General features: G+C 68.0%; 202 protein-coding genes, 1 tRNA gene and 2 pseudogenes (1 of these 205 cut by a window edge). 91 read left to right on the top strand and 114 right to left on the bottom strand.

Going from position 1 to position 230686, the window contains the following annotated elements:
• The 5 genes from ACTHN1_RS12275 to ACTHN1_RS12255 all read left to right on the top strand — a co-directional run.
• Nucleotides 1-986 carry the 3' portion of an autotransporter assembly complex protein TamA gene (locus ACTHN1_RS12275; RefSeq protein WP_440471221.1) on the top strand. It extends 799 nt beyond the left edge of the window, so only the last 986 of its 1785 coding nucleotides appear in the window; its start codon lies off the left edge, out of view; its stop codon occupies nt 984-986.
• A 77-nt stretch (nt 987-1063) separates the two neighbouring features.
• The gene (locus ACTHN1_RS12270) at nt 1064-4786 is read left to right on the top strand and encodes a translocation/assembly module TamB domain-containing protein (RefSeq protein ID WP_440471241.1); all 3723 of its coding nucleotides are present in this window, start codon (nt 1064-1066) and stop codon (nt 4784-4786) included.
• 35 nt (nt 4787-4821) lie between these two features.
• Nucleotides 4822-5526, top strand: coding sequence for an SIMPL domain-containing protein (locus ACTHN1_RS12265; protein ID WP_440471220.1), 705 nt, complete (start codon nt 4822-4824; stop codon nt 5524-5526).
• Between the two features lie 5 nt (nt 5527-5531).
• The gene (locus ACTHN1_RS12260; protein ID WP_440471219.1) at nt 5532-6617 is read left to right on the top strand and encodes a winged helix DNA-binding domain-containing protein; all 1086 of its coding nucleotides are present in this window, start codon (nt 5532-5534) and stop codon (nt 6615-6617) included.
• A gap of 108 nt (nt 6618-6725) precedes the next feature.
• Nucleotides 6726-8888 (top strand): S46 family peptidase, encoded by a 2163-nt coding sequence (locus ACTHN1_RS12255; protein WP_440471218.1) that lies wholly within the window; start codon nt 6726-6728, stop codon nt 8886-8888.
• A gap of 82 nt (nt 8889-8970) precedes the next feature.
• Here ACTHN1_RS12255 and ACTHN1_RS12250 read toward each other — a convergent pair whose 3' ends face one another.
• From ACTHN1_RS12250 to ACTHN1_RS12240, 3 genes are all read right to left on the bottom strand, one after another.
• Nucleotides 8971-9801 carry a nucleotidyltransferase domain-containing protein gene (locus ACTHN1_RS12250; RefSeq protein ID WP_440471217.1) on the bottom strand — a complete coding sequence of 277 codons (831 nt, stop codon included), beginning with the start codon at nt 9799-9801 and terminating at the stop codon, nt 8971-8973.
• A 43-nt stretch (nt 9802-9844) separates the two neighbouring features.
• A complete protein-coding gene (gene mnmG / locus ACTHN1_RS12245) occupies nt 9845-11734 on the bottom strand; it encodes a tRNA uridine-5-carboxymethylaminomethyl(34) synthesis enzyme MnmG (RefSeq protein ID WP_440471216.1) in 1890 nt (629 codons plus the stop codon).
• 415 nt (nt 11735-12149) lie between these two features.
• Nucleotides 12150-12692, bottom strand: coding sequence for a hypothetical protein (locus ACTHN1_RS12240; protein WP_440471215.1), 543 nt, complete (start codon nt 12690-12692; stop codon nt 12150-12152).
• 161 nt (nt 12693-12853) lie between these two features.
• Between ACTHN1_RS12240 and ACTHN1_RS12235 the strand changes: the two genes are divergently transcribed.
• From ACTHN1_RS12235 to ACTHN1_RS12225, 3 genes are read left to right on the top strand one after another with little or no spacing between them, the layout of a single operon-like run.
• Nucleotides 12854-13813 carry a threonine ammonia-lyase gene (locus tag ACTHN1_RS12235; RefSeq protein WP_440471214.1) on the top strand — a complete coding sequence of 320 codons (960 nt, stop codon included), beginning with the start codon at nt 12854-12856 and terminating at the stop codon, nt 13811-13813.
• Nucleotides 13798-14430, top strand: a complete 633-nt coding sequence (locus tag ACTHN1_RS12230) for a YdcF family protein (RefSeq protein WP_440471240.1) — start codon at nt 13798-13800, stop codon at nt 14428-14430. The genes ACTHN1_RS12235 and ACTHN1_RS12230 overlap by 16 nt, the downstream gene beginning before the upstream one ends.
• A gap of 60 nt (nt 14431-14490) precedes the next feature.
• Nucleotides 14491-14919, top strand: coding sequence for a ketosteroid isomerase-related protein (locus ACTHN1_RS12225; protein ID WP_440471213.1), 429 nt, complete (start codon nt 14491-14493; stop codon nt 14917-14919).
• Between the two features lie 64 nt (nt 14920-14983).
• Here the strand turns inward: ACTHN1_RS12225 and bioC are convergent, their stop codons facing one another.
• The 4 genes from bioC to bioB all read right to left on the bottom strand — a co-directional run bounded on the left by bioC (nt 14984) and on the right by bioB (nt 19202).
• The gene (gene bioC / locus ACTHN1_RS12220; RefSeq protein ID WP_440471212.1) at nt 14984-15868 is read right to left on the bottom strand and encodes a malonyl-ACP O-methyltransferase BioC; all 885 of its coding nucleotides are present in this window, start codon (nt 15866-15868) and stop codon (nt 14984-14986) included.
• Between the two features lie 41 nt (nt 15869-15909).
• Nucleotides 15910-16695 carry a pimeloyl-ACP methyl ester esterase BioH gene (gene bioH, locus ACTHN1_RS12215; RefSeq protein WP_440471211.1) on the bottom strand — a complete coding sequence of 262 codons (786 nt, stop codon included), beginning with the start codon at nt 16693-16695 and terminating at the stop codon, nt 15910-15912.
• A gap of 101 nt (nt 16696-16796) precedes the next feature.
• On the bottom strand, nt 16797-17996 hold the full coding sequence (bioF, locus tag ACTHN1_RS12210) for an 8-amino-7-oxononanoate synthase (protein WP_440471210.1): 1200 nt from the start codon (nt 17994-17996) through the stop codon (nt 16797-16799).
• A 135-nt stretch (nt 17997-18131) separates the two neighbouring features.
• Nucleotides 18132-19202: a biotin synthase BioB gene (bioB, locus tag ACTHN1_RS12205; RefSeq protein ID WP_440471209.1), complete on the bottom strand. Its 1071-nt coding sequence runs from the start codon at nt 19200-19202 to the stop codon at nt 18132-18134.
• 69 nt (nt 19203-19271) lie between these two features.
• On the opposite strand from bioB, the gene ACTHN1_RS12200 reads away from it, so the two are divergent.
• The 4 genes from ACTHN1_RS12200 to ACTHN1_RS12185 all read left to right on the top strand — a co-directional run bounded on the left by ACTHN1_RS12200 (nt 19272) and on the right by ACTHN1_RS12185 (nt 21742).
• Nucleotides 19272-19964 (top strand): ComF family protein, encoded by a 693-nt coding sequence (locus ACTHN1_RS12200; RefSeq protein ID WP_440471208.1) that lies wholly within the window; start codon nt 19272-19274, stop codon nt 19962-19964.
• 71 nt (nt 19965-20035) lie between these two features.
• Entirely contained in the window at nt 20036-20509 is a 474-nt protein-coding gene (locus ACTHN1_RS12195) for a nuclear transport factor 2 family protein (protein ID WP_440471207.1), read from the top strand.
• A gap of 79 nt (nt 20510-20588) precedes the next feature.
• Entirely contained in the window at nt 20589-21104 is a 516-nt protein-coding gene (locus ACTHN1_RS12190; RefSeq protein ID WP_440471206.1) for a SecDF P1 head subdomain-containing protein, read from the top strand.
• A gap of 56 nt (nt 21105-21160) precedes the next feature.
• Entirely contained in the window at nt 21161-21742 is a 582-nt protein-coding gene (locus tag ACTHN1_RS12185) for an HdeD family acid-resistance protein (RefSeq protein ID WP_440471205.1), read from the top strand.
• A gap of 7 nt (nt 21743-21749) precedes the next feature.
• On the opposite strand, the gene ACTHN1_RS12180 is transcribed toward ACTHN1_RS12185, so the two are convergent.
• Both ACTHN1_RS12180 and ubiA read right to left on the bottom strand, forming a co-directional pair.
• Entirely contained in the window at nt 21750-22259 is a 510-nt protein-coding gene (locus ACTHN1_RS12180; protein WP_440471204.1) for a Rid family hydrolase, read from the bottom strand.
• A gap of 55 nt (nt 22260-22314) precedes the next feature.
• Nucleotides 22315-23217, bottom strand: a complete 903-nt coding sequence (gene ubiA / locus ACTHN1_RS12175) for a 4-hydroxybenzoate octaprenyltransferase (protein WP_440471203.1) — start codon at nt 23215-23217, stop codon at nt 22315-22317.
• Nucleotides 23218-23410: 193 nt separating this feature from the next.
• Here ubiA and ACTHN1_RS12170 point away from each other — a divergent pair.
• The 9 genes from ACTHN1_RS12170 to ACTHN1_RS12130 all read left to right on the top strand — a co-directional run bounded on the left by ACTHN1_RS12170 (nt 23411) and on the right by ACTHN1_RS12130 (nt 36715).
• Nucleotides 23411-23487 (top strand) — tRNA-Arg (locus tag ACTHN1_RS12170).
• 197 nt (nt 23488-23684) lie between these two features.
• Nucleotides 23685-25361, top strand: a complete 1677-nt coding sequence (locus ACTHN1_RS12165; RefSeq protein ID WP_440471202.1) for a tetratricopeptide repeat protein — start codon at nt 23685-23687, stop codon at nt 25359-25361.
• Nucleotides 25362-25563: 202 nt separating this feature from the next.
• Nucleotides 25564-26205, top strand: a complete 642-nt coding sequence (locus ACTHN1_RS12160; RefSeq protein ID WP_440471201.1) for a DUF2170 family protein — start codon at nt 25564-25566, stop codon at nt 26203-26205.
• A complete protein-coding gene (locus tag ACTHN1_RS12155; RefSeq protein WP_440471200.1) occupies nt 26205-26861 on the top strand; it encodes a PspA/IM30 family protein in 657 nt (218 codons plus the stop codon). The genes ACTHN1_RS12160 and ACTHN1_RS12155 overlap by 1 nt, the downstream gene beginning before the upstream one ends.
• 15 nt (nt 26862-26876) lie before the next feature.
• Nucleotides 26877-27512, top strand: a complete 636-nt coding sequence (locus tag ACTHN1_RS12150; protein WP_440471199.1) for a hypothetical protein — start codon at nt 26877-26879, stop codon at nt 27510-27512.
• 28 nt (nt 27513-27540) lie between these two features.
• The gene (locus ACTHN1_RS12145) at nt 27541-29517 is read left to right on the top strand and encodes a hypothetical protein (RefSeq protein ID WP_440471198.1); all 1977 of its coding nucleotides are present in this window, start codon (nt 27541-27543) and stop codon (nt 29515-29517) included.
• Between the two features lie 90 nt (nt 29518-29607).
• Nucleotides 29608-34935 (top strand): DNA repair ATPase, encoded by a 5328-nt coding sequence (locus tag ACTHN1_RS12140; RefSeq protein WP_440471197.1) that lies wholly within the window; start codon nt 29608-29610, stop codon nt 34933-34935.
• Nucleotides 34932-35615, top strand: coding sequence for a hypothetical protein (locus ACTHN1_RS12135; RefSeq protein ID WP_440471196.1), 684 nt, complete (start codon nt 34932-34934; stop codon nt 35613-35615). Before ACTHN1_RS12140 ends, ACTHN1_RS12135 begins: the two co-directional genes overlap by 4 nt.
• Entirely contained in the window at nt 35612-36715 is a 1104-nt protein-coding gene (locus ACTHN1_RS12130) for a toxic anion resistance protein (protein WP_440471195.1), read from the top strand. Before ACTHN1_RS12135 ends, ACTHN1_RS12130 begins: the two co-directional genes overlap by 4 nt.
• A gap of 72 nt (nt 36716-36787) precedes the next feature.
• Here the strand turns inward: ACTHN1_RS12130 and ACTHN1_RS12125 are convergent, their stop codons facing one another.
• The gene (locus ACTHN1_RS12125) at nt 36788-37531 is read right to left on the bottom strand and encodes a helix-turn-helix domain-containing protein (RefSeq protein ID WP_440471194.1); all 744 of its coding nucleotides are present in this window, start codon (nt 37529-37531) and stop codon (nt 36788-36790) included.
• Between ACTHN1_RS12125 and ACTHN1_RS12120 the strand changes: the two genes are divergently transcribed.
• Entirely contained in the window at nt 37511-39178 is a 1668-nt protein-coding gene (locus tag ACTHN1_RS12120) for a serine hydrolase domain-containing protein (RefSeq protein WP_440471193.1), read from the top strand. The genes ACTHN1_RS12125 and ACTHN1_RS12120 overlap by 21 nt on opposite strands.
• A gap of 16 nt (nt 39179-39194) precedes the next feature.
• Here ACTHN1_RS12120 and ACTHN1_RS12115 read toward each other — a convergent pair whose 3' ends face one another.
• Genes ACTHN1_RS12115 through smeD form a run of 3 tightly spaced genes read right to left on the bottom strand, consistent with a single transcriptional unit; the run spans nt 39195 to nt 44973 of the window.
• Nucleotides 39195-40601 (bottom strand): efflux transporter outer membrane subunit, encoded by a 1407-nt coding sequence (locus tag ACTHN1_RS12115; protein ID WP_440471192.1) that lies wholly within the window; start codon nt 40599-40601, stop codon nt 39195-39197.
• Nucleotides 40594-43776: a multidrug efflux RND transporter permease subunit SmeE gene (gene smeE, locus ACTHN1_RS12110; RefSeq protein ID WP_440471191.1), complete on the bottom strand. Its 3183-nt coding sequence runs from the start codon at nt 43774-43776 to the stop codon at nt 40594-40596. The genes ACTHN1_RS12115 and smeE overlap by 8 nt, the downstream gene beginning before the upstream one ends.
• 12 nt (nt 43777-43788) lie before the next feature.
• On the bottom strand, nt 43789-44973 hold the full coding sequence (smeD, locus tag ACTHN1_RS12105) for a multidrug efflux RND transporter periplasmic adaptor subunit SmeD (RefSeq protein WP_440471190.1): 1185 nt from the start codon (nt 44971-44973) through the stop codon (nt 43789-43791).
• A gap of 224 nt (nt 44974-45197) precedes the next feature.
• Between smeD and ACTHN1_RS12100 the strand changes: the two genes are divergently transcribed.
• Both ACTHN1_RS12100 and ACTHN1_RS12095 read left to right on the top strand, forming a co-directional pair.
• Entirely contained in the window at nt 45198-45866 is a 669-nt protein-coding gene (locus ACTHN1_RS12100; RefSeq protein WP_440471189.1) for a TetR family transcriptional regulator, read from the top strand.
• Nucleotides 45867-45942: 76 nt separating this feature from the next.
• Complete coding sequence (locus tag ACTHN1_RS12095) at nt 45943-46737, top strand: transporter (RefSeq protein WP_440471188.1); 795 nt, start codon at nt 45943-45945, stop codon at nt 46735-46737.
• An 82-nt stretch (nt 46738-46819) separates the two neighbouring features.
• On the opposite strand, the gene ACTHN1_RS12090 is transcribed toward ACTHN1_RS12095, so the two are convergent.
• From ACTHN1_RS12090 to ACTHN1_RS12080, 3 genes are all read right to left on the bottom strand, one after another.
• The gene (locus ACTHN1_RS12090; RefSeq protein WP_440471187.1) at nt 46820-48175 is read right to left on the bottom strand and encodes a Gfo/Idh/MocA family protein; all 1356 of its coding nucleotides are present in this window, start codon (nt 48173-48175) and stop codon (nt 46820-46822) included.
• A gap of 51 nt (nt 48176-48226) precedes the next feature.
• Nucleotides 48227-51205, bottom strand: coding sequence for a TonB-dependent receptor plug domain-containing protein (locus ACTHN1_RS12085; RefSeq protein WP_440471186.1), 2979 nt, complete (start codon nt 51203-51205; stop codon nt 48227-48229).
• Between the two features lie 137 nt (nt 51206-51342).
• A complete protein-coding gene (locus ACTHN1_RS12080; protein WP_440471239.1) occupies nt 51343-54648 on the bottom strand; it encodes a TIM-barrel domain-containing protein in 3306 nt (1101 codons plus the stop codon).
• A 380-nt stretch (nt 54649-55028) separates the two neighbouring features.
• On the opposite strand from ACTHN1_RS12080, the gene ACTHN1_RS12075 reads away from it, so the two are divergent.
• The 6 genes from ACTHN1_RS12075 to ACTHN1_RS12050 all read left to right on the top strand — a co-directional run bounded on the left by ACTHN1_RS12075 (nt 55029) and on the right by ACTHN1_RS12050 (nt 62327).
• Complete coding sequence (locus tag ACTHN1_RS12075) at nt 55029-56192, top strand: SIS domain-containing protein (RefSeq protein ID WP_440471185.1); 1164 nt, start codon at nt 55029-55031, stop codon at nt 56190-56192.
• A 15-nt stretch (nt 56193-56207) separates the two neighbouring features.
• The gene (locus ACTHN1_RS12070) at nt 56208-57131 is read left to right on the top strand and encodes an ROK family protein (RefSeq protein ID WP_440471184.1); all 924 of its coding nucleotides are present in this window, start codon (nt 56208-56210) and stop codon (nt 57129-57131) included.
• Between the two features lie 23 nt (nt 57132-57154).
• On the top strand, nt 57155-58489 hold the full coding sequence (locus ACTHN1_RS12065; protein WP_440471183.1) for a D-tagatose-bisphosphate aldolase, class II, non-catalytic subunit: 1335 nt from the start codon (nt 57155-57157) through the stop codon (nt 58487-58489).
• A gap of 37 nt (nt 58490-58526) precedes the next feature.
• A complete protein-coding gene (locus ACTHN1_RS12060) occupies nt 58527-59303 on the top strand; it encodes a DeoR family transcriptional regulator (RefSeq protein ID WP_440471182.1) in 777 nt (258 codons plus the stop codon).
• Complete coding sequence (locus tag ACTHN1_RS12055) at nt 59300-60412, top strand: N-acetylglucosamine-6-phosphate deacetylase (protein WP_440471181.1); 1113 nt, start codon at nt 59300-59302, stop codon at nt 60410-60412. The genes ACTHN1_RS12060 and ACTHN1_RS12055 overlap by 4 nt, the downstream gene beginning before the upstream one ends.
• 85 nt (nt 60413-60497) lie before the next feature.
• Nucleotides 60498-62327: an MFS transporter gene (locus ACTHN1_RS12050; protein WP_440471180.1), complete on the top strand. Its 1830-nt coding sequence runs from the start codon at nt 60498-60500 to the stop codon at nt 62325-62327.
• Nucleotides 62328-62369: 42 nt separating this feature from the next.
• Here ACTHN1_RS12050 and ACTHN1_RS12045 read toward each other — a convergent pair whose 3' ends face one another.
• From ACTHN1_RS12045 to ACTHN1_RS12030, 4 genes are all read right to left on the bottom strand, one after another.
• A complete protein-coding gene (locus ACTHN1_RS12045) occupies nt 62370-62510 on the bottom strand; it encodes a hypothetical protein (protein WP_440471179.1) in 141 nt (46 codons plus the stop codon).
• Nucleotides 62511-62610: 100 nt separating this feature from the next.
• On the bottom strand, nt 62611-63108 hold the full coding sequence (locus ACTHN1_RS12040) for a SecDF P1 head subdomain-containing protein (RefSeq protein ID WP_440471178.1): 498 nt from the start codon (nt 63106-63108) through the stop codon (nt 62611-62613).
• A 211-nt stretch (nt 63109-63319) separates the two neighbouring features.
• Entirely contained in the window at nt 63320-65887 is a 2568-nt protein-coding gene (locus ACTHN1_RS12035) for a glycoside hydrolase family 3 N-terminal domain-containing protein (RefSeq protein ID WP_440471177.1), read from the bottom strand.
• 103 nt (nt 65888-65990) lie between these two features.
• Nucleotides 65991-68831 (bottom strand): TonB-dependent receptor, encoded by a 2841-nt coding sequence (locus ACTHN1_RS12030; protein ID WP_440471176.1) that lies wholly within the window; start codon nt 68829-68831, stop codon nt 65991-65993.
• A gap of 203 nt (nt 68832-69034) precedes the next feature.
• Here ACTHN1_RS12030 and ACTHN1_RS12025 point away from each other — a divergent pair, with 203 nt between their 5' ends.
• Nucleotides 69035-70486, top strand: a complete 1452-nt coding sequence (locus ACTHN1_RS12025; protein ID WP_440471175.1) for a glycoside hydrolase family 30 protein — start codon at nt 69035-69037, stop codon at nt 70484-70486.
• Nucleotides 70487-70559: 73 nt separating this feature from the next.
• Nucleotides 70560-71573, top strand: coding sequence for a LacI family DNA-binding transcriptional regulator (locus ACTHN1_RS12020; protein ID WP_440471174.1), 1014 nt, complete (start codon nt 70560-70562; stop codon nt 71571-71573).
• A 122-nt stretch (nt 71574-71695) separates the two neighbouring features.
• Here the strand turns inward: ACTHN1_RS12020 and ACTHN1_RS12015 are convergent, their stop codons facing one another.
• The 7 genes from ACTHN1_RS12015 to ACTHN1_RS11985 form a co-directional block, all read right to left on the bottom strand.
• Entirely contained in the window at nt 71696-73270 is a 1575-nt protein-coding gene (locus tag ACTHN1_RS12015) for a sodium/sugar symporter (RefSeq protein WP_440471173.1), read from the bottom strand.
• A 336-nt stretch (nt 73271-73606) separates the two neighbouring features.
• Entirely contained in the window at nt 73607-74017 is a 411-nt protein-coding gene (locus ACTHN1_RS12010; RefSeq protein ID WP_440471172.1) for a hypothetical protein, read from the bottom strand.
• Nucleotides 74018-74082: 65 nt separating this feature from the next.
• Nucleotides 74083-76200 carry a S9 family peptidase gene (locus tag ACTHN1_RS12005; protein ID WP_440471171.1) on the bottom strand — a complete coding sequence of 706 codons (2118 nt, stop codon included), beginning with the start codon at nt 76198-76200 and terminating at the stop codon, nt 74083-74085.
• Between the two features lie 52 nt (nt 76201-76252).
• Complete coding sequence (locus ACTHN1_RS12000) at nt 76253-78070, bottom strand: hypothetical protein (protein ID WP_440471170.1); 1818 nt, start codon at nt 78068-78070, stop codon at nt 76253-76255.
• Nucleotides 78071-78091: 21 nt separating this feature from the next.
• On the bottom strand, nt 78092-79021 hold the full coding sequence (locus ACTHN1_RS11995; RefSeq protein ID WP_440471169.1) for an ABC transporter ATP-binding protein: 930 nt from the start codon (nt 79019-79021) through the stop codon (nt 78092-78094).
• Between the two features lie 54 nt (nt 79022-79075).
• A complete protein-coding gene (locus ACTHN1_RS11990) occupies nt 79076-79489 on the bottom strand; it encodes a GntR family transcriptional regulator (protein WP_440471168.1) in 414 nt (137 codons plus the stop codon).
• 221 nt (nt 79490-79710) lie between these two features.
• Nucleotides 79711-80460 (bottom strand): GntR family transcriptional regulator, encoded by a 750-nt coding sequence (locus ACTHN1_RS11985; protein ID WP_440471167.1) that lies wholly within the window; start codon nt 80458-80460, stop codon nt 79711-79713.
• A gap of 136 nt (nt 80461-80596) precedes the next feature.
• On the opposite strand from ACTHN1_RS11985, the gene zwf reads away from it, so the two are divergent.
• The 5 genes from zwf to ACTHN1_RS11960 all read left to right on the top strand — a co-directional run bounded on the left by zwf (nt 80597) and on the right by ACTHN1_RS11960 (nt 89303).
• Nucleotides 80597-82075: a glucose-6-phosphate dehydrogenase gene (gene zwf / locus ACTHN1_RS11980; protein WP_440471166.1), complete on the top strand. Its 1479-nt coding sequence runs from the start codon at nt 80597-80599 to the stop codon at nt 82073-82075.
• Between the two features lie 4 nt (nt 82076-82079).
• Nucleotides 82080-82799 carry a 6-phosphogluconolactonase gene (pgl, locus tag ACTHN1_RS11975; protein WP_440471165.1) on the top strand — a complete coding sequence of 240 codons (720 nt, stop codon included), beginning with the start codon at nt 82080-82082 and terminating at the stop codon, nt 82797-82799.
• Between the two features lie 162 nt (nt 82800-82961).
• On the top strand, nt 82962-83480 hold the full coding sequence (locus ACTHN1_RS11970) for a c-type cytochrome (protein WP_440471164.1): 519 nt from the start codon (nt 82962-82964) through the stop codon (nt 83478-83480).
• A 189-nt stretch (nt 83481-83669) separates the two neighbouring features.
• The gene (locus ACTHN1_RS11965) at nt 83670-85403 is read left to right on the top strand and encodes an ExeM/NucH family extracellular endonuclease (protein WP_440471163.1); all 1734 of its coding nucleotides are present in this window, start codon (nt 83670-83672) and stop codon (nt 85401-85403) included.
• Nucleotides 85404-85580: 177 nt separating this feature from the next.
• Nucleotides 85581-89303: an indolepyruvate ferredoxin oxidoreductase family protein gene (locus tag ACTHN1_RS11960; RefSeq protein WP_440471162.1), complete on the top strand. Its 3723-nt coding sequence runs from the start codon at nt 85581-85583 to the stop codon at nt 89301-89303.
• A 66-nt stretch (nt 89304-89369) separates the two neighbouring features.
• Here ACTHN1_RS11960 and ACTHN1_RS11955 read toward each other — a convergent pair whose 3' ends face one another.
• On the bottom strand, nt 89370-90191 hold the full coding sequence (locus tag ACTHN1_RS11955; protein ID WP_440471161.1) for a hypothetical protein: 822 nt from the start codon (nt 90189-90191) through the stop codon (nt 89370-89372).
• A gap of 387 nt (nt 90192-90578) precedes the next feature.
• Between ACTHN1_RS11955 and ACTHN1_RS11950 the strand changes: the two genes are divergently transcribed.
• A complete protein-coding gene (locus ACTHN1_RS11950) occupies nt 90579-91301 on the top strand; it encodes an iron-containing redox enzyme family protein (RefSeq protein WP_440471160.1) in 723 nt (240 codons plus the stop codon).
• Nucleotides 91298-91717: a VOC family protein gene (locus tag ACTHN1_RS11945; protein WP_440471159.1), complete on the top strand. Its 420-nt coding sequence runs from the start codon at nt 91298-91300 to the stop codon at nt 91715-91717. The genes ACTHN1_RS11950 and ACTHN1_RS11945 overlap by 4 nt, the downstream gene beginning before the upstream one ends.
• 61 nt (nt 91718-91778) lie before the next feature.
• Here the strand turns inward: ACTHN1_RS11945 and ACTHN1_RS11940 are convergent, their stop codons facing one another.
• The 12 genes from ACTHN1_RS11940 to ACTHN1_RS11885 form a co-directional block, all read right to left on the bottom strand.
• Nucleotides 91779-92792, bottom strand: a complete 1014-nt coding sequence (locus ACTHN1_RS11940) for a Rieske 2Fe-2S domain-containing protein (protein ID WP_440471158.1) — start codon at nt 92790-92792, stop codon at nt 91779-91781.
• A complete protein-coding gene (locus tag ACTHN1_RS11935; RefSeq protein ID WP_440471157.1) occupies nt 92789-93904 on the bottom strand; it encodes a GNAT family N-acetyltransferase in 1116 nt (371 codons plus the stop codon). The genes ACTHN1_RS11940 and ACTHN1_RS11935 overlap by 4 nt, the downstream gene beginning before the upstream one ends.
• Nucleotides 93901-95064, bottom strand: a complete 1164-nt coding sequence (locus ACTHN1_RS11930) for an ATP-grasp domain-containing protein (protein ID WP_440471156.1) — start codon at nt 95062-95064, stop codon at nt 93901-93903. Before ACTHN1_RS11930 ends, ACTHN1_RS11935 begins: the two co-directional genes overlap by 4 nt.
• On the bottom strand, nt 95061-95903 hold the full coding sequence (locus ACTHN1_RS11925; RefSeq protein WP_440471155.1) for an MBL fold metallo-hydrolase: 843 nt from the start codon (nt 95901-95903) through the stop codon (nt 95061-95063). Before ACTHN1_RS11925 ends, ACTHN1_RS11930 begins: the two co-directional genes overlap by 4 nt.
• Nucleotides 95890-96888: an NAD-dependent epimerase/dehydratase family protein gene (locus ACTHN1_RS11920; RefSeq protein ID WP_440471154.1), complete on the bottom strand. Its 999-nt coding sequence runs from the start codon at nt 96886-96888 to the stop codon at nt 95890-95892. The genes ACTHN1_RS11925 and ACTHN1_RS11920 overlap by 14 nt, the downstream gene beginning before the upstream one ends.
• Complete coding sequence (locus tag ACTHN1_RS11915) at nt 96885-97901, bottom strand: 3-oxoacyl-[acyl-carrier-protein] synthase III C-terminal domain-containing protein (RefSeq protein WP_440471153.1); 1017 nt, start codon at nt 97899-97901, stop codon at nt 96885-96887. Before ACTHN1_RS11915 ends, ACTHN1_RS11920 begins: the two co-directional genes overlap by 4 nt.
• Nucleotides 97902-98146: 245 nt before the next feature.
• Complete coding sequence (locus tag ACTHN1_RS11910; protein ID WP_440471152.1) at nt 98147-100054, bottom strand: M61 family metallopeptidase; 1908 nt, start codon at nt 100052-100054, stop codon at nt 98147-98149.
• Nucleotides 100055-100150: 96 nt separating this feature from the next.
• The gene (locus ACTHN1_RS11905; protein WP_440471151.1) at nt 100151-101551 is read right to left on the bottom strand and encodes a serine hydrolase domain-containing protein; all 1401 of its coding nucleotides are present in this window, start codon (nt 101549-101551) and stop codon (nt 100151-100153) included.
• A gap of 88 nt (nt 101552-101639) precedes the next feature.
• Nucleotides 101640-102233: a DUF938 domain-containing protein gene (locus tag ACTHN1_RS11900; protein ID WP_440471150.1), complete on the bottom strand. Its 594-nt coding sequence runs from the start codon at nt 102231-102233 to the stop codon at nt 101640-101642.
• 18 nt (nt 102234-102251) lie between these two features.
• The gene (locus tag ACTHN1_RS11895) at nt 102252-103094 is read right to left on the bottom strand and encodes an NYN domain-containing protein (RefSeq protein WP_440471149.1); all 843 of its coding nucleotides are present in this window, start codon (nt 103092-103094) and stop codon (nt 102252-102254) included.
• Between the two features lie 251 nt (nt 103095-103345).
• Nucleotides 103346-105442, bottom strand: coding sequence for a M13 family metallopeptidase (locus ACTHN1_RS11890; protein WP_440471148.1), 2097 nt, complete (start codon nt 105440-105442; stop codon nt 103346-103348).
• Between the two features lie 109 nt (nt 105443-105551).
• Entirely contained in the window at nt 105552-106031 is a 480-nt protein-coding gene (locus tag ACTHN1_RS11885; protein WP_141454834.1) for a winged helix-turn-helix transcriptional regulator, read from the bottom strand.
• A gap of 155 nt (nt 106032-106186) precedes the next feature.
• Between ACTHN1_RS11885 and ACTHN1_RS11880 the strand changes: the two genes are divergently transcribed.
• From ACTHN1_RS11880 to ACTHN1_RS11870, 3 genes are all read left to right on the top strand, one after another.
• Nucleotides 106187-107494, top strand: a complete 1308-nt coding sequence (locus ACTHN1_RS11880; RefSeq protein ID WP_440471147.1) for a D-amino acid dehydrogenase — start codon at nt 106187-106189, stop codon at nt 107492-107494.
• Nucleotides 107473-108546 carry an alanine racemase gene (gene alr / locus ACTHN1_RS11875; RefSeq protein ID WP_440471146.1) on the top strand — a complete coding sequence of 358 codons (1074 nt, stop codon included), beginning with the start codon at nt 107473-107475 and terminating at the stop codon, nt 108544-108546. Before ACTHN1_RS11880 ends, alr begins: the two co-directional genes overlap by 22 nt.
• A 485-nt stretch (nt 108547-109031) precedes the next feature.
• A complete protein-coding gene (locus tag ACTHN1_RS11870; protein WP_440471145.1) occupies nt 109032-109352 on the top strand; it encodes an I78 family peptidase inhibitor in 321 nt (106 codons plus the stop codon).
• Here ACTHN1_RS11870 and ACTHN1_RS11865 read toward each other — a convergent pair whose 3' ends face one another.
• Nucleotides 109353-110465, bottom strand: a complete 1113-nt coding sequence (locus tag ACTHN1_RS11865; RefSeq protein ID WP_440471144.1) for a DNA topoisomerase IB — start codon at nt 110463-110465, stop codon at nt 109353-109355.
• A 91-nt stretch (nt 110466-110556) separates the two neighbouring features.
• Here ACTHN1_RS11865 and ACTHN1_RS11860 point away from each other — a divergent pair, with 91 nt between their 5' ends.
• From ACTHN1_RS11860 to ACTHN1_RS11830, 7 genes are all read left to right on the top strand, one after another.
• Complete coding sequence (locus tag ACTHN1_RS11860; RefSeq protein WP_440471143.1) at nt 110557-110922, top strand: I78 family peptidase inhibitor; 366 nt, start codon at nt 110557-110559, stop codon at nt 110920-110922.
• 304 nt (nt 110923-111226) lie between these two features.
• Complete coding sequence (locus ACTHN1_RS11855; protein WP_440471142.1) at nt 111227-111547, top strand: I78 family peptidase inhibitor; 321 nt, start codon at nt 111227-111229, stop codon at nt 111545-111547.
• A gap of 195 nt (nt 111548-111742) precedes the next feature.
• Entirely contained in the window at nt 111743-116200 is a 4458-nt protein-coding gene (gene gltB / locus ACTHN1_RS11850; RefSeq protein WP_440471141.1) for a glutamate synthase large subunit, read from the top strand.
• A gap of 67 nt (nt 116201-116267) precedes the next feature.
• Nucleotides 116268-117713 carry an FAD-dependent oxidoreductase gene (locus tag ACTHN1_RS11845; RefSeq protein WP_440471140.1) on the top strand — a complete coding sequence of 482 codons (1446 nt, stop codon included), beginning with the start codon at nt 116268-116270 and terminating at the stop codon, nt 117711-117713.
• A gap of 130 nt (nt 117714-117843) precedes the next feature.
• Nucleotides 117844-118719 carry a methylglyoxal synthase gene (locus ACTHN1_RS11840; protein WP_440471139.1) on the top strand — a complete coding sequence of 292 codons (876 nt, stop codon included), beginning with the start codon at nt 117844-117846 and terminating at the stop codon, nt 118717-118719.
• Nucleotides 118720-119263: 544 nt separating this feature from the next.
• Entirely contained in the window at nt 119264-120445 is a 1182-nt protein-coding gene (locus tag ACTHN1_RS11835) for a benzoate/H(+) symporter BenE family transporter (protein ID WP_440471138.1), read from the top strand.
• Between the two features lie 120 nt (nt 120446-120565).
• Nucleotides 120566-121030 (top strand): PepSY domain-containing protein, encoded by a 465-nt coding sequence (locus ACTHN1_RS11830; RefSeq protein WP_440471137.1) that lies wholly within the window; start codon nt 120566-120568, stop codon nt 121028-121030.
• Between the two features lie 142 nt (nt 121031-121172).
• Here the strand turns inward: ACTHN1_RS11830 and ACTHN1_RS11825 are convergent, their stop codons facing one another.
• The 15 genes and pseudogenes from ACTHN1_RS11825 to ACTHN1_RS11755 all read right to left on the bottom strand — a co-directional run bounded on the left by ACTHN1_RS11825 (nt 121173) and on the right by ACTHN1_RS11755 (nt 132624).
• Nucleotides 121173-121412, bottom strand: coding sequence for a hypothetical protein (locus ACTHN1_RS11825; RefSeq protein ID WP_440471136.1), 240 nt, complete (start codon nt 121410-121412; stop codon nt 121173-121175).
• 94 nt (nt 121413-121506) lie between these two features.
• Nucleotides 121507-122748, bottom strand: a complete 1242-nt coding sequence (locus ACTHN1_RS11820) for a TCR/Tet family MFS transporter (RefSeq protein ID WP_440471135.1) — start codon at nt 122746-122748, stop codon at nt 121507-121509.
• Nucleotides 122749-122797: 49 nt separating this feature from the next.
• Nucleotides 122798-124866 (bottom strand): annotated as a pseudogene (locus ACTHN1_RS11815) (lytic murein transglycosylase).
• A gap of 195 nt (nt 124867-125061) precedes the next feature.
• Complete coding sequence (locus tag ACTHN1_RS11810; RefSeq protein WP_440471134.1) at nt 125062-125472, bottom strand: YchJ family protein; 411 nt, start codon at nt 125470-125472, stop codon at nt 125062-125064.
• Between the two features lie 55 nt (nt 125473-125527).
• Nucleotides 125528-126436 (bottom strand): hypothetical protein, encoded by a 909-nt coding sequence (locus tag ACTHN1_RS11805; RefSeq protein WP_440471133.1) that lies wholly within the window; start codon nt 126434-126436, stop codon nt 125528-125530.
• A gap of 198 nt (nt 126437-126634) precedes the next feature.
• Nucleotides 126635-127204 carry a hypothetical protein gene (locus ACTHN1_RS11800; protein ID WP_440471132.1) on the bottom strand — a complete coding sequence of 190 codons (570 nt, stop codon included), beginning with the start codon at nt 127202-127204 and terminating at the stop codon, nt 126635-126637.
• Nucleotides 127205-127327: 123 nt separating this feature from the next.
• Nucleotides 127328-127930 (bottom strand): GTP cyclohydrolase I FolE, encoded by a 603-nt coding sequence (gene folE, locus ACTHN1_RS11795; RefSeq protein WP_440471131.1) that lies wholly within the window; start codon nt 127928-127930, stop codon nt 127328-127330.
• 189 nt (nt 127931-128119) lie between these two features.
• Nucleotides 128120-128557, bottom strand: a complete 438-nt coding sequence (locus ACTHN1_RS11790) for a T6SS immunity protein Tdi1 domain-containing protein (RefSeq protein ID WP_440471130.1) — start codon at nt 128555-128557, stop codon at nt 128120-128122.
• A 72-nt stretch (nt 128558-128629) separates the two neighbouring features.
• Complete coding sequence (locus tag ACTHN1_RS11785) at nt 128630-128917, bottom strand: hypothetical protein (RefSeq protein WP_440471129.1); 288 nt, start codon at nt 128915-128917, stop codon at nt 128630-128632.
• Between the two features lie 41 nt (nt 128918-128958).
• Nucleotides 128959-129255, bottom strand: coding sequence for an Imm8 family immunity protein (locus ACTHN1_RS11780; RefSeq protein WP_440471128.1), 297 nt, complete (start codon nt 129253-129255; stop codon nt 128959-128961).
• Between the two features lie 85 nt (nt 129256-129340).
• On the bottom strand, nt 129341-129889 hold the full coding sequence (locus ACTHN1_RS11775; protein WP_440471127.1) for a YdeI/OmpD-associated family protein: 549 nt from the start codon (nt 129887-129889) through the stop codon (nt 129341-129343).
• A gap of 60 nt (nt 129890-129949) precedes the next feature.
• A complete protein-coding gene (locus ACTHN1_RS11770; protein ID WP_295376250.1) occupies nt 129950-130426 on the bottom strand; it encodes a VOC family protein in 477 nt (158 codons plus the stop codon).
• Between the two features lie 67 nt (nt 130427-130493).
• Nucleotides 130494-130721: a hypothetical protein gene (locus tag ACTHN1_RS11765; protein WP_440471126.1), complete on the bottom strand. Its 228-nt coding sequence runs from the start codon at nt 130719-130721 to the stop codon at nt 130494-130496.
• A gap of 255 nt (nt 130722-130976) precedes the next feature.
• Nucleotides 130977-131624: a hypothetical protein gene (locus ACTHN1_RS11760; protein WP_440471125.1), complete on the bottom strand. Its 648-nt coding sequence runs from the start codon at nt 131622-131624 to the stop codon at nt 130977-130979.
• A gap of 172 nt (nt 131625-131796) precedes the next feature.
• Complete coding sequence (locus ACTHN1_RS11755) at nt 131797-132624, bottom strand: cupin domain-containing protein (RefSeq protein ID WP_440471124.1); 828 nt, start codon at nt 132622-132624, stop codon at nt 131797-131799.
• Nucleotides 132625-132750: 126 nt separating this feature from the next.
• Between ACTHN1_RS11755 and ACTHN1_RS11750 the strand changes: the two genes are divergently transcribed.
• The gene (locus ACTHN1_RS11750; RefSeq protein ID WP_440471123.1) at nt 132751-133701 is read left to right on the top strand and encodes an alpha/beta fold hydrolase; all 951 of its coding nucleotides are present in this window, start codon (nt 132751-132753) and stop codon (nt 133699-133701) included.
• A 107-nt stretch (nt 133702-133808) separates the two neighbouring features.
• Here the strand turns inward: ACTHN1_RS11750 and ACTHN1_RS11745 are convergent, their stop codons facing one another.
• From ACTHN1_RS11745 to ACTHN1_RS11695, 11 genes are all read right to left on the bottom strand, one after another.
• Nucleotides 133809-134171 carry a SymE family type I addiction module toxin gene (locus ACTHN1_RS11745; RefSeq protein WP_440471122.1) on the bottom strand — a complete coding sequence of 121 codons (363 nt, stop codon included), beginning with the start codon at nt 134169-134171 and terminating at the stop codon, nt 133809-133811.
• A 409-nt stretch (nt 134172-134580) separates the two neighbouring features.
• Nucleotides 134581-135861 carry a hypothetical protein gene (locus tag ACTHN1_RS11740; protein ID WP_440471121.1) on the bottom strand — a complete coding sequence of 427 codons (1281 nt, stop codon included), beginning with the start codon at nt 135859-135861 and terminating at the stop codon, nt 134581-134583.
• 39 nt (nt 135862-135900) lie between these two features.
• Nucleotides 135901-136260 (bottom strand): hypothetical protein, encoded by a 360-nt coding sequence (locus ACTHN1_RS11735; protein ID WP_440471120.1) that lies wholly within the window; start codon nt 136258-136260, stop codon nt 135901-135903.
• Nucleotides 136261-136532: 272 nt separating this feature from the next.
• A complete protein-coding gene (locus ACTHN1_RS11730; RefSeq protein ID WP_440471119.1) occupies nt 136533-137354 on the bottom strand; it encodes a restriction endonuclease in 822 nt (273 codons plus the stop codon).
• Between the two features lie 126 nt (nt 137355-137480).
• Nucleotides 137481-138101 carry an HNH endonuclease gene (locus ACTHN1_RS11725; RefSeq protein WP_440471118.1) on the bottom strand — a complete coding sequence of 207 codons (621 nt, stop codon included), beginning with the start codon at nt 138099-138101 and terminating at the stop codon, nt 137481-137483.
• A gap of 150 nt (nt 138102-138251) precedes the next feature.
• The gene (locus tag ACTHN1_RS11720) at nt 138252-138509 is read right to left on the bottom strand and encodes a hypothetical protein (RefSeq protein WP_440471117.1); all 258 of its coding nucleotides are present in this window, start codon (nt 138507-138509) and stop codon (nt 138252-138254) included.
• Nucleotides 138510-138578: 69 nt separating this feature from the next.
• A complete protein-coding gene (bla, locus tag ACTHN1_RS11715; RefSeq protein ID WP_440471116.1) occupies nt 138579-139460 on the bottom strand; it encodes a subclass B3 metallo-beta-lactamase in 882 nt (293 codons plus the stop codon).
• 158 nt (nt 139461-139618) lie between these two features.
• Nucleotides 139619-139927 carry a hypothetical protein gene (locus ACTHN1_RS11710; protein ID WP_440471115.1) on the bottom strand — a complete coding sequence of 103 codons (309 nt, stop codon included), beginning with the start codon at nt 139925-139927 and terminating at the stop codon, nt 139619-139621.
• 25 nt (nt 139928-139952) lie between these two features.
• A complete protein-coding gene (locus ACTHN1_RS11705) occupies nt 139953-140465 on the bottom strand; it encodes an HIT family protein (protein ID WP_440471114.1) in 513 nt (170 codons plus the stop codon).
• 85 nt (nt 140466-140550) lie between these two features.
• Nucleotides 140551-141165 (bottom strand): hypothetical protein, encoded by a 615-nt coding sequence (locus ACTHN1_RS11700; protein WP_440471113.1) that lies wholly within the window; start codon nt 141163-141165, stop codon nt 140551-140553.
• Between the two features lie 81 nt (nt 141166-141246).
• Complete coding sequence (locus tag ACTHN1_RS11695) at nt 141247-141924, bottom strand: DUF4272 domain-containing protein (RefSeq protein WP_440471112.1); 678 nt, start codon at nt 141922-141924, stop codon at nt 141247-141249.
• A 109-nt stretch (nt 141925-142033) separates the two neighbouring features.
• On the opposite strand from ACTHN1_RS11695, the gene ACTHN1_RS11690 reads away from it, so the two are divergent.
• The 3 genes from ACTHN1_RS11690 to ACTHN1_RS11680 are packed head-to-tail and all read left to right on the top strand — an operon-like array spanning nt 142034 to nt 144772.
• Nucleotides 142034-143185 (top strand): SPFH domain-containing protein, encoded by a 1152-nt coding sequence (locus tag ACTHN1_RS11690; RefSeq protein WP_295375781.1) that lies wholly within the window; start codon nt 142034-142036, stop codon nt 143183-143185.
• 22 nt (nt 143186-143207) lie between these two features.
• Nucleotides 143208-144524, top strand: a complete 1317-nt coding sequence (locus tag ACTHN1_RS11685) for a TFIIB-type zinc ribbon-containing protein (RefSeq protein WP_440471111.1) — start codon at nt 143208-143210, stop codon at nt 144522-144524.
• The gene (locus ACTHN1_RS11680; RefSeq protein ID WP_295383168.1) at nt 144521-144772 is read left to right on the top strand and encodes a hypothetical protein; all 252 of its coding nucleotides are present in this window, start codon (nt 144521-144523) and stop codon (nt 144770-144772) included. The genes ACTHN1_RS11685 and ACTHN1_RS11680 overlap by 4 nt, the downstream gene beginning before the upstream one ends.
• 129 nt (nt 144773-144901) lie before the next feature.
• On the opposite strand, the gene ACTHN1_RS11675 is transcribed toward ACTHN1_RS11680, so the two are convergent.
• Together ACTHN1_RS11675 and ACTHN1_RS11670 are read right to left on the bottom strand one after the other, a co-directional pair.
• The gene (locus tag ACTHN1_RS11675; RefSeq protein WP_440471110.1) at nt 144902-145207 is read right to left on the bottom strand and encodes a hypothetical protein; all 306 of its coding nucleotides are present in this window, start codon (nt 145205-145207) and stop codon (nt 144902-144904) included.
• A 24-nt stretch (nt 145208-145231) separates the two neighbouring features.
• Nucleotides 145232-145720 (bottom strand): hypothetical protein, encoded by a 489-nt coding sequence (locus ACTHN1_RS11670; protein WP_440471109.1) that lies wholly within the window; start codon nt 145718-145720, stop codon nt 145232-145234.
• Between the two features lie 209 nt (nt 145721-145929).
• Here ACTHN1_RS11670 and ACTHN1_RS11665 point away from each other — a divergent pair, with 209 nt between their 5' ends.
• Both ACTHN1_RS11665 and ACTHN1_RS11660 read left to right on the top strand, forming a co-directional pair.
• Complete coding sequence (locus ACTHN1_RS11665) at nt 145930-146160, top strand: hypothetical protein (RefSeq protein ID WP_440471108.1); 231 nt, start codon at nt 145930-145932, stop codon at nt 146158-146160.
• Nucleotides 146161-146247: 87 nt separating this feature from the next.
• Entirely contained in the window at nt 146248-146898 is a 651-nt protein-coding gene (locus ACTHN1_RS11660; RefSeq protein ID WP_440471107.1) for a glutathione S-transferase family protein, read from the top strand.
• Nucleotides 146899-147019: 121 nt separating this feature from the next.
• Here the strand turns inward: ACTHN1_RS11660 and ACTHN1_RS11655 are convergent, their stop codons facing one another.
• The 3 genes from ACTHN1_RS11655 to ACTHN1_RS11645 all read right to left on the bottom strand — a co-directional run bounded on the left by ACTHN1_RS11655 (nt 147020) and on the right by ACTHN1_RS11645 (nt 148687).
• Nucleotides 147020-147631 (bottom strand): DUF1294 domain-containing protein, encoded by a 612-nt coding sequence (locus ACTHN1_RS11655; RefSeq protein ID WP_440471106.1) that lies wholly within the window; start codon nt 147629-147631, stop codon nt 147020-147022.
• A gap of 70 nt (nt 147632-147701) precedes the next feature.
• Nucleotides 147702-148478: a type I methionyl aminopeptidase gene (map, locus tag ACTHN1_RS11650; protein WP_440471105.1), complete on the bottom strand. Its 777-nt coding sequence runs from the start codon at nt 148476-148478 to the stop codon at nt 147702-147704.
• Nucleotides 148475-148687 carry a ParD-like family protein gene (locus ACTHN1_RS11645; RefSeq protein WP_440471104.1) on the bottom strand — a complete coding sequence of 71 codons (213 nt, stop codon included), beginning with the start codon at nt 148685-148687 and terminating at the stop codon, nt 148475-148477. Before ACTHN1_RS11645 ends, map begins: the two co-directional genes overlap by 4 nt.
• 167 nt (nt 148688-148854) lie before the next feature.
• Between ACTHN1_RS11645 and ACTHN1_RS11640 the strand changes: the two genes are divergently transcribed.
• Nucleotides 148855-150363: a serine hydrolase domain-containing protein gene (locus ACTHN1_RS11640; RefSeq protein ID WP_440471103.1), complete on the top strand. Its 1509-nt coding sequence runs from the start codon at nt 148855-148857 to the stop codon at nt 150361-150363.
• 80 nt (nt 150364-150443) lie between these two features.
• Here ACTHN1_RS11640 and ACTHN1_RS11635 read toward each other — a convergent pair whose 3' ends face one another.
• From ACTHN1_RS11635 to recC, 5 genes are read right to left on the bottom strand one after another with little or no spacing between them, the layout of a single operon-like run.
• A complete protein-coding gene (locus ACTHN1_RS11635) occupies nt 150444-150794 on the bottom strand; it encodes a DUF2200 domain-containing protein (RefSeq protein WP_440471102.1) in 351 nt (116 codons plus the stop codon).
• A gap of 14 nt (nt 150795-150808) precedes the next feature.
• Nucleotides 150809-151063, bottom strand: coding sequence for a hypothetical protein (locus ACTHN1_RS11630; protein WP_440471101.1), 255 nt, complete (start codon nt 151061-151063; stop codon nt 150809-150811).
• Nucleotides 151064-151099: 36 nt separating this feature from the next.
• Entirely contained in the window at nt 151100-153211 is a 2112-nt protein-coding gene (gene recD / locus ACTHN1_RS11625; RefSeq protein WP_440471100.1) for an exodeoxyribonuclease V subunit alpha, read from the bottom strand.
• Complete coding sequence (recB, locus tag ACTHN1_RS11620) at nt 153208-156900, bottom strand: exodeoxyribonuclease V subunit beta (RefSeq protein ID WP_440471099.1); 3693 nt, start codon at nt 156898-156900, stop codon at nt 153208-153210. The genes recD and recB overlap by 4 nt, the downstream gene beginning before the upstream one ends.
• A complete protein-coding gene (gene recC / locus ACTHN1_RS11615; protein WP_440471098.1) occupies nt 156897-160232 on the bottom strand; it encodes an exodeoxyribonuclease V subunit gamma in 3336 nt (1111 codons plus the stop codon). Before recC ends, recB begins: the two co-directional genes overlap by 4 nt.
• Before the next feature lie 200 nt (nt 160233-160432).
• Between recC and ACTHN1_RS11610 the strand changes: the two genes are divergently transcribed.
• From ACTHN1_RS11610 to ACTHN1_RS11585, 6 genes are all read left to right on the top strand, one after another.
• Nucleotides 160433-161224 (top strand): ABC transporter ATP-binding protein, encoded by a 792-nt coding sequence (locus ACTHN1_RS11610; protein ID WP_440471097.1) that lies wholly within the window; start codon nt 160433-160435, stop codon nt 161222-161224.
• A gap of 139 nt (nt 161225-161363) precedes the next feature.
• Nucleotides 161364-162116 (top strand): MlaE family lipid ABC transporter permease subunit, encoded by a 753-nt coding sequence (locus tag ACTHN1_RS11605; protein ID WP_141454892.1) that lies wholly within the window; start codon nt 161364-161366, stop codon nt 162114-162116.
• A 4-nt stretch (nt 162117-162120) separates the two neighbouring features.
• Nucleotides 162121-162654: an outer membrane lipid asymmetry maintenance protein MlaD gene (gene mlaD, locus ACTHN1_RS11600; RefSeq protein WP_440471096.1), complete on the top strand. Its 534-nt coding sequence runs from the start codon at nt 162121-162123 to the stop codon at nt 162652-162654.
• Between the two features lie 8 nt (nt 162655-162662).
• The gene (locus ACTHN1_RS11595; protein ID WP_440471095.1) at nt 162663-163322 is read left to right on the top strand and encodes an MlaC/ttg2D family ABC transporter substrate-binding protein; all 660 of its coding nucleotides are present in this window, start codon (nt 162663-162665) and stop codon (nt 163320-163322) included.
• Entirely contained in the window at nt 163297-163608 is a 312-nt protein-coding gene (locus ACTHN1_RS11590) for an STAS domain-containing protein (protein WP_440471094.1), read from the top strand. Before ACTHN1_RS11595 ends, ACTHN1_RS11590 begins: the two co-directional genes overlap by 26 nt.
• Nucleotides 163609-163637: 29 nt before the next feature.
• Nucleotides 163638-164672: an MlaA family lipoprotein gene (locus tag ACTHN1_RS11585; RefSeq protein WP_440471093.1), complete on the top strand. Its 1035-nt coding sequence runs from the start codon at nt 163638-163640 to the stop codon at nt 164670-164672.
• A 180-nt stretch (nt 164673-164852) separates the two neighbouring features.
• Here the strand turns inward: ACTHN1_RS11585 and rmuC are convergent, their stop codons facing one another.
• The gene (gene rmuC, locus ACTHN1_RS11580; protein WP_440471092.1) at nt 164853-166202 is read right to left on the bottom strand and encodes a DNA recombination protein RmuC; all 1350 of its coding nucleotides are present in this window, start codon (nt 166200-166202) and stop codon (nt 164853-164855) included.
• A gap of 63 nt (nt 166203-166265) precedes the next feature.
• Here rmuC and ACTHN1_RS11575 point away from each other — a divergent pair, with 63 nt between their 5' ends.
• From ACTHN1_RS11575 to fabV, 5 genes are all read left to right on the top strand, one after another.
• Nucleotides 166266-166805, top strand: a complete 540-nt coding sequence (locus ACTHN1_RS11575; protein WP_440471091.1) for a hypothetical protein — start codon at nt 166266-166268, stop codon at nt 166803-166805.
• A 77-nt stretch (nt 166806-166882) separates the two neighbouring features.
• On the top strand, nt 166883-167503 hold the full coding sequence (gene leuE, locus ACTHN1_RS11570) for a leucine efflux protein LeuE (protein ID WP_440471090.1): 621 nt from the start codon (nt 166883-166885) through the stop codon (nt 167501-167503).
• Between the two features lie 10 nt (nt 167504-167513).
• Complete coding sequence (locus ACTHN1_RS11565) at nt 167514-167867, top strand: DUF488 domain-containing protein (RefSeq protein ID WP_440471089.1); 354 nt, start codon at nt 167514-167516, stop codon at nt 167865-167867.
• 413 nt (nt 167868-168280) lie between these two features.
• A complete protein-coding gene (locus ACTHN1_RS11560; protein WP_440471088.1) occupies nt 168281-169702 on the top strand; it encodes an amino acid permease in 1422 nt (473 codons plus the stop codon).
• 178 nt (nt 169703-169880) lie between these two features.
• Nucleotides 169881-171098, top strand: a complete 1218-nt coding sequence (fabV, locus tag ACTHN1_RS11555) for an enoyl-ACP reductase FabV (protein WP_440471087.1) — start codon at nt 169881-169883, stop codon at nt 171096-171098.
• Nucleotides 171099-171409: 311 nt separating this feature from the next.
• Here fabV and ACTHN1_RS11550 read toward each other — a convergent pair whose 3' ends face one another.
• Nucleotides 171410-172579 (bottom strand): class I SAM-dependent rRNA methyltransferase, encoded by a 1170-nt coding sequence (locus tag ACTHN1_RS11550; RefSeq protein ID WP_440471086.1) that lies wholly within the window; start codon nt 172577-172579, stop codon nt 171410-171412.
• Between the two features lie 249 nt (nt 172580-172828).
• Between ACTHN1_RS11550 and ACTHN1_RS11545 the strand changes: the two genes are divergently transcribed.
• The 3 genes from ACTHN1_RS11545 (at nt 172829) to ACTHN1_RS11535 (ending at nt 176169) form a co-directional block, all read left to right on the top strand.
• On the top strand, nt 172829-173788 hold the full coding sequence (locus ACTHN1_RS11545) for a TerC family protein (RefSeq protein ID WP_440471085.1): 960 nt from the start codon (nt 172829-172831) through the stop codon (nt 173786-173788).
• A gap of 93 nt (nt 173789-173881) precedes the next feature.
• Nucleotides 173882-174661, top strand: a complete 780-nt coding sequence (locus tag ACTHN1_RS11540) for a rhomboid family intramembrane serine protease (protein WP_440471238.1) — start codon at nt 173882-173884, stop codon at nt 174659-174661.
• 356 nt (nt 174662-175017) lie between these two features.
• A complete protein-coding gene (locus tag ACTHN1_RS11535; RefSeq protein ID WP_440471084.1) occupies nt 175018-176169 on the top strand; it encodes a glycoside hydrolase family 18 protein in 1152 nt (383 codons plus the stop codon).
• Nucleotides 176170-176471: 302 nt separating this feature from the next.
• Here ACTHN1_RS11535 and ACTHN1_RS11530 read toward each other — a convergent pair whose 3' ends face one another.
• Together ACTHN1_RS11530 and ACTHN1_RS11525 are read right to left on the bottom strand one after the other, a co-directional pair.
• Nucleotides 176472-178397 carry an ankyrin repeat domain-containing protein gene (locus ACTHN1_RS11530; protein ID WP_440471083.1) on the bottom strand — a complete coding sequence of 642 codons (1926 nt, stop codon included), beginning with the start codon at nt 178395-178397 and terminating at the stop codon, nt 176472-176474.
• A gap of 129 nt (nt 178398-178526) precedes the next feature.
• Nucleotides 178527-180803 carry a TonB-dependent receptor gene (locus ACTHN1_RS11525; protein WP_440471082.1) on the bottom strand — a complete coding sequence of 759 codons (2277 nt, stop codon included), beginning with the start codon at nt 180801-180803 and terminating at the stop codon, nt 178527-178529.
• A gap of 237 nt (nt 180804-181040) precedes the next feature.
• Here ACTHN1_RS11525 and ACTHN1_RS11520 point away from each other — a divergent pair, with 237 nt between their 5' ends.
• Together ACTHN1_RS11520 and ACTHN1_RS11515 are read left to right on the top strand one after the other, a co-directional pair.
• Nucleotides 181041-182057, top strand: coding sequence for a TIGR00266 family protein (locus ACTHN1_RS11520; protein ID WP_440471081.1), 1017 nt, complete (start codon nt 181041-181043; stop codon nt 182055-182057).
• 137 nt (nt 182058-182194) lie between these two features.
• Entirely contained in the window at nt 182195-183214 is a 1020-nt protein-coding gene (locus ACTHN1_RS11515) for a patatin-like phospholipase family protein (protein WP_440471080.1), read from the top strand.
• 74 nt (nt 183215-183288) lie between these two features.
• On the opposite strand, the gene ACTHN1_RS11510 is transcribed toward ACTHN1_RS11515, so the two are convergent.
• The gene (locus ACTHN1_RS11510; RefSeq protein ID WP_440471079.1) at nt 183289-183903 is read right to left on the bottom strand and encodes an HD domain-containing protein; all 615 of its coding nucleotides are present in this window, start codon (nt 183901-183903) and stop codon (nt 183289-183291) included.
• Nucleotides 183904-183980: 77 nt separating this feature from the next.
• Here ACTHN1_RS11510 and ACTHN1_RS11505 point away from each other — a divergent pair, with 77 nt between their 5' ends.
• The gene (locus ACTHN1_RS11505; RefSeq protein WP_440471078.1) at nt 183981-184301 is read left to right on the top strand and encodes a DUF7709 family protein; all 321 of its coding nucleotides are present in this window, start codon (nt 183981-183983) and stop codon (nt 184299-184301) included.
• 22 nt (nt 184302-184323) lie between these two features.
• Here the strand turns inward: ACTHN1_RS11505 and ACTHN1_RS11500 are convergent, their stop codons facing one another.
• A complete protein-coding gene (locus ACTHN1_RS11500; protein WP_440471077.1) occupies nt 184324-184719 on the bottom strand; it encodes a DUF1801 domain-containing protein in 396 nt (131 codons plus the stop codon).
• Between the two features lie 39 nt (nt 184720-184758).
• Nucleotides 184759-185154 (bottom strand): winged helix-turn-helix transcriptional regulator, encoded by a 396-nt coding sequence (locus ACTHN1_RS11495; RefSeq protein WP_440471076.1) that lies wholly within the window; start codon nt 185152-185154, stop codon nt 184759-184761.
• A gap of 79 nt (nt 185155-185233) precedes the next feature.
• Here ACTHN1_RS11495 and ACTHN1_RS11490 point away from each other — a divergent pair, with 79 nt between their 5' ends.
• Nucleotides 185234-185551 (top strand): DMT family transporter, encoded by a 318-nt coding sequence (locus tag ACTHN1_RS11490; protein WP_440471075.1) that lies wholly within the window; start codon nt 185234-185236, stop codon nt 185549-185551.
• A gap of 79 nt (nt 185552-185630) precedes the next feature.
• Here ACTHN1_RS11490 and ACTHN1_RS11485 read toward each other — a convergent pair whose 3' ends face one another.
• The 7 genes from ACTHN1_RS11485 to ACTHN1_RS11455 form a co-directional block, all read right to left on the bottom strand.
• Nucleotides 185631-186017, bottom strand: a complete 387-nt coding sequence (locus ACTHN1_RS11485) for a VOC family protein (protein ID WP_440471074.1) — start codon at nt 186015-186017, stop codon at nt 185631-185633.
• Complete coding sequence (locus ACTHN1_RS11480) at nt 186014-186409, bottom strand: putative quinol monooxygenase (RefSeq protein WP_440471073.1); 396 nt, start codon at nt 186407-186409, stop codon at nt 186014-186016. Before ACTHN1_RS11480 ends, ACTHN1_RS11485 begins: the two co-directional genes overlap by 4 nt.
• A 1-nt stretch (nt 186410) precedes the next feature.
• Complete coding sequence (locus ACTHN1_RS11475; protein ID WP_440471072.1) at nt 186411-186821, bottom strand: GFA family protein; 411 nt, start codon at nt 186819-186821, stop codon at nt 186411-186413.
• A gap of 82 nt (nt 186822-186903) precedes the next feature.
• Nucleotides 186904-187275 (bottom strand): VOC family protein, encoded by a 372-nt coding sequence (locus ACTHN1_RS11470; protein WP_440471071.1) that lies wholly within the window; start codon nt 187273-187275, stop codon nt 186904-186906.
• A 26-nt stretch (nt 187276-187301) separates the two neighbouring features.
• Nucleotides 187302-187556 (bottom strand): DUF2164 domain-containing protein, encoded by a 255-nt coding sequence (locus ACTHN1_RS11465; protein ID WP_440471070.1) that lies wholly within the window; start codon nt 187554-187556, stop codon nt 187302-187304.
• Nucleotides 187557-187677: 121 nt separating this feature from the next.
• Nucleotides 187678-188190, bottom strand: coding sequence for an N-acetyltransferase family protein (locus ACTHN1_RS11460; protein ID WP_440471069.1), 513 nt, complete (start codon nt 188188-188190; stop codon nt 187678-187680).
• 20 nt (nt 188191-188210) lie between these two features.
• Nucleotides 188211-188690: an Lrp/AsnC family transcriptional regulator gene (locus ACTHN1_RS11455; protein ID WP_440471068.1), complete on the bottom strand. Its 480-nt coding sequence runs from the start codon at nt 188688-188690 to the stop codon at nt 188211-188213.
• A gap of 129 nt (nt 188691-188819) precedes the next feature.
• Between ACTHN1_RS11455 and phhA the strand changes: the two genes are divergently transcribed.
• Nucleotides 188820-189704, top strand: coding sequence for a phenylalanine 4-monooxygenase (phhA, locus tag ACTHN1_RS11450; RefSeq protein ID WP_440471067.1), 885 nt, complete (start codon nt 188820-188822; stop codon nt 189702-189704).
• A gap of 23 nt (nt 189705-189727) precedes the next feature.
• On the top strand, nt 189728-191848 hold the full coding sequence (locus ACTHN1_RS11445) for a TonB-dependent receptor family protein (RefSeq protein ID WP_440471066.1): 2121 nt from the start codon (nt 189728-189730) through the stop codon (nt 191846-191848).
• A gap of 6 nt (nt 191849-191854) precedes the next feature.
• On the opposite strand, the gene ACTHN1_RS11440 is transcribed toward ACTHN1_RS11445, so the two are convergent.
• From ACTHN1_RS11440 to ACTHN1_RS11425, 4 genes are read right to left on the bottom strand one after another with little or no spacing between them, the layout of a single operon-like run.
• Complete coding sequence (locus ACTHN1_RS11440; RefSeq protein WP_440471065.1) at nt 191855-192550, bottom strand: helix-turn-helix transcriptional regulator; 696 nt, start codon at nt 192548-192550, stop codon at nt 191855-191857.
• Between the two features lie 51 nt (nt 192551-192601).
• Entirely contained in the window at nt 192602-193396 is a 795-nt protein-coding gene (locus ACTHN1_RS11435) for an NIPSNAP family protein (RefSeq protein WP_440471064.1), read from the bottom strand.
• 4 nt (nt 193397-193400) lie between these two features.
• Complete coding sequence (locus ACTHN1_RS11430; protein ID WP_440471063.1) at nt 193401-193748, bottom strand: NIPSNAP family protein; 348 nt, start codon at nt 193746-193748, stop codon at nt 193401-193403.
• A complete protein-coding gene (locus ACTHN1_RS11425; protein WP_440471062.1) occupies nt 193745-194350 on the bottom strand; it encodes a hypothetical protein in 606 nt (201 codons plus the stop codon). The genes ACTHN1_RS11430 and ACTHN1_RS11425 overlap by 4 nt, the downstream gene beginning before the upstream one ends.
• 142 nt (nt 194351-194492) lie before the next feature.
• Between ACTHN1_RS11425 and ACTHN1_RS11420 the strand changes: the two genes are divergently transcribed.
• Together ACTHN1_RS11420 and ACTHN1_RS11415 are read left to right on the top strand one after the other, a co-directional pair.
• Entirely contained in the window at nt 194493-195596 is a 1104-nt protein-coding gene (locus ACTHN1_RS11420; RefSeq protein ID WP_440471061.1) for a sensor histidine kinase, read from the top strand.
• Nucleotides 195593-196246 (top strand): response regulator, encoded by a 654-nt coding sequence (locus tag ACTHN1_RS11415; protein ID WP_440471060.1) that lies wholly within the window; start codon nt 195593-195595, stop codon nt 196244-196246. Before ACTHN1_RS11420 ends, ACTHN1_RS11415 begins: the two co-directional genes overlap by 4 nt.
• A 51-nt stretch (nt 196247-196297) precedes the next feature.
• On the opposite strand, the gene ACTHN1_RS11410 is transcribed toward ACTHN1_RS11415, so the two are convergent.
• The gene (locus ACTHN1_RS11410) at nt 196298-197533 is read right to left on the bottom strand and encodes an MgtC/SapB family protein (protein ID WP_440471059.1); all 1236 of its coding nucleotides are present in this window, start codon (nt 197531-197533) and stop codon (nt 196298-196300) included.
• An 85-nt stretch (nt 197534-197618) separates the two neighbouring features.
• Here ACTHN1_RS11410 and ACTHN1_RS11405 point away from each other — a divergent pair, with 85 nt between their 5' ends.
• Nucleotides 197619-198638: a class 1 fructose-bisphosphatase gene (locus ACTHN1_RS11405; protein WP_440471058.1), complete on the top strand. Its 1020-nt coding sequence runs from the start codon at nt 197619-197621 to the stop codon at nt 198636-198638.
• Nucleotides 198639-198734: 96 nt separating this feature from the next.
• Here the strand turns inward: ACTHN1_RS11405 and ACTHN1_RS11400 are convergent, their stop codons facing one another.
• Complete coding sequence (locus ACTHN1_RS11400) at nt 198735-199811, bottom strand: PA0069 family radical SAM protein (protein WP_440471057.1); 1077 nt, start codon at nt 199809-199811, stop codon at nt 198735-198737.
• 57 nt (nt 199812-199868) lie between these two features.
• Between ACTHN1_RS11400 and cls the strand changes: the two genes are divergently transcribed.
• From cls to ACTHN1_RS11385, 3 genes are all read left to right on the top strand, one after another.
• Complete coding sequence (gene cls / locus ACTHN1_RS11395; RefSeq protein WP_440471056.1) at nt 199869-201323, top strand: cardiolipin synthase; 1455 nt, start codon at nt 199869-199871, stop codon at nt 201321-201323.
• 62 nt (nt 201324-201385) lie between these two features.
• A complete protein-coding gene (locus tag ACTHN1_RS11390) occupies nt 201386-201652 on the top strand; it encodes a hypothetical protein (RefSeq protein ID WP_440471055.1) in 267 nt (88 codons plus the stop codon).
• A gap of 31 nt (nt 201653-201683) precedes the next feature.
• Nucleotides 201684-202457: a pyridoxine 5'-phosphate synthase gene (locus ACTHN1_RS11385; protein ID WP_440471054.1), complete on the top strand. Its 774-nt coding sequence runs from the start codon at nt 201684-201686 to the stop codon at nt 202455-202457.
• A gap of 286 nt (nt 202458-202743) precedes the next feature.
• On the opposite strand, the gene ACTHN1_RS11380 is transcribed toward ACTHN1_RS11385, so the two are convergent.
• From ACTHN1_RS11380 to dnaA, 13 genes are all read right to left on the bottom strand, one after another.
• On the bottom strand, nt 202744-203142 hold the full coding sequence (locus tag ACTHN1_RS11380) for an ExbD/TolR family protein (protein ID WP_440471053.1): 399 nt from the start codon (nt 203140-203142) through the stop codon (nt 202744-202746).
• 256 nt (nt 203143-203398) lie between these two features.
• On the bottom strand, nt 203399-203809 hold the full coding sequence (locus ACTHN1_RS11375; protein ID WP_183639859.1) for an ExbD/TolR family protein: 411 nt from the start codon (nt 203807-203809) through the stop codon (nt 203399-203401).
• A 3-nt stretch (nt 203810-203812) separates the two neighbouring features.
• Nucleotides 203813-204241, bottom strand: a complete 429-nt coding sequence (locus ACTHN1_RS11370; RefSeq protein ID WP_440471052.1) for an ExbD/TolR family protein — start codon at nt 204239-204241, stop codon at nt 203813-203815.
• 53 nt (nt 204242-204294) lie between these two features.
• Entirely contained in the window at nt 204295-205056 is a 762-nt protein-coding gene (gene exbB, locus ACTHN1_RS11365) for a TonB-system energizer ExbB (protein WP_141454935.1), read from the bottom strand.
• 80 nt (nt 205057-205136) lie between these two features.
• Nucleotides 205137-205811 (bottom strand): energy transducer TonB, encoded by a 675-nt coding sequence (locus tag ACTHN1_RS11360; RefSeq protein WP_440471051.1) that lies wholly within the window; start codon nt 205809-205811, stop codon nt 205137-205139.
• Between the two features lie 163 nt (nt 205812-205974).
• Nucleotides 205975-207168: a tetratricopeptide repeat protein gene (locus tag ACTHN1_RS11355; protein WP_440471050.1), complete on the bottom strand. Its 1194-nt coding sequence runs from the start codon at nt 207166-207168 to the stop codon at nt 205975-205977.
• A gap of 134 nt (nt 207169-207302) precedes the next feature.
• Nucleotides 207303-208109, bottom strand: a complete 807-nt coding sequence (locus ACTHN1_RS11350; RefSeq protein ID WP_440471049.1) for a M48 family metallopeptidase — start codon at nt 208107-208109, stop codon at nt 207303-207305.
• 74 nt (nt 208110-208183) lie between these two features.
• Complete coding sequence (locus ACTHN1_RS11345; RefSeq protein ID WP_440471048.1) at nt 208184-208957, bottom strand: lysostaphin resistance A-like protein; 774 nt, start codon at nt 208955-208957, stop codon at nt 208184-208186.
• A 40-nt stretch (nt 208958-208997) separates the two neighbouring features.
• Entirely contained in the window at nt 208998-211436 is a 2439-nt protein-coding gene (gyrB, locus tag ACTHN1_RS11340) for a DNA topoisomerase (ATP-hydrolyzing) subunit B (RefSeq protein ID WP_440471047.1), read from the bottom strand.
• A gap of 125 nt (nt 211437-211561) precedes the next feature.
• Nucleotides 211562-212647, bottom strand: coding sequence for a DNA replication/repair protein RecF (gene recF, locus ACTHN1_RS11335; RefSeq protein ID WP_440471046.1), 1086 nt, complete (start codon nt 212645-212647; stop codon nt 211562-211564).
• 149 nt (nt 212648-212796) lie between these two features.
• On the bottom strand, nt 212797-213177 hold the full coding sequence (locus ACTHN1_RS11330) for a VOC family protein (protein WP_440471045.1): 381 nt from the start codon (nt 213175-213177) through the stop codon (nt 212797-212799).
• Nucleotides 213178-213325: 148 nt separating this feature from the next.
• Nucleotides 213326-214426, bottom strand: coding sequence for a DNA polymerase III subunit beta (dnaN, locus tag ACTHN1_RS11325; RefSeq protein ID WP_295376695.1), 1101 nt, complete (start codon nt 214424-214426; stop codon nt 213326-213328).
• 230 nt (nt 214427-214656) lie between these two features.
• A complete protein-coding gene (gene dnaA, locus ACTHN1_RS11320) occupies nt 214657-215982 on the bottom strand; it encodes a chromosomal replication initiator protein DnaA (RefSeq protein WP_440471044.1) in 1326 nt (441 codons plus the stop codon).
• 285 nt (nt 215983-216267) lie between these two features.
• Between dnaA and rpmH the strand changes: the two genes are divergently transcribed.
• The 6 genes from rpmH to ACTHN1_RS11290 all read left to right on the top strand — a co-directional run bounded on the left by rpmH (nt 216268) and on the right by ACTHN1_RS11290 (nt 223882).
• Nucleotides 216268-216408, top strand: a complete 141-nt coding sequence (rpmH, locus tag ACTHN1_RS11315; RefSeq protein ID WP_097123437.1) for a 50S ribosomal protein L34 — start codon at nt 216268-216270, stop codon at nt 216406-216408.
• A gap of 91 nt (nt 216409-216499) precedes the next feature.
• Nucleotides 216500-216925, top strand: a complete 426-nt coding sequence (rnpA, locus tag ACTHN1_RS11310; RefSeq protein WP_440471043.1) for a ribonuclease P protein component — start codon at nt 216500-216502, stop codon at nt 216923-216925.
• Between the two features lie 13 nt (nt 216926-216938).
• Entirely contained in the window at nt 216939-218654 is a 1716-nt protein-coding gene (gene yidC / locus ACTHN1_RS11305; RefSeq protein ID WP_440471042.1) for a membrane protein insertase YidC, read from the top strand.
• 97 nt (nt 218655-218751) lie between these two features.
• Complete coding sequence (locus tag ACTHN1_RS11300; protein ID WP_440471041.1) at nt 218752-221421, top strand: polysaccharide deacetylase family protein; 2670 nt, start codon at nt 218752-218754, stop codon at nt 221419-221421.
• A complete protein-coding gene (mnmE, locus tag ACTHN1_RS11295) occupies nt 221418-222767 on the top strand; it encodes a tRNA uridine-5-carboxymethylaminomethyl(34) synthesis GTPase MnmE (protein ID WP_440471040.1) in 1350 nt (449 codons plus the stop codon). The genes ACTHN1_RS11300 and mnmE overlap by 4 nt, the downstream gene beginning before the upstream one ends.
• 92 nt (nt 222768-222859) lie before the next feature.
• A complete protein-coding gene (locus ACTHN1_RS11290) occupies nt 222860-223882 on the top strand; it encodes an energy transducer TonB (RefSeq protein ID WP_440471039.1) in 1023 nt (340 codons plus the stop codon).
• Between the two features lie 88 nt (nt 223883-223970).
• On the opposite strand, the gene ACTHN1_RS11285 is transcribed toward ACTHN1_RS11290, so the two are convergent.
• The 4 genes from ACTHN1_RS11285 to ACTHN1_RS11270 form a co-directional block, all read right to left on the bottom strand.
• Nucleotides 223971-225152, bottom strand: a complete 1182-nt coding sequence (locus ACTHN1_RS11285; RefSeq protein WP_440471038.1) for an ABC transporter permease — start codon at nt 225150-225152, stop codon at nt 223971-223973.
• Nucleotides 225149-225895 (bottom strand): ABC transporter ATP-binding protein, encoded by a 747-nt coding sequence (locus ACTHN1_RS11280; RefSeq protein WP_440471037.1) that lies wholly within the window; start codon nt 225893-225895, stop codon nt 225149-225151. Before ACTHN1_RS11280 ends, ACTHN1_RS11285 begins: the two co-directional genes overlap by 4 nt.
• Nucleotides 225896-225947: 52 nt before the next feature.
• Entirely contained in the window at nt 225948-227459 is a 1512-nt protein-coding gene (locus tag ACTHN1_RS11275) for an alpha/beta hydrolase (RefSeq protein ID WP_440471036.1), read from the bottom strand.
• 143 nt (nt 227460-227602) lie between these two features.
• Complete coding sequence (locus ACTHN1_RS11270) at nt 227603-228412, bottom strand: ferredoxin--NADP reductase (protein ID WP_440471237.1); 810 nt, start codon at nt 228410-228412, stop codon at nt 227603-227605.
• A gap of 91 nt (nt 228413-228503) precedes the next feature.
• Between ACTHN1_RS11270 and ACTHN1_RS11265 the strand changes: the two genes are divergently transcribed.
• From ACTHN1_RS11265 to ACTHN1_RS11255, 3 genes and pseudogenes are all read left to right on the top strand, one after another.
• Nucleotides 228504-229418, top strand: a complete 915-nt coding sequence (locus ACTHN1_RS11265) for an ABC transporter ATP-binding protein (RefSeq protein WP_440471236.1) — start codon at nt 228504-228506, stop codon at nt 229416-229418.
• Nucleotides 229415-230185 (top strand): ABC transporter permease, encoded by a 771-nt coding sequence (locus ACTHN1_RS11260; RefSeq protein WP_440471035.1) that lies wholly within the window; start codon nt 229415-229417, stop codon nt 230183-230185. The genes ACTHN1_RS11265 and ACTHN1_RS11260 overlap by 4 nt, the downstream gene beginning before the upstream one ends.
• Nucleotides 230186-230264: 79 nt before the next feature.
• Nucleotides 230265-230686: pseudogene (locus ACTHN1_RS11255) on the top strand (OmpA family protein); the annotation flags it as partial.

The following is a 230686-nucleotide window of genomic DNA, read 5'->3' as shown; positions in this document are numbered from 1 at the left end:
ACGTCAACCTCAGCCTCGCCAAGCGGACCATCTACACCGCCGGCGTGAGCTACGGTTCCGAGAGCGGCGCCGGTATCCGCATGGGCGTGGATCGACGCTACCTCAATTCGCGCGGGCACAAGCTGTCGACGCAGCTGGACTACGCGCAGAACCGCAAGACCCTGCTCACCCAGTACCGCATTCCCGCCTTCAAGTGGCTGGACGGCTGGTACACCCTCGCCGTGCAGGCCAGCGACGAGCAGACCGACTACATCGATCTGCGCCACATCGAATTCATCGGCAGCCGCAGCGGCCAGATCAACGAGGACTGGACCGCGGTCGCCTCGATCCACGCGCTGCGCGAGCGCTGGGCCTACTACGAGGACGAGGACGGCAACGAGCTGGATTCGCCCGAATACCGCTACGCCACCTTCACCTATCCCTCGCTGCAGGCCGACTACCTCAATGCGCCGGTGGGTTCCAACCGGCCCGATCGGCTGGCCGGTTCGGTGCTGCTGCGCGGCGGCGTGGAAGGCGCCGGTTCCGACGCCAGTTTCCTGCAGGCGCACATCCGCGCGCGCTGGTCGCGCGAGTACGGCCGCAACAGCGCGCTGATCTTCCGCGGCGAATACGGCCACACCTTCACCAGCAGCCTGGTCGGCATGCCGCCCTCGCTGCGCTTCTTCGCCGGTGGTGACCGCAGCATCCGCGGCTACGCCTGGCGCGAGGTCGGCCCGCGCATCGGCAAGTACGCATTGGGCGCCAAGAACGTGGTCACCGCCAGCGCCGAGTACGAGTACTACCCCGGCGGCGGCCCGTGGGGCGGCGCGGTGTTCGTCGACACCGGCAGCGCCTTCGACGGCGGCATGCCGGACCTGAGCACCGGCGTGGGCATCGGCTTCCGCTGGCGTTCGCCGATCGGCCCGGTGCGGCTGGATCTGGCGCACGGCCTGAACGATCCCGATTCGCAGTTCCAGATCTACCTCAACATCGGAACCGACCTGTGAGCCGGCCTGCCGACGACATCACCCCGGAAGAACGCGAGGCGCGCATCGCCGAACTGCGCGCGCGCCGCCGCGCCCGCATGCGGGTGCTGGCCATCCGCAGCGCGATCGGCACCGGCGTGCTGGTGCTGCTGCTGTGCTTCGGCCTGTACTGGCTGCTGCAGACCGTGGCCGGCCGCGACGTGCTGCTGGCGCAGGTGGTGGCGCGCCTGCCCGCCAATTCCTCGCTGACCTGGAAGCAGGTGGAAGGACCGCTGGCCGGCCCGCTGACCCTGCACGGCGTGGATTTCCGCTGGGACAAGATCCACTTCACCGCCGAGCGCGTGTACCTGGATCCGGATCTGCGTCCGCTGCTGGGCAAGCGTCTGCGCCTGGACGCGCTGGAAATCCGCAACGCCACCCTCGATGTGCCGGAAAGCGACGAGCCATTCGAACTGCCGCGCTGGCCCGAATCGCTGCCGCAGATCCAGATGCCGCTGGCGATCCAGGCCGACACCCTGGTCATCGACGGCTTCGCCATCTCGCAGGCCGGCAAGCCGGTGATCGACATCCATCGCGGACGCGGCGGCATCGACATCGGCAACGGCTATTTCCTGGCCGAGAAACTCGCCATCGACACCGATCGCGGCCGCTTCAACGCCAACGGCGGCTACGCGCCGGGCAAGCGCTATCGCACCGACCTGGTCGTCACCGGCGTGTTCCCGGCGCCGGCGGGCAAGGCGCCGGCGCGGCTGGGCCTGGTCGCGCGCGGCGACATCGACCAGATGGAGATGGCGCTGGCCGGCAACGCGCCGGCGCCGGTGCGGGTGCTGCTCACCCTGCGCGGCGCCGAGAATCCGACCTGGCATTTCACCGGCAAGACCGAGCGGCTGGATCTGGCGGCGCTGGCGGTCACCGAGGACACCCTGCCGCTGGCTTTCGATCTGAAGGCCGACGGCGCGGGCGGCAAGGCGACCCTGCGGGGCACCCTCGTCCAGGATCAGATCACGCTGGTGATCGATCCTTCGCAGGTGGCCATCGCCGACGAGGTGCTGACGGTCGAACCGCTGGTGGTGCGCGCGTTCGAAGGCATCACCACGCTGCGGGGGCGCGCCGATTTCAAGGACCCGGCCAACCCGGTGTTCCGCTTCGCGGTCAATGCGCGTGGCCTGCGCTGGGGCGACAGCGCCGACACCGCCATCGGCGCCAGCGCCGATCTCGGCGTGGCCGGCCACCTGAAGCAATGGGCGGCGGTCGGCAAGGCCGACTTCATCCGCGCCGGCGAGAAGGCGCAGGTGCAGTTCGATGCCGCCGGAGACGACCAGCGCGCCACGGTGAAGACGCTGCGCGCACGGATGCCGACCGGGCAACTGGACGCCGGTGGCGAGGTGGCGTGGACGCCCGCGTTGAAGTGGGACATGAAGGCGAAGCTGGCCGGATTCGATCCCGGCTATTTCCTCGCCGACTGGGATGGCAACCTGTCCGGCGAATTCAGCAGCCGGGGCCAGGCGCGCGAGGCCGGCGGTTTCGATGCCACCCTGGCCCTGCCGAAACTCGCGGGCCGCCTGCGCGGCCGGCCGCTGGACGCGCGCGGCACGTTCGCCCTGCACGGCGAGGACGGCGAAGGCCAGCTGGCGATGACGCTCGGCGGCAGCCGCGTGCAGGCCAAGGGCAAGGTCGGCGATCGGCTGGCGGTGGACGCCTCGCTGTCGCCGCTGCACCTGGCGGATCTCTTGCCGACCGGCAGCGGCACCCTGCAGGGAACCATCAAGCTCACCGGCGCGCGCACCGCGCCGGACATCGAAGCCGATCTGGGTGGCAGCCAGCTGCGCTGGAACGACTGGAGCGCCGACACCGTGAGCCTGCGCGGGCGCCTGCCCTGGCGCAGCGGCAACGGCGAACTGGCGGTGCGCGCCAGCGCGGTCAACGTCGGCATGGTGCTGGATCAACTGCGTCTGGATGCGCGTGGCGCGGTGGAGGATCTGCGGATCGATGGCGACGCGCGCAATCCGATGGGCGCGATCGCGCTGGCCGGCAGCGCCCAGCGGCGCGGCGACAACTGGCAGGGCGCGCTGGACGCCCTGCGCATCGCGCCGTCCAAGGGCAGCGCATGGCAGTTGCAGCAGCCGGCCCGTTTCGCCCAGCGCGGCGCCAACTGGACGTTGACCAGCACCTGCCTGGCCTCGAACGACGGCGGCGCGCTGTGCGCCGAAGCCGACTGGCCGCGCCAGGGCCTGAGCCTGCATTCGGATTCGCTGCCGTTGACGCTGGTGCATCCATGGCTGCCGCAGAACAGCGGCCGTCCGTTGATCCTGCGCGGCAACCTCGCGCTCGACGCCAGCCTGCGTCCGCGCGGCAACGCTTGGGAAGGCAAGGTCCATCTGGCCTCGCTGGAAGGCGGCATGAAGCTGGGCAACAACGCCCGTGGCGAACTGATCAGCTACGACAACTTCACCTTCGACGCCGATTTCAATCCGCAGCGCATCCAGGCCCGCCTGGGCAGCGGCTTCAAGGGCAACGGTTACGTCGACGCCACGGTCAACACCGGTTGGGACGAATTCTCGCCGCTGCGCGGCGATCTGTACTTCCACAACTCGCGCCTGTTCTGGCTGGAACTGTTCTCGCCGGATCTGGTGCGTCCGCGCGGCAAACTGGCCGGCCACATCGGCCTGGCCGGCACCCGCGGCCGCCCGGCGCTCACCGGCGAGGCGGATCTCACCGAGTTCACCGGCGAACTGCCCGCGCTCGGCATCACCCTCACCGACGGCACCGCGCGCCTGGTCGCGCTGGCCGACGGCAGCGCGCGCATCGACGGCAGCGTCAAGTCCGGCGAGGGCGTGCTGCGGGTCGACGGCAGCCTGGGCTGGAACAACGACACCACGCCATTGCAGTTCAACGTGCGCGGCGACAACGTGCTGGTGTCCGACACCAGCGACCTGCGCGCCATCGCCTCGCCCAACGTGCAGGTCGGTTTCGCCGACAACACCATCCAGGTGCGCGGCGAGGTCACGGTGCCTTCGGCCAGCATCGACGTCGAGAAACTCGACGACGGCGTATCCGCTTCCGAGGACGTGGTGGTGCTGGATCCGGCGGATCCGGAACGCACCCCGAGCTCGCGGCTGGATCTGGATCTGGGCATCACCCTCGGCGATCAGGTCGCGCTGAAGGGCTACGGCCTGGAAGGCTCCCTGAGCGGCAACATGCGGGTGCGATCGCGCCTGGGCCGCGAAATGGTCGCGACCGGCCGCCTCGACGTGGACGGCCGTTACGAAGCCTATGGCCAGAAGCTGAAGATCACCCGCGGCGAGCTGACCTGGAGCAACAATGCGGTCAGTGATCCGCGCATCAACATCCGCGCCGAACGCGAGGTGATCAGCGCCGGCGTCACCGCCGGCATCGACGTCACCGGACGCGCGAGCCAGCCGCGCGCCAAGGTGTGGTCGGATCCGGCCACCTCCGAATCCGAGGCGCTGGCCTACCTGGTGCTGGGCCGTTCGCTCAACAGCGCCAGCAGCGACGAAAGCCAGCGCATCAACGCCGCCTCCTCGGCGCTGTCGGCCGGCGCCGGCCTGCTGGCCTCGCAGCTGGGCGCCAAGATCGGCCTGGACGATGCCGGGGTGCTGGAATCTCGCACGCTGGGCGGCTCGGTGTTCGGCGTCGGCAAGTACCTCTCGCCGCGGCTGTATGTCAGCTACGGCGTGTCGATGGTCGGCTCCGGTTCGGCGGTCACCCTGAAGTACCTGCTGCGCAAGGGCTTCGACATCGAAATCGAATCCAGCACGATCGAGAGCCGTGGCTCGATCAACTGGCGCAAGGAAAAGTAGAACGGGTCCATCACTTCGCTGGAAAAGGAGATTTCATGCGTCAGGTTCTTCTCGCCCTGCTTTTCGTGCTGGCGGGTCCCGCGTTCGCCGGCACGCCGCTTCCCGATGCGCCGCATATCGTGGTGTCGGGCGAAGGCAAGGTCACCACCAAGCCGGACAGCGCGCGCCTGAGCTTCGCGTTCGAGTCCCGCGCCGCGCAGCCGCTGCCGGCCAAGAAAGCCGTGGACCAGGGCGTCAACCGGTTGCTGGAAGCGCTTTCCCGCTTCGACATCGCGGACGAGGACATCGAAGCGGGCAGCCTGCAGGCCTCCGAGGATGTCGACTACACCGATTCGGGCAGGCGGGTTTCCAATGGCTATGAAGCCAGCCGGAAGGTGACCGTGCTGCTGAAGCAGATCGATCGGCTCAACGATTTGATCGACACGGGCCTCGCCTCGGGCGCCACCGGCTTCAGTAATCTCGAGTTCGAATCCACGCGCGCCACCGAACTCCGCGCCGAGGCCAAGCGCAAGGCGATCCAGCAGGCGCGTGGGCAGGCGAACGACACCGCCGGCGCCTTCGGCGCGGCGCTCGGACCGATCTACAGCATCGACAGCGTCACCTCGCAGGTGGAGTTCAGGTACAGCCGCCAAACGCTGGACTCGGTCACCGTCACCGGGAGTGCCGCCGCCGGACGCTACATACAACCCACGGTGGAATACGTGGAGAACGTCAGGGCCGTGTTCGAGCTCAAGCGCTGAGCACCATGGACAGCGCTTCCGGCATTGCCGCGCAACGCCTCCACCGGCAGGGCATCAGCGCTCCGCTGGGCGACGATCCCGCCGCCACCGTCCGCCACCTGCTGGCGGTGCAGGCGCAGGATTACTACGGGTCGCTGTGGGCGGTGGGCCTGCGCACGGCGGGCACGCGCGAGGCCGATGTCGAACAGGCCATCGCCGATCGCCGCATCGTGCGCACCTGGCCGATGCGCGGGACGCTGCACCTGGTGGCGCCGGAGGATGCGCGCTGGATGGTGGCGTTGATGGCCAGCCGCGCGCTCGGCCGCGATCGCGCGCGGCAGGAGCGCGACTTCGGCCTGGATGCGCGCACCACCGGCCGCTGCGCCGAGGTGGTCACGCGCCTGCTCGAAGGTGGCCGACGGATGACCCGGAACGCGCTCTACGAGGCGCTGGCCGAACGCGGGATCGACACCGAAGGTCCGCGCGGCCTGCATATCCTGGGCCGGCTCGCCCACGAGGGGCTGATCTGCCAGGGCCCGCGCGAAGGCAAGCAGCCGACCTTCGTGTTGCTGGAGGAATGGGTGCCCCCCGCGCAACCGCGTGACCGCGACGACGCGCTGGCCGAGCTGGCGCGGCGCTATTTCAGCGGCCATGGCCCGGCGACCGTGCACGATCTCGCCTGGTGGTCCGGCCTGACCCTGCGCGATGCGCAGGCGGCGGTGGAACTCGCGAAACCGACGCTGGCGCAACGGGATCACGACGGCGCGCGGTACTGGTTCGTCGAATCCGCCGAAGCTTCCACGCCCGCGGCGCAGAGCGTCCACCTGCTGCCTCCCTTCGACGAATACCTGGTTGGCTACAAGGACCGCAGCGCCATGCTGGATGCCGCCCACAACCGCCAGGTGATCGGCATCAACGGCCTGGTCAGTCCGAGCGTGGTGGTCGACGGACGCGTCGGCGCGCTGTGGAAACGCACGCTGGGCCGGCAAGGCACCACACTCGCGCTGACGCCGCTGCGTCCCCTGCGCAAGCGCGACCAGAGCGTGCTCGCCCGGGCCGCCGCCCGCTACGGCGAATTCATCGGCCTGCCGGTGGCGTTCGACGCCGAGTGAAGCCTGCCCGGCGGCGGCTGGATCCCGGAAAAAAACCCCTCCGCAATTGCCCTGCACGGCATGGGCCGCTATCGTCGCAGGCTGTCTTTTTGCCTAGGAATCCCGCCGATGAGCGCACGCACGCCCTTCACCGCCCTGGCCCTGGGCATCGCCCTGGCCCTGCCGGCGCAGGCCAACGAGGGCATGTGGATGCCTTCGCAGCTGCCGCAACTGGCCGGCCCGTTGCGCCAGGCCGGATTCGAGGGTGATCCGGCGGCACTGGCGGATCTGACCCGGCCGCCGTTGAACGCGGTGGTCAAGGTGGGAGGCGCCACCGGCGCGTTCGTCTCCGCCGACGGCCTGGTGCTGACCAACCACCACGTGGCCTATGGGGTGATCCAGTACAACTCCAAGCCGGAGAAGAACCTGATCGACGAAGGCTATACCGCCGCCGATCGCGGCGCGGAACTGCCGGCCAATCCCGACTACCGGGTGCTGGTGACCGTGGGTTTCGACCGCGTCACCGATGAGGTGCTCAAGGCCGCCAACGGCAAGACCGGGCGCGAGTATTACGACGCGGTCGATCGCGCCAGCAAGCGCATCGTCGGCGAATGCGAGCAGGAGGCGGGCATGCGCTGCAGCGTCGCCACCATGTACTACGGCGCCGACTTCTACCGCATCAAGCAGCTGGAACTGCGCGACATCCGCCTGGTCTACGCGCCGCCGCGCGCGATCGGCAATTACGGCGACGAGATCGACAACTTCATGTGGCCGCGCCACACCGGCGACTTCACCCTGCTGCGCGCCTACGTCGGCAAGGATGGCAAGCCGGCGGCGTACAGCCCGGACAACGTGCCCTACCGCGCGCCCGCGCATCTCCAGATCGCGCTCGACGGGCCGAAGGAAGGCGATTTCGCGATGCTGGCCGGCTATCCGGGCATCACCTATCGCCATCGCTTCGCCAGCGAATTCAAGGACCGCATCGAATGGGGCCTGCCGGCCAATGTCGAGGTGCTGGACGCGTTGATCGACATCGTCCAGCGGCGCGGCAAGGCGGATCCGGCGGCCGGGGTGAAGTACGCCAGCCAGCTGTCCGGCCTGAAGAACAGCAGCAAGCGCTTCAGCGGCGAGCTGGAAGGGCTGCGCCGCAGCAACGCCATCCAGGTACGCGCCGACGCGGAGCGGGCGATGTACGCGTGGCTGGCCAAATCGGGCGATGGCGCGCAGGCGCTGCGGGCGCGCATCGACCAGGCCCAGGCCCTGCTGGATCAGGGCAGCGCGATGCGCGAGCGCGACCTGCTGGTCGGCATGATCGAGGGTCGCACCCAGCTGCTGCGCAGCGCGCTCTCCCTGCAGCGGCTGGCGCTGGAACGCGGCAAGGCCGATGCCGAACGCGAGAGCGGCTACCAGGAGCGCGACCTCGCCCTCATCGAAGGCCTGCTGAAGCAGGTGCAGCGCCGCTACGACGCCGGCATGGAGCGGGCATTCCTGACCGAACTGGTCGGACGCTACCAGAAGCTGCCCGACGCGCAGCGCCTGCCGGAGTTCGACGCCGCCTTCGGCCGCGACGCGGCCAGCCTGGAAGCGACCCTGGCGCGCGTCTACGGCGGCACCGGACTGGGTGACGAAGCGACCCGCGTGGGGCTGCTCAAGGCCGACGCCACCGCCATCACCGGCTCGCCGGATCCGCTGCTGAAGCTGGCCGCGCAACTGCAGCCCGCCCTGCTGCGCCTGGAGAACGAACGCAAGCAACGCGACGGCGACCTGCTGCGCCTGCGCCCGGCCTACATGCAGGCGCTCACCGGCTGGTATCGCAGCCAGGGACGTTCGGTCTATCCCGACGCCAACAGCACCCTGCGGGTCAGCTACGGCAAGGTCGAGTCGCTGCATCCGCGCGACAGCGTGACCTATTCGCCGGTGACCACGGTGGCCGGCATCGTCGAGAAGAACACCAACACGGTGCCGTTCGACGCGCCCAAGCCACTGCTGGCGGCGATCGCGAAGGGCGATTTCGGCAGCACCGCCGATCCCGCCCTGAAAACCCAGACCGTCAACTTCCTGACCAACCTGGACACCACCGGCGGCAATTCGGGCTCGCCGGTGCTCAACGCGCGCGGCCAGCTGATTGGCCTGAATTTCGACAGCAACTGGGAATCGGTCAGTGCCAGCTGGATGTTCGACCCGCGCTACAAGCGCGCCGTGCACGTGGACATGCGCTACATGCGCTGGCTGATGGCCAAGGTCCAGCCGGCTCCGCACTTGCTGAAGGAAATGGGTCTGCCGGCGGAGTAAGTCCGTTTCGACCGCGCCGGTGCGGCACCGGCGCGGTCGTCAGAAGGCGCCCCGGCTGCGAACGCCCTGACGCATCCGTCAACTAGCGTGCGGAGAAACCGATGGCCTCGCGGAAGAACGCGTCGAGCGCCCCTTCCTCCGCTTCGCGTACGGGCAGATGCACGGTTTCCCGTGCCATCCGTTCAAGCTGCATCTCGATGAAATCGCTGACGACCGGAATGCGCGGACCATCGGCGACCTCGCCACTGGCCCGCTTCACCACCAACAGCGCATCGATGGCCTCGCGCACCGGGCCGTTCGGCAGCCGCTTGTCCAGCAGTGCCTCGAATGCCATCGGCGGCGGTTGATCGGACGTTTCGATCCACAGGCAGGCCAGGACCGGGCGCAGGGCATACAGGTATTTCTTGGTCCGGACGCGCTCGCCACCCAAGTGACCACGAAAGGTGGTCTTCGCCATGCTGTGATAGTGATGCCAGGCGGCCAACCGCGAGTAATGCCTTTCCGTCAGATCGCGGAGCCCTGCGGTGATCGCGGGCTCCTCGCGATAGACGATCGGCGAACGCAGCCACTCGGACAGCGTGGGATTGCATTTGGACAACAGGCGCAGCGCCTTGCGCAGATCCCAACCGCTGACATCCAGTTCGTCGTCTATCGGCAGCTCGATCACGTCCCGTTGCGGGGCACCCGGTCGCGTCCGCTCATTGACGCTCAGATACCACGCCGTGTCGTGCACGTAGATGAAACGCGCGTCGTAATCGCTGTCCGGCGATGAGAAGCCCCAGCCGCGGCTGCCGGATTCGCAGGCAAACACGATGCGTACCGCGTGCCTGCGCTCGATGTCGGCCAGCGCGGCCAGGATGGCGGCGCGCTTCTCCGGCGCGATGGGATGGATATCCGTTTCCAGTTGCGTCACGTGGTTCCCTGTTCGATGCCCGCTTGCAATCAAGCCAGGCGCATCATGCCACCTGCGCGCGCCGCGCGCGGGTGAGATGGACCAGCAGCAGCGAGATCGCGGCCGGGGTCATGCCCGGGATGCGCTGGGCCTGGCCGACGGTCTGCGGTTGCACGCGGGCCAGTTTCTGCTGCACTTCGGCCGACAGGCCGTGCACGCCGGCGAAATCGAAACCCTGCGGAATCGGCGTCGCCTCGTTGCGCTGCTGGCGCTCGATTTCCTCGCGCTGGCGGTCCAGATAGCCGGCGTACTTCACGCCGATCTCCACCTGCTCGGCGACCTTGGCGTCTTCCACCGCCGGACCCAGCGCCGGCACCCGCATCAGCCGGGCGTAGTCCAGCTCCGGACGCTTGATCAGATCCAGCGCATTGGTCTCGCGGCTGACCGCCACGCCCAGCACGCTCTCCAGCTCGCGACCCAGCGCGTTGCTGGGCGTGGCCCACAGCGCGCGCAGGCGCGCGGTCTCGCGTTGCACCGCTTCCTGCTTGGCGCTGAAGCGCGCCCAGCGCGCGTCGTCGACCAGTCCCAGTTCGCGGCCGATGCCGGTCAGGCGCTGGTCCGCGTTGTCCTCGCGCAGCTGCAACCGGTATTCGGCGCGGCTGGTGAACATCCGGTAGGGCTCGTTGGTGCCGTGGGTGATCAGATCGTCGATCAGCACGCCGATGTAGGCTTCGTCGCGACGCGGCGACCACGCATCCTTCTGCTGCACGAAGCGGGCCGCGTTGAGGCCGGCGACCAGGCCCTGCGCGGCGGCTTCCTCGTAACCGGTGGTGCCGTTGATCTGGCCGGCGAAGAACAGGCCGGCGACCGCCTTGGTCTCCAGCGAGGATTTCAGGCCGCGTGGATCGAAGAAGTCGTATTCGATGGCATAGCCGGCGCGGGTGATGTGGGCCTGCTCGAAGCCGCGGATGCTGCGCACCAGATCCAGCTGCACGTCGAACGGCAGCGAAGTGGAGATGCCGTTGGGATAGATCTCCACCACGTCCAGGCCTTCGGGCTCGACGAAGATCTGGTGGCTGGCCTTCTCGGCGAAACGCACCACCTTGTCCTCGATGGACGGGCAATAGCGCGGACCGATGCCCTCGATCTGGCCGGTGTACAGCGGCGAGCGGTGCAGCGCGTTGCGGATGATCTCGTGGGTGCGATCGCTGGTGTGGGTGATCCAGCAGGACACCTGCGCCGGGTGATCCGCCACGTCGCCGATGAAGGACATCACCGGCATCGGATCGTCGCCCGGCTGCTCCTCCATCACCGAATAGTCGAGTGTGCGGCCGTCGATGCGCGGCGGCGTGCCGGTCTTCAACCGATCCACGACGAAACGTCCTTCGCGCAGCTTGTGCGCCAGCGCGGTGGCCGGCGGATCGCCGGCGCGACCGGCGGCGTACTGGGTCTCGCCGACATGGATCTTGCCGGCCAGGAAGGTGCCGGCGGTCAGCACCACGGCCGGGGCATGGAAACGCAGCCCGGTCTGGGTGACCGCGCCAAGCACGCGCTCGTGCTCGATGATCAGATCGTCCACCGCCGCTTGGAACACGGTCAGGTTGGGCTGCGCCTCGACCGCGCCGCGGATGGCGCGGCGATACAGCGCGCGGTCGGCCTGGCAGCGGGTCGCCCGCACCGCCGGCCCCTTGGACGCGTTGAGGGTGCGCCACTGGATGCCGGCGCGATCGGCAGCCCACGCCATCACCCCGCCCAAGGCATCGATCTCCTTGACCAGATGGCCCTTGCCGATGCCGCCGATGGCCGGATTGCAGCTCATCGCGCCGACGGTTTCGACGTTGTGGGTCAGCAGCAGCGTGCGCGCGCCGGCGCGGGCGGCGGCGAGCGCGGCTTCGGTGCCGGCGTGACCGCCGCCGATGATGATGACGTCGTAACGGTAGAAGTCGTGGTTCATGGTTCGTGTTCAGCCTGGGCGGCCCGCCTTCCCGGAGGAGGCGTCGGGCCGGGTGGTGCCGGATTGGCACGCTTCCTGCGAAATACCCGTGGCACCCGATGTGGCAAGCGACAGGGGCGTGGGCTGGGATTGGAACAGGGGCCAGCCATGCGCACAGCGGGGATGCCAGGGCCGGTAGTCGGGGGACTGCCGGCCCTTTTTTGTGCGCGAAGGATACCGCGTCGGGCAATGAAAAACCCGGCCGGAGCCGGGTTTGAAGGGGCGCCGACGCCCGGCAGGGACCGGAACAGGGGGGATCCAGAACTCCCCACCGGACGTCGACATGGAACCTTTATCGCCTGTGACGTCAGAAAGCGACGCAACCGGTCAACTTCGGTTCCAACGGCCCGACGGCCGGCGGGTTGACGGCCCGGAATCAGTTCTCGATGACCCGGACCCGCCCGCCACGGGGCTGGATCCGCGGCACACCGGCCGGGCGTTCGTTGATGGTGCGCGGGAGCGACTGCGGACTCGACGGCGCTCCCGGGGAGACCGTCCGCGGCGGCATGCCCGGGCTCACCCGGCGGGGCGGCTGGCCCGGAATCGCCGGCTGCTGGCCGTGCTCGCGCCAGGCGCCGCGGGTCGGGTCGCGCCACGGCGCGGGGCGATTGCCTCCGGGACCACTGCCCGGCGGCGGCCGGTAGCCGCCGTGGTCGTGGCCCGGACGCGGACGATGGACCGGCGGCGGGTAGTACGGGTAGTAGGGGCCGTAGTAGCCGTAATAGGGCTGGCGGCCGTAGTAATACGGCTGGCTGTAGTAGCCACCGTTGTAGCCGCCATAGACCGGATATCCGTAGGCGTCGTAGTAGCGGACCACCGGGCGACCCTGGTAGTAACCGCCGGCCGCACGGGCGCCGACATGGTCATACGTCGCGCAACCGCTCAGCGCGGCCGCGGCGAGCGCAGCGATGATCAGCATTCTTGGTTTCATGTGCGACCCCTGACTTTTCCTGCGGTTGCCAGCATCGGTCCGGCGGATTGAATCCGTGCTTAACCCTGGCCTTCCGGCCCGCGGCGCTTCACCCGGCGTTGCCCGCCCACGCATCCAGTCGGGGCGGACGGTGCGTTAACCTGTTGTCCATGCCGCATACCCTGCCCACGTTCGACGACATCCTGGCCGCCGCCGCCCGCATCGCGCCGCACGCCCACACCACGCCGGTGCTGCATTCGCGCGAACTGGACGCCCTGGCCGGCTGCTCGTTGTACTTCAAGGCCGAACCGCTGCAGCGCAGCGGCGCGTTCAAGTTCCGGGGCGCCTGCAACGCGGTGTGGTCGTTGCCGGAAGCCGACGCCGCGCGCGGCGTGGTCACCCACTCTTCCGGCAACCACGGCGGCGCGCTGGCGCTGGCGGCCCGCACCCGCGGCATTCCTTGCCACGTGGTGGTGCCCGAGGGCGCCGTCGCCGCCAAGCTCGCCGCCATCGAACGCTACGGCGCGACCCTCCACCGCTGCGCGCCCACCCAGGCCGCGCGCGAGGCGGCCTGCGCGCAGGTCCAGGCCGACACCGGGGCGCAACTGATCCATCCCTTCACCCACCCGGCCGTCATCGCCGGACAGGGCACCGCCGCGCTTGAACTGCACAACAGCCATGGTCCGTTCGATGCGGTGATGACCCCGGTGGGCGGCGGCGGCCTGAGTTCCGGCACCGCCATCGCCACCGCGCGGATGGCCCCGGCCTGCCGGATCTACGCGGCCGAGCCGGCCGGCGCCGACGATACCGCGCGCTCGCTGGCCGCCGGTCGACGCCTGCCCGATTTCACGCCGGACACCCTCTGCGACGGTCTGCGCACCGCCGTCGGCGAACCCAATTTCGCCGCCCTGCGCACGCATGGCGTGCAGGTGCTGGTGGCCGACGACGCCGAGACGATCACCGCGATGCGGCTGCTCTGGCAGTGCCTGAAACTCCTGGTCGAACCCTCCTCCGCGCTGGTGCTCGCGGCGCTGCTGAAACACCGCGAACAGTTCGCCGGACAGCGCGTGGGCCTGGTGCTGTCCGGTGGCAACGTCGATCTGGATGCCCTGCCCTGGGGGCCGGCGTGAGCGTGAGCGCGGCGCGCCGGAAACGGCGCACGGGATTCTGGGGCTGGGTCCGCCGCCTGCTGGTGCTGCTGCTGTTGTGGCTGGCCGGCGTGGCCGGCTACATCACCTGGGTGGGCCAGCGCGATCAGGCCGCGCCCGCCGACGCGATCATCGTGCTGGGCGCGGCGGCCTACGACGCCAAGCCTTCGCCGGTGTTCGAGGAACGCATCCGCCACGGCATCGACCTGTACAAGCGCGGCATGGCCAGGACCCTGATCTTCACCGGCGGCTATGGCGGTTCCGGCGCGCGTTTTTCCGAGTCGCAGGTGGGTCGCCGTTACGCCATCCGCCAGGGCGTGCCGGCCCGGGCCATCCTGATCGAATCGGTTTCGCGCAACACCCACGAGAACCTGCGCCAGGCCGCGGCGTTGATGCAGACCCATGATCTCCACAAGGCGATCGTGGTCAGCGATCCGCTGCACATGGCGCGCGCGCTGCGCATCAGCCACGAGCTGGGCATCGACGCACTGGGTTCGCCCACGCCGACGAGCCGCTTCCGCAGCTTCACCACCCGCTGGCGCTTCCTGCTGGCCGAGGTGTACTTCTTCCACCGCGACCGGCTGCCGCAGTCACGCTGAGGCGACGCCGCGGACCTGTCCGGGGGTATCATCCGGGTTCGCACCGATGAGGCCACGCGCATGAAGATCGACGGCAACCGCAGGCAGGATCGCGCCACCGAACTGGTGTTGACCTATTACGCGGCCTTCAACCGCGGCGACTGGGACGGCATGCTGGCGCTGCTCACCGACGACGTCGCCCACGATCTCAACCAGGGCGCGCGCGAAACCGGGCGCGAAGCCTTCGCCGCCTTCCTCGGCCGCATGAACGCCAGTTACCGCGAGCAGCTGCGCGACATCGTGGTGCTCGCCTCGCTGGACGGCGATCGCGCCGCCGCCGAATACGTCGTGCATGGCGAGTACCTCAACACCGACGAGGGCCTGCCCCCGGCCATGGGCCAGGCCTACGTGCTGCCCGGCGGCGCATTCTTCGACATCCGCGACGACCGGATCGCCCGGGTCACCAACTACTACAACCTGCAGGACTGGATCGCGCAGGTAAGCCGGTAAACCCGCGCGCAGGGCCGAAGCCAACCGTCCCCTTCCCGGAAGAAGGGGAGAAAGACGCCTGGCGCTATTCCCCGCGCCGCCGAATCGGAATCCGCGACAACGGAACGCTGGCGATCTCCTCGCCCTGGCCACGAATCGGCGCGCCGGGTTCCGGCGCCCAGGCATGGGCGTAGATCACTTCCCAGGTGCTGGGCAACGTGCCATCCGCGCCGCGCAGCGGTTCGTAGGCGGCGCTGGCGGCGGCGAAACGGCGACGCCCGGTCAGCGTATGCCGGCGCGTGCTCATCGCATTGGTCGCGCCCATCGCGCGCAGTTCGCGCATCAGTGCCGGCAGATCCGGATAGGTGAGGGTGAAACGATCCCGGTCCAGCACCGGATCCCGGAACCCGGACATCATCAACGCGTCACCGAACTGCGCGATCGGGGTGAAGCGGCTGACGTGCGGCGTGTCGTCGGCCTGGGCGAAGGCGTCGCGCAGTTCCTGCAGCGTGTCCGGACCGAAGGTGGAGCACAGCAGCAGCCCGCCGGGCTTGAGCACGCGGCGGAATCCGGCGAACACCGCCGGCAGATCCTCCACCCATTGCAGGCACAGGTTGGAGAACAGCACGTCCACGCTGGCCTCGGCCAGCGGCAGCGCGCGCGCATCCGCGCACACCCGCGGGAACGGCTTCCACCAGCCAGCCTGCTTCTTCGCCTCGCGCAACATCGGCAGCGCCAGATCCAGCGCGATCACCTGCGCCTTCGGCCAGCGCTTGCGCATCGCCGCGGCGGCATGCCCCGGCCCGCTGCCCACGTCGATGGCCACCCGCGGCGCACGCTCCCCCAGGTAGTCCAGCGACTCCAGCAGGCGTTTCTCCACTTCGTGCTGGAGCACGGCGACCGCGTCGTAGCCGGCGGCCGAACGCGAGAACGCGCGGCGGATGTGGCGGTGATCGAACTGGGAATTCATCGCGGGGATTCTAGTCGAGTGGGGAGTGCGGCCCGCCGCGCTCAGGCGCGCGGACCATCCGGTGCGTGGCCGATGGTGGAGAGGAAATCGGCCAGCTCCTGCGCGACCCGATCCGCGTGGCCGAGGAACGGCGCGTGCCCGCCACCGGCAATGTCGACGTGCAGGCCCCACGGCGCCAGCGCCGCCGCGTCGCGCATGCCGGCGGCCGGCACCAGCCGATCGCGGCGACCGGAGATCCACAGGCTGGGCAGCGCCAGGCCGGCGAGCGCGTCACGCAGATCGGTGTGTTCGAGCAGGCGCAGGCCCTGCTGCAGCGCCTGTGGCGCGGGCTCGCCACGCGCGTACAGGGTCTGCTTGAGGGTACGCAGTTCCTCGCGCGCATGTTCGGACCCGATCGTGTCCAGGGCGAGGAAGCGTTCCAGCGTGCCGCGATAGTCGCGTCGCAGCTCCTCGCCGAACTGCAGGAACACCGAGGACTCGACCGCGTGCGGCCAGTCCTCGCCACGCACGAACCGCGGCGTCGCGGCGATCAGCGCCAGACCCTTCACCTGCGGCGACGAGGCGGCGGCCTGCATCGCGAACAGACCGCCCAGCGACCAGCCCAGCCAGACCGCCGGTGGCGTGCGCGCCAGGATCTCCGCGACGCACGCCTGCAATTCCAGCGGCGTGGACGCGTCGCGGCTGTGGCCGTGACCTGGCAGATCCACCAGATGCAGCGTGCAGCGATCGGCCAGGCGCTCCACCAGCGGCGCGAACACGCCGCCGTGCAGGGCCCAGCCATGAATCAGAACCAGCGAGGGGCCGTGGCCCACGACTTCGATATGCATGCGTTGCGTGGCAGAGGGAAACCGCCGGCGGGACCGGCGACGTGAGGATGGCTATTGTCGCCGATTCCGTGCCGACGACCGCCCGGGCGGGTGCCGCATGTTCAGGTGCCCACGTTGCGGATGCGGCGCACCGCGTCCCACGAGCGCGCCAGCACTTCAACCAGTTGATCCACGTCCTGGGGAGTATGCAGCGCGGACAGGGTGACGCGCAGGCGCGCCTTGCCCTCGGGCACGGTCGGCGGGCGGATTGCCGGCACCCAGAAGCCCGCGCTCTCCAGCGCCGAGGACAGCGCCAGCGCGTTGGCCTCGTTGCCGCACAGGACCGGCTGGATCGGCGTGTCCGACGCCATCAGCTCCAGCCCGCGCCCCTGCGCGGCGGTGCGGAACCGATCGATCAGTCCCTGCAGCTTTTCCCGCCGCCAGTGATCCCGCCGCGCGTGCCGCACCGCGATCCGGGTGGCCGCGGCCAGCGCCGGCGGCAGCGCGGTGGTGTAGATGTAGGGCCGCGCCGTTTCCGACAGGTGCTGGATCAGCACATCGCTGCCGACCACCACCGCGCCATAGCCGCCCAGCGCCTTGCCGAGCGTGACCAGCTGCAGCGGCACTTCCTCCACGCCCATGCGCGCCTCGGCGACGCTGCCGCGTCCTTCCGGGCCGCGCACGCCGACGCCATGCGCATCGTCGACATACAGCAATGCCTGCTGCATCCGCGCGACCAGGCTGAGCGCGCGCAGCGGCGCGACATCGCCATCCATGCTGAAGACGCCATCGGTCACCAGCATCGCCGCGCCTTCGGGCGCCTGCCGCAACTGGCGCATCGCGCCTTCCGGATCCAGATGCGGATAGCGGCGCAGCTTGCATCCGGCCAGGCGGGTGGCGTCGATCAGGCTGGCGTGGTTGAGGCGATCCTGCACGCAGACGTCGCCGTCCTCGAGCAATGCCTGCTGCACGGCGAGATTGGCGAGGAAGCCGCTGCCGAACAGCAGCGCGCGCGGATAGCCCAGCCAGTCGGCGATGTCCTGTTCCAGTCCGTCGTGGGCCAGATGGTGGCCGGTGATCAGGTGCGACGCGCCGGCGCCGGCGCCTTCGCGGCTGGTGGCGTCCTGCAGCGCGTTCAGCACCTCGAACTGCTGCGACAGGCCGAGGTAATCATTGCCGGCGAACTCGGTCAGCCAGCGGCCGTTGACCTCGACCCGCACGCCATCGCGGCGGGTGACCGTGCGGCGCACGCGCGAACGCCCCTGCGCGGCGCGCAGCTTGCGCTGGGTGTGGACGCGTTCGAGCAGATCGGGACGGGTCATGACGGACGGGCAGCCTGGCAGCGGGGACGGCGGGGAAATTCGCTCAATTGCGCCGCATGGCCGGAAACGCGACGCACGACGACGACGCCTGCGCGGCGTCGTGCCTGTCTGCCAGATTCCCCCTGAGCACAATGACTACGCCGCGTGGTCGCAGCAGGCGGCCGGCGCGGTGATGTCGGCGTGCACCGTAGCGCCGCCGGTAACATTGCTTCTGTGACTTTCGTCAAAATTTTCCACCTGTACCGGCATCGGCCGCAGGCCCAGCCGGGCGAACAGCGCCTGGTCGCGTTCGGTATCGGGGTTGCCGGTGGTGAGCAGCTTCTCGCCGTAGAAGATGGAGTTCGCGCCCGCGCTGAAACACAGCGCCTGCAGTTCGTCGCTCATCGATTCGCGCCCGGCCGACAGCCGCACCATCGAGCGCGGCATCACGATGCGGGCGACCGCGATGGTGCGCACGAACTCGAACGGATCCAGCTCCACCGTGCCGTGCAGCGGCGTGCCCGCCACCTGCACCAGCCGGTTGATCGGCACCGAATCCGGATGCGCCGGCAGGTTGGCCAGCGCCTGCAGCAGGCCGGCGCGCTGATCGCGTGACTCGCCCATGCCGACGATGCCGCCGCAGCAGGTTTTCATCCCGGCTTCGCGCACGTGCGCCAGCGTGTCCAGGCGATCCTGGTATTCGCGGGTGCGGATGATGTCGCCGTAGAACTCCGGCGCGGTGTCCAGATTGTGGTTGTAGTAGTCCAGCCCCGCGTCCTTCAGCGCCGCGGCCTGCGGGCCGCTGAGCATGCCCAGGGTCGCGCAGGTTTCCAGTCCCAATGCCTTCACCTCGCGGATCATTTCCGCGACCTTCGGGATGTCGCGATCCTTGGGCGAACGCCAGGCCGCGCCCATGCAGAAGCGGGACGCGCCGGCGGCCTTGGCCTGGCGCGCCCGGGCCAGCACCTGCTCGGTCTCCATCAGCTTCTGCGCGTTCACGCCGGTGTCGTAACGCTGCGCCTGCGGACAGTAGGCGCAGTCTTCCGGGCAGCCGCCGGTCTTCACCGACAGCAGGGTCGAGACCTGCACCTCGGCCGGATCGAAATGAACCCGGTGCGTCGCCGCGGCCCGGTACAGCAGTTCCGGGAAGGGCAGGTCGAACAGTGCCAGCAGTTCTTCGCGCCGCCAGTCGTGGCGGAGTTCGGGCGTTTCAATGTGAGCGGACATCGCGGACTCGCGGGGATAAAGTCGGTCAGTCTGGAAACCCCGTCCCACCCTGTCAACCGCAAGGACGCGATGAAAGTTGACAATTGGCTGGCCGCTCTGGGCCGCGCCCTGCTCCCGCCTCGATGCCTGATCTGCCGCGAACAGGGCACCAACGGCCTCGATTTTTGCGGCAACTGCTTCGATTGCCTGCCTTGGAACCGGTCCGCCTGCGAACGCTGCGCACTGCCGCTGCCCACGCCCGGCTGCTGCGGCGCCTGCCTGCGGCGGCCCCCGCCGCTGGAGGCCGCCTGCGCGGTGTTTCTCTACGGCAACCCCGTGGATCGGCTGCTGCCCCGGCTCAAGTTCCACCGCGATCTGGCCGCCGGGCGCCTGCTGGCCGAGCTGATGATCCCGATGCTGGGGACCCGACCGCGACCGCTGGCCCTGGTCCCCGTGCCGCTGCACCGCGAGCGCCTGCGGCAACGCGGCTACGACCAGGCGCTGGAGCTGGCCCGACCACTGGCGCGCCGGCTCGACCTGCCCCTACTGCCGGCGGCGTTGCGGCGGATCCGCCACACCGCGCCGCAATCGGAACTGGATGCCCGCCAACGTCGGCGCAACCTGCGCGCGGCCTTCCAGGCCGGAGCCGTGCCGCTGCCGGAGCACGTGGCGCTGGTGGACGACGTGATGACCACCGGGCAGACCCTGCATGCCGCCGCCCTGGCGCTGCGCCGGGCCGGGGTGGCGCGGGTCGATGCCTGGATCTGCGCACGCGTGCCCTGACCCGACTTCCGGCAGGGGCGCGGGGACGTGGCCGGGCCCAACATGCGGACTTCCCCCGCGAGGCGCTCTCCATGAAGGCTCGTCCGCTGTTGTTGGCCCTGTCGCTGTGCGTGACATCCGCCCTGCCCGCCGCCGCGTTCGCCACCGATGAGGACGCGGCGCTGCGCGCGGTCGCGCAGTCGGTGCTGGATGCGCAGATCCGTTTCGACGTTCCCGCCCTGGACAAGGTGCTGGCGCCGGACTACGTGGAAGTGTCGCCGGTGGGCGATGTCGATACCCGCGCCGAAGTGCTCGGCTTCTATGCGCCGGAGGCGCGCACGCAGATGCTGGCCAAGGGCGTGGAGCCGGTATCGGCCACCCTGGGAGAACCGCGGATCCACGTCGACGGCGACCATGCGCGGGTCATTGCCCTGAACACCGCGCGCCTGCGCATCCAGGGCGCCGAACAGCAGAAGCAGCTGCGCACGGTGTTCGAATTCCGCCGCATCCAGGGCCAGTGGCGACTGGCCAGCGCCGCCTACATCCCGGTGCGCCCCGGGTCCTAGGAAACATCCGATGGTTGCCGGTAGGCTGGCGCGGCAGACTGCGCCCGCCCGATGTTCCCTTCCACCGGTGGCCCATCCGATGATCGAAAGACTCGCACTGAAGGCGCTGCGCGCCGCCGCATTGGCCGCGTTCGCGATCGGATCGGGCACCTGCACGAAAATCGCCGATACGCCGCCCGCCGTCGACATGGCGTTCCGCATCGGTTCGCCGCAACCGTGCCTGGCCTGCGAGGAAGTCGGGTATCGCGACACCCGGCGCTGGGGCACCGCGCCGCTGTACCTGCAGCGCCGTCAGCTGCTGACGTCCGCGGACATCCGCGACGTGAGCCTGGGCCGGGATTCGGTGACCGGACAACCGACGCTTCGCTTCACCTTCAAGCCCGAGGCACGCGAACGGATCCAGCGCGTGACCGCCGATCATGTCGGCGAACTGGCCGCCTGGGTGGTGGACGGAGAGGTGATCTACGCCGCCAACATCGTCTCGCCCTTCTCCGACGCCATGCAGGTGATTGGCATGGATGAAGGCGAACAGATCCGGTTGTACGAAACGCTCACCCGCACCAAGAACACGAAACACAGGAGCGCCGACGGCTGACGCGCGTCCGCGCGCGGCCAGGCCGGCTTGACGCGACCGGTGATCCGGGCGTATTCGTGGCGCGTTTCCGTCCGCTGGAGGTCGAAATGGGCAGCAATCCGTTCGTGAACGTCTCGCGTGGCTGGTGGGTGTTCCTGCTCTACGGCGCGTTGGCGCTGGTGTTCGGCATCGCCACCCTGCTCTGGCCCGGGCGCTCGGTGCTGGCGCTGGTCCTGGCCTTCGGCGTGCTGTCGCTGGCCGACGGCATCGTCAGTCTGCTCAGCATCTTCCGCAAGGACATCGCGTTGCCGAACTGGCTGCTGGTTCTCTATGCGCTGGTCTCGATCGGCTTCGGCGTCCTGGCCATCACCCAGCCGGCGCAGATGGCCGAGGCGATGCTGTGGCTGCTGGCGATCTGGCTGATCATCGCCGGCATCGCGCGCATCGTGTTCGCCATCCAGGTGCGCAAATTGATCAACGGCGAATGGCTGCTCGCGCTCAGCGGATTGCTGGCGATCCTGCTCGGCGTGCTGTTCCTCGCCCGTCCGGGCATCGGCCTGATCACGATCGCGGTGTGGATCGCGGCGGGCGCGTTGATCTACGGCATCCTGCAGCTGATCGTCGCGTTCCGGCTCAAGCGGCTGCGATCACAGCCCTGAATCCGCCTCAGGGCGTGGCTGGAAGCGGAATCGCCGCCTTCGGCGCGCGTCCGGAACCGATCACCGCCACCGCGCGCAGCTCGACCGGCGCGCTTTCGTTGAGCAGCGCGGTGGTGCCCACCGCGCTCCAGGCGGGGTAGTGCGAAGGAAAGAACTCGCGATGCACCCGCAGGAAGCGAGCGAATTCCTGCTGGAAGGCGGCCGTGCCGGTGGGCTGCCGGTGATAGCTGGTCAGCTCCACCACATCGGACAGATCGGCGCCGGCCAGCGCCAGCCGCGTCTTCAGCACTTCGAACATCCGCCTGATCTTGTCCTCGTAGCTGCCCTCGCCGCCGGCGGGAATGCCCGAAACGATCACCATGTCGCCCACCTTGACCACCGGTGAGTAGTGCCACTGATGGTAATCGGCCTCTTCGCCGGGCGCGGCGAAATGCTCGCGGGTGGGGGCGGCGTCCTGCGCGGATGCGGGAACCGCCAGCACGGACAGGCACAGCAACAGCGGGATCACGGACTTCATGCGGCCTCCATTGGCCTGCCATCGGACCCTGCGGCCGCGGCGGCACGGGGAATGATCAGCGGACGGTCAGCGCGTAGTGCAGCGCGATGCCCGCGAACACCGCCGCACCCACCCAGTTGTTGTGCAGGAACGCGCGGAAACACGGCCCGCGTTCGCGATGGCGGGCGATGAAGAACTCGTAGGCCACCAGCAGCGCGGCCGCGCCCAGGCCGGCCCAGTACCAGATGCTCAGGCCCGCCTGCCGGCCGACCAGCGCCAGCGCGAGGAACACCAGCGCATACAGCACGCCCTGGATGATCAGATCCAGATCGCCGAACAGAATCGCGGTCGACTTGGAACCCATGCGGATGTCGTCGTCGCGGTCGACCATCGCGTACCAGGTGTCGTACGCGGTCGACCACAGGATGTTGGCGCCATACAGCACCCAGCCGATCGGCGGCACTTCGCCCTGCACGGCGGCGAACGCCATCGGGATGCCCCAGCCGAACGCCATGCCCAGGTAGACCTGCGGCAGGTGCGTATAGCGCTTGAGATAGGGGTAGCTCGCGGCCAGGAACAGGCCAACGAAGCTCAGGCCGATGGTCAGCGCGTTCATCGTCAGCACCAGCGCGAACGCGGCGATCATCAACACCGCGAACACCAGCAGCGCCTCGCGGCCACCGACCGCGCCGGTCGCCAGCGGCCGCGCCTTGGTGCGCTCCACATGTGGATCCAGCCAGCGATCGGCGTAGTCGTTGATCACGCAGCCGGCCGAGCGGGTCAGCCAGACTCCGGCGGTGAATACGAACAGCGTCCACCACGGCGGCGTGCCGCCGGCGGCCAGCCACAGCGCCCACCAGGTCGGCCACAGCAGCAGCAGCACGCCGATGGGGCGGTCGCCGCGGGTGAGCTTCCAGTATTGCCCCAGGCGCTCGCGCCAGCGGGGCGCCGCGGAAGCTTCGAAACGTTCGTAACCCATCTTCAGCAGGAGTACCGGATGTCAGCGGGGAAGCGGCGTCCGCGCACGAAAGCCGCGGGCGCCGCGTGGCCGATCTTACCGCCCGGCCGCGCGGAACCGCGCCGTCCGGCACGGTAAGCGGGGTGGTGAGTGGCTTCGCGCCGGCCGTGCCCATTGGGCTGGCCGCCGGCTTCGGGTAAGCTATGCCGTCTGCGCGCCCGTAGCTCAGCCGGATAGAGTAGTGGCTTCCGAAGCCATTGGTCGGGGGTTCGAATCCCTCCGGGCGCGCCATTTTTCCGGACTTCGCCAGCCAGGCGAGCGTTCTCCCGGACCGATCCAGCCTCCTCCCGGCTGTTCCCGCCCGCTCCCCGTGGCGGGCTGCGCATCGTCATGTACTCCCCTTCGTCGGCCCGGTTGCCGCGTCCTGTCCGCTTTCCGCGTGCCGGCGCCGTTACCGCCTGATACACCATCCGTGGGGAGAGTCCGCGATGATCCATCGTTCCTTGCTCCTGTCACTGCTGATGATTCCGTCGCTGGCCGGCTGCGATTCGACGCCCAAGACGGCCAGCGAGGCCGCCCCCGCGCCCCGGGCGTCCGCCGAGCTGCCGCTGTTCGAGACCTTCGGCGACCTGCACCGCGACGTGGCCAGCCGCGTCCCTGCGGCGCAGCGCTATTTCGATCAGGGCCTGCGCATGGCCTACGGCTTCAACCACGAGGCGGCCGGGCGCGCGTTCGCCGAGGCGGCGCGACTGGATCCGCAATGCGCGATGTGCGTGTGGGGCCAGGCGCTGGTGCTGGGACCGAATATCAACCTGCCGATGGATCCGGCGCAGGCGAAGGACGCCGCCGCCCTCGCCGCGCGCGCGGCGGGTCTCGCGCAATCGGCGCGTCCGGTGGACCGCGCGCTGATCCAGGCATTGCAGGCACGCTACGCGGATCCGGCGCCGGAGGATCGCAAGCCATTGGATCGCGCCTACGCCGACGCGATGGCGCGCGTGGTGGAACAGTTCCCCGAGGACGACGACGCGGCGACCCTGTACGCGGAGGCGCTGATGGACCTCTCGCCTTGGGCGTACTGGAACGCGGACGGCAGCCCGGCCGAGTTCACCCCGCGCCTGGTGGGCGAACTGGAGCGCGTGCTGGCACGCAACCCGCGCCACATCGGCGCGATGCACTACTACATCCACGCGATCGAGGCCTCGCCGTCGCCGCGGCGCGCTGAGCGCTACGCGGACGCGCTGGCCGCGCTGGCGCCCGGTTCCGGCCACCTGGTGCACATGCCGGCGCACATCTACATCCGGGTCGGCCGCTACCACGACGCCACCCTGACCAATTTCGCCGCGACCACCGCCGACAAGGATTTCCTGGCGGTATGCCGCGGCAGCAATGGCGTCTATCCGCTGGGTTACGTGCCGCACAACTGGCACTTCGCCACCATGACCACCGGCCTGACCGGGTCGCGCACCCTGGCGTTGCAGGCCGCGACGCAGACCGCCCAGCGCGCGGATCGCGCGGGCATGGGCGCACCGCCGATGGAATTCATGCAGCAGTTCGTGGTCACGCCGCTGCTCACGCAGGTCCGCTTCGGCGACTGGGACGCGATCCTGGCCGACACCGCGACGGGGCCGGAACTGCCCTATCCCACCGCGATCCGGCATTTCGCCCGCGGCATGGCGCACCTGCGCAAGGGCGCGCTTGAAGAAGCCGCGCGCGAAGCCGACGCCCTGCATGCGATTGCCGTCGATCCGGCGATGGCGCAGGTGAGCTTCTTCGATATCAACCACGCCGACGGCGTGCTGCGGGTCGCCGACGCACTGTTGCGCGGCGAACTGCTGCGCGCACAGGACAAGGACGCCGACGGCATCGCCAAGCTGCGCGAAGCCGTCGCCGCCGAGGACGCCTTGGCCTACAACGAACCGGCCGACTGGCCGCTGCCGGTACGCCCCTACCTGGGCGCGGCGCTGCTGGAAGCCGGCGACGCCAAGGCGGCGGCCGAAGCCTTCGGACAGGATCTGAAGACCTATCCGGAGAACGGCTGGTCGCTGTTCGGCCTGGCCCAGGCGCAGGAAAAACTGGGACAGGCCGACGCCGCCCGCGAAACCGCGCGCCGGCAGGCCGCCGCCTGGCAATGGGCCGACGCGCCGCTGGCCGCGGCCCGTTATTGAGCGCCGCCCGGCGCTCTCCGTGAGGCGTCCCCATCACCCGCGGTCGGCCCACGACCGCGGGTGGATCCGCGCGCAGGGATTGACCTGCCTTGTCCGTTGGCCAGGCCCCGGGTGCGGCGGCGGGCCAATCGCCCCCGTGCCACGGAGAATGGTCCGATGGCGGCGCTTGACGTGATTACATGTAAGCCTATAGCGTGGTTACATGACAGCCCGGAAATCCGCCATCAAGGCCTCGACCCTGCACGTGCGCAACTACCGCGAGCGGCTGCGCGAGCAGGGTCTGGTGAAAAAGGATGTGTGGATCCGGCCGGAATACGCGGCGGAGCTGGCGGCGATCGAGAAATCGATGCGCGAAGCCCAGCGCGACGCCGGCATTCCCTACCTGCCGGCGCAGCCCAACGAGGCCGGCTGGACGGTGCCGGCCATCCGGCACGCGATCGGCCAGACCAGCGCGCTGCGCGATGGCCTGATGAGCCTTGAAACCATCGAGGGCGCCGAGCCCAGCCTGCATCTGATTCTCCACGAGTACGGCGATCTGTCGGTGTTCCTCGCGGTCGGCGGCGAGCAGATCCTGGTCGAGGCCTATCTCTGGCCCATCAGCGACGTGGTCGACCCGGCGGCATTCAATGCCCATGTGCTCGCCACCCATGTGCTGCTGCCGCTGTCGACCATCGGCCTGCAGCGGATTGGCGGCGGCGCCGGCTATGTGATGTTCGGCGCGCTGGATACCCATTCCAGCCTGGCCAACCTGATGTTCGAGATCGAAACGCTCGCCGAGAACGTCATCCATGCCACCGAGGCCTATCAGCCCTACCTGCGCGGTTCGCGCAAGGCGAGGAGCTGATGCCCGAGACGCTCAAGATCCTGTTCAAGCGCATCCAGGAAGGCATGGAAGGCCTCGCCGACGCGGTCCTCGGCGAGCGCGCCGAGCGCCTGCTCGACAACGAGATCCGGACGGTGGATGACGCCCTCCACCAGGCACGGGGCGAACACGCGGCGGCGAAGGCGCGGCGCATCGCCAGCGAGCAGCACCTCGCGGCCTCGAACGCGGAGCTGGCGACCGCCGAGGCGCGGGTGGACGCCGCGTTGCGCCAGCGCCGCGCCCAGCAGGCCCGGGCCGCCGCCGAGCAGGTGGTGCGGTTGCAGGAGCGACGCGAGGAATGGATCCGCCAGGCGCGCGTCCTTGCCACGCAGGAACAGCAATTGGCCCATGCGGCCGAACAGCTCGAAGGCCGCCTGCGCCGGCTCAAGCATCAGCTCGACATCCTGCGCGCCAGCATCAGCCTGCAACGTGCGCAGGCGACGGTGGCGCGGCGGCAACCCGGCGAGGCGCCGCATCCGGAACCGGCGTTCGCTTCGGCCCAGCGGATGAAGCGGCGCGGCGCCGCCGGCGCGGGCGCCGTGGAGAACGACCGCACCGCCGCTTCCGCCGCGGATCCCGCGCAGGCGGTACTGGCACGGGCGGAAAAACGCATCAAGTCGTCCCCGCGAAAGCGCTGACCGCAAGGAGCCCCGATGACCGAGTTCCTCAACACCGCCCTGAGTTTCCCCACCCTCGTCTACAGCGTGCTGCTGGCGTTCTGCGTGATCTACTGGTTGCTCGCGGCCACCGGCATCCTCGATTTCGACGCGGTCGACGGCTGGCTGGGCAACGATGGCGACAGCGTCGAACCCAGCCAGATCGCCGGCATGATCGCCCGGCTGGGCCTGTCCGGCGTGCCGATGATGCTGGTGCTGACGGTGCTGTCCTGGTTCGGCTGGCTCATCACCTATTTCGTCCAGCTGTGGCTGCTGCCGCATGTGCCCGACGCACTGCGCTGGCTGGCCGGCGCGGGTGTCCTGTTGGCCGCGCTGGTGCCGGGCGTGGTGGCGACCTCGTTGCTGCTGCGGCCACTGGCCGCACTGATCACCCGCCTGCGTCCGCCGCTGCCCGCGCCGGTGCTGGGACGCATCGGCAGCGTCATTTCGCCCCGGGTCGACGAGACCAGCGGCCGCGCCCAGTTCGACGACGGTGGCGCCGGCCTGATCCTCCAGGTCCGCGCCATGCCCGGCCAGGGCTTCGCGCGCGGCGACCGGGTCGTCCTGATTGAACACCTGGTCGCTTCCGACACCTACCGCGTCATCTCCGAATCCACTTTCCACCAGCAGTAAACGCACCGCGCCTACAAGGAGTTCCGCCATGAGCACCGCCAACATCCTTCCCTTCCTCATCGGCCTCGGCGTCCTGCTGGTGCTGGGGCTGGGTTTCATCGGCATCTTCAAGGCCTTCTACAAGAAGGTCGAACAGGGCACCGCGCTCATCGTCAACGACATGAGCTCGCAGCCGAAGGTCCATTTCACCGGCGCCCTGATCATCCCGGTGCTGTACAAGGCCGAGCTGATGAAGATCAGCCTGATCACCCTGCAGGTCGATCGCCGCGGCAAGGAAGGCCTGGTCTGCCGCGATAACATGCGCGCCGACATCGCGGTGGCGTTCTACCTGCGCGTCAACGAAACCCCGCAGGATGTCCTGCGCGTGGCCAAGGCGATCGGCGCCGATCGCGCCTCCGACAAGCATGCCGTCGACGAGCTGTTCAACGCCAAGTTCTCCGAGGCGCTGAAGACGGTGGGCAAGAAGTTCGACTTCACCGACCTGTTCGACAAGCGCCAGGAATTCCGCGACGAGATCGTCGCGGTGATCGGCCAGGATCTGAACGGCTACGTGCTCGAGGATGTGGCCATCGACTATCTCGAACAGACGCCGAAGTCGTTGCTGGATCCCAGCAACATCCTCGACGCCGAGGGCATCCGCAAGATCACCGAACTGACCGCCCAGCAGAACGTCCGCACCAACGAACTGGAGCAGAACGAGAAGCTGGCGATCACCAAGAAGAACACCGAGGCGCGCGAGGCGATGCTGGCGCTGGAACGCCAGCAGGCCGAAGCCGAGGCGCGCCAGCAGCGCGAGGTCGAGACCGTGCGCGCGCGCGAGGCGGCCGAGACCGCCAAGGTGATCGAGGAACAGCGCCAGGTGTCCGAACGCGCGCGCCTGGAAACCGAAGAGCAGATCAAGATCCGCGAGCAGGAGCAGCTGCGCCAGGTCGAGGTGGCCGAGCAGAACCGTCGTCGCGCGGTCGCGATCGAGCTGGAGCGCGTGGCCCGCGCCGAACAGCTGGAGCGGGTCAGCACCAACAAGGAAGTCCAGTTGCAGGAAGTGGAGCGCGACAAGGTCGTCGAACAGGGCCGGATGGAAGTGGCCAACGTCGTCCGCGAACGCACCCAGATCGAGCAGACCGTCGCCGTGGCCGAGGAAAAGATCAAGGAGACCCGCGAGGTCGCCGAAGCCGATCGCGCCAAGCAGGTGACCGTGCTGGCCGCGGAAGCGGCGGCGCAGGAGACGCTGGTGAAGGACGTCAAGGCCGCCGAGGCCGCCGAGCAGGCCGCCCGCCATCGCGCGGTCGAGCTGACGGTACTGGCCGACGCCGAGTTGCAGGCCGCCGGCAAGCAGGCCGAGGCCAAGCGCGTGCTGGCCGAGGGCACGCGTGCCGAATCCGCCGCGCCCGGCCTGGCCCAGGCGCAGGTCCAGGAAGCCAACGCGGCCGCGATGGAGAAGACCGGCCTGGCCGAGGCGCGTGTGCTGGAAGCCAAGGCCGACGCGACCTACAAGCAGGGCAATGCCGACGCGCGCGTGCTCAGCGAGCGCCTGGCCGCCGAGGCCGAGGGCGCCGAGAAGCTGGGTCGCGCCAACGCCACCGCGACGCAGGCAATGGGCGATGCCGAGGCCAGCAACATCGGCCGCAAGATGGCGGCCGAGGCCGAGGGCCTGACCTCCAAGTTCGACGCCATGGGCAAGATGAGCGCCGACGCGCGCAGCCACGAGGAATTCCGCATGCTGCTGGAAACCCAGCTGCGCCAGTTGCTGGCATCGATCGACGCGGGCAAGGCGATCTCGCGCGAGAACGCCGAGATCCTGGCCGGCGCGCTGAAGAACGCCAACATCGAGCTGATTGGCGGCGACGGCGGCGTGTTCAATGCATTGACCAAGGGCGTGTCGCTGGGCAAGGCGCTGGAAGGCATCGTCGGCGAGAGCCCGATTGCGGCGCAGCTGCTCGGCCGCCTGGCCGGCGGCGCCGGCCTGCCGGCGGCTGCGCGCCAGTCCGAAGCCACCGACGCCTGAGGCCGCGTCATTGAACCGGGCCGGCGGGCGCACGTCCGCCGGTCCTGAAATCCCGCATCGACCGCCCAGGACGGGCGAGGAAGAGGTCCGATGTCCGCAACCGCGAATCCCGAATCCACCACCGACAGCCAGGTCGACCAGGCCGTCGCCCAGGGTGGCGCATACGAAGTGCTGCGCCGCCGCCTGGGCGAACAGGGCGCGCGCCTGCGCGGGCTGGTCGAGGCGCTCAATGCGCGCCGCCTGCAGGAATTCGGCGACAGCCGGATGGAGGCGATCGGCCGCCTGCGGATCCGCACCGAGCACAATTCGGTCGGCCGCGACATCGTGCAGGTCGGCGAGTTCCTGCTGTTCGGCTTCAACGTCTACATGGGACTGAAGACCACCACGTCGATCGCCGACGTGTTCGGCCTGTACCGGCTGGTCGAAACGGCCGAGGGCTACGACGTCGCGCCGGTGGACATTGCCACCGGCTTCCTCGCCGATGCCGGCTTCCAGCGTGATTTCGGCGAGCTGTACAGCTACTACAAGGACGCGCGCCTGCTGCAGCTGATCGTCCGCGACAGCCGCCTGCTGATGGCGTTCCAGATCGGCCTGAAATCCACCGACGTCCGGGTGTTCCGCTGGACGCTTGCTTCCGACGGTACCATCAACTATCTCGATGCGCGCGGCGAACGCGACATCGTGTTGCCGCCGCCTTTCGATTTCGAATGGATCCGCGCCACCAAGGACATGGAGGTCAGCGGCCGGCACCCGCACCTGAACATCCTCGACACCCTGTTCGTGGAAACCACCGGCGGGGATCTGACCATCAAGGTCGAGAACAACACCGACACCGGCGCCGGCGTCTACAGCGAGCCGGTCGAGGATCGCACCCAGTCGCTGGACGATGCCCAGTTCGAGTATGCCCGGGTCGGTTCGCTGATCCTGCTCAAGGTCCTGCCCTATCGCGAGAGCGCCTGGCGCGGCCTGGTCTACAACACCCTGACCGGCAAGGTCACGCGCCTGGACGCGATCGTGCAGGCCTGCATCCAGTTGCCGGAAGACCACGGCATCATCTTCCCCGGCGGTTACTACCTGCAGAACGGCGAGCACAAGGCCTTCGACGCCATCGTCCGCGACATGCAGTACAAGCGCACGATCCGTTCGCCCAACGGCGAGGATGTCCTGTATGTCTTCTACGAGCGCGAGACCGGCCAGGCCGCGCTGCTGGTGTACAACCTGATCCAGCGCCAGTTGCAGCCGCCGGTGCTGGCGCACGGCTATGCCCGCCTGCACGACGGACGCATGGTGCTGTTCCGCGCCGAGAACGACGATCCCACCCGCGTCCACCAGATGCAGGTCTGGCAGACGCCCTTCAGTTCCGACGAGTTCGCCGCCACCCGCGCGCCGGGCACCTCGTTCATGGGCCGGCTCGGCAACGCCGAGCTGGTCCGCGCGGTCTCCAACCTGCTCGACCTGGCCCGCGAGATCGAGCGCGAGGACGTCTCCGCGCAGCGTTACCAGTTGCTGACCCATTCCACCCGGCGCCTGTTCGACCTGCACCACTGGATCGACGACGCCGAATGCAACGGCCTGGCCGGCCTGCTGCACGAGATCTCGGATACCGGCGAGTCGGTGCTGGACGAGTACGAGAAGGTCCAGCAGATTCGCCGCCAGTCCGACGCGGCGATGATCCAGGCCCGCAGCGACCACCGTGCCCTGATCGGCCGCCTGCAGCCGGAAGGCTGGAACGGCATCGATCAGTTCGTCGAAGCGCTGGGCGCGATTTCCCGCCAGCGCGGGCAGCTGCTGACCATCCGCGACTACCGCTACATCGATACCGCGGCCGTCGACAGCATGACGGCGGCGCTGCAGGAAGCGCAGGACCGGGTCGGCCTGGCCACCGGCGAGTTCCTTGCTGGCGACAAGGCGCTGGCGCCGTTCGTCCAGCGGCTGACCACCCTCGATGCGCAGGCGGCGGCCGCGACCACCGCGCGCGAACTGGGCGAGGCCATCACCGCGATGCAGGCGATGTCCGGCGAGCTGGACATGCTGTCGGAGCTGATGGCGACGCTGAAGATCGACGATGCCACCCAGCGCACCCGCGTGGTCGAATCCATCTCCGCCATCTATGCGCGCCTGAACCAGTCGCGCGCCCGCGCGACGGCCAAGCGCCGCGAACTGGGTTCGGCCGAGTCGGTGGCCCAGTTCGGCGCCCAGTTCACCCTGTTCGCCCAGGCCGTCACCAACGCGCTGGCGCTGGCGAACACGCCCGAGCGCGCGGACGAGCAATCCTCCCGGCTGCTGGTGCAGCTGGAAGAACTGGAGAGCCAGTTCGGCGAACACGAGCAGTTCCTCGGCGACATCCTGAGCAAGCGCGAGGAGGTGCTGGAAGCATTCGAAGCGCACAAGCAGGCCTTGCTCGACGAGCGCCAGCGCAAGGCGCAGGCCGTGCTCGACGCCGCCAACCGCATCCTGGAAGGCCTGGGCCGGCGTACCGAACGCCTTGGCAGCGCGGACGAGCTCAACGCCTTCTTCGCCGGTGACGCCCTCATCCTCAAACTGCGCGAACTGGCCGGGCGCCTGCGCGAACTCAAGGATCCGGTCAAGGCCGACGACGTCGAGGCCCGCATCAAATCCGTCCGCGACCAGTCGATCCGCGCGCTGCGCGATCGCAGCGACCTGTTCGAGGACGGCGGCAACATCATCCGCATCGGCGCGCGCCACCGCTTCAGCGTCAACACCCAGCCGCTGGATCTGACCCTGATCCCCCGCGCCGACACGCTGTCGGTGCACCTGACCGGCACCGACTACCTGCAGCCCTTGCGTGATCCGGCGCTGGAATCGTTGCGTCCGTTCTGGGACGTGATGATCGAGTCCGAATCCCCGCAGCTGTATCGCGGCGAGTATCTGGCCGGCAGCATGCTGGCCGACGCGCGCGCGGGCCGGAATGGCCTGGCCGTTTCCGCGCTGGAGCATGCGCTCACCGATCCCGAGGCCCTGGCGCGCCTGGTGCGCGACTACGCCGCGCCGCGCTACCGCGAGGGTTACGAGAAGGGCATCCATGATCACGATGCCGCCGCGATCCTGCGCGCCCTGCTGCCGTTGCAGCGCGCGGCCGGCGCGCTCGCGCATCCACCCGCCAGCCGTGCGTTGGCCATCGCGTTCTGGTGCCAGGCCGGTGACGAACCCGCGGCCGAGTGGACGGATCGCATCCGCGCCGCTCGCGCCATCGACGGTCCGGGCGGAGCCGGCACGGCGCTGCCCACGCTGCGAACCGAACTCGCCGACGCCATCGCACGGCAGCAGCAGGCAGGCGCGTTGCCGGAAGGAGCGGCCGGCGCCGCCGCCGGCTTCCTGGTCGACAGCATCGACTCGGCCACGCCCGGTTTCCGCTTCACCCAGTACGCGCAGCAGCTGGCCGCCGCGTTCACGCGGCAACTGGCCGAAGGCGATGCGGGCGCCGTGCTGAAGCAGACCCTGCGGCGCCTGCAGGATCGTCCCGCCGCCACCTGGGCGCTGCTGCAACAGGCGTTCACCGCGCTGACCCGCCAGGCGGAACTGGCTTCGCTGGTCGCGTACGTGCCGGAAGCGATCGCCCTGCATCTGCATGGCGATCGCCTGCGCCATGCCGTGGATCCGGTGGACCTGATGGTCTCGGTGCAGGGGCTGCTCGGCGAACATCCGCGCATCGTCCAAGGCCGGCTGGCGCTGGCCGTGGACGATTTCCAGGCGCGGTTCAACAGCCATCTCGAGGGTTTCCTGCCGCAGTGGCGGCGTTACCAGGCCCTGCGCGGCGAAGTCGTGCAGCGCGAACGCGAAGCGATGCGGCTGGAGGAATTCAAGGCGCGTCCGCTGACCTCGTTCGTGCGCAACCGGCTGATCAACGAGGTCTACCTGCCGGTGATCGGCGACAACCTGGCCAAGCAGATGGGCACCGCCGGCGAGGGCAAGCGCAGCGACCTGATGGGCCTGCTGATGATGATCTCGCCACCGGGGTACGGCAAGACCACGCTGATGGAGTACGTCGCCCACCGCCTCGGCCTGGTCTTCATGAAGATCAACGGGCCGGCGCTGGGGCACGACGTGCGTTCGCTGGATCCGGCGCAGGCGCCGGACGCGACCTCGCGGCAGGAACTGGAAAAGCTCAACCTCGCCCTGGAAATGGGCAACAACGTGATGCTGTACCTGGACGACATCCAGCACACCCATCCGGAATTCCTGCAGAAGTTCATCTCGCTGTGCGACGGCACCCGCCGCATCGAGGGCGTCTGGCGCGGCCAGACCAAGACCTACGACATGCGCGGGCGCAAGTTCGCGGTGGTGATGGCCGGCAATCCGTACACCGAGTCCGGCGAGGTCTTCAAGATTCCGGACATGCTCGCCAACCGTGCCGACATCTACAACCTGGGCGACGTGCTGGGCGGCATGGAGGAAGCGTTCCTGCTCAGCTACGTGGAGAACTGCCTGACTTCCAATCCGGTGCTGGCGCCGCTGGCTACCCGCGACATGGCCGATCTCTACCTCCTGGTGGATCGCGCGCGCGGCAAGGACGTCAGCAGCAACCAGCTCTCGCATGCCTACAGCGGCGCGGAGATCAACGAAATCGTCGCCGTGCTGCAGCGGCTGCTGAGCGTGCGCGACGTGGTCTACCGGGTCAACCAGCAGTACATCGCCAGCGCCGCGCAGGCCGACCGCTACCGAGTGGAGCCACCGTTCAAGCTGCAGGGCAGCTATCGCAACATGAACAAGCTCGCGGAGAAGATCTCGCCGGTGATGAACGAGACGGAATTGCAGCAGCTGATCTCCGACCACTATCTGGGCGAAGCGCAGTTGCTGACCACCGGCGCCGAGGAAAACCTGCTCAAGCTGGGCGAACTGCGCGGCACGCTGGGTGCCGAGGCGCAGGCGCGCTGGAAGCAGATCAAGGCCGACTTCCTGCGCAACAAGGCGATGGGCGCGGAAGATGCCGATGTCGGCGGACGCGTGGTGGCGCAGCTGGCCGACATCGCGGTGGGCCTGCAGCGTCTTGGCGAACCGGCCACCGTGGAGGAATCCGCGGCGCCCGTTCCCTGGGAAGCGCTGCTGGATGCGTTGCACGGCCTGCGCCCCGCCCCCGTTCCAACGCCCCCGCCCCCGACGCCGGCACCCGCAGAGGCCCCGGCGTCGACGATGCCCGATGCGGCGCCGATGCTGGCCGCGCTGCGCCAGACGCTGGACCGGCAGGATCAGTTGAATGCCGCGCTCGTCGCGCTTGCCCAGGCGCTGCGCGCCAATGCCGGGGAGCCCGCGGCGGCGCCGCGCAAGGCCAAGTCGAGGACATCCCGCCAGACCGAATTCGACCAGGTGATCGCCAACCTCGAATTCAAGGAGGAACGTCCCACGCCGACGCTGGGCGTCTCCCCGTCCCCGCAGAATCGGGGAGACGAGGTTCCGTGAATCCGGACCGCGTCGAAGGCACCGAGGCGCGGCTGCTGGCGGAGCACGCGGCGGCCGTGCAGGCGTTGGGCGTGGACGCCACCGAGGCGTTGCAGTCGACACTGCGCGATCTGCGCGGCCTGCTCCTCATCGCCGATCCGCAGGCCGCCCGCCGCAGCGTCGGCTTCTGGGGACGCCTGATCGGGCGCGACATCCGCCTGCGCGCCGAAGCCCAGGCGCTGCGCGAGCGCGGCGGCGTCCTGCTGATTCGCGCCGAGGGCCAGGTGGCGCGCCTGCGCGAACACCATGCCACGCTGGCCCTGCGGGCGGAGCGATTGAACGAAGCCATGGCGGCGCTGCGGGCCGAGATGGAAACCATGGCCCGCTCGCCTTCCACGGATGGCGATGACGAACGCCGGCAACGCCGGCTCGCACACCTGACCACCCTGCACGCGACCACGACGATCACCGCCAGCCAGTTGCAGCTGCTCGCCGCCGGCGCGCTGGCGATCGCCGAACGCCACGCGCAGCAACTGCCGCGGCTGGCCCTGCTGCTGTCGCAGCAGCGCGGCGTGCGGTCCGGTAGCCAGCAGGGAATGCAGTTATCCTCCGCACGGCAGGCGCTGGATGAGCTGGAAGCCTGTATCGAAGACCTGCCCAGCCCGGCCATGCCGGCGAACCAGACCCAGGAGAACCCATGACCACGCCGAACCCCGACCAGTCACTGCTTCCCGCCGCGCTGTCGCCGCAGCTGCTCGCCGACCTGGGTCTGGACACCTCCGACATCCCGCGCATCCAGGAGACCGCCAAGGCGCTCCAGGACATCGCTCCGGGCAATCTGCAGGGTTATGGCCGCGACGCGACCAGCAAGACCAGCGCCTACAGCACCCAGTTGCTGGACAAGGTGCGCAATTCCGATCTGGACAGCAGTGGCGACAAGCTCGGCGAGGTGGTGCGCATCGCCCGCTCGCTGAACCTGCAATCCTTCCACGGACGCTCCAAGCTGCCGATCCTCGGACCGTTGATCGATCGCATGCGCGCCGGACGCGACGAACTGGTCCAGCGCTACAGCTCGACCAATCGCCAGATCGATCAACTGATGACCGACGTCGGCAAGACCCAGCAGATCCAGCAGCAGCGCGTGCGCGAGTACGACCAGATGCATGCGATCGTGCTGGAGGAACGCCGCGAACTGGGCGTTCACGTGGCCGCCGGCCGGGTCCGGATCGCCGAACTGGAAGCCGAGCTGGCGAGCCTGGCCGGCAGCGAGGATCCGGCCACCCGCACCCAGCGCTCGGCCGTGGACACCGCCCTGCGCCTGATCGACAAGCGCGTCTCGGACCTGCAGGTGCTGCAGCACGCGGCGGACCAGACGCTGCCGATGATCCGGCTGATCCAGGCCAACGCCATCCAGCTGATCGAAAAGTTCAGCGCGGTCCGCGATGTCACCATTCCGATGTGGCGCAACCAGTTCGCGATCCAGCTGTCGCTGGCCGATCAGCGCAACGCGGTCGAACTGGCCAACGCCATCGATGACGCCAGCAACGAACTGATGCGGAAGAACGCGGAACTGGTCCATTCCACCGCGGTCGGCACCGCCCGCGCCAACCAGCGCTCGGTGATCGACGTGGATACGCTGCGTACCGTCAACGAGACCCTGATCCGCACCGTGGAGGAAGTCCGCGAGATCCACCGCGAAGGCATGGCCCAGCGCAAGCAGCTGAGTAGCGAACTGGTCGGCATGCGCGAGGATCTGGAGCGTCGCCTGGCGCAACCGACCGCGCAGGCGAACGGCGGCTAGGCGCACGCTGCGGAGACGTGCGCCATCGCGTCGCCCCGGCGGTCGTGACGTCCGGGTCGGCGGGCGCGGCGTTCAGCCCGCCGGGCCGTATCCCGTGTAGAGCGTGTTGACGAGCGGGTCGCCGAGGCTGAGTTTGCTTTTCCGGTATTGCATCGGGCTCACCGAGGTGAGTTCCTTGAAGTCGCGGCAGAAGTGCGCTTGGTCGAAATAGTCCGCGGCGGGATCGCCACCCAGCTTCCCGCTCCAGGGGTGGGGATGCAGGGTGCGCAGGGCGCGGCCTAGGCGGGCGATGCGCATGACCTGCTTGGGGCCCTGCCCCGAGCTGGCGACGAACCGCTTGTGCAGCGTCCGTAGTGAAACGCCCAGGCGCTGCGCCCAGGCGGAAACGCTCGCGGGTTCATTGCTGGCGAGGAGGGCGTCAACCATGCGGAGCAACGCAGCGTCGCGCCCGCCGACATCATCCGGCAGGGTTCTCAGCCATGCGCTGGCGAACCGGATCTTTTCGTGGAAGCCCGCCAGCGCGGACAGGCGCGCTTCGACGCCGGCGGAACGCGCGCCGGTTTCGGACAGGGCGATGCGCCGGTTCAACAGATCTCCGGGCATGCATCCGGTGAGGCGTCGCAGTCCGCCGTGGGTGAGGATGACGACGAAGGCCTGGAGCGCGCCTTCATGGCGGGCCTGGAAAGAGGTGGTGGTCGGTCCCCATATCCCCGCCGAAGGCGCGCGCTCGAAGTCGCCTTTTCCGTTGATCGGACGCAGCGCATATCCGGAGGTCGTGAGGAACTGGAGCAGCGGATGCTGCAGGGGAAGCTCCAACGCCGCTCCCAGCGCCCGGTCGTCCGTGCGCTGCGCGAATCCGATGACCCAGGGTTTCAGGTCGTGGGGAGGTTCCTGGAATGCGAAATCCATCGTCATCCACCCGCGGGGCCGATTTCTACAAGCCATTTGATGCGGTCGGCGCTAGATTCCGGGCTTCGCCCGCGCATCGAGGCCGCCTTGGACCGCATCCGACGCCACCTGATCCTGACCGGCGCCCTGCTCGGCTTCGGCGGCCCCAGCATGAGTGCCGCTGGGGGTCCCGATCAAGCCCGTGACGACGGCCTGGCCCGGTTCGCCGAAGGCGTCCAGCCCGGCTGCGCGATGGGCATCTTCGGCCCCGAAAAGACACGGTATGACAGTGCCGGATATGCCCGTCTCGCCTCCGCCCGGCGGCTGGACGAGAACACCCAGTTCCTGGCGGCATCGACGTCGAAGCAGTTCACGGCGCTGGCCGTGCTCACGCTGATCGACGAGGGCAAACTCAAGTTCGAGGATCCGGCCAGGCGATGGGTGCCCGAACTCGCCGGCGCGGTCGGCGACGCCACGGTTGCGGAGTTGCTCCACCACACCGCGGGCGTGCGGGATCACGTGAACCTGCTGTTTCTGGTCGGCGTCGAAGCGCTCGCGGGAGTCGATCGCGGCCGGACCCTGGCGTTGATGGCGCGCCAGCAGCGCACCAATTTTCCCTCCGGCACGCGCAGCCAGTACTCCAACGGTAACTATTTCGTGCTGGCCGAGATCGTCCGGCGCGTGTCCGGCACGCCCTTGGAGACGTTCGCGGCGGATCGGATTTTCACTCCCGCCGGAATGACCCGTTCGTACTTCCTCGGCGGCGCGGAGCCGGTCGCGCTGGCCGATGGCCACCAGCCCCAAGGCAAGCAACCGGGATTCCGCGTGGCCAACGATCGGCCCGCCACCAATGGGTCGGGTGGACTGGTGACCACGGTGGCGGATCTGTCGCGCTTCGAACAGGCATTCCGGGCGGTAACGATGCCATGGAACCCGCGCATCAAGGCCTGGTTCCTCACCCCCGGCACGCTCAGGTCCGGTGAGCTCGCCATCCTTCCCGAATTCGGGACGCCTTACGGAACGGGTGTGGGACTGACCGCCGTGGGCGATGACCTGCAGATGGCCCATGGCGGTGGCGCGGAAGGATTTCGGAGCGAATACGTCCGCATGCGGGATGCGCCCATCGGCGTGGCGGTGTTGTGCAACCGGCTCGATGCCGACGCCTCCGCGCTCGCCCTGGAGGCCCTGCGGATCGCCCGGAACGCTTCTCCGCCACCATCCGATCCGGCGGCGCGGGCTCCGACCCGCGCCGATGCTCCGCCGAAGCCTCCCGAGCCTTCACTCCTGCGGGCTGTCGCGGGCAAGTACCGGGTCGAAGAGCTGGACGCGATCTTCGACATCACGCCGACGGACAACGGTTTCGAGGTGAAGATCCGTTCGCCGTTCACTCCGGTTTCGGACTACACCGAAACCTGGGGCGGATTGACCATGGAGGAACCCGACACCCTGAAGAGCGGGCCGCTGCGGATTGATCTGGACAGGCATGCGGAACGTCCGCGCATCGTCGCCCTGTCGTTCGGTCGCCGCGTCGAAGGCATCGCGTTCCAGCGCGTCGACGCGGATCCCGAAAAATAGCGGGCGGCAACCGCGATCAGCTGTCCTCGCGCCAGCCGCCGCCCAGTACTTTGTACAGCGCGACCTGGTTGGCCTGCTGCGCCAGCCGGGTGGACACCAGCGACTGGCGGGCGCCGTAGGCGGCGCGGCGCGCGTCCAGCAGGGTGAGGAAGCTGTCCAGGCCGGCGTCATAGCGCGCCTGCGACAGGCGCTCGGCCTGTTCGGTGGCGGCCACCAGCGCGCGTTGCGAAGCCAGTTGTCCGTCCAGGCTGTCGTTGAGGGCGAGCGCGTCGGCGACTTCGCGGAAACCCGACTGGATCGCCTTTTCGTACTGCGCCAGGGCGATGTCCTGATCGGCGGTGGCCATGCCCAGGTTCGCGCGCAGCCGGCCGCCCTGGAAGATCGGCAGGGTGATCCGCGGAACGAAACTCCAGGCGCGGGTACCGCCGTCGAACAACCCGGAGAGCTCCGGCGACGCCGAGCCCACGGCGCCCGTCAGCTGGATCGACGGGAAGAACGCCGCGCGCGCGGCGCCGACATTGGCGTTGGCCGACAGCAGCAGGTGCTCGGCCGCCATCACGTCCGGACGCCGCAGCAGCACGTCACCCGGCAGGCCGGCCGGCAGCGGCCGCAGCGCGGCGATGTCGGCGAGATTGTCCCGCGGCAGCAGGGCTTCATCGACCGGACCGCCAGCCAGCAGCGCCAGCGCGTTGCGGTCCTGCGCGACCTGGCCGGTGAAGCGGGCCACGTCGGTGCGCGCGGTTTCGACCAGCGTCCTGGCCTGGCTCACGTCGAGCGCGGACGAACCACCGCGCTGGTGGCGCGCCTCGATCAGGCGCAGCGAATCCTCGTGCGCCGCCAGGGTGGCCTGCGCGATCCGCAACTGCTCCCGATCCGCGCCCAGCGTCAGCCAGGCGTTGGCGACCTCGGCCACCAGCGACAGCTGCGCGCCGCGCCGGTTCTCGGTTTCGGCGAAGTACTTCTGCAACGCCGCCTCGCCCAGGTTGCGCACGCGGCCGAACAGATCCAGCTCGAACTCGGCCACGCCCAGATTCGCGCTGTACTGCTCGCTGACCGGCGCATCGCCGCCGGTACGGGTCATCTGTCCCTGCACGTTGAAGGACGGCACGCGGTCGGCCCGCTGGATGCGGTACTGCGCGCGGGCGCGCACCACGTTCAAGGCCGCCACGCGCAGATCGCGGTTGTTGTCCAGCGACTGGGTGATCACAGCCTGCAAGCGCGGATCGGGGAAGAACGCGCGCCAGCCGATGTCGGCGACATCGGTCACGACGCGCGCTTGGCCGGTGCCGCCAGTAGACTGTGTCGTCGGCCATTGCGACGGAATCGAAGGCGCCACTTCGTTGCCGCGCGGCGCCAGCGTCGCGCATCCCGACAGCGCCAGGGCCATCGCCAGCGCCAGGCCGGCGCTCGATTGCTTATGCATGGGTTTCTCCCTGGTCTCCGGCGAGTTCGCCGTTGCCGGCGCTCTTCGCCTCTCCTGCGCGCCTGTCGCGACCGAAGACGCGCTGCACCACCACGAAGAACAGCGGCACGAAGAACACGCCCAGCACGGTGCCGACGATCATGCCGCCGAGCACGCCGGTGCCGATGGCCCGCTGCGCGCCGGAGCCGGCGCCGGAGGCGATCGCCAGCGGCAGCACGCCCAGGCCGAACGCCAGCGAGGTCATGACGATCGGGCGCAGGCGGTCGCGGACCGCGTTCATGGTCGCCTCGATGAGGCCCGCGCCTCGTTCCAGGTTCTCCTTGGCGAACTCCACGATCAGGATCGCGTTCTTGCTGGTCAGGCCCACCGTGGTCAGCATCGCCACCTGGAAATAGACGTCGCGCTCCATGCCGCGGAAGGTGTTGGCCAGCACCGCGCCGAGAATGCCCAGCGGCGCGACCAGCAGCACCGCGGTCGGCACGCTCCAGCTTTCGTACATCGCGGCCAGGCAGAGGAACACGATCATCAGCGACAGCGTGTACAGCAGCGGCGTCTGCGCGCCGGCCTGGCGCTCCTGGTACGACAGCGCGGTCCACTCGATGCCGAAGCCCGGAGGCAACTGCGCGGCCAGGCGCTCGACCTCGGCCATCGCGTCGCCGGAGGCCACTCCGGGCGCGGGCTCGCCCTGGATCTCCATCGCCGACACGCCGTTGTAGCGCTCCAGGCGCGGCGAACCATAGTCCCAGTGCTTGGAGGCGAAGGCGCTGAACGGCACCATCCGGCCCTCGGCGTTCTTCACCGACCACAGATCGAAGTCCTCCGGCACCATCCGGAACGGCTGGTCCGCCTGCACGAACACGCGCTTGACCCGGCCGCGATCGACGAAGTCGTCGATGTACTGGCTGCCCCACGCGGTCGCCAGGGTGCTGTTGATCTGATCGATCGACAGGCCCTGCGCGCTGGCCTTGGCCACATCGATGTCGATGCGGAACTGCGGCGTGTCCTCCTGCCCGTTGGGGCGCACGTTGGCGAGCTTCCCGCTTTCGGCCGCCATGCCCAGCAGCTGGTCGCGCGCGGCCAGCAGGGCCTCGTGGCCCTGTCCGCCGTTGTCCTTCAGGAAGAAGGTGTAGCCCGAGGCGGTGCCCAGTTCCGGAATCGCCGGCGGCGGGAACGCGAAGATGAAGGCGTCCTTGATCGCGCCCAGCGCGGCCATCGCGCGGCCGGTGACCGGCATGACCCCATCGTTGGCGTCACGCTCGGCCCAGTCCTTCAGCTTGACGAAGGCCATGCCCGCGTTCTGGCCCATGCCGGCGAAACTGAAGCCCTGCACCGAGAACACCGATTCCACCGCGCCCTTCTCGTTCTCCAGGAAGTGGTTTTCCAGCGCCCGGATCGATTCCAGGGTGCGTTCCTGGGTCGCGCCGACCGGCGCCTGCACCAGCGCCATCAGCACGCCCTGGTCCTCGTTGGGCAGGAACGCGCTGGGCAGGCGCACGAACAGCACGCCCATCAGCACGAACATGCCCAGTACGATGCCCATGAAGCGCCACGGACGGGCGAGGATGCCGCGCACGCCGCGCTGGTAGCTTTCGCTGGAACGGTCGAAGCCACGATTGAAGGCGTTGAAGAAACGTCCGGCCGGGCCGCGATGGGCGACATGGTGCTCGCCCTTCTTCAAGGGCTTGAGCAGGGTCGCGCACAGCGCCGGGGTCAGCACGATGGCGACCAGCACCGACAGCGCCATCGCCGACACGATCGTGGCCGAGAACTGGCGGTAGATCACGCCGGTGGATCCGCTCATGAACGCCATCGGCACGAACACCGCCGACAGCACGAGGCCGATGCCGACCAGCGCGCCGGTGATCTGGCCCATCGATTTGCGGGTGGCCTCCAGCGGCGACAGTCCTTCCTCGGACATGATCCGCTCCACGTTCTCCACCACCACGATGGCGTCGTCCACCAGCAGGCCGATCGCCAGCACCATCGCGAACATCGTCAGCATGTTCACCGAGAAGCCCAGCGCGGCCAGCACGCCGAAGGTGCCCAGCAGCACGACCGGCACCGCGATCGTCGGGATCAGGGTGGCGCGGAAGTTCTGCAGGAACAGGTACATGACCACGAACACCAGCACGATCGCTTCGAGCAGGGTCTTCACCACGCCCTTGATCGACACCCGCACGAACGGGGTGGTGTCGTACGGCGTCTCGGCCTTCAGGCCGGCGGGGAAGAACGGCTTGAGTTCGTCCAGGGTTTTCTGCACGCCGGCCGCGGTGTCCAGCGCGTTGGCGCCGGTGGCCAGGGTGATGGCCAGGCCGCTGGCCGGCTGGCCGTTGTAGCGGGTGATGAAGTCATAGGACTCGGCGCCCAGTTCGACCCGGGCCACGTCGCTCAGGCGCAGTTCGGATCCGTCCTGCGCGCTGCGCACGACGATGTCGCGGAACTGTTCCGGCGTCTGCAGGCGCGACTGCGCGTTGATGGTGGCGTTGAGCTGCTGGCCCTTCACCGCCGGCGCGCCGCCGAGCTGGCCGATCGCGACCTGCGCGTTCTGCGCCTGGATCGCGGCCACCACTTCCGGCACCGACAGGTGGTAGGTGTGCAGCTTGTTCGGATCCAGCCAGATGCGCATGGCGTACTTGCCGCCGAACACCTGGATGTTGCCGACACCGGGCACGCGGCTGAGCTGGTCGACGACATTCGAGCCGACATAGTCGGAGATGTCGTTCTCGTCCATGCTGCCGTCCTCGGACACGAACGCGAGCACGTTGAGGAAGCCCGAGCTCGACTTGGCCACGTTGATGCCCTGCCGCTGCACTTCCTGCGGCAGCAGCGGCATCGCCAACTGCAGCTTGTTCTGCACCTGCACCTGCGCGATATCGGGATTGGTCCCGCTCTCGAAGGTCAGGGTGATGGTGGCCATGCCGTTGGAGGAACTGTTGGACGAGAAGTAGATCAGCCCGTCCAGGCCCTTCATGTTCTGCTCGATGATCTGGGTCACCGAATCCTCGACCACCTTGGCGGAGGCGCCTGGATAGGTTGCGCTGATTTCCACCGCCGGCGGCGCGACGTCGGGGTACATCGAGATCGGCAGCTTGAACAGGGCCAGGCCGCCGGCGAGCATGATGATGATGGCGATGACCCACGCGAAGATGGGTCGGTCGATGAAGAAGCGTGCCATGGGATTCTCCGCTTACCGCGCGCCGTGGGCGGCGGGCGGAACGGCGGTCGTGGCCGTCCGCGCCGGCCTGGCGCCGAGCTCGGTGGCCTGCACGGGCATGCCGGGACCGATCTTCTGCAGGCCTTCTACGATGACCCTGTCGCCAGCCTTGAGGCCGTCCTCGACCAGCCACTTGTCGCCCAGCGCGCGGCTGACCTTGACCGCGCGCACTTCCACGGTGCCGTCCTTGCCGACCACCATCGCGGTGGTGTTGCCCTTGGGATCGCGGGCGATGCCCTGCATCGGCACCAGCAGCGCGTTGCCGCGCACGCCGCCGCCGATGACGGCGCGCACGTACATGCCGGGCATCAGCACGCCGTCCGGATTGGCGACCTTCACCCGCAGGCCGAAGCTGCCGGTGCCGGGGTCCACGCTGACTTCGGAGAATTCCAGCGTGCCCTTGTGCGCGAAGGTGCTGCCGTCCTCGAGCAGGATGCTCACCGGCAGTTGCTGGTTGTCCTGCAGGCGGCCGGCGGCCAGTTCGCGACGCAGTTGCAGCAGTTCGGCGGACGACTGGCTCAGGTCGACGTAGATCGGATCCAGCTGCTGCACCGTCGCCAGCGCTTCGGCCTGCCCGGCGTTGACCAGCGCGCCCTGGGTGACCGTGGACTTGCCGATGCGGCCGCTGATCGGCGCGGTGATCCGCGCATGACCGAGGGTCACGTTGGCCGCGTCCAGCGAAGCGCGCGCCGCGCCGACATCTGCTTCGGCCTGCTTCTGCGCGGCGACCGCGTTCTCCAGATCCTGCTGGCTGACCGCATCGATCTTTGCCAACTCGCCGATGCGACGGGCGCTCAGGCGCGCGGCGTGGGCGGTGGCCTCGGCGCGTGCGAGCTGGGCCCGGGCGGTGTTGGCCTGGGCGCGATAGCTGGCGTCATCGAGCTGGTACAGCGGTTGTCCCGCCTTGACCTCGCCGCCTTCGGTGAACAGTCGGCGGGCAACGATGCCGTTGACCTGCGGACGCACTTCGGCGACCAGGAAGGCGTGGGTGCGGCCGGGCAGTTCGCGGGTCAGGCCGACCTGTTCGGTCTTCAGTGTCGTGACGGTGACCTGGCCGGGGCCTGCCTGCGGGGCTTCCGGGCCGCCGCCGCCGCAGGCGGACACGGTGAGGGCGATCGCCAGGGACAGCGCGACGAGGGGGACGTGGATTCGGGACATGGCGGTGGGGTCGGGGAGAGGAATTCGGGACTGTCGATGGCCCCGGATGCCGCCAATTGGCGGCATTTTCGAAGCAAAAGACGGCAAATACGGACCTGGCGCGGGTGTGCGAGGACGCGCCGCGCCGGGTCGGGATCAACAGGGCGCGAAATATACATGCATGAATGTTTGTTTGCAAACCGGTACAATTCAGCCCGGTTTCACCCAGCGAATACGCAAGGCAGATGGCCAGAAAAACCAAAGAAGAGGCGCAGGCCACACGCGAGGGCATCCTCGACGCGGCCCAGGCCTGTTTCCATGAACACGGCGTCGCCGGCACCACCCTGGCGATGATCGGGTCACGCGCCGGCTACACCCGCGGCGCGGTCTACTGGCACTTCAAGAACAAGACCGAAGTACTCGAGGCGCTGATCAACCGGGACCGCATTCCCTTCATCCAGCGCCTGCGCCGCACCTCGTCCACCAAGCGCAGCACGCCGGTGATCGACCTGCGCTCGGCGCTGCTGGTGTCGTTCCAGGAACTGGCCGACGACGAACGCCTGCGCAACATGATGGAGATCATGCTGCGCAACGATCTGTCGGCCGAAAGCCAGGCGATGCAGGAACTCCAGCGCGACAGCACCCGCGAGGAGCTGGACATCATCGCCCTGGCTTTCCAGCGCGCGCGGGACCTGGGCCAATTGCGCGACAACGTCGACGTGGCGACCGCATCGCGGATCCTGCACGCCAGCCTGTCCGGCGTGCTGTACAGCGCCATGCTGGAACCGGAACTGTTCGATCTGATGCGCGATGGCGCCGAAGTCATCGACATCGTTTTCGCCGCCTACGTCCAACCAGGGACGTTCATTCCCGGCGCTCCCGCATCACCGCTGCCCGACGGCGACGACGAATGACGCACGCCCGCGCGCGGCATTGATTCCCGCCACCGGCCCCGGTTCAATGCCGGGAACGGGATCGAGGGAGAGAAGGATGCGTGGTCCGCTTTTCGCCGCCGCATGGCTGGCCTCGGCGTCCGCGCTTGCCGCGGAACCGCGCGATCTGTGTCCCGACCGTCCGGGCCTGGGCACCCCGGCCTGCACGGTGGAGCGCGGCGCGACGGTGCTGGAAATTGGCCTGGCCGACTGGACCGGCGACGATGCGCACGGCCTGCGCACGGAGCAGTTCCTGTTCGGCGATGCGCTGCTGCGCTTCGGCCTGACCGACACGCTGGAAGCGCAGGTGGGCTGGACCGCCTACGGCCGCGTGCGCGAGCGCGACACGGTTTCCGCGACGACCACGCGCGCATCGCGCTTCGGCGATGTGAGCCTCGCCCTGCGCCGCAACCTGCGCCGTCCCGACGGCGGCGGCTTCTCGCTGGCGCTGATGCCCTACGTGAGCCTGCCCACCGGCCGCGCGCCGGTCGGTGCGGACGATTGGAGCGCGGGCATCAACCTGCCCATGAGCATCGAGCTGGGCGCCGTGTCGCTGGGCCTGACCCCGAACATCGAAGCGGCCGTCGACAGCGACGGCGATGGCCGGCACCTGGCCTACGGTTCGGTGGCGGGGCTGGGATTCGATGTGTCCGATACGGTGTCGGGCTCGTTCGAGGTTTCGCTGTCGCGCGATCGCGATCCCGCGGGCCACGGCACGCAGGCGCTGGCCGGCCTTTCGTTCGGCTGGCAGCCGGACGAAGACGCCCAATGGGACGCGGGCGTCAACGCCGGACTCGATGACGACAGTCCGGATCTGCAGATCTACCTGGGCTACGCGCGACGCTTCCGCTGATTCGCGCGGTTCGCAGCGCCGGGCCGGCCCGACTCCGTGGAGAGAGGATGGGCGGGAGCCGGGCGAACCCGGCGCTGCAAGATCAATACCGGGCGTCGAACGCGAAGATGGGCTTGCGCGATTTCCACAGGCCCTGGGTGAAATCCGGGAACTCCAGGGTCTTGAAGCCCTCGGCGATGGACTGTTCCGACAACGGCGTGATCGCGCTCCACGCCAGCGCGTCGTAGATGTCGATCGGCATCGGTGCCTCGGCCTTCACCGCCTCGACGAAGGCGTGGATGACGAAGTAGTCCATGCCGCCGTGGCCGGCGCCTTCCGCATCCTGCGCGTACTTGCGCCACAGCGGGTGATCGAACTCGTCCTGGTAGGCCTGGAACGGTTCCCACTTGTGCCCCGGGCTGCGGCCCTCGATGTGGATGGACTGGTTGAGATCCATCCACAGACCCTTGGTGCCCTGCACCCGGAAACCGAGCGAGTACGGGCGCGGCAGCGAAGTGTCGTGCTGCAGGATGATGGTCTCGCCGTTCTCGCAGGCCAGGGTGGTGGTGACCACGTCGCCCAGCTTGAACTTGACCTGCGTGCTGGGATGCGTGGTGCCGCCGCTCTTGGCCACGGTGTATTCGTGCAGGCCGCGCGCCTTGCTGGCGAAGCTGTTGATGTGGGTGAAGCGGTTGCCGCGGTTGATGCCGGTGTACATGGCGCACGGGCCGATGCCGTGGCTGGGATACAGTTCGCCGTTGCGGCGGACCGAATGCTCGGTGCGCCAGCGCGCCTCCGACCAGCCCTTGGGACCGAACTCCACGCCGCTGCCGTAGGGTTCGGCGGGGTTGCCGGAGTTGAATTTCACCGCGCGCAGATCGTGCTGGTAACCGCCCTGCAAGTGCACCAGCTCGCCGAACAGGCCCGCCCGCACCATCTGCAACGCCGCCATCACGTCGCGGCGGTAGCACACGTTTTCCAGCAGCATGTAGGGCGTGCCGGTGCGCTGCTGCGTGGCCAGCACGTCCCAGTGATCCTGCAGAGTGACGCCGGCCACCACTTCGCAGCCGACCGGCACCTTGGCCTCCATCGCCGCGATCGCCATCGGCGCGTGCCATTCCCACGGCGTGGCGATGATCACGCCGTCCAGGCCGCGCTGCTGCAACAGGCGGCGATAGGACTGGACGTCGCCGTCCTGGCCATACGCCTTCGGCGCGGGCTTGCCGGCCTTGGCCGCCATGTCCAGCGCCTGCTTGAGCATGATCGGCTCGATGTCGCACAGCGCCGCGACCTCGACGTCGTCACGTCGCAGCAGTTCCTTCAACAGGACCTGCCCGCGCATGCCGGTGCCGATCATGCCCAGCCGTATCCGTCGCTTGCTGGCCCAGGCCGGCGTGGCCGGCAGCAGGGTGGCCGCGCCCAGCGCGGCCCCGGCGAGGATGAACTCTCTACGTTTCATTGAAGCGGAACTCCTTGTGACATGGCGTCGGCGGACCGGCGCGTTTGTTCGTCAGAACTTGTAGCCTACGGTAAAGCTGTAGCTGCGACCGAAAATGCTGGCGTAGTCGCTGGAATCACCCAGGAAGCTGTTCGGATCGTAGAACGGCATCCGGTTGAACAGGTTCTTGATGGTGAAGCCGGCATGCCAGTGATCATCCGGCCGCCAGGACAGGCCCAGGTTGGCGGTCCACCAGGCCGGCACGCCGTTGCAGTTGTCCGGCGCCACCGGCAGCGAGCCGGCGGTGCAGGTCTCCGGCGAGTTGTCCTGCGCGTCGACGCGATCCCACGCCCACTTGGTCTTGCCGACATAGTTGACGAAGAAGCTGGTGGTCACCTCGCCGTACGTCCAGTCGGCGTTGAGCGTGGCGCGCAGGCGCGGGTTGCTGTAGTAGCCGACCGTGTTGCCGTAGTACCAGCGGTTCTCGTCGTCCAGGTAGGCCTCGTTGCGGCGCGCGATGGTCGCGGCCAGGCCGACGTTCAGTTCGCCCCACTGGCCCAGCGGGAAATGGCCCCGCGCATCGACGTCGAAGCCGTCGATCAGGGTGCGGCCCTGGTTCTTGTACTGGCCGACCACGCTGGACACGTTGCCCACGGAATAGGTCGGCAGGGTGCCCGGGCAGGTCACGCCGCTGGCCGGATCCGCGCACATCGCCGCCACCGCCGCTTCGGCGGCGCGGTCGCTGTCGGTGATCGGATTGCGGGTCATCGAGACGATGTCCGTTTCCTTGCTGTAGTCCGGCGCGGCGATCTGGTTGCGGCGATAGATGAACCAGTAGTCGGCCGACACCGACAGCCAGTCGAACGGCTCCAGCACCACGCCGAGGGTGGCGATCTTGGCCTTTTCCGGCTGCAGCTTCGGATTGGGCTGGGTCATCCGCGCCACGGTGCGGCTGCAATCGGTGTTGAGCAGCGTCCTGCCCAGGTCCACATCGCCCGGGCGATTCGATTGCAGCAGCAGGTTGGCGATGGCGTTGGTTTCACCGCAGCGGACATCGTCGCGGAAACCGCCGAGCTGGGCGAACACGCCGCCGGTGCCGGCCTCGGCCAGGCTCGGCGCGCGGAAGCCTTCTGAGTAGGTGCCGCGCAGCATCACGGTCGGCAGCGCCTGGTACTTCAGGCCGATCTTCGGGGCGACGTTGGCGTCGAAGTTGGGGTACTTGTCCACGCGCAGCGCGGCGTCCAGTTCCAGCTTCTCGGTGAGCGGGGCGACGACTTCGGCGAACAGCGCGCTGGTGGTGCGCCTGCCGTCGAACCACGAACCGCCCTGCTGGGTGATCTTGCCGTTGGCCGCGTCGGTGTTGCCCGGCGTGTAGAAGGTCTCGCGGCTGACGTTGAAGCCGAATGCCGCGCGCACTTCGCCGGCCGGCAGGTTGAACAGCGGGCCTTCGACCTTGCCGTCCAGGGTATGCAGGCGCGTCCACGACTGGATGTCGAAGGTCGGGTAGGCCTCGCGCAACAGCTTGGCGTTGGCTTCGCTGATTTCACCGAACCGGTAGGCGGGATTGTCGGAGATGATCACCCGGCCGGTGCCCGGATCGACGGTGAACGGACCGAACGCCCGGGCGAAGCCGTCCAGGTTGACGTTGACGGTCTGGTAGGTGACCGAATGGGTGCCGGCGGTGGCGAACGCGGTTTCCCAGTTCCAGTCGCCGAAACTGCCGCGCAGGCCGGCCAGGCCGCGATAGCTCTTGTCGGTGTTGCGCTGGCCGAAGTGGCTCTTGCCCACGTCCTGCATCAGGTATTGCAGGCCGACCACGCCGCCCATCAGCGCGCGCAGTTCCGGACTGGCGTGGTTGTAGACGTTGTTCGGTCCCAGGTAGGGATAGAAGAACTGGTTGACGGTGGTGCCGGTGTTGCGCGCGAACCAGCTGGTCGGGTTGCCGGTGGTGGTGCCGAAGGCGCGCGGCGTGCCGCCGTTGGCGCGCAGGTCGATGTCGGTGTAGGTCGCCTCGGCGAAAGCCTCGGTGGTGTCGCCGATCAGGAAATGCGCGTTGACGTAGGCGGTGATGCGCTCGGACTTGGCGCCCGCGTCGATTTCGTTGTTCATCCAGGTCTGCCAGATGCAACGCGGACCGGCGGCTTCGACGACCACGTTCCGGCAACCCGGAGCGGCTTCCTGCACGCGCCGGCCGGTGACCGGATCGAACGCGAAATAGCTGCCCGGGTTGAGCGTGCCCGGCGCGCTGCCGGTGCCCAGGCGGAAATTGTTGATGTAGTTCGGGTTGTTGACGTAGAACTGGCCCGGCTTCTTGTCGTACCAGTCGCTCAGCGGAATCGGATCGCGGCGATACAGGTTCAGCGAGGCGTAGACGTTGTAGCGATCCTCGTCGAGGTTGCCGAAGCCGCCGGTGATGCTGGCCTGGTGCTCGCCGTAGCTGGCGATGCGCGAGGAGCTGTCGGTGGTCAGGTTGACCTCGAGGCCCTGGTAGGACTTCTTGGTGATGACATTGATCACGCCGGCGATCGCGTCGGTGCCGTACACGGCCGAGGCGCCGTCGGTCAGCACCTCCATGCGCTCGATCGCCGCGGCGGGAATCGCATCGATGTTGACGAACTGGGTCTGGAAGCCCGCCGGCGCGCCGTAGTACGACAGGCGACGGCCATTGAGCAGCACCAGCGTGCCCTGCGCGCCCATGCCGCGCAGGTTGGCCTGCGAGGCGCCGTCCGAACCGGTGAACAGCGACTTGAAGTCCTGCTGCGCCGGACGCGCGGCCGGCAGGTTGTCCAGCACCTGCAACAGGGTGCGCGCGCCCATGTTCTCGATGTCCTGGCGGCTGATGATCTGCACCGGCGAGGCGGTTTCCACATCGGTGCGCTTGATGTTGGAACCGGTGACCTCGATGCGGGCCAGTTCGGTGGCCTTGCCGTCCTCCTTCGGCGCATCGGCGGTCTGCGCCGAGACCGGCGCGGCCATGGCGAGCGCCGTGCCCAGGGCGAGGGCCAGGGGTGTGACGGATATACAGCGTTGGCGGCGGCTTGCGGACGACATCGGGTTCTCTCCTCGTTTCGGGGGTGCAGCGCGCGGCGCTGCTGTGGTGGAAGGGCTTGCGTGGGCAACAGCGGTCCCAGGCCACGGCCGGCGGGCCGCAGTCAAAGGCGGGGGGAGATGCGAACTTCGTGGAACGGTTACGGCGGGGAAATGGTGGCGGTATCGCCCTCCTGTCCCATCAGGACAGCGTTGGCCCAGTTGCCGCAGACCTGCGCCGGCCGCGCGCCCTGCGCGCCGAGGGTGCGCAGGCTAAGGCGGTGCAGGCCACGGATGTCGAGTTCGGGTTTGACCACGCCCGGCGCGCGCACCATCCCGCTGTCGTACAGCAGGCGGTCGTCGCCCCAGACCTGGAACTGCATGCCGCCGGCCTCGCGGCAGCGATCGTCGATGCCGAGGTCGGCGCGCAGCAGGCGCCAGCCGCCCGTCAGCTCGACGTCGATGCGACTGGCCGCGCCCACGCCCAGCCCGCGGCGGAAATGCAGGCCGTTCATGCGCATCTCGGCCTCGCCGCCGAACGCGCGGTCGCGCGCGACGTCGGCCGGCAGCGCCAGTTCGGACAGGTAGCGCTGCTGCGCGGGACGTTCCGGCGTCTGGTGTTCCAGCACGCGGAAAGTGGACAGGGTGATCGGTCCGACCTCGCGCGGCTGCAAGGCGTCGAACGCGCGCGCGGTACCGCCCTGCGCGGCGGTCACCATCGGGTCGTTGCCGCTCGCGCCGTCGCCGTCGGGGTTCTGCGTGCCCAGCACGCGGAAGCGCAGCAGGCGGCCGGCGCGCGGCGCGAAGCTGATCGTCTGCGTGCCCTGTTCCAGCTTCAGCCGGCCACGCGCGATCGGTTCGCCCCACTCGCCGTTGCTGTCGGCCAGGTAGATTTCGTAGTCGCGGATCTGGCCGTGCTTCCAGTGCTGATCGGTGCGCGGCGCCAGCTCGACGCCGTCGATCAGCCGGCGCTCGCCGAAGCCCAGCGTCCACTCGTGCGCGCCGGTGCGCACGGCCTGGTTGCGCACGGTGCGGAACCAGGTGGCCGGATCGTCGTCGAACGCGTTCTCCAGCGGATGGCCGGGTTCCTCGGCCGGGCGATTGACCACCAGCAGGCTGTCGGCCGGCAATGCGCGCCCCAGTTCCGGCGCGGCCGGGAAGGCGTCGTCGGCCGGCGCGGCGGCGACCGGAATGTCCAGGCGGAACGCCAGCGCGCTACGGATGTCGACCGGCGCGCTGCGCACGTGCACGGTGCCCTGGCGCTCCTTCGCATCGAAGTACCAGCCTTCGGCGCCCGCGTCGAAGGCGGCGCGATCGGCCAGCGCCGGCAGCGCGCGCCCGTCCAGTTCGACCGCGTTCGGCCTGGCGCGGCTCAGCACGCGCAGCGCGTAGCGGCGCTGCGGCAGCTGGCCGGCGTACTGGCCGCGCACCGGTTCGACGGCGACGCGCACTTCGCCGCTGCCCTGCGCCGGCGCCTGCATGCGGATGATCTGCTCGCTGGATTCGCCCTTGGCGTAGCGACGGGTGTTGCCGTCGTCCTCGTACAGCGTGTAGCTCGATTCGCCCTGCGGATACAGATCCAGGGTCAGCTCGTCCAGCGGCTTCTCGCCGTCGAAGAGCATGGCCGGATACATCGGCAGGATCGCGCCGGCGCGCACGAACACCGGCAACGTCGCCAGTTCGACCTGGCGATCGATTTGCCGGCCCTGCGCGTCGGCCTGCACCTGGCGGCCGTCCCAGTAATCGATCCAGCGGCCCTGCGGCAGGTGGATGTCGCGGCGCCAGCCGCGGCTGGCGGCCTGGCTGCGGTACACCGGCGCGACCAGCAGTTCGCGGCCGAGCAGGAACTGGTACTTGTGCGCCTCGGTCCATGCTTCCGGATCGGTGGGGTAATCCCACATCAGTCCGCGCACGATCGGCGCGCCGGTGGTTTCCGCGTCGCGCGCCAGTCCGTACATGTACGGGGTCAACCGCATCTTCAGCTTGAGGTAGTCGCGGTTGATGCTGCGATAGGGTTCGTCGAACCACCACGGATGCTTGCGCGCGCCGGACGACCAGCCGGACATGCCCATCAGCACCGGGGTGAAGCTCTTCCATTGCAGATCGCGGGTATAGGTCTCGGCGCTGCCGCCGAAGATCGCGTCGACGTCGCCGGTGGCGTAGGCCATGCCCGACAGGCCCGAACCGATCAGGGTCGGGATGTGCCAGCGGATGTAGTCCCAGCTGGCGCTCTGGTCGCCGGTCCAGGCCACCGCGTAGCGCTGGATGCCGGCCCAGCCCATCACCGTCCACAGGAACGGGCGCGAGTCGGAATTGTCGAGGATGCCGTTGTACGCGGACTGGTTGGCGTCCATCGCGAACTGGTAGCCCTTGCCGGTCCACGCCACGTCCAGCTTCTGCACGCGGCTGCCGGCCTTGCCGACTTCCCAGGCGATCTTGTCGACGCCGTTCTCGGTCCACAGGCCGGTCCTGAATCCGTAGCGCGCCAGGCCCTGCACGACCTTGGGCAGATCGGTGTAGCCGCAGCCGTAGCCGTCGTTGGGCAGGATCCAGCCGCCGGGCATGTCGTGTTCGCGGTACTTGCGCGCGACGCTGTCGATCACGTCCGGGGTGGTGCCGGTGGGGCCGTCGCTCCAGCCTTCGGGCACGGTGCCGGGCTTCTTCTTGTTGTCGCCGTCGTTGTAGCAGTCGGCGTCGCCGTAGGAGAGCGCCCAGCGCGGCAGCAGGCCGGGACGGCCGGTCAGCGCGGTGTAGCGGTCCAGCAGTTCGTGCAGGCCCGCGCCAACGAAGTAATAGGCGTCGAAGCGATCCTCGCGATGCAGCAGCGTCGCCTGGTCCGGCTGGCGCAGATCGTAATTGCCGTCGCTCCAGGTGTTGCGCAGCATGCCCCAGCCGCGCGAGCTCAGCAGCATCGGCGCGGGACTGGGGCGATCGCCTTCTTCCCAGCCGCCGGAATAGGCGATTTCCAGTTCGCGGCCCTTGAACTCGAAGCGGCCGTTCTGCTGTCCGCCGCCGTAGAAATGTTCGCCGGCCTCGCTGGACAGCACCTGCACGCTCTGCTGGGCGTCCAGATCCAGCGGCTGCAGCTCGCGCCACAGCGGCGTGACCTGGTCGCCGGCCACGCGTTCGAGCGACAGGCGCAACGGCTGGCGCTGGATGCGCAGCACCAGCGCGGCGGTGCGGATGCGCGCTTCCCGCGCGTCTTCCTCGAAACTGAAATCCACCTTGCCCGCCGGCTGCGGCAACACGATCGGCGCGGCCTTGTCGCCGGCCGGCGTCAGCTTGCCCTTGCGGCCGGCCTGCACGCGCACGGTGTCGGCGCGCAGCAGATCCACGCGCACCCGCGCGCCGCTGTCGGTGGTGATGTCCCAGCCGGGCATGCCGTCACGCGACGGCGCGGCCTGCAGCGTGCGCACGTTGCCCACGTTCTCGGCAAAGGCGGGGGCGCTCGCGGCGAACGCCAGCAGGGCGAGGGCGACGAACCGGTTGCAGCGATGCCAGACGCGGGTTTCCAACTTGCTCCCCAGGCCCGCCGGAGCGGGAGTACGAAACCATTGCGGCCGACTCTAGGGCAGCGTCTCGAAAAATGTCAACAAATTGCAAAGAAAAAAGAAGGATATTTTCTTGATATCGAAAGTTGCTGCGAAGCAATACTTTCAGAACCGGCTATTCATCTTCGCCACGCGCCCTTCAAGACGCTTAACAGGCAGGCATCGGGAATCCCTTCCGAGCGCCTGCGTGCTCGAAAGCTCGAAATTGCTGGCGCCGTCAAACTTTCCAATATCTTTCGATATTTGACATTTCGAAAGAAAACGCAGATCGTGCGCTGGCCCAACAGGAACGATGAATGGACGCTCCTCTGCTTTCCGACCTGTCCGCCTGGCAACGCCTGGGCGGGCAATACACCGCCGAAGAAATCGCCCAGCAACCCGCGCTGTGGAACGCGCTCGCCGATGCGCTGGACGCCACCCGCGACGCCATCGACGGCTTCCTTGGCGAATGGCTGCGCCAGCCCGGCCACCGGGTCATCCTCACCGGCGCCGGCAGTTCCGGCTTCATCGCCGAGATGGTGGCCGACCTGATCAACGCGCAGTGGCCCGCCGAAGTGCGCGCGCTGCACACCACCAGCCTGCTGACCCATCCGGATCTGTATCTGGAACGCGAGCGGCCGACCCTGCTTGTTTCGTTCGGACGCAGCGGTTCCAGCCCGGAGAGTGTCGCCGCGGTGGATCTGGTGCGCGAACGCGTCGCGCTGGCGCGGTTCATGGACATCACCTGCAACGCCGAAGGCGAACTGGCGCGTCGCGGCCATGGTCGCGACGACACCCTGACCCTGTTGATGCCGCCGGCCAGCTGCGATCGCGCCTTCGCGATGACCAGCAGCCTGACCTGCATGCAGCTGGCGGCGCTGGCGGTGTTCGATCGCGCGCCGTGGAGCGAGCGGCTGGACCGGCTGCGCACGGTCGCCGCGCTGGGCCAGCGGGCCCTGTCGGACTGGGAACAGGCGAGCACCTTCCTGGCCAACGGCAGCGGCGCGCGCGTGATCTACCTGGGCAGCGGCCCGCTGGAAGGCCTCGCGCGCGAGGCCGCGCTCAAGCTGCTGGAGCTGACCGCCGGACGCGTGCTCGCGCTGGCCAACACGCCGCTGGGTTTCCGCCACGGTCCCAAGTCCACGCTGGACGCCGGCACGCTGGTGGTCATGCTGCGCAGCGCGCAGCCGGTGGCGCGCCGCTACGAACAGGATCTGCTGGACGAGCTGCGCCGCGACGGCATCGCCGGCCGGGTGATCTCGGTCGGACCGCGCGTCGACGGCGATGCCGCGGCGCCGGGCGATTTCACCCTCGCGGTGCCCGCGCTGCCGGATCCCTGGCTGGCGCCGGTGTGGCTGACGCTCCCGCAGCGGTACGCCCTGCGCCGCTCGGCCGCGCTCGACCTGACCCCGGACAATCCCTTCCCCGACGGCACCGTCAACCGGGTCGTGCAGGGCGTGATCATCCATCGCCACGGCTGAAAGCGGGAACGCGCCATGCAGCTCGACTACGGCATCGACATCGGCGGCACCAAGATCGAACTGATCGCCTGCGACGCGTCGTTCGAGGTACGGCACCGCCAGCGCATCGACACGCCGCACGATTACGCGGACTTCGTCGACACGATCATCCGCCTGATCCGCGATACCGACGCGCTGCTCGGCCAGCCCGCCCGCGCGGTCGGCATCGGCCTGCCCGGCGTCGTCGATCGCGCCACCGGCCTGCAGCTCAGCGCCAACGTGCCGGCATTGACCGGACGCACGGTCGGCCGCGATCTGCGCGAACGGCTGGGACGGCCGCTGCATTTCGGCAACGACCTGCAATGCTTCGCCCTGTCCGAAGCGCACGGCGGCGCGGCCGACGGCCAGCCGAGCATGTTCGGCGCCATCCTCGGCACCGGCGCGGGCGGCGGCTACTGCGTCGAAGGCCGGCTGATCGATGGCTACAACGGCATCGCCGGTGAATGGGGCCACTGGAGCGTGGCCGCGCACCTGCTGGCGGAGCATGGCCTGCCGGTGGTCGACTGCGCCTGCGGCCTGCGCGGCTGCGTGGAGCGCTACGTGTCCGGCGGCGGGCTGGCGATGATCCATCGCCATCTCGGCGGCGAAGGCGTCGATGCCGCGACGATCATCGCGCGCGCGGCGCAGGGCGACGCGGCCGCCACGCGCGCGCTCGACGTGCATCGGGATCTGCTCGGCCACGCGCTGGCCAGCCTGATCCTGGCGGTGGATCCGCACGTCATCGTGCTCGGCGGCGGCCTGTCCAAGGACGAACGCCTGTACCGCGAGCTGCCGGCCGCGATCTCCGCCCACCTGTTCCGGGGGGTGCGGGTGCCGCCGATCCTGCCACCGGTGTTCGGCGATGCCGGTGGCGCGCGCGGCGCGGCGCTGCTGACGCGCCAGCATCGTCCGACTCCCTGATTCTTCCCTGCCCGGAGGCTTCCGTGTCCGCTGTCCAATCCCTGATTGCCGCGCATCGCCAAGGCGAGAACGTCGGCCTGTACAGCATCTGCTCCAGCAACGAGCAGGTCCTGCTGGCCTCGATGCAGGTGGCGCGGCGATACGACACGGTGCTGCTGATCGAGGCGACCTCCAACCAGGTCGATCAGTTCGGCGGCTACACCGGCATGAACCCCGTGCAGTTCCGCGCCTACGTGGAAGCGCTGGCGCGGCAACAGGATTTTCCCGCGGATCGCCTGATCCTGGGCGGCGATCACCTGGGTCCGAACGCCTGGCAGAAGCTGCCCGCCGAACAGGCGATGGCGCACGCGCGCGATCTCATCGCCGCCTACGTGGCCGCCGGCTTCCACAAGATCCACCTGGATTGCAGCATGTCCTGCGCCGGCGATCCGCATCCGCTGCCGGACGAAATCGTCGCCGCGCGCTCGGCGGAACTGGCGCGCGTGGCCGAACGCACCGCCGCCGAAGCCGGACTGCCGCCGCCGGTCTACGTGATCGGCACCGAAGTGCCGGTGCCGGGCGGCGAGGCTTCGCTGGAAGGCGGGCTCGCCGTCACCACGCCGGCCGCCGCCGCGCGCACGCTGGAGATCCATCGGCAGGCCTTCGCCGATCCGGATCTGGCGCCGGCCTGGGCGCGGGTGATCGCGATGGTGGTGCAGCCGGGCGTCGATTTCGATCACAGCCAGGTGCACGCCTACGATCCGGCCGCCGCGACCGCGTTGTCGGACTTCGTCGAGACCCAGCCGGGCATCGTGTTCGAGGCGCATTCCACCGACTACCAGACCGAGGCCGCGCTGCACGCGCTGGTGCGGGATCACTTCGCCATCCTCAAGGTCGGCCCGGCGGCCACGTTCGCGTACCGCGAGGCGCTGTTCGCGCTGGCCGCGATCGAGGACGAGCTGCTGCCGGAAGCCGAGCGCTCCCATCTGCCCGACGTGCTGGATCGCTGCATGGTGGAAAAGCCGAAGCACTGGCAGCACCACTACAGCGGCGACGCCGCCGAACTGCGCCTGCTGCGCCGCTATGCGCTCAGCGATCGTTGCCGCTACTACTGGGGCGAGCCGGAAGTGCGCGCGGCGGTGGATCGCCTGGTCGCCAACCTGCGCCGGCACGCGCCGCCGATGATCCTGCTCAGCCAGTTCCTGCCCGAACAGCAGCGCGCCATCGAAACCGGTCTGCTCGGCACCGATCCGCTGGCCCTGATCCAGCACCGGATCGCCCTGCGGCTGGGTGAATACGCCCGCGCCTGCGCCCGCAACCAGGCGGGTTCGCGGATCGGAAACGAAACTTCCGCAGCCAGCGCGCTTTCGGAACGGTAAGCTTCCGGTTCCGCTTACGCACATCCACAGGTCCGCCATGCGCAACACCCGCCAACGCCGGCAACAGATCCTCCAGCTGCTGGTCCAGCACGGCAACGTGCAGGTCGCGGATCTGGTGGATCGCTTCGAGGTGTCGTCGGTGACCATCCGCGCGGACCTGACCCACATCGAATCGCAGGGCCTGGCCACCCGCAACCACGGCGGCGCCACCCTGGTGCGCACGCCGCCGACCGAGCAGGACATCCACGAAAAGGACGCGCTCAACCTGCCGCTGAAGGAATCCATCGGCGCGCACGCCGCGCGCCTGGTCAAGCCCGGCGACAACATCATCATCGACTCCGGTTCGACCACGATGACCCTGGCGCGGCACCTGCGCCACCATCGCGACGTCACCGTGATGACCAACGGCCTGAACATCGCCTGGGAACTGGCCAACGCGCCCGGCGTGGAACTGCTGCTCACCGGCGGCCTGCTGCGCAAGCAGTCGCTGTCGCTGCACGGCAGCCAGGCCGAGGCCAGCCTCAACACCTACAGCTTCGACACCGTGTTCCTGGGTGTGGACGGACTGGATCTCCAGTTCGGCCTGACCACCCACCACGAGGCCGAAGCCAGCCTCAACCACCGCATGGTCGAGCGCGCGCGCCGCATCGTGGTGCTGACCGACGCCTCCAAGTTCGGACGGGTCAGCCTGCACCGGATCGCCCGCCTGGATCAGATCCACACCATCATCACCGACGACGGCATCAGCAGCGACTACCGCGAAGGACTGCAGCGGCTGGGCATCGAAGTGATCATCGCCGAGCCACCGCCATGACCGCGACACGCACGCTGCAGGGCCGCATCCTCACCGCCGACGGCTGGATGCGCGGAACCCTCGAGTTCGACCAGCGCGTGCGTGCGCTCCATCCCGGGGCGGATGCGGATGACGGCGGCGATGAAACGCTGATCCTGCCCGGCTTCATCGATCTGCACGTGCATGGCGGCGACGGCGTCGACATCATGCAGGGCGGCGACGCCGCCCGCACCGTCGCCCGCGCGCACGCGCGGCACGGCACCACCGCGATGCTGGGCACCACCATGACCGCGCACGAGGACGACATCGTGCGGGCGCTGGAAGGCCTCGCCCCGGCGATCGCCGAACGCGCGCCAGGCATGGCGCGGATGCTGGGCGTGCATCTGGAAGGCCCCTACATCAGCATCGAGCGCCTCGGCGCGCAGCCGCCGCTGGTGGTCGAGGCGACGCTCGAACAGGTCCGGCGCCTGCACGCGCTGGCGCCGATCCGGGTGCTGACGCTCGCGCCGGAAATCGGCGAACACCGGGCGCTGATTCCGCAACTCGCCGCGCTCGGCATCCGCGTGCAGCTGGGCCACAGCGCAGGCGGCTACGAGGACGGCGTGGCCGCGCTGGAAGCCGGCGCCGCCGGTTTCACCCATCTGTTCAACGGCATGACCGGCGTGGATCACTACCACCCCGGCATCGCCACCGCCGCGCTCGCGCACGCCGAGTACGCGGAACTGATTCCGGATCTGAAGCACGTGCATCCCGGCGCGATCCGCACCGCGCTGCGGGCGATTCCGCGCCTGTACTGCGTCACCGACGCCACCGCCGCCACCGGCATGCCCGACGGCGAATACGCGCTCGGTTCGCAGCGCGTGTTCAAGTGCCTGGGTTGCGTGCGCCTGGCCGCCGGCTCGCTGGCCGGCAGCGCGCTGACCATGGATCAGGCGCTGCGCAACCTGGTCTCGCTGGGACTGGACGTGGCCGACGCGTCCAACCGCCTTTCGCGTTATCCGGCCGACTATCTGGGCCTGTCCGATCGCGGCCGCGTGCAGGCCGGCGCGCATGCGGATCTGGTGGTGCTGGATGCGCGCCTGCAGGTGCGCCAGGTGTTCGTCGAAGGCGACGAGATTCCGCTGCCCTGATTTCCCTTCCGTTCTCCGCGCCGGCGCGCCCGCGTCCGGTGCTTCCCGCGCCCTGCGCGCACGCAACGACAGGACCGGTTTCCGCATGAACGACAGCTCCGCCACCCTGGCCACGCCCGCCCGTGACGCATCGCCGCGCTGGCAGGTGCGCTATCTGCTGTTCATCGCCGGCATGGGCGGCCTGCTCTACGGCATCGACATCGGCATCATCGCCGGCGCGCTGCCGTACCTGGAGGCCACCGCCACGGTCAGCTGGCACCTCACCAGCCAGCAGCTGGGCTTCGTGGTGGCGGCGGTGCTGCTCGGCAGCGTGCTGTCGTCGCTGTTCGCCGGGGCCATCGCGGATCTGATCGGGCGGCGCGGCGCGATGTTCCTCGCCGGCCTGCTGTTCACCCTCAGCATTCCGGTCATGGCGCTGGCGTCCGGCTACACGCCGCTGCTGCTGGGCCGCCTGCTGCAGGGCGTGAGCGGTGGCCTGATCGGCGTGGTGGTGCCGCTGTACCTGGCCGAAGTGCTGGCGCCGGAACGGCGTGGACGCGGGGCGGCGATGTTCCAGCTGCTGCTGACCATCGGGCTGGTGCTGGCGGCGGTGATCGGCCTGTACCACGCGCACGCGGTGGACGCCGCGGAAGCCTCGGTGCGCGGACTGGCCGCCGCCGAACAGCAGCGCGTGCTGTTCGCGGCCAGGGATCATGCGTGGCGGACCATCTTCTGGAGCTGCCTGCTGCCGGGCCTGGTGTTCACCGCCGGCGTGCTGTTGCTCAGCGAATCCCCGCGCTGGCTGGTCCGTCGCGGACACCTCGAACGCGCGCGCGACGCCTTGCGCCGGACCGTGCCCGCCGCCGAAGTGGAGACCACCCTGGCGCGGATGCAGGCGCCGGAGGCAACGCACGGCGCGCAGGCACGGGATCGCCTGCTCAGCCGCCGCTACGTCTGGCCGTTCCTGCTGGCCTGCGCGGTGCTCGCCTTCACCCAGGCCACCGGCATCAACTCGGTGCTCGCCTACGCGGTCAACATCCTCAACCAGGCCGGGCTGCCCGGCGCGGTCGCCAACGGCGCCGACGTCGCCATCAAGGTGCTCAACGCGGTGATGACGGTGGTCGCGCTGGTGCTGGTGGATCGCAAGGGCCGCAAGTTCCTGCTGATGCTGGGCAGCGGCGGCATCGCGGTGGCGCTGCTGGCGGCGGCCTTGCTGTTCGTCCGCGCCGAGCGCGGCGAGCGCGATGTTTCGCCGGTACTGCAATCGCAGGTCGCCGGCGACGCCCTGAAACTGGAGCTGGATGCCGCGCAGTGGCGGCGCTTCGGCGTCGACAACGCGGCCGATCCGCAACAGCTGACCATCGCCTACGCCTACGGTGGTTTCAGCAACGTGCGTTCGCTGCGCAGCGACGCCCCTGGCGTGCCCGAAATCATCCTTCTGCGCGACCAGACCGTGCGGGCGGACAGCGTCATCGGCGCGTTCTTCCGCCGCCTGCACCTGAATCCGTTCCCGGATCCCGCCGCGGCGATGCGGGCGCCGCTGGTGATCGAACGCGCCAGCCTCGGACCGGTGCCGTCGCCCACGCATGGCTGGGCGGTCGCCGCCTGCATCCTGGTGTTCGTGGCGTTCTTCGCCGTCGGTCCCGGCGTCTGCGTGTGGCTGGCATTGTCGGAACTGATGCCCACCCGCATCCGCTCCAACGGCATGAGCATCGCCCTGCTGATCAACCAGTTCGTCTCCACCACCATCGCGGCGATCTTCCTGCCCACCGTCGGCCACTACGGCTACGCCAGCATGTTCTTCTTCTGGGCCGGCTGCACGGTGCTGTATTTCCTGGTGGCGGCGTTCCTGCTGCCGGAGACCAAGGGCCGGACGCTGGAGCAGATCGAGGCGCATTTCCGGGGTGCGCGTGGTTCTGGCATCGAATCGCGCTAGCTGGATTGTGGACGAGCGGCAACTTCGCGCGCGCGGACATGACTACTTCTTGTTGCGAAACACGGCCACGACCTGCGCAATCGCCATCAACAACATGATCGCCCCTGACACACCGAGAATGATGATGTCTCCATGTTCAGGACTCATGTAAAAGAAGAGACCGCGTCCATCGGCGAACTTCATGTATTCCCTCAGCGTTACCAGTGCTCCGAACATGAGCACCAGGAACAACGCACACAGCCTCATTCCCATCTTCCTTTTCCACCATTCGCAGACGGCGTCCTCACTGCGAAGTGACCGGCGCCTTGCCGGTGATCTGTCGATACAGCTCGCGGGTTTCGGCTGGCCCACCGCCAGAGAACTGCATGCTATGGCCGAAGCTGCCCGCGACCGTCGCCACCGTGATCACACGACCATCCACCGTCAGCGCGACCCGGCGACCGATTCGCGATGTCGTCGCCTGCTGGATGCGTGGAGCGGCTTCATCGGTGAAGCGGGCCATCAGGACGGGCTGTCCGTTGGCGTCGACATCCAGCCGTAGCGCCTCGATATCCTCCGTCTGCACGAATGGTGGCTCGGCCAGCGCCAGCATCGCGCCGTTCCAGGGCAACCGGGTGGTTGCTGGATTCCGCGTGTCATCGGTTACTTCGCGCATCAACACGCGCACTCCTGGCAGCGGTGCCGCTCCATTGTCGGCGGGATCGGCGCCTCCTCCCAGCCGCGTGCAGGCAGCCAACAGCAGGCCGGCCAGCAACAGCATGACAACGCGTTTCAGCTTCACGGCTTTTCCTCCATGGATGACTGGTCGGCGCCAGCCCATGCACATGATGCATTGCCTGGACTTGGTTGCCCCCACACGCCGGGACTGACCGTACCCTGCGCCAGAGGTTCCCTCCGGTCCACAAACAAGAACGGAGGCAGGCGAAACGCCTGCCCCCGTCGATGCGTTCATCCCTCCATGGCGCGTTTGCGCCATGGATCGCCTGCCGCCATCAGCCGCCCGTCTTGCCGCACTTCACCGCATCGGCATCCGCCGCCGCGCCGGCCACCACCTTGATGTTGGTGAAGGCCGCCGAGAACGGCGCATCGGCGTCGATCGCGAACGGCATGTCGATGCCGCCCAGGTTCGCGCCACGGTCGGCGAAGCAGGACAGCGGCACCTTGACGGTGTGCTTCTCGCCGGGCTTGTGAGCGGACAGCAGCGGCGCCAGGTCGATGCCTTCGCCGCAGCCCTGGGTGCAGCCGAAGCGCAGGGTGACCTTGCCCTTGGGCGCCTGCGCGAGTTTCACGTCGAACAGCAGCGCACCCTTGTCCTGGGCAATCGAGGCCATGCTGGTCCCGCCCGCGCTGCGCGCATAGAAGCGCGCCGGCGCCAGCCAGGTGACTTCCTTGGCGTCCTGCTGGGTGTTGACCTGCACCGTGCGCACGCGCAGCGCCGGCTTGTCCTGTGGCCATTCGACGGTCTGGTTGAGGTCCGCGCCCAACGCGCGATCCTGTCCCGCCGCCGACAGGTGCAGCGCATACGGCGCGGCATCGGCGAGGTTGAAGACCGCCACCGTGGTCGCTTCACCGCAGGTGGCCGGCAGGGCTTCCGGCAGCCTGGCGACCTGCCCGGGCTTGGCGTAGGACAGGCCGTATTCCAGCCCGAACTGCGCCGGCTTCTTCGGATCCGGATGGTTCGACGGCGCCGGGCAGGCGTCGCCCGGCCACGGGAAGGTCAGGCGGCCACGGAAATCGTGCGCCGGCTTGCCGTCCGCGCCGGCGAACAGCACGTCGGCCACGCCCTTGCCTTCGGTGCCCGGCAGCCACGCGGCGACGAAGGCGCTCGACAGGTTGATCAGGTCGTTGGTGAACAGCGGACGTCCCGACAGGAACACCGTGACCACCGGCTTGCCGGTGGCCGCGGCGGATTTCAGCGCCGCCAGATCCTCCGGATGGCGCTGGCTGTGCGCGACGGTCTGGTACGGCAGGATGTCGCCCATCATCTCGGCATAGGGCGTCTCGCCGATCACCGCGATGACGGTGTCGAAGCTGGCCGGATCCACGCCCTCGGCCGATTCGCGGACGGTGACGTTGGCATCGCCCACCGCCTCGCGGATGCCGGCCAGCAGCGTGTCCGCGTTCGGATAATCGGCATTGCCGTTGTCGGTGCCCTGCCAGGTGAGCGACCAGCCGCCGGCCTGGTTCGGCACGCTGTCGGCGTTCTTGCCGATCACCAGTACGCGCTGGTTGCGCTTGAGCGGCAGCGCGGCGTTCTCGTTCTTCAGCAGCACCAGCGACTCGCGCACCGCCTGGCGGGCCAGTTCGCGGTGCTGCAGCGATTCGGGCTTGCCCGCATGCGGGCTGTCGGACGGCTTGCGCTCGAACAGGCCGGCGCGCAGCTTGACCCGCAGGATGCGGGTCACCGCGTCGTCGATGCGGGCCAGCGGAATCTCGCCGCTCTCGACCTGCTGGATGGTGTTGGCGATGAACGCCTTCCAGTCGTCCGGCACCATGATCATGTCCATGCCGGCGTTGATCGACGCGGCGCAGCTGGCATTGCTGCATCCGGGCACCTGGCCGATGCCGTTCCAGTCGGACACGATGAAGCCGTCGAAGCCCATCTTGTCCTTCAGCGCGCCGGTCAGCAGATCCTTCGCGCCATGCATCTTGCCGTAGTCCTTGCCGGCGGCGACGTCGTTCCAGCTGTTGTACGACGCCATCACCGTCTGCACGCCGGCTTCGATGGCGCCGTAGTAGCCCTGGCCGTGGACATTGATCATGTCGCCCAGCGGCACGGTGGAATTGCCCTGATCCTTGCCGTTGTCGGTGGCGCCGTCGCCGATGAAGTGCTTGGCGGTGGCGATCACGTCGCCATCGCCCTTCAGCGTGCCCTGCATGCCCTTGACGTAGGCGGCGCCGTATTCGCGGATCAGCGCCGGCTCGGAGGAATAACTTTCATAGGTGCGGCCCCAGCGCGCGTTCTGCGCGACCGCCACGGTCGGCGCGAACGCCCAGCCGATGCCGGTGGCGCGGGTGGACTGCGCGGTGGCCGCGCCGATCTTCTCGATCAACGCCGGATCATGCGCGGCGCCCAGGCCGATGTTGTGCGGGAAGATGGTCGCGCCGAACACGTTGCTGTGGCCGTGCACGGCATCGGTGCCCCAGAGGATCGGCACCGGAATCTTGGCATCGGTGCTCATCGAAGCCGCGTGATAGGCGTCGGCCAGGGCCAGCCAGTCCTTCACGTCGGCGTGCTTGTTCTTGGCCGGCCACGAACCGCCGCCGTTGAGCACCGAACCGATGTAGTACTTGCGGACTTCCTCGGGCGTGATCGACTTGATTTCCGCCTGGGTCATCTGCCCGACCTTCTGCGCCAGCGTCATCGACGCCAGGATTTCCTTGATACGCGCCTCCAGCGCCGGATCCTGCGCCACGGCGCTCTTCAACCGGGGCCAGTCGGCGAGCTTCGCCGGCTCGGCGGCTTTCTGATCGGTGGTGGCCGGTTCCTGCCTGGCGCAGGCCGCCAGTCCCATGGCCAGGCAGACCCCGCTCAGGAGCGCGATATCACGGATTTTCACGTCTTGTCCTCCGGACGGTTCAAAGAAAAAAACGGCGGATCGCTCCGCCGTGCACAGCATCGGCCGCCGGCGGCGCTCGCTGAACGCCGCCGGCGGGACTTCATCAGTTGAACTTGTAGCTCACGCCGAACATGAACTGGCGACCGTATTCGTTGTATTCCAGCGGCTGGCTCGCGCCGCCACCGAACTCCGAGTCCTGCACGGTGCGGTAGGGCGAGTTGGTCAGGTTGTTGACCTGGAACAGGAACGACATGCCCGCCATGTTGCTGCCGTCCGGGAACTCGTAGCTGAGCTGCAGATCGGTCTGGCGGTCGGCCAGGATCGTGGTGTAGGCGCGCGAGAAGAACAGGTTGTAGATCTCGCCGCGGAACTCGGAGCGGTAGCGCTCGCTGACACGTGCCGAGAAACCGTTCTTTTCGTAGTACAGCGTCAGGTTGGCGACATCGCGGGACAGGCCCGGCAGGCGGTTGAGCGCCGCGACGGTGGAGGTCGTGTTGCTCGGATTGATGTTGCTCTCCGTGTACGACGCGCTGAACTGCGCACCGAAGCCATCCAGGACCGGCGCGAACATGCCGAAGTCCAGCGCCGTGCTCAGTTCGGCGCCGCGCAGGTAGCCGCCCTTGTCGTTCACCGGCGTGGTGAAGGTGCCGATGTTGGAAATGGGCACGATGGTCGGATCCGGATTCGTATAGCCGGAGAAATCATATTCGACCGTATCCGGACGGATGTAGTTGTCCAGGCTCTTGTAGAACAGCGCCAGCGCCACGTAGCTGGCCGGGCCGAAATACTTCTCGAACGAAAGATCCGCCGCCTTCGCGCGCCACGGCTCCAGGTAAGGATTGCCGCCGCTGCCGCTCCAGCGCCCGGCGTCGGGACCCGTGGCGTTCACGCTGGCATTGGAAGCCGCGCGCATGTCGTCGATGCGCCCCCGTGCCAGTGTCTTCGCCGCGCCAAAGCGCACGAACCAGCCTTCGCCGAAATCCGCCACCAGGTTCAGGCTGGGCAGTACGTCGTCATAGTCGGTACCGGCCGATACTCCACCCAGATTGTCGACGCTGGCGACGTTGAAACCACGGGAGGATTGATCCGTCTTGATGTACTGCACGCCCACGTTGCCGCGCAGGCGAACGCGCTCGCCCAGGTCGGTATCGATATCCAGCTTGGCGTAGAAGGTCTTGACCTTCTCCAGCACCGAGAAATCCTTCTGGAAATCGTTCTGATCCATTCGCAGGGTGATGTCGTAGTAACGACTCAACGCGTCGTTGACGTCGTATGCCAGCACGTGCGGAATGCCGACGAAACCCAGATTGGTCGGAGCGACAAGCACGTCGTTTCCGACCGTGATCGGGGTGCGTCCATTCTTGAGATTGGCGTAGTAGACCGTCGAAACCTTTTCCTTCTCGCGACGGCTGAAGTTGGCGCCAACTTCCACACCGGTGAACGGACCCGATTCAAAGTCGCGACGCAACTCGAAGCGGGCCGCCTTGATGGTGTCCTCCAGATGCGGGGTCTCGATGCGGCCGTCGCGGCCCCAGTTGGATGGATCGCTCAGCACGACGGCGGAGGGATCCCCATAGTTGCGGCCGAACGAGAAGCGGGCGAACTCCGAGCTCAGTGGCGAGCTGTAGCTCAGTGTGTCCAGCACCGGACTGACGACGCCACCGGCGCCCACGGTCTGCAGGCCGGCGTAGGTCTCGGCGATGCTCTGCTCGCGCTCGGTGGTGGAGTAGCTCAGGTCGGCCTGGGCCGTCCATTTGTCGGCGAAGTGCCAGATGTTCTTCCAGCCGGCCGAGAACATGTCGTCCTGGCGCCGGTTGTAGTCGTTGCGGACGACCGGTTCGATGTTGCTCAGGTTGCCGCCGGTGACGATATCCACGTTGCCGCGCCGGACCACCGACGGATTGGCGATGGAGACGCCGTTGCCGGTCCACGGATCCTGGCTCCACATGATGCCGCGCATCGTCTCCTTCTGATCGAACTTGGAGTAGTACAGATCCAGGATGCTGTGGAAGTTCTCGTTGGGCTTGTACTCGAACACGCCCATCAGGCCATCGCGGATCTGGTCGCTGGAACGCGCCCAGGCTTCCGCGCCCATCAGCATTTCCGCGCCCGCGGGCTTGCCGGGAATGCCATCGGCCGGGAACCAGTCGGCCGAACCACCCCACCACCAGGCCTTGTAGTGCTTCTCCTGGAACGGCGAGTCCAGGTGCGCGTAACCCAGCGCGATGCCGATGGTGTTGTTGGCGAACTGGTCGATGTAGGAGGCGCTGAAGCGATTGCCCAGGCTGTTGCTGACACCCGAGTTCAAGCGACCGAAGGAGTTCTTTTCGCCACGGGCGTTGATCACGATCCGGCGCTGGCCGTATTCGAGTGGACGGATGGTCTGCAGGTCGACGGTGCCGGAAAGGCCTTGGCCGATGAGCTTGGCATCGGGGGTCTTGTACACGGTCACCGCATTGATGAGCTCGGACGGATATTGGTCGAACTCGACGCCGCGATTGTCGCCGGTGGTGACCTGTTCACGGCCGTTGAGCAGGGTCGCGGCGAAGTCCGGGGCAAGGCCGCGGATGGCGATGACCTGCGCGCGGCCATTGACGCGCTGCGCGGCCAGGCCGGGCAGGCGGGCAATCGACTCGGCGATGCTCACGTCCGGCAGCTTGCCGATGTCTTCGGCGGAAATCGCCTCGACGATCGAACTGGATTCGTTCTTGGTGTCGATCGAGGTCGCGATGCTGCCTCGGATGCCGGTCACCTGCACCTTGTCGAGGGTACTGATGTCCGGGTTCTGCTGCGTCCCAGTGGCCTGTTCCTGCTGCGCATCCTGGGCATGGGCCGCGAACGAGGACACCAGCGCCAGCGCGCAGGCGGAGGCGAGCAGTTGTCTGCGGGGGGCGAAGCGAAGGTGGGCGCCGGCGGTGCCCGGAGTGTGTGCGTGGTGTGTCATGCGGCCCTCTCCAGCCTGTATTGACAGCGCTGTCATACTGTCGCTCAATGTGACTTGTCAACACAGCGGCGTGCATCCAGTCGGCAATTGCCGTCATTGTTGGCGCATGGCCGGCGGTGATCGTCGTGATCGCTGCAGCGCAGCATCGAAAGTGCGCGGACATCTGGCGGTTTTTTCGCCATCCCGAACCGAGGAACAACTCCATGAAGACGACCGTCCGGTGGCGCAAGCCGCTTGCCTCCTCCGTCCTGCTGGCGACGCTGCTCGCCGCTGGCCTGGCTGGCGTCGCGCATGCCGGGCCGCAGGCGCGGGTCTGGATCACCACCAGCGATCACCGCCAGGCGCTGCAGGCGCAACCGGAGGTGGCCTTTGGCGATCAGTCCCCTCGCCGGATCCACATCGAGGTCGATCCGCAGCAGCGCTATCAGCACATGGTGGGCTTCGGCGCCTCGATCACCGATTCCTCCGCCTGGCTGATCCAGCACCGCATGTCACCGGAGCAGCGCGATGCGCTGCTGCGTGAACTGTTCGGTCGGGAGAACGACGGGCTGGGCCTGAGCTTCACCCGCCTGACCATCGGCGCCTCCGACTTTTCGCGCCACCACTACAGCCTGGACGATCCGCCGGACCGGCAGCCGGATCCGGAACTGAAGCACTTCAGCATCGAACCCAATCGCGGCGATGTGGTGCCGGTGACCCGCGCCGCGCTGGCGATCAATCCGCGGTTGCAGGTGATGGCCTCGCCCTGGAGCGCGCCGGCCTGGATGAAGTCGAACAACAGCCTGATCCAGGGCACCCTGCGCCCGGAGTACTACGACGCGTTCGCCCGTTACCTGGTGAAGTTCGTCGATGCCTACGCCGCCGAGGGCATTCCGATTTTCGCCCTCACCGTGCAGAACGAACCGGACTTCGAACCCAAGGACTATCCCGGCATGCGCCTGAACGCGCCGGCGCGGGCACGCTTCATCGGCGACCACCTGGGACCGCTGCTGGCGACCCGCGAGGACGCGCCGCAGATCTTCGACTGGGACCATAACTGGGACAAGCCGCAGGAGCCGCTCGGCGTGCTGAACGATCCGGCCGCGGGCAAGTACGTGTCGGCGATCGCCTGGCACTGCTATGGCGGCGAGGTGGAGGCACAGACGCCGGTCCACGAGGCGTTCCCCGGCAAGGACGCCTACCTGACCGAGTGCTCCGGCGGCGACTGGGAGCCGATCATCAGCGGCGGCCTGACCCTGCAGGCGCGCGAACAGATCATCGGCGCCACCCGCAACTGGGCGCGCGGCGTGCTGTTCTGGAACCTCGCGCTGGACCAGGACGGCGGCCCCCACGCCGGCGGCTGCGACACCTGCCGCGGCGTGGTGACGATCGACAGCCGGACCGGCGCGGTCAGCCGCACCGACGAGTACTACGCGCTGGCGCATGCCAGCCGGTTCGTCCGCCCGGGCGCGCGCCGGATCGCCTCCGAGGGCGAAGGCGGCGATCTGGACCACGTGGCATTCCGCAACGAGGACGATGGCTCGCTGGTGCTGCTGGTGACCAATTCGGGACGGCGCGCCCGCCGCTTCTCGGTCGGCCAGGGCGAGGACACCCTTCGCTATACCCTGCCGGCGCGCAGCCTGGCCACGTTCGTGTGGACGCCGCAGGCACCGTGACGCGGCGCGCAAGGCGCATGCCGCGCGCTCTGGCAGAATGACGCCCTGGAAGAGGTGAAGGAACCCCAGCGCCATGCGCATTCGGATCGAGGACGTGGCCGCCGCCGCCGGCGTTTCGATGAAGACGGTGTCGCGCGTGCTCAATCACGAGCCGAACGTGCGCGAGGAAACGCGGCGCCGGGTCGAGGAAGTCGTCGCCCGCCTGCAGTACCGCCCCAATCCCTCGGCGCGCAGCCTGGCCGGCCAGCGTTCCTACGTGGTGGCGCTGGCCTACGACAATCCGTCGCGCAACTACCTGATGGAGATCCAGAGCGGCGTGCTGGAGGCATGCCGGGCGCAGCACTACACCCTGGTGCTGGCCCCGGTCACTTTCGGCCAGCGCGGCTACATGGCCGACATCACTTCGCTGGTCGAGCATTTCGGCCTGGATGGCGTCGTGCTGATCCCGCCGCTCACCGACGACAAGGTGCTGCTGGCGCAGCTGGAGGAGCATGAGATTCCGTTCGCCAGCATCTCCCCGCGCAGCCGCCGCGGCCGCATCGGGGTGACCGTCGACGAACATGCCGCGGTCTGCGATCTGGTGGCCGAACTGGTCGCGCTCGGCCACCGCCGCATCGGCCACATCAAGGGACACAAGGCGCATGGCGCCTGCGCCTGGCGCTTCGCCGGCTACCGCGACGCGCTGGAGCGCGCCGGCATCGCGTTCGATCCGGATCTGGTGGTGGACGGCGAGTTCACCTTCGAATCCGGCGTGCATGGCGCCAACCAGCTGCTGGATCTCAAGGATCCGCCGACCGCCATCTTCGCCGCCAACGACGACACCGCCGCCGGCGTGATCCGGGTGGCGGGCCTGCGCGGACTGAGCGTGCCGCGCGATCTGTCGGTCTGCGGTTTCGACGACACGCCGATCTCGCGGCACATCTTTCCGGCGTTGACCACCGTCCGCCAGCCGACCCGCGACATGGGCCGGGTCGCGACCCTGGAACTGCTCAACAGCATCCGCGATCCCGACGCGGGCCGGATGGTGCCGATCCAGTACACCCTGGAGCTGCGCGAATCCATCGCCGCGCCGCGCCGCAGGCGCTGAAGGCGCCGCTCCGAATCAGGCGGGAGCGACGCCGGTCGCGGCGAGAACCCCGCATTCGCCCGCGAAGCGGGTTCAAGGTCCGGTGCTTCCCATTCATCGGCCGGTGAAACCCGGCCGATGGATCACCAGAAGATCGTATACAGCGCGAACAGGATGATGATCACGCCCACCGCGCCGATGTTGAACATGCCCGGCGTGCGGTAGTCGATGTCGTCGGTGCGGATGAAATCCTTGCCCTCGGCGCGCGCGGTCATCAACGACACCACCACCGCCAGCACCAGCGCGGCGATGAACACGATGCCGACGCGGTCCATGAACGGCAGCAGGTAGACGCCGGTCTTCTGCGCCCAGAAGAAGGCAGCCGACAACAGCACCGAACCCAGCGCGGCGGCCAGCGCGCCGGCCTCGTTGGCGCGCTTCCAGAACAGGCCGAGCAGGAAGAGCACGACGATGCCCGGGGTGAAGAAGCCGGTGAATTCCTGGATGAACTGGAAGCCCTGATCGAAACTGCCCAGCAGCGGCCTGGCGGCGAGGATGCCCAGCAGCACGGCGATCGCGGCGGCGATGCGGCCCACCTTCACCTGCTTGGCCTCGCTTGGCCTGCTCTTCGACTTGGCGTAGAAGTCGAGGGTGAAGATCGTGGCCACCGAGTTGATCTTGGAAGCCAGCGACGCGACGATCGCCGCCACCAGCGCGGCGAACACCAGGCCGAGGATGCCGGTCGGCAACAGGCGCATCATGGTCGGGTATGCCTGGTCGGGCTTGTCCAGTCCCGGCGCCAGCATCACCGCGGCGATGCCCGGCAGCACCACGATCACCGGCATCAGCAACTTGAGGAACGCCGCGAACAGCATGCCCTTCTGCGCCTCGCCGATGTCCTTGGCGGCCAGTGCGCGCTGGATGATGTACTGGTTGAACCCCCAGTAGCTGAAGTGCATGACCCACATGCCGCCGATCAGCACGCTGAGGCCGGGCAGATCCTTGTAGAAGGGATTGTCCTTGCTGAGGATCATCTCGAAATGTTCGGGATGCTGCGACCACAGCTTCTGGAAGCCGGCGACGATGCCCGCGCCGTCACCAAGCTGGTTGAGGGTCAGGCCGGCGACCAGCAGGCCGCCGAGAATCAGCAGCGATACCTGCACGATGTCGGTCAGCGCCACCGCCTTCAGGCCGCCGTACAGCTGGTACACCAGCGCGAACACACCCAGCAGGGTCAGCGCCAGCATCTGATCCATGCCGGTCACCTGGCTCACCGCGATCGAGCCCAGCCACATGATCGAGGTCAGGTTGACGAATACATACAGCAGCAGCCAGAACACTGCCATCAGGGTGCGGATGCGGGTGCCGTAACGCTGCTCCAGGAACTGCGGCATGGTGTAGATGCCGTTGCGCAGGAACACCGGCAGGAAGAACTTGCCGACCACCAGCAGCGCCAGCGCCGCCGTCCACTCGTAGGACGCGATGGCCAGGCCGATGGCGTAGCCGGATCCGGACATGCCGATGATCTGCTCGGCGGAAATGTTGGCCGCGATCAGCGACGCGCCGATCGCCCACCACGGCAACGACTTGCTGGCCAGGAAGTAGTCCTTGGCGTCCTTCTGATGACCGCCCTTCTCGCGCGACACCCACTGCGCCAGGATGAAGATGCCGGCCAGATAGGCCAGGACGATACCGATATCGAGCGAGGACAATTCCACTACGGACTCCCGTGGCGATGGTGGGCGCATCGTGGCGCAACGGGCTTCCGGGGAGCGCGAAGGCGTCGCGGGCCTATCGCGGGTTCCGGCGGCTCTCCTGCGCACGAATGGGCGGAATCGCGGCATCACTCACCGGAACAACTTTCCCCGCCAGTGATGACAGCGCTGTCAGATTACGCAACGAAGTCACGTTTGCATCGTGCGATGCACCAATCCCGCGATTGGTATTTCTTTGGTGGTGAAGCCGATGATTTTAGATCGGTATAAACACACCGGGTACCCGCCGGGGCACGGATCCGGCCAGTGCGGGATGCGGAGATGTGCGCGAAGACCGGCTTATTCGTGGGCCGCGGCGCAGGCCATCACATGGTTGTAGTCGCTCGACATGCAGCGGTAGAACTCGCGGCGCGCGCCGGCGGCGTTCTCGCAGTCGGCAAGGGTCAGGGTTTCCAGCCGCGTTTTCAACGGCGCCGCCATGCGATCGTAGTCCGCGCGCCCCAGGTAGCCGTCCTGGAGATTGCGTTCGCCGACCTCCAGCATCGTCTCCACGCCCCAGCGGGCGTTCTCCACCGCCTTGGGACAGGAAAGCTCCACGTCGGCGTCCTGCACCTTGAGCAGTTGCAGGGTGATCGCGTTCACGTCCTCGCGCACCTGCGGGGGCAGGGTGCGCACGGCGCCGTCCGCGCGCTCCGGCAACGCCATCGCCGGCATGCCCAGCAGCAACAGCCACGCACCCGTCCACGTCATCGCCGCAACCCGCCATCCCGCCTGTTTCATCGCGTCCTCCCCGAGAGCGCGCGAGTATAGCGACGTCATCGTGGCCGCAGTTGCTCGTCGTCCAGGCGCAGGTTCCTGCGCAGCGCTTCGCGCAGCCCGGCATCCGGCGGCAATGGCGCGCGTCCGCCCAGGTGCCGATGCAGCATCGCCTCGACCAGGTACAGATAGGCTTCGCGGGTGACCGGGTTGACCAGCTGGTGGCGTCCCTCGGCATCGACGAACAGGGTCACGTCCTTGCCCAGCGATTGCAGTTGCGCGGCGTAGTGCAGCACGCTGCGGATGGGCACGCGTTCGTCATCGGCGCCGGCCAGCAGCAGCACCGGCCGGCGCAGCAACGCGGCGTTGGCGATCGGCGACTGCGCGCGCAGGCGCTCCATCACCCTGGCGTCGGCCGGATCCAGCGAGAGCATCCGCATGGTCGCCGCCATCGGCACGCCCCGGGTCATCTGGTCCCGGCCGCCGGCATACCAGCGCAGCACCCAGCCGAAATCCGCCGGCGGCACCGCGGCGATGCCGACCTTGAACAGATCCGGCTGGAAGGTCACCCCCTGCAGCGCCGAATAGCCGCCGAAAGAAGCGCCGAGGATGCCGACGCGCTCGCCGTCGCCGATGCCCTGCGCCAGCAGGTGGCGCACGCCTTCGACGATGTCCTGCTGCACCCGGCCGTTGCCGAAATCGCCGTTGCCCGCGAACAGGTAACGGCGCCCGTGCCCGGTCGAGCCACGGAAGTTCGGTTCGAACACCACGTAGCCGCGATTGGCGAGCATCTGCGACTGCCCGCTGAACTCCGGCCGGAACAGGTTGAACGGACCGCCATGCACGTTGGCCACCAGCGGCGCGCGGGCGGCGTCCACGCCGGGCGGCACCAGCACGAAACCATGCACGCGCATGCCATCGGAGGCGCGCCAGCTGAAAGCGATCTTGCGCGCCATCGCGGACTCCGGCAGTCGCCGCACGGCGGTGCGGTCATGACGGAAACCCAGATCGCCGAGCACTTCGCGAAGTTCACCGGTCCGGGGGTCGTACACATGCAGGCGCTCGCCCTTCAGCGAAGCGGCGCGCTCGTGCACCAGCCAGCGCGCGCCCGCGCCGCGTCCGACCTCGATGCGGAGATCGCGATCCGGCAGGCGTTGCCGCAGCACGCCCAGCGACCGGCTGGCTTCCGCCTGCAGGCCATAATCCATGGCGACCGTGCTGCGGTAGCTGGCGAACAGCGGCTCGCCGGTCACCGGATCCCGCGTGACCTGCGAAAGGTCGGCTTCGCCGCGCGGATCGCCGTGCAGCGTGGTCAGTCGCCCGTCCGGATCCAGCTGCGCCAGACGACCGAGATCGGCGCCGGCGTCGGTATTGAGCAGCAGGATGCGTCCCTGATCACGCGTGCCCAGCATCGAGCAGCGTTGCAGGCGTTCGCAGCGCAGCACCGGCCGCGCGCGTCCCTGGTCCATGCGCAGGATCACGTGCGCTTCGCCCTCCAGCCGGGTGAGGTAGGCCAACCGGCCCATCGGGTCGACTTCGAAATCGATGATCTCGCGGCTGTCCTCATGCACCTGCGTCCGCGCGCCCTTCACGTCAACCCGCTGAATCCGCCAGCGCCGGGGCTGGCGCGACGCGGGTGGAGGACTTTCAAGCACGAACGCGGCGGCGGGCGAAGCGGGATCCACGCCGACGAAGCGGCGTTCCCAGGTGCCTCCCAGCCGGTCGATCGCGCCCGAGCCGGATTGCCCGGCCACCGCCAGCGCATACAGTTGCCGCGCCGACGCGAGGAACAGCCAGCGACCGTCGCGCGACCACGACAACTCGCTGGCGTCGGTGTGCACCAGCACCCGTCGCGGCGTTCCGCCCGCGGTCGGCAGCAGCCATATCCCGCGATTGGCGCCCTCGTCCTTCAGGTAGGCGATCCGGCGGCCGTCCGGCGACAGCCAGGCGCCGATCAGGACGGGCCTTGCGATGAAGTCCACGCGGGCGAACGTCGGCGCCACCGGACGCGCGCGTTCCGCCGCGACCGCGGCGCGGAGATCGGCGTCCTCGTCGGCGCGCGCCGCGGCGCAGAGGGTGACGAGGAGCAGCGCCGATGCGAGCCTGCGAAGGACGGACGGGGACGTTGCGGGCGCGCGCGGACGCGGCGCCGCCATCGGCAGCGGTGACTTGTTCATGGGCATTCTCCAGGGTCCGGCCGGCGAACCGGCCAGGGACGGATGCGGAAACTCAGGCCAGGGCGGGTCGCGCGAGGAGCTGCGGCGCGAGCACTTCGCGGCGCGGGTGGATCAGGCGCAGGCTCATCAGCGCCGGCAGGCTGAGCACGCCGCAGGCGAGGATCCAGCCAAGCCGCGCGGGCCGCGACAGATCGGTCTGGCGCGTCCACCAGACGCCGCCGAGCAGCGACAGCAGCATCAGCACGCCGGCGGTGATCCACACCGATCGCGGCACCGACGGCCGCGCGGTGTCGTTGACGATCTGGAACCCCGCGAACAACCGGCTGGCCGCGCGTTGCAGTTCGTAGATCACCGGCGAAGTGAACCAGTTCTGGTAGCGCCACAGCGGCGGGAAACCGCTCTTGAGGTCGCGCCGCATCACCGCCGTGGCCACGCCGCGGTCATCGATGCGCATCATCTGCTGGTAGGGCGCGGCGCCTTCGGCGTTGTGGGCCTGGCGACTGAACAGGAACGACACCAGATAGCCGTCCAGCAGTTCGATCGCATCGGCCCGGTACAGGTCGCCGACCCGGCCCGGGATCGCCAGGCGCTGGCGCGGGGTGAGCATGCCATCGCTGCCGACCAGGTCGCGTCCGTCGTAGAAGTACGCGGCGCGATCGCTGAGCAGGACCAGATCGTCGCCGACGCGGTCATAGCCGGTGATGCGCTCCCCCGCCGGCAATCGCATCCGCGGCACCACCCGCTTCTGGTCGCTGTCGTACTGGTAGATGCGGCTCTGCGAGATCAGGCTGTTTTCCGGGCCGGGCATGACCGGTTCCGGGAATGGCGCGTCGCCGTCCACGCCGAGTTCGCCCACGCCGCGGCGATCGACCAGGCTGTAGCCTTCCAGGCGCATGCGGTCATGGCTGAACACCCAGCGGATGCGGTTCTGGTCGTCGTCGAATTCCATCGGCACCAGGTTGGTCAGCTCGTTGCGCACCGGCGTGGCGCGCAGGCCGGGACCGAACGGGAACACCTCCGAGATCTGCGCCTGTTCGCGCCACAGCGGCGCCTGCGGATCGCGGCTGCCCTTCAGGCCCATCACCATCAGATCCTTGCCCTCGGCGTTCTCGGACTCCTTCTCGCCGCCGGCCATCGGCACCGGCGCGTTGTTGGGGTGCGAACCCTGCGCGATCCACAGGAACTCCACCCCGAATCCCACCATCACCAGCGCGATCCACATCGCCAGCTGCAACGGCACGGCGGTGAAGAAGGTGCGCGGCGCGGTGTGCGGCGCGGCTCCCAGATCCGGTTTGAAGGCGACCCACACCATCCCCGCCAGCATCGCCAGCAGGATCAACTGCACCGCGATCGCGCCCAGCCCGCTGGCCTGGCTGAACGCCAGCCACGACAACAGGGCCAGGCCGCTGTAGCCGTAGCGTCGGTTGGCCAGCATCGCGTAGGCGCCGGCCAGATACGCGCACACCGCGATCAACCAGGCCGACACCCCGAGCAGCAGGTGGCGATGATCGATCACGCGCGCGGTCATGAATTCCTGCCAGCCCGCCAGCACCCACAGCGGCAACACGATCGCCACCGCCAGTTGCACCGCGCCCGCGCCGCACAGCATCAGCGCCAGCCTGCCGTGCGGAACCGGCCGGTGCAGCAGGTTCATCCAGGTGTTCGACTTGCGATAGCCGCCCATCTGGTAGAGGCCCAGCAGCAATCCGGTGACGCCGTAGACGCCGCCCAGCACTTCGTAGACCAGCCGCGGTTGCTGGGCCAGATCGACCACCCGGGTCATGAACCCGAGGATCACCAGTTGCAGCAGCGCATAGGCGATCGCCCAGATGCGGAAGCGCTGCATTTCAGCCTTGAACATGTCCCACATGATCGTGTCCTCTTCGTGCGCTCAATGCTGCCGTTGCGGTTGCGCGGGCGCGGCGTGGTTCTTGGTCAGGAAGCCGTTGACGGCGCGATCCAGGCTGACCGGCATGCTCTGGATCGATCGCGCTCCGCTGGCGCGCAGGAATTCGGCGAATTCCTCGTCCTGGTCCAGCACGAGGTAATGGTGCAGGCCGTCCAGCCGTTGCAGTTGCAGCAGGCCGGGCACGGTCGCCGGATCCGGCCCCTTGAACGGAATGTCCGCCACCCAGTGGGTGACCCGCGCGCAGAATTCCTCCGGCGCCGACATGTTCTTCAGCTGGCCGCGTTCCAGGATGATGAGGTTGTCGGCGATGCGCTCGATCTCCTCCATCTGGTGCGAGCAGTAGATGACGGTGCACTGCTCGGCCGCGTTGGAATACATCAGCGATTCCAGGAACGCGCGCTTGGCGACCACGTCCAGGCCCAGCGTGGGCTCGTCGAGCACCAGCAGCTCCGGTCCCTGCGCCAGCGCCAATGCCAGGTTCAGGCCGGCGCGCTCGCCGCGCGAAAGCTGGGCGATCTTCTGGTCCGGAAGCACGTTGTAGTGGCCGAGCACCTCGTCGTAGGCGTGCTGGTTCCAGCGCGCGTACTGGCGCCGCTGCATGGCGGTGACCGCCGCGACCTTCATCCAGCCCGGCAGGGTGTGCTCCTCGTTGACGAACCCGATGCGCGCGCGATCCTCGGGCCGCAGACGCTGGCTGTCGCGTCCGAGGATCCGGGCCTGGCCGACGGTCGGCGGCAGGAAACCCAGCAGGATCCGGAACAGGGTGGATTTGCCGGCGCCGTTGGCGCCGACGATGGCATGGATGCGCCCGCGCGGGATGCGCAGGTCCAGGTGATCCAGCGCCAGCTTGCGCCCGTAGCGTTTGCTCAGCGCGTCGGTCTCGATCACATAGTCGGAATCGGATGTGTTCATGGTCGTCCCAGGTTCGGGTGACGGAAGCGGAATAGGGCGACGCGCGCGGGCGCGTCAGGCGGATTTCTTCTTCGGCGCGATCACGCGCAGTTCCTCGTCCAGCCGCGCCAGCGCGCGGTCGGGGGGATAGTCGAGCGCGATCACTTCATGCACGAAGGCCTGCACGGCGTCGTCCATGCGCCGCTCACGCTCGGCGTCGCTGAAGCGCTGGCGTGGCGTGGCCACGAACAGGCCCAGTCCCTGCCGCGATTCCAGCCAGCCCTCGCTGGTCAGTTCGGCATAGGCCTTGGCGACGGTGTTGGGATTGATCATCAGTTGCTGGGCGAGCCCGCGCACGCTGGGCAGCTGCGCGCCGGGCGTGAGTTCGGCGGTGGCGATCTTCATCCGCACGCCGTCGACGATCTGCTTGCTGATCGGACGCGGATCGCCGGTGGCGATCTGGATCATCAGGGCCTGGGTACGCGCCATGGGACACCTCATTCAACTGTACTAGTACTCACAGTACAGTCGGCCCGCGAGCAGCGTCAAGGGGCCGAAGGTCATGCCCCGACGAAACACGGAATCGGCCGATGAAGGCCGTTTTTCAGGGGATGGCGCGAAGGGCTTCCGAGCCGGCGGCCCTGGTTTCGCGCGGAGGCGCGCCGAAAAAGGCGGGCTGTGCCGCCCGTGCGGCGCCTGCCCGGACGGGATTACTCGCTCTGCAGCTCGGCGACGAAGTCGTAGGCGTCGCCGCGATAGTAGGAGCGGGTGGATTCGACCACGCGCCCGTCTTCCAGGAACGCACGGCGTTCGACCAGCAGGCCGGGCGCGCCGACCGGCAGCTCCAGGTGGCGCGCGGCCTCTTCATCCAGCGCGACCGCGCGCAGGCGTTGCAGCGCGCGGCGCGGGCGGTTGCCGTGCGCGTCGAGCGCCTCGTACAGCGAGGTGGTGACGCTCTCCGGATCCGGCAGCAGCGACAGCGGCACCAGGGTGCGCTCGATCGCGATGGGCGAGCCGTCGACATGGCGCAGGCGGTACATGCGGACCACGCCGCTGCCCGGCGACAGGTTCAGCGCCATCGATTCTTCCGGGGTCACTTCGCCGACGCTGCGCTCCAGGAACTTCACCTGCGGATTGAGGCCGCGTTCGCGCAGATCGTCGGTGAAGCTGGTCAGGCGCGAGAACTGGCGCAGGATGCGTTCAGCGACGAAGGTGCCGGCGCCCTGCCGCTGCACCAGCAGGCCGGCCTCGATCAGTCCGGCCAGCGCCTTGCGGATCGTCACGCGGGACAGACCCAGCAGGTTGGCAAGATCACGCTCGCTGGGCAGGGCCTGGCCCGAGCGCAGCACGCCGGCGTCCATCAGGTTCTGCAGGGCACGGCGCAGGCGCAGATAAGCCACCGCGCGGGTGGACTCGCCGGTCTGCAGACGGTGGTATTCATCGGACAGGGCTTTTTGCATGGGCCAGAACATACCACTCACGTACCAATAAAGGCAATATCCGCCGACAAAGGGTTACATTGGCCTGATTCATTGGTCAGCGTGGTAGCCCGGTGGTATTGTTCCTCCCAACCTGACAAGCGAACGAGATGACGACGTGACCGCCAAGACCCTGCCCGTCGACCCCTTCGACCTGGTGATTTTCGGAGGCACCGGTGATCTGGCCCTGCGCAAGCTGCTGCCCGGCCTGCTGCGCCGCTACGCCGATGGCCAGATCCGCGAGGACAGCCGGATCATCGGCGTGGCCCGCGACAAGCAGAGCGATGCCGATTACCGCGCCAAGGTGGGCGAAGCCCTGCAGCGCGTGGCCGGCAACGACGAGGCGCTGAAGGCCAAGCTGCCGGCGTTCCTGGACAAGCTGGGCTACCACGCGCTGGACGCGACCAAGGACGAGGGCTGGGAGGAATTCGCCGCCGCGCTCAAGGCCCAGGGCGACCGCATCCGGGTGTTCTACCTGTCGACCAGCCCCAGCCTGTTCGTGAACCTGTGCGACCGCCTGCGCGCGCACGGCCTCAACGGCGGCCAGTCGCGGGTGGTCATCGAGAAACCGATCGGCCACGACCTGGCCAGCGCGGCGGTGATCAACGACGCGGTCGGCAGCGCGTTCGCGGAAAGCCAGATCTTCCGCATCGATCACTACCTGGGCAAGGAGACGGTGCAGAACCTGCTGGCGCTGCGCTTCGCCAACATCCTGTTCGAGCCGCTGTGGAACGCCAACCACATCGATCACGTGCAGATCACCGTGGCCGAGACGGTCGGCCTGGAAAAGCGCGCGACCTACTACGACACCTCCGGCGCGCTGCGCGACATGGTCCAGAACCACCTGCTGCAGCTGCTGTGCATGGTGGCGATGGAACCGCCGGCGGCGCTGGAAGCCGACGCGGTGCGCGACGAGAAGCTCAAGGTGTTGCGTTCGCTGCGCCCGATCACCGCCGACGAGATCGGCCACATGACCGTGCGCGGCCAGTACCGCGCCGGCGCGGTCAACGGCATGGCGGTCCCGGGTTACCTGGACGAACTGGGTCGCGAGGATTCGCGCACCGAGACCTTCGTGGCGCTGAAGGCGGAAGTGGACAACTGGCGCTGGGCCGGCGTGCCGTTCTACCTGCGCACCGGCAAGCGCCTGCCCGAGCGCGTCTCCGAGATCGTCATCGCGTTCAAGCAGATTCCGCATTCGATCTTCGAACACAGCGCCGGCCCGGTGATGGGCAACAAACTGGTCCTGCGCCTGCAGCCGGACGAGGGCGTGAAGCTGTGGCTGATGATCAAGGACCCGGGCCCGGGCGGCCTGCGCCTGCAGCACGTGCCGCTGGACATGAGCTTCGCCGAAGCCTTCGGCGTGCACCAGCCGGAAGCCTACGAGCGCCTGCTGATGGACGTGGTGCGCGGCAACCCGACCCTGTTCATGCGTCGCGACGAAGTCGAGGCGGCGTGGAAGTGGATCGACCCGATCCTCGCCAGCTGGGAGAACCAGCGCGAAGCGCCCAAGCCATACACCGCCGGTTCGTGGGGACCGAGCGCGGCGGTCGCGCTGGTCGAGCGCGATGGCCGGACCTGGCACGAGGACACGGTGTAAGCACGTGACGAATTCCCCCCTCTCCCCCGTCACGCCCGAACTGATCACCTTCGCCGACAGCGAGACGCTGGCCGCGGCGCTGGCCGCGGCCGTCGCCGCGGATCTGCGCGCCGGCATCGACGCCCGCGGCGGCGCGCTGCTGGCGCTGTCCGGCGGCACCACGCCCAGGCGCTTCCTGCAGCGCCTGTCGGAACAACCGCTGGACTGGGACAAGGTCACCGTCACCCTGGTCGACGAACGCTGGGTGGCGCCGGACAACGATCGCTCCAACGCGCGCCTGCTGGCCGAACACCTGCTGCGCGGCGCGGCCGCGGCGGCGCATTTCCTGCCGTTGTTCCGCGACACGCCCGAACCGGAAGACGCCCTGGCCGAACTGGAACGGCGTTTCGCCAGCCTGCCGGCGGCGTTCGACGCGGTCGTGCTGGGCATGGGCACCGACGGCCATACCGCCTCGTTCTTCCCCGGCGGCGATCACCTGGCCGCGGCGCTGGATCCGGCCACGCGCGCGCGCCTGCTGCCGATGCGCGCCCCCGGCGCCGGCGAGGCCCGCATCACCCTGACCCTGCCGGTGCTGCTGGCCGCGCGCCACCTGTACCTGCATATCGAAGGCGCGGCGAAACGGGACGTGCTGGACGCGGCCCTGGCCGCCCCCGACGCGCAGGCGCCGATCGCCGCGGTCGTGCGCCAGGCCCCGGCGCCGGTGCGGACCTACTGGTGCCCCTGACTCCCGCCGGTTGAGGCAAGACCGGCCACCCTGCTTATAATGGGCGCCTTGCCTCGGGCGCCCGCGCCCGGCATCTGTCCGCGAATCCGTCCGTGACGGCGTCCGGCTCCCCCGTTTTTCGTAGCCAAGCACGGTGTCCGGCCGTGCTGCCAAAGGTGGAAAGTGCGTAATTACGACCTCGAATTCCTGAAGCATTTCTCGATGGTGATCGGCTTCCTGGTGGTGGTCACCCTCGGCCTGATCATCGGTGCGCATTTCCTGCACTCCTCGATCCCGGCGGAAGTGAACCCGCAGGCCGCCAAGCGCACCGAGGGCCGCATCGCGCCGTCGGGCGCGGTGTACGCCGGCGCCACCGGTGCCGCGGCCCAGGCCGCCGCGCAGGCTGCCGCCGCCGCCGCCGCCGCTTCCCAGGTCGCCTATGGCGGCACCACCGACGGCCAGGTCATCTTCGACAACCTGTGCGGCGCCTGCCACAAGAACGGCACCGGCAAAGCGCCGATGCTGACCGCCGCCGGCATGGGCGCGCGCGCGGCCAAGGGCAAGGACACCCTGTACAAGCACGCCATCGAGGGCTTCACCGGTCCGGACGGCGGCATCATGCCTCCGAAGGGCGGCAACCCGGCCCTGACCGAAGAGCAGATCCACGCCACGGTCGACTGGATGCTGGCCAACGTGAAGTAAGCCTCCGGCTTGCCCGCATCGCCGAAAACGCCGCCTCCGGGCGGCGTTTTTCGTTGGAACGCATCCGGACGACGACACGGCCCGCGGTGGGCTTGTCGAGGCGTGACCGCCGCGGATTCGTCGTCCGCCCCTCACCCGTCATTCCCGCTGGCTATCATGTCCGGCTCCCCGTTCCGCCAGGCATCCGCCATGCGCCTCCGCCGCACCCTGCTCGCCTCCGCCCTGCTGACCTGCGCCGCGCTGGCCTCCGCGCAGGATTCCCCGGTCATCGCCATCGGCCAGGTGCAGGGCACCGGCGCGGCCAGTCCGCGGGTGGGCCAGACGGTCACGGTCGAAGGCGTGGTCACCGCCGATTTCCGCCAGGGCCTGGGCGGCTTCTTCCTGCAGGATGCCGGCGACGGCGATCCGGCGACCTCGGACGCGCTGTTCGTGCCGCTGGCCTTCGACGCCAGCGCCGACGACGGCGCGGTCCCCAAAGTCGGCCAACGCTACCGGGTCCGCGGCGAGGTCACCGAGCTGGAACTTGGCAGGCAGGGCAGCCGGCTGACCGCGATCATCCCGGCCGACATCGAACGCCTCCCGGCGGCGACCGCACCGGCGCCCGCCCCGGTTGTGCTGGCCGCCGTGCCCGCGGACTGGGAAGCGCTGGAAGGCATGCGCGTGCGCATCGCCGCGCCGCTCACCGTCAGCGGCACCGATCAGGTCGAGCGGTTCGGCGAACTCACCACCGCGTTCGAGGGCCGGCTCTGGCAACCCAGCGAAGTGGCCGCGCCCGGCAGCGAGGCGTTCCAGCGGGTGCTGGAGGACAACGCGCGCCACCGGCTGACCCTGGACGACGGCAGCGGCGAACGCGATCCGAAGGCGATCGCCTGGCTGGGTGGGCAGCCCCTGCCCCGCGTGGGCACGACCCTGAAGGAGGTGGAAGGCATCGTCGACGAACGCCATGGCGGCTATCGCCTGCAGCTGACCCGCCCGCTCGCGCTGCCCGCGCCGGCCTATCCGCTCGCGCCGCGCGTGCCGGGCACGCTGAAGATCGCGGCGTTCAACCTGGAAAACCTGTTCAACGGCGATGGCCATGGCGGCGGTTTCCCCACCCCGCGCGGCGCCAAGTCGCCCGCGCAGTTGCAGGCGCAGCTGGCCAAGCTGGTCGCCACCGTGCGCGCGCTCGACGCCGACGTGGCCGCGCTGATGGAACTGGAAAACGATGGCTACGGGCCCGAATCCAGCCTGGCCCAGTTCGTGGCCGCGCTGAACGCGCGGGGCGGCGACTGGCGTTTCATCGACGCCGGCCAGGGCCCGGGACCGGACACCATCCGGGTCGGCCTGATCTACCGCGCCTCGCGGGTGACGCCGGTCGGCAAGCCGGCGACGCTGGCAGGCGGACCGTTCGGCGATCGCAGCCGGGTCCCGCTGGCGCAGGCCTTCCGCCGCGGCCAGGGCCCGGCGTTCGTGGTGGTCGCCAATCACTTCAAGTCCAAGGGCTGTTCGGAAGCCACCGGCGCCGATCAGGACCAGGGCGACACCCAGGGTTGCTGGAACGCGTTGCGGCTGGATTCGGCGCGGCGCCTGGACGCGTGGCTGAAGCAGGACCCGACCGGCCAGGGCAGCGCGATGAAGGTGATCCTGGGCGACTTCAACGCCTACGCGATGGAGGATCCGGTGCGCTGGCTGCGCGATGCCGGCTGGCGCGACGCCTTCGCCGTGGCCAAGGTGAAGCAGCCCTACAGCTACGTCTACAACGGCCTGACCGGCCGCCTGGACCACGCCCTGCTCAGCCCCGCGCTGGCCGGCCGCCTGCGCGGCGCGGCCGAATGGCATCTCAACGCCGATTCGGCCGACAACGCCGGTTATCCGCACGGCGACCCCGGCCAGCCCTGGCGCAGCTCGGATCACGATCCGCTGCTGCTGGGGTTTGATCTGTAAACGGTTCATCCGCAGGGTTCATGCCCTGAAAGCGCCCGGCCCGCGCCTTCCTTGACGGCGAAAGCGCGCGGGAGGATTCGCGCCTGGACCGGGCCGCCGGGACCCCGCTGCTACAATTCGCGCCTTTCGCGTCCGGCCTCCTGGCCGGATCACGCCAGCCGCAGCCCGGGCCAGCCCATGACCAGCACCGCCGAACTGACCTCGCCGTCATCCGCCAACACCCCGCAGATCGGCGTGCTGGACAACGACTACACGCTCGAACACAAGTACACCCGCACCGACGGCCGCATCTACCTGAGCGGCGTGCAGGCGCTGGTCCGGCTGCCGTTGATGCAGCGCCTGCGCGATCAGGCCGCCGGCCTGAACACCGCCGGCTTCATCAGCGGCTATCGCGGCTCGCCGCTGGGCGGCTTCGACCTGGAACTGTGGCGCGCGCGCAAGCACCTGGAAGCGGCGGCGGTGAAGTTCACCCCCGGCCTCAACGAGGATCTCGGCGCGACCATGGTCTGGGGCACCCAGCAGACCAACCTGTTCCCCGGCGCCAAGGTCGAGGGCGTGTACTCGATGTGGTACGGCAAGGGTCCGGGCGTGGATCGCTGCGGCGACGTGTTCAAGCACGGCAACGCCGCCGGCACTTCGAAGCACGGCGGCGTGCTGGCGCTGGCCGCCGACGACCACGCCTGCCGCAGCTCGACCCTGCCGCACGGCTCGGAAGACGAATTCGTCAGCGCGATGATGCCGATCCTCAATCCGGCCGGCGTGCAGGACATCCTCGACATGGGCCTGGTCGGCTGGGCGATGAGCCGTTACACCGGCCGCTGGGTCGGCTTCAAGACGATCGCCGAAACGGTGGAATCCTCGGCCTCGGTGGAAGTGAATCCGTTCGCGCGCACGATCCTGCTGCCGGAGGATTTCGACATGCCCGCCGGCGGCCTCAATATCCGCTGGCCGGATCCGCCGCTGGACCAGGAAATGCGCCTGCACCGCTACGCGGTCAAGGCCGCGCAGGCGTTCGCCCGCGCCAACCGCATCGATCGCATCGTGCTGGATTCGCCGCGCGCGCGGCTGGGCATCGTCACCACCGGCAAGAGCTACCTGGACGTGCTGCAGGCGCTGGAATACCTCGGCCTGGACGAGCGCGCCTGCGCCGACATCGGCATCCGCGTGTACAAGGTCGGCATGACCTGGCCGCTGGAGCCGATCGGCATCGCCGACTTCGCGCGCGGGCTGGAAGACATCGTGGTGGTGGAGGAGAAGCGCGCCTTCATCGAGCGGCAGATGAAGGAATACTTCTACAACTGGCCGGCCAGCGCGGGCCAGCGCCCGTCCATCGTCGGCAAGTACGACGAGGCCGGCGAATGGATCCTGCCGTCCACCGGCGAACTCACCCCGGCCACCATCGCCGGCGTGATCGGCCGCCGCATCCAGCGCCTGCTTCAATCCAGCTCGATCAGCAATGAATCCATCGAACAGCGCCTGCGCTGGATGGAGGAGAAGGAAGCCGAGCTCGCGCTGCCGCGCGCCAGCTTCCCGCGCGTGCCGCACTATTGCAGCGGCTGCCCGCACAACACCTCCACGGTGGTGCCGGAAGGCTCGCGCGCGCTCGGCGGCATCGGCTGCCACTACATGGTGACATGGATGGATCGCGACACCGACACCTTCACCCACATGGGCGGCGAAGGCGTCACCTGGTCCGGGCAGGCGCCGTTCACCGAAACCGAGCACGTGTTCCAGAACCTCGGCGACGGCACCTTCTTCCATTCCGGATCGCTGGCGGTGCGGCAGTCGGTCGCCACCGGCGTCAACATCACCTACAAGATCCTCTACAACGACGCGGTCGCGATGACCGGCGGCCAGCCGGTGGACGGCACCCTGAGCGTGCCGCAGATCGCCCACATGATGCGTGCCGAGGGCGTGGACACGATCGTCGTGGTCAGCGACGACGTGCGCAAATGGAGCCGCCGCGAACTGTTCCCGACCGGCGTGGAATTCCACGATCGCAAGCAGCTGGAAGACGTGCAGAAGCAGCTGCGCAAGGTGAAGGGCGTTTCCATCCTCATCTACGACCAGGTCTGCGCGACCGAGAAGCGCCGTCGCCGCAAGCGCGGCAAGCTGCCGGATCCGGCCAAGCGCACGATGGTCAACACGCTGGTCTGCGAAGGCTGCGGCGACTGCGGCGTGAAGAGCTTCTGCGTGTCGGTGCTGCCGAAGGAAACCGAGTTCGGGCGCAAGCGCGAGATCGATCAGTCCAACTGCAACAAGGACTTCTCCTGCGTCAACGGCTTCTGCCCCAGCTTCGTCACCGTCCATGGCGGCAATCCGCGCAAGGGCAAGAAAGCCAGCGCGGCCGAGAAGCTGGACAACCTGCCGGCGCCGACCTTCAAGTCGGATCTGGCCCAGCCCTGGAACATCCTGATCACCGGCGTCGGCGGCACCGGCGTGGTGACCATCGGCGCGCTGCTGGGCATGGCCGGCCACCTGGAAGGCAAGGGCGCCAGCGTGCTGGATCAGACCGGCCTGGCCCAGAAGGGCGGCGCGGTCACCACCCACATCCGCATCGCCCGCTCCCCGGAGGACATCCACGCCGTGCGCATCGCCGCCGGCGAGGCCGACCTGGTGCTGGGTTGCGACATGGTGGTGGTGAACGACTACTGGGCGCTGTCCAAGGTGCGCGGCGAGCGCTCGCACGTGGTGCTCAACACCTACGAGGCGATGCCCGGCACCTTCACCACCCATCCGGACATGCAGTTCCCGGCCACCGACATCATCGCCGGCGTGAAAGTCGCGCTGGGCGGCCGCGATCCGATGCTGGTCGACGCCACCCAGCTGGCCACCGCGCTGATGGGCGACGCCATCGCCGCCAACCTGTTCATGCTCGGCTACGCCTGGCAGCAGGGCCTGGTGCCGATCTCGTTCGATGCCATCATGCGCGCGGTCGAACTCAACGGCGCGGCGATCGAGATGAACCGGCGCGCGTTCGCCTGGGGCCGCCTGGCCGTGGTCGATCCGCAGGCGGTGCAGGAAGCCGCCGGCCTCATCCGCAACACCCAGACCGAATCCGAGCGCACGCCGCGCAATCTGCAGATCCTGCCGCCGGGCGAGTGGGAAAGCACCGAATGGGGCGCCAACGCCGCGCCGCGCAATCCGGGCAACGAGAGCGAACTGCGCGGCCTGCCGGAAGGCGGCGCGGCCGGCGGCGAAGTGGCGTTCCTGCCGCTGGACGACCTGCGCCTGTCGCGCTCGCTGGACGAATTGATCGCCCGTCGCGTGGCCTTCCTCACCGACTACCAGGATGCCGCCTACGCCAGCCGCTACCGCGATCTGGTCACCCGCGTGCGCGCCGCCGAGAACGTCAAGGCGCCGGGTTCCACCGCGCTGACCGAAGCGGTCGCCCGCTATTTCTTCAAGCTGATGGCCTACAAGGACGAGTACGAGGTCGCGCGCCTGTACACCAGCGGCGAGTTCCAGCGCCGCCTGCAGCAGCAGTTCGACGGCGACTACGAGGTGCATTTCCACCTGGCGCCGCCGCTGTTCGCCAAGAAGGATGCGCAGGGCCGCTTGATCAAGAAGGAATACGGCCCGTGGGTGTTCAAGGCCTTCGGCCTGCTGGCCAGATTGCGTTTCCTGCGCGGCGGCGCCTTCGACGTGTTCGGCCGCACCGCCGAGCGCAGGGGCGAGCGCCAGCTGATCAGCGACTACGAGCGCACTCTGGATCAGCTGCTGGGCGCGCTGGACGCCGAACGGCTGGGGCTGGCGGTGGACATCGCCAGCATTCCCGAACACATCCGCGGCTACGGCCACGTCAAGGAACGCCACCTGCACGAAGCCAAGGCACGCGAAGCCGAACTGCTCGCGCAGTGGAACAACCCCAAGGCCCTGCACATCGTCCAGGTCGCCTGACCGGCGCATCGCCGGGAAGAAAAACCCCGCCGGCCGGCGGGGTTTTTTCTTTTCGCCGCCGGCGCGCTATCGCCGCCGCACCGACCCCAGCGCGGCGCGCAACGGCGGCTTCAGCGGCAGCGCCAGCTTGCGGTAGAAGAACGACAGCATCCGGCGCGAACGCGGCACGCGCCAGGCCAGCCCTTCCTCGATGGTGTAGACACACGGTGCGCACGCGCCGCAGGGTTTGCCGTTGACGGGACGATGGCAGAACCAGGTCATGTCCATGATCCGTTCCCAGCCCGCCTCGCGCGCTTCGCGCCCCATCGCCCGCTTGTCGATCTGGAACAGCGGAAAGCCGAAGTGCTGGAACAGCACGCGTTCGGCGCCGGCCGCGCGGCGGGGATCCAGCCGGTGGCTGTGGTAGCCGCCGCCCGTGTCGAACGCCTGCACGGAATCCGCAAGCAGGGCCTGCACCTTGTCGTCCACGTGCACGCTCAGTTCGATGCCCGACAGGCCGTGCTGCCGGCAGAACAGCGCCAGCCATTCGTACTGGCTGCCGATGTAGGCGCGCGAGCGGATCTCGCGCAGGGCGTCGCCGACCTCCGCATCCCGCGCCAGATCGGCGACCCGGAACACCCGCAGCGGACGCAGCAGCGCGCGCGTCTCCGGACGCCACGCGTGCAGCGCCTCGGTGATGCGCTGGAGGCTGTGGCGTTCGGTCGCCGTCGACGCGCGCGTCGAATCCTCCAGGTAGTACGGCGTGACCGGCACGCGATACCTGAGCAGCAGGCGCAGCAGCTGGAAGGTGGAATCCCAGCCACTGGTCCACAGCAGCGGGACACCACAGGCGGCGATGTCGGCGGCGGTGCGGGTGACGGGGAAGCCCCGCGGGTCGGGTTCATGCATGTGCGGATGGACCTGCGTGCCGGAATCTGCGGCGGGATGAAACCGCGTCCGCGCCACCGGCGCGACATGCGGCAAGGCGCCGATGCTAGCGCGCGTCCGAGCGAGCGGCGTGCAATTCTCTTCACCCTCTCGAATGAACAGGCCATGCGGATGCATGCTTCATCCCGGCCTCATGTTTGTCAGCTCCCGCAGCCACGCGATCCACATCCATGAACGCGCATCCGTCGCCTGATGGCACGCAAGCGTGACGCCGCGCGTGAATTCCATGCCGCGCGTTTTTTGCCTCGCGTGCACGTTCTGCTCACGCCGCCGATACCCATCATCCGCCCACCGGGGTCAACGGCGACGCATCGTTGGCTTCGTCCTTCCTCCCCCCAGGAACGATTCATGCAAGCCCAAGCGATGACCCGCGAACAATTCTGGCAGTTCGCCGACAAAGCCAAGGAAGCCACCGAAGCACTGGCCGCCCAGCGCATGCAGGTACTCGAACACCTCTCGCCCGACGCGCTGCGCCAGGTCTGCATCCAGTACCGTTTCTTCACCATCGACTACATCAGCGATCTCGCCCTGCTGGTCGCGCGCCTGCCGTTTGGCGGCCTGCGCAGCCTGCTCGGCCAGATCCTGGCCGAAGAGCTGGGCGAAGGCGATCCGGCGCGCGCGCACCCCACCGTGTACGACCGCTTCCTCGCCACCATCGGTGTATCGCCGGAAGAACTCGAACAGCCGCTGACCGCCAACGAGCGCATCCTCAAGGGCCTGACCCGCGACATGGCCAACCATCCGATCGCCTTCGGCGTCGGCCTGCGCGGCATGGGCGGCGAATGCCTGTGCCAGACCTACCTGTCGGTGATGTTCGAACACATGCGCCGCAATCCCTACCTGGTCGCCAACGCCGACCGGATCGACTGGGAGTTCTGGACCATCCACACCGGCGAGGAGGACATCATCCACGGCGAGCTGACCCGCGCGGCGATCGATGAATACCTGCGCCATGATCCGGGCGTGCTGCCCGAACTGGCGCGCGGCTACGAACGCAGCATTTCCGCCTGGAACCTGTTCTGGCAGAACATCCTGGATGCCTGCACGCCACAGCTGGAAGCCGCGTCATGAGCCGGATCACCCAGTTCCACCTCGCCTTCCCGGTCCGCGACCTGGACGAGGCGCGCCACTTCTACGGCGACGTCATCGGCTGCCCGCAGGGACGCAGCGATGCGTCCTACCAGGACTTCGACTTCTTCGGCCATCACCTGGTCGCGCACATCGGCGGCGACGGCCAGCCGCTGCACAACGGCCGCTTCGACGGCGAGGCGGTGCCGGTGCCGCATTTCGGCATGAACCTGGATCGCCAGTCCTGGGAAACCCTGGCGCGGCGCCTGAAGGACGCGCAGGTCGACTTCCACGAGGAGCCGCACCTGCGCCTGAAGGGCAAGCCCGGCCAGCACGTCACCATGTTCCTGTTCGACCCCTCCGGCAACGCGCTGGAGTTCAAGTCCTTCGACGATCCCGGGCAGACCTTCATTCCCTGAATCCGGCCGGCTTCGCGGGAGCGACGCGGGTCGCCAGGAGAGCCACCGGAAAAGCCCGGCGTCAGATCCGCAGTTCCACCACGCGCTCTTCCGGGGATTCGGGCAATCCCCCGCCGGCCCAGAACCGCTCCAGCGTGCCACGCACCAGATCCAGCTGGGTGGACGCGCCCCGGCGATCCCCGAAGCGGCGCCGGTTGTCGCGTTGCAGGCGCAGCATTCGCGCGTCCTGATCGTTCACCCGCTTCAGCAGCGGCCACACCAGCAGGCGCACCAGCCACGCCGGCGCGCGTCGTCCTTCCACGTGCAGGGCCGCGAACACCTCGGTTTCCTCCGCCGAGCGCGGGGTGAAGTGCAGATCGATCAGCACCCGGCTGCCATTCGCATATACATATTCCAGCCGCGTGCTGCCGGGCGCGGCATAGTGCGCGCGCTCGGCCACGCGACGCGATTCGAACAGCCGGTACAGCAGCCCGGACTGCGCGCCGCCGCCCAGGTAGTCGACGCTGAATCCCTGCGCCGTCGTCCGCATGCGCGCGGTCACCGGCGCGCGCGCGTCCGCCTTGCGCACCAGTCCGGCATGCACGAAATGGGTGTGCATCGGATCCAGGAAGTTCTCCATCGCGTCGACCACGCCGGCCGGCCAGCGGGTCTGCCACTGGAAGCGGCGCGTCGACGGATCCGCCTCCCGTACCAGCGCGTTCGGCGCCGCTTCGCCGGCGTGGCCGGGACGGACCCACACGAAGCCATCGAGCTCGCAGGCCAAGAACGCACGCGCGCAGACCTCCGGCGGCGCTACCGATGCCGGCAGGCCCGGCACCTCGCGCAGACGGCCGTCGGCATCGAAGGACCAGCCGTGATACGGACAGACGATGCGATCGCCGACGACCCGGCCGGCCGACAGCGGCGCATGCCGGTGCGGGCAGCGATCCTCCAGCGCGACCCAGCGCCCGTCCGCCACCCGCGCCAATGCCAGGTGCGTGCCCAGCAGCGATACCGCGTGCGGTCCACGGCCGATCGCGGCGGCGCGGGCGACCGCGTACCAGTGGCCGTACAGGGCGGAAGGCCAGGCGTTCACAGGCGATACCTCCGCAGCAGCGGCACGCCGATCCGGCGCGTGGCCTGCGACAGCAGGCCGATGGCCGCGCGGCGCGGACGCGGCAGGTGCGCGGCCATCACCGCGCTGTATTCGATGGCGGGAACGCCGCCCCGGAAACGCTTGAACCCGCTGGCGCCCGCGCTGAAGTTCAATCGCCAGCCCTGCTCGCGGCAGGCGCGATAGGCGCAGGCGGTCGCCAGCCGGTAAAGCCCCAGCCGGGGCGGCAGCGCGGTGTCGTAGCCGACGATCGGCGCGGTCGCGGTGCGGCCATGGCGGAACAGGCCGAGCACGGTCAGCAGGCGTCCGTCCTCGCCGCGGAAGCCCTCGAATTCCAGCAGTCCGGCCGCATGCCAGGCGCGCAGGAACCCGGCCGTGTACGCCGGGCTGAAGCGCGAGTACTTGCCGATGTAGAGCAGCGTGTACAACTCGGCGATGCGCGCGTAATCGGCGTCGGTGATATCGGCATCGGCGCAGGGAGTCAATGCGGTACGCAGCAGTCCCTTCAGATCCCGGCGCAGATCGCGATGACGCGCCGCCGCCGCGTCCAGATCCTCGTACAGGTAGATCTGCCGGCTCGCCACCAGCCGGCAGCCGGCCCGCTCCAGCGCCGCCAGCCAGCCGTCGTCGTCGACCTCGTTGAGCGAGCGCAGCCAGATCGCGTGATCCGGCCACCGGTCCATGGATTCCCGCAACAACGCGGGCACGTCGACCGCGCCGACCACCGGATACAGATTGGTCGACAGCAACCAGTTGTTCACGCTGACCGCGCGATCCAGGCCGGCCCGCGCCATCAACGCCCCGGTCGTCGCCAGCACCGGACGCAGCGCGCGCGTGGCCCATCGCGGCAGATAGCGTTCGCTTTCCTCGCCCGCGCAGTCGACGTAGGTGGTGCGCGGCGAGCAGACCCAGGCGTTGCCGGGTTCGGCATCGTGCACCGTCACCGGCAATGGGCCGGCGCCGGTCTCCAGGGTGTCGATGCGCGCCGAGAGATTGCGCACGAACCGGTCCACGGGCACGCCGGCATGCAGCGCGGCGAAGGTCCGCGCGCGCTCGGCGAAGCGGTCGCACTGAAGGTCGCGCCGCGCGCTCATCGCTCCGCCGCTCCCAATGGTTCGCCGTCCCATTCGATGTCGCGGGTTGCGGCTTCGCGCAGGTTGCATCCCTGGCGCAGCGCCAGGCGCGCGTACGATCCCAGATCGGCCAGCGAGCCCGGCGCCGGCGCGCGATCACCGGGCAGCGCGATGACGTCGCGGGCGCGATGCCAGTCGCGGCGCCAACTCGCCAGGCGTCCCTGCCGCAGCGCCGTCCACCAGCCCGCCGTGCGCATCAACGCCGCGATCATCCGCGCGCTGTCCGGCGCCGGTTCGCGCAACGCGCCTTCGCCGCGCAGGGCCGCCGGCAGATCCTCGGTGAAGGAAAACAGATGCAGGCCGCTGGTCGCGCGCGGATTGCATTCCAGCACCCGGTAGCGGCCGTCCCCGCCCAGGATCCAGTCGAACGAAATCTGGCCGCTGTAGCCGATTCCGCGCACCAGCGCCGCCACCGCGTCGCGCAGGCGCGGATGCGCCTCGCCCGCGAAGTAGTAGCTGGAACTGCGGTGCAGCCGCCAGCCCGGATGGTAGACCGCGTGCGCCAGGAGCTCACCGCGATGGGCGATGCCGTAGGAGCACAGCTCGCGGCCCGACAGATGCGCCTGCGCCACCCAGGCGCCGCGCACCGGCAATGGCGGCGCGTCGTCGGGCAGGCCTTGGGGATGCAGGCGGACATGCACGCCGAAGCGGGAGAATTCCGGCTTCAGCACCACGCCGCGTCCGCCCGCCCACGCGCGCGCCTCGTCCAGCGATCGCACCCGCGCGCTGTCGGGAACGTCCATTCCATGGCGACGGGCGAGTTCGATGAAATCCCACTTGCTGTGCAGCGCGCGCAGCTTGTCGAAGTCATCGACCGCCACCTGCAGTTCCTTCGGCAAGCGTCCCCGCGCGTGCGACAGATGGAAGGCTTCCTCGCAGGTGGGCAGCAGCAGGTCGATGCGATGGCGCGAGACGATCGCGTCGAGGTCGGCGGCGAAGCCGGCCGCATCCTGGCGCGGGGAGCGCAGCGCGTGGGCGGCGGCCACCGCGCGCGACCAGCCCGACAACCGGCAGGGGATGCTGTCGGCCACATGCACGCGCCAGCCCAGCCGGGCGAACCGCCGCGCATGATCCAGCGCGACCGGCGCGCGTCCGCCGAGGATCAGCACGCCGGGGTTCACGTGGACGCCTCCGTCCGCGCGGGCCGCCATTCGCGGCAATGCGACGGAACGATGCGCAGCCCGGGTTCGGCGGCATGCAGCGCGTGCAGGCGCGCCAGCGTCCGCCGATAGATCGGCGTGTCGCCCAGCCAATCGGTGACCACGCCCGGCGGCGGCACGTTGTCGCGGATCGCCTGGGTCGACCACGCCGCGTCGCCGACCAGGAACACCGGTCCGCGCGCATCCTCGAACCACAGCCCGTAATGCCCGGCGGCATGTCCCGGCAGGGCGATCAGGCGCACGCTGCCATCACCGAACAGATCATGGGCATCGCCGAACGCCGACAGCGAACCCGACAGCGCGCGCGCCGGACTGTCCTCGAACCAGTGCAGCGTCGCCGCGTCGCGCGCGCCGAGCAGGGCCGGCACCAGTCCCACCCGCAGCGCGCCCAGGCGCGAACGCGCGTGCAGGTCGCGCCAGGCCTCGCGCGACATCGCCACCCGCGCGCGCGGAAAGTCCGCCAGTCCGCCGATGTGATCGGCATGCAGGTGCGAGAGCAGGATCCAGCCGATCCCGCCCGCCTCGATGCCGTCGCTTCGCAATTGCTCGCGCAGGGTCTGCCGCGGTTGCAGGCGCACCGGCGTGACCCAGCGGTACAGGCGCTCGGGAAACGCCCGGGTGGCGGCCATGAAGTGTTCCGAGTAGCCGGTGTCGAACAGGATCCAGCCGTGCGCGGGATGCCTCAGCAGGGCCACCAGCGCCGGGAATTCGCATGCCCGCAGCGGCCCGCCCCGGCGCGTGGCCCGCTCCGGATGCGTGCAGTGTCCGGCTTCGTAGAGGCGCCACTCAAGCGTGGTCATGGCTGCTCCAGGTGCTGGCGAACCCTTCCAGGCCGGCGTCGACGCCCGGAGTCGGTCGATAGCCGAGTTCCCGGCGGGCGCGGGTGATGTCCAGCGTCTGCGCGTAGCCGATGACGCCCAGGCCATAGCGGGTCAGTTTGGGCTCCGGTTGTCCCGCGCGCCGCAACGCCGCCTGTTCGGCGAGCCAGGCCGCCGCCAGCGCGGGGCCGCGCGGCACGGGTATCCATCGGACCCGCCGCCGCATGCGCGCGAACAGCGCCGACAGCAGATCCTTCACCCGCAACGGCTCGCCGTTGGTCACGTTGTACGCCTGTCCGGACCCCGGCCATCCATGATCGACGCAGTCGGCGATCAGCCGGCTGAGGTTGTCGACATCGGTCACGTCGATCAGCGCGTCACCGCCGGCGATCAGCGGAAACCAGCCGCGCTCGGCCACCGCCAGCAGGCGCGGCAGGATCGCGCGATCGCCTTCCCCGAACACCGCGCGCGGACGCAGGATGAGGGTCTGAAGATCGTCGCCGGCGCCGCGCACGCAGTCTTCGGATTCCCATTTGCTGCGTGCGTATCCGGTGATCCAGCGCCGGGGCGGCGTGAAGGCTTCGCCGACGTCGTACTGATCGCGGAAACGGAAGTAGATGCTGGGCGAGCCGAGATGGAGGAAGCGGCGCGCGCCGGCCCGCCGCGCGGCGTTGAGCAGCCGCCGGGTCGCCAGCACGTTGGCGCGCTGGAAGGCCGCGTCCGGTCCCCACGGCGCCGACAGCGCCGCGCAATGGACCACGGTGTCGCAGCCGGCCAGCAGCGGTTCGAGCGGATCGGCGGCCAGATCCAGCGCCAGCATCCGCCTCGCCGTACCCCGGTTTGCCGCGAGCCGCGCCACGTCGCGTCCGTTCGCGATCACCTCGTGCCCCCGCATCGCGAGCGCGCGGACGACATGGCGGCCGATGAAGCCGCTGGCGCCGGTCACCAGGACCCGATGCGTGCTCACAGCCGCAACACCGCACCTGCGAAGGACAGGCCGGCGCCGGAGCCGACCATCGCGAAGCGATCGCCCGGGCGAAGGTCTCCGCGATCGATCGCGTGATGCAGCGCCAGCGGAATGGAGGCCGCCATCTGGTTGCCGTGATCGGCGAGGATCCGCACCAGCGCGCCGGGCGGCAGCCGCAGCGCGACCTCCAGGTGATCCAGCGCCTTGGCGCTGGCCTGGTGCGGCACCAGCTTGCGCAGTTCCTCCACCGGAACGCCCGCGCGCGCGAACAGTCGCCGCATGAAATCCGGAAGGCGCTGTGCCGCCAAACGGTAGGTGGCCTTGCCGGACATCTCGAACTTCGATGCCTCCGCGTACGCTTCCACGCCGTCCTCCAGGCGCACCCGGGTGCCGCCCGCGCGCACCTGGCAGAACGCGGCGCCGTCGCTGTGGGTTTCCATGTGCGTGGCCAGCAGGCAGGCGTCGGTGGCGGCGCGGCCGCCTTCCAGCACCACCGCGGCGGCGCCGTCGCCGAACAGCGCGGCGGTGTCGGTGTCATCCCAGTCCAGGCCGGCGGAAGCCACCTCGCCCGCCACCAGCAGCACGCGCCGGAAGCGCCCGGTCGCGAACGCGCCCGCGACCAGATCCAGCGCGACCAGGAAACCCAGGCAGGTCGCGTTGACGTCGAACGCCGGAATCGCGCTCGCCGACAATCCCAGTTGGCGTTGCACCAGGGCGGCGGTGCACGGGATCGCCTGCTCGGGCACGCTGCCCACGCTGATGATCGCGTCCACGCCGTCGGCCTTCAGGCCGGCGCGGCGCAATGCTTCGTTGGCGGCGCGCGCGGCCATGAACGAGGCGGTTTCCTCGATGCCCGCGTAGTAACGGCAGTCGATGCCGACGTGGCGGCGGGTCCAGCCGGCCGGCTTGCCCCAGCGTCGGTCGAAATCCTCCGACGGCACGCACCGCGACGGCACGTATTCCCCCGTTCCCAGGATGCGAAGCGGGATGGCGGTCGGGGTGTCCTGATCCATGGCGCGGGGTGGTTCTGTTTCGGGGTTGCCAGCCTGCGCGAGGGCGGGCCGGACGGCAAGCGGAAGCCGCGACATGCACGCCGCGCGCTCCGGCGGGTATCACGCGCCGCTACCCGCGGCGCCGGAACCAGCCCTCTTTCTGCAGGAGCGAGGCCAGTCGCGACTGCGAACTCATGCGTCCATCCATGCCCCGCCATCGGGCGGGATACGGTCGCGACTGGCGTCGCTCCCGCAGAAATGCAGCGCTAGCGCGGCGCGAGGATCTTCGAGAGGCGGTCTTCGGTGCCCGGGATGCGCTGCAGTTGCGGATAGCGCAGGCCGTCGCGGTAATCGACGCGGACGCTGCGGTACTGCTCGCCCTGGCGCACCAGCAGTTCAATCGGGCGGGGCGAGGCCTTGGCGGCGACGATCGCGCGCTTGAGGCGCTCGCCGGTATAGGCCAGGCCGTCGACGGCGACCACGGTCATGTCCCTGGCGAGTCCCGCGGTGAACGCCGGCGAGTTCCAGATGGTTTCCTGGATTTCACCGTCGGCGCCGATCTTCAGCCCGACGGAGAACCGGAAGTCGTCGTTGCCGCCCGCGCCCTCGGCATCGGCGATGGCCAGGTTCGGCGCATCGCCGTACACCAGCCGCCAGCCGCTGCGCTCCAGCCCGTCCAGCGGCGAGGCCGCGCCCTTGCCGTCCAGGCGTTCGCGCAGGAAGCCGCGCCAGTCGCCCGGCTGCACTTCGTCCAGGACCCGCACCACGTCGTCGAAGCCGTACAACGAAATCGGCGCGTCGGCGCTGGCGCCGGCATGGAAGCGACGGGCGAAGTCATCCAGGCTGCGGCGCCCGCGCGACTGCTCGCGCAGGCGCGCATCCACCGCCAGCCACAGCAGCGAACCTTCCGAGTAGAAATCGTAGCCACGCTGCCAGCTTGGCCACGCCTGCGGCGCGTCGTTGTAGTCGACGATGCCCTGGTGCACGGTGTCCTGCAGATCCCGCCAGTCGCGGCCGGGCTGGGTCGCGGCGGTCGCCAGCGTGTTCGCCAGCACCGCGCGCGCCTGCTCCGGCGTCCACAGGCCGGCGCGCGCCGCCAGCACCACCGCCCAGTACTGGGTCTGGCCTTCGTAGACCCACAGCAGCGAGTTGTCGATGGCGCTGTTGTAGTGCGGCGCCCAGGTCGTGTCCGGCCGGCGGAACTTGCCGCTCCAGGCGTGCACGTATTCGTGCGGCAGCAGATCGTTGTCGATGAAGGCGGCGTCGCCGCGCAGGTAGTCGGCGTAGGTGCCGTTCTCGCTGGACTGGCGGTGTTCCAGGCCGATGCCGCTGAAACTGTCCGACAGCGCCAGCAGGAAGTCGTAGTGCGCGAACGGGCGCGGGCCGAACACGTGATCGGCCTGCGTCACCAGCGCCCGGTGCGCCTGCAGCATGTGCGGCGACGCGTCCAGTTGCGCGGCGGTGTCGGCCATCGCGTTCAAGCGCACCGGCACGGCGCCGGTGTCCAGATCGAAGCGGCGGAAGTGCTGGCCCGCGTAGACCGGCGAATCGATCAGGGTCAGCAGATCGGTGGCGGCGTAGCGCTGCTCGGCGCCTTCGCGCGCCTCCACCGGCAACGCGGTCGCCGATTCCCAGCCGGCCGGCAACCGCAGGCTCGGCGCGACGCGGATGCGGCGCGCGTCATGCCCGGCCGGATACAGCAGCACGCGATGCCATTGCAGCGACAGCATCTGTGGGGTCATCGCCACCCGCCCCTGCGCGGAAGAGGTGGGCGAGAGGTACTGGAACGCGATCTCGATCTCGGTCACGCCCGCGGGCACGTCGAGATGGAAGGCGTACATGTCGCCCGGGTCACGACGCCAGGCGATGCGCTGGCCGTTGCCGGTGATCGCCAGCCCGGCGATCTGGTTGATCGGGCCGGTCGGCGCGTGGTTGCCGGGAATCCACTTCGGGTACCACAGGGTCAGCGGCCCGGCGGCGACCGGGATGCGTTCGCGCACCCGCTGGATGCGCCGATCGATGTCGCTGGCGTCGACCTCAAGCCGCAGCGTGCCGGGATAGTCCGCGTCGGCCAGGACCGTGGCCGGCGGCGGTGGCGCGGCCGGTCGGGCGGCCAGCGCGCCGCTCAGGCAGAGTCCCAACGAACACAGCAACCCCATCGGCAACCTGGACATTCCGCGCGCATTCCCCTCTTGGTGTTGCCGCCATCCTAGCCGTTCGTCGCGATGGCGGCGACGTGGGTGCGCGGTCCGCGCGATGCCGCGCCGCCATCACCGCGACGGCGCGTCGCCGCCGCGCGGGATGCGCTCGCCTTCGCCATCGCCCATCCGGAAGTAGCGCATCGCCACCGCGCGGCCGGCCGCGTCGCGTTCGATCCGGAAGCGGGTGAGCCGGTGCGCGTAGACGAAATCATCCACGCCGATCGGCACCACCGCATGCCGGCGCTCGCCTTCCTGCAGCACCGGTTTGCCGTCGACCATGCGCAGGGTGAATGCCCGCTCCGGATCGGCGCGATACGTGCCGAGCGCGGATTGCAGGCGGGCCGGATCCACCGCGACCGCGATCGGCTCCGGGAACGGCTCGCCCAGGGTGAACGCCGCCAGTCGCCGCGACACGTCGCCCGGTTCCTCGCCTTCGGCCGGACTGTCGGTGTTCTGCAGCACGGCCACGGTGATGTCGCTGCCCGGCAGGTACAGCAGCCGGGTGGCGAAGCCGTGGATGCCGCCGCCGTGTTCCAGCATCGGCTGGCCGCGCAGCGTCAGCGACTGGATGCCGAAGCCGTAGCCGGCGTCGATCGCCTTGCCGGTTGGCGTGATCATCTGCCGATAGGTGGCGTCCTTCAGCACCTTGCCTTCGTGCAGCGCGCGGTTCCAGCGCAGCAGATCGTCGACGGTGGTGACCAGCGCGCCGGCCGCGTGCGGCTGGGTCATGCTCAGGTAGCCGGCCTTGGCCGGATGACCGCGTTCACCGGTGTAGCCCTGGACCATGCCGGCGATCACGCCCGCGCTCTCCAGTCCGTAGCCGGTATGGCGCATGCCGAGCGGCTCGAACAGCGCCTGCTTCAGATAGGCGTGCCACGGCTGGCCGCTGACCTTCTCGATGATCGCCCCGACCAGCACGTAGCCGGAGTTGTTGTAGGCGTAGCCCTGGCCGGGCGCGAAGTCCGGCTTCAGATCCTTGAACGTCTCGATCATCTGCGCGGTGGTGCGGTCCTGTTTGATCGGCCCTTCCATCACGCCGGGGATGCTGGTGTAGCTCTTGATGCCGGAGGTGTGGTTCAGCAGCAGGCGCACGCTGACGTTTCCGCCGCCGGGGTAGTCCGGCAGGAATTTCGACAGCGGATCCTCCAGCGACAGCCTGCCCTGCTCGACCAGGGTCAGCAGCCCCGCCGCGGCCATCTGCTTGGTGATCGATCCCATCCGGAACACCTGGTCGGCGTTCAACGGCACGCCCAGCTCGATGCTGGCGCGGCCGCGCGCGCCGCGATACAGCACCTCGTCGCCACGGGCCACCAGGATCGCCGCTCCGGGGCCGTCGGCGGGATAGGTTTTCTCCACCAGCTGGCGCGCGTAGCGCTCCACCTCGGCCTTGCTGGCGGGTTCGGCGGCGCCCGCGACGCCGGCAAGCAACAGGGACACGGCGCAGACGAGCGGCAACAGCGGATGGCGCATGGCATGACTCCCCAGGGTCGATGGCCCATTCTGGGCAGCCGCCGGCGCCGCACCAAGCCGCGGAAGTCACCGTGACCTCCTTCCAGGCTCAGGCCTTGCGCCAGACCAGGCAGCGGTTGTTGGCCGGCATCGCCACGTCGTCGATCAGCAGGAAGCCGTGCGCGTTCGCCAGGGCGTCCACCGCCTCGAAATCGCGGATGCCGGAGGCCGGATCGCGCGCCTTCAGCCAGGCATCGAACTCGCGGTTGCTCTCGCTGGTGTAGCGCCCTTCGTAGTTGAACGGGCCATAGACGATCAGCGAGGCGCGCGGGCCCAGCACGCCGCCCAGTCCGGCGAAGAACGCCTGCACCGAGGCCCAGCCCATGATGTGCAGGGTGTTGGCGCTGAACGCCGCATCGAAGCGCTGGCTGGGCCATCCGCCATCGACGTCCAGTTCCAGCGGCGGCGGCGTGTTCGGCAGATCCATTTCGTCCAGCCACTGGCGGATGCCGGGCAGGTTGTCGGCGACGTCCGAACACTGCCAGGTCAGGCGCGGCAGCTTCATCGCGAAATACACCGCGTGCTGGCCGGTGCCGCTGCCGATTTCCAGCACCCGGCGGACTTCGGCGAAGTGATGGCGCAACACCGCCAGGATCGGATCGCGGTTGCGATCGCAGGCCGGCGCATGGGGTTTGTCGTCCATCATCGCGCCGGTCCTCCGTCAGTCGCGCCAGCGCACGTAGAAGCGCCGGCTGGCGCCGCCATCCCCGCCGCGTTCTTCCACTTCGAAGTGGCGGGGATGATGCTTCAGCAGATCGCTGAGTTTCTTCTGCCCGTACAGGCGCGGATCGAAGTCCGGCCGGATCTTGATCAGGTAGCTGCCGACCGTGCCCAGGAACGCCCAGCCCTGATCGTCGGAGGCCTCCTCGATGGCCTGCCGGATCAACCGCAGCGGCAGCGCCTCGCCGCGCGCCGGTTCCGGAGTCGGCGCGGCGGTGGGCTCGGCCTGCGCCGGCGCGCTCTTCGGCGCGCCGGCCTTCTTCGCCGCCTTCTTCGCCGGTTTGGCCGGCGGCTGTGGTGGCGCCGGTGGCGTCTCGCTGCGCAGCACCTCGGTGTAGACGAACTTGTCGCAGGCCTGCACGAACGCGTCGGGCGTCTTGCGCTCGCCGAAGCCGTACACCATCAGGCCTTCCTCGCGCAGGCGCTGGGCCAGGCGGGTGAAATCGCTGTCGCTGGACACCAGGCAGAAGCCGTCGAAGCGCTGGGTGTAAAGCAGATCCATCGCGTCGATGATCAGCGAACTGTCGGTGGCGTTCTTGCCGCTGGTGTAGGCGAACTGCTGCACCGGCGCGATCGAATGCTTCAGCAGCGCCTGCTTCCACTGGGTCATGCGGGTGCTGGTGAAGTCGCCGTAGATGCGCTTGACGCTGGCGACGCCGTATTTGGCGATCTCGCCCAGCAGTCCTTCGATGACCGCGGGCTGGGCGTTGTCGGCATCGATCAGCACCGCCAGGCGGCGCTGTTCGTCATCGGGTTCGGGGCGTGCGACCGGTCGGTTCTTCATGGCGCTCCTGCGGCGCTTCGCGTGCCCGGCGGACTATGCCTGCACCGGCACGCCATCGCAATCGGCCCCGGCGGCGGGCGACGGAACGAAGACAGCAAGAAGGCGGATGTTGAAAAGAGCGGACGTCGCCATCCGCCTTTCTGCTCGCTCGACTTGCAGAACGTTGCGGCGTTCCGCCCGTTGCCCTTCCCCCGCGTGCGGGGGAAGGCCGGGATGGACGCGCGTCCGCCGGTCGCGGTGCAGGCGCTGGCTTACCAGATCTTGACGCGGTCCTTCGGCTCCAGGAACAGCTTCTCGCCCGCTTTGGACGGGAACGCCGCGTACCAGGCGTCGACGTTGCGCACGGTCTGGGCGCGATAACGGCCCGGCGCGTGGCCGTCGCCGATCACCTGCGCGCGCAGCGCCGCGTCGCGGGTCTTGGTGCGCCACGCCTGCGCGTAGGCGATGAAGAAGCGCTGATCGCCCGTCAGGCCGTCGATCACCGGCGCTTCCTTGCCGCCCAGCGACTTCCTGTACGCGGTGTAGGCGATGGCCAGGCCGGACACGTCGGCGATGTTCTCGCCCAGCGTCTGCTCGCCGTTGATGTGCAGGCCCGGCATCGGCTCGTAGGCGTTGTACTGCGCGACCAGGCGATCGCCGGCGGCCTTGAAGTGGGCCGCGTCTTCCGGCGTCCACCAGTTGCGCAGGCGGCCCTGGTCGTCGAACTCGGCGCCGGTGTTGTCGAAGCCGTGGCTGATCTCGTGGCCGATCACCGCGCCGATCGCGCCGTAGTTGGCGGCCGCGTCGGCCTTGGGATCGAAGAACGGCGCTTCCAGGATCGCGGCCGGGAAGTTCATCGCGTTCTGCAGCGGCAGCTGCACGGCGTTGACCGTCTGCGGGGTCATCCACCATTCGGCGCGATCGGCCGGCTTGCCCAGCTTGGCGGTCTGGTGGCGGTACTCGAACTCTTCGGCGCGGCGCGCGTTGCCGAGCGGATCGTCGGCCTTCACTTCCAGCGACGCGTAGTCGCGCCAGGTCTCCGGATAGCCCACGCCGACCCGCATGGTCGCGGCCTTGGCCTTGGCCTTCTCCTTGGTCGCCGGGGTCATCCACTCCAGCTTGTCCACGCCCTCGCGGAACGCGGCCAGGATGTTGTTGACCATCTCCTCGACCTGCGCCTTGGACGAGGCCGGGAAGTACTGCTTCACGTAGATCTGGCCGATGGCGTCGCCGAGCGCGCCGTTGGTGGCGCCGATCGCGCGCTTCCAGCGATCCCGCTGCTTGGGCGTGCCCTGCAGGGTCTTGCCGTGGAACTCGAAGCTGGCGTCGGCGTAGGCCTTGGGCAGCAGGCCGGCGCTGTGATCGATGGCGTGGAAGCGCAGATAGTCCTTCCAGGTCTGCAGCGGCTGGCTGGCGACCAGCGCCGACAGCTTCTTGATGGCTTCCGGCTGCCAGGCGATCAGCACTTTCTGCCCGCCCAGGCCGGCGCCGTCGAAGAACGCCTTCCAGTCCATGCCCGGCGCCTTGCCGGCGAACGCCGCGGTCTCCCACGGATTGTTGGCCTTGTGCACGTCCTGGCTGTCGACGATGTTGGCGTGCGCGTTGGCGATCTTCATTTCCAGATCGAAGATCGCCTTGGCCTTGGCGGCCGCGTCGGCGTCGCTGGCGCCGGCCAGCTTCAGCTGGTGGGCGATGTAGGCCTGGTACTTCTCGCGGTTGGCGGCCATCTCCTTGTCGGCGGCCAGGTAGTACTCGCGGTCCGGCATGCCCAGGCCGCCCTGCATCAGGTAGCCCACGTTCTGCGAGGGATCTTCCAGGCCCTGCGCGACGAACAGGCCGAACAGGTTGTCGGTGGCGAAGTTGGTGGCGTTGAGCGGATCGGTGTCGGCGCGCACGGTGCTGCCGATGTAGCGCGCCAGATCGGCGGGCGTGGCGATCGCGTCGACGCGGTCCAGCCACGGCTGCAACGGCGCCAGGCCGCGCTGCTCGATGCCCGCCTCGTCCATGAAGGCGGCGTAGTAGTCGGCGATCTTGCGCTCGGGGGTGCCGGCGGCCGGGTTGGCCTTGGCCAGGCCCTGGACCAGATCGGCGTTGCGCTTCTCGGCCTTCTGGAACACTTCCAGGAACACGCCGGTGCTGGAACGGTCGTCCGGAATCACCGCGTTCTTGCGCCAGCCGCCGTTGGCGTATTCGTCGAAGTCGTCGCCCGGCGCGACCGCCTTGTCCAGGCCGGCCAGATCGATGCCGATGACCGGCGCGGCGGCGGGCGCTTCGGCCTTGGGCGCTTCGGCGGCGGGCTCGGGAGTGCGGTTGCAGGCGCTGGCGCCGCATAGAGCGGCGGTCAGCAGGATCCAGCGGTGGGCGTGCATGGGCGGGACCTCGGGGAGGGTGGGAACAAAGTCGCCCACGATACTCCCGCCGCGCGCGCCAAGGTCATGTGCGGAAGGTCATCCCGCGGCGTTCAGGCATCGCCGCCACTCAATCCGGCACCGGCAGGCTCAGGGTTTCCTTGACCTCTTCCATCACGATGTAGCTCTTGGACTCGCGCACGTGCGGCAGGGTCAGCAGGGTGCTGCCGAGCAGCTTGCGGTAGGAGGCCATCTCGGAGATGCGGGCCTTGATCAGGTAATCGAAATCGCCCGAGACCAGGTGGCACTCCAGCACGTTGGGCAGGCGCAGGGCGGCGCGGCGGAACTCCTCGAAGATGTCGCCGGACTTGTAGGCCAGGCTGATCTCCACGAACACCAGCAGGTTGGCCTTGAGGTACTGCGGATCCAGCCGGGCGTAGTAACCGGTGATGACGCCGTCGCGCTCCAGCCGGCGGACCCGCTCGGTGCAGGGCGTGGTCGACAGCCCGACCCGTTCGCCCAGCTCGGTGAAGGAAATCCGCCCCTCCTCCTGCAGCACCCGCAGGATGTTGCGGTCGATCTTGTCCAGTTCGCGGCGGCGCTGGGTCATGGCGGCTCCAAGGAAGCGGGGCTTTCTGGTGGTTTCCACCAATGTTGCCACCAAATACGGAAAATAACCCTATACAACCGTCCCTATACTCGCCGAACTCATGTTCCCGGCCTTTCGAAGCAGGGAATTGTCTGGAAACAGGGCGGAGCATCCTCATGCGGGTACTGGTACTGGGTAGCGGGGTCATCGGCACGAGCAGCGCGTGGTACCTGGCGCGCGCCGGTTTCGAAGTGACGGTCATCGATCGGCAGGCCGGCCCGGCCGGCGAAACCAGCTTCGCCAACGCCGGCCAGATCTCGCCGGGCTACGCCTCGCCGTGGGCGGCGCCGGGCGTGCCGCTGAAAGCGCTGAAGTGGCTGTTCTCCAGGCACGCGCCGCTGGCGATCCGCCCCGGCCTGGATCCGAACCAGTACCTGTGGCTGGCGCAGATGCTGCGCAACTGCACCCAGTCCCGTTACGCCATCAACAAGGCGCGGATGGTGCGCCTGTCCGAGTACAGCCGCGACTGCCTGGACGAGCTGCGCGCGGAAACCGGCATCGGCTACGAAGGCCGCCAGCTCGGCACCACCCAGCTGTTCCGCACCCAGGCCCAACTGGATGGCGCGGCCAAGGACATCGCGGTGCTGGACGAATACGGCGTGCCCTACGAACTGCTGGATCGCGAGGGCATCGCCCGGGTCGAACCGGCGCTGGCGAGCGTGTCCGACAAGCTGGTCGGCGCGCTGCGCCTGCCCAACGACCAGACCGGCGACTGCCAGTTGTTCACCCAGCGGCTGGCGGCGATGGCCGCCGCGGCGGGCGTGGAATTCCGCTACGGCCAGACCATCGAGGCGCTGGAAACCCAGGGCGGCCGCATCCGCGGGGTGCGCGTCGACGGCAAGCTGGAAACCGCCGACCGCTACGTGCTGGCGCTGGGCAGCTATTCGCCGAAGTTGCTGGCGCCGCTGGGCATCCGCCTGCCGGTGTATCCGCTCAAGGGCTATTCGCTGACCCTGCCGATCGTCGACGCGGCGATGGCGCCGACCTCCACCATCCTCGACGAGACCTACAAGATCGCGATCACCCGCTTCGACGATCGCATCCGCGTCGGCGGCATGGCCGAGGTGGCCGGCTTCGATCTGTCGCTCTCGCCCAAGCGCCGCGCCACCCTGGAAATGGTGGTCGGCGATCTGTATCCGCGCGGCGGCGATCTGTCGCGCGCCAGTTTCTGGACCGGCCTGCGCCCGGCCACGCCCGACGGCACGCCGGTGGTGGGCGCGACCTCGTATCCGAACCTGTTCCTCAACACCGGACATGGCACACTGGGCTGGACCATGGCGTGCGGCTCGGGCCGCTACCTGGCCGACCTGATGGCCTCGCGCATGCCGCAGATCAGCGGCGAAGGCCTCGACATTTCCCGCTACGGCGCGCGCCGCGGCGGCCACGACCCCCAGCCTGAACCATGCGCCCAGCCCGCGCGCTGATCGACCTGCAGTCCCTGCGCCACAACTACCGCATCGCCCGCGAACTCGCGGGCGGCCGTTCCCTCGCCGTGGTCAAGGCCGATGCCTACGGGCACGGCGCGGTCCGCTGCGCGCAGGCGCTGGAGGCCGAAGCCGCCGACGGCTTCGCGGTCGCCTGCCTGGAAGAGGCGCTGGCCCTGCGCGGCGCCGGCATCCACTCGCCGATCCTGCTGCTGGAAGGGTTCTTCGAAGCCGACGAGCTGCCGGTGATCGCCGCCCATGATCTGTGGTGCGTGATCCACGCGGACTGGCAGATCGAGGCGCTGGCGCGGGCCACGCTGGAACGCCCGTTGCGGATCTGGCTGAAGCTGGATTCGGGCATGCACCGGGTCGGTCTGGCGCCACAGGACTACCGCGCCGCCTGGCAGCGCTTGAACGCGTTGCCGCAGGTGGCCTCGGTGGTGGCGATGACCCACTTCGCCCGCGCCGACGAACTGGACAGCGCGCGCACCACCGAACAGGTGGACGCCTTCGCCGCGACGCTGGGCGATCTGCCCGGCGAACGCAGCCTGTCCAATTCGCCCGGCCTGCTCGGCTGGTCCGGCATCGGCGGCGACTGGGGTCGCGCCGGGCTGATGCTGTACGGCGCCAGCCCGTTCCCGGACGCGCATCCGCAGGCCGACCGCCTGCGCCCGGTGATGACCGCCGAATCGAAGATCATCAGCGTGCGCGAACTCGCCGCCGGCGAACCGATCGGCTACGGCGGCGGCTTCGTCACCGAGCGTCCGACCCGGGTCGGCGTGGTCGCCTTCGGCTACGCCGACGGCTATCCGCACTTCGCCCCCACCGGCACCCCGGTCGCCATCGACGGCCAGCGCGGCCGGCTGATCGGCCGGGTCTCGATGGACATGCTCACCGTCGACCTGACCGACCTGCCGCAGGCGGGCCTGGGCAGCCGGGTCGAACTGTGGGGCGCGCAGGTGCCGGTCACCGAGCTGGCCCGCCACGCCGATGGCAGCGCCTACTCGCTGCTGTGCGGCCTGAAACGCGCGCCACGGGTCTATCGCGACTGACCTGTCTTCCCCTTCGAAGAAAGGGGACCGAGGGGGATTTGCTTCTGCTTCCGGCGCAAGTTCCCCATCGCCCGCTTCGCGGCCGCCCGCCCCCTTTTTCAAAGGGAGCCGCTCCGGAAAGTCCCACTCTTCCTCCCCGAGGGGATTTGCTTCTGCTCCCAGCGCAAATTCCCCATCGCCCGCTTCACGGCCGCCCGCCCCCTTTTTCAAAGGGGGCCGCTCCGGAAAGCCCCGCTCTTCCTCCCCCTTCGAAGAAGGGGGACCGAGGGGATTTGCTTCTGCTCCAGCGCAAGTTCCCCATCGCCCGCTTCGCGGCCGCCCGCCCCTTTTTCAAGGGGGGTAGCTCCGGAAAGCCCCGATCTTCCTCCCCCTTCGAAGATGGGGGACCGAGGGGGATTTTGCTTTCCGCTTCAACCCGCGACACACAGCGCGAAGCGCGTTCGGCATACCATGCGCGCCATCCACCCGCCGATAAGGAAGCCGCCATGTCCCTGCGCACCCTGCTGGGTTTCGCCACCCTCACCGCCGCCCTGGCGATGACCGCCTGCAGCACGACCCCCACCGCTGACGCCGGCGCGGACGACGCGCCCAAGCCCGGCTCGGGCAAATGCAGCGCCGAACCCGTGCAATGGGCCGTCGGCCAGGAAGGCAACCAGGCCAACATGGGCCGCGTCTGGCGCGAGAGCGGCGCCGGCCTGATCCGTCCCATCGGTCCCAACCAGGCCGTCACCATGGACTACCGCGAGGACCGGGTGAACGTGCACCTGGACAAGGACAACAAGATCACCCAGGTCACCTGCGGCTGATTACCGCTTCGTGGCCGCCTTGCGCGGCTGCCTGCCACCCGCCGCCGCGCCCGCGGCGTCGCGGTGGGCCCGTTCCAGGAACCGCAGCGCGGCGCGCTCCCACTGGCGCGCTCCGCGCGCGCCGTTCGCGCAGCGCGCCAGGCGGCCGTCGCGCCAGCCCTCGAACACGCACGGGTCGATGTAGGCCTTGCGGCAGACCGCCACCGTGTTCCCCAGCATCCCGGCCACCGCCTCGGTGACCGTTTGCCCGACCCGCGCCAGCGCGCGCTCACCGCCCCGCATCGGCACCGGAATCGCCGCCAGCTGCTGGAACGCGGCCAGGGTGCCGCCCCAGGTGCGGAAATCCTTGGCGGTGAACGCCTCGCCCATCGCCTCGCGCAGGTAATCGTTGACCGCTCCCGAATCCACCGGATGCAACTGGCCGTCGTCGTCGCGGTACTGGAACAACGCCTGCCCGGGCAACTGCCGGCAGGCGCGCACCAGCCGGACCAGCCGCCGGTCGTCGACCGCGACGTCCTGCACCTGTCCGCCCTTGCCGGTGAAACGCAGCCGCACGCGGTCGCCACGCACGAACTCGACGTGCCGGTTGCGCAGCGTGGTCAGGCCGAACGAACCGTTGTCGCGCACGTAGCCGGCATTGCCCACGCGCACCAGGGTCGCGCCCATCAACGCCACCACGATCGCCAGCACCTTGGCGCGCGGATACCCCGGCAGCGCCAGATCCGCGCGAACCCGCCGGCGCAGGCGCGGCAGGGCCTTTCCAAAGGCGACGATCCGCGTGAACTTGCCGTTGCCGCGCACGGCGCTCCATTGCCGGTGGTAGCGATACTGCTTGCGCCGGCGCGCATCGCGGCCGGTCGCCTGCAGATGACCGCGCGCATGCGGGCAGATCCACACCTCGGTGTAGGCCGGCGGCACCGCCAGCGCGCGGATGCGTTCCAGTGTCGCCGCGTCACGGATCCGCGCGCCCGCCGGATCCAGGTAGACGAAGCCCTTTCCCACGCGACGTCGACGGATGCCGGGTTCGACGTCGCTGACATGGATCAGGCCGGCCTCGCGCGCCTGCTGCGCGGCCTCGGCGAGCGTGTTCAAGACTCCACGTGATTCAGCCATGGCGGGATCCTGCCGCCGCGTCCGGTTAACGACATGCGAATGCACGCTGGGCGATGCTTGGCCCCATCACTCGTTTGATGTTGGAGCCTGCATGTCCCGTTACGCGATTCCCGCCCTGCTGCTGACCCTGACGCTCGCCGCCTGCTCGGCACCCGCACCCGACGAACAGACCGAGGCCGCCGAGCAATCGCAGGCCGCCGCCGCCGCGCAGGCCGAACCCGGCAGCGATCCCACCGGCACCGCACCCGCGCCGGGCAGCTGCGACGACACCCAGGCGCAGTGGATCATCGGCAAGGCGGCCACCCCGGCCGACACGGAGCAGGCGGGCAAGGACGCGAAGGCCAACGCCGTGCGCACGCTCAAGCCGGGCGAAGCGGCCACCATGGACTTCAATCCCAACCGCCTGAACATCGATCTGGACGACAAGGGCGTGGTGACCGCGGTTCGCTGCGGCTGATCGATCGCCGTGCCTTGGGGCGGACTGTTTTCGTGCCGTTGAAAGGCCGCCCCATCCCGGCCTTCCCCCGCAGGCGGGGGAAGGGGTGTCACTCGGACGCCGCTCTTTCCTCCTCGACCGTCTGCAAGGAAGCCGGGCGAGATACGCAAACAGCCCTCTTCTCCGCTCGCGGGGGAGGGCCGGTGTGGCGGCCGGCGCTCGCCGCCAACCCGCCCCGCGCGATCGCGTACACGGAAACCCCTTAAGATCCTCTCCCTCCGCATCGATGCCGCCGGCATCGGCACGCACCGGGAAGGGATCCCGCATGGCCAGGAAGCTCCGCACTCTCGCATGGCTGTTCGCCGCCGCGCTCGCCGGCTGCGGTTCCTCGCCTCCACCGAAAGCCGCGACTCCCGCCAGGACCGCGCTGGCGCCCTTGCCGCCACGCTGTGATCCTGCCGCCGCGCAGGCGGTGATCGGATTGCCGATCGACGCCGGCGTGATCGAAAAAGCGCGCGCCGCCGCGGGCGCGGACATGGCGCGTGCGGTGCGTGCGGATCAGGTCGGCGTGCAGGACTACCGCGCAGGCCGCCTCAACCTTTACCTCGATGCGCAACGACGCGTCGCGCGCGTCGGCTGCGGTTGAGCACGCACGCGATCCCCGCGCTCAGCAGACCAAAGAAAAGCCACTGAAAAGTTGCTTCTGCAACTATCGTCGGGCTTCGTCGGATCCATGTTGCGGCACCGCAACATCTGTGCTTTAGTCGGGCTTCCGGTGACATTTCGAAGTGCCGCTGCGGGGCAGGGCACGGTGTCGCCGTCAGCAAAGTTTGAGGCAGAAATGGCCCCTCGCAGTCGCCACGGGCTCTACGACCCGAACGACGAACGCGACGCATGCGGTTTCGGCATGATCGCGCAGTTGGATGACCAGCCGTCACGCGCGCTGGTCGACACCGCCATTGCCGCGCTGTCGCGGATGACCCATCGCGGCGGCGTCGCCGCCGACGGACTCACCGGTGATGGCTGCGGCCTGCTGATCCGGAAACCCGATGCCTTCCTGCATGCGCTGGCCGAGGAAGCCGGCATCACCGTGGGCGCGCGTTTCGCCGCCGGCCTGGTGTTCCTGCCGCATGACGCCGCGCAGGCGGATCGATGTCGCGCCACGCTGGAAGCCGAGTTGCGCCGCGCCGGCGTGAGTCCGCGCGGCTGGCGCGTGCCGCCGACCGACGACAGCGTGTGCGGCGTGCTGGCCAAGGAAACCCTGCCGCGCATCGAACAGATCTTCGTCGATGCCGGCGATCACCAGGACGACGACGCCTTCGGGTTGGCGCTGTTCCTGTCCCGCCGCCGCAGCGAGCAGCAGCTGCGCGCCGACATCCCCGATTTCTACGTGGTCACCCTGGCCCAGCACGCCATCGGCTACAAGGGCATGGTGCTGCCGGACAAGCTGCCGATCTTCTATCCGGATCTGCAGCGCAGCGATCTGGCCAGCAGCGCGGTGGTGTTCCACCAGCGCTTCTCCACCAACACCCTGCCGCGCTGGCCGCTGGCGCACCCGTTCCGCCTGCTGGCGCACAACGGCGAAATCAACACCATCGAAGGCAACCGCCGCTGGGCGCAGGCGCGCAGCAAGGTGTGGAAGACGCCGCGCTTCGACATCGCCGAGTTCGATCCGGTCATCTCCATGCACGGCTCCGATTCGCAGAGCCTGGACAACATGCTGGAGCTGCTGGTGGCCGGCGGCATGGATCTGCTGCAGGCGCTGCGCATCCTGGTGCCGCCGGCGACCCAGTCGCTGGAGTTCAAGGATGCCGACCTGGCCGCGTTCTACGAGTTCTATGGCCTCAACACCGAGCCGTGGGACGGCCCCGCCGGCATCGTCGCCTGCGACGGCCGCTACGCCGCGTGCATGCTGGATCGCAACGGCCTGCGCCCGGCGCGCTGGATGCTGACCAGCGATCGCCATTTCCTGGTCGCTTCCGAAGCCGGCGTGTGGGAAGTGCCGGCCGAGCGCGTCACCCGCAAGGGCAAGCTCGGTCCCGGCGAGATGATGGCCATCGATCTGAAGCGCGGCGACCTGCTCGACAGCGAGGCGGTGGATCGCATCAACCGTGGACGCGCGCCGTACAAGCAGTGGCTGCACCACGGCGTCACCTACCTGCAGACCGAACTGATCGATCCGTCGCTGACCGACGCGCCGTTCGACGAGAAGACCCTGCGCGGCTTCCACAAGCTGTTCCAGCTGACCAGCGAGGAAGTGGAGCAGGTGCTGCGTCCGCTCGCCGAGACCGAGCAGGAAGCCACCGGATCGATGGGCGACGACACCCCGATGGCGGTGCTGAGCCGGCAGACCCGGCCGTTGTACGACTATTTCCGCCAGGGCTTCGCCCAGGTCACCAATCCGCCCATCGATCCGCTGCGCGAAGACTGCGTGATGTCGCTGGCGACCCAGCTCGGCAAGGAGACCAACATCTTCCACGCCGGCCCGGAGACGGTGAACCACGTCATCCTGAATTCGCCGGTGCTCAGCCAGCGCAAGCTGCGCCAGCTGCTGAAGATGGATCCGTACGACCAGAAGCACCGCTACATCGATCTGTCCTACAGCGTCGAGGAAGGGCTGAAGGCGGCCATCGAGCGCATCTGCGCCGAGGTCGAACAGGCCGCGCGCGAAGGCATGGTCATGGTGGTGCTGAGCGATCGCCGGCCGCAGCAGGGCCGGCCGATGGTGCACGCGCTGATGGCGACCGGCGCGGTCCACCATCATCTGTGCCGCGAAGGCCTGCGCTGCGACGTCAACCTGATCATCGAGACCGGCACCGCGCGCGACGCGCACCACATCGCCTGCCTGATCGGTTACGGCGCCACCGCGGTGTATCCGTACCTGGCCTACCAGACCCTGTTCGACCTGGGCCGGCGCGGCATCCTGCAGCTGAAGAAGGGCGGCGAGCAGGCCCAGATTGGCCGCAGCTACCGCAAGGGCATCTACAAGGGCCTGTCCAAGATCATCTCCAAGATGGGCATCTGCACCATCAGCAGCTACCGCGGCGCGCAGCTGTTCGAGATCGTCGGCCTGGAGCCGGAGGTGGTCGAGCTGTGCTTCGCCGACACGCCCGCGCGCATCGGCGGGGTCGGCTTCGCGCGCCTGGACGCCGAGGCGCGCGAACTGGAGTCGCGTGGCTGGAACGATCGCGCGCAGCCGGAAATCGGCGGCCTGCTCAAGTACGTCCACGGCGGCGAGTACCACATGTACAACCCGGACGTGGTGACGACGCTGCAACGCGCCACCCGCACCGGCGACGTCGCCGACTGGCGGAAATACGCTGACGCGGTGAACTCGCGTCCGCCTTCGGCGCTGCGCGATCTGCTGGCGCTCAAGCGCGCGGAAACGCCGACGCCGCTGTCCGAGGTCGCCGACGCCGGCGATCTGCTGCGTCGCTTCGACACCGCCGCGATCAGCCTGGGCGCGCTGTCGCCGGAAGCGCACGAGGCGCTGGCGATCGCGATGAACCGCCTGGGCGGGCGCAGCAACTCCGGTGAAGGCGGCGAGGATCCGGCCCGCTACGGCACCGAGAAGCGCAGCAAGATCAAGCAGGTCGCCTCCGGCCGCTTCGGCGTCACGCCCGAGTACCTGGTCAATGCCGAAGTGCTGCAGATCAAGGTCGCCCAGGGCGCCAAGCCCGGTGAAGGCGGCCAGCTGCCCGGCCACAAGGTCAACGAACTGATCGCCCGCCTGCGCTACGCGCGCCCGGGCATCGGCCTGATCTCGCCGCCGCCGCACCACGACATCTACTCCATCGAGGATCTGGCCCAGCTGATCTACGACCTCAAGCAGGTCAATCCGCAGGCGCTGGTATCGGTGAAGCTGGTCTCGCACGCGGGCGTCGGCACGATCGCCGCCGGCGTGGTCAAGGCCGGCGCGGATCTCATCACCATCTCCGGCCACGACGGCGGCACCGGCGCCAGCCCGATCAGTTCGATCCGCTACGCCGGCGTGCCGTGGGAACTGGGCGTGGCCGAAGCCCACCAGGCGCTGGTCACCAACCAGCTGCGCGATCGCACCGTGCTGCAGACCGACGGCGGCCTGAAGACCGGCCTGGACGTGGTCAAGGCGGCGCTGCTGGGCGCGGACAGCTTCGGCTTCGGCACCGGCCCGATGATCGTGCTGGGCTGCAAGTACCTGCGCATCTGCCACCTCAACAACTGCGCCACCGGCGTGGCCACCCAGGACGAGCGCCTGCGCGCGCAGTACTTCACCGGCCTGCCGGAACGGGTGGAGAACTTCTTCCGCCTGCTCAGCGAGGAAGTGCGCCAATGGCTGTCCTACCTGGGCGCGCGTTCGCTGGACGAAATCGTGGGCCGCACCGATCTGCTGGAACAGATCGACGTCTCGCCGCGCGATGGCGTGCGCGTTGACCTGAGCCGCCTGCTGCAGGGCGCGCAGACCGGCAGCGAAAGCTGCGCCGCGCAGCGCCTGTACGAATCGCCGGACAGCCTGGCCACCCAGCTCGATGGCCTGCTGGCCGAGCCGATCCGGCGCAAGGCCGGTGGCGATCACCGCTTCCTGATCCACAACACCGATCGCTCGATCGGCACCCGCCTGTCCGGTGCCATCGCCCGCGCCCACGGCAACCAGGGCATGGCCGACGCGCCGTTGAACCTGCGCTTCCGCGGCAGCGCTGGGCAGAGCTTCGGCGCGTTCAACGCCGGCGGCCTGCACATGGAACTGGAAGGCGAAGCCAACGACTACGTCGGCAAGGGCATGGCCGGCGGCCGGCTGGTGGTGCGCCCGCCACGCGGCGCGCGCTTCGAGGCGCGCAACACGCCGATTCTCGGCAACACCTGCCTGTACGGCGCCACCGGCGGTGAACTGTTTGCCGCCGGTCGCGCGGGCGAGCGCTTCGCGGTGCGCAACTCCGGCGCGCTGGCGGTCATCGAGGGCGCCGGCGATCACTGCTGCGAGTACATGACCGACGGCATCGTGATGGTGCTGGGCCGGGTGGGCCTGAACTTCGGCGCCGGCTTCACCGGTGGCCTGGCCTACGTGCTGGATCTGGATCGCGATTTCGTCGACCGCTACAACCACGAACTGATCGACATCCACCGGATCTCGCCGGAGGGCTTCGAGAGCCACCGCCAGCACCTGCACAAGCTGATCCAGCGCCACCGCGAACTCACCGGCAGCATCTGGGCGCAGCAGATCCTGGACGAGTTCCGCGACTACGTCGGCAAGTTCTGGCTGGTCAAGCCGAAGGCGGCGAGCCTGGAATCGTTGACCGATTCGCTGCGCAGGGCCGCGTGATGGATTGCCGGAGCGCCTCCTTCCCCTCCTTCCCCCGCATGCGGGGGAAGGCGTCGAGAATCCAACCATGAGCAAGAAGCACGTCTTCCAATTCCTCGAACTGCCGCGGACCATGCCGCAGCGCATTCCGCTGGAACTGCGCACCTCCGGTGACTGGGGCGAGCTGTACGGCAAGTTCGACAAGCCCGAGGCGCAGTACCAGGCCGGCCGCTGCCTGGATTGCGGCAATCCGTATTGCAGCTGGAAGTGCCCGGTCCACAACGCGATTCCGCAGTGGCTGCAACTGGTGCAGGAAAACCGCATCGAGGAAGCCGCGGCGCTGTGCCATTCGACCAACCCGCTGCCGGAAGTGTGCGGCCGGGTGTGTCCGCAGGATCGCCTGTGCGAGGGCGCGTGCACGCTGGAGGAATTCGGTGCGGTCACCATCGGCGCAGTCGAGAAGTTCATCACCGACACCGCGCTGGCCAACGGCTGGCGTCCGGACCTGAGCGACGTCAAGCCCACCGGCAAGCGGGTCGCGGTGATCGGCGCGGGACCGGCCGGCATCGGCTGCGCGGATCGGCTGGCGCGCGCCGGCATCCACGCGGTGGTGTATGACCGCTATGAACAGATCGGCGGCCTGCTGCAGTTCGGCATCCCCACCTTCAAGCTGGAGAAAAGCGTCATCGCCCGCCGCCGCGAGGTGCTCGAAGGCATGGGCATCGAGTTCCGCCTGGGCGTGGAAGTGGGCCGCGACGTGAGCCTGGAGGAACTGCTGGCCGACTACGACGCGGTGTTCCTCGGCACCGGCGCCTACCGCTACACCGACGGCGGCCTGGAAGGACAGGATCTGGACGGCGTGCTGCCGGCGCTGCCGTTCCTGGTGCAGAACGGCCGCATCGTCGGCGGCAACGATCCCTGGGGCCGGCCAATCGCCGGCTGGGAAGACAAGCTCGCGCTGCCGGATCTGGCCGGCAAGCGGGTGGTGGTGCTGGGTGGCGGCGACACCGGCATGGACTGCGTGCGCAGCGCGATCCGACTGGGCGCGGCCAAGGTCACCTGCGCCTATCGCCGCGACGAAGCCAACATGCCCGGCTCGGCGCGTGAAGTCGCCAACGCGCGCGAGGAAGGCGTGCGCTTCCTGTTCAACCGCCAGCCGCTGGCGGTCGTCGGCGATGCCGGGGGCCAGGTCACCGGCGTGCGGGTGGTGGAAACCCGCCTGGGCGAGCCCGATGAACGCGGCCGGCAGAACGCCGTGCCGATCGAAGGCAGCGAATCGCTGCTGGAAGCGGACGTGGTGATCATCGCCTTCGGCTTCTCGCCCAGCGTGCCCGGGTGGCTGGCCGCGCAGGGCGTGGAGGGCACGCCGAATGGCCGCATCGTCGCCGGTGGCGGCGATCGCCTGCCGTTCCAGACCACGAACCCCAAGCTGTTCGCCGGCGGCGACGCGGTGCGCGGCGCGGATCTGGTGGTCACCGCGGTGGCCGAGGGCCGGGACGCGGCGGCGAGCATCGCGGAGATGCTCGCGGACTGATTCACCGCATCGACGTCCCGCATACGACTGCGGGCGTCGGTGGACTGGTATGGCAATGGTGGGCCGAAGCCCACCTGTGCCGCGCACGCCGGATCGCTAGACTAGCGCTTTCCCCTTCGACGCCCCGTCCATGCGCCTGGGTCTTGCCGCCAACCGCCTGCACCATCACAACGAAGACGCCGCGCTGTTCCGCTGGCTGCGCGCCTGCGAATCCGGCATCCGCGAGCTGGGACTTGGCCTGCACGCGGTGGGGCGCACCCACGACGCCATCGTCGCCGCCGGCATGCTGGCCAACTATCCGCACCTGCGCCGGCTGCCCTACGGCCGCGAGGGCGGCCTGATGAAGCTGGTGGCGGAAGTGGTCGGACTGGAAGGCGCCGAGCGCAATCTCGACGGTGCGATCTACCTGATCGATCCGGTCGATCCTTCGTCCATCTTTCCCGAAGCCGTCGCGCTGAAGCGCCAGTGCGTGATCCATGGCAAGCCGTTTTTGTCGACCGTCGCCTCGGCGCGCGACTGGGTGGAGATGGAGCGCATCCATGCCGGCTTCGCACCGGATCCCGGTGCGGATCGCTTCCACGCGCTGGAGCGGCAGACCCTGGCGCTGATCGCGCACGATGCGATGAAGCCGCAGATGCTGGCCTTCGCCGCCGAGCATTTCGATCTGCTCTCGCGCTTCGCCCACCGCGTCGCCACCGGCACCACCGGCCAGCGCCTCAACGAACTGGCCTGGAGCCGCGGCTGGCCGCAGGACCGGATCTGGGCCGAGCGTTACCAGAGCGGCCCGATGGGCGGCGACGCGCAGATCGCCGATCGCGTGCTGGAGCGGCGTTGCCAGCGGGTGATCTTCTTCGAGGATCCGCACGTGGCGCGCCAGCACGAAGCCGACATCCAGTTGCTGGAGCGCGCGGTCACCACCGTCACCGACGATGCGGTGTGCATGACCTCGCCTGTGGTCGCGCGGCGCTGGCTGGCGGCGGTGGGGTTGCGGGCGTCGCGGGGTTGAGAGGGTCTGGAGGTTGTCGGGTGTGAGTGACGCGATGGATGGGGGGTGGCATGTGGCTTTTCTGTCGCGCCGAAGGCGCCCCCAATCCCCGCCTTCCCCCGCGAGCGGGGAAGAGGCCACAGCCGGAGCGTCGCTGCATCCAGTGCGCTGACAGATCAGGTCACCGGCGCATCCCGTCGATGAATCCGTCGGCGCGCGCACACAGCTCCTTTCCCTCGCGAGCGGCGGAAGAGGCCAAAGCCGGAGCGTCGCTGTATCCAGTGCGCGGACAGATCAGGCCACCGGCGCATCCCGTCGATGAATCCGTCAGCGCGCACACACAGTCCCCTCCTCCGCCTGCGGGGGAGGGTTGGGGTGGGGGCCAACCGGAGAAACCCCGCGCCATGACAACAAGCTCCCGGCCATCACCGCCGTCTCCCATCACACCGATGACGGCCACCGGAATCCGGCATTCCATGCGCGCCATCACCCGCAGCCGCGCCACGCACTTTCTGCGCCCGCATCCGTAAGCGACAATCACCCAGTTCCGTCGAGCGGCATCTCCATGTCCAACGCATCCCCGCCGCGCGCCCTGCTGCGCGATCTGTCCCTGTCCGCCATCGCCGCCGGCTTCGTCACCGTGCTGGTCGGTTTCGCCAGTTCGGCGGTCATCGTGTTCCAGGCGGCGCAGTCGCTGGGTGCGTCGCCGGAGCAGATCAGTTCCTGGATGTGGGCGCTCGGCTTGGGCATGGGCCTGACCTGCATCGGTCTGTCGCTGCGCTATCGCATGCCGGTGGTGACTGCGTGGTCCACGCCCGGCGCGGCCATGCTGATCAGCAGCGCGGCGGGCCTGCCGCTGTCCGACGCCATCGGCGCCTTCATGATCTCGGCGGCGCTGATCGCCGCCTGCGGCTTCTCGGGCGTGTTCGAGAAAACCATCAGCCGGATCCCGGTGTCGCTGGCCTCGGGCATGCTGGCCGGCGTGCTGCTGCGTTTCGGCCTGGACGCCTTCGTCGCCATGAAGACCCAGCTGGGCATGGCGCTGACCATGTTCGTGGTCTACCTGCTCGCACGCCGGCTGTTGCCGCGTTACGCGGTCATCCTGACCCTGCTGGTCGGCATCGCCTTCGCGGCCGGACTCGGCCAGTTGAAGACCGACGACTTGCACTGGGAACTGGCGAAGCCGATCTTCCTGTTCCCCAGCTTCTCGTTGCCGGCGCTGTTCGGCATCGCCCTGCCGTTGTTCGTGGTGACGATGGCTTCGCAGAACGTGCCCGGCGTGGCGGTGATCCGCGCTTCCGGCTACGCGATCCCGATTTCGCCCGCGGTGGGCTGGACCGGTGTTGCCAATCTGCTGCTGGCGCCGTTCGGCGCGTTCGCGCTCAACCTGGCCGCGATCACCGCCGCGATCTGCATGGGTCGCGAGGCCCACGAGGATCCGGATCGCCGTTACGTCGCGGCGATCGCGGCCGGCGTGTTCTACGTGCTGGTCGGCATCTTCGGCGCCACCGTCGCCGCGCTGTTCGCCGCGTTCCCCAAGGAACTGATCATGGCGATTGCCGGCATCGCCCTGCTCGGCACGATCGGCAACAGCCTGTCGGCGGCGCTGCGCGAGGAATCGCATCGCGAACCGGCGCTGATCACCTTCCTGGTGACGGCCTCGGGCCTGACCATCGCCGGCATCGGTTCGGCGTTCTGGGGATTGATCGCCGGCGTGGTGACGCTGCTGATCTGGCGGCGCGGATAGAACGTCGCGCTCACGCGGTTTTCATTTCGCCGAACGGTTCACGCCGTCTTTCCAGCGGGTTCATCCGCCGGTGAAGTGGGCGGCGGCAGGATCGGGTTCCTCCCGACACAGGAGCGAACCATGCAGACGCTTTCCTTCATCCGCCCTTCCCGCAAACCCGGGCTGCTGGCGCTGGCGCTGATCGCCACTCCGGTGCTCGCGCAGGCCCAGGCGCAGGATCCCGCCAAGGCGGCGATGACCGAACCGCAGGTGCGCGCGCTGCTGACCGAGAAGGGCTACACCCGCATGGACGATCTCGATTTCGAGGACGGCATGTGGGAGACCGATGCCACCAGCGCGGACGGCAATCGCGTCGATGTGCGCGTGAATCCGGCCAACGGCGACATCAAGGCCGAGACACTGGTGTCGAACTTCAGCGAGAACGACATCAAGGCCAGGCTGGCCGCCGCCGGTTACTCCAAGGTCCATGACGTCGATTTCGACGACGGCATGTGGAAGGCCGAGGCCGAGCGCGCCGACGGCAACGATGTCGAGGTGCATCTGGACGCGACCACCGGCGCGATCGTCCACGTCGAAAACGATTGACGCGGCACCGCCGGCCCGCGCGCCGGACGAATGAAGTCTCTCTCCCGGCCGGGGCGCGATCGGCGGTGAAGGGAGGTGGCCTCCGGCCCGTGCGCCGGCAGGCCGCCTCCCGGCGCGGAAGACGGCCGCCGGGCCGCGGTCCTCAGTCGTCCTTCTTTTTCTTTGCCCCGCTCAGATCCAGCGGCTGGCTGCTCTTGTCGTCCTGCGACCAGCGCGCGCCGCTGGAGCGTTCGCAATCCTTGGACACCGGATCATTCGGATTGTCCGGGCGACTGGCGCACAGCGGATTCGCATCCACCGCCGCATTGGTGTCGTAGTAATCGGGCTGGCTGGCGCAGCCGGCCAGCACCACGGCAAAGCCCAACAGCATCGTCTTTCGCATGGGAAACCTCGCGTCTCGTGTTTCGCGCGAGCATCGCCCAGCCGAGGCACGGCGAACAGTGCCGGAGGTTGAGTCCCCCCGGCCGGCCGACGGATCAGGCGTGTGCCACCGGCGCCGGGCGGGCGAAGCGCCAGCCCACCAGCAGGCCGATGAACAGCAGCAGCGAAGCCAGCATCCACGGCGCGCCCGGCAGGTGCGCCGGCGCGTTCTTGCCGATGAACAGGGCGAAGGTGCTGGCGTACATCATCGGGCCGATGACGCCGGCCAGGCTGACCAGGCTCATCAGCGCGCCCTGGATGCGGCCCTGCACTTCCGGCCCGACCTGGCGCGTGATCAGCGCCTGGGTGGCCGGTCCCGCCAGTCCCCACAGCGCGCTGATCGGCAGGCCGGCGAGGAAGATCCAGCCCACGTCGGCCAGGCCGTAGATGAAGAAGCCGGCCACGCCGCAGGCCAGGCCGAACAGCAATGTGCGGCGTTCGCCCAGTTTGGGCACCACCCGGCCTACCAGTCCCGCCTGCACGATCACGCTGAACACGCCAACCAGAGCCAGCACCATACCCACCTGATCCTCATCCCAGCGATATTGGTATTCGGCGAACAACACGAATACGCTCGGATAGACGTAGTGCGCGAGGTTGGCAATCAGTACCACCGCCGCCAGACCGAACACCTGCGGATAGCGCCCCAACAGGAACAGCGAGCCCACGGGATTGGCATGCGACCAGTCGAAACGCGGCGTGCGCTTTTCCTTCGGCAGCGATTCCGGCAGCACGAACCAGCCGTACAGGAAATTCAGCAGCGCCAGCCCGGCCGAGAACCAGAACGGTGCGCGCGGATCGATCTTGCTCAACTGTCCGCCCAGCAGCGGACCGAGAATGAAACCCAGGCCAAACGCCGCGCCGATCATGCCGAACGCCTGCGCGCGCTTCTCCGGTGGGGTGATGTCGGCGATGTAGGCGTTGGCAGTGGTGAAGCTGGCCGAGAACACGCCCGAGAAGATGCGCGCGATCAGCAGCCACGGCAGCGACTGCGCCAGCGCCATCAGCAGGAAGTCCACGCCCAGTCCGAAGCACGACAGCAGGATCACCGGCCGGCGGCCGAAGCGATCCGACAGCGCGCCCTGGATCGGTGAGCAGACGAACTGGATGATCGCGAACAGGGTGCCGAAGATGCCGACCCACCAGGCCGCCTTGGCGAAGTCGCCGCCGACGAACTCGCGCACCAGGCCGGGCAGCACGGGGATGATCACGCCGAACGACAGGATGTCGATCAGGACGGTGACGAAAATGAAGATCAGCGCGGCGCGGCGGCCGCTGACGGGCGGGGCTTCGGTCACGGGATACGCACGGCGGAAAAAAGGTGCCGCAGTGTAGTGGATCTCCCGTCTACAAAGGTGAGACGGACAGGCGCTGCCCCAATCGATGTTCCGCGCCCGGGACCAGCCGGACGACGTCCTCGCCCGCGTTGGCGGTTTCCACGCACAGGAATTCCCGCCACCCCCGCGGCGGCATGTCGGCGATGGCGGCGGCGCCGGTTTCGCCCGGATTCCAGATCACCAGTGATCGACTCCCGCGCGTCTCCACGGTGATGCGGCGCCGGCCGACCGGATCGGTCAGGACGAACCGGCTGCCCGCGTCCTCGTAGATGCGATCGCTGCGGCCGGGATCGCGCGGCTCGTCCAGCCGCCAGTCGCCGGCCTGCGCGTGCCGGCCGCCCTCCAGCTTGTCGGCATAGCGCAGGCCGTCCACGCCGGAAACCGACACCTGCTCCACGTCGCCCACCGCGAAATAGCTGTGCAGCGCCTGGGTGAACGCGATCCCGGCGTCACCGGCATGGGTGGTGATGAGCGTCTGCTCCAGCGCGGCGCCGATGCGCAGCCGCTGGCGCAACCGCAGTGGCGTGCGCGGATCCGGCGGCAGCGCCAGATCCAGCACCACCGCGTCTTCTTCCTCCATCGCGTCGACGAACTGCCACGCCGTGATGCGCGCGTGGCCGTGCTGCGGCGCATCGGCGGGTTGGCCATCGCGGCCGAAGTACGGCCAGCACACCGGCACCCCGCCGCGTATCGCCTGCGGCGGACGGCGGCTGGTCGGCGAGCACCACAGCACCTCGTCGAAGCCGGTCGGCCGCCAGGCCAGCAATTGTCCGCCGTGGACACTGATCGCCGCGCGCGCGGCGGGCGTGTCGATGCACCAGGCGGGAATGTCGTTGAAATCGCCGGAACGGACGGAGGCGGACGTCGAGGTCATGGTGGACTCTTCGGAAGCGCGACCGGCGGGCCGGCGCGCTCGAGGGCGGTGAGGATCTTCAGCCCCGCGCGGCCATCGGCGGGCAGCAGGCCCAGGGTCTGCTGCTCGGCCTGGATGGCGCGACGGGTATTGGCGCCGATCATGCCATCGGCCGCGCCAATCGCGTGGCCCCGGGCCAGCAACAGCGCCTGCAGCTGTCGGCGCTGCGCGCGCGACAGACCGGGATCATCGGTGGGCCAGGGCGTCCGCAAGCCGGCGCCGCCGCGCAGGCGGTCGGACAGCAGCGCGATGGCCAGCGCATAGCTCTCGGCGGCGTTGTAGGCATAGATCGCGTCGTAGTTGCGGAACACCAGGAACGCCGGTCCCCGCGCGCCGGTCGGCAGCAGCAGCGCCGACGGCGTGTCGGCGGCGGCCAGTGGCGCGCCGTCCGCGCGCACGACGCCGCGCGCCAGCCAATCCGAGAGGGGGCGCCGTTTAGTGCGCCCCGCCAGCGTCGTGTCGAAGCCCGGCGGCAGCGTCACCTCGTAGCCCCAGGGCTCGCCGCCGACCCAGCCGGCGCGTTGCAGATAGGCGGCGGTGGACGCCAGCGCATCGGGAATGCTGCCGACCAGATCGCGGCGACCATCGCCATCCTGATCCACCGCGATGCGCGCATAGGTCGAGGGCATGAACTGGGTATGCCCGAACGCGCCGGCCCAGGAGCCGGTCAGATCCGGATCCCGCAGATCGCCGGCGTGCAGCAGACCGAGCAGCGACAGGAACTCGCCACGGAAGAACGCCTGCCGGCGCCCGAAGCAGGACAGCGTGGACAGCGAAACCAGCAGCGGGCGCTTGCCGGAGACCCGGCCGTAGTCGCTTTCCACGCCCCACACCGCCACCACCGTCGCCGGATCCACGCCGGACTGCATGGCGACCGTCGCCAGCAGATCCCGATGGGCATCGAGCTGCTTCCTGCCATCGGCCACCCGTTCGTCGTCGACCAGTCCGGCCAGGTAATCCCACAACGGCGTGGTGAACTCGGGCTGCGCGTCCAGCAGATCCAGCACCGACAGGTCGGGCACCAGGTTGGCCGTCAGCCGATCGTAAGCATCGGCGGGTATGCCGCGCGCGGCGGCCTGCGGGCGGATCTTCGCCAGGCAGGCATCGAACACCGGATCGCGCCGCACCGGAACCGGCGCGGACTCCGGCGACAAGGGCGCCGGCATCGACTGCGCCGGCGGGGGCGCTGGTGGCGGTGGTGGAATCGGCGGCGGATCCTGCGGCGCCAGCAGCGCCCACAACAGCAGCGGTTTCATCGGATGGCCTCCCTGGCCGGCGGGGGATTCCTACTCTGCCCTGCCCGCCGTGGATTCGCGACCACATGCCTGAACGGCTCGCCGTGCGGAACCGCGGACGTCGACTCAGCGGTGATCGCCGTCCACGTAGTACCAGCGGCCATCGCGCCGCACGAAGCGGCTGAGTTCATGCAGCCGCACCGCCGAGCCGCCACCCACGCGGTAGCGTGCGATGAACCCGACCTCGGCGGTGCTTTCCCCGGCCGCGTTCCCGCCGGTGAGGCGATGCCGCTTCACCGTCAGGCCCAGCCATTGCGTGCGCGTATCGCCGGGTGGGTCCAGTCCGAGGGCCGCCGGGCAGGTCGCCGGATCCCAGCTCGCGCGCAGATAGGCTTCGTCGCCAAGCACGAACGCACTGTAGCGCGAACGCATCAGCGCTTCGGCATCGGGCGCGGCTTCACCGGCGTGATAACGACCGCAGCAGGCGGTGTAGGCGGTGGGGGCACCGCAGGGGCAGGCATCGGGAACGGATTTCATCCGAGTCATCATCGCAGCGGCGCGGTTTTCCTGCACGCGCCGCCGACGTCCCGCCCTACCTTGCCAGCGCCGGGTTCTGCGCGATGGCGCACTCGCGCAGACGGGCGGCGTTGGCTTCGTCGCCCGCGTCTTCCAGCAGATCCGCCAGCTCCATCTGCGCCGCCGGGTCGCCACGCCATGCCGCGTGCCGGCGCAGGCCCTCGAGCAATGCGCCGCCGTCACCGGCCGCGCCGTCGTATCCGGTCGTCGCCGCCAGCAGCGTGCCGAGCTTGTTGTAGCCGGCGGGAATCTCCCGCTTCAACAACCAGGCCACGATCACCTGGGCCGACTCGAAATCCTCGTCTTCCAGCATCGCGTCGAACAGCCCGGCGGCGGCGCGCCAGTTGCCGTCACGCGCGGCCTGCGCATACGCGGCGACCGCATCCGGCTCGCCATCCCGCATGGCCCGGCGCGGCAGGGTCTCCTGCGAGGGCGCGGCGGCCACGGCGGGCTTCAGCCGGCCGCAGGAAAACGCGTCCGGATCCGCACGCCCCGCGTCCGTTGCAAGCCAGCGCCAATGCTCGGCCAGCGCGGCCTCGAGGATGCGCGGCACCCGCTTGGTGCCGACCCGCTCACTCGCCCAGGCGACGCGCGTCTCGCGGATCTGCTGGCGCTCGGCCTCCTCCCGTCCGGAGGCCTCCGCCTGCTCGCGCTGCCATGCCGAATCCTCGCGCGGCCCCATCGTCACGCAGCTTTCGAACTGGACCGCCGGCAACTGCCAGCAACGCGCGGGGACCGTCACCGGGAAGCGGCCCCACAGCATTTCCAGCAGATAGTCCTCGCGGTCCCCCATCGGCGCCACCGCGACCCGTGCGGCCTCGTCACTGAGGCCCTCGCGGACCACCGTGCCATCCGGAAGCAGCCATTGATAGGGCTCCTCGACCAGGCGCGCCTCCAGTTGCAGATAGGGTCCGTCGGCGGCCATCGCGGCCCCCGCCCAGCACAACAAAGTCAGCCCACAGGCGCGCAGGCGTCGGGCGCATCGCGGATCGGCATGACGCAATGGCATCGACATTCCCTGAAAACAAAGCGCCATTTTGCGGGCGCCGCGCCGACTCGGGGCTATACGACCTTCAGTGTCATGCCCCGCATGTCAGAACCATCCACGCGGGGACGGGCGCGCTCAGCCGTCGTAGGAACGGCAACCCCAGCGGAAGGCATAGGCCGCGGCTTCGATGCCGCGGCCAATCACCAGGCGCGGCGCGGTTTCGTCCACGCCCGGACGCGGCGGCATGGCGCGGCTGTACAGCACGTCCAGTTCGCCGAAGCCATCGGCCGCCGCCTGATCCGGCGCATGCGGCGTGGCCTGCATGCGGCGGACAAAATCGTCCATGTCGCCACGCGCCTGCGCGATCACCACCAGGCCGCTGTCGCCGCGCACGACGATGGCGGGAATCTCGGTGCCGTCGATTTTCAGCGGCTGCGGAAACCGGTACAGCAGATCGATGATCTCGCCGGGCGCGCGATCCGTGAACGCGACGCCGGCCGCGCGCAGGCGTTCGGCCATCGCCGGTTCGCGCCCATCCGGAAAATCGCCGCGGCAATGCAGCGCGTCGGCGAACAGCTTCGTTACATCCGGCGGCGGTCCGGCCGAGTCCACCGGCTCGGGTGAAGCGGGGGAGGCGCACGCCGCCAGCAGCACCGGCAGCAGGCCGGCCAACAGGCGCAGGCGAATGGATGGGGAATGGGTCATGCGACGGCCCTCCGATGGCGTGGCGTGCGGGTCAGGTTTCCGCATTCTGCGACAGCGCCGCGCCCGCGAGAACCCGTCCTGGCCCGCCGCCGATGCCTCCGCGCACCGCCGGCCAGCCGGAATTCAGCGGCGGCCGCCGGTCTCGATGAAGCGCAGGAACTCGGCGCGGGTGCGCGCGTCCTCGCGGAACTCGCCCAGCATCTTGGAGGTGATCATGCTGACCCCGCGCTTGTGCACGCCGCGGGTGGTCATGCACTCGTGCGCGCCGTCGATCACCACGCCCACGCCGCGCGGCTGCAGCACGTCCTGGATGCACTGCGCGATCTGCGCGGTCAGCTTCTCCTGCACCTGGAAGCGGCGCGCGTACACGTCCACCACCCGCGCCAGCTTGCTGATGCCCACCACCTTGCCGTTGGGCAGGTAGCCCACGTGCGCCTTGCCGATGATCGGCGCCATGTGGTGCTCGCAATGGCTTTCGAATTCGATATCGCGCAGCACGATCATCTCGTCGTAGCCGGCCACTTCCTCGAAGGTGCGCGCCAGGTATTCGCGCGGATCCATCCGGTAACCGCTGAACCAGTCGCGATACGCCTTGGCCACCCGCTTCGGGGTATCCAGCAATCCTTCGCGCGCCGGATCCTCGCCGGCCCACTCCAGCAGCACGCGGACCGCGTCTTCGGCCTGCTCCTGGCTGACCTTGCCGGGCTTGTCGTCGGAATGGCTCATGGCATCTGGACCTGCTTGCGGGGGTGGAGATCCTACCGCATTGGGGCGGATTCCGTTTCTCGCAGCCTGACGATGCGAAATGAACAAATGTCCTCAGCCAATGACCTGGACTGAAGGCGCCTGTGTACGAGTTTGCTCTTGTAGGAGCGACATAAGGCGCGACCGGAAATCCAAGCCCGTTCCAGACCGCTAAGGCTCCACGGAAAGCCGAACCCTGGAACCATCCGGAAGCTTCGCTATTTCCTTTGCAAGGTGACCCGATGCGGCGATCAACTCACCCAATGAAATGAGCGCGATATTCGAGGCGTCGTACGGGCCTCCCAGTACACCCGGAACTTTCAGGCAGTACTTGTAGCCGGGACGAAGCAAACCCAGGCTCGCCTTGGCTTGCGCCACCAACTCGGCCATGTACCAGTCGGTCAGAAATTCCTGATCGTGCGCAAGTGCGTCCAATTGGCCCCTGTCGTCGGCCACCACCTCGCATTGAAGATCTTCCGGGCACAAGCGCCAGTAGCGACCATCCTCATCTTCCACGATGAGGTTTCCGAAGTCGTTTTCTCCTACCACGGAGTGCGGTTTCAAGCCCGTCCAGCCCCAGGCGTCACGGATGCTAGCTATCAATAGCATGCGTGGTCTCGCGTCATCCAAGGGCTCCGATGGATGGTTCCCCAGTTGCTGATTTCCACTGAAACCGAACCATCAGCCATCCCCTCTACCGGAACCCCGTTGAACAAACGGGAATGGCAACTCACGCAGGCCGATATCCGGCATCCGTTCCAGCGCCCGCATTTCCAACCTTTCCCATGAGTCCTGAAGGTCTTCCTCTGTCAACGATGGCATCCGCCAGACCTCGTAGTAGTCGATGAAATCATCCAACTCCTCATCGAACCGGGAGTGGAAGAGAAAGGTCTCATCACCATGCCGGGCCACCATCATTCGTGGGACGTCCCAGAAGTCCCTATAACCAATCACTGACCAGTCTGGCATGGAAACTCTCCTATATAGCCTTTCTGAACTAAGACGACCGCCTATCTGCAGGTGTATTTCTCCCAATCCATGAACTCATGGATCTGCCTGGCGACCTCTTCCCAGGAGTCACCGCGAATGGAAGAAAGAAGGTTATCGAGATAGTTATCTACCAATACCCACGCAAATTCCTGAAGTATCAGCTGGTCCTTGCCCCAGCCCGTGTACCGGCATCTCGTCAACGCCGCAGGCGTCACTACGGAGAACCGGAAATTATCACCCTGTGATGCATCCATTCCGATTTTCGCGGTGAACGATAGCTCACAGTCCTTTACGTCCGCTGGCAGCTGGGGACGCATCAAGGACCGGCAGGAGAGTTCAATCAGTTTCGGGGTTCGCATTCTGGCGTTCGAGTGGCAAGTCTTGTTCCCGGTAAAGCCAAACCTACTCCGCCGCCTCCGGCGCACAGAACGCGTTGCTGTAAATCCCCGACCGGTCAAAACAGCAGGCGCGGCGCTTGCCCGATTCCAGCTGGCTACACGCGGTGGCGATCCGCTTCACGCGGGTTTCGGCCTTCTTGCCGGAGGTCATCCACTGGATCCAGTCGCGGCGCGCGACCGGAGTGAGGGTGTCCCACTGCGCCTTGGCGGCCGGATGTTCGGACAGCGCCTTGCGGATGTCGGGCGGGACCTTGGGCTCGGGTTCCACCGCCACCGGCGCCATTTCCAGCGTCACGGTGTCGCCCACCGACACGCCGGCGGTTTCGCGCAGTTTCTTCTCGACCTTGAGCCAGTGACCGCCCTGCCCATCCGGCTCCAGCGTGGCCCGGAAGGCGTGTCCGTCCAGCGTGCCGTCCACGGTGACCTGGCTGCGCGTGGGCAGCTTGGCGCTGGCCTCGGCAGGCAGCACCAGGAAGCTCCATGCCGCGCCCTTCGGCTCCGCCGGCCGGGACAGCTTCGCCTTGAATCTGACCGTGTCGGTGGCTTTGCTCATGGGCGCGAACGATAGCACTGGCCGAAGGCGGGGAGGAGAAGCGATGTACGGGCGGAACGGTCAGCCCGCCACCGCCTTCTCCAGCGCAGCGATGTCGATCTTCTTCATCTCCATCATCGCCTTGAACGCGCGCTCAGCCTGCTCGCCACCGCCGCTCACCAGTTCCATCAGCCGACGCGGCGTGATCTGCCAGCACAGGCCGAAGCGATCCTTGCACCAGCCGCACATGATCTCCTGGCCGCCATTCTCGGTGATGGCCTTCCAGTAGCGATCGGTTTCCGCCTGATCCTCGGTGGAGACCTGGAAGCTCATCGCATCGCTGAAGGTGAACGACGCGCCGCCATTCAACAGCAGGAAGGGCTTGCCCAGGATCGTCATCTCGATGGTCAGCACGCCGCCCTGCTTGCCGTCCGGATAGTCGCCGGGCGCACGGTTGATCTTGTCGATGCGGGTATCGGCGAAGGTATCCGCGTAGAAACTGGCGGCTTCCTCGGCGTTGCCATCAAAGCAGAGACAGGGCTGGATGCGCGGGATCATGGCGGGCCTCGTGAGTCGGGTTCCGGAGGGGGAGCGTACTGCCGTGATGTTGGACTGGCGTGAACGCTCAGGGACGCTCAGCCGCGCCCGTCAGCGCTTCACTGACAAGCCGCTGCAACAACCCGCCGGACGCAGCCTTCATGTCTTCCGCAATTGCCGGCCGCTGCCGCTCCAGCCTTGAATAGAACGGCGACCGGCGGCCTTCCTTCGCAAGCGAACGCAATTCGTCCGGGGAAAGATGCGCCGCGTATGCCTTGGCAAGATTGGCATCCCACTCGGCCTGATACTTGGGCACCACTGGCGTATCCGCGCTTTGACGGCGGTCGGTGACACAGTGGCATAAGTATGGGTGGAGGCCGCCACGTCATTCGCCATCTGTTCCAGGTTGGCGCCCATTCTGAAGTTTCGGACCAGATCGGCGGCGGGGTCGCTTGACGATAGCGACGGAGAGGACGGCGCGGACGAGGTCGCGGCGGATGGGGTTTCCTGGCCGCATCCCGTCAACGCGAGCATCAAGCAGGCAATCAATACGCGCATGCGGTTTTCAGTTTCAACCCGCCGGCACCGGCATCAACAGGTTGACCACGCCCTTGCCGGCCGCCTTGGCGGCGCTGCCGGCGAAGTCCTCGGCGAGCTTCTTCAGTTTGTCGGCGCGCTTCCTGTCGTCCCGGATCTTTTCGGCGGCGGCGTAGTCCGCGCGCAGGGTGTCCACGGACTTGGCGTCGAACAGCGAGGACAGCACGTCGAACAGCGCGCTGGCGGACAGGCGCAGGATTTCGGTGTTGAACGGGTGGTCGAAGATCTGGCGGTTGATCTTCAACTGGCCCTGCAACCAGTACTTGACCAGCGCGTCCTCGATGATCAGGCAGATCTTGTCGTGCTCCAGCTCGAAGGTCGCGGTGGAGAGCGAATACAGCAGGCGTGCCCTGGCCATGTCTTCGACGGAGGTGAAACTGGCGCCGAACTTCAGCGCGGCCTCGTAGCGCAGTTTCTTCACCTTGGCCACCGGCGTGCGCAGGCGCTCGCTGATGGTCTGGTTGCTGTAGGCCGACAGCGGACCGCTGCCGTTATGACCATGCCGGTCCAGCAGCCACATCACCAGCGCGTCGATATCCGACTTGGTCATCGACCCCAGGCCCAGTTTCAGATAGGCCTCCAGGAATTCCTTGCCGAACGCCCCGCTGCTGTCCGTCGCCATGTCCCCTCCGTTGATTGAATGCGGGTCGGGTGTCCCCACACCCGATCGCCGTCGCGCAGCATGCCACGCCCGACGGTGATCTGCCGATCCTCGCCGGTGGCCAAGCCGCATCGCTGCCGCCGGCAACCCGGGCACAGCGACTGTCGGTCGGCTTGTCGTGGCACCCGCCGTATCAGCTCGACGCCTGCACCCGCTTCCACTCACGCGGCGCCAGCCCCACGTGCGCCTTGAAGGCGCGCGACAGCGCGGCTTCGCTGCCGTAGCCGACGTCGGCGGCCACGACTTTCAGCGGGCGATCCTGGCGCAGGGCCTGTTGCGCCAGGCTGACCCGCCAGCCCTGCAGGTACTGGCCGGGGGTGATGCCCAGCGTTTCGCGGAAGGCGCCGGCGAACACGCTGCGCGACATGCCGGCGGTCGCGGCCAGATCGTCCAGCGTCCATTCCCGGGCCGGCGACTCGTGCATGGCCACCAGGGCGTGGCGCAGTCGCGGGTGCGACATGCCCGCCAGCATGCCGCCGCGCACTTCGCCGCGTTCCATCAGCTGGCGCAGGATGAGCACCATCAGCGCCTCGAACAGGCGGTTGACCAAGGCATGGCGTCCGCAACGCTGCGCGAACGCCTCGTCGAACAGCAGATCCAGCACCGGCGGAGCGCCGTCGATCGCGTCGAGCGGCAGGCAGATGAATTCCGGCAGCGAGGCCGCGATGGGATTGCTCGCGCCGCCGTCGAAACGCACGTTGGCGCAGGTCATATCCGCACCGCGCACCGGATCGGTGACGAAGCGGTGCGACATCGGCCGCGGGTACAGCAGCAGGCTGGGCACCTCCACGCAGTGCGAGGCATTGCCGTGGAAGACCTCCACCGCGCCGTGCCTGATCAGGTGCAGCTGGCCCAGGCCGGCCTCGGCCTCCAGCAGATTGACGCCACACAGGGCGCCGGCCTGGAACACCTGGGCGGTGACGGAGAAGCGCTCCAGCAGGGCGGCGAGTCGGTCGGACATCAGGACGCTCGGTTAAGTTTTAAGGACGGTACGTAGCCAATCGTATCGCCCCGGCGCGCAAAGTACACCTCGCCCACCGGCACGGCCCCCGCGCCGCCCACCACCCTCCATCCAAGGATTCCACCCATGAACACGCTCACCCGCTCCGTCGCCGTCGCCCTGCTCGCCTTCGCCGCCCAGACCGGCGCCACCGCCCAGGCCGCCCAATCCCCGCAGGCGCCCACCGCCCTGGGCGCCACCGTCAGCGGCAGCTACGTCACCACCCGCGACGGCGTGCAGCTGTACTACAAGGACTGGGGCCCGAAGGACGGCCCGGTCGTCACCTTCAGCCACGGCTGGCCGCTCAGCTCGGACAGCTGGGAATCGCAGATGCTGTTCCTGGCTTCCAAGGGCTACCGCGTGGTCGCCCACGACCGCCGCGGCCACGGCCGCTCCAGCCAGCCGTGGGACGGCAACGACATGGACCACTACGCCGACGACCTGGCCGCGGTCATCGAAGCGCTGGACCTGAAGGACGTCACCCTGGTCGGGTTCTCCACCGGCGGCGGCGAAGTGGCCCGCTACATCGGCCGCCATGGCACCGCGCGGGTCAAGAAGGCCGTGCTGGTCAGCGCCGTGCCCCCGCTGATGCTCAAGACCGCCGACAACCCGGGCGGCCTGCCGGCCGAAGTGTTCGACGGCCTGCGCAAGGGCTCGCTGGACAACCGCGCGCAGCTGTACACCGATATCGCCTCCGGCCCGTTCTTCAACTTCAACCGTCCGGGCCAGAAGCCGAACGCCGCGCTGATCCAGTCGTTCGTCGCCCAAGGCCTGCAGGCCGGCCACAAGAACACGTATGACTCCATCGCCGCGTTCTCCGCCACCGACTTCCGTGCCGACCTGAAGAAGTTCGACGTGCCCACGCTGGTGATCCACGGCGACGACGACCAGATCGTCCCCATCGACGCCTCGGGCAAGGCCTCGGCCGCGCTGATCAAGGGCGCACAGCTCATCGTCTACAAGGGCGCCCCGCACGGCCTGGCGGATACCCACAAGGATCGCCTCAACCAGGATCTGCTGGACTTCCTGAGCAAGTAAGCCCGCCGCATGGCAACGGGCCCGGGCAGTGATGTCCGGGCCTGTTGTTTTTGTGGGTGGTGATATCGGGTTCGGTCAGCGATGTCGCGCCGGCATGGCGTCAATCATCAAGCGCTTCTGCGCCGACTCACCAGCAACACGCCACGCCCGACCGTCACCTGCAAATCGTCACCAACCGCGAAGCCGCATTGCTCCAACCAGCGGCCGGACAGGCGCAGCTTGGGCACGGCGCGGCTGACGACCTGCTCGTCGCGGCGTTCGTCGTAGTACTGGAAACCCATCGTGCAGCGATGCGGGATGCGGAAGCGGCGGCGGTGCGGGCGTGGGGGCTTTGCGGGCGGCAGCGGTTCGGGTGGCGCGGCTTCCGTGGCGGGCGGATCTTCCGCGATGGTCCAAACGCAGCGGGCGCGACGGGGTTTGCGGGGAGACTTGGACGCGGCAGTGCGCGCCGGTGACTTGCGACGGGTCATGTGGGATTCCTTGTGTTGACTGGAATCCGCCGCTCCCGCTGCTAAACGAAGGCGACGGACGGTACGCGGTTAGCAGACCGGCCACAAGGAACCGGCAGACCTCGCGGTCTCCGCGCACCGCCCGCCATGAAACGGGCATGCTTCCATGCGTCGATGGCGGCGCATGAAAAAAGCGCCGGTCATCGGTCGATGGGCGCTGGTGCGCCTTGTGAGTCGGGCTGCTAAACCCGGCTGCCGGATTCAGGGCAGCGGGGGAATGGTGCTATGGAGAGAGGGTGGCGTCAAATGACTTTGGAGCGCTCCGCAGCATGACGGCTATCGGCCAGAAGCGAACATGAGTACCAGGTCTGTCGCTGCACTGGTGGAGCGGCAGGCTCCCAACTTGCTTGCTGCTGGTCAGCATGCAGAGCTACCAGTCCATATTCGCTGCGTTGTCGAACTCGCGAGCCAGATTCTCAATGAATTCCTCCATAGCCTCCTCAGAGACCATTGCATTTTTGTAGGTGCCATCTTCAGCAAAAGTTAGGATGCTAGGAAGATCGCTAAGGATATGGTGTTTGGCGGGTGCGCGCGCACCCGACCACAAGTGCGCGATAAACGACTCTATCTCCGTGATCGCCCACCGCTCATTAAAGGCTCGCTTTCCTGTAAGGGAGTATCGGTGCCGCTGATCGTCAGTGAGCAACAATGGAACAGCCCCTGCACCAGAGTGGAAGAGAAACGCCTCGCCTCGCTTTCCAAACGAGCCATGTGCCATAAAGTTGCGAATCTGAGCCCTCAAATCTAGAAGCACTTCATAGTGATTTTTCGTGGCCTTCTCATTGACATCCAGCGCAGCCTTGAACTTCGCCTTCCAGTCCGCCCCAGCTAATTTGGCAACATCGTCGCCTGTGCGAGCTCGCCCTTGAAGGATGGCAAGGTGAATGAATACGTGCTCAGTCCAGCTAAAGAACGCTTCGACTGCCGCTTGCGCATTCCAGTCTGCTTCCCTGAGCAACGCTAAGGATGGAAACGAAACGTTCGTTAGTGTCATTCCATCATCGAGCACATCTCTCTTGATTTGATGCTCAAATTTCCGCCCATCTTCCTCTGTAGACAGTGCTTTGAAGCGATCACGGAAGTACTCATAGCGTTCGAAGAGAGAAGACCCCTTATTCAAAACATTAAGCTGCGTGCCCGAGGCTGCTTTTTTGACACGCCAATCGAAATATGGACCGGCCGCATCAACTGCCTTCGTTATAAGCGCAGTTATGTCTTTGGCATCAGCCTCCTGGTCTTCAGTTGGCTTCCCGCTCATTCGTGCATCGGGGTCTAGACTCGGCGCAAACACGCCAAGTCCCATCTTGCGATGCTCTACTCCATACAGCCGACCTCGATATCTCACTGGAACGGTCCACGCGCTCTTCTCCGACTTCCCCATATGAGGAAATTCAAGGAAATCTACAAGGAGAAAGTAGACAAGGAAGTACGACGGCAAGTCACGCCCCGCTTCTGTCCGTGAGGAAAGCCATAGCGTCCTCGAGTCATTCTCAAACAACGGCGGCCTAACGGGACGAAGATCCCCAAGCGCTTTGAGCGCTGCCTCTCGCGCCGAATTCACCAGCGGTGGCATCGGTGTTTCACGCTGAGCATCGTTCGTTGGCATCTCTTGATGCGCCTCTGATCTGATCATGGCAACTGGCACCTTCATTCGGCCATTTGGCGAATGCGCGCCAGCATAAATAGACTGTCAAAATGCATCTGGCCCGAATAGGTATTCCAAAAGGCGCATTGAATGATTAACGTCGTCATGGCGCAGCTCGTAATGCGCCAGTGACCGAAAGTTACGGCGCGTATCCATTACCAAGGCTTGCGGAATCAAGAACACGCGCGAGACGTCTAAAGCGACCACTCCTTCGTAGTTATGTAAGGATACGAGGGCGAGGATTTCGTAATGCTCGGGAAGGCGTCGATCTTGCGAGATACGACGAGTTGAGGTCTTCACTTGTAGAGTGCGAACTGTGCGACGACGGAATGCAACGAGATCATTGCCCGTGTCTTTAATAGGCGGCGCGGCTTGAACCCCAAATTGCAGCAACCGCAGCTGCACGAGTATTTCGCCGATAGTGCCTGTAGCTAGAGGTGGCGGTAAAGGGTTAGCCATAGTCTCGCTCTAGGGTAGCTATACGATTTTCCCCACCGCCACTGAGGGCTACTCATTGAGATGATTCAATATTAAGTTGGTCAATTCCATCAACACATAGACGTGCCGCCAATATCAACGGAGTGACTATAGCCGCCAAGGGGTACTAGACCGTTGCTGCAGATGTCTTCTTTGGGTCGAAAGCGGTCATCCCGCTCTTCGGTCAGTATTCAATAAGCTCAGTTGAGTACTCCTTTGCATGTAGGAAATGTGGAGCATCCCCAGAATCCATTTCCATTCCGCCGATTAGTTCTGTGAACCATTGTTTCGCCGCATCGTGGGCAAGACGGCACGTCTATAAGTTTCTCTTCCGTTGCAACTAGTTTTGGTTCTACCCGATTCCTTGCCTCAATTGCTCCAGTACTCACAGCTCGTGCTTCCTCGATCATCGCCAACAAGGTCGAGCCGTCGATCAGCTCTATCCGCTTCCCCTCGGCAAACCGCTCGGCATCCGGCGTAAACCCACCCAAGGCCGCAATCCGCACCTCATCCGCCCGGTGATGGGCCATCAACCCATACATCTCCCGCACCACATTGACGGGCACGCGTTCGCGCCGCCATTGCTTGCACTGCACCAGGATGCGTCGGCCATCGCGACGGAGAATCAGATCGATGCCGCCGTCGGCGCCACCCAAGCCGGTTTCCTCGACGCTGTAGCCGCGACGGCGAAAGGCTTCGCCGACCAGTCGCTCGAAGTCGCGCCAGCCCAGCGCGGCGATGCTTTCCAGGCCGGTGCGTGTATCCAGCAGCTGGCGGGAGTGCCGGGCCCTGAAAAATGAGATGAGCGCGCCGATGGCGCACAAGGCAAGGAACAGCCAAGCGAGCAGCCCGAAGGGATTGGACGCGCCGGCGAACGCCTGCGCGAAAGGCCCACCCTGACGGGCGAACCACATCGGTACGCCGTGAGCGAGCGCGAGATAGCCCAGCGCACCCACCACCAGGCCGACCGACCAAGGCAAGCCCGCCAGCACATCAATGAGATTGCGTTTACCACGTCCCATGTGGCCTTCCCCGTTACCCCGGGGCGGACCATAGCGCGAATCAGAGCTTGTTTGAAGTGTGCTTACTGCCGCTCGTCGGCTCGCATGCTGGCAAAATCACCAGCGCGGCAGGCCCCTACTATTCCGCTAGTCATCCGGCACCAGATCCGTGTTCGCCATGTTTTCACCCTCATCGAATGCGCGCTTATGCTCTAGCTCATGGCACGAGCGGCATAGCGTGACCAGATTGGTCTTCTGGTGGGTTCCATAGTTGGATGCATATACGATGTGGTGTACATGCAACTCAACTCCGGTGGCATTGCATGCCACACACGTGAATCTATCAAGCTTGCGAATGGCCTTTGCGACTTCAGCCCAGTTTTTTGGATAGCCCCAACGATGGGGCCTATCCAGATGAAGCAGGCCGCGGCGCTCTGCCCGGATGATCTTGAAAATCTTGCTTCTGTTCTCCGGATTCGCGACAAGCGCATTAACCCAACCGGGAAATGCCCGCTCTACTTCGCTCGAAGGGTCCTGCAGTAGTCGCGCAGCCTTCTCATGAATCCATGATGGCTTGGGGGACAACAGATCAGATTGAGCTCTCCGGATAATCCCTCGCTCAAGCATTTGCCTGGCCTCATGATAGGCCTTTTCCGCAACTTGCTTGTAACTGTTCAAATCGTTGGTACAACGTCCGCAAACACATACACGCGAAGAGCGATATCGAAGGGTCTGATAGCTTTTCAGGCATATCTTGCAGACGGACATACGTCTCCTCCCTGATTCGAACTGTCTTCAACTTCAGCTTTTTACCAAAAGCGGCAATTTATGCCTCTTTCGCGACTGCAGCCATCTATTTCCCTGGACTAACAATGTCTGCTGTTCTACCGGTTGGCATACGGAACCGGCCTGTCTGACCTATTGAATGACCCTGCATGGTCGCTGTTCCCCGGCATAGTGCTTCTGGATGGCCACGATGATGGCTTCCCGCTCGTCTTCCGTCACGGCGCGAACCTCGTTGGACCCTGCATCCTGCCATTGCTGGATGGAATCCGCATGGATCACCCGGCCACCGAGGAAGAGGCTCTCTTCGTAGTCGACCCGGACCAGAACCGAGAGCGCTGACGTCCGATATACCAGCGTCTCCCGGTCCACCCAATCAATGCGGTATTGCATGAACCGAAGCGTTCCCTGTCTGGCAGGCGCCCACTATCTCATGGCCGGCCGGCGTGGGAGCGTTCGTGGTCAAGGCCGCTCCGCGGCTTCCTGTTCCTTCAACGCTTTCTCAAACGCCGCCTTGAAATCCGGCACCAATGTGGAAAGCAGGCCGGGTTCGACAAACGCATCCGCTTTCCCCGCATCGCGCTTGGCCGCCCGTTCCAGCACATCCGCCATCTCGGGGTGGCTGGTCAGCACGATGTCCGCGCGCAGGGCGGCAAGTTTGGCGAAGGTGGCGCGGTAGTCCTCGGCGATGCCCGGATAGGTCTTGTTGCCGACCAGGGTGTTGCCGGCGACGGTGATGCTGCACAGGAACAGCACCCGGCGCGGGGTGCCGCGGTCGTCCACGGTCATGCTCCAGCTGGTGCAGCCGCGGGTGTGGCCGGGGGTGAGGTGCGCGGTCAGTTCGACCTCGCCCAGGCGGACGGTCTGGCCGTCGTGGATGACCTCGTCCACCGGGATGGGCTCGAACGGCATGACGCCGTAGTTGTTGTCGCCTTCGTTGCGGCCGTTCTCCAGTGCCCAGCGGTCGCCTTCGCTGGCGAGGAAGCGCGCGCCGGTGTCCCGCTTGAGTTGCGCCATGGCGCCGACGTGGTCGGCATGGGCGTGGTCGCTGAGCAGCAGCTTCACCTCGCGAAGCGGCACGCCCAGGCTTTCGATATTGCGTTCGATCTGGCCGGCGTTCTGCGCCAGCGTGGCGTCGAGTAGGATGGCGCCGTCACGGGTGGTGATGAGGTAGGCGGCCAGCCCCTGGGTGCCGACGTAGTGGATGTTGCCGGCGATGCGGAAGGGTTTGACCGGCGCGGACCATTCGGGCGGATCGTCCGCCAGCGCCGGCAGCGTCGCGGCCATCGCCATGACCGCCGCGAGCACGCGCCGCCGCCAAGGGAATTCGTGACCTTGCTTCACTCGCCGCCTCCTGTGTCGGATTTGGCGGAGACATTGCCCGGCGGCGCTTCGGCGTACAAATGACCAGAACTTGTCGGAAGCATGAGGGCTTCTAATGGCGCAGGGACCGCAAGGGAAGGGGGCTCCTGAAAGGCGTCCGCCGCGTGCGGGGCGGACGGCTACACCGGAGGCAAGAAGCCTTCGGTGCCAAGTTCGCTGAACAACGTCCGCAGAAATTCGTCGCCGGCCGCGCACTCGGAAAGCAGGTAGTGCCCCGACCATATGTTCCAGCCCGCGGCCAGCGTCAGGCCGGCTCGCTGGAAGCTCGGGAGAATCGCTTCGTCCAGACCCATCACCGTCTGGCCGATGCGATGAAAGCCACCAGTCTCCATCAATCTTGTCGTCAACGCTTCCCAATGGGACTCGGGCAGCGCGTTGAAGTCGATGGTCAGGTGGCTGTTTGCGGCGGTTTGCAGGGTCGGACGCATGTATTGGCCTGGGATGGAGATGGGGCTACGCCGGCAGACACGAACGAATCAGCTCGACCGTTTCCGCAAGTTGCCGGTCGGAAACCCTGACTCGCGCCAGGCGCTGCGCATCCCCGCTGGGATCGTGCTGGGTGCCTCTGGCTCGTCCGGCGCCGTCGAACGTCGCGAGTTGCGGCGGACCTATGCCCCAGTCACTGCCCTTCTGCCGGGGCACGACATGAAAGTGGTAGTGCGGTGTCTCCTGTCCGCTGTAAACACCGTTGTTCTGGAACGTCAGAATGCCGAGGGGCTGATAGGCCCGGACGAGCGCCTCCGTGACCCGCTTGGCCGAAATCAGGATGGCCCGGCACTCCTGGTCGGAAAGATCGAGTAGCGTCGCGACATGCCGACGGGTGATGACGCAGCACTGGCCCACTTCGAACTGCGACGGGTTGATGACCGTCAACGTATGCTCGTCTTCTTCGATGATGGCCCATCGTTCCTCGCGCCCCGCCACCTCGCAGAGGTCGCAGGGGTCTCTTATGGGTAGTTCGATCATTTGCTATCTCCGATGGATCTGATTCTTTACTGCAACCCCTCTTCCGCGAGGAACCAGCGACGACGGAGGATTGAAAGCGGAGGCGTCAGCGCCCCGACCGGGCTACACCCGCCATGAAAGCTTCATACGCGGGAAAGAGTTCCTCAAGTCGCTCGATTTCGTCAGAAAGAAAGCGTCCGAACGTCGTCCATTGACGCCAGATACCGCCATGTTTCCGAAGGGCGAAGACACCGCCGATACCGTCAATGAAGTAGCCAACATTTTCGTTTTCAGAGAGCGTTCCGCTCCCGAAATAGAACAGGTCTGACGCGGCATTGTACTTTGCACGCCAATGGCGATTGGCGGCAACCAGATCAAGGGGCTTGTGAGAAGATCGATCAAGCAGACGTGGCTGCCCACGCGCAGATGCAGGTAGGCCGAAAAGACTCAGCTCAAAGATCTGCGCGCCGTTTATGGAACGTAGCAGCGCCTTGTAATGGCTGGGGATGACCAATCCCTCGGCTTCCGCATAGGTGTCCAACTCCTCCTTGGTCAGCGGCGCATACAGACTTATGGCGTAGGCTTTCGGACCGATAGCGGGCCGATGCGACAGAAGGAGCACGGAACCCGAAGTGACTGGCTCACCACTCATGCGGACCAGCAGCCGCTCCAATGCCGCAAGTTCAGGCCCCAGTCTCTGGACGAATGAATCAAGGCTCATGCCGCTGTTTCCCGAGCATCGAGTTGGAGGTAACCAGCCAGGCAGCTCCGTGACAGGAAGCCGATGGGGTGGGTGAAACAATTAGGTATCGGTCGGCACGTCATCCCAATCGTCTCCCCAGCCGACCAGCCAGCTCAGCCCGTATCGCCTTTCATGGACGACACCCGGATCGAGTTCGGGCGGCATCGGTTTATTGAACAGCTGGGCATCCCTCACCCGCCAGTGCTGATGATATAGCTCGGATTCCATGCGCTCGATTTCGTTTGCGGGGCGCAGTGCCGCGCGGGCGATGAAATCCTTTGGCGAGTCCACCGCTCGCTGCACCAGCGGTATTTCCCAGATGTCCGTCTGCTCGTTGAGGGGAGGAAATTCGCCGAACTCACCCAATGCCCAAGCGATCGATACCAGGGCTTCCGCCCGCCAGCTGAAATCGAAGACGTCCTGGTCGGCCGGCTGTTCACGCGAGTAGTAGAACACGCGCTCCCGTGGGGAAAAGAACGCATCGATGCCGTTCTCTCGAACCCAGTGAACCGTCTGCTCCGCCACCTCCTCGTGTGCGCGGGAGGTGACGGCCATGAGCACAAGCAACCGGTGCGCGGCTTCCCGCGCGGTCCTTGCCTTTGGGAGGATCTCCTGATTGGTCAAGACAACTGCTCCATCACGGCTGCCAAGGCGCCGATCATTCTTGATCCCGATGCGCCGCGGAAGCGCCATCCCCTGATACGACTCGATCTTAGGCCCGGGGATTTCCTCCAACAAGCGCCGACCGTGACTGGCGACAGGGGGTCATCGGCAGTGTCGGGAGCGCTGCTATAGTTCCGTCCATCCACGGGCGCGGTGCCCGTCATGAAACGGAAGGGAGTTTGTCATGGGTCTTGTACAGGCGGTGACGGGAGCGGTCGGTGGCGTGCTGGCGGACCAGTGGAAGGACTTCTACACCGTGCCGGAAGGCCTGCCGGCGACGGCGGCGCTGTTCGCGGCGGTGCCGCGCGGGACCAATGCGGGGCGGGGTTCCAACACCCGTGGCTCCTCCAACATCATCACCAACGGATCGAAGATTGTCGTGCCCGAGGGTTACGGGCTGCTGCTGATGCAGGACGGCGCGGTGACCGGGTTCGTCGCCGAGCCGGGCGGCTACGAGTGGCGCTCGGACGATGTGAATTCGCAGTCCATCTTTGCCGGCGACGGCCTGGTCAGTCCGTTGATCAAGCAGAGCTGGGAGCGCTTCAAGTTCGGCGGCCAGCCGGGTTCGCAGCAGGCGGCGTTCTTCGTGTCGTTGAAGGAGCTGCCGGACAACCGCTTCGGCACCCAGTCGGAAATCTATTGGGACGACGGCTTCCTCAATACCCAGGTGGGCGCGGTGACGCGTGGTTCCTACACGCTGAAGATCGTCGACCCCATCCTGTTCGTGAAGAACTTCGTGCCGGCGCGCTACCTGCAGCCGGGCGAGGTGTTCGATTTCACCGACATGGACAACGCCGCCGCCAGCCAGTTGTTCAACGAGGTGGTGGGTTCGCTGGCGCCGGCTTTCAGCCTGTATACGAACGATCCGGCCAAGGGCAATCGCATCACCAAGCTGCAGCAGGATTCGCTGGGCTTTGCGAAGAGCCTGTCCGAGGCGGTGGAGCAGGGTTACCAGTGGAATTCGGATCGCGGGCTGGCCATCGTCAAGACCGCCATCGTGTCGATCGAGTACGACGCGAACACCCGCGAGCTGCTGAAGACCGTGCAGCGCGCCGACGCGCTGTCGGGCGGGCGCGGCAATTCCAACCTGCAGGCGAGTGTGGCGCAGGGCATCCAGTCGGCCGGCGAGAACGGCGGCGCCGCCGGGCTGGTCGGACTGGGCATGGCGACCGGCATGGTCGGCGGCGTCGGCAGCCTGCAGCAGCCGGTGGCCCCGGCCGCGCCGGCGGCGGAAGATCCGGTCGCCCGGCTGAAGAAGGCCAAGGAAATGCTGGACCTGGGCCTCATCACCCAGGCCGACTACGACGCGCTCAAGGCCAAGGCGCTGGGCCTGTAAGCACGCGGGACGCAGCACGACCATGTCCGACCCCAAGACCCCGCCGCCGTTGCCGGCGGCGCCCGTGACCGGCCCCGGCTCGCCACGCGACGTGCCGCCCTTGCCCGGCCAGTTTCCGGTCGATCCGGCCACCTTGCCCGGCGCCATCCGCGAAGAACTGGAGGCGCCGGATCCGGTGGCGCTGGACACGGCGTCGGCCGAGCTCCGCGACGGCCTGAACCGCTGCCCGAAGTGCGGCGCCACCGATGTCCGGCTCAAGCTCGGCACCGACCTGCTGGTCTGCCAGTACTGCCGCCACGAGTGGCACGGCGCGCGGGTGGAGGAAGCGTTCGGGCTGGGCGAAGGCATCGACCAGCTGCGTGGCACCGTCATCGCCTCGGGCGCGCGCGACATCGACACCGGCGCGGCCAGCCTGATGAGTTTCAAGTGCACCGGCTGCGGCGCCGAGGTCACCGTCAACACCGAGAGTACGATGACGGCGCGCTGCCACTGGTGCCGCCATGTGTTCGGCGTCAACGAGCAGGTCGCCAACGGCGCGGTGCCCGACGCGGTGCTGCCGTTCCATATCAGCAAGGAGGATGCGGTGGCGCGCATCCGCCAGTTCGTGGACAAGCGGCAGCTGTTCGCGCTGAAGGCATTCAAGGAACAGTTCACCCCGGAGAACGTGGTGGGTGTCTACCTGCCCTACATGATCGTCGACGGCAACGCGAGCGCCGCCGTGAGCGGCAAGGGCGAGATCAAGACCCGCGAGTACACGCGCGGCTCCGGCAACAACCGCAAGACCTATTACGACGCCGACGTGTACCAGGTGAAGCGGGCGGTGGATTTCACCGTGGACGACCTGCCGCTGGAATCGTCCTCCGAGCGCGGCAACCTGGATACCCGGGTCAACACCAACAACATCATCAACACCATCCTGCCGTTCGACACCAAGAACGCGCTGAAGTGGAATGCCTCCTACCTGCTGGGCTTCAGCTCGGAGAAGCGCAACCTGGACGTGGAACGGATGCGGCCACGCCTGGAGGACCAGTTGCTGTCGATCGCGCGGGCCCAGGTCGAGGACTCGGTGGAACGCTATGATCGCGGCGTGCGCTGGGAGCGCGAGCAACTGGAAGTCCACGGCACCCGCTGGGTATCGATGTACCTGCCGGTGTGGCTGTACTCCTACCACCAGCCCGGCAGCAACGGCGGCATGCTGCACTACATCGCGGTGAACGGCCGTACCGGTGAAACCATGGGCAGCGTGCCGGTGCAGCAGTGGAAGCTGCTGCTGGCCGCGCTCACCACCGGCACGATCATCGAATCCCTTGTCCTTTGGTTCCTGGTGGCGGGCTCATGAGTGATGACGGTGGACTCTGGTTGCTGGCGGCCGGCCCGGTCGGCGCGACGGCGCTCTATTGGGCCCTGTATCGGTATTACCGCAACACCGACAAGTCGCACGCGTTCGAACGCGAAACCACGGTGGAGGCCAAGCCGGTGACCGGCTCGGACACCAAGGTGGATACCGTCACCGGCACGCGCGAGACCCGCATCAGCGGCGACAACGTGCATGACTATCGGGCGCGGGTGCAGCGGGATGGTGGGTGAGGGTGCGTCGCGCGGGTACGGGCAAGCGACTGCTCACGGGTGCCCGAGCGCGGCTGCGCCGATAGCGAAGGTCGCTTGAGGCCACGTCCGCGCTGAGGCATGGCTTTGGCCTGGGACTCATCAGAACCGTTAGGATGCACCCGCAAACATGCTTGCCAGCGCCCGCCATACGGCCGTCACGGTCGTCCGACCCTCCTGCGCACGCTGAAAAAGCATCCTGCCGGATGGCGTGATGTGGTGGAACTTTCCCCGCGTCTCGACAAGTCCGCGGCCAACGAGTTGCTTCAGTGCGCCGTCGAGCTCTTGCTGTGTCGGAACGGCATGGTTGATTGCGTCGGCGGCGACGGATATCTCCCTGCGGGATGCAGGCGTGTTACCCGACGCAATGGCGATGGAGTAAAAAATCCAAGCCAGGGTTCGTGAATCATTCGTCATCGCCTTTGAGAACTCCGGCTCCCGTCAGTCATCGGATCTGTCCTCGGAAGGCTTCCGCCTTCCTCCTGGTGTGCCATCCAGCGCTGCGGAAAAGACCGGATCGCCGGGACTCATCACTCTGTACGTCCGGTAGAACACCAGGCCTGAAAGCGCACCGGACACGACGGCAAGAAGAAGGAAAGCGATGGAAAGTCCGATGCCCTCATAGGAGACGGGGCCTGCAAACGATGACGCGATAACCAGCAGCGGAATCGGGCTGGCTGCGATGGCGCCCGCCAGGAGCGCGGGGATGGTTCTGAACATGCGCTTGTGTACCAGAAAGAGACCCACGGGAAGCCCGACGATCACAACGTAAGGGAGACAAACGGAAAATGCGAGAAAGAAGACGACTCCATAGTCGTTCCGGATGTTGGAAGCATGAGGCGCGAAGCACCACGCGATGGCGGTCGCCAGACCGGCCGCCATGGCGGAGCAGGCGAATGTAGCCATGGGCAGTGCGAGTGCTTCTCTCATGAGTTCCGATATCTGATTGAGCCCGCGTCACAGACAAATCTTCATAGGCGTCGGCCGCCATATCCCGGCTGCAGCGATGGATGCGGCGCTGCAGGCATGCCTTGAAGCATATGCGCGGGGAATCACGATTTCCAGATACTCTCTGGCAGTCGGTGGCACGGCGCCACATCCTCGTGGAGATCAAATTTCAGTCCAGGCTGGCGTGGCGGATGCTGAGCATCGGCTTGCCCGGCTATTACCAAGGCCGGTTCAGTGGCCGTCGCAGGAAAAAGGATTTTCGCGTCGTCACCCGGCGCAGACCACGTGTCTACCTGCCGATGTCGAGGAGCTCCGACTTGATGCTGACGCAGGATGATCCATACCGCTTCCTCAAGGCGCTGACGGATGGCACCGGCCCGTCTGGAGACGGAAACCCGCATCGACAGCTTGTCGATCCCTGACCCCGCCGTTCGTCTACCCAGGAAAGGCCGGGCATTCGATCCCTACGAATCCAACGTAATCGCGCCATCCGCCCAAGGAGCCCTCCCATGCACCCCACCATCACCGCCTTTGAAACCTCGCCGGATCGCGGCAAGGGCTTGGCCCGCGACATGCGCGTGCGCTGGGCGCTGGAGGAAGTCGGCCAGCCTTACGAGGTGCGGCTGCTGTCCTTCAAGGAGATGAAGGAACCGGCCTATCTGGCATTGCAGCCGTTCGGGCAGATTCCGGTCTATCAGGAAGGCGGTCTGGTGCTGTTCGATTCGGGCGCCATCGTGTTCCACATAGCCGAGCGCCACGCCGGTCTGCTGCCGTCCGACACGAATGCCCGCGCGCGCGCGATCACCTGGATGTTCACGGCGGTCAGCACGATGGAGCCGCCCGTCGTCGAGCACGGGATGATGAAGATCGCGGAGAGCCGCGAGCCCTGGTTCGAATCACGCATGGCGCTGCTGGAACCGCGTGTCCGCGCGCGCCTGGGCCAGCTCTCCGCGCACCTCGGCGACGCCGACTGGCTGGACGGCGCCTTCAGCGCCGGCGACCTGCTGATGATCTCGGTACTCCAACGGCTGCGAAGCTCGAACCTGGTGGACGAGTATCCGAACCTCGCCGCCTACGTGGCGCGCGGCGAGGCGCGCCCCGCGTACCAGCGGGCGTTCGCCGCGCAGCTGGCGGTGTTCGAGGCGTCGCAGGCGGGGTGACGCGAATCGCGACTGCCTGACGGATTTACGTTGATGGCGTTGTTTTGCGACAGGCTTGTCAGCCTGGTCAGGCGGCAGCCGGTTCGAACTCACTGGTGAGCGCATGGAGATGACCGAACGGTCATTCTCCCAACAACACGCTGGAGAGCCACTGCATCCTTCCACTCACGATCAACCAGGCAACGCCTCCCAAGTTCAGGAAGATGGTCAGCCAGAACATGCTTTGAAACGAAGCCTTAGCGGTCTTGTGCCGGAACCACTGCTGGGCGACCAGGCCGCCGGGCCAGCCGCACAGCAAGTCGATCAGATGCAGGCTCGACTCGGGCGTACGGCGGTAGCCCTTTTCCGCGGCGGTCTTGTCCAGGCAATACATCGTGAAGGACACCAGGCTGGCGGCGAGATACGCCAGGGCGACAAGGATGGGCAATTTCCCCAAGCTGGTGGCGACCGCCAGCAGCAGGAAGAAGCCCAAGGCGATCTGCCAGCCCGGCAGCCGCGTGCCGCTTGCCGGTACGGCGATCTTCTGGCCGGCGAAACGAACGGTCCTTGCGGTGAGACGCCCCTTCGCATCGCGCAGAGTTTCGTAGGAAATCAAGTCACCGACGACCGGCTGCCTCGAGCCACGCTGGAATTGGCTGACATGGACAAAGGCGCGGTCGCCACCTCCGCTGGGCACGACAAATCCGAATCCCCGCTCGCCATTCCATTCAGTGATGCGTCCTGCGTATCTCACGAGCCGCTCCGTCGCCGCCAATCCCCACCGCCAATCCTAGGAGGCGGTCACCCGGCCGGCAAGCCAGTGTTCAATCCACCTTGCACGGCGGCTTCTCCCCTGCCCGCAACGTAAGCACCCGCGCGCCGGTGCGGGTCACCGCCACGGTATGTTCGAACTGGGCCGAGAGCTTGCCGTCGCGGGTATACACCGGCCACTCGTCCGGATGCGCGCGGATGGCCGCCCTCCCTTCGTTGAGCATGGGTTCGATGGTGAAGACCATGCCTTCTTCCAGTTCGAGTCCGGTGCCCGGGTTGCCGTAATGGAGGATCTGCGGTTCTTCGTGCATTTGGCGGCCGATGCCATGTCCGCAGTATTCCTTGACCACGCTGTAGCCCTGCGCCTTGGCGTAGCGCGCGATGGCGTAGCCGATATCACCCAGGCGCGCGCCGGGGCGGACCGCAGCGATGCCCTGCCACATGGCCTGGTAGGCGGCCGCGACCAATCGGCGCGCGGGATAAGCGACTTCGCCCACCAGATAGGTGGTGCTGGAGTCGGCGATGTAGCCGTTCTTCTCCAGCGTGATGTCCAGGTTGACGATCTGGCCGCTGCGCAATACATCGCTGGCCGAAGGCATGCCATGACAGACAACGCTGTCGATGGACGCATTGAGGACGTGCGGAAATCCGTACTGTCCCTTGCTCGCCGGTCGCGCTTTCAGATCATCCACGATCATGCGCTCGACGAAATCGTTGATGTCCAGGGTGCTCCGGCCTTCCAGCACCAGCCTGTCCAGCACATCGAAGACGCTCGCCAGCAGTGCGCCGGCTTCGGCCATCAACTCGACCTCAGCGGCACTCTTGATCACGTTTTTTTCGATCGCAGTGGATGAGGCTTCACCCCGGCCGCACGCAGCTCGCCGGCGACGATCTCCTGGAAGCTGAGTTCCGGATTCATTTCGCAGAGCATGCCGACTTTGATCCAGAAGTTGGCCTGCGCATTGATGGAACGGTGGCTCACGGTGCAGGCGCGCCGGATCTGGTCGTGCAGGTCGTCGTCGATGTTGACGATGCCCATGGCCGTACTCGATGCTGGAATTATACGCATCATATATATTTCGTATATCAGGATCAAACCCAGGCGGATTTTCTGCGTCGCCGCTTTCCGGGCATCCCGCACCGTGTTAAACCTCCCGCGCCGCCCCCGCATCCCATCCATAACGCCGGTCTCCACGGAAGCCACCCATGAAGTCAGCCCGCACGCTTCGCCTGCTCTGCATCCTCCTTGGCGCCGCGCTGTTCGCGCCGGTTTCGCTGGCGGCGGACGCCGCGGGCGCGGATCCCTACGCGTCCATCCGGGCCGACATCGAGAAGGAAGTCGCCGCCGGCCATCTCACCGGGGTCTCGGTGGCGCTGGTCAAGGATGGGAAGATTCTCTGGGAACAGGGTTTTGGCTGGGCCGATCGCGAAGCGCGCACGCCGGCGACGGCGCACACCGCGTTCTCGGTGGCCTCCACCACCAAGCCGTTCACCACCACGGCGCTGATGCTGCTGGCGGCCGACGGCAAACTGGATCTGGATCGCCCGGCGAACGACTATCTGGGCGCGGAGAAGATCGTCGACGCGAACGGCCCGTCACGTGAAGCGACCGTGCGCCGGCTGGCGACGCATTCGTCGGGGCTGCCGACGTTCTTCGCGATGTATCCCCAAGGCGGCGTCGGCAGACAGCCGGGCATTCCCGAACTCATCCGCGACTACGGCCACCTGATTGCCCCGGTCGGCGAGCGCTACGAGTACTCCAATCTGGCGATGGGGATCCTCGGCGAGATCGTGGCCCGCCAGTCGAAGCAGGAGCTGGGCGCGTTCCTGCGCGAGCGCATCCTGCTGCCCCTGGACATGAAGGACAGTTTTTTCGACACCGATCTGTCGCGGCGCAAGGAGATGGCGGTGCGCTATGCCGACGACGGCAAGCCGCTGCCGTTCTACCTGACCGCCACGCCGGGATCCGGCGAGCTTTACGCCAGCGCGCACGACCTGGCGCGCTTCGCGATGCTGCATCTGGGCGGCAAGGGGTTGGATGCCTCCGCGAGGATCCTGGATCCGGCGCGGCTGGATGAACTGCATCGTCCCGCCACCCGGGTCGCCCCGCATTTCCACTACGGCATGGGCTGGGAGATCTACAACGAGCCGGGGAAGATCGGCGTGCTGCATCACGGTGGCGGGCAATCGGGCGTGAATGCCGAGTTCGTGCTGGTACCCTCGGCCAATGCCGCCGTGATCGTGCTCAGCAATCGGCGCGGCGAACCCGGTTTCATCGGCGGCGTGCGTGATCGACTGCTCAAGACGGTCGTGCCCGGCTGGACCACCTTGCCCCGCCCGGCGAACCCGCCGCTGGTGCCGCTGCAACCGCTTCGGGACTACCGGGGAACCTGGCGCGGCACGCTGCTGGCGCAGGGCAGGCGCGTGCCCACGGTGTTGACCATTTCGGAAGAAGGCAAGGCGACATTGTCGGTGGGTGGCGGCCCCGCGAATCCGATTTCCGATTTCGGGCTGATCGATGGACTGGTGTCGGGCGAGGTCAAGGGCGATATCGGCAGCCCCGACACGCGCCGCGAAGGGCTGGACCAACTGTCGCTGGCGCTGAAGCTGCGCGGCGATCGGATCGACGGTGAAATCGTCGCCTGGCGCAAGACGTCCGAGCACATGGCGATGTTCCCGTACTGGACGGATCTGGCGCGCGCATCGGGCGATTGAAGCTGCGTTGCCGAGAGCAACCGCGCGATCGCCGGCAGATCCGGCCGGCGCTCCGCGCGCCCTCTCCGCGCGGAAAAGCGCTAGGTCCGCAGGATCTTCTCCATCGCCTTTCCCTTCGCAAGCTCATCGACCAATTTGTCCATGTAGCGGATGTTGCGCATCAGCGGAGGCTCCACGTCCTCCACCCGGACGCCGCAGACCACGCCCTTGATGAGCGACACGTTCGGGTTCAGCCGCGGCGCCTGTGCGAAGAATTCCTCCAGGCTGCTGCCGGTTTCGATCTGATGCCGCAGCGCGTCGTTGTCGTATCCCGTCAGCCAATGGATGACCTGATCGAGTTCCTCCTTCGACCGCCCCTTGGACTCCACCTTCTTGATGTACAGCGGATAGATGCTGGAAAACCTGATGGCGAAGACTTTTTCCTGGCGCATGTGTATTCCCTCTGTCAGGCCTGGCGAACTTGCCGTTGGTTCTTATACGTTGCCCGCTCGTCCGGCTCGCCTTCTACAAAGATCCCTTTCAGATGCAACGTCACATTGTGGGGCGTTGTCTGGTAGGGCCTGGCCATTTGCGCCTGGGCTCGCCGTACCGATCCACCGTCCCGCCGAATCCGGATTCGTGTCTGCGCGTCTTCGGTGCGATACGGAATCAGATCCGGAATCAGATCCGGAATCAGCTCGTGGGCGCCCTCCGGACTCATCCAATCTCCTCGTACTGCTCGATAACTTCCATCAGGCTATTTCCACACACCCAACCTCCACCCCAACCCCGACCAACGACTCGCGTGCCGCGCCAATGCTTCGCGGATCACCGCCTCGCTGCCGGCCAGGTGCAGCGCGCGGCGGGCACGGGTGATGCCGGTGTAGACCAGTTCGCGTGAAAGCACGCGGTTGCCACGGGCGGGCAGCAGCAGCCAGACGCTGTCGAACTCCGAGCCCTGGGCCTTGTGCACCGTCATGGCGAAGGCGGATTCGTGCGCGGGCAGCGCGGCCGGATGGAACGCGCGCGGCTGGTCCGGCTCGTCGCCGGGGAACCAGGCGGCCAACGCGCCCTGTTCGTCCTTGAAGCAGATGCCGATGTCGCCGTTGAACAGGCGATGACGGTAGCTGTTCTCGGTGACGATGATCAGCTGGCCATGGAAATGGCCCTGCCCGGGGCGCGACAGGCCAGCGCCCTGGCTTTCCAGCAGCAGGCGTTCGATGCGGGCATTGAGCGTGCGCGCCCCCTGTGGACCTTCGCGCACGGCGGTGAGCAGGCGCAGGCGGGAGGAAAGGGCGAGCGCCTCGGTCGGCGAGGCGGCGGCGGCGAGTGCGCGCCAGTGGGCGAGCAGTTCGTCCTGCCGGACCTGCAACGGATCTTCCAGGTTTTCGTGGAAATGGATGTTGGACAGTTGGCCCGCGCGCAACAGCGCGAGCGTGGTGTCGGCATCGCCTTCGCGCACGGCGCTGGCGAGCGGTGCGAGTTGCAGGCTTTCGCTCTGGCGCCAGCCACGCCGCAGATGGACGCGAACGGCGGGGAAGACTTCTCCCGCGTCCGGCGCGAGACCTGCCTCGTCGGCATCCGGATCCGGCGAAGGCGTCGGGTCCCGGATTTCACCGGCGCGACGGCGTTCCGGCTCATGGCTGCCGTCGATGGCGGCGCCGAGGATCGCGGCCAGGACGTCGCCGGCTTCCACTGAGGGCAACTGATCCGGATCGCCGAGCAGCACCAGCCGCGTGCCGTCGGCGATGGCGTCGACCAGCTTGGCCATCAGCGGCAGGTCGATCATCGAGGCTTCGTCGACGACCACGACATCGAACGGCAGCGGATGATCGGCGTGATGGCGGAAGCGTGGCGAGTCCGGAATGGTGCCGAGCAGACGATGCAGGGTGATGCCGGTGGTGGGCAGCGCGGCCAGCAGATCCGGATCGACGCCGGCGGCGGCCAGCGCCTGCGTGGCGTGGCGCACGCTTTCGGCCATGCGTTCGGCGGCGCGTCCGGTGGGTGCGGCCAGCGCGATGCGCGGCGGCGCCCGGCCCGTGTGGCGCGCCTGCGCGGCCAGCAGCACGAGCAGGCGCGCGGTGGTGGTGGTCTTGCCGGTGCCGGGGCCGCCGGTGATCAGCAGGAGGGGATGCAGGAGCGCGAGCGTGGCGGCGAGCGCCTGGTGATCGTGGGTGGGGTTGCCTTCATCCGCTCTTCGGGCACCTTCCTCCGCAAGCGGGAAAAGGGAGGCTTCGGGTTTGGCTTCAAGCTGTTCCGCCGCGAACAGGGGGAGCGTCTGATTGCGCTCGACGCTCCGCGCTTCTGACGCCTGAGAACGCCGCGAAGCATCCGCTTGGGTATCGCCGCCCAGATGATCCGAACGTCCGGCCTGCTGCGCCCGCCCGGAGCGGGCTGGAAACGGAGCATCCGGAAACAGTGAGGCGAACAGCGGTGCGAGCGCGGACAAGTCACCCGCTTCCGGCCGCTGCGCCGCGATGCGCCGCAACCCCAGCGCCAGCTGTCGCTCGTACTCCCGGTAACGGCGCAGGTACAGCAGTCCCTGCTCCAGCACCAGCGGTGCATGCGCGTCGGATGCGTCGTCCGCGGCGCCCGGACGGGCGACCCAGCGCGAGGCCGTCAGTTGCGCGCACCAGGCGTCGGCGTCCGGCCAGGCAAACGCGGCTTCGGTATCGAGCAGCGCCTGCGGCTGGCCGAGCGACAGGCCTGCATGCCCCTTCGAGACGGCGAGCGACGCGAGCGCGGCGGCGGCCAGCACTTCGTCCGGCGTGTCGCGATCCAGGCGGCGCAGGCTCTGGGCGAGCGCGTGGTCGAGCGTGCGCAGGTGGCCCGCCTGCCAGAGGGTGCCAAGGAGATTGGAGGAGTTCATGCGGATTCACCCGCACGCTTGCCCCCGTCCCGGCCTTCCCCCGCGTGCGGGGGAGGGGGCGGCTCCCGATGGGAACCTGCGGCATTGCCGGCGAACAGCGCGTCCAGCGCGTGGACCAGTTCCGGCTCGAAACGCTGCGCGTGCACGCCGGGCGAAGGTTGTTGGTCCCGATCCAGGCCGCGACAGAACAGGTAGCGCACGCCGCCGAAATCACGCGCGTAGTCGTAGGCGTCGCCCAGGCGGAAGCGCAGCCAGCGGTGCAGGGCCAAGGTGTAGATCAGCGCCTGCAGGTCGTATTCGCTGTGCGCCATCGCCTGCTGCATGGCCGCGGCGTCGTAACCGGGCAGCTGGTTGGATTTGTAGTCGAGCACGTACCAGCGGCCATCGTGGTGATAGGTGAGATCGATAAGGCCGGTCATCAGCCCTTCCAGCCGCTGGCGCGCGCCGAAGGCGCTGCGCGCGCGCAGCAGGCCGTGGCGATGCAGCAGCGCGAGCAGCGCCGGCACCGGTGTGGCGCTCATGGCGAAATGGAATTCGATTTCGGCGCGGCGCGCGTCCGCCGGCAGTTCGGCCAGGCGCACGCCCTCGGGGAGCGCGGTCCCCAGGGTGTGGCCGATCAACGGCACCAGCACGTCCAGGCCCGCTGCGATGTCGGCTTCGGCATAGCCGCCTTCGCGCAGCGCGTCGGCGATGACCCGATCCTGCCCGTCGGGCGCGTCCTCGCCCGGTCGCCAGTCGCGCCAGAGGGCGAAGTCGGCGTTTTCCAGTGCGGCGTGCATGACCACGCCGAATCGGCTGCCGGCGAAACGCGGATCGGCGGCGACCGGCGGCGCGGTCACCGGGGCGGGCGCATCGGGATCCGCGGCGGCGATTTCGTCCTCGCCGCCGGGATCGGCCTGGGTGGCGGCGGCCAGCGGGTCGCCGCCGGCTTCGGCATGCGCCAGTTGGGTGAAGCTGTAGACCCACCAGTCGGCGTGGATGCGGCGGGTCGCCACGCGCGCGGGCGCCACCGATGCCTCGTGTTCGGGCGGCAGGCGCGGCGGCGGCGGTTCGGCCGGACCTTCGACGATGCGGACGTCGGCGTGATCGCGCAGCGCGGCCATGCCGGCCAGCAGCGGCGCCAACCGGCTCTTGTCGATATCGGCGAGGTCGCCGGCGGCGATCCAGAGCGCATGTTCGGCGCGGGTGAGGCCGACATAGAGCAGGCGCGCGTCCTCGGCCTCGGCGTTGCGGCGCGCGGTGTCACCGGCGGCCTTCCATGCCGGATCGTCCTTGTCGATGCGCCACAGCAATATCCGCCGCCCTTCCTCGTGCAACACGCGATAACGGCCACTGTCGGGACGGCGGGTGCCGATGCCGGTGAAGGGCAGGTACACCAGCGGATATTCCAGGCCCTTGCTCTTGTGCAGGGTGACGATCTGCACGCGGCGCGCGTCCGACTCCAGCCGCAGCAGCTGGGTCTCGTCGTCGGGGTCGGCATGGGCGATGCGACCCTGCAGCCAGTCGAGCAGGCCATGCAGGCCGAGCGTGTGCGTGGCGGCCTCCTGTAACTGTTCACCCAGTTGCAGGTAGTTGGTCATGCGCCGCTCGCCGTCGACCAGCTGCAGCAGGCGCTCGGCCTGTTCGGCGCACAGGTCGGACACCAGCGCGAGCGGACCGCTGCGCTGCCAGCGCTCGCGCCAGTGCAGCAACCGGGCCTGGTGATGGCGCTGCGCATCGCCCTCGACCTCCAGCGCCGCGATGGCGGTCGCGTCCTCGCCCAGCAACATGGTGGACAGCGCGGCGCGCAGACGACCGCTGTCGGCCGGTTGCAGCAAGGCCAGCAGCAGGGTGTGCAGTTCGCCGGCCTCGCTGGTGGCGAACAGGCTCTGCCTGCCGGCGGCGACCGCCGGCACACCGGCCTGCGCCAGCGCCTGCTGCATGCGGGTGGCCTCCTTGTGGTTGCGCACCAGCACCGCGATGTCGCCGGGTTGCACCGGACGGCCGTCGATCGCCGCGCGGCCTTGGCGCGCATCGGCAAGCACGCGATGGATGTCGGCCACGCAGGCTGCGGTGGCGGCGGCGCGCGAGCCGTCGGCGCCAAGCGGCTGGCCGTCTCCGCCCCGCAGCAGGCGCAGGGTCAGCGCGGGCGCGGGCGTGTCATCGCGCAGGTGATCGGCGTCGGCGCGCGTGTCGCCCGCCCGTACCGGCTCGAACCGGATGCCGGGATGGGCGAAGGCGTCATGGCCGGCATTGTCCGCGCCTTCGTACAGCGCCTGGATGGCGCGCAGCACGCCCGGGCGCGAACGGAAGTTGTGCGCCAGTCGCGGCGCCTCGTCGGCCACGCCGCGAGCAAGCAGGTAGGTATCCACGTCGCCGCCCCGGAAGCCATAGATGGCCTGCTTGGGATCGCCGATCAGGAACAGCACGGGCGCGTCGCCTAGGGCCCGCACCTCATCGGAATCGCCGAACACGCGCGCGAAGATCCGCCACTGGCGCTCGTCGGTGTCCTGGAATTCGTCCACCAGCGCGACCCGGTACTGGGCGCGCAGCCGCGCCACCAGCGTCTGTCGGTCCGGACCGTCCAGCGCCTCGGCGACGCCTTCGATCAGATCGTCGTAGGTCCGCACGCGGCGGGTGCGCTTGAGCGCGTCCAGGCGCCGGCGCGCTTCGACGCGCAGCCGATGCAACAGGCCGATGGCCTGTTCGCGCCGCCACCGGTCGCAGCGTTCCATCGCCAGCAGGTAATCGGCGATCAGCGGTTGCAACGGCGACAGCGGCGTCCTGCCGGCATGCGCCTTGTTGGTCCTGGCCGACAGCGCCTCGTGGGTCAGCCGCTCGATGCGCTCGTCCAGCGGAAGCAGCGGATCCGGCCGCGCGCTCCATTGGCGCAGCTGGCGTTGCAGCGCGGACAGCCAGTCGGCCTTGTACGCGGTCTTGTTGAGCACGCCGCCGTCGAGCGCCGCGAGCACGGCCGCGAAATACGCGTCTGCGTGCGTGGCGATGCCCGCCGCCAGCCGGTCGCAGGCGGCGGCCAGGCCCGCCAGCGCGTCGTCGCCCGTCGTGTCCGCCGGGGCTTGCGGGTATAGCGGCAGCGGCCCGCACAGCGCGGGAAGATCCGCCGCCAGCGCGTCGGGGCCGCTCCACAGACGGACCAGCGCATCGGCCTCCACCGCGTCGGCGGCATGCACGCGCCATAGATCCGCGGCGACTTCCGCGTACAGGTCGCCCGCGTTGCCCAGCAGCTCGACCGCGTCGAAGCCCTGCCCGGTTTCCAGCGCATGCTCGCGCAGCACGCGCGCGCAGAACCCGTGGATGGTGAAGATGGCGGCCAGATCGGTTTCTTCCGCCGCGATGCGCAGGCGGCGGGCCAGCTGATCCGGCGTCTCCCCGCCCTGGGCGAGATGGCGCTGAAGGATGCGACGGGTCAGCGCGACTTCGTGACTGTCGCCCTCGCCGGCTTCGCTGCCGGCCAGACGCGCGGCCAGCGACAGGCGTTCGCGGATGCGCTTGCGCAGTTCCTGGGTGGCGGCCTCGGTGTAGGTCACCGCCAGCACCTGCCCCATGCGCAGGCGCTGTTCGACGATCAGGCGGGTGAACAGGGTGGCAAGCGTGTAGGTCTTGCCGGTGCCGGCGCTGGCCTCGATCAGCTGCACGCCGTCCAGCGCGCGGAGCAGATAGGGATTGTCGGCGGGATCGATCGCGCTCACGCGGCCTCCCCTTCCCCGGCATCCGGACGCGCCTGGCCCCGACGGACCAGATCGTAGATGTGCAGGCTGGTACGCTCCAGTCGCCGGTAGTCCGCTTCGTCGGCGAACGGATCGCGACCCCGCAGGGCGAGCCGGATCGCTTCACCCTCGCCTTCGGCCCAGCCGCCGTTGCCGTCGCCGTGCCAGCGTTTCCACGCGGCGGCGCGACGCTTTTGCGGCTCGGCGTTCCAGAGATCCCAGCCGGTGTACGGCGCGAACCACAGCGGCTCGCGCAGGCCCTGCGCATGCAGGTCGAGCAACTGGCGCAGCGCGTCGCGCGCCTGGCCCGGGTCCAGCGCCTCCAGCAGGTGCGGCCCCGGACCATCGCCGCTGTCGTGGAACTGCACCAGCGGCAGGTTCGCGCCGGCCGCATTGGCGAGCAGCCAGTCCAGCCCCCAGCGCAGCGCGGCGTTGCCGTTGAGCGCGCTGGCGCGCAGCCGCACCAGGCCATGCGGATGCAGATCGGCGACGCGGCCGTGCAGCTGCACGCCATCGAGTTCCACTTCATAGCGCTCGGAAGCGAGCGCGGCATCCCCCATCCATTCGCGGCGTGCCTGCGCGAACGGGCGGATCCCGGCGAGCAGACCCTCGAACTGGCGCTCACCCAGCGCGCCGGACGGCAGCAGCGCGCGCGCGCGCAGGCGTTCGCGCAGGCCGCTTTCCCGGCCCTCGTCCAGCGCCTCGATCACCGCCTGCTGCAGGGCCGCGCGTTCCAGCCCGCCGCCCGGTAGCACCAGCGGTTCGACGTCCTCGGTTTCTTCAATCGGCTCGGGCAGGCGCAGGCCCAGGCGCTGGACGAGGAACTGGCCCTGCGGATCGACGAAGAAGCGGCGCAGCGTGTCCAGCGATACGTCCTTTTCCACCGGCTCCAGCGCGGGCAAGGGTTGCGTGAGCCACGGCGGCGGCAGGTGGCGCGCGCCGCTGGCGCGATCCGCGGCCGGCCGCCACTGCGCGCGGTAGCTGAACCGGCGCGGCTCATCGCCGCCGCCGAAGGCCGCGGGCGCGAACGGTTGCAGGGTGTGCTGCACCACCAGCGCTTTGCGCGCGCCGGGATCGGCGTGGTACGCCGCCGCCGCGTCCAGCAGTTCGCTGATCAACACCGAAGGCTCGCGCACGCTGCCGTCGCGCGGATCCGCGCCCTGGTAGCTGAGATAGAACACGTCCTGGGCGGCGGCGAACAATTGCAGGAACAGATAACGGTCATCCTCGCGGGTGGAACGGTCGCCGTGGCGGCGACGCTCGCTGCCGAGTTCGGCGGTGAGGCGATTGAGCCCGGCGGCGGGATCGCGATGCGGAAACTCGCCATCGTTCATGCCCAGCAGGCAGATCACCCGGAACGGCAGCAGCCGCATCGGCACCATCCGGCCCACGCTGATGCCACCGGTGAGCAGCGGCGCGCGGGTGTCGGCCTGCGACAGCAGGTCGGCGAAGTAGGCGCGCACCACCTCGGCCGGCACCTCGTCGGCGTAGCCGGCGGCTTCGGCATCGCGGGCGAAACGATCGATCAGCGTGCGCAGGCGATCCAGCGCGCGTTGCGCGCGCGGCGCAACCGGTCGTTCGGGCAACAACGCATCGAGCAGGCGCAGCAGGCGTTCACGCCACTGCGCAGGCGGCAGCGGCTGGCCGAGATCGCGGCGCTGGCGGGCCAGTTCGCGAAGCAGGCGGATCAGGGTATCGAGCGCGTCCAGCGCGCCGCCTTCCAGCCCGCTCCAGGGCGCGACACCGGCGATGTCGTCCTCGGCGCCGCTGGCATGGCCCAGCAGCAGGCGGTCCAGCGCGAACTGCCAGGTGTAGGCGTCGTCGGCGGGCGCGTCGGACGCGGCGCGATGCGCGGCGTCCAGCCCCCAGCGCGCGCCCGCCTCGCGCAGCCAGCCGTGCAGGCGTTCGATGGCATCGGTATCCAGACCGGCGGCCTCGGCCACCGGCGCGCTGGCGAGCAGGTCGAGGATCTCGTCCAGGCCGAAGCGCGAGATCGGCAGGTCCAGCAGGCGCAGGAACACTTCGGCCAGCGGCTCGCTGGCCAGCGGACTGGTGTCGGCCAGCGCCCACGGCAGCGCGTCGCCGTGGCCGTCACCGCCGAACACCGCGTCCAGGTACGGCACGTAGGGATCGATGTCCGGCGCGAGCACGGCGATTTCGCGCGGCTGCAAGGGCGGATCGAAGCGCCTGTCGTCGAGCAGCGCGCGCAGTTGATCGTGCAGCACCTGCACTTCGCGCAGGCGGGTGTGGCAGGCATGCACCTGCACGCTGGGATCGTTCCGATCGATGGCGGCGCGCGGCGGACCGGACGGCGTGGCGCGGCGATGGAACAGATCCTGCTGCATGTGCCGCAGCAGACTGTCGGACAGGCCGCCTTCGGCGCGGGTCGGCGCGGGCTCCGTGCCGGGGTCGGCGTAGGCGGCGATTTCGCCGGTCGGATGCACCACTTCGTAGCTGCCCAGCACTGCCATGAAATCGCGCCCGGCCGCGCCCCAGGCCTGCAGCAGCGGGTTCTCGCCCAGCGCCTCGCCGAACGGATCGGTGTCGCCGGCGCGCAGGCGCTCGCCGAGCGTCTGCAGGTCGCCCCAATACGCGCGGGTGGGCGTGGGCAGGTAGAAGTGCAGGGTGCCGGCGCGCGCCTGGGTGGCGACCACGCGCAGCACGTCGGGCGAGATGTTGAGGGTGGCGAAGGCGAACATCCGCTTCGGCAAGCCGGCCGGCAGCGCGGACGCGGGTCCGGCGAAACGGTCGAGGTAGTGCTGGATGCGGCGCGCGCGATGTTCGCCCCCGGCCGCGATATGCCGCCACAGCAGCGCCTGCGGATCGGCCGGGTCGGCACCGGCTTCCCAGCGCAGCAGCCAGTCGCGGCGCCATGCCTGGTACTTCTCGAACACGCCGGCCAGCTCGGTCGCCAGCGCCCACGGTTTCACCGGATCGCCGCCGGCCAGGTAGCCGCGCAGCGACGCCAGCGCGGGCCGGGCCAGCAGCGCGGGATCGGTGAGCGCGGCGTACAGCCGCCAGCGCAGGCCGGCGGCGTCGAGATCCTCGCCCTCGCCGGGCACGTTGGCGGCCAGCGCGCGGGCGACGAACTCGCCGGGGGTGAGGAATTCCAGGTTCGCCGCCACGCCGTGTTCGGCGGCCAGGGTGGCCTGCAGCCAACGCCGCATCGCCACCTGCGGAATCAGCACCACCTCCGGCGCCAGCAGGGATTGCCCCGGCGGCGGCCGGCGCAGCTCCGCGGCCAGCAGACCCGCCAGGACGTCCAGGGAATTGGAGTGGTAGAGGCGGAAGTCGGGCGCGGCGGCGTCGGGCATCCGGCTATCTTGCCGCAGCCGCGTCGCGGTCGCCGAGACGCGAGAGATTCATGATGCCGATTCGGGATGGTGTTTCCCGGCGGGACGCGGCGCTTCCGGCCGCGATTCCGGCACAATACCTGTACCGGTCAGTTCGGTTTTGTTCAGCCGCCAGCCGCGAAGCTTCCTCGTTGCTTTTCCGTTAAGCGCCCGCACCCGACATGACATCCGCCGACACCCCCGCCGTGCGCCTGTCCGATGTCCGCCTTGATCGCGGCGGACGCACCATCCTGCGCAACATCGCGCTGTCGGTGCCGCGCGGCAGCATCACCGCCGTGCTGGGCCCCAGCGGCAGCGGCAAGTCCACGTTGCTGGCCGCGTTGACAGGCGAACTGCCGCCGGCCGCCGGCCAGGTGGAGGTGTTCGGCCAACCGGTGCCGCACCGCAGCCATGCGCTGCTGGAGATGCGCAAGGGCATCGGCGTGCTGCTGCAGGGCAACGGCCTGCTCACCGATCTGACCGTGGCCGAGAACGTGGCGCTGCCGCTGCGCACGCACACCCTGCTGGCGGCGCCGCTGATCCGGCGCATCGTCGAATTCAAGTTGAACGCGGTGGGCCTGCGCGCCGCCGCGGATCTTTACCCGCGCGAACTGTCCGGCGGCATGGCCCGCCGCGTCGCCCTCGCCCGCGCGCTGGCGCTGGATCCGCCGCTGATGATCTACGACGAACCGCTGACCGGCCTGGATCCGATCGCGAGCGGCGTGATCATGAGCCTGATCCAGCGCCTCAACGACACCCTGGGCCTGACCAGCATCATCGTCACCCACCACGTCCACGAAACCCTGCCGATCGCCGACCAGGCGCTGGTGATCGCCAACGGCGGACTGGTGTTCACCGGCACGCCGGCCGAGCTGGAGAACACCGCCGATCCGCTGGTGCGGCAGTTCCTGCGTGGCGAACCGGATGGCCCGATCGCGTTCGACGCGATCAAGCGCGTGGAGGAAGCGGCTTGAAGCCGGGAATGCAGAATCGGGAACCGGGCATCGAAGCGGCCTTCACGCAGGGCCGGTTTGGCGCGTTTGGCGCGCACGCGGACCGCCCCCTCCTCCGCCAGCCGAGGAAGGGAAACATGTTCATCGGGGGAGGCCACTGATGCCCTTCGTCGCCGCCACCCGTTCGCTGGGACGTGCCGGGCTGTTTTCGCTGTCGGTGTTCCGCGCGTCCGCGCCGACCCGCGATTTCCTCGCCGAGCTGACCCGCGAGATCTACAAGATCGGCGGACGATCGCTGCCGATCATCGCGGTCGGTGGCGCCTTCGTCGGCCTGGTGCTGACCCTGCAGGGCTATCGCACGCTGACCACGTTCGGCGCTTCCGACGCGCTGTCGACGTTGCTGGGCCTGTCGCTGTACCGTGAACTCGGCCCGGTACTGACCGCGTTGCTGTTCATCGGCCGCGCCGGCAGTTCGATTGCCGCCGAGCTGGGCCTGATGCGCGCCACCGATCAGATCAAGGCGCTGGAACTGATGGCGATCGATCCGGTCGCCAAGGCGGTCGCGCCGCGCTTCTGGGCGGCGGTGCTGACGGTGCCGCTGCTGACCGGTTTCTTCTGCAGCCTGGCGATCAGCGCCAGCTACTTCGAAGCCGTGCACGTGCTGGGCCTGGACAACGGCACGTTCTGGTCCGCGCTGCAGAACAGCGTCGATTTCTGGGACGACTTCGGCGTGGCGTTGCTGAAATCGGCGGTGTTCGGCGGCACCAGCGCGCTGGTGGCGGCCTATGTGGGCTACCACGCCGAACCCACCATCGAAGGCACCTCGGTGGCGACCACCCGCGCGGTGGTGAACGCGTCGCTGTTGGTGCTGATGTTCAATTTCGTCCTTTCCGCCCTGCTTTTCCGGAGTTGATGCCATGGCCGTCCGTGGACCCCGTCTCGAATTCGCCGTCGGCGCCTTCCTGCTGCTGGCCCTGGCCTCGCTGCTGGTGCTGGCGATCGCCTCCACCAACAAGCGCTTCGGTGTCGGCGGCGGCAGCTACGAGCTGAAGGCGCGCTTCACCAACCTGGGCCAGCTGCGCAAGCAGGCGCCGGTGAAGATCGGCGGCGTGGTGGTCGGCCAGGTGGCCGACATTCAGCTGGATCCGGTCAAGTTCGAATCCATCGTCACCCTGTTGCTCGACAGCAAGTTCAAGGATCTGCCCGCCGACACTTCCGCCGGAATTTTCACCAGCGGCCTGCTGGGCGAGAACTACGTGGGCCTGTCGCCCGGCGGCGATCCGGAAGTGCTCAAGCCCGGCGAGGAAATCGCCTTCACCCAACCGGCCGTGGATCTGCTGCAGCTGGCCGGCAAGTACATGTTCAGCGGCGGCGGCAACGCCGGCAGTGGCGACAACGGCCAATCCGCCGCGCCTCCCGCACAACCGACGGAAGAACAACCCCAGCCATGAAAACGATCATGAAACGTTCCCTCCTGCCGTTCGCCTTGGCCACCGCGCTGCTCGCCGCCGCGCCGGTGATCGCCAGCGCGCAGACCGCCACCGCCCAGGCCGCGCCCAGTTCGGCCAGCCAGGTGGTGCTGACCAACAGCTCGCGCATCATCGGCACGCTGGAAAAGCGCCGCGCCGAGTTCAAGGCCAACCCGGCCACGCTGCGGCAGTACGTGTCCGGCGAGTTCAACAACCTGTTCGACCGCGAATACGCGGCCCGGCTGGTGCTGGGCATCCACGGTCGCGGCGCCAGCGACGCCGACATCAAGACCTTCGCCGACGCGCTCGGCGACAGCCTGATGACCCGCTACGGTTCGGCGCTGCTGGACTTCAACACCCAGCTCAAGGTGCGGGTGAAGTCCGAGTCCGCGCTGCCCGGCGGCCGCGGCGTCAAGGTCGCCAGCGAGATGCTGCGCCCGGACGGCGAGCCGATTCCGGTGGACTACCTGCTGCGCCAGGCGGGCGGCAAGTGGAAGGTGTTCGACGTGATGGTCGAGGGCGTCTCGTTCGTGCAGACGTTCAAGACCCAGTTCGACACCCCGTTGCGGCAGAAGTCGATCAGCCAGGTCGCCGCCGACCTGCGCGCCGGCCGGTTGCAGACCAATGCCAACGCCAGCGGCAAGAAGTGACGCCGGCGTCGCCCGCGAGGGCGATGCGCTGGTCTTCCGGGGCGCGCTGGATCGCGCCGCCGCGGTCGCCCTGTGGCCGCAGCTGGCGCGGACCGTTGACGGCGCGCAACGCATCGTCCTGACCAATGTCACTACCGTGGACAGCGCGGGCTTGGCATTGTTGGCCGAACTGGCCGCGCGCCTGCGCGCGGCCGGCGGCACGGTGGCCCTCGAAGGCCAGCCGGCCGGTTTCACCGACCTGTGTGCCGCGTATCGCCTGACGCCGGGACTGGAGTTCCCGGTCTGACCCTCCCCCCGAGATTCCAAGGAAACGGGATGAACACCTTCCGACTCTGCACCGTGCTCCTGTTCGCCGCGCTGGCCACGGCCTGCGCGTCGGCGCCGAAGACGGCCAATGCCCCGGATTCGACCGCCGGTTCGACCGTGGTCGACGGCGCCGCACCGACACCGGTGGTTGCCGCCGAGACCGCGCCGCCGGCCACCCCGGAAGCGACCTCCGAAGCGATGCCTTCCAGCGCGCCGGTGGATGTTCCGGCCACGGCCATGACCGACGCGCCCGCCACCAGCGCCGAGGACGACTTCGCCGCCATCTACGGGGGCGCCGTCGCCGATCCGACCCTGCCGACGGCGGTGTCGTCGCCCGCGGTGTACGACCCGTGGGAGAAGTTCAACCGCAAGGTGCACCGCTTCAACAACGCAGTGGACCGTGGCGTCGCGCGGCCGCTGGCGCGTGCGTACTCCAACGTCGTGCCGCGCCCGATGCGCCTGGGCGTGAGCAACTTCTTCGACAACCTGACCCAGCCGCTGAGCGCCATCAACCATCTGCTGCAGGGACGTCCCAAGCAGGCGGGACAGGCACTGGGTCGGTTCCTGCTGAATTCCACCTTGGGCATCGGCGGCATCTTCGATCCGGCCAGCGACGCCAAGCTGCCGCGCCGCAGCGAGGATTTCGGCCAGACCTTGGGCGTATGGGGCTGGAAGAAGTCGCGCTACGTGGAACTGCCGTTCTTCGGCCCGCGCACGGTGCGCGACGTGTTCGGCCTGGCCGGCGACATTCCGCTCAGCCCGGTCCGCTACGTCGAGGACGACAAGACCCGCATCTTCCTGCAGGGCCTGAACCTGGTCGACACCCGCGCCCAGTTGCTGTCGCTGGACAGCCTGCGCGAAGGCGCGGTCGATGACTACACCCTGGTCCGCGATTCCTGGATGCAGCGGCGCGCGTACCAGATCGAGGGCACCCGTTCGCAGGACGAGGACAAGTCGCTGCCGGACTACCTCAACGACGAGGATCCGGATCCGACCGTGCCGGCCAACGCGATGCCGATGCCGCAGATCACCCCGGGCGGTTGACTCCCCACCGCGCAGGGATGCGGGACCGGCGCAGTCGCGAATCGGATACCCCAACGAACCGGCGCGATGCGCCGGTTTTTTCTTGGGTGATGGCTTCTTCGCAGGAGCGACGTCAGTCGCGACGGCTTTTTCGCCCGGAGGGGGAAAGGTCGCGACTGACGTCGCTCCTACCGGATGTCGTTACTCCGACTCGTCGGCGCCCAGCAGCTTCTGGCTGTCCTCGCCGGGCAGCGCCTCCACGTTGCGCAGCTGGCGTTCGATGGCGCGGGTGCGCACGCCGGCGGCCTTGATGCTGTTCTGCACGGTGTCGAGCTGGCTGTGCGCCTTCTCCAGCACCGTGGCGAATTTGCCGAACTCGGTCTTCACCGCGCCCAGCAGGTGGCGGACTTCGCTGGAACGCTGCTCGATCGCCAGGGTGCGGAAACCCATCTGCAGGCTGTTGAGCAATGCGGCCAGCGTGGTCGGACCGGCCACGACGATGCGGTGTTCGCGTTGCAGGACATCCACCAGCCCCGGCCGCCGGATCGCTTCGGCGTACAGGCCTTCGGTGGCCAGGAACATCACCGCGAAGTCGGTGGTGTGCGGCGGCACCACGTACTTCTCGTTGATCGACTTGGCCTGCACCTTGATCGCGCGTTCAAGCTGCGCGCCCGCGCTGCGCATCGCCTCGGTGTCGCCGCGTTCCTGCGCGTCCAGCAGGCGCTCGAAATCCTCGCGCGGGAACTTGGCGTCGATCGGCAGCCACACCGGCGCCTGGTCCTCGCCGCGCCCGGGCAGGCGAATCGCGAAGTCGACCGCCTCGCTGCTGTCGGGACGCACCCGCACGCCGCGCGCGAACTGCTCGCCGGTCAGCACCTGTTCGAGCAGGCTCTCCAATTGCACTTCGCCCCAGCCGCCGCGATCCTTCACGTTGTTCAGCACCCGCTTGAGGTCGCCCACCCCGGTCGCCAGCTGCTGCATTTCACCCAGGCCGCGCTGCACCTGTTCCAGCCGCTCGGACACCAGCTTGAACGACGCGCCCAGGCGCGCTTCCAGCGTCGTCTGCAATTTCTCGTCCACCGTCTGCCGCATCTGCTCCAGCTTGGCGGTGTTGTCGGCCTGCAGTTCCTTCAGTCGCGCCTCCAGGGTGGTGCGCATCTCGCCGATGCGCAGCTCGTTGCGCTGGGTGAGCTCGGCCAGGCGCTGGCCCAATGTGTCGGCGAAGCGCTGCTGCGATTCGGCCGCTTCCAGGCGGCCCTTGCGGGCGTCCTCGCTCAGCGCCTCGCGCAGGATATCCAGGCGCTGATCGGTGCGCGTGCTGAGGTCGGCCAGGCTGCGGCCGAAGCCCTCGATACGGATTTCCTGCTGGCGCGACAGCCCTTCCAGTTGCTCGCGCAACTCGCCACGCCCGTCGCGCTGCTCGTCGCGCAGCGCGCGCTCCAGCACCCCGCCCAACCGTTCCTCCGGCCGGCGCAGGAGCAGAACCACCAGCAGCGCGACGGCGGCGGCGACAAGGACGAGAAGCAGTACGAGCAGGGTCTGGGTATCCATGCCGACAGTGTAGCCGGCGGCGTCTCAGCTGCTGCGCCGGGGACGTCCGGCTATGCTGCGTCCATGTGCCGTTTCATCACCGCCATCCTGCCCGCCGGCGCCGACATCGCGGCTTTGAGCGCAATCGCCCGACGCCACCAGCGCGACCTGCGCCCGCAGGCCAACCCTGATCTGCTCTCCCAATTGGCGCGGGGGGACCAATGCTATCTGACCACCGTCGGGCACTGCGACTGCGATTCGGCGCTGGGACGCGCACGCGATGCTTGCCAACCGGACGACGACATCGGTCGATGGCGCCGGAAGGGCTGGACGGAGGCCAAGATCGCGCGCGCCTTGCGGCAGCGCGGGGAAAACAGGCATCACCAGATGGAGGCGCAGATCCTACGCATGGGCCCGGATCTTGCCCGCTGGCAGGCGCTGCTGGCGGATGTCCTGCGGAACACTGGCGCGGACGGGTTCGGGCTGCTGATCCATCACTATGCCGGCAACCTGGATGAGTCATTCGCGCTGAGATCCGCCCTGACAATCCGGCAAAGCGAGATCACCGCGCACCTGCTCGCCTCGCTGGAGGAGGACACGCCCTACCGGTTCCGGCGTGATTGAGGCTTCGCCACCGGTACGGTGACAGCGCGCCGACGCCGGCGCAGAATCCGGTTCCCCCTCTTCGAAACGAGTCCGCCATGCAGTGGATGGGCATCCAGGATCTGGGCACCTTCGTGGCGGCCGTGATCGTCTTCCTCGCCATTCCCGGCCCGGGCACGTTCTCGCTGCTGACGGCCACCGGCAAGGGCGGCCTGCGCGCGGGTTACGCGACGCTCGCCGGGCTGGCGCTGGGCGATCAGATCCTGATGTGGCTGGCGGTGATCGGCGTGGCGGCGCTGCTGAAGGCCAACCCGGTGCTGTTCGGGCTGGTGAAGTACGCGGGCGCCGCCTATCTGATCTGGATCGGCATCCAGTTGCTGTGGCAGCGCGGCGACGGCGCGGGCGGGCCGGTGCGGATGGAGGCCGGGCGCTATTTCCGCCAGGGCATCCTGGTCACCCTGCTCAATCCGAAGGCCATCATCTTCTACATGGCGTTCTTCCCGCTGTTCATCGATCCGGCCCATCACCAGGGCCTGGCGACCTTCGCCACGATGGCGGCGCTGATCGCCGTGATTACCCTGCTGTACTGCTCGCTGCTGATCCTGACTGGCCACGCGATGAGCCAGCGGGTCCGCCAGCAGCCGCGGCTGCGGCGCTGGCTGCAGTCGCTGGCCGGCATCTTCCTGGTCGGTTTCGGCGTGCGCCTGGGCGCCGGTTGAGGGCGCCTCCATGGACCTGCGGATCAAGCGCGCCTATGAGCCCGCCTCGCGGGCCGACGGCCAGCGGATCCTGGTCGACCGGCTGTGGCCGCGCGGGGTATCGAAGGAAAAGCTGGACGCGGAGTGGCTGAAGGACATCGCGCCCAGCGCCGCGCTGCGGACCTGGTACGGGCACGAACCGGCGCGCTGGGATGGATTCCGGGAACGCTATTTCGCCGAGCTGGATGCCCGGCCCGAGGTGCTGGCCCCGCTGCGCGAAGCACTGCGGCATGGCCGGGTCACCTTGGTCTACGGCGCGCGCGATCCCGAACACAACCAGGCCGTGGCGCTGGCGGAATATCTGAAGAAGCATCACGGGCGATAGGGTTCGGGTTCGGCATCGGCAGCAGGAGCAAATCCCCCTCGGTCCCCCTTCCACGAAGGGGGAGGAAAAGCCGATTGCCGGGCTCGGGATGTCTTCGGCATGGCCCCTGTGCAGGGAAAAGACCGGCTACTGGCTCCGGAAACATCTGCGTGTGCGTTCGCAGACTTGGAATGGGCTACGGGTTCGGGTATTCAATGCTCACGACAGCCGAATGGTGGGACGGTCGCGTGGGGGGTTTGCTTCTTTCCGCCCCACACGCGCTTCCCGACAACCGCGGGATCGGATGTCCGGGTGGTGCGCTGCCAATTGCCAGCCGGTCCGCGCGCCTTTAGCCTGCTCGCGCTTCGACTCACACGTGGGTCGAGGCCTGCCCCGGTCCGCCGGGCCTTTCGCGCAATCCCCAAGGACATCCCATGCAGAGCTGGCTCCGGCGCAAGTCCATCGATCACGTCACCGTGCATGAAGAGGGCCGCCGCCTGGTCCCCACCCTGAGCTGGCCCCATCTGGTCGCGCTGGGCATCGGCGCGATCGTCGGCACCGGCATCTACACCCTGATCGGCGTGGGCGCGAACCTGGCCGGGCCCGCGGTGCTGCTCTCGTTCGTGGTCGCCGGCGTGGTCTGCGCCTGCGCGGCGCTGGCCTACGCCGAGATGGCGACGCTGATGCCCGCCGCCGGCAGCGCCTACACCTACAGCTATACCGTGCTGGGCGAATCCATCGCCTGGGTGGTCGGCTGGAGCCTGATCCTGGAGTACTCGCTGGTGGTCAGCACGGTGGCGGTGGGCTGGTCGGGCTATGCGGTGGGTTTCCTCAAGGGCATGGGGGTCGAACTGCCGACCCTGCTGACCGTCGGCCCGCACGCCGGCGGCCTGATCAACCTGCCGGCGGTGCTGATCACCTTCGTGGTGGCCGGCCTGCTGATCGCCGGCACCCGCGAGAGCGCCACGCTCAACGCGATCCTGGTGGTGGTGAAGGTGATCGCGCTGGCGGTGTTCGTCGCCATCGCGCTGCCGAATTTCGACGCCACCCACCTGGAGCCGTTCATGCCTTACGGCTTCGTCAAATCGATGGGCGCGGACGGGGTCGAGCGCGGGGTGATGGCGGCGGCGGCGATCATCTTCTTCGCGTTCTACGGTTTCGACGCGATCTCCACCGCCGCGGAAGAAACCAAGAATCCCGGCCGCGATCTGTCGATCGGCATCGTCGGTTCGATGATCGGCTGCACCCTGATCTACATCGTGGTCGCCGCCGCCGCCGTCGGCGCGATGAGCTACACCGTGTTCGGCCAGAGCCCGGAACCGCTGGCGCTGATCCTGCGCGAACTCGGCCAGGGCACCGCCGCCAAGGTCATCGCCGGCGCCGCCGTGGTCGCGCTGCCGACGGTGCTGCTGGCGTTCCTGTACGGGCAGAGCCGCATTTTCTTCGTGATGTCGCGCGATGGCCTGCTTCCGCGCGGGCTGTCCAAGGTCAATCCGCGCACCGGCACGCCGGTGGCCATCACCGTGTTCACCGCGATCCTGGTGGCGGCGCTGGCCGGCGTGGCGCGGCTGGACGAAATCGCCGCGCTGGCCAATGCCGGCACGCTGGCGGCCTTCATCGCGGTCGCGGTGTGCCTGCTGGTGCTGCGCAAGCGCGACCCGAATCGTCCGCGCGTGTTCCGCACGCCGGCGGCCTGGCTGGTCGGCCCGCTGGCGATCGGCGGCTGTCTGTACCTGTTCTGGAGCCTGCCGCGCACGACCCAGCTGTGGTTCCTGGCCTGGAACGCCATCGGCGTGGTGGTCTATCTGCTCTACAGCCGTCGCAGCAGCCTGCTGGCGAAGGGCGGCGACGCCTGATCGCGCAACGTCGGTCAACCGGCATGGAAAGAGCGGGCGAAAGCCCGCTTTTTCTTTGTCCCGCCGGAACAGTACGCCTGCGAACGGCGCGAACGGATTTTCGGCGGAGCGTCCTCAGGCTTCTTTCCCGCCGGAGCGGCCATTAAGATGCCGGGCAGGCACATTCCCGGTAACGACGTTGATCATCCATCCCAAAGTCCGCGGCTTCATCTGCACCACCACCCACCCGCTTGGTTGCGAGCTCAACGTGCGCGACCAGATCGCCGCCACGCGCGCGCAGGGCGTGCGCACGGACGGACCGAAGAAGGTCCTGGTGATCGGTGCCTCCAGCGGCTACGGGCTGGCGGCGCGCATCTCCGCCGCGTTCGGCTTCGGCGCCGACACCCTGGGCGTGTTCTTCGAGAAGCCGGGCAGCGAGAAGAAGGCCGGCACCGCCGGCTGGTATAACGCCGCCGCGTTCGACAAGTTCGCCAAGCAAGCCGGCCTCTACAGCCGCTCGATCAATGGCGACGCGTTCTCCGACGAAGCCCGCGCCAAGGTCATCGAACTGATCAGGAACGAGATGGGCGGCCAGGTCGATCTGGTGATCTATTCACTGGCTTCGCCGGTGCGCAAGCTGCCTTCGACCGGCGAATTGAAGCGCTCGGCGCTCAAGCCGATCGGCGCGCCCTACACCTCCACCGCCATCGACACCAACAAGGACGCCATCATCCAGGCGACCATCGAGCCGGCGACCGAGCAGGAAATCGAGGACACGATCACCGTGATGGGCGGCCAGGACTGGGAGCTGTGGATCGATGCGCTGGAAAAGGCCGGCGTGCTGGCCGACGGCGCGCGCACGGTGGCCTTCAGCTACATCGGCACCGACATCACCTGGCCCATTTATTGGCATGGCGCGCTGGGCCGGGCCAAGGTCGATCTGGACCAGACCGCGCATCGCCTGGACAAGCGCCTGGAAGCGAGCGGCGGTGGCGCCAACGTCGCCGTGCTGAAGTCGGTGGTGACCCAGGCCAGTTCCGCGATTCCGGTGATGCCGCTGTACATCAGCATCGTGTTCAAGGTGATGAAGGAACTGGGCCTGCACGAAGGCACCATCGAACAGCTCGACCGCCTGTTCCGCGAACGCATGTACCGCGCGGATGGCCAGCCGGCGCAGACCGACGACGAGAACCGCCTGCGCCTGGACGACTGGGAACTGCGTCCGGAAGTGCAGGCCAAGGCCAAGGCGCTGTGGCCGCAGATCACCAGCGAGAACCTGTTCGCGCTGACCGACTACGCCAACTACAAGCACGAATTCCTCAAGCTGTTCGGCTTCGAGCGCGACGACGTGGACTACGACGCCGACGTCAATCCGGACGTGAAGTTCGACTGCATCGAACTGTCGCCGGAGGGCTGAGGGGCCACAGAGCTTTTTGCTTCTGCCTCCCCCTTCGAAGAAGGGGGATTGAGGGGGATTTGCGGTTTGCGCGAAGAGCAAGCGCTTCTCAATAGCCGCATGGCTGGTTAATCCCCCGTCACCTGCTTCGCAGGCGCCCGCCCCCTTTTTCAAAGGGGGCTAGAGGAAATCCATCGCTCGGAATCTGCTCCGGCCGCTCCCTTTTCAAAAGGGGGCTAGAGGAAACCCATCGCTCGGAATCCGCTCCGGCCTCCCCTTTTGTAAAAGGGGGAATGAGGGGGATTTGCTTTTGCAGGTGTCCCGCCGACCGCTCAGTCCACCACCCGGCAGAACACCGCCTTCAGGTAGCGCGATTCCTGCACGTGCGCCATGAAGGGATGGTCGGCGCCGGCGCCGGCGACCTTGAGGATCTGGAGGGTGCGGCCGGAGAAGTAGGCCGCGCGCCGCAGCATGTCCAGGAACTGTTCCTCGCTGACCAGGCCGGTGCAGGAGAACGTCGCGAACAGGCCGCCGGGCTTGACCACGCCCAGCGCCAGCTTGTTCATGTCCAGGTATTTCTTCAGCGCGGCGATCACCTGTTCGCGATCGCGGGTCATCTTGGCCGGATCCAGGATCACCACGTCGTACTGATCGCCCCGGTTGGCCGCGTCGCGCAGGTAGGGAAAGATGTCGGCCTGCACGAACCTGGGCCGCACATCGTTCAGGCGCGCATTGCCCTTGGCGATCTCGATGACGTCCTGGTCGATGTCCACGCCGACCACTTCGGATGCGCCGCGCGCGGCGGCATACACCGCGAAACCGCCGGTGTTGCAGCATAGATCCAGGACGCGCTTGCCGCCGCACTGGTGCGACAGCCATTCGCGGTTCTCGCGCTGATCGGCGAAGAAACCGGTCTTGTGCGCGCCGGCCGGGTCGGCGCGGAACTTCACCCCGTACTCGCTGATGATCGCCGGCGGCACCGGATCGCTGCCGCGGAAGTCGAAACTCTCCTGCTTCTGGATGTGCTCCTCGGCGAAGCTGTAGAAGCGAGCGCCGGGGAACTGTTCCCGCAGCGCCTCGTAGATCCAGTCGCGGTGGCGGAACATGCCGGCGCTGAAGAATTCGACCACCAGCAGGTCGCCGTAGCGATCCACCACCAGCCCCGACAGGCCGTCGCCCTCGGCGTGGACCACCCGCCAGGCGTCGGTGGTCGCGTCCAGTTTCAGCACGTCACGCCGCAGCGACACCGCCTCGGCGATCTTGCGCGAGAACCAGCCGGCGTCGACCGGAATCTCGGGATGGGTCTCCAGGATGCGCACGGCGATGCGCGAATGGCCGTTGTAGAAGCCCCGGCCAATCCACTCGCCGTCCACCCCGACCACGTCGACGATGCTGCCCGGCTTGGGCTTCTGGGCGGGCTTTTCCACCAGTTTCTGGAAAATCCACGGGTGGCTGGAGCGCCAGGCGTTCTTGAGGCGTACGACGGGGAGCGGGCTGTTCATGAACGACATTTTACCTTTCCCGTTGACCGGCCCGGCTGCTTGCCCTGAAAATCGCCGCCAGAAGGGGAGTAGCTCCCAACGTGCCGGCCGTCATTTCGAGCCTTCCAGCTCCGGTCCCACGGCAGCCAGAGACCTGGCTGTGAGCGAGACCTTCGCCGCAACGGCGAAGATCTGCCCCGGATTCCCCCCAATCCCGTGCATGCCTGTCGCCCTGCGGCCTGGTCTTGACTCTTTCCGACGGGAATTCCGATGCAAACGATAGGCAATCCGTGGTTGTGGGCCGGCTTCGCCGGCGTGGTGGTGATCGCGCTGCTGGTCGATCTGGTGCTGATGCGCCATGGCGGCGCGCACAAGGTGACCTTCAAGGAGGCGCTCTACTGGAGCCTGGGCTGGATCGGCCTGGCGCTGCTGTTCAACGCCGGCCTGTGGTGGTACCTCAACGAGACCGCCGGCGTGGCGATGGCCAACAAGGTCGGCCTGGAGTTCCTCACCGGCTATCTGGTCGAGAAGTCGCTGGCGGTCGACAACATCTTCGTGTTCCTGATGCTGATGAGCTACTTCGCGGTGCCGGAGGAACAGCGCCAGCGCGTGCTGGTGATCGGCATCCTCGGCGCGATCGTCCTGCGCAGCGTCCTGATCTTCGCCGGCGCCGCCCTGCTGGCCCACTTCCACTGGCTGCTGTACGTGTTCGGCGCGTTCCTGCTGCTGACCGGCGTGAAGATGTGGTTCGCCGCCGGCAAGGAACCGGATCTGGAACGCAATCCGGTGCTGCGCTGGATGCGCGGCCACCTGCCGCTTTCGCCCGACTACCATGGCGAGGCGCTCAGCGTCGTCCGCGACGGCAAGCGCTGGTATACCCCGCTGTTCGTGGTGCTGGTGCTGATCGGCGTCACCGACGTGATCTTCGCGGTGGACAGCATCCCGGCGATTTTCGCGATCACCGCCGACCCGTTCATCGTGCTGACCTCCAACGTGTTCGCGGTGCTGGGCCTGCGCGCGATGTTCTTCCTGCTCGCCGGCATGGCTGATCGCTTCCACCTGCTGCCCTACGGACTGGCGGTGGTGCTGGCCTTCATCGGCACCAAGATGCTGCTGATCGACGTGTTCAAGATTCCGGTGCTGTGGTCGCTGGCCGGCGTGGCCGCGATCCTGGGCGTGACCATCGCCCTGAGCCTGGCGCGTCCGGCCAAGCCGGGCACCCACGCCTGACCGACCTCCGGGACGGCCATCCCGCCCACGGGATGGTCTGTCCCCGGCCGCCGGCCCTTGCAAACCCCGGGGCGGGGCGCCATGCAGGAATCCATGGACGCGCATCATCCCGATCATCCGGCCTTCGATCCGGACACCCAGCGCCGGCATGACCGCCGGCGCCTGCTGTGGGCGCTGAACCTCAGCCTGGCCTTCGTGCTGCTGCTGGCGGTGGTGTTCTCGGCCCAATCCGGTTTCGACTGGACGCCGTTCGCCATCGCGCCGCTGCAGGCGCAGGGGCTGATCGGCATCCTCACCGCGCCATTGCTGCACGGCTCGATCGAACACATCGCCGCCAACGCCACCGCCCTGCTGATGCTCGGCACCCTGGCCGGCGCGGTGTATCCGCGCGCCACCGCCTGCGCGGTGCCGCTGGTCTGGCTGGGCGCGGGGCTGGGACCGTGGCTGCTGGGCGAACCGGGCTCGCATCACCTGGGCGCGAGCGGGCTGACCCACGGCCTGATGTTCATGATCTTCATGCTCGGCCTGCTGCGCCGGGACCGCGCCGCGATCGCGGCCGGCATGATCGCCTTCCTGTTCTACGGCGGCATGGTGCTGAGCATCCTGCCGCAGGAGCCAGGCGTGTCCTGGCAGGCGCACATGGGCGGCGCCGTCGGCGGCTTCATCGCCGCGATCCTGTTCCGCCGGCTGGACCCGCCGCTGCCGCGCAAGCGCTACAGCTGGGAGGACGAAGAAGAATCCATCACGCCACTCGACGACGAACTGGAGCCACCCGCGCCGCGCGAGGTGCCGGTGTTGTGGGTGCGTCCGCGGGACGATGGCGTGCGCGGGGTGGTCCTGCGTTTTCCACCGCGCGATCCGCCCGGGCAGTAGACCGCTCGTTCGGCGCGGAAATCCATCACGGTCCGGTCGCTGTCAGAACATTCCGGGAATCGCGACCGATGTCGCTCCCACAGGCAATCGTGCCGCGAACCCTGGCCAGGTGGGAGCGACGTGAGTCGCGACGGCCTTGCGGCGGAATGACGGAACACCGTCCACATTCAAGCTGCTGTCCAACGCGTGTCCTGTCGTCATCCGAATGGACATCCGAGGGCGCGCGACAGTCATCGCATGACCTCTCATCGCGGAAGAATGGCGTCATCATGGACATTCATCGCCATCGCGACCCGCTTCGCTTCCACGATGTGAAAGTAATCGTATATTGACGAACCCGTTTGGAGTCGCGATAGATGAGCAGATGGATTCGATCAGGGTGGTTGGCGCTGGCTTTCGTTCTCGCCGGTGGCGCCGTCGAAGCACGGGCCGCGCAGGCGAATGACGATCCGGGTTACCGGGTAATCGGTTACGTCTCCGATGGCGACAAGCTGCCACCGATCAGCGCGCGCAAGCTGGACGTCATCAACTTCGCTTTCGCCCACGTCAATCCGCAGCACGAGGTGTTCCTTCCCCGCGAGACCGCGACGCGATCGCTGGCGGGGCTGACCGCGCTGCGCAAGGACAATCCGGATCTGAAGATCATGTTGTCGGTGGGGGGCTGGGGTGCGGGGAATTTCTCCGAAGCCGCCGCCACCGAAGCGGCGCGCGCGCGCTTCGCCGACACCGCGGTGGAACTGGTGCGCCGGCATGACCTGGATGGCGTGGACATCGACTGGGAGTATCCCGGCCATCCCGGCCCGGGCATCAGCTACAGCGCCGACGACAAGGCCAACTTCCCGCTGATGCTGGAAGCCGTGCGCGCCAGGCTGGACGCGCTCGGCAAGACCCAGGACGGTCGTCACTACCTGCTGACCATCGCGGCGGCCGACGGCGATGCGGCGCGTGGCCTCGACCTGCCGCGCATCTCGGCGATCCTGGACTGGATCAACCTGATGACCTACGACTTCTACGGCAGCCTCAAGCGCACCACCGGCCACCACGCCGGCCTGCGTCCTTCGCGCACGGCCGAGCCCGGCAGTCGCAACACGGTGCAGGCGGTGGAGGAATTCCTCGCCGGCGGCGTGCCACCGCGCAAACTGCATGTGGGCCTGGCGTTCTACGGCCGCACCTTCGACGAGGTGACCGACGGCAACAACGGCCTGGACCGACCCTTCGCCAGCGGCGGCGGTTTCATTTCCTGGCGGGAGATCGCCCGCTCACGCCTGAACAAGGAAGGCTACGTCCGGCATTGGGACGAGGACGCCCAGGCCGCATGGCTGTGGAATCCACAATTGCGCAAGATGATCAGCTACGAGGACCCGCAGGCCCTGCGCGCCAAGGTCGCCTACGTGCGCGAGAAGGGCCTGGGCGGCGTGATGTATTGGGAACAGAGCAATGACCCGGACGAGCAGTTGCTCGATGTGGCGCGCGAAGCACTGTTCTCCGAATCACCCGCCAGGCCGTAGCTCGACGGATTTTCTCTTGCAGGATCCGCGTCAGTCGCGAGGTGCCGCGCTCGACGGCACCGGAAACAGACACCGCGACTCACTCGTTCCTGCAGAGAGGAACGCGACCTCGTTCAGGGCATGTCGCGGACGGGGCAGTCCAGGCGCTTGACGATCGCTCTCAGTGCCTTGAGCTGGGCGCAGGACGGATGCTCCGGGCAGACTCCGTTGGCCTGGATATTCGCGACCCGCTGGCCCGCCCAGTCGGCGGGCGTCTTGCCTTTGCGATCGCGGGGGCAACGTGGCGCACCGGCCGAGGTCAACTAGCGAACCGCGGGCAGGTTGCCGGCGGCCGCGGCGCGATGCAGAACGACCTGACCGCTCTCCAGATCAGCCAGTTGGAAGTCCACCCGGTAACGCAGGGCGTCCTTCACCATCAAGGCGATGATGTCGGGCTCGCCACCGCTGAACAGGAACAGCCTCGAGAGGGGGGTATGTCCGTTCTTATCCTGCTGGTTGATGTTGCCCCCGCGTTCCAACAATCGTTTCCATACCAGCAGGCGGTCGTTGTCGAACGGCGGCACATGATGAAGCGCATTGAGCCCGTATTTGTCGGTCGCGTTGAGAAGCACGCCATGATCGCGCGCCAGCAATAGATCGACAGTCGCGAGGTTGCCGCTGGCGGCGGCCAGCATCAACGCGGTCTCGGCATCCTCGTTCTTCTGCCGGAGGTAGGCGCCGGAATCCAGCAACGCCTGCACCATCGCGGTCGCCATCGGCCTCTGCTCGTCCTTGCCGTGAAGGCCGGCCGCGACCAATAGCGGTTTGTCGCGCACGAGATCCGGGTTGTTGCGGGCGTGGTATCGCAGCAACAGGTTCACCATCGGCAGATCATGCCGGTAGATGGCCGTCACCAGGGGAACGTCGCTGTACTCGTTGACGGACAGACCCGAACGGTCGGGATCGGCGCCCGCCGCCAGCAGTTGTTCCGCCCCTTGCAGCCAGCCGCGTTCGATCGCTTCGCGCAGCGGCAGGTATCCACGGGGTGAAGGCTGGTTCAGATCCTCCGGATGGGCCTTCAATGCACGGGCCAGCGCGACGGCATTGCCTGCCTGCACCGCGCGGATGATGTCGCCCCGGGGACGGCACACCTCCGCATCCAGCGACTGCACCTGCAGCAGATAGGCCAGCCGGTCGGCGATGTTTGCCGGTATCCGCGCGGGCCCTTGCGCCACGCAATAGAGGCGTGCGTTCTCCTGCACGGAAATCATGTTGGCGACCAGCATCCGGGGAAGGCGGTCCCTGCACGGCGCGATTCTTGTCTGCGCCTGCGCATCGGCCAGATTGAGCCGTGCGGGCGTCCGCTCCGGAGCGCGGCGGACGACCTCTTCCAGCAGGACCACCGCGTCCTCGCAGCGGCCCGTCTGCTGCAGCCAGAAACCGACGTCATTCAACAGATCCAGCTCGCTGCCGGGCAGTTCGCGCCAATCGAGAATCGACAGCACCGGCGCCATGGCCGCCACGGCGGCGACGGCGCGTTCTTCCGGTTTTCCGGTGGCACGCTCCCGCCAGATTTGCCCGGCTTCGGCGTGGGCAATGCGCAGCGCCGACGGCCCGGGCACTCCGCCCTGGTCGATCCACAGTGCAGGCGGCGGCGCGACACTCAGATATCCATTGCCATGACTGGGTTTGTGCCGGCGCCACTGCGCCTGCAGGGCCGCCGTCGCTTCGGCCAACGACGCCTGCGCCGACAGGCGGGCGTGGATGAACGGCTCCGCCTGCAGATCCGCGCGCGATTCATCGGCGGGATCACGATCCTGGACCGTTACCGGAAACAGACTGTCGTCGGCCCGCCACAGCCACAGATTGGGCTGGCCTTCCGTGCAGCGTCCCAGATCCAGATAGTGGAAACCACTGTCCCAGCGCCCCCAGCTGGCCAAGGACGTTTCATCGACACGGTCGCAACCACTCACCGGAATCGGCGGCGAACGCCACACGCGGCGGCGTTCCCGATCGTAGCGGTTGAGAAATCCCCAGCGCGTGCCGACCACCGAGAATGTGCAGCCATTGCCACAGGAGCGCGCGAGCGTGTATTCACCGGGGTCGACGGTGTAGCGCTCCAGCATGATGTGTTCGATAGTCGCGCCGATGTCGCTGGCAGCGGCGGAAGGAACTGCGGACGGACCTGCCAATGCCCATGCGACCAAGAGGCCGGACAGGCCAGTCTTGAAACGACGCGAAGCGGACAACGGGTGAATCCTTGCATGCGGGCGGAACCGCCCGCCGGGACGGGGACCGTAACATGCGGTCCCTGCCCTGTGCGACTCACATTGAAAACCTTCCCGCTCCGCCGGCCATCCGGCGGAGCGAGCGAGTCCTCAGAATTTCATTGTGAATTCGGCGCCGACGGTGCGCGGTTCGTTGATGAAGCCGGTCAGGTTGTTGAAGTCGATCGCGCCGACGATGCGGGTCTGGTCGGTGATGTTGCGGCCGAACAGCGCCACTTCGTAGTCACCGTAGTTCCAGCCGTAGCCGATGCGCAGGCCGCCTTCCAGCGAGGACTTGCCGGTGAACTCCACCGATTCGTACAGGAAGAAGTTCACTTCGCTGCGGTAGGCCCAGTCGGTGTAGAAGTACAGTTCGGCGCCGTCACCCATCGGCACGCTGTAGCGCGCGGTCAGGTTGTGCACCCACTTCGGCGCCTGCGGCAACGGATTGCCGTTGATGCGGGCGAAGCCATTGACGATCGGATCGGTGACCGTGCAGCCGCCGCCGCACGGCGCCACGCCCAGGTCGGCGTCCTTGATCTCGGTGTCGTTGTAGCTGCTGCCGAAGGTCACCAGCAGGTTGTCCAGCACGTAGGCTTCCAGATCCAGTTCGAAGCCCTGGCCGATGGTCTTGTCGGCGTTGAGCAGGTTGGCCTGGTTGGTGCCGCCGCCGACCGCGATCAGCTGCTGGCCATCGACGTTGTAGCGGAACACGTTGAAGCCCACGCGCGCGCGCTTGTCCCACAGGTCCGCCTTGACGCCGGCCTCGTAGGAAATCACTTCCTCCGAGTCGGCCTTGGTCACGGTGCCGAAGGCCACGCGGCCCTGGATCGACGGTGCGCGGAAACCCTTCGCGACGCGCGCGTAGAAGTTCACGTTGTCGTTGAAGGCGTAGACCGCGCTGCCGTCCCAGCTGACGTCGTCGACGTCGGTGTGCTCGCGGAACGGACCGCCCACCGGCGAGCCGCCGGGCACCGCCCGCAGCACGCTGGCGCTGAAGTCCTTCTTGTCCTGGGTGTAACGCACGCCGCCGCGCAGCTTCAGCTTGTCGGTGGCCTGGTACTCGCCGGAGGCGAACACCGCCCAGGCCTTGTTCTCCTGCTCCTGGATCGCATGGCCGCTCAGCGGATTGCCCGAGGCCAGCGAGTCATAGTTGAAGCTGTCGATGCGGATGTCTTCCTTGAACCAGAACAGGCCGGCCTGCCAGTTGAATTTGCCGGCGTAATCCGACTCCAGGCGGAACTCCTGGGTCAACTGCTTGTGGTGCGGCAGGCCGTCGGCCGATTCGGACGGGAAGCGCGCGCCGATCAGCGGCTGGCCGGCATCGATGCCGTCGGCCGGGTTGAAGTCGAAGGTGTAGACGTAGCCGCCGTCGATGTCGCCGCGGTTGAGCGATTCGGCGGTCTCGTAACCGCTGATCGAATACAGGTTGTAGTCGCCCAGGTCCCAGCGCAGGCGGGCGCTGCCGCCCCAGGTGTCGAGCTCGGAGAAGTTCACGCCGTCCGTGTACATCTTGCCCTTGTCGAAGCCCGGCACGAAATCATTGGTGCCCGGCTTGATGATGTTGGCGCGGAACAGGCGGGCGGTGCCGTTGAGGTGGCGCTTGTGCAGGTTGAACAGGCCTTCGAACGCGTCGCCTTCGTACAGGAACTGCACGCGCGCGGCGGATTCGTCGTAGCCCTCGGCGCCGCGATCCACGCCGGCCGGATTCTGGTTCTTCACCCAGTCTTCCTTGCGCTGGTACAGCGCGGAGACACGGGCCGACCAGCGCTCGCTCAGCGGGCCGCCGATGGCGCCCTCGAAGTTCCACATGTTGTCGGTGCCGTAGGACAGCTGGGCGTAGCCGTCCAGTTCGCGGGTCGGCTTGGCCGATTCGAACTTGACCACGCCGGCCGGGGTGTTGCGGCCGAACAGCGTGCCCTGCGGGCCGCGCAGCACTTCGATGCGTTCCAGATCGAAGATCGGGAAGCCCTTCAGCAGCGGGCTTTCCTGGACCACTTCGTCATACACCAGCGAGACCGGCTGCGAGGCGTTGAGATCGAAGTCGGTGTTGCCCAGGCCACGGATGTAGAAGCGCGGGAACGCGCGACCGTAGGACGATTCGATGTTGAGGCTGGGCACGCGCGCGGACAGGAAGCGGATGTCGTTGCCGCCGGAACCGAGCACGTCGAGCTTTTCACTGCTGACGCTGGAGATGGAGACCGGGACGTCCTGGATGTTCTCGACCTTGCGCTGCGCGGTCACCTGCACGGTGTCCAGCGTCGAGGCTTCGGTCTTGGGCGCGGGCGTCGTCGCTTCCTGGGCGAGGACGCTGCCGAAAGGCAGCAGCGCGGCGATGGCGAAGGCAAGGCGGTGCGGCCGCACGGCGGCGGAGCGGAGTCGGGACATGGCGATGGCTTTCCGGTGGGTGGTCGGGGCGGCGGGGCGCCGCGTAGCACGCGAATGTTGCATTACAGCAACAGCCGGGGCAATGGCCGGAAGTCCTGTTCATGCCGAAGGTAACGGGCATCCCGCCGGGCCGCGACGGCGGTCGCGTTCCGACCGTACCGGGCAGGACTTCCGGGTATGTCGCGATAGAAACGGCGAGGCTAGACTCGCGGCTCTTTTCCACCCCGGACGCCCCTCATGAGCCAGTGGTATTTCCATAGTCCCAATGATCAGCAGCGGGTCGGCCCGCTGGACGACGAAGCCGCCCGGCGCCACGCCCAGCTCAACCCCGCCGCGCTCGCCTGGCGCGAGGGCATGCGCGAGTGGAAGCCGGTGCGCGAGGTCCCGGAGCTGGGCGGCGCGCCCGCCGCGCCGCACCTGCCGCCGTTGCCCGGCGCGGGCGGACGCCGGGGCGCGGACGAGATCGATTTCCGCATCGTCGGCCACGACATGCAGTTCGTCGAGGTCGAACTGGATCCGGGCGAGAGCGCGATCGCCGAAGCCGGCGCGCTGATGTTCAAGGACGGCACGGTGCAGATGGACACCGTGTTCGGCAATGGCTCGCACAGCGGCCAGGGGGGCGGCTTCATGGACAAGCTGCTGTCGGCCGGCAAGCGCGTGCTCACCGGCGAGAGCCTGTTCACCACCGTGTTCACCCACACCGGCACCGGCAAGGCCAAGGTCGCGTTCGCCGCGCCCTACCCCGGCACGGTGCTGGCGATGAAGCTGGACGAGCACGGCGGCCGCCTGATCTGCCAGAAGGACAGTTTCCTGGCCGGCGCGCGCGGTGTCAGCGTCGGCGTCCACTTCCAGCGCAAGATCCTCACCGGCCTGTTCGGCGGCGAAGGTTTCATCATGCAGAAACTGGAAGGCGACGGCTGGGTGTTCGTGCATGCCGGCGGCACCGTTGTCGAGCGCGAACTGCAGGCCGGCGAGCGCATCGACGTGGACACCGGCTGCGTGGTCGCCTACCACGCCAGCGTGAACATGGACGTGCGTCCGGTCAGCGGCATCAAGAGCATGTTCTTCGGGGGCGAAGGCGTGTTCCTGGCCACCCTGACCGGCCCGGGCAAGGTATGGATGCAGTCGCTGCCGTTCTCGCGGCTGGCCGGCCGCATGCTGCAGGCCGCGCCGCAGGGCGGCGGGCAGGCGCGCGGCGAAGGCTCGGTGCTGGGCGGGCTGGGCCGGATCCTCGACGGCGACAACAGCTTCTGAGCAGGCCGGAGAAGGCGGAGCCTTCGGGTATTCCACCGCGCCGTCTCCCGCGCGTCCGGTGGCTTCCGCCCTGGTTGGAAGCCATTGGGTCGCCGCACGGTATCCTGCGCGCCAGATTCCACCTCGCCTGCACATTCATGAATCCGCTTCGTCCGCGCCTGTCCTGGGGCCTGCCTCTGCTGCTGCTGGCCGCCTGCGGCGGCAACAGCCGGCCCGCGCCACCTCCCGCGACCATCGCCCCGCCGCCGCCGACGCCCGCCGCGCCGGCCCCGGTGAAGGTCGGCATCGCGCTCGGCGGTGGCGCCGCCAAGGGGTTTGCCCATATCGGCGTGATCAAGATGCTGGAAGCCAACGGCATCCAGCCCGTGGTCGTGTCGGGCACCAGCGCCGGCAGCGTGGTCGGCGCGCTGTACGCCAGCGGCATGGATCCGTTCCAGATGCAGAAGCAGGCCTTCGCGCTGGATGAAACCAAGATCCGCGACGTGCGCCTGTTCTCCGGCGGGCTGGTGCAGGGCCAGGCGTTGCAGGACTACGTCAACGAACTGCTCGGCAAGCGTCCGATCGAGAAACTGCAGAAGCCCTTCGCCGCGGTCGCCACGCAACTGGAAACCGGCCAGCGCACCGTGTTCGTGCGCGGCAACGTGGGCCAGGCGGTGCGCGCGTCCAGCAGCATTCCCGGGGTATTCGAGCCGGTGGTGATCGGCAAGGCGACCTACATCGACGGCGGCGTGGTCAGCCCGGTGCCGGTGGATGCGGCGCGCCAGCTGGGCGCGGACTTCGTGATCGCGGTGGACATCTCCAGCAAGGCCTCGGGCACGCGCCCGGGCAGCATGCTGGGCATCGTCAACCAGTCGATCACGATCATGGGCCAGAAACTCGGCGAGCAGGAGCTGGCGCGCGCCGACGTCGTCATCCGTCCGCGCGTGAACGAAATCGGGCCGGCGGATTTCGAGCAGAAGAACAATGCGATCCTGGAAGGCGAGCGTGCCGCGATGGCGGTGATGCCGCAGATCCGCGAGAAGCTGGATCAGCTGCGCAGGCAGCGTCTGGCCGCGCACGCCGCGAAGACCGCGCCGGTCGCACCCGCAAAGCCCAAATGCGATGACGAAGGCTTCCGCCTGGGCAAGCTGTGGGGCGGCAAGAAGAAGTGCGAATAGCGCGGCCAGCGCGGCGTTTCCTCTTTCGCTGATGTCCTCCGCGCCGGCGTGATGGACGCCGGACCCGGCCGGCGCTAAGACACCGCGCGCGCCAGGTTCTCCCGCGCGCGCGCTTCCAGCCGGTCGTGGAAATGCGGAGTCGAATACAGCCGCGGGCGATCCAGGAACCCGCGCAGGATTTCACGCCGCTTGTGCCGGAACAGCCAGCCGGGAACGAAGGCGTACTCGCGCCTGATTTGATCTTCGTACTCGGCGAATCGATCCGGCGTCGCGCCGAGAATCGCCAGATCCACATCGACCAGCAACCGCGCGTCCGCATCCTGCGGCACCGCGTCGTGGCGGGTCGCCATGACCAGGGCTTGCACGCGATCCGCGGCGGCGGCATCGACTTCCGCGTCCACCAGCGCCTCGCGCGCCCAGTCGGCGCTGCGCGCCTCGTTGTCGGATCGCTTCAGTTCGTAGATGGCATCGTGGAACCACAGCGCCAGCTCGACCTCGTCGGGCCGCTGGGCCAGCGCGCGCGCCTCGTCGAAGGCGGCCAGGCATTCGCCGAGATGTTGCAGCGTGTGGTAGTGCCGCTGCGGTTCCCGGTAGCAGGCCAGCAACTGTTCGAACCAGGCCAGGCCGTCGCCCACGGCGCCGATGCCATGCCAGGCGCGCTGCCACGACGGTTGCAGGTGTTCTCTCATGATCGCGAGTCTACGCCTCTTGCCCGCGCCGGATCCGCCCACATCCTTGCCGTCGAACCCGACGCAGGAATCTCCGCATGTCCACGCCCTCCTCTTCCCCCGATCTGGCCGCCATCAATCACAGGATCGTCGCCGACGGCGAAGTCCTGCCCGCGGTCACCCTGAAGGATGGCAGCCGCGTGCAGACCGGCACCGTGGCGGCGCTGCTGCACAACATCACGCGCTACAACGCCGGCGAGCGCGACGCGGTGGAGCGTGAACTGGCCGCGGCGATCCCGACCCTGTTCAAGGTCGGCCTGTTCGATCTGTTTCCACCGGCCGAATGGATCGCCGGCGACAATCCGGGCCGGCGCCATGTCGGCGAACTGGCGCGGGCACACCAGGGCGACAGCGCCTGATCACGCGCGGCGCGCGCCTCGCCTAGAGCAGGCGGATCCACTGCCGCAGCACGGCTTCGAACGACGGCTGCCGGCGGCGCAGTTCATCCATGCCGGCGAATGCCACGCGAGCGCGATCCGGTCCCAGCCATTCGAGCAGCCCGTCCGGATCATCGATCGCGGGCCGGCGCTCCGGCGCGCGCGTCTTCGCGCCCAGATGCAGGATGACGCCGATCCCCTGCTTCGCGCGCAGATGGGTGGTGGCGAAGTACTCGTCCAGGCGCCAGCTGGGCGCGTTCCACTTGACCCCTTCGGCGATGCGCGGATCCACGCCGGTCACGATGCCGCGCAGCGCCTCCACTTCCGCCTTGCAGGGATGCGCCAGCGCCGCCATGAAGGCATCGACGGCTTCCGTGGTGTCGGTGGCTTTGCGGTGCATGCCGGTGACGCTCCTGCCGCCCGGGATGGGGCGCCCGGATTATTCCTGTTGCAACGCCCGCGCGTCATGCTGCGCCTGCGCTTCGAGCAGGGCCGCCTTGTGCTGCTCCGCCCAGCGATCCAGGCCGGTCAGCGTGCGATCCAGCGAGTGCCCGAGCGCGCTGAGGCGATATTCCACGCTCGGCGGCACGGTGCCGTGATCGATGCGCTCGATCAGGCCATTGCGTTCCAGTTCGCGGAGATTCTGGGTCAGCACTTTCTGCGACACGCCTTCGATGCGCCGGAGCAGGGCGTTGTTGCGCACCGGTCCGCGCGCCAGCTCGGTGAGGATCGACAATGCCCATTTGCCCGCCAGCAGCGCCATCACCGCCTGTGACGGACAGGCGTCGCTACCGGCTGCCGGCTTCGTCGCGATGATGGGCTGACCGCTGTCCATGGGCACCTCGAAGTGCGTACTTGTACCGGCATCAGTGTGTGGTCAGGCTGGGCGCCCTTCAAGTGAACCGGAGTACGCCATGGCGTGGTGGCTGTTGATCCTCGCCGGCCTGATGGAAATCGTCATGGCCGGCGCCCTCAAATCCGCACAGGGATGGACACGTCCCGTGCCCGGCGTGATCGGCATCGTCGCCGCGCTGGTCAGCATCTACCTGCTGACCCTTGCGATCCGCGATCTGCCCACCGGCACCGCCTATGCGGTCTGGACCGGCATCGGCGCGATCGGCGTCGCCGCGCTGGGCATCCTCGCCTACGGCGACAGTCCATCGCCGGCGCGGCTGGGCTGCATGGCGCTGATCCTGCTGGGCATCATCGGCCTGCGCTGGCTGGAGGCGTGAGAGAGACGGCTATGGAGCGCCAGCCAGTCGCGGAACGCCCGGCTGGAGGCGTTGCGGGTGCCGCTGTGGACGATGCGGCTCACGCGCCGAGATCGCCGTGGGGCCCGGCCACGACCACGACATAGCCGTCCGGATCGCGCAACCAGATTTCGCGGTGGTTCGCGTTCGGATTGACCTTCGGTCCTTCCAGTACCTCGGCGTCGGCGTCGCGGATGCGCGCGAGCGCGGCATCGAAATTCCCGGCCAGGAACCACAGCAGCACGCCGTTCCCATGGGCGGCACGTGGCTGGCCCAGATGCGGATGCGCATGCGCTTCCCAGCGATGCAGTTGCAGCACCATTTCGCCATCGGCCAGCAGCTGTTCGTAGTCATCGCCGCCATGGCCACTGGCCAGACCCAGCGTCGCCGTGTACCAGCGACGGCTGGCGGCGACATCGTCGACCGCGATCAGGGGTTGCGGCTTCATGCCGGCGCCCGCGCCAGGCCGTGGCCGCCGACCGGTTCGGTCTCGAAGTGTTCGCCGAAGCCGGCGATTAGCGGCTTGGCGCGCGCGATGACCTGCCGCACTGCCGGCAGCGACAGCGATGCCTGGTGGCTGGCGGCGCTGTCCCAGACCTCGGTGATCCAGATGCCGTCGGCATCGCCCGGATCCCGCGCGACGATATAGCTCAGGCAGCCGGGCATGGCGCCCACGTCTTCCAGCATCAGGGCGATCAGCGCATCGCGCTGGCCGGACACCGCTTTCATCTTTCCGATCAATCCGTACATCGCTTGCTCTCCCATGGCGTTCGCCGGCAGTCGCGCGGACATCATCACCAGCGCCGCGCCTGCGCCGGCCAGCAGTTCGCGGCGTTTCATTTCATGGCTCCGGCGGTTTCCGGTCGGAAGGATGGTTCACCCCGTCCTCGACCGGCACCTCGCCGAGCGCGAACGGATTGACGCCGTCCAGGCAGCCGACGTTGTAGCCGTACTGGTTGGGATCGGAGCGTCGCTGGTGATGGGTGTAGATGCCGCAGCGCGAGCAGAAGTAATGCCGCGCGACGCGGGTGTTGAATTGATACAGGCTCAATGCGTCCTCGCCCTGCACCACCCGCAGGCCGGACAGCGGCACCGAGGCGACGATGGCGCCCTTGCGCCGGCACAGCGAGCAGTCGCAGCGGCGCGGCTTGACGATGCCGTCGGGCAGATCCAGCTCCAGCACCACCGCGCCGCAATGGCAGCGCGCGCGATGGACGGACTGGATGGGAACTCCACCGACTTCACGAATCATGCCGCGCCCTGTTCCCGGCGTGCCGCGCCGGCCCAACGCCAGTGTAGTCCACGGCATGTGACGGACTGCGCGCGGCCCGCGCTCACGTGTGGGCCAACATCAGGCAGTAGCCGTCGGGATCGATCAATCGGAACTCGCCCTGCGGGCAGTAGAACGGATACGTCATCGGCCCCACCGGCAGCCCGTCGGCCTGCAACCGGGCATGCACCGCCGCGATGTCGTCGAAGTACAGGTAGAACAGCACCGCCTGCCGGCCGGGATCCACCGGTTCGCCGGCCTGCGCCAGCATCAACTGCCCTGCCCCGCCCTCCAGCCAGGCCCAGACCGGCGCGTCACCGTGTTCGGGCACGTGGGTGTTGCGCGGCTGGAAACCCAGGCGCACGTAGAAGGCGATGGAACGGGACACGTCGGCGACGTGCGCCATGGCGACCAGGTTGCGAAGTGGAATGTTCATGCCGGACTCCCACCGCCCGAAGGCGCTCAGCGCTTGAAGTCGGTCGGACGCTCAAGCCGGTAGATGGCATCCTGCACGTCCTCCAGTTTCGCCGCCAGCGCGGCCTGGGCGTCGTACAGGCCACGGTTGTAATGGTAGGCGCCGACCTCCCGGGAAAAGAAATCGAGCAGGAACTCGGCGTCGAACCGGCCGATCGACTGCTTCAGCTCCTCGCTGAAATACAGCTGGATGCGGTTGACGATCAGCGCCTTTTCTTCTTTGGAGAATTCGATTTCGCTCATGGTTTCTGTCGTCGATCCGGGTATCCGGCCAGCGGCGGGAAAACCGGAGGCGGGCAGATCATCATCCCGCCTTCGGTCTCGCCGGATGCGACTGGACGGTCGCAGCGTCCCGGCAAGCCCCTCACGACGCCTGCGCCTCCGGCGGCGCCAGCGACCGGAACATGACGTAGGCATCCACCCACCCCGACCGTTCATGACGGAACGCCCCGGGCAGCGTGCCGACGATGTCGAAGCCCAGCCGCCGGTAGAGTTCCACCGCCGCCGCGTTGGTGCTGACCACGTAGTTGAACTGGATGCCGCGAAAACCCGCCGCGCGCGCGCGTTGCAGGCTGTGTTCGACCAGACGCCGGCCGATACCCCTGCCCTGCGCGGCGGGCGCGACCGCATAGGTGGCGCTGGCGATATGCGCGCCGCGACCGGCGTGGTTGGCGCCCAGCTTGTACATGCCGACGACTTCCCCGCCCTGCTCCGCCACCCACGCCGCGTGCGCGCCGAACCAGTGATCGCGGAAGGTGTCGCGGTCGAAGTGCTCGTCGAACGGCAAGGCGTCGCCCGGTGCGATCACCGCGCGGAAAATGCGCCACATGGCGTCGAGATCGTCGAGCGAGGCCGGGCGGATGGGCAGCTGATCCATGTCGTCTCCGATGGATATCTTCATGCCTTCGGCAGCGGCCAGCCGCCGAACGCCTTCACCGTGCGCAGCACGAAGCTGGAATTGACGTCGGCCACGCCGCTGGCGTCGAGCAGTTTGTCCAGCAGGAAGCGCGAGAAGTGTTCCAGATCCTGCACCACCACGTGCAGCAGGTAGTCCATGTCGCCGGTGAGCGCATGGCAGGTGACCACCTCGTCCCAGTGCCGGACCTTGTCGGCGAACAGCGCCACGCCGCTCTGCTCGTGTTTTTCCAGTTGCACGCGCACGAACGCCTGCAGGCCCAGGCCGACGCTCTTGGGGTCCACCAGCGCGGCATAACCACCGATGACTCCCGCCGCTTCCAGCCGCTGGATCCGGCGCAGGCAGGCCGACGGGGACAGGTTCACCTGGGCGGCGATTTCAGAGTTGGGCGCCCGGCCCTGTTTCTGCAGCAGCGCCAGCAGGCGCAGGTCGGTCCGGTCGAGGGCGGCGGAATCGGCCATTTGTTGCCTCGCAACATCACATGACGCAACAAGATTGCGCCAAGACCCCAATCACACGCAACTTTGCAACCCCATTGCGCGCCCCCGGCGCTAGCATGCAGTCGATCGATTTCCGTCCCGGAGCCCGCCATGAACGAACCCCGCCGCGTCGAGCATCAGCAGACCGACAAGGGCTACGTGCCGGTCTATACGACCGCCGTGGTGGAGCAGCCGGCCGAATATCCGGCCGCCGACCACGACACCTGGGGCAAGCTGTACGAGCGCCAGCGCGAGCTGCTGGTCGGCCGCGCCTGCGACGAATTCCTGCAGGCGCAGGACGCGATGGGCATGAGCCCGGATCGCATCCCGCGCTTCAGCGAGCTCAACCGGGTGCTGAAGGCGGCCACCGGCTGGACCCTGATCGGGGTCGAGGGCCTGCTGCCGGAACTGGACTTCTTCGACCATCTGGCCAACCGGCGTTTCCCGGTCACCTGGTGGATCCGCCGCCCGGACCAGATCGACTACATCGCCGAACCCGATCTGTTCCACGATCTGTTCGGCCACGTGCCGCTACTGATGAACCCGGTGTTCGCCGACTACATGGAGGCCTACGGCAAGGGCGGGGTGAAGGCGCACGGCATCGATCCGGAAGCGCTCGTCCACCTGACCCGGCTGTACTGGTACACCGTCGAGTTCGGCTTGATCAACACGCCGGACGGCCTGCGCATCTACGGCGCCGGCATCGTCTCGTCCAAGGGCGAATCGCTGTACTCGCTGGAGTCGCCGGCGCCCAACCGGATCGGCTTCGACCTGGAGCGGCTGATGCGCACCCGCTACCGCATCGACACCTACCAGAAGACCTACTTCGTCATCGACAGCTTCGAGCAGCTGATGAACGCCACCGCCCCCGATTTCACCCCGATCTACGCGCGCCTGGCCCACCAGGAGGCGATCCCGGCCGGCGACGTGCGCGAGGGTGACCGGGTGTTCACCCGCGGCACCGGCGAAGGCTGGCTGGCCGACGGCGACGTGTAGTCCGCCGCCCCTAGAATGGGGGCATGAATCCATTGCCCCGCGCCGCGCTGGCGCTCGCCGTTTCCGCATCGCTGTTCCCGTCGTTGCCGCTGTCCGCGCAGGAGGCGCGCACGCTGGACCGTGTCACCGTGCAGGCCTCGCGGCTGGAAGCGGTATCCGCGTTCGACACCCCGGCCTCGCTGGATGTGATCGATCTGCGCGAAGACGCGGCGACCGCCGGGGTCAATCTGTCCGAACGCCTCGGCGGCGTGCCGGGACTGCTGGCGCGTGATCGCCAGAACTATGCCCAGGACACGCAGTTGTCGATTCGTGGTTTCGGCGCGCGGGCGACCTTCGGCGTGCGTGGCGTGCGCCTGTATGCCGACGGCATTCCGGCCACGCTGCCGGACGGGCAGGGCCAGCTGTCGCATTTCAACCTGATGGGCGCCGAGCGGGTGGAAGTGCTGCGCGGTCCGTTCTCGGCGCTGTACGGCAACTCTTCCGGCGGCGTGGTGCAGCTGTCCAGCGCGCGCGGCGAGGCGCCGGGCGACATCCGCGTGCAGGGCTCGGCCGGCAGCCATGCCACGCACACGCTGGGCGCGCGCTGGTCCGGCGCGCAGGGCAGGGTGCATTACAACCTCGCGGCCAGCGTGTTCGAGACCGACGGCTACCGGGATCACAGCGCGGCGCGGCGCGAATCGTTCAACGGCAAGCTTGGTTTCGATCTGGCCGGCGAGGGCGCGCTGGATCTGGTGTTCAACCATTTCGATTCGCCGCGCGCGCAGGATCCGCTCGGCCTGACCCGGGCGCAGTGGCGCGCGGATCCGGCACAGGCGGTCGCCGCCGCGCACCAGTTCAACACCCGCAAGTCGGTGCGCCAGGATCAGCTCGGACTGGTGCTGGACCAGCCGCTGGGCGATGGCCATCGCGTGCGCGCCACCGCCTATGCCGGCACCCGCGACGTGGAACAGTTCCTGCCGCTTCCGGTGGCTGCGCAGGGCAATCCGCTCAACAGCGGCGGCGTCATCGATCTGGACAACGATCAGGCCGGCGTCGATGCGCGCTGGTCGTGGCGGGGGGAACTTGCGGCGCGGCCGTTCGAGGCCACCGTGGGCGTGAACGCGGATCGCCAGCGACAGCACCGGCGCGGCTACGAGAATTTCGTCGGCGGCCAGTGGGGCGTGCGTGGCCGGCCGCGCCGCGACGAGCGCAACCAGGTGGAGAACGTGGACCAGTACGCGCAGGCGTGGTGGCGCTTCGCCGATCGCTGGTCGCTGCTGGCCGGCGCGCGCCACAGCGCGGTGCGGTTCGAATCGCGCGATCACTACATCACCACCGCCAATCCCGACGACAGCGGGCGCGTGCGCTATGCCGAGACCACGCCGGTCGCCGGGGTGATGTTCGACGCCGGCGACGACTGGCGCGTCTACCTGTCGCGCGGGCGCGGCTTCGAGACCCCGACTTTCAACGAGCTCGGCTATCGCGCCGACGGCGGCGCCGGCCTGGCGCTGGATCTGCGTCCGGCGATCAGCCGGCACTGGGAGCTCGGCGGCAAATGGCGCTGGTCCACCGGCGAATTGTCGGTCGCGCTGTTCCGCGCCGACACCGACGATGAGTTGTCGGTCGCCAGCAATCTGGGCGGGCGCAGCACCTATCGCAACGTCGGGCGCGCGCGACGGCAGGGCGCGGAGGCGAGCTTGCGCACCTCGTTCGGCGATCACTGGCAGTGGCAGGCGGCCTGGACCTGGCTGGATGCCGAGTTCCGCGACGGCTTCCTGACCTGCGCGCGCAGCGGCTGCGCGGTGCCGGACACGCCGGTGAGGGCGGGCGCGGCGATTCCCGGCACCGCGCGTCAGCAGTTCTTCGGCCGCCTGGAATGGCGATCGGACACGTGGAGCGCGGCGGCCGAGGCGGTCGCGCAGGATCGGGTGAGCGTGAACGACATCGGCAGCGAACAGGCGCCCGGTTACGCGCTGCTGCACCTGGAAGCCGCGCGCCGCTGGCGTTTCGGCGACGACACGCTGCGCGCGTTCCTGCGCGTGGACAATGTGCTGGACCGGCGTTACGCCGGCTCGGTGATCGTCAACGAGGGCAACGGCCGCTATTACGAACCCGGCCCGGATCGCGGCTTCCTGCTGGGCCTGGAGTGGCGCAGGACGCCCTGACGCCGCTCAGGCATCCGACGGTGGCGATCCGACCCGGCGGAAGTAGGCTTCCAGGCCGCGCTCCGGATCGTCGTCGAAAATCTCGCCGGTTTCGTCCAGCTGGAGAATGCGATCGGGGCGAAAACTGCGGAAATCGCCGCGATGCCGGCACCAGGCCCCGAGCGTCCAGCTGCCGCCCCAGAACGCCAGGCACAACGGTTCCACGTCGCGCCGGGTTTCCTCGCCGGAATGATCGGCGTAGCGGAACCGCAGCACGCGCCGTTGCTCGATGGCTTCGTGCAGGCGATCCAGCAGGCCGGTGGATTCAAAGCGATCCTTCAGTTCCGGCGCATAGATGCGGGTGCGCTGCGCGCGCGCCTGCAGATCCGGCGGCAGCACCGCCTGGATTTTCAGCAGCGCCGAGCGCGCGCCCACCGACAGCCGCTGGCCACCGAAGGCGCGCACGAAGCGCGTGCCGACCACCAGGGCTTCGAGTTCGTCGGCGTTGAACATCAGCGGCGGGATGTCCGCGCCCTTGCGCAGCAGATAGCCGACCCCGGCCTCGCCTTCGATCGGAACGCCGGACAACTGCAGGTCGGCGACGTCGCGATAGACCGTGCGCAGCGAGACCGCCAGGGTCTCGGCAAGCGTGCGGGCGGGCAGGGCGGTGCGGCGTCCACGCAGGGCATGGATGATCAGGAACAGGCGGTCGGCGCGGCGCATGCTGGCATCATCCCTTGCCGGCGGCGGTGGACGCAAAGGGCGGCACGCATCTCAATCCTCCGTGTCGGCGGCGACGTCGCGGCCGATCCGCGAACGCGCGGTCGGCACCAGTCGCAGCAGGTCGGTGCGGTGCGGCTGCGCGCCGATCCGCCACGCGGCCTGGAGCTGCCGGTCGCAGCGCTCGTGGGTGGCCTCGTCGGCGAACTGCAGGACGCAGGCGAACACATGCTCGCCCTCGCGCACGGGCAGCGCGGGATAGTCGTTGGGCGCCGCGCCGGTCACCAGCGTGGCCAGCACCCGCGCATGCATGTCCTCCAGCCAGGGCCTCTGGATCTGTTCGAAGTGGGCCAGCCATTCCGCATTCACCGGTGCGTCGAAGTAGTGCAGGCAGATGACGATGCGCGCCTGTTCCGGCGCCTCCGCACCCTTCGGCGGCGGCGGCGTGGACACGGCCAGCGCGGGCCCCTCGGCGGTCGGACACAGCAGCAACACGTTGTCCGAATCGATCATCGTCGCGTTGGCCGCGTCGCGATGCGCGCGCCACGCCGGCCCTTGATAGAACCGTCCCAGCGCCTCCCGCCGCGCCGCCATGTCGGCGAACCCGCGCAGCCACACGAAACGATCCGGTTCGTCGAGATCGCGGAACTGGCCGAGCAGCACCATGCCCGCCGCTTCCTGGGTCTCGATGAATTCCCGTTCGAACAGCGCGATGAGTTCGTCGCGTCGCCCCGGATGCAGGGTGTATTGGCGCAGCTCGATCACGCCGGGAACGAAGGGAGCGGCCGAGGGCGCGGGCGGGATCCGCCAGGGCGCGTGGATCGGGGAAGGGGACAGGGTATCCAGCATGGGTTCACTCCAGGCGCAGGGTGTCGAGGGCGGCGGCGTCCATTTCCAGCACCACCGACAGGTACTCTTCGATCATGTCGAGCACGGCCTGGCGCGGTCCTTCGCGCCATTCCGCGCTGCCGTAGAACGCGTCCTGCTCGCGCTGGCGCGCCTCCAGATCCGCATAGGCGCGGATCAGCAGGTACGAGGCGCCGTCATGGGACGAGGGTCCATGACGGACCACGTCCATCCGCCAGCGCCGCAGCATCGGCATGACCGTGGTGGCGACCAGCCGGTGGAACGCATCGCGGGTGCCGGGACGCAGACGGTAGCTGCGGATTTCGACGGTCCGCGTGGAAGACGATGCGCTCACGCCACCTCCCGGGTCAGGTACATGTGCCAGTTGGTTTCCCAGTGGCCGCCGCGATCCGGCGAGAACGCCTGTTCCCAGTGCGCGCTGTCGGCCTGGATGTCGTGCCAGCGGAACCGCACCCACACTTCGCGGCCCTTGTGGCGATCGCGGCCGAGGAAGGTTCCCACGCCATCCTCGAAACGTCCGACGACGGGAGGTTCGAGTAGGCCCTGCTGGTTGTTGGCCCAGTACAGGCTCCACTGGCGCCGCGACGGGTCGTACAGGCGCAGGGTCATGCCGCGATAGCCGCCGGCCCAGTCGGTGATGAACTCGTCCAGGTTGCCGATGCCGCCCAGCACGGGACCGCAGTGCTGGCGCGCATCGAAACTTTCCCAGTCCCCGCAGCCCGCCAGCCGCTCTTTCAGCCGGACATTGCGCACGTGCCAGCGGCCATGCAGGAAATCGAAATCGTGCCGGCCCTCGGCGGGCAGCTCGTGGCCCCGGGAGGCCGGATAGATAATCTGCTCGCCGCTGACCAGGTTGCGCCCGAGTCCGGCGACATACGCCTGGAAGGCGCGCGGCAGTAGCTCCTGGGCACGCGTCGTCAGTCTCCGGGGAGTCATGCGGATTTCCTCCTGAAATGGCAGGCATCCATCCTGGCGCGGGGCTGCTGACAGCGTGGTGTCAGCAGCACGCGACCTGCCGGAAGTCACGACTTTCGCCACAGCCGTGGCGCCTGCCGGTCGCGGCAGGCAGCATATCGGCATGCGCGAACGCCTGAAGCTGCTGCTGCAACCTCTCAACCTGTCCGGCGTCCTGACCTGGGCCGCGGTGATGCTGGCGATGCGCGGCGAGACCGGCGGCCTGAGCGGCGCCCGCCTCGGCGCCCTGCTGGCGTTCCTGGCCGCGTTCCTGCTGCTGGATCAGCCCGGCGTCGGCCGGCGCCTGCGCGACGCGCTGCTGTGGCTGCAGTTGCTGCTCGCGCTGGCCATGATCCACCTGGCGCCACGCACCGGCACCGCACCGGTGCTGCTGGTGGTGGTCGCCGCGCAACTGGCGATGACCTGGCGCCCGCTGTACGCGTTGCTGGTGATGCTCGCGGCCAACCTGGCGTTCGGCCTGCTGATGGTCCGCAACGGGCATGACGCGGCCTGGTTCATGGTGGCGATCTATTGCGGCTTCCAGGCCTTCGCCGCGCTGATCGGCCACTACGCGCGCAGCGCCGAAAACGCGCGTGACCGGCTGGCGCTGGTCAACGCCGATCTGCTGGCCACCCGCGCCCTGCTGGCCGACAGCGCGCGCGACGCAGAGCGGCTGCGGGTGGCGCGCGAACTGCACGATGTCGCCGGGCACAAGCTGACCGCGATGAAACTCAACCTGCGCGCACTGGCCGCGGATCCCGCGCTGGCCGATCGTCCACAGGTGCGCCTGAGCGAGCAACTGGCCAGCGAATTGCTGGAAGACATCCGCAACGTGGTACAGGCGCTGCGCGATTCGCGCGGCCTGGATCTGGAAACGGCGCTGCGCGCGCTGGCGGCGCCACTGCCGCAGCTACGCATGCAGCTTCACATCGGCGACGACGCGGTGATCCGGGATCCCCAACTGGCCGAAACCGTCCTGCGCATCGTGCAGGAGGCCATGACCAACGCCGCGCGCCATGCCGACGCAGCCACCGTGTGGGTGGATCTGCGGCGCGAAGGCGCGCATCTGTTTCTCCGCATCGCCGATGATGGACAGGCGCCCGCGCTGCTGCGCGAGGGCAATGGCCTGGCCGGCATCCGCGAGCGGGTGAGCGGCGCCAATGGCGAGCTGCGCATCGGCCGCGGCGTGGCCGGCAATCTGGAACTGACCGTGGAGTTTCCCTCATGAGCGATGCATCCGGATCCGCGATCGTGCGGATCGCACTGGCCGATGATCAGGCCTTGGTCCGCGCCGGCCTGCGCGCCTTGCTGGACGGCCCGGAGAACATCCAGGTGGCATTCGAGGCCGAAGGTGGCGCGGAGTTGCTGGAACGGCTCGCGGCCACCCCGGTGGACGTGGTCCTCAGCGACATCCGCATGCCCGGCATGGACGGCATCGATGCCCTGCAACAGCTGCGTGCGCGCGGCAATCGCACGCCGGTCCTGCTGCTGACCACTTTCGACGATGGGGACCTGCTGTTGCGCGCGGCCGAAGCCGGCGCGCAGGGGTTCCTGCTCAAGGACGCGGCGCCGGAGGATCTGCGCGCGGCGATCCGCCGGGTCGCCGATGGCGACACCCTGCTGCAGCCGGTCTCCACCGAACCGGTGCGCGCCCGCTACCGCTTCCACGATGAAACCCCGCCCGCCGAACGTTTCAGCGAACGCGAGGTCGCCATCCTGCGCCTGCTGGCCGGCGGCTATTCGAACAAGGAAATCGCACGCACGCTGTTCCTGGCCGAGGGCACGGTGAAGAACTACGTTTCCAACATCCTCGACAAGCTCGACACCCGCGATCGCACCCGCGCGGTCCTCAAGGCCATCACGCTGCGGATCATCTGATCGCTTCCGGATAGGAGCGACATTGCTCCCGCAGGGGTGGGTCCCGCCCGCTCAGGTCAGCACCAGCACCGCCAGTCCGGCCGCCAGCGCCGCCAGCAATCCGGCCGCGACGCGCACGCCGTAGGCCGCGCCGCCGCTGATCCAGGCGATCACCGACTTGGTCGCCAGGCTCGCCCCCAGCAAGGCCAGCATCAGCCAGCGCGCCTCGTCATCGCTCAGGCCGCCGCGCGCGAACTGGTTGGCCAGCGTCGCCACCGCCGCATGCAGTTCCGCGGTCGCCGAGATCACCGCCGCCGCCATCGCCCCGCGCGGACCAATCCACGCCGCCAGCGCGGCCGAGACGAATGTCAGCACGGCCACCACCAGCGCGAAACCCAGCGCCTGGCCGAACCGGAACATGCGGCTTTCCGCGGTCGGCGGCGCCGCCGGATCATCACGTCCCGCGCGCAGGCCGAGCAGGCCGCCGACCAGCAGCACCGCGCCGATCGCGGCCAGTTCCGGCCACAGGTCGATGACCAGCGGCGGCGACACCGCCCACAGGATCGGTACGCACAGGCTCAGCGAGGCCAGATTGGACAGCAGCGCCGCCGCCACCGCCGAGGATCGCAGCGCGGGCGTCTCGCGGGCGCGCTGGCCAAAGCCGATCACGGCGGCGGTGGACGACACGTAGCCGGCGAAGAATCCGGCGACGGCCAGGCCCCAGCGGTTGCCGATCAGGCGCAATGCGACGTGGCCCAGCGCGCTGACCGCCATCACCAGCACCACCAGCTTCCACAGGGTCGCCGGGTTGATGGCCTGGAACGGCCCGATCGCCGCGTCCGGCAGGATCGGCAGGATCACCAGCGCCGAAGCCAGCAGCAGCAGGCCATCGAAGACCTCGCGCTCGCTCAGCACCTGGCGGGTCAGCCGGTGCAGCGGCTCCTTGGCGTAGAGCAGCAGGGCGGCGACCACCGCCAGGCCGGTCGCCAGCGGCGGCGACTGCACCGCCAGCCCACCCAGCAGGGCGGTCAGGAGCAGGGCGATCTCGCTGGTCAGGCCGACATCGTGATCGCGCGTGCCCAGGTACGCCAGGGCCGCCAGCACCACCACGCCGGCCAGCATCACCAGCAGCACCGGCAGGCCGAGATGGGCGGCGACCGCCGCGCCCAGGGCGGTCAGGGCATGGGTGCGCAGTCCGGCGATGGCGCGCGCCTCGCCGCCGGCACGCTCGCGGACCAGGCCGATCAACAGGCCCAGGCCCAGCGCCGAAGACAGGGAAAGCCACACCGCCGGGGGCGTCGGAATCACGGAACGTCCTCTGGATTCAAAAATTGGTCTTGCATTGGTCCGCAATGTCCGGACAATGCGCGGTTCTTCCGCCCGCCATCCTGCCATGTCCACACCCGCCGCCCACACCGTCTCCCTCAGCCGCTACCTCATCGAGGAGCAGCGCGCCGGCCGCATCGACGCCGAACTGCGCCAGCTGATCGCGGTGGTCGCGCGGGCCTGCACCAGCATCTCCATCGCGGTCAGCAAGGGCGCCCTGGGCGGGGTGCTGGGCGACGCCGGCACCGGCAACGTCCAGGGCGAGGCGCAGAAGAAGCTGGACGTGCTGAGCAACGACATCCTGCTGGAGGCCAACGCCTGGGGCGGCCACCTGGCGGCCTGCGCGTCGGAAGAAATGGAGCACAGCCAGCCGATTCCCGACGCCTATCCGCGCGGCGGCTTCCTGCTGCTGTTCGATCCGCTGGACGGCAGTTCCAACATCGACGTCAACGTCTCGGTCGGCACCATCTTCTCGGTGCTGCGCAGCCCCGAGGGCGTGAGCCGGCCGGGCGACGAGCACTTCCTGCAGCCGGGTCGCCACCAGGTCGCCGCCGGCTACTGCATCTACGGTCCCAGCACGATGCTGGTGCTGACCACCGGGCACGGCACCCACGCCTTCACCCTGGATCGGGAGCAGGGCGCGTTCGTGCTGACCCAGCGCGACATGCGCATCCCCGAGGACACCCGCGAGTTCGCCATCAACGTGTCCAACCAGCGCCACTGGGAGCCGGCGATGCAGGCCTACGTGGCCGATCTGCTGGCCGGCAAGGAAGGTCCGCGCGGCAAGGACTTCAACATGCGCTGGATCGCCAGCATGGTCGCCGACGTGCATCGCATCCTCACCCGCGGCGGCATCTTCATCTATCCCTGGGATCGCAAGGACCCCGGCAAGCCGGGCAAGCTGCGGCTGATGTACGAAGCCAATCCGATGGGCCTGCTGGTCGAGCAGGCCGGCGGCGCCGCCAGCACCGGCCGCGAAGCCATCCTGGATCTGCAACCCACCCACCTGCACCAGCGGGTGCCGGTGTTCCTGGGCTCGCGCAACGAAGTGGAAGCGGCGTCGCGCTATCACCGCGACGGCGATTGATTCTGCCTCTTGCGGCAGCGACGTGAGTTGCGATTCGACGCCGGGCCCGGATTCATCCGGTCGCGACTCATGTCGCTCCCACGCCGAGTCGACAGGTCAGAACAATTCACCCTGAGGCGAGGGTGGCCGCGGCGGCACGAACTTGCCCATGTCCAGCCCCTGGTGCTTGCGCCGATCGAAGCCCAGCCGCCGGTAAGCCAGATCGAAACGGCGCGCGAGCAGGTCGGCGTAGACGCCCTGGCCACTGAAACGCTTGCCGAAGCGCGCATCGTAATCCTTGCCGCCACGCAGCTGCTGGATCGTGCTCATGACATGCTCGGCGCGCTGCGGCAGGTGGGTCTGCAGCCAGTCGCGGAACAGCGGCGAGACTTCGTGCGGCAGCCGCAGCAGCACGTAGCCGGCCGAATCGGCGCCGGCATCGCGCGCGGCCTCGAGCACCGCCTCCAGCTCGCTGTCGTTCACCCACGGAATCACCGGCGCGAACATCACCCCGACCGGGATACCGGCCTCGCTCAGGCGGCGCACCGCGCGCAGGCGCGAATGCGGCGCGGACGCGCGCGGTTCCAGCCGCGCGGACAGCTGGTTGTCCAGGGTGGTGATCGAGAAATACACCTGCACCAGGTGGTCGCGCGCCATCGGCGCCAGCAGATCGAGGTCGCGCTCGACCAGCGCGTTCTTGGTGATCAGCGAGAACGGATGCCGGGTTTCGGCCAGCACCTCGATGATGCGCCGGGTCAGGCCCAGCCTGCGTTCGGTCGGCTGGTAGGCGTCGGTGTTGATGCCCAGCGCGATCGGGCTGCAACGGTAGCCCGGCTTCGCCAGTTCCTTGCGCAGCAGCTCGGGCGCATTGGTCTTGGCGAAGATGCGGGTCTCGAAATCCAGCCCGGGCGACAGGTCCAGGTAGGCGTGGCTCGGACGGGCGAAGCAGTACGAGCATCCATGCTCGCAGCCACGATAGGGATTGAGCGATTGCTGGAACGGGATGTCCGGCGACTGGTTGCGGCTGATGATGCTGCGCGCGCGTTCCTCGGTGACCTGGGTGGCCGGGGCGGATTCGATTTCATCGGCGCGGTCGCGCTCGTGCCAGCCGTCGTCCTCCGCCCGCGCGGTGGTCACGGCGAAACGGCCCGGCAGGTAGCCGGCGGAACCACGGCCTTTGATCGCATCACCCATCCGCGAAGATTACGCCCGGGCCGTCTCAACGGCGGCGACACCGCATAGAATCCGCACATGCTGGAGACCCTGCACCATTGGTGGGATGCCTTCCTGACCATCCCGCACCTGCAACGCTGGCTGACCCTGGCCTGGCTGCTCTACCTGATTCCGCTGTGCGGCTGGATCGTGCTGCAGAAGCGCGAACCGGTCGCCACCCTCAGCTGGGTGCTGTCGCTGTCGCTGCTGCCCTACATCGGCTATCTGATCTACTTCCTGCTCGGTCCGCAGAAGATCAAGCGCCAGCAGTTGCGCCGGCACCAGTCGCGCACCGGCCTGGATACCTACGAGACGTTCTGCCCGGCCGAGGAAGGCTGCACGGAGCTGGCGATGCTGGCCCAGAGCACCACCGGCCTGCCGCCGTCGACGGCCACGTCGGTGCAGCTGCTGGTGGACGGCTCGGCCACCTACGAGGCCATCCTCGATGCGGTCCGGCAGGCCCGCGACCACATCCATCTCGAGTACTACATCTACAACCCGGATCGCTGCGGCACCCGATTGCTGGAGGCGTTGATCGCCAAGGCGCGGGAAGGGGTGAAAGTGCGCCTGCTGCTGGATGCGGTCGGGTCCTCGAAGGTGGGCCGCCGTTTCCTGCAGCCGCTGCACGACGCCGGCGGCGAAAGCGCCTGGTTCCATCCCACCCGGTTCCGCCCGTTCACCCGCCCCTGGGTCAACCTGCGCACCCACCGCAAGATCGTGGTCATCGACGGCGGCATCGCCTTCACCGGCGGCATCAACATCACCGACGAGGAGGACGAGTCGCTGCGCCCGGATGCCTACCGTGATCTCCACCTGCGGATGGAAGGCGAGGTGGTGCGCAGCGTCCAGCAGGTGTTCGTCGAGGACTGGGTCTACGCCACCGGCCAGACGCGCAAGGACTTCCACGGCACCCGCCTGTGGATCGCGACCGAAACCGGCGTGGAAGGCGGCATCTCCGCGCAGACGCTGGTGTCCGGCCCGGACTCGGCCTGGGAACCGATCCACCGCATGCACGTGGCGGCCATCCACGAAGCCAAGTCGCGTGTCTGGCTGGTGACGCCGTACTTCGTTCCAGGCGAGGCGGCGCGGATGGCGCTGACCTCGGCGGCGCTGGGTGGCCTGGACGTGCGCCTGCTGGTGCCGAAAATGAGCGATTCGCGCCTGGTGACCTATGCCGCGCGTTCCTACTTCGACGAGTTGCTGGCCGCCGGCGTGAAGGTCTACGAGTACGGGCCGCGCATGATGCACAGCAAGGCGTTGCTGTGCGACGACCATCTTGCGCTGATCGGCAGCGCCAATTTCGATCACCGCAGCTTCCGGCTGAATTTCGAGATTTCCATGCTGTTCCGCGACCGCGGCCTGGCAGGCCTGCTGGCGCAGTTGCTGGAGGGCGAGTTCGCCGTATCCGCTCCCGTCCACTTGCAACGCCGGCGCTCGCTGTGGCGGCATCGCCTGCCCGAAGCATTGGCGCGGCTGACATCCCCGCTGTTGTGATCCGCGCCGCTTCCGGCCCGGGCCGGGCGTTGTACACTCCCGCCATCCAGGGGAGGACGGTCATGCACTGGCTCTATTTGTTGTTCGCCGTGGGGGCACTGGTGCTGTCCATGCGCACCACCTCGACCGCGCTGATGGTGGTCGGCCTGCTCGCCGCACTCGGCCTGTTCATCGCATGGATTGTCGGCTGGTATGCCGCGCGGATGGGCGACAGCCAGCGCGACGAGTCCCAGATGATCGATCCGGCCGAGCTGCGCCGCCTGCGCGAACTCGCCGAGGCGCGCAAGCAGGGAACGTTGCCGCCGTCGTCGGGATCGCCGCCCCTGTGAGTCACGCCATCCGCTTCGCAGGGAGGCCGGGATGACCGTCCTGAGCGTCAATGTCAACAAGATCGCCGTGCTGCGCAATTCCCGCGGCGGCGACGAGCCGGACGTGGTTCGCGCGGCGCGCGCCTGCCTGTATGCCGGCGCGCACGGCATCACCGTGCATCCGCGCCCCGACCAGCGTCATATCCGCGCCGACGATGTGCACGGACTCGCCGAACTCACCCGCGGCAGCCAGGTGGAACTGAACCTGGAAGGTAATCCGTTCGCGCCGCCGCGCGAGGGCTATCCGGGTTTCCTCGCGCTGTGCGAGCAGGCCCGGCCAGCGCAGGCGACGCTGGTGCCGGACAGCGACGGCCAGATCACCTCGGATCACGGCTTCGATTTCGATCGCGACGCCGATCGCCTGGCTCCCCTGATCGCCGAGCTGAAATCCTACGGCTGCCGGGTCAGCGTGTTCGTCGATGCCGGCTGCCCTTCACTGGAAAAGGCCGCCGCCATCGGCGCCGACCGCATCGAGATCTACACCGGCCCGTTTGCCGAGGCGATGGCCGCCGGCGACGCGGACGCGGAACTGGGCCGCTGCATCCAGACCGTCCGCCATGCCCGCTCGCTCGGCATGGGCGTCAATGCCGGCCACGATCTCAGCCAGGCCAACCTGCAGGAATTCCTGGAAGCCGTTCCCGGCGTGCTGGAAGTCTCCATCGGCCACGCACTGATCGGCGAAGCCCTGTACGCGGGCCTGCATCGAACGGTGCAGAACTACCTCGCCATCCTGGAGTCGGTGCGGACGGGAGAGGCGACGGGCTAAGGCCTGCAGCGTCCAGACGAAAAGGCTTGCGACCAGCAACCTGCGGCGGTCCGCAATGGAGATCGCGTGGAGGCATATCGCTGGCATGGGCGCATGTCGGCATGCTTCCGGGAAGAAAGCGGCCGGGCATAGACAGCGGAGCAGGAGTGCCCCCACGCAGGCTTCGACATACGCCGGCGCGCGCCTGGATGAGGATGCGTCGGCAAGCCTCGAACACGGTCATCCGGATGACCGCGTTCAAGCGGATGCCCGTCATCGATGACGGGCGATCCGCATCGGTGCCGGGTCAGTGCTCGCGCCAGCTGACCTGCTGGATGCCGCTGGCACGCACCTGCGCCAGCGCGGTGACCACCTGCTGGTAGTCGGCGTCCGGCGAGGCATGCAGGGTCAACGCGGCCTTGGGATCACTGCGAAGCGCGTCGTCCAGGCGGACCCGAAGGTCCGCCGCCGACAGCGGGCGGTCGTCCAGCCTCATGCTGCCATCCGCGGCAACGTCCAGGCTCAGGATCAGGGGCTTGGCCTGATCGATGGGCGGGGTGGATTGCGGCAGGGCGAGATCCAGCGGCCGCGAGAGCAGGGGCGCGGTGACCATGAGGATGATCAGCAGGACCAGCATGACATCGACCAAGGGGGTGACATTCATCTCCGCCAGGGCGGAGGGACGTGCGGTTGCGGAGAAAGCCATGGCGTACTCCTTTCGCGTCGGGTCGGAACCCACGCTACGCCTGTCCGCCGGGTCATGGCAAGAGACGCCCGGAAGCAGGAGCAAGCGGGCCGCGGCTCGAGGTCGATTCGAGCGATGGCCCCAGCCTGCGTGAAAAACAGCGGTATAAGGCGAGCAGGTTCCACGGTCGCGACTCGCGTCGTTCCTGCAGGACGGACCGCGACGCAAAAAAAACGCCGCCCGAAGGCGGCGTTCAAGAGGTTTGCGTCTATGCGTGTTACTGCACGAAACCGATTTTCTGCATCTGTGCGTTCTTGGCCGCGGCCAGTACTTTCGCCATCACGTCGTACTGGGCGTCCGGGTTCGCGTCGATGCGCAGTTCCGGCTGGTTGGTCGGGTCACGCTGGATCTCCTGCTCCATGCGCTGCTGCAGATCGCGCACGTTGACGGGCGAGTTGTTCCAGTAGACCGAGCCGCCCGCGTCGATGCGCAGATCGATCGGCGGCGGCGGTTCCTTCAACTGCGGCGGCGGGTTGATCACACGCTGCGGCAGGGCCACGTCGATCGGATACGTCATGATCGGCGCGGTCACGATGAAGATGATCAACAGCACCAGCATCACGTCCACGAGGGGCGTGACGTTGATGTCGGCCATGGGGCCCTTGCTTCCACCACTACTGAATGCCATGGCTTACTGCCCCTTTTCTTTGGTGGCGACGTAGCCGATATCCAGCATGCCCTGGCTCTGCGCGATCTTCGTCACCTCGTTGATCGTGCGCATCTTGGTGGTGCGGTCACCACGCAGATTGAGCTTGGGCTGCGGCTGCAGCTGGGCCGTGCTGGACAGCCGCGATTCCAGGATTTCCTTGCTGATCGCTTCGTCGTTCCAGTACAGCGAGCCATCTTCCTTCACCGAAATGGTGATGGGCGGAACCGGCGGGGCTTCCTTGTCCTTGCCGTCCTGCACGAGGTTGGCCTCGGGCAGTTCGATCTTCACCTTATGCGACATCAGCGGCGCGGTGATGATGAAGATGATCAGCAGCACCAACATCACGTCCACGAGGGGCGTGACGTTGATCTCGGCCATCGGGCCACTGCTATTACCACTACTGAAAGCCATTTTCGGGCTCCGTCAATGCTTGTCGATATGCGTGGGACTACTGTTGCCGTGGCTTAGCGGACGCGCGAGCCGGTGGCGAAGAAGTCGTGCAGATCGTGGGCGAACGTATCGAACTTGGAGATGGTCGAGCTGTTCGTCTTGCTGAAGAAGTTGTAGGCGAACACGGCCGGGATCGCGACGAACAGACCGATGGCGGTCATGATCAGCGCTTCACCCACCGGGCCGGCAACGGCGTCGATCGAGGCCTGGCCGGTGGCGCCGATGCGGATCAGGGCGCCGTAGATGCCCCACACCGTACCCAGCAGACCCACGAACGGGGCGGTCGCGCCGACCGTGGCGAGCAGGGTCATGCCGCTCTGGAGCTTGGCGCTCTCGCGGGTGACGGCCTGGCGCAGGGCGCGGTCGACGAACTCGGAGCGGCTCAGGGCTTCACCCAGACCGGCGCTGGAACCTTCGGCGCGCTGGTGGTGGGCGGCGGCCTGGGCGGCGTCCAGGGCGATCTTGGAGAACGGCTCGTTCTTCGGCTGTTCTTCCATCAGGCGGATGGCGTCCTGCGCGTTCGGGGTTTCCCAGAACGTGCTGACGACGCGGTCGGCCTGGCCCTTCAGGCGGACGCTCTTGAGCGAATTGATGACGGTCCAGTACCAGGACATGGCCGACATGGCGACCAGGATGAGCAGCACTGCCCAGGAGACGGCGTACTCGCCGGGCTTTTGCACCATTTCGGTGATCAGGTGCTCGAAGCCCATGTTGGTGAGGGCACTCGCGGCGTTGTTGCCCCCGGCTGCGGCGGCGATGATGGTTTCCTGCAGCATGACGCTTACCTTTATTTAAGTGTGTTGATTGAGGGTGTTGCGGGTGACGAAACGGAAGGGGTAACTCGGGACGGGCGGCGTCAGCCGCCCATCTTGAAGTCGACCGGAACGCGGACGCGACCGGCGGCCTTCTGGCCGTTGACGACGGACGGGTTGAAGCGCCACTTGCGGGCCGCTTCCATCGCGGCGCGGTCCAGGTCGCGGTTGCGGCTGGACTTCTCGACGGAGACGTTGGTGACGTTGCCGCTGGCGTCCACGTCGATGATCAGGATGACCGTGCCTTCGATGCCGGCGCGGGCGGCCGACGGCGGGTAGCGCGGCGGGTTCATGTTCTTGGACGAGATGTCCACGCTGGCGCCGATGTCGGCGACCGGGGCCGGCGGCGCGGGCGGGGCCGGCGGCTGGTAGACGTCGGTCGGGCGGGGCTCGGACACTTCGACCGGCGGCGCCTCGGGCGGCGGCGGCAGCGGGGTGGTCTTGGGCGGCGCCAGATTCTTGACCGGCGGCGGCGGCGTGTCCTGCTTCGGCGGCGGCGGCGGCGGCGGCGGGGGCGGCGGCGGCGCATCGACCACCACGACCTGGATACGATCCTTCTGTTCCTTTTCCGCCGGCGGAGCAACCGCGGGAATTAGGAGCAGCAGCAGCGCGGCCGCGTGCAACGCGATCACGAAGGCTATGCCGATGATACGGGGCCAATTGAGGCTCTTGTCCTCTTCCTCTTCCCGGTACCGATTGATGACCAGTTGTTCAGCCATGCGCCAATGAACTCAAGGTTGGTGCGGGACGTCGGAACGTCCGCGTCGTATTAGATTCCCCCCACCTGACTTTTGGCAGGGGGAACTCTCAGCTTATACCATTCCGTGGTGCCAAAACCATCGTTTTTTCGATGTTTCTGGCCGTCCGAATATTGGTTTCCCGTTAGGGCAGGGCCAAGATCTTCTTGGCGTCCTCGGGCTTCTTCAGCCCCTTGTCCAACGCGGACTTGGCGGCCTGCTTGGCCTCCGGAATCCGGTTTTCCTGCCACAGGACGCGCGCCAGGTTCAGGTAGGTTTCGCCATTGGGCGACTGCGGCGCGGCCTTCTTCCAGGCCTCGATGGCCTGCGGGATCTGCTCGGAGTAGTAGTAGGACTGGGCCAGCGCCAGCTGGACCTGGTAATCGTCCTTGAGGACGCCCTTCTGCAGGCCTTCGTTGATGACGGAGACGACGTCCTTCTCGCGTCCGTCCATGTTCGCGTACATGCTGTAGAGCTGGCGGTACTCGCGATCGTCGGTGAGCTGGCCGGAAGCGCGCAGCTTCTCCAGCACGCCGGCGGCCTGGTCGGTCTTGTCGGCCTGCAGGTAGACCGAGGCGAGATTCATCTGCGCCTTCTTGTCGGTCGGGTTCTTGGAAGCGAGCTGTTCGGCGAGCTTGACGGCCGCGTCGTTCTGGCCGGCCTCTGCATAGCTGGCCATCAGCAGCTGCATCCATTCGTTCTTCGGTTCCGGCGAGCCTTCGATGGCCTGCTTCAGGAACGGAATCGCATCGGCGTAGCGCTCGGCGCGATACAGGATGTTGCCCTTGACGATCAGTTCCTCGGGCTTCTGCGACTTGGTTTCGGCAAAGAACTTGTCGATCGTCGCCAGCGCTTCGGTGAACTGGTCATCCTGCATCTGCAGCTGGGCCAGGAAGAACATCGTCTGGTAGTGGTTGTTGTTGTCCAGGCCGTTGAACTCCAGGACCTTGTTCGCGTAGTCCTTGGCGAGCTTGGAGTCGTCCTTGCCGTAAGCGGCCTGCGCGCCGATCTGCGCGGCCACCGACTTGTCGTAGGCATTGGCCTTGTCGCTGGCGATGATCTCGTTGGCGAGCGTGATCGTCTCGTCTTCGTTGTTTTCCTTCTCGTAGGCCTTGAACAGCTTGTTGAGCTGGTTCTGCATCTTGGCCGACGCTTTTTCCTTCGGCTCCTGGCGGCTGGCCTCGGGATATTTGATCTCGACCTTTTCCTTCTTCTGCCGGCGCTGCGAACTGTTGTCGTCGCGGTTCATCTGGGCAGCGGCATCGGCGGCAACCCCGGCACCCAGCAGGCCGATGATGGCGAGGGAGAGCAGGGCATGTTTGGACTTGCGATGCAGCATGGGGGTCACCTCGAAGCGAACGGCAAAAGTCTGTAGGGGGTGGTCGGATCCTTCCGGGGCCGGAAAAGCTATCAGAAACTCCAGTGAAACAGGTAAGGTTTTTGTTGCTGCACGGCAGCAATACGGGAGCGATCTCAGCCGCAGCGGGGGGTGTTTCCGGCCTTCCGGGCGGCCTCGTAGGTGGGCACCAGGGCGGGAGCGTCGCGCTGGAGCTCGCGGATGCGGTTGGTCGGGTCGGGATGGGTGGACAGCCATTGCGGCGGCCGCCCGCCGCCGGCGGCCATCATGTTCTCCCACAGGTTGACCGCCTGGCGCGGGTCGAACCCGGCCTGGGCCATCAGTCGCTGGCCCACCACGTCGGCCTCGCTTTCCTGGGTTCGCGAATTGGGCAGCAGGATCAGGCCCTGGGCGCCGAGGCTGCCGAACTGGCTGACCGCGTCCACGCCGGTCTGGCCGTACCTGGCGCCGGCCAGCGCGCCGAGGATGCTCAGGCCGGTCTGGGTGCCCATCTGCCGGGTGATGCGTTCTTCGTGATGGCGGCTGATGACGTGGCCGATTTCATGTCCCAGCACCGCGGCGAGCTGATCCTGGTTCTTCGCCACCGTGAAGATGCCGGTGTTCACCCCGACCTTGCCGCCGGGCAGGGCGAAGGCGTTGGGTTCCTTGTCCACGAACACCGCGGTTTCCCAGGCGACGGCGCGCTGCTGGGGCGGCAACTGGCGCACCAGCGCGTTGACCACGCAGGTGACGTACGCGTTCTGTTTCGCGTCGCGGTTGGCGGGCTCCTTGGCCTTGGTTTCGGCGAAGGCCTGCGCGCCGAGTTGGTCCAGCTGCTGCTGTGAAATGCCGCCGACCACCTGGGTGCGCCCGGTGGGCGAGGTGGTGGTGGCGCAGGCGACCAGCAGCGCCGCGATGGCGGCGGCAAGCAACCAGGGTTTCATGACGTGCCTCCAGCGCGGAATCGCGTTTAGTGTCGGCAAGACCGTCTTAACATTCCGTCAACCGGACGCCGCCGTCAGCCACCCGCCAGCTGCAGGGCCCCCAGGGCCAGGGCGTTGTTCAGCGCATGGGCGGCAATCGGCGCCCACAGGGTGCCGGTGCGGCGGTACACCCAGGCAAAGGCCACGCCCATCCCGGTGTACACGGCGAGCAGCAGCAGCGTCGGGGCCAGGCCGTTGCCGTTGAGGCCGGGCGCCTCATGGGCGAGGGCGAAGACCAGGCCGCTGAGCAGCATGCCCAGGACCGGATAGCCCGCCCGCCAGAGGCCGCCGAACAGGACGCGGCGGAACAGCAGTTCCTCGTAGAGCGGTGCCAGCAGGACCGCGAACGCCATGGTGAAAACCGGCGTGCTGCTGGTCAGTTCGCGGATGGGCGCGAGGTTGCTGGGATTCGGCGGAACGCCCAACCGCTCGCCCAACCAGGCGGCGGCCGTGCTGGACAGGAAGGTCAGCAGCGCCACGCCCACCACCGCGCCCCAGGTCCCGGCCCTGCGCAGGGCCTGCCATGAATGCCGGCGCTCCAGGGCCGTGGCGGGACGCCGCCAGAAATACAGCAGCAAGGCGGTGCTGCCCATCGAGAACAGCGCGATCAGGATCTGCGCGAGCGCGCCCGGCTGCGCCAGTCCGGCGAGGATCTCGGCTTCTTCCGCGCCACCGGCCGCCAGCTGGATGGCACGCAGGATGCCCCAGACGACGCCGGCCCCCATCATCAGCGCGAAGGTGATGACGAGGGCGAGCGCGGTATCGATGCCGAAACCGGCCAATGCCGAACGCAGCCGCGCCGGCGGCATGGGCGATGGTCCTGCGTCCGGCGCGACCTGCATGGATCGATCAGACGTCGAGGTTGGCGACCTTCAGCGCGTTGGCTTCGATGAAATCGCGGCGCGGTTCCACCACATCGCCCATCAGCGTGCTGAAGATCTGATCCGCCGCAACCGCATCCTCGATGCGGACCTGCAGCAACCGGCGCGTATCCGGATTGACCGTGGTGTCCCACAACTGCTCCGGATTCATTTCACCCAGGCCCTTGAAGCGCTGGATGCTGCGGCCTTTCTTCGCTTCGTCCAGCAGCCATGCCTGCACTTCGGCGAAGCTCTCGATCGCCTGCGTCTTGTTGCCGCGCAGGACGCTCGCGCCTTCGCGGATCAGGCCATGCAGCAGATCCGCCGATTCGCGCAGCGCGCGCAGTTCGCCGCTCTCGAAAACCGACAACGGCAACACCTGGGTCAGTTCCTCGCCCATGTGTCGACGGGTGGACAGCAACGCGGCCGGACGCTGTTCGTTGGCCGTTTGCAGTTGCAGCGAGTAGCGCGGACTGCCGAGGCCGCCACGATTGAGCTTGGCTTCCAGCGCGTCCAGTTCGGCGCGCTGTTCCTGGTTGCGCGCGACGAACGCCGCGTCCAGAGGCGCGGCGTCGATCAGGGCTTCCAGCAGCTGCGAATCGAACCGGTGCGCGTTGCGTGCGATGGCCTCGCGCGCGTTTGCGTAGGCCAGCAGCAGTTTTTCCAGCGCCTCGCTCGGAATCGGCGGCTCGCCGTCGGCCGGAATCAGGGCCGCGCCTTCGACCGCGCTGTTGGCCAGATAGAGGTTCAGCGCCGCGTCGTCCTTCAGATACAGCTCCTGCTTGCCCTGCTTGAGCTTGTACAGCGGCGGCAGGCCGATGTAGACGTGACCGCGCTCGATCAGCTCCGGCATCTGCCGGTAGAAGAACGTCAGCAGCAGTGTGCGGATGTGGGATCCGTCCACGTCGGCGTCGGTCATGATGATGATGCGGTGGTAACGCAGCTTGTCCGGGTTGTACTCGTCCTTGCCGATGCCAGTGCCCAGCGCGGTGATCAGCGTGCCGACCTCGGCCGAGGACAGCATGCGATCGAAACGCGCGCGTTCCACGTTGAGGATCTTGCCGCGCAGCGGCAGCACCGCCTGGTTCTTGCGGTTGCGGCCCTGCTTGGCGGAGCCGCCGGCCGAGTCACCCTCGACGATGAACAGTTCGGACTGGGCGGGATCCTTTTCCTGGCAGTCGGCCAGCTTGCCGGGCAGGCCGGCGATGTCCAGCGCGCCCTTGCGGCGGGTCAGTTCGCGGGCCTTGCGGGCCGCTTCGCGCGCACGCGCGGCGTCGACCACCTTTTCCGCGATGGCGCGGGCCTCGTTGGGGTGTTCCTGCAGGAACTCCTCCAAACGTGCGCCGAACGCGGCCTCAACGGCCGGCTTCACGTCGGAACTGACCAGTTTCTCCTTGGTCTGCGAGGAGAAGCTGGGATCCGGCACCTTTACCGACAGCACCGCGATCATGCCTTCGCGCATGTCGTCGCCGGACAGGTTGACCTTGGCCTGCTTGGCGATGCCGTTCTGCTCGATGTAATTGCTGAGGGTGCGGGTCAGGGCCGCGCGGAAACCCGCGAGGTGGGTGCCGCCGTCCTTCTGCGGAATGTTGTTGGTGAAGCAGAACATCGTTTCCTGGTAGGCGTCGGTCCATTGCAGGGCCACGTCCACCGTGATGCCGTTGGTCTCGCCGGTCACCGAGATGACGTTCGGATGCAGCGGGGTCTTCAGCTGCGCCAGGTGCTCCACGAAGCTGCGGATGCCGCCTTCGTACTGGAACACGTCCTGGCGGCCTTCGCCGCGCTCGTCGATCAGGGTGATCTTCACGCCCGAGTTGAGGAACGACAGCTCGCGCAGGCGGCGGGCCAGGATGTCGTAGTGGAATTCGACGTCGGTGAAGATCTCGGCCGAAGGCCAGAAGCGCGTCAGCGTGCCGCGCTTGCTGGAGGCCTCCAGCTGCCTCAGCGGATAGACCGGTTCGCCGAGGTGGTATTCCTGTTCGTGGTGGAAGCCGTCGCGCCAGATATCCAACGTCAGCTTGTTCGACAGCGCGTTGACCACCGAGACGCCGACGCCGTGCAGGCCGCCGGAAACCTTGTAGCTGTTGTCGTCGAACTTACCGCCGGCATGCAGCACGGTCATGATGACTTCGGCCGCGGAAACGCCTTCTTCCTTGTGGATGTCGACCGGAATGCCGCGGCCGTTGTCGGATACCGAAACCGAGCCGTCGTCGTGGATCTTCACGATCACATCGTCGGCATGGCCCGCCAGGGCCTCGTCGATGGAGTTGTCGACGACTTCGAACACCATGTGATGCAGGCCGGTGCCGTCGTGCACGTCGCCGATGTACATGCCGGGGCGCTTGCGGACCGCTTCCAGGCCCCGGAGGACGGTGATTTTGCTGGAGTCGTAATTGCCGTTCGGTGCAGGAATCGTTTCGTCGGTCATTCGCTTCGTGGTCGGCTGCATAGCCGCTGGTGCCAGACCGGGGAACGCCGGGCGGGCACGCAAGCTATAGGGATACGAGGCGAAATTATAGCACCCCGGGGGCCCCCGCCCCGGCGTGCCGGGTGTCAGACAGGGGACAGCCGGCCATGTTCCACGTGGAACTGGGCAGGAATGGCCTCCAAATCCCGCAATGCCGGCGGCGGTTCGGTGCCGGTGATGAACACCTGGGCGCCACTGCCCAGCAGACGCTCCAGGACCCGCCGTTGGTGACCCCGATCCAGCTCGGAAGCCAGGTCATCCAGGGCGATCACCGGCCACTCGCCCCGGCGGGTGGCGTAGTCCTCGGCCTGGGTCAGCAGGCAGGCCAGCGCGGTCAGTTTGGCCTGACCGCGGGACAGAGCCTCGCGCGCCGGGCAGGCGGCGTAGTCCACCCGCCAGTCGGCCCGATGCGGCCCCACCGAGGTATGCCCGGTGGCGCGGTCGCGTTCCCGCGCCAGCAGCAGGGCATCGGCGAGGGAAACCTCGTGCCGGCGCCAACCCGGCTGGAATTCCAGGCTGGCCCGGCCAAGGGCCGGCACCAGTTCCGCCGCCATCCGGCTAAGGCGGGGTTGCAATTGCTCCAGGTACTGCAGGCGCCGCTGGGTCAGCGGTTCCCCCGACTCGGCGAGTTCATGGTCCCAGGCATCCAGTTGGGCGCCGCCGGCCCCGGATTTGAGCAGGGCATTGCGTTGCTTCAAGGCGCGGGCGTAGCGCCGCCATAATCCGAGGAAATCCTGTTCCACGTGAAACAAGCCCCAATCGATGAAACGCCGACGGGGTTCCCCACCGCCGGTCACCAGCGCGTGGCTGCCGGGTTCGAAGCTGACCACCGCCAGGGCGGCGCAGAGTTCGCCCAGCTGAGCGACGGTCTCGCCGTCCAGCCGCCCGGTCCAGGCCTGTCCGCTGTGACGCAGCCCGGCTCGCCGGGGGCGGGGAACCCCGGCCTCTTCCCATTCGACGAACACCTCGACGGCCTCGGCGCCGGTCCGGACCAGCCCGTCGCGCACCCGCCCCCGGAAGCTGCGGCCATACGCCATCAGGTGCAGGGCCTCCAGCAGGCTGGTCTTGCCGGCGCCGTTGTCCCCGGTAATCAGGTTCAGCCCGGGCGCAGGTTGCAGGCTGGCCTGTTCGAAGCGGCGCAGGCCCGCCACGGTCAGCCGGGTCACGCGCATGGGCGACAGGCCCCGACAAGAAAGGGCTGATCGGCGAACGAACGTCGGAGGACCGCCGGAATCGACGGGAGCAGGCGGGGGGGCATGGACGGATCTTACCGGGATCGACGGGCTGGGACTCCAGCCTGGACGCGGCGCCAGCAGCGCGCTCATTCCCAGGTATTCGCCTTCTGCCGGAAGCCGCTTCGATACGGCCGGCCGACGCAGAAGCGATGCCCGCTGGGCGCCTGCATCACTACCCAGCCTTCCTCGTGACGGGCGACCAGGACGGCACCCAGGCGCTCGAGCCGGACGACTTCCTCCGGGATTGCGTCGGTCTCCAGATCCAGATGCACGCGTGGCGCATGACCGACCCGCTGGAGAATGACCTGGACTTCACCCGGCGAGGTCCGCAGCTGGATGAATCGGTCGTCTTCCGGGGGCGCTTCGGGCAGGGGACAGCCCAGGGCCGCGCTCCAGAACCTGGCCTGGGCCGGAAGATCGTCGGTCTGGCAGTCGATGACTAGGTTGCCCAATCTGCTCCTGTGCATGTCCGGCCACCTGCCGATGGGGTATCCGACCCGACGGTACCGAAACCCATGCGGTGTTCCCGTGAGAATCCGGCAACGTCGGGATTCCCAAAACGAAAACGCCCGGCATCAGGCCGGGCGAACTTCGTGTTCCACGTGAAACAGGACGTCAGAGGCGCAGCGGCATGACCACATGACGGGACTTTTCGCTGCTGGCTTCACGGACCAGCGCCGAGGAGTTGGCGTCGCGCAGCTGGATCACGACCTGTTCGTCGCGCAGCGCGCTGAGCGCGTCCAGCAGGTAGTTGACGTTGAAGCCGATGGCCAGGCCGTCGACCTTGGTGTCGGCCTCGATTTCTTCCTGCGCCTCTTCCTGCTCGGGATTGTGCGCGCTGATCCGGAGCTGGCCCGGCGAGACTTCCACCCGCACGCCGCGGTACTTCTCGTTGGACAGGATCGCCGCGCGTTGCAGGGCCGCGCGCAGGACCTCGCGATCCAGCAGGACCTCGCGGTCGGCGCCAATCGGAATCACCGCCGCGTAGTCCGGGAAGCGACCATCGATCAACTTGGAAGTGAAGGTCACGTCGTCACGCTTGACCCGGATGTGGCTGCGGCCGACTTCCAGTTCGAGGGCGCGATCGCCGCCTTCCAGCAGGCGCTGCAGTTCGGTCACGCCCTTGCGCGGCACGATGATCTGGCGCTTGGACAGCGGCGCGCCTTCCAGGGTGGCTTCGCACAAGGCCAGGCGATGGCCGTCGGTGGCCACGCAGCGCAGGGTCCGGTCCGCCAGATCGAACAGCAGGCCGTTGAGGTAATAGCGCACGTCCTGCTGCGCCATCGCGAACGCGGTGCGTTCGATGAGTTCCTTCAGGGTCGCTTCCGGCACGTCGACGCGCTCGGTCGCCTCTACTTCGTCCACCGACGGGAAATCATTGGCTGGCAGGGTAGCCAGGGTGAACCGGCTGCGACCGGCCTGCACGGTGACCTTGTCCGCCGATTGGCTGACCGTGACCTTGCTGCCGTCGGGCAGGGCGCGGACGATTTCGAACAGCTTGCGCGCGGGGATGGTGGTCTCACCGTCCTGGGCGTCTTCGACCGCGCTGCGCGCGATCATTTCCACTTCCAGATCGGTGCCGGTCAGCGAGAGCTGTCCGTTCTGCACCTGCACCAGGAAGTTCGCCAGGACCGGCAGGGTCTGCCGCCGTTCGACCACATTGACCACCTGGGCCAACGGCTTGAGGAATGCTTCGCGCTGAAGGCTGAAACGCATGTCGGTGGTTGCCCCTTGTGCCTTGTGCTTCTAAAAAGAAGGAAAGATCTTAAAAACTGGTGGTGATGGTTTCGCCGATTTCAGTGGGGAAGCATCACAAACATTTGAATCGCAAAGATTTTCCGACAGATCCAACCCCGTGGACAAGCCCCTCGGGAGACACCTTGAAACCTGTGGATAAATTTTGGCGGAAATTCCAGCCACAGTTTGTCCACAAGGGAACAGGCGGCTTACTCACTGAGTTTACGGATCAACTTATCCCAATCCTCGCGGAGTTTGCCATCGGTCTCCATCAGGCTGCGGATCTGCCGGCAGGCATGCAGCACGGTGGTGTGATCGCGACCGGCGAAGGCGTCGCCGATTTCCGGGAGGCTGTGTTCGGTCAGTTCCTTGGCCAGCGCCATCGCGACCTGGCGCGGACGCGCCAGCGAGCGGGTACGGCGCTTGGACAGCAGGTCCTTGATCTGCAGCCCGTAGTAGTCGGCCACGGTCTTCTGGATGTTGGGAATGCTGATCGCCTGCTGCTGCGCGCGCAGCAGATCGCGCAGGGTTTCCTGGGCGAATTCCGGCGTGATCGCGCGTCCGGTGAAGTTCGCGCGCGCGGCCAGCGTGTTGAGCGCGCCTTCCAGATCGCGCACGTTGCTGCGCATCTTCTTGGCCAGCAGGAACGCGACCTCATCCGGAATCTCGGCGCCGCGGTCGCGTGCCTTGGCCAGGACGATCGCCGCGCGGGTCTCGAAATCCGGCGGTTCGATCGCCACCGACAGGCCCCACGCCAGCCGCGACTTCAGCCGCGGCTCCAGGCCCTCGACCTCGCGCGGATAGCGATCGCAGGTGAGGATGATCTGCTGGCGGCTGTCGAACAGCGCGTTGAAGGTGTGGAAGAACTCTTCCTGGGTGCGGTCCTTGCCGGCGAAGAACTGGATATCGTCGATCAGCAGCGCATCGACCTGCTGGAAGCGGCGCTTGAACTGATCCATCGATTTTTCGATCAGCGCCTTGGTCATCGCGCTGAAGAACTGTTCCGAGCGCAGGTAGAGCACCCGCGCGTTCGGGTTCTGCCGGCGCATCTCGTTGCCGGCGGCGAACATCAGGTGGGTCTTGCCCAGGCCGGTGCCGCCGTACAGCAGCAGCGGGTTGTGGGCGCGATCACCGGGTTTCTGCGCGGCCTGCCAGGCGGCGGCGCGGCCCAACTGGTTGCTGCGGCCCTCGACGAAGTTGTCGAAGGTGTAGTGGGTGTCCAGGTTGCCCGCGTAGGGCTCGGCGGCGGCGGTGGGAGCAGCCAGGCCCGGTGCGGCGGCGCGGGCCGGTTCCGGCGCGCGTGCGCGCGAACCAATTTCCAGCGAAACCTCCGCATGGCCGGCGAAGTAGTCCAGCAGTTCCCGGATCCGGTCCAGGTAACGTTCGCGGACCTGTTCCACGATGAAGGCGTTGGGGGCGTACAGGACCACCGCATCGCTGCGCTGTTCGGCCTGCAGCGGCTTCAACCAGGTGTGTACATCCTCTGCCGGAAATTCGGCTTCCAGGCGTTCAAGGCAGCGGGGCCAGGCATCCATCGCGTGAAACAACTCGTTCTTGATAAGGTGTGGAAAACACGCCGCCGCGCCACGCGCCAGCGCGGTCGGAAGCCTGTAAAGAAGGGGTCGGCCAGACTACCACCGCCACCCCGTCGCGCCAATGGCTCCTGTGCATAAGATGTGGATGAGTGGACCGGCGGCGATCCCTGCGCGTGCGCGGTCTTGCGGGACCCATTTCGATCTTCTTCACCGGTGTTGACCGTAACCGGCGGATACCTATAGAATTTCCGGTTCTTTCCATCCGCAACCCCGCACGAGGGCCCCATGGCCACCAAGCGCACTTACCAACCCAGCAATCTCAAGCGCAAGCGCGACCACGGTTTCCGTGCCCGCATGAAGACCGCCGACGGTCGCAAGATCCTGTCGCGTCGCCGCGCCAAGGGCCGCAAGCGCCTCACCGCCTGATGGCTTTGCCGCAGTTCGCGGCCAAGACATCAATCATGCGATGCCCTTGCCAGGAGCCCGCACTGAACAACGGTGCGGGCTTCTTGCTGTCATGAGCGCAGCGTTTCCACGTCATGCCCGGGTCCGTACGGGCGCGGAGTATGCCCGCGTCTTCGAGCAGTCGCGTCGCTGCGCGGATCCTTTGCTGAGCCTGCATTGGCTGGCTGGAGAACATCCGGCCCGGCTGGGCATGGCCGTTTCCCGCAAGGTCGACACCCGCGCGGTGGGCCGCAACCGCATCAAGCGCCAACTGCGCGAGCAGTTCCGCAGCCTGCGTCCGCAGCTGCCCGCCGGCGACTATGTGGTGGTCGCGCGGCCGGCGGCCAGGACCGCCAGCAACGCACAACTGCGGGAAACCTTTGTCCGTGTTCTCGTCCGCGCCGGCGCATTGCCGCCGACTCCGGCGGTAGGCACAATGCCGGCGGCCTTGAATTCCCTCTCTTCTCCCTCCACGACACCGGAACCCGACGCCGGTTGAGATTGCCTGTCCGATGAACCAGACCCGTGTTTTCCTGATTTTCGCCTGGCTGATGGTGGCGATCCTGTTGTGGATGGAGTGGGGCAAGTTCAATGCGCCCGCAGCCGCCCCGATCACCGCGGCGGCGACCACCGCGGCCCAGGGCAGCACCGTGCCCACGTCCGCGCCGACCGCGCAGCCCGGCAGCACGGTGCCGCAGGCGGCGCCCGCCGTGGCCCCTGCCGCGACCGCGTCGGCGACGCCCTCGACCGCACAGCGCGTGACGGTCAGCAGCGACGTGCTGAAGCTGGTGCTGGACGGTGGCAGCGTGCTGGAGTCAGAGCTGCTGCACTACCCGCAGGACAAGCGCCCCGGCAGCCCGGCGGTCAAGCTGTTCAATCAGGATCCGGCGCATTACTACGTCGCCGAGAGCGGCTGGGTCGCGGCCGGCACCACGCGCGCCGCGCCCAACCACGAGAAGGGCTTCGTGCCGGAAGCCGGCACCGCGTTCGCGCTCGCGGCGGGCAGCAACGAAATCTCGGTGCCCTTCATCTGGCGCGGCCCGGATGGCGTCAGCATCCGCCGCACCTACACGCTCAAGCGCGGCGAGTACGCGGTGCAGGTGCGCGACGAGGTGGTCAATGCCGGCGGCGCGCCGTGGCAGGGCGCGATCTACCGCCAGCTGACCCGCACCCCGCCACTGGTCAAGCGTGGCATGACCAATCCGGAGTCCTTCAGTTTCAACGGTGCGACCTGGTATGACGGCAACTACCAGCGCCGCAAGTTCGATGACGATTACCTGGAAGACGGTCGCGTCGACTGGCGCGGCACCGGTGGCTGGATCGCGATGCTCCAGCACCATTTCTTCACCGCCTGGATTCCGCAGGCCGCCGATCACGCCACCATCTCGCTGGACGAGCCGAAGTACGCCAGTGGCCCGCGTCCGTTGATCCGCGAGATGGGCGATACGCTGAATGTCGCGCCGGGCCAGACCGTGGCCACCACCGCGCGGCTGTGGGTCGGTCCCAAGCTGGTCAACAAGATCAAGGCCGAGAACGTGCCGGGCCTGCACCGCGCGGTCGACTACAGCCAGTTCAAGATCTTCGATTTCATCGGTCAGGGCCTGTTCTGGATCCTCGCCCACCTGCATGCGCTGCTGGGCAACTGGGGCTGGTCGATCATCGGCCTGGTGGTGCTGGTGAAGGCCGTGCTGTATCCGCTGTCGGCGGCGCAGTACAAGAGCTTCGCCAAGATGCGCAAGTTCCAGCCGCGCATCCAGCAGTTGAAGGAACGCTACGGCGACGACAAGCAGAAGTTCCAGGTCGCCATGATGGAGCTGTACAAGAAGGAGAAGATCAATCCGATGGGCGGCTGCCTGCCGATCCTGGTGCAGATGCCGATCTTCCTGTCCCTGTACTGGGTGCTGGTGGAGTCGGTGGAACTGCGCCAGGCGCCTTGGTTCGCCTGGATCCAGGACCTGACCGCGCAGGATCCCTATTTCATCCTGCCGATCCTCAACATGCTGGTGATGTGGCTGACCCAGAAGCTGACGCCGGCGCCGGGCATGGATCCGATGCAGCAGAAGATGATGCAGTTCATGCCGCTGGTGTTCGGCGTGATGATGGCCTTCTTCCCGTCCGGCCTGGTCCTGTACTGGGTCACCAACGGCACGCTGGGTCTGCTGCAGCAGTGGTGGATGACCAAGCGGCACGGCGAACCCGCCACCCCCGCGGTCACCGCCAAGAAGTAAACCGAGTCACTTCGAAAAACCCGCCGCAAGGCGGGTTTTTCATGGCCGCGCTAACATGCGCGGCGTCTTACACACCGTGGGTCCGGCCCGTACCGCAATGCCTATCCGTCGCTTCCTTCCCCTGTTCCTGGCGTTGATGGCCGGCGCGGCGTTGTCCGCCTGTGGCGACCGGAGGGAAGCCGGAGCGGGCACGGAGTCGCCGTCGTCCTCGACTTCGCAGGCCGGTGACGTCGCTGGCCTGGATACCCGCGCCATCGACGACGAACTGAAGGCGCAACTGGAGAACCACCGCAGGATCATCGTCCTGCTCGACGACGAGACCGCCTTGCCGCCGGCCGCGCGGGCCAGCGCGAGCGCGATCGGACAGAGCCTGTTCCATGACAATCTGGAACGCGCGGACCGGCTGCGCGGCCTGTTCGCGGCCCTGCTGGCGCGACCCGAAACCGAACGCTTCGCCGCCATCGGCGGCCGGCTGGACTACATCGAATCGGCCCCGGATCTGCACGACGCGGATCGGCTGGCCTTCCGTGAAGTGCTGGGAGACCTGCAAGCGCTGGTCGGCAAGGACTCCTCGCTGCCGGCGATCAAGCTGCACCAGCGCATCGGCGAGGACCTCGAGGCACTGGAGGAAATCGAACGCAACTACAACCGCGAGATCACCCGCATCTTCAGCCGCTTCGACGCCACCCGCGCGATCGAACTCAAGCGCGAGAAGTGGGACGACTACGTGGCCAGCCTGCGCAAGCGCTACGACCGCGACGCGCTGTTGCGCGAGTACGGAGTGATCGCGCCCTATCCGATGTCGATGGCCGACGGTGACCGTGAAGTGTTCGGGCGCGATCTGCCTGCGAAGACGGTGGTGCTGAGTTTCGACGACGGCCCGCATCGTGCCTACACCGAGGAAATCGTCGCGATCCTCAAGCGCTACGACGTCCCCGCGACCTTCTTCCAGGTCGGCCGCAACCTGGGCAGGCTCGATGACAAGGGGCAGGCCACGCTCGGGCCGCTGGCGGGCGTGACCCGCGAGCTGATCGCGCAGGGCTATACGGTCGGCAACCACAGCCTGACCCATGCCCAGCTGTCCAAGCAGACCGGCGATGCGCTGCGCAGCCAGATCCTCGACACCGACACCTTGCTGCGTGACGTGGACGCGCGCCGCGCGCCGCTGTTCCGGTTTCCTTACGGCGCGCGCAATGCCGAGGGCATGCGCATTCTCGGCGAGGCCAAACTGCGCTCGGTGATGTGGAACATCGACTCGCTGGACTGGGCCGACCCGGTGCCCGAATCGATCGTCCAGCGGGTGATCGACCAGGTCCACAAGGAACAGCGCGGCATCCTGCTGTTCCATGACATCCACGAACGCACGGTCAAGGCGCTGCCGCAGATCCTGGATCGCCTCTCCGCCGAGGGTTACCAGTTCGCGGCCTGGAACGGCCGCGACTTCAGCGTCGCCCGGGCCGCGCGCAGCCAGGAGGCCGCGGTCACCACCGGCTATGCGCGATCCTGGGCCATCGTCATCGGCATCGACGACTATGCGCGTTGGCCGAAGCTGCGCTACGCCGGCAACGACGCGCAGGCGATCGCCGATACCCTGACCGGCCAGTTCGGCTTTCCGTCTTCCCAGGTCATCGTGCTCAAGGACAAGGAAGCCACCCGCAACAACATCCTGGCGGCGTTCCATGATCGGCTGGGCCATGGCGGGCTTGGCAAGAACGATCGCGTGTTCGTGTTCTTCGCCGGCCACGGCGCGACCCGCCGGTTGGCATCCGGGCGCGAGCTGGGCTACATCATTCCGGTCGATTCGGATCCGACGCAGTTCGCCAATGACGCCATCGCGATGACCGACATCCAGAACATCGCCGAAAGCCTGGAAGCCAAGCACGTGATGTTCGTGATGGATGCCTGCTACAGCGGCCTGGGCCTGACCCGTGGCGGCAACGGCGCCAGCGCCTACCTGCGCGAGAACGCGCGCCGGATCGCGCGGCAGATGCTGACCGCCGGCGGCGCCGACCAGCAGGTGGCCGACAGCGGCCCCAATGGCCACTCGGTGTTCACCTGGGTGCTGCTGCAGGCGCTGTCGGGCAAGGGCGATCTGAACGGCGACGGCCTGATCACCGGCACCGAACTGGCGGCCTACGTCGCGCCGGCGGTATCGGGCATCTCGGCGCAGACGCCGGCGTTCGGATCCCTGCCCGGTTCGCAGGGCGGCGAGTTCGTGTTCGAGGTGCCGGCGGGCGATGAATTCCTCACCGCCGGTACGCAGCAGCTGTCGACCGAGGCGATCGCGCTCAATGGCAAGGTCGAGGCGTCCACGCCCGGGACGGGCGCGGGGCAGGTGACGATCCGGGATCTGCAGGGCGACGCGCGCCAGGTGGTGGTGCCTGCGGCCGCCGGGCGCATGTCCGACCGCCAGCAGGCGCAGCGCGCCAATGATCGCGGCCTGCAGCTGTACAAGGAAAAGCGCTACGCCGAAGCCGAGGAAGCCTTCGCCGAGGCGTTGAAGCTGCGCCCCGACTTCGCCCTGGCGGCCAACAACCTGGGCTTCGTCTATTACCGCCAGGCCAAGTACGCGCAGGCGGCGCGCTGGCTGGAGAACACCGTGCGGATCGACCCTTCGCGCGCGGTCGCCTATCTCAATCTCGGCGACGCCTACCGGCATCTGGATGACGTGGCCAAGGCGGAAAAGGCCTATCGCACCTATCTCGAACTGCAGCCGACCGGCGCCTCGGCCGACACCGTGCGCGAACAGCTCAGGCAGCTGCAATGAACGCGATGGCGCCACTGGACACCATCGCCGCGATCGCCACCGCGCCCGGCGCGGGCGGCGTCGGCATCGTGCGCCTGTCCGGACCCCGCGCGCTGGCCATCGCCACGACGATGTGCGGACGCGAACTGCAACCGCGCCGCGCCCATCACGTGCGCTTCGATGACGGCGAGGGCGGAACGCTGGACGACGGCATCGCGCTGGCGTTTCCCGGTCCGGCCAGCTTCACCGGGGAAGACGTCGCCGAACTGCAGGCGCATGGCAGCCCGGTCGTGCTGCACGCGCTGGTGGATCGCGCCTGTGCGCTCGGCGCGCGGCGCGCGCGCCCGGGCGAATTCAGCGAGCGCGCCTTTCACAACGGCAAGCTGGATCTGGCCCAGGCCGAGGCGGTGGCCGATCTGATCGCCGCCTCGGACACGCGCGCGGCGCGCGCCGCGCGGCGTTCGCTGGATGGCGTGTTCTCGCGTCGCGTGGATGCGATCGCCGCGACCCTGCTGCGTCTGCGCGTGCACGTCGAGGCGGCGATCGATTTCGCCGACGAGTCGATCGAGACGCTGGGCGGCGGCGAAGTCCGCGCCGGCCTGGAGGCGGCGCAGGTGGAATTGCGGCAGTTGCTCGCCGACGCCGAGCGCGGGCGCAAACTGCGCGACGGGCTGCACACGGTGATCGTCGGTCCGCCCAATGCCGGCAAGAGTTCGCTGCTCAACGCGCTGGCCGGCAGCGACCGCGCCATCGTCACCGACGTGGCCGGTACGACCCGCGACACCCTGCACGAGACCATCCGCCTGGACGGGCTCGAATTGCACCTGGTCGATACCGCCGGCCTGCGCGAGGGGGGCGATGCGATCGAGCGCGAAGGCATGCGCCGGGCGCGCGCCGAACTCCAGCGGGCCGATCTGGCCCTGATCGTGGTCGACGCCCGCGACGTGCAGGCCGGCGCGGCGGCGGTCGCCGGGGTCATCGCCGATGTTCCCCGGCGCCTGTGGATCCACAACAAGATCGATCTGCTGCCGGCGCCGCCGCGGGACACGGACCCCGAGGTGGTCGCCGTATCGGCCGCCACCGGCCATGGGCTGCCGGCGCTGCACGCCCGCCTGCGAGAACTTGCCGGCCAGGGCGCGGGCGAGGGCAGCGAGGGCGAATTCACCGCCCGGGCTCGCCATGTCGACGCCCTGCGCCGGGCCGGCGGGCACGTGGAACAGGCAAAGGGTGAACTGAATCACGAAATGCTGGAGCTGGCGGCCGAGGAGCTCCGGTTGGCGCATGACGCATTAGGCGAGGTCACCGGCCGGATTTCCGCCGACGAAATGCTGGGATACATCTTCTCCACCTTCTGCATCGGCAAATAAGGTGACAAGATTGACAGACGGGGTGTGATCCCGTGTGCTGGGGCACGCGGGGTCCGTTGATTCACTTTTCGTGTTTCTGGGGGAAACAACCGATGCTGTCGAACCTGCACTACGCCAAGCCGCGCTTGGTGGTACCTCTGCTATTGGTACTGGCCATCGCCGCCTGCTCCAAGGATGAACCGGCCACGGCGCCCGCCGCCGGCCAGGCCGCCGCCGCCGGCCAGGCGGCGCCACCACCGCCGGCGGTCTCGGCGGAAGTCCAGGCCATGAACGTGGATCAACTCCGCGACGCCGCCACCAACGCGCTGCGCGAGAACCGCATCTACGCACCGGGCGGCAACAACGCCATGGAGTACTACCTCGCCCTGCGCGACAAGCTGCCCAACGATCCGGGCGTGACCAGCGCCTTGACCGATCTGATGCCCTACACGCTGATCGCCGCCGAGCAGAGCATCGCCCGCGAAGAGTTCACCGAGGCGCAGCGCCTGTCGGCGATCATCGAGAAAGCCGATCCCAAGGCGCCGGCCTTGCCGCGACTGAAGCAGAGCATCGCCAGCGCGCAGGAAGCGGTCGCCCAGCGGGCCGAGGACAGCGAGGCCAAGACCAAGGCGGCCGAGGAAAACCGGTTGAAGGAACAGCAGCGACTGGCGCAGCAGGCCGAACAGCAGCGCGCGAGCGAAGCGGCCGCGGCGCAGCAGCTGGTGCAGCAGCAGGAAGCGGCGCGACAGGAAGCCGAGCGGCAGGCCGCCGCCCGTCGCGAGGCCGAGCAGCGCGAAGCCGCCGCCCGCGCCGCCGCCGCGCCGGCACCCGCGACGCCGGCTTCGGCACCGGCCAGCACCGCGTCGAACTCCGGCGCGGGCAACCAGCTGCGTCCGATCAGCACGCCGGCGCCGCGCTATCCGCCGGAAGCCCTGCGCGCCGGCACCGCCGGTGAAGTACTGGTCGAGTTCACCGTTGGCACGGATGGCTCGGTCACCTCCGCGCGGGTGGTGCGCGCCACCCCGGCGCGGGTGTTCGACCGCGAAGCGGTCAACGCGGCCAAGCGCTGGAAGTTCCAGCCGGTGAGCGAACCGGTCACCACCCGCCGCACCATCGGCTTCAATCCGGGCGGTTGATCCGAAGTAACCGGCGAAGGAAACACGAGGCAAAAGAAAAGGGGGCGGAAATTCCGCCCCCTTTTTTTTTCGTTCCGGTGTCCGCGCATCAACCGGAAATCGCCAGCCGCTCCTGGTGGTAGCGGCGCACCGCGGCGAACCACAGCAGCGCGGCCAGGCCGAACGCGCAGGCCAGGTAGATGCCCCAGATCTGCGGGCTGATGGCCTCGTTGCGGATGACCTTGAGGATCAGCTGGTTCTGCGCCAGGAACGGCACCGCGAACTGCCACAGCTGGCTCTTCACCGGACTGGCCATCAACGCGAAGGTCGGCACCATCGGCAGCAGCAGCAGCCAGGTCATGTGGCTCTGCGCTTCCTTCATGCTCTTGGCGCTGGCGGCCAGCCAGGTCAGCAGCGAGGTGCCGATGAACAGCATCGGCAGCAGCACCAGCAGCATCTGCGCCATCGCCGGGAACGACACGTTCAACTGGCGGCCGACCCCGGAGGAAATCTGCGCGCTGATGCGGAACGCCAGCAGGGTCAGGACCAGTGTGCCCATGCCGATCACGCAGGCCGCCGCGATCTTGCCGCTGACCACCGCGCCGCGCGAGGCCGGCGTGGCCAGCAACGGCTCCAGCGACTGCCGTTCGCGTTCGCCGGCGGTGGCGTCGAGGATCAGGTAGGCGCCGCCGATGAACGAGGTCAGGATCAGCAGATACGGCAGCAGCACCGACAGCAGCACGCCGCGCTTGGCTTCGGGCGTGGCGAGATCCTGCGCGCCGATGTTCACCGGCTTGGCGACCGACGCATCGATGCCGCGCGCCATCAGCCGCAGCGCGCCGGCCTGCTGGCTGTAGATCGCCAGCGTGGTTTCCAGCCGGCGGCTGGGAATCTCGGCGTCGCGGCGGGTGCTGTCCTTGATGATCTCCACCAGCGCCGGCTTGCCGGCGCGCCAGTCCCTGGCGTAGTCGGGGCTGATGCGCAGGGCGACGTCGATGTCCTGGTTGCGGATGGCGGCGGACAGATCCTTGGGCGGTTCCACCGCCTTGAGGCCGTAGCTGGCGAGGAAGGCGACCAGGTTGGGCGCGTTCTCCTTGCCGACCACGGGGATGTCCAGGTCCTTGTCGATCTGGGTGCGGGCGCGCTTCTCGGCCAGCGAACCCATGCCCAGCATCAGCGCCGGGTACAGCAGCGGGCCGAGGAACAGCGCCAGCGCGAGGGTGCGGCGATCGCGCGACAGATCCCTGAGTTCCTTGCGCATCACGGTGAAGACGGTACCGAACAGGCTCATGCGTGCAGTCCCTCCTCGGACCCGATCACTTTGACGAAGGCGTCTTCCAGGTTGTCCTCGCCGACCTGCTGGCGCAGTTCGTCGGCGGTGCCGGCGGCGACCACGCGGCCCTTGGCGATGACCACGATGCGATCACACAGCGCGGCGACTTCCTGCATGATGTGGCTGGAGAAGATCACGCAGCGGCCTTCCTCGCGCAGCTGGCGTAGGAAGCCGCGCATCGCGCGGGTGGTCATCACGTCGAGGCCGTTGGTCGGTTCGTCGAGGATGACGTTCTTCGGGTCGTGCACCAGCGCGCGGGCGATCGCGGTCTTGGTGCGCTGGCCCTGCGAGAACCCCTCGGTCTGCCGATCCAGGATGTCGTCCATGTCCAGCGCCTGCGACAGCTTGCGGGTGCGCTCGGCGATGACCTCGCGCGACAGGCCGTGCAGTTCGCCGAAGTAGGCGATGTTCTCGCGCGCGGTCAGGCGCTTGTAGACGCCGCGCGCGTCCGGCAGCACGCCCAGCGAGCGGCGCACCGCGACCGGGTCGCGGGTGGCGTCGACGCCGTCGACCAGCACGCTGCCGCGATCCGGCGACATCAGCGTGTACAGCATGCGCATGGTGGTGGTCTTGCCGGCGCCGTTGGGGCCGAGCAGGCCGGTGATTTCGCCGTCGCGCGCCTGGAAGCTCACCGCGTCCACCGCGTTGACCAGGCCGGTCTTGGTCTTGAAGCTCTTGTGCAGATCCTGTGCCACGATCATTGAATCTCTCCTGGAATCGCGCCGGTGGATGGGAAGGAGATGCAGGAATCCATCACGGCTCCCATCCATTGAAACCGGTGAAGGCGGGCGTGCCGTCGATCGCGTCCAGGCACTTGGCATCCAGCGCCTTCGCGTCGCCGGATTCGATGAACTGGCTCACCAGCTTGGGCATGCAGCCCTGGCCGATCACGTTGTGGCCCTGGCCACGCAGGACCAGGTGGCGGCCATTGGCCAGTCCCTTGAGCACCGCTTCGCCATAGCTGGGCGGAGTGACCGGATCCTGTTCGCCGGACATCAGCAGCGCCGGCACCTTCGACACCAGCGGCTGGTTGAAACCGGCCGGGCGTTCGCCCTTGGGCCAGACCGCGCAGGGGCTGAAGAACAGCCGCGCCAGATCGTCGCCCATCACCGTGTTGGCGTCGGCCGGATCCGGCCGGTAGCGGTCCGCATCCTCGGCGCAGATCACCGACAGCTGCATGCCCCGCGCCATCTGCCCGGAGACCTGGCCGTCCATGAACTTGGCCAGCGACATCAGCGGTCCGTAGCGGCCCTGGTCGGCTTCATCCAGCACCAACGGCAGCAGCGAGGTGGTCGCCGGCATGTAGGAGAACGCATGGGTCAGGCCGGTCACGGTCGAAGCGGACAGTTTGTCGTGCTTCTCCTCTCCGCTGGAGGGATCCCGGTAGGTCACCTCCACCGGCGCGGCGGACAGGCGCTGCTTCAGCGCCAGCAGGCGGGTGCGCAGATCGGTCGGATAACGCGCGCGACAGGCCGCGTCGGCGGCGCAGGCCTTGGATTGCAGCGCCAGCGCATCGTCGAAGCGACGGGCGAACTCGCCGCCGACCACCAGCGAATTCGGCGCCACGCCATCGAGCACGATCGCGCGGGTGTGTTGCGGATAGGTGCCGGCGTACTGCTGGGCGACGCGGGTGCCGTAGGAGACACCGATCAGGTTGATGCGTTCGGCGCCGATCATCTTGCGCACGTCGTCCAGATCCCGGATCGCGTCGGTGGTGGTGTAGAAGCGCAGATCGGCATGTTTGGACAGCGCGTCCACGCAGCGGCGCGAGACGGCCTGCAGGGCCGCCTCGTCGAGGGAGTCCATGTCCGCGACCGACTTGCCGTCCTCGGAATCACTGCATTCCAGCGGATTGGAGCGCCCCGTGCCGCGCTGATCCACCAGCACCACGTGGCGCTGCTTGCGCACCTCGCGCAGGGCGGCGTCGACCATGACCGCGTGCTCGGTCGCGGCCTGGCCGGGACCGCCCGCCAGGAAGAACACCGGATCCTCGAGGGCCGCGCCCTCGTCGGTGGCCGGCAGCCAGGCGACATTGAGCGCGATCCTGCGACCCTGCGGGGCCTGGCGGTTCTCCGGCACCTCGAAGGTCGCGCACTGGGCCTCGACGTTGCCGCCGGTACCGGCTTCGGCCAGCGTGCAGGGCTGGAAGGTGATGCGGCCGTAGTGGCGGCCGGTGGCCGCCTTTTCCGGCGAAGGAGCGTTGCTGCAGGCGCTGAGCGCGAGCAGGCCGGCACAGGCCAGCAGGGTCTTGCGGTGGTGTCGCATGGGCATTCGTCCTGGTTGCGATGCGTTTCAGGATGCCATGACGGTGCCCCGCGCCGGATGTGACCAAAGTGCGGCGACTTTTTTCCGGCGGGACGATCGCGGGTTCCGGCGGGTTTCCGGCCGGGAGGGATGGAGGGGGGCGATTACTTGCTGCTGACGTATTTTTCCCGCCGGATCTGCGGGATGGGCAGGCCGGCGGCCTTCAGCGCCTCGAAGCAGGCGTCGACCATGTCCGGATTGCCGCACAGATAGGCGATATCGGTGTCGGCGTTGGGGACGAACTCGGCCAGATGCTGCTGCACGTAGCCCTGGCGCACATCCGGATGCGGATGGTCCGGCAGCTCGCGCGAGAAGCAGGGCACGAAGCGGAACTGCGGATGCCGATCGGCGAAGGCGCGGAAATCGTCGCCGTACAGCAGCTCGGCCGGGGTGCGCGCGCCGAACAGCAGCACCACCTCGATGTCGCGGCCGGCGATCTGCTCGGCCAGCTGCGGCAGCATCGCCCGGTACGGCGTCACCCCGGTGCCGGTGGCGATCAGCAGGTAGCGGCGGTTGCGGTCGTTGGGCATCAGGCAGAACCGGCCGTAGGGCCCGCTGGCGTCGACGTGGCCGCCTTCCGGCAGGCCCTCGAACAGCGCGGTGGCCGCGCCGCCGGGCACGTAACTGACCGCGATCTCCACCGCCTCGCCCGGGCCCAGCCGGTGGTCGTGGATGGTGGCCAGCGAATAGCTGCGCTTGGCCGGGGTGCCGTCGGCGTAGCTGAAATGCACCTGGATGAACTGGCCGGGGATGAAATCCAGGGGCTGGCCGTCGTCGCGGACGAAGACATAGTGGCCGACGCTGGGGGCCAGCATGCGGCGCCCCACGAGCTTCAACGGAAAATGGACGATGGCCAAGGTGCTGGGCGATGGAACGGTGTGGTGCCGGGGTCGACCCGGCGGGGTGCCTATAATAAGCGTTCGTGTCCCCCGGGCGCCCAGGCCGGCGCCGCAAGGTCCCTACGTGTCCCAACCCGTGGTTTCCGCGAACGCGCCCGCGCTCGCCATCTCCGATCTCCGCAAGGTCTACGACAACGGCGTGCAGGCGCTCAAGGGCGTTTCGCTGCAGGTCGCGCCCGGCGACTTCTTCGCCCTGCTCGGCCCCAATGGCGCCGGCAAGTCGACCCTGATCGGCATCGTCAGCTCGCTGGTGAACAAAAGCGGCGGCGAGGTCGAGGTGTTCGGCGTCAACCTGTCGCGCCATCGCGACGACGCCCTGCGCCTGATCGGCCTGGTGCCGCAGGAGCTGAACTTCAACATGTTCGAGAAACCGATCGACATCCTGGTCAACTACGCCGGCTTCTACGGAGTGCCACGCGCCGAGGCGCTGGTGCGGGCGGAAGAGGAGCTCAAGCGCGCACAGCTGTGGGAGAAGGCGCAGATGATGAGCCGCACCCTCTCCGGCGGCATGAAGCGGCGCCTGATGATCGCCCGCGCGATGATGACCCGGCCCCGGCTGCTGATCCTGGACGAACCCACCGCCGGCGTGGACATCGAGATCCGCCGCGGTATGTGGAAGACCCTGAAGGACATCAACGCCGCCGGCACCACCATCATCCTGACCACCCATTACCTCGAAGAGGCCGAAAGCCTCTGCCGCAACCTGGCGATCATCGACCACGGCACCATCGTCGAGCAGGGCCCGATGCGCGCGCTGCTGGCCAAGCTGGACGTGGAAGGGTTTTTGCTCGATATCGATGGCGAGCTGCCAGCACAGCTGCCGGCCATCGAGGGCGCCACCCTGGTGGCGACGGATCCGCACACCCTGGACCTGGACATGCCGCGGGCGATGGATCTCAACCGCGTCTTCGCCGCCCTCAACGAGGCCGGCATCCGGGTGCGCTCGATGCGCACCAAGAGCAACCGGCTGGAGGAACTGTTCGTGCGCATGACCGGCAACGGCAAGGAGCAGGCGGCATGAGCAATCCCAACCTGATCGCCTTCGGGACCATCGTCCGCCGCGAGGTCGCGCGCATCCTGCGCATCTGGGGCCAGACCCTGGTGCCGCCGGCCATCACGATGACCCTGTACTTCCTGATCTTCGGTGGCCTGATCGGCTCGCGGATCGGCGACATGGGCGGCTACAGCTACATGGAGTTCATCGTGCCGGGCCTGGTGATGATGAGTGTCATCCAGAACAGCTACGGCAACATCTCCTCCAGCTTCTTCGGCGCCAAGTTCGGCCGCCACATCGAGGAACTGCTGGTCAGCCCGATGCCCAACTGGGTGATCCTGTGGGGCTACGTGGCCGGCGCGGTGCTGCGCGGGCTGATGGTGGGCGTCATCGTGCTGGCGATCGCGATGTGCTTCACCCACGTGCGCATCCCGCACCCGCTGGTCACCCTGACCACGGTGCTGCTGGGCGCGACGATCTTCTCGCTGGCCGGTTTCATCAACGCGGTCTACGCCAAGAAGTTCGACGACGTGGCGATCGTGCCGACCTTCATCCTCACCCCGCTGACCTACCTGGGCGGCGTGTTCTACTCGGTCAAGCTGCTGCCCTCGTGGGCCGAGGCGATGACCCACGCCAATCCGATCTTCTACATGGTCAACGCCTTCCGCTACGGCCTGCTGGGCGTGAGCGACGTGCCGCTGTGGGTGGCCTACGGGCTGATGCTGGGCTTCGTGGCCGCGCTGTCGGCGCTGGGGCTGTGGCTGCTCCAGCGCGGCGTGGGCTTGCGGAGCTGATGCGGGCGCGATTTCCGCCGCGATCCCATCGCTTACACTTCGCCGCTCATTCCCCCGAACTGGAGCCGAAGTGATGTCGATGAAGTCCGCCGTTCCGATGCTGGCGCTGGGTTTGGCCGTGGGCGTGGCCCTGACGGCGTGCAAGAAGCCGGAGGCCGCCGCCGCTGCCGCGGAGGCACCGGCCGCCGCCGATGCGCCCGCCGCGCAACCTGCCGCGGACACGGCGCCCGCCGCCGCACCGGCTGCCACCGCCGCCGCGCCTGCCGCCGTGGCCTTCGACATCGGCGCGATCCCGGTCAGCGACAAGCCGCTGCCGGCGTGGCCCTACGTCGCGCTGCCGGCGGGCTACGAGTTCGACTACGCCGACGATCTGCCCTCGCGCAGCAAGGATCTGGCCCGCGTGCCGGTATGGACCGGCGGCCAGCTGCTGTGGGTGGAAGGCAAGGTCTTCAGCGACGAGATCGACAACAGCGACGGCAAGACCTATTCGAGGTTCGAGGT

Origin of the sequence: Pseudoxanthomonas sp., from assembly GCF_051953815.1 — a bacterium.
GTDB lineage: Bacteria > Pseudomonadota > Gammaproteobacteria > Xanthomonadales > Xanthomonadaceae > Pseudoxanthomonas_A.
Note: the sequence above shows the minus strand (reverse complement) of the source record. Positions and strands in the feature narration are given on the sequence as shown.

Bases quoted from the DNA above. Each gene is read 5' to 3' on its own strand.
- ACTHN1_RS12270 (WP_440471241.1), top strand. From the start codon at position 1,064: ATGCGGGTGCTGGCCATCCGCAGCGCGATCGGCACCGGCGTGCTGGTG.
- ACTHN1_RS12265 (WP_440471220.1), top strand. From the start codon at position 4,822: ATGCGTCAGGTTCTTCTCGCCCTGCTTTTCGTGCTGGCGGGTCCCGCG.
- ACTHN1_RS12260 (WP_440471219.1), top strand. From the start codon at position 5,532: ATGGACAGCGCTTCCGGCATTGCCGCGCAACGCCTCCACCGGCAGGGC.
- ACTHN1_RS12255 (WP_440471218.1), top strand. From the start codon at position 6,726: ATGAGCGCACGCACGCCCTTCACCGCCCTGGCCCTGGGCATCGCCCTG.
- mnmG (WP_440471216.1), bottom strand. From the start codon at position 11,734: ATGAACCACGACTTCTACCGTTACGACGTCATCATCATCGGCGGCGGT.
- ACTHN1_RS12240 (WP_440471215.1), bottom strand. From the start codon at position 12,692: ATGCTGATCATCGCTGCGCTCGCCGCGGCCGCGCTGAGCGGTTGCGCG.
- ACTHN1_RS12235 (WP_440471214.1), top strand. From the start codon at position 12,854: ATGCCGCATACCCTGCCCACGTTCGACGACATCCTGGCCGCCGCCGCC.
- ACTHN1_RS12225 (WP_440471213.1), top strand. From the start codon at position 14,491: ATGAAGATCGACGGCAACCGCAGGCAGGATCGCGCCACCGAACTGGTG.
- bioC (WP_440471212.1), bottom strand. From the start codon at position 15,868: ATGAATTCCCAGTTCGATCACCGCCACATCCGCCGCGCGTTCTCGCGT.
- bioH (WP_440471211.1), bottom strand. From the start codon at position 16,695: ATGCATATCGAAGTCGTGGGCCACGGCCCCTCGCTGGTTCTGATTCAT.
- bioF (WP_440471210.1), bottom strand. From the start codon at position 17,996: ATGACCCGTCCCGATCTGCTCGAACGCGTCCACACCCAGCGCAAGCTG.
- bioB (WP_440471209.1), bottom strand. From the start codon at position 19,202: ATGTCCGCTCACATTGAAACGCCCGAACTCCGCCACGACTGGCGGCGC.
- ACTHN1_RS12200 (WP_440471208.1), top strand. From the start codon at position 19,272: ATGAAAGTTGACAATTGGCTGGCCGCTCTGGGCCGCGCCCTGCTCCCG.
- ACTHN1_RS12195 (WP_440471207.1), top strand. From the start codon at position 20,036: ATGAAGGCTCGTCCGCTGTTGTTGGCCCTGTCGCTGTGCGTGACATCC.
- ACTHN1_RS12190 (WP_440471206.1), top strand. From the start codon at position 20,589: ATGATCGAAAGACTCGCACTGAAGGCGCTGCGCGCCGCCGCATTGGCC.
- ACTHN1_RS12180 (WP_440471204.1), bottom strand. From the start codon at position 22,259: ATGAAGTCCGTGATCCCGCTGTTGCTGTGCCTGTCCGTGCTGGCGGTT.
- ubiA (WP_440471203.1), bottom strand. From the start codon at position 23,217: ATGGGTTACGAACGTTTCGAAGCTTCCGCGGCGCCCCGCTGGCGCGAG.
- ACTHN1_RS12165 (WP_440471202.1), top strand. From the start codon at position 23,685: ATGATCCATCGTTCCTTGCTCCTGTCACTGCTGATGATTCCGTCGCTG.
- ACTHN1_RS12160 (WP_440471201.1), top strand. From the start codon at position 25,564: ATGACAGCCCGGAAATCCGCCATCAAGGCCTCGACCCTGCACGTGCGC.
- ACTHN1_RS12155 (WP_440471200.1), top strand. From the start codon at position 26,205: ATGCCCGAGACGCTCAAGATCCTGTTCAAGCGCATCCAGGAAGGCATG.
- ACTHN1_RS12150 (WP_440471199.1), top strand. From the start codon at position 26,877: ATGACCGAGTTCCTCAACACCGCCCTGAGTTTCCCCACCCTCGTCTAC.
- ACTHN1_RS12145 (WP_440471198.1), top strand. From the start codon at position 27,541: ATGAGCACCGCCAACATCCTTCCCTTCCTCATCGGCCTCGGCGTCCTG.
- ACTHN1_RS12140 (WP_440471197.1), top strand. From the start codon at position 29,608: ATGTCCGCAACCGCGAATCCCGAATCCACCACCGACAGCCAGGTCGAC.
- ACTHN1_RS12130 (WP_440471195.1), top strand. From the start codon at position 35,612: ATGACCACGCCGAACCCCGACCAGTCACTGCTTCCCGCCGCGCTGTCG.
- ACTHN1_RS12120 (WP_440471193.1), top strand. From the start codon at position 37,511: ATGCTGCAGGGGAAGCTCCAACGCCGCTCCCAGCGCCCGGTCGTCCGT.
- ACTHN1_RS12115 (WP_440471192.1), bottom strand. From the start codon at position 40,601: ATGCATAAGCAATCGAGCGCCGGCCTGGCGCTGGCGATGGCCCTGGCG.
- smeE (WP_440471191.1), bottom strand. From the start codon at position 43,776: ATGGCACGCTTCTTCATCGACCGACCCATCTTCGCGTGGGTCATCGCC.
- smeD (WP_440471190.1), bottom strand. From the start codon at position 44,973: ATGTCCCGAATCCACGTCCCCCTCGTCGCGCTGTCCCTGGCGATCGCC.
- ACTHN1_RS12100 (WP_440471189.1), top strand. From the start codon at position 45,198: ATGGCCAGAAAAACCAAAGAAGAGGCGCAGGCCACACGCGAGGGCATC.
- ACTHN1_RS12095 (WP_440471188.1), top strand. From the start codon at position 45,943: ATGCGTGGTCCGCTTTTCGCCGCCGCATGGCTGGCCTCGGCGTCCGCG.
- ACTHN1_RS12090 (WP_440471187.1), bottom strand. From the start codon at position 48,175: ATGAAACGTAGAGAGTTCATCCTCGCCGGGGCCGCGCTGGGCGCGGCC.
- ACTHN1_RS12085 (WP_440471186.1), bottom strand. From the start codon at position 51,205: ATGTCGTCCGCAAGCCGCCGCCAACGCTGTATATCCGTCACACCCCTG.
- ACTHN1_RS12075 (WP_440471185.1), top strand. From the start codon at position 55,029: ATGGACGCTCCTCTGCTTTCCGACCTGTCCGCCTGGCAACGCCTGGGC.
- ACTHN1_RS12070 (WP_440471184.1), top strand. From the start codon at position 56,208: ATGCAGCTCGACTACGGCATCGACATCGGCGGCACCAAGATCGAACTG.
- ACTHN1_RS12060 (WP_440471182.1), top strand. From the start codon at position 58,527: ATGCGCAACACCCGCCAACGCCGGCAACAGATCCTCCAGCTGCTGGTC.
- ACTHN1_RS12055 (WP_440471181.1), top strand. From the start codon at position 59,300: ATGACCGCGACACGCACGCTGCAGGGCCGCATCCTCACCGCCGACGGC.
- ACTHN1_RS12050 (WP_440471180.1), top strand. From the start codon at position 60,498: ATGAACGACAGCTCCGCCACCCTGGCCACGCCCGCCCGTGACGCATCG.
- ACTHN1_RS12045 (WP_440471179.1), bottom strand. From the start codon at position 62,510: ATGAAGTTCGCCGATGGACGCGGTCTCTTCTTTTACATGAGTCCTGAA.
- ACTHN1_RS12030 (WP_440471176.1), bottom strand. From the start codon at position 68,831: ATGACACACCACGCACACACTCCGGGCACCGCCGGCGCCCACCTTCGC.
- ACTHN1_RS12025 (WP_440471175.1), top strand. From the start codon at position 69,035: ATGAAGACGACCGTCCGGTGGCGCAAGCCGCTTGCCTCCTCCGTCCTG.
- ACTHN1_RS12020 (WP_440471174.1), top strand. From the start codon at position 70,560: ATGCGCATTCGGATCGAGGACGTGGCCGCCGCCGCCGGCGTTTCGATG.
- ACTHN1_RS12010 (WP_440471172.1), bottom strand. From the start codon at position 74,017: ATGACGTGGACGGGTGCGTGGCTGTTGCTGCTGGGCATGCCGGCGATG.
- ACTHN1_RS12005 (WP_440471171.1), bottom strand. From the start codon at position 76,200: ATGAACAAGTCACCGCTGCCGATGGCGGCGCCGCGTCCGCGCGCGCCC.
- ACTHN1_RS12000 (WP_440471170.1), bottom strand. From the start codon at position 78,070: ATGTGGGACATGTTCAAGGCTGAAATGCAGCGCTTCCGCATCTGGGCG.
- ACTHN1_RS11995 (WP_440471169.1), bottom strand. From the start codon at position 79,021: ATGAACACATCCGATTCCGACTATGTGATCGAGACCGACGCGCTGAGC.
- ACTHN1_RS11990 (WP_440471168.1), bottom strand. From the start codon at position 79,489: ATGGCGCGTACCCAGGCCCTGATGATCCAGATCGCCACCGGCGATCCG.
- ACTHN1_RS11985 (WP_440471167.1), bottom strand. From the start codon at position 80,460: ATGCAAAAAGCCCTGTCCGATGAATACCACCGTCTGCAGACCGGCGAG.
- ACTHN1_RS11965 (WP_440471163.1), top strand. From the start codon at position 83,670: ATGCGCCTCCGCCGCACCCTGCTCGCCTCCGCCCTGCTGACCTGCGCC.
- ACTHN1_RS11960 (WP_440471162.1), top strand. From the start codon at position 85,581: ATGACCAGCACCGCCGAACTGACCTCGCCGTCATCCGCCAACACCCCG.
- ACTHN1_RS11955 (WP_440471161.1), bottom strand. From the start codon at position 90,191: ATGCATGAACCCGACCCGCGGGGCTTCCCCGTCACCCGCACCGCCGCC.
- ACTHN1_RS11950 (WP_440471160.1), top strand. From the start codon at position 90,579: ATGCAAGCCCAAGCGATGACCCGCGAACAATTCTGGCAGTTCGCCGAC.
- ACTHN1_RS11945 (WP_440471159.1), top strand. From the start codon at position 91,298: ATGAGCCGGATCACCCAGTTCCACCTCGCCTTCCCGGTCCGCGACCTG.
- ACTHN1_RS11935 (WP_440471157.1), bottom strand. From the start codon at position 93,904: ATGAGCGCGCGGCGCGACCTTCAGTGCGACCGCTTCGCCGAGCGCGCG.
- ACTHN1_RS11925 (WP_440471155.1), bottom strand. From the start codon at position 95,903: ATGACCACGCTTGAGTGGCGCCTCTACGAAGCCGGACACTGCACGCAT.
- ACTHN1_RS11915 (WP_440471153.1), bottom strand. From the start codon at position 97,901: ATGGATCAGGACACCCCGACCGCCATCCCGCTTCGCATCCTGGGAACG.
- ACTHN1_RS11910 (WP_440471152.1), bottom strand. From the start codon at position 100,054: ATGTCCAGGTTGCCGATGGGGTTGCTGTGTTCGTTGGGACTCTGCCTG.
- ACTHN1_RS11905 (WP_440471151.1), bottom strand. From the start codon at position 101,551: ATGCGCCATCCGCTGTTGCCGCTCGTCTGCGCCGTGTCCCTGTTGCTT.
- ACTHN1_RS11900 (WP_440471150.1), bottom strand. From the start codon at position 102,233: ATGGACGACAAACCCCATGCGCCGGCCTGCGATCGCAACCGCGATCCG.
- ACTHN1_RS11895 (WP_440471149.1), bottom strand. From the start codon at position 103,094: ATGAAGAACCGACCGGTCGCACGCCCCGAACCCGATGACGAACAGCGC.
- ACTHN1_RS11890 (WP_440471148.1), bottom strand. From the start codon at position 105,442: ATGCACGCCCACCGCTGGATCCTGCTGACCGCCGCTCTATGCGGCGCC.
- ACTHN1_RS11885 (WP_141454834.1), bottom strand. From the start codon at position 106,031: ATGACCCAGCGCCGCCGCGAACTGGACAAGATCGACCGCAACATCCTG.
- ACTHN1_RS11880 (WP_440471147.1), top strand. From the start codon at position 106,187: ATGCGGGTACTGGTACTGGGTAGCGGGGTCATCGGCACGAGCAGCGCG.
- alr (WP_440471146.1), top strand. From the start codon at position 107,473: ATGCGCCCAGCCCGCGCGCTGATCGACCTGCAGTCCCTGCGCCACAAC.
- ACTHN1_RS11870 (WP_440471145.1), top strand. From the start codon at position 109,032: ATGTCCCTGCGCACCCTGCTGGGTTTCGCCACCCTCACCGCCGCCCTG.
- ACTHN1_RS11865 (WP_440471144.1), bottom strand. From the start codon at position 110,465: ATGGCTGAATCACGTGGAGTCTTGAACACGCTCGCCGAGGCCGCGCAG.
- ACTHN1_RS11860 (WP_440471143.1), top strand. From the start codon at position 110,557: ATGTCCCGTTACGCGATTCCCGCCCTGCTGCTGACCCTGACGCTCGCC.
- ACTHN1_RS11855 (WP_440471142.1), top strand. From the start codon at position 111,227: ATGGCCAGGAAGCTCCGCACTCTCGCATGGCTGTTCGCCGCCGCGCTC.
- gltB (WP_440471141.1), top strand. From the start codon at position 111,743: ATGGCCCCTCGCAGTCGCCACGGGCTCTACGACCCGAACGACGAACGC.
- ACTHN1_RS11845 (WP_440471140.1), top strand. From the start codon at position 116,268: ATGAGCAAGAAGCACGTCTTCCAATTCCTCGAACTGCCGCGGACCATG.
- ACTHN1_RS11840 (WP_440471139.1), top strand. From the start codon at position 117,844: ATGCGCCTGGGTCTTGCCGCCAACCGCCTGCACCATCACAACGAAGAC.
- ACTHN1_RS11835 (WP_440471138.1), top strand. From the start codon at position 119,264: ATGTCCAACGCATCCCCGCCGCGCGCCCTGCTGCGCGATCTGTCCCTG.
- ACTHN1_RS11830 (WP_440471137.1), top strand. From the start codon at position 120,566: ATGCAGACGCTTTCCTTCATCCGCCCTTCCCGCAAACCCGGGCTGCTG.
- ACTHN1_RS11825 (WP_440471136.1), bottom strand. From the start codon at position 121,412: ATGCGAAAGACGATGCTGTTGGGCTTTGCCGTGGTGCTGGCCGGCTGC.
- ACTHN1_RS11810 (WP_440471134.1), bottom strand. From the start codon at position 125,472: ATGAAATCCGTTCCCGATGCCTGCCCCTGCGGTGCCCCCACCGCCTAC.
- ACTHN1_RS11805 (WP_440471133.1), bottom strand. From the start codon at position 126,436: ATGGCCGCCGACGGACCCTATCTGCAACTGGAGGCGCGCCTGGTCGAG.
- ACTHN1_RS11800 (WP_440471132.1), bottom strand. From the start codon at position 127,204: ATGACCCATTCCCCATCCATTCGCCTGCGCCTGTTGGCCGGCCTGCTG.
- folE (WP_440471131.1), bottom strand. From the start codon at position 127,930: ATGAGCCATTCCGACGACAAGCCCGGCAAGGTCAGCCAGGAGCAGGCC.
- ACTHN1_RS11790 (WP_440471130.1), bottom strand. From the start codon at position 128,557: ATGCTATTGATAGCTAGCATCCGTGACGCCTGGGGCTGGACGGGCTTG.
- ACTHN1_RS11785 (WP_440471129.1), bottom strand. From the start codon at position 128,917: ATGCCAGACTGGTCAGTGATTGGTTATAGGGACTTCTGGGACGTCCCA.
- ACTHN1_RS11780 (WP_440471128.1), bottom strand. From the start codon at position 129,255: ATGCGTCCCCAGCTGCCAGCGGACGTAAAGGACTGTGAGCTATCGTTC.
- ACTHN1_RS11775 (WP_440471127.1), bottom strand. From the start codon at position 129,889: ATGAGCAAAGCCACCGACACGGTCAGATTCAAGGCGAAGCTGTCCCGG.
- ACTHN1_RS11770 (WP_295376250.1), bottom strand. From the start codon at position 130,426: ATGATCCCGCGCATCCAGCCCTGTCTCTGCTTTGATGGCAACGCCGAG.
- ACTHN1_RS11760 (WP_440471125.1), bottom strand. From the start codon at position 131,624: ATGGCGACGGACAGCAGCGGGGCGTTCGGCAAGGAATTCCTGGAGGCC.
- ACTHN1_RS11755 (WP_440471124.1), bottom strand. From the start codon at position 132,624: ATGTCCGACCGACTCGCCGCCCTGCTGGAGCGCTTCTCCGTCACCGCC.
- ACTHN1_RS11750 (WP_440471123.1), top strand. From the start codon at position 132,751: ATGAACACGCTCACCCGCTCCGTCGCCGTCGCCCTGCTCGCCTTCGCC.
- ACTHN1_RS11745 (WP_440471122.1), bottom strand. From the start codon at position 134,171: ATGACCCGTCGCAAGTCACCGGCGCGCACTGCCGCGTCCAAGTCTCCC.
- ACTHN1_RS11740 (WP_440471121.1), bottom strand. From the start codon at position 135,861: ATGAAGGTGCCAGTTGCCATGATCAGATCAGAGGCGCATCAAGAGATG.
- ACTHN1_RS11730 (WP_440471119.1), bottom strand. From the start codon at position 137,354: ATGGGACGTGGTAAACGCAATCTCATTGATGTGCTGGCGGGCTTGCCT.
- ACTHN1_RS11725 (WP_440471118.1), bottom strand. From the start codon at position 138,101: ATGTCCGTCTGCAAGATATGCCTGAAAAGCTATCAGACCCTTCGATAT.
- ACTHN1_RS11720 (WP_440471117.1), bottom strand. From the start codon at position 138,509: ATGCAATACCGCATTGATTGGGTGGACCGGGAGACGCTGGTATATCGG.
- ACTHN1_RS11710 (WP_440471115.1), bottom strand. From the start codon at position 139,927: ATGCGTCCGACCCTGCAAACCGCCGCAAACAGCCACCTGACCATCGAC.
- ACTHN1_RS11705 (WP_440471114.1), bottom strand. From the start codon at position 140,465: ATGATCGAACTACCCATAAGAGACCCCTGCGACCTCTGCGAGGTGGCG.
- ACTHN1_RS11700 (WP_440471113.1), bottom strand. From the start codon at position 141,165: ATGAGCCTTGATTCATTCGTCCAGAGACTGGGGCCTGAACTTGCGGCA.
- ACTHN1_RS11690 (WP_295375781.1), top strand. From the start codon at position 142,034: ATGGGTCTTGTACAGGCGGTGACGGGAGCGGTCGGTGGCGTGCTGGCG.
- ACTHN1_RS11685 (WP_440471111.1), top strand. From the start codon at position 143,208: ATGTCCGACCCCAAGACCCCGCCGCCGTTGCCGGCGGCGCCCGTGACC.
- ACTHN1_RS11680 (WP_295383168.1), top strand. From the start codon at position 144,521: ATGAGTGATGACGGTGGACTCTGGTTGCTGGCGGCCGGCCCGGTCGGC.
- ACTHN1_RS11675 (WP_440471110.1), bottom strand. From the start codon at position 145,207: ATGACGAATGATTCACGAACCCTGGCTTGGATTTTTTACTCCATCGCC.
- ACTHN1_RS11670 (WP_440471109.1), bottom strand. From the start codon at position 145,720: ATGAGAGAAGCACTCGCACTGCCCATGGCTACATTCGCCTGCTCCGCC.
- ACTHN1_RS11665 (WP_440471108.1), top strand. From the start codon at position 145,930: ATGCTGAGCATCGGCTTGCCCGGCTATTACCAAGGCCGGTTCAGTGGC.
- ACTHN1_RS11660 (WP_440471107.1), top strand. From the start codon at position 146,248: ATGCACCCCACCATCACCGCCTTTGAAACCTCGCCGGATCGCGGCAAG.
- ACTHN1_RS11645 (WP_440471104.1), bottom strand. From the start codon at position 148,687: ATGGGCATCGTCAACATCGACGACGACCTGCACGACCAGATCCGGCGC.
- ACTHN1_RS11640 (WP_440471103.1), top strand. From the start codon at position 148,855: ATGAAGTCAGCCCGCACGCTTCGCCTGCTCTGCATCCTCCTTGGCGCC.
- ACTHN1_RS11635 (WP_440471102.1), bottom strand. From the start codon at position 150,794: ATGCGCCAGGAAAAAGTCTTCGCCATCAGGTTTTCCAGCATCTATCCG.
- ACTHN1_RS11630 (WP_440471101.1), bottom strand. From the start codon at position 151,063: ATGAGTCCGGAGGGCGCCCACGAGCTGATTCCGGATCTGATTCCGGAT.
- recD (WP_440471100.1), bottom strand. From the start codon at position 153,211: ATGAACTCCTCCAATCTCCTTGGCACCCTCTGGCAGGCGGGCCACCTG.
- recC (WP_440471098.1), bottom strand. From the start codon at position 160,232: ATGCCCGACGCCGCCGCGCCCGACTTCCGCCTCTACCACTCCAATTCC.
- ACTHN1_RS11610 (WP_440471097.1), top strand. From the start codon at position 160,433: ATGACATCCGCCGACACCCCCGCCGTGCGCCTGTCCGATGTCCGCCTT.
- ACTHN1_RS11605 (WP_141454892.1), top strand. From the start codon at position 161,364: ATGCCCTTCGTCGCCGCCACCCGTTCGCTGGGACGTGCCGGGCTGTTT.
- mlaD (WP_440471096.1), top strand. From the start codon at position 162,121: ATGGCCGTCCGTGGACCCCGTCTCGAATTCGCCGTCGGCGCCTTCCTG.
- ACTHN1_RS11595 (WP_440471095.1), top strand. From the start codon at position 162,663: ATGAAACGTTCCCTCCTGCCGTTCGCCTTGGCCACCGCGCTGCTCGCC.
- ACTHN1_RS11590 (WP_440471094.1), top strand. From the start codon at position 163,297: ATGCCAACGCCAGCGGCAAGAAGTGACGCCGGCGTCGCCCGCGAGGGC.
- ACTHN1_RS11585 (WP_440471093.1), top strand. From the start codon at position 163,638: ATGAACACCTTCCGACTCTGCACCGTGCTCCTGTTCGCCGCGCTGGCC.
- rmuC (WP_440471092.1), bottom strand. From the start codon at position 166,202: ATGGATACCCAGACCCTGCTCGTACTGCTTCTCGTCCTTGTCGCCGCC.
- ACTHN1_RS11575 (WP_440471091.1), top strand. From the start codon at position 166,266: ATGTGCCGTTTCATCACCGCCATCCTGCCCGCCGGCGCCGACATCGCG.
- leuE (WP_440471090.1), top strand. From the start codon at position 166,883: ATGCAGTGGATGGGCATCCAGGATCTGGGCACCTTCGTGGCGGCCGTG.
- ACTHN1_RS11565 (WP_440471089.1), top strand. From the start codon at position 167,514: ATGGACCTGCGGATCAAGCGCGCCTATGAGCCCGCCTCGCGGGCCGAC.
- ACTHN1_RS11560 (WP_440471088.1), top strand. From the start codon at position 168,281: ATGCAGAGCTGGCTCCGGCGCAAGTCCATCGATCACGTCACCGTGCAT.
- ACTHN1_RS11550 (WP_440471086.1), bottom strand. From the start codon at position 172,579: ATGAACAGCCCGCTCCCCGTCGTACGCCTCAAGAACGCCTGGCGCTCC.
- ACTHN1_RS11545 (WP_440471085.1), top strand. From the start codon at position 172,829: ATGCAAACGATAGGCAATCCGTGGTTGTGGGCCGGCTTCGCCGGCGTG.
- ACTHN1_RS11540 (WP_440471238.1), top strand. From the start codon at position 173,882: ATGGACGCGCATCATCCCGATCATCCGGCCTTCGATCCGGACACCCAG.
- ACTHN1_RS11535 (WP_440471084.1), top strand. From the start codon at position 175,018: ATGAGCAGATGGATTCGATCAGGGTGGTTGGCGCTGGCTTTCGTTCTC.
- ACTHN1_RS11525 (WP_440471082.1), bottom strand. From the start codon at position 180,803: ATGTCCCGACTCCGCTCCGCCGCCGTGCGGCCGCACCGCCTTGCCTTC.
- ACTHN1_RS11520 (WP_440471081.1), top strand. From the start codon at position 181,041: ATGAGCCAGTGGTATTTCCATAGTCCCAATGATCAGCAGCGGGTCGGC.
- ACTHN1_RS11515 (WP_440471080.1), top strand. From the start codon at position 182,195: ATGAATCCGCTTCGTCCGCGCCTGTCCTGGGGCCTGCCTCTGCTGCTG.
- ACTHN1_RS11510 (WP_440471079.1), bottom strand. From the start codon at position 183,903: ATGAGAGAACACCTGCAACCGTCGTGGCAGCGCGCCTGGCATGGCATC.
- ACTHN1_RS11505 (WP_440471078.1), top strand. From the start codon at position 183,981: ATGTCCACGCCCTCCTCTTCCCCCGATCTGGCCGCCATCAATCACAGG.
- ACTHN1_RS11500 (WP_440471077.1), bottom strand. From the start codon at position 184,719: ATGCACCGCAAAGCCACCGACACCACGGAAGCCGTCGATGCCTTCATG.
- ACTHN1_RS11495 (WP_440471076.1), bottom strand. From the start codon at position 185,154: ATGGACAGCGGTCAGCCCATCATCGCGACGAAGCCGGCAGCCGGTAGC.
- ACTHN1_RS11490 (WP_440471075.1), top strand. From the start codon at position 185,234: ATGGCGTGGTGGCTGTTGATCCTCGCCGGCCTGATGGAAATCGTCATG.
- ACTHN1_RS11485 (WP_440471074.1), bottom strand. From the start codon at position 186,017: ATGAAGCCGCAACCCCTGATCGCGGTCGACGATGTCGCCGCCAGCCGT.
- ACTHN1_RS11480 (WP_440471073.1), bottom strand. From the start codon at position 186,409: ATGAAACGCCGCGAACTGCTGGCCGGCGCAGGCGCGGCGCTGGTGATG.
- ACTHN1_RS11475 (WP_440471072.1), bottom strand. From the start codon at position 186,821: ATGATTCGTGAAGTCGGTGGAGTTCCCATCCAGTCCGTCCATCGCGCG.
- ACTHN1_RS11470 (WP_440471071.1), bottom strand. From the start codon at position 187,275: ATGAACATTCCACTTCGCAACCTGGTCGCCATGGCGCACGTCGCCGAC.
- ACTHN1_RS11465 (WP_440471070.1), bottom strand. From the start codon at position 187,556: ATGAGCGAAATCGAATTCTCCAAAGAAGAAAAGGCGCTGATCGTCAAC.
- ACTHN1_RS11460 (WP_440471069.1), bottom strand. From the start codon at position 188,190: ATGGATCAGCTGCCCATCCGCCCGGCCTCGCTCGACGATCTCGACGCC.
- ACTHN1_RS11455 (WP_440471068.1), bottom strand. From the start codon at position 188,690: ATGGCCGATTCCGCCGCCCTCGACCGGACCGACCTGCGCCTGCTGGCG.
- phhA (WP_440471067.1), top strand. From the start codon at position 188,820: ATGAACGAACCCCGCCGCGTCGAGCATCAGCAGACCGACAAGGGCTAC.
- ACTHN1_RS11445 (WP_440471066.1), top strand. From the start codon at position 189,728: ATGAATCCATTGCCCCGCGCCGCGCTGGCGCTCGCCGTTTCCGCATCG.
- ACTHN1_RS11440 (WP_440471065.1), bottom strand. From the start codon at position 192,550: ATGCGCCGCGCCGACCGCCTGTTCCTGATCATCCATGCCCTGCGTGGA.
- ACTHN1_RS11435 (WP_440471064.1), bottom strand. From the start codon at position 193,396: ATGCTGGATACCCTGTCCCCTTCCCCGATCCACGCGCCCTGGCGGATC.
- ACTHN1_RS11425 (WP_440471062.1), bottom strand. From the start codon at position 194,350: ATGACTCCCCGGAGACTGACGACGCGTGCCCAGGAGCTACTGCCGCGC.
- ACTHN1_RS11420 (WP_440471061.1), top strand. From the start codon at position 194,493: ATGCGCGAACGCCTGAAGCTGCTGCTGCAACCTCTCAACCTGTCCGGC.
- ACTHN1_RS11415 (WP_440471060.1), top strand. From the start codon at position 195,593: ATGAGCGATGCATCCGGATCCGCGATCGTGCGGATCGCACTGGCCGAT.
- ACTHN1_RS11405 (WP_440471058.1), top strand. From the start codon at position 197,619: ATGTCCACACCCGCCGCCCACACCGTCTCCCTCAGCCGCTACCTCATC.
- ACTHN1_RS11400 (WP_440471057.1), bottom strand. From the start codon at position 199,811: ATGGGTGATGCGATCAAAGGCCGTGGTTCCGCCGGCTACCTGCCGGGC.
- cls (WP_440471056.1), top strand. From the start codon at position 199,869: ATGCTGGAGACCCTGCACCATTGGTGGGATGCCTTCCTGACCATCCCG.
- ACTHN1_RS11390 (WP_440471055.1), top strand. From the start codon at position 201,386: ATGCACTGGCTCTATTTGTTGTTCGCCGTGGGGGCACTGGTGCTGTCC.
- ACTHN1_RS11385 (WP_440471054.1), top strand. From the start codon at position 201,684: ATGACCGTCCTGAGCGTCAATGTCAACAAGATCGCCGTGCTGCGCAAT.
- ACTHN1_RS11380 (WP_440471053.1), bottom strand. From the start codon at position 203,142: ATGGCTTTCTCCGCAACCGCACGTCCCTCCGCCCTGGCGGAGATGAAT.
- ACTHN1_RS11375 (WP_183639859.1), bottom strand. From the start codon at position 203,809: ATGGCATTCAGTAGTGGTGGAAGCAAGGGCCCCATGGCCGACATCAAC.
- ACTHN1_RS11370 (WP_440471052.1), bottom strand. From the start codon at position 204,241: ATGGCTTTCAGTAGTGGTAATAGCAGTGGCCCGATGGCCGAGATCAAC.
- exbB (WP_141454935.1), bottom strand. From the start codon at position 205,056: ATGCTGCAGGAAACCATCATCGCCGCCGCAGCCGGGGGCAACAACGCC.
- ACTHN1_RS11360 (WP_440471051.1), bottom strand. From the start codon at position 205,811: ATGGCTGAACAACTGGTCATCAATCGGTACCGGGAAGAGGAAGAGGAC.
- ACTHN1_RS11355 (WP_440471050.1), bottom strand. From the start codon at position 207,168: ATGCTGCATCGCAAGTCCAAACATGCCCTGCTCTCCCTCGCCATCATC.
- ACTHN1_RS11350 (WP_440471049.1), bottom strand. From the start codon at position 208,109: ATGAAACCCTGGTTGCTTGCCGCCGCCATCGCGGCGCTGCTGGTCGCC.
- ACTHN1_RS11345 (WP_440471048.1), bottom strand. From the start codon at position 208,957: ATGCCGCCGGCGCGGCTGCGTTCGGCATTGGCCGGTTTCGGCATCGAT.
- gyrB (WP_440471047.1), bottom strand. From the start codon at position 211,436: ATGACCGACGAAACGATTCCTGCACCGAACGGCAATTACGACTCCAGC.
- recF (WP_440471046.1), bottom strand. From the start codon at position 212,647: ATGCGCGTGACCCGGCTGACCGTGGCGGGCCTGCGCCGCTTCGAACAG.
- ACTHN1_RS11330 (WP_440471045.1), bottom strand. From the start codon at position 213,177: ATGCACAGGAGCAGATTGGGCAACCTAGTCATCGACTGCCAGACCGAC.
- dnaN (WP_295376695.1), bottom strand. From the start codon at position 214,426: ATGCGTTTCAGCCTTCAGCGCGAAGCATTCCTCAAGCCGTTGGCCCAG.
- dnaA (WP_440471044.1), bottom strand. From the start codon at position 215,982: ATGGATGCCTGGCCCCGCTGCCTTGAACGCCTGGAAGCCGAATTTCCG.
- rpmH (WP_097123437.1), top strand. From the start codon at position 216,268: ATGGCCACCAAGCGCACTTACCAACCCAGCAATCTCAAGCGCAAGCGC.
- rnpA (WP_440471043.1), top strand. From the start codon at position 216,500: ATGAGCGCAGCGTTTCCACGTCATGCCCGGGTCCGTACGGGCGCGGAG.
- yidC (WP_440471042.1), top strand. From the start codon at position 216,939: ATGAACCAGACCCGTGTTTTCCTGATTTTCGCCTGGCTGATGGTGGCG.
- ACTHN1_RS11300 (WP_440471041.1), top strand. From the start codon at position 218,752: ATGCCTATCCGTCGCTTCCTTCCCCTGTTCCTGGCGTTGATGGCCGGC.
- mnmE (WP_440471040.1), top strand. From the start codon at position 221,418: ATGAACGCGATGGCGCCACTGGACACCATCGCCGCGATCGCCACCGCG.
- ACTHN1_RS11290 (WP_440471039.1), top strand. From the start codon at position 222,860: ATGCTGTCGAACCTGCACTACGCCAAGCCGCGCTTGGTGGTACCTCTG.
- ACTHN1_RS11285 (WP_440471038.1), bottom strand. From the start codon at position 225,152: ATGAGCCTGTTCGGTACCGTCTTCACCGTGATGCGCAAGGAACTCAGG.
- ACTHN1_RS11280 (WP_440471037.1), bottom strand. From the start codon at position 225,895: ATGATCGTGGCACAGGATCTGCACAAGAGCTTCAAGACCAAGACCGGC.
- ACTHN1_RS11275 (WP_440471036.1), bottom strand. From the start codon at position 227,459: ATGCGACACCACCGCAAGACCCTGCTGGCCTGTGCCGGCCTGCTCGCG.
- ACTHN1_RS11260 (WP_440471035.1), top strand. From the start codon at position 229,415: ATGAGCAATCCCAACCTGATCGCCTTCGGGACCATCGTCCGCCGCGAG.